Here is a 229,141-nt window from a genome sequence, read left to right as displayed (position 1 = left end):
GCAGAGGCCTGAGCGAGAGGTCGTGGCGGGAGTGGGAGGCCGGGGCCCGGCCCGACCGCGACTACACCGACCTGCTGTGCCGCCTGTTCGAGACGGGCCCGGTGCAGCTCGGGTTCGCCCGGGACTACACGCCCCCGGAGATGCGCCGCCCCGAGGCGTGGCGGCGCCCCTCCACGCCCGACCTGATCAGCACCGCCGCGCAGGAGGCGAGCGAGCACGCCGAGCGGGTCGAGGCGAGCGAGATCGGCGACAGCACGCTGGAGCGGCTGCGCACGCAGGTGATCTGGCTGTCCCGGCGGTACGTCTGGGAGGCGCCGCTGCCGCTGTTCGTCGAGATGCGGGCGCTGCAGGAGCAGACCCGCCGGGCCCTGGAGCGGCGCGTCCACCCGGGCCAGGCCGGTGAGCTGTACTTCCTGGCGGGGACGCTGTGCGGGCTGATGGCCAACGCGAGCATGGACATGGGCCGGCGCGTGCCCGCCGATACCCTCGCCCGCGCGGCGTGGACGTACGGCAGGATCGCCGGCCACCGGTCGCTCATGGGCTGGGCCCGCGGCATGCAGGCGTCGGTCGCGCTGTGGGACCGGCGGTACGAGGACGCGGCGGGCTATGCCGAGGACGGCCTCACCCAGCTGCCACGGGGTCAGGGCGGCGCGCGGCTGCACATGCTGCGCGCGCGGGCGGGGGCGATGCTCGGCTGGACCCGCGAGGCCGAGGACGACCTGCTCAAGGCGGCGGACGCCCGGGAGTCGGGCGCGGGCGACGAACTGCACGACGGCTTCGCCGGGGAGTTCTCCTTCCGGCCCGCCAAGCACGCCTACTACACGGCGGTCACGCACCTGCACCTCGGCCAGCCCGTCCGGGCGATCGAGCAGGCCCGCACCGCGCTCGGCCTGTACGCGCGGGAGGACCGGCAGAACCGGTCGTACGGCTGCGAGGCGATGGCCGGCGCCCACCTCGCGGTCGCGCACCTGATGGAGGACGATCCCGGCGGGGCCGAGCAGGCACTGACCCCACTGCTCGCCCTGCCGCCCGAGCGCAGGATCGACAGCCTCGCCGAGACCCTCCAGTCCACCCGGGCCATGGTGCGGGGGGAGCTCGCCGAGCGGCTCGAGTCGTTCTGCGCGACCGGCCTGCCCCAGTCGGCCGCCCGGGCGCTGCCCGAGACCCTGCCGGGGACACCGTCCGAGGCGCCGCGCAGTGAGGGAGGGACGCGATGAGTGTCTCCACCGTCGCCGGCACCCCGCCCGCGCTCGCCGAGGCGTGCCGCCAGGCGGGGCTCAGCGCCGACGGCGCCCGGCTGCTGCGCAGTTTCGCCAACACGGTGTACCACCTGCCGGGGGAGGGGGTCGTCGTCCGCCTCGCGGAGGCGGGCACTCCCGGCAAGTACGACCGCCTTGTCACCTCGCTCAAGGTCACCCGCTGGCTGCACGAGCAGGGATTTCCCGTGACGCTGCCGCTCGACGTGCGCCAGCCGCTGGCCGTCGAGGGCTGCCTGGCGACCTTCTGGCACTACGAGGACGGCGCGGACGACGGCGATCCGGTCCCGCTCGGCCTGCTGCTGCGGTGGCTGCACTCCCTGCCGCCGGTCCCGTTCGCGCTGCCGACCTACGATCCTTTCGGCCGCGTGCGGCGGGCCGTACGTGCCAGTCTCGTGCTGGACGGCGAGGAGCGGGAGTGGCTGCTGCGCCGGTGCGCGGCGCTGGAGGAGGCGTACTACGAGCGGGTCGAGTTCGCCCTGCCGTACGGGCTGATCCACGGGGACGCGCACCGGGGCAACCTCATCCGCACCGCGGACCGGATCCTGCTGTGCGACTGGGACTCGGCCGGCGCCGGGCCGCGCGAGATCGACCTGGTGCCCACGTTGCAGGGCGCCAGGTTCGGCCTGGCGGACGCGCAGCGCGACGGCTTCGCCCAGGCGTACGGGTGCGACATAAGGGACTGGCCGGGCTACCCGGTGCTGCGCGACATCAGGGAGCTGCAGACGCTGACGGCCGTGCTGCGCATCGGGCACCGGGACGCCGTGGCGCACGCCGAACTGCGCCATCGCCTGGCCTCGCTGCGCGCGGGCGACGACCGGATCTGGCACCCCTTCTGACGGCGGGAGATCCGCAGGGGACACTCGCGGGAGCCGATACCCTGGAAGCATGTCTGTCGAGTCGTTGTTTTCCCGCCTGGAGCCGCTGCTGCCCAAGGTGCAGAAGCCGATCCAGTACGTCGGGGGCGAGCTGAACTCGACGGTCAAGGACTGGGACGAGGCGACCGTCCGGTGGGCCCTGATGTACCCGGACGCCTACGAGGTCGGCCTGCCCAACCAGGGGGTGCAGATCCTCTACGAGATCCTCAACGAGCTGCCCGAGACGCTGGCGGAGCGCACCTACGCGGTGTGGCCCGATCTCGAGGCGCTCATGCGGTCCGAGGGCGTCCCGCAGTTCACCGTGGACGGCCACCGGCCGGTTCGCGCGTTCGACGTCCTCGGGGTGTCGTTCGCCACCGAACTCGGCTACACGAACCTCCTCACCGCGCTCGACCTGGCGGGGATCCCGCTGGAGGCGGCGGACCGCACCGACGAGGACCCGATCGTGCTGGCGGGCGGTCACGCCGCGTTCAACCCGGAGCCGATCGCCGACTTCCTCGACGCCGCGGTGCTCGGTGACGGCGAGCAGATCGCCATCGCGATTTCCGAGGTGCTGCGCGAGTGGAAGGCCGAGGGGTCGCCCGGCGGCCGCGACGAGCTGCTGATGCGTCTCGCCTCCACCGGCGGGGTGTACGTCCCGAAGTTCTATGACGTCGAGTACCACCCGGACGGCCGCATCATGCGCGTCGTCCCCAACCGCGACGGCGTGCCGACGCGCGTGTTCAAGCACACGGTCATGGACCTCGACGAGTGGCCGTATCCGAAGAAACCGCTGGTCCCGCTCGCCGAGACCGTGCACGAGCGGTTCAGCGTCGAGATCTTCCGGGGCTGCACCCGGGGCTGCCGCTTCTGCCAGGCGGGGATGATCACCCGTCCGGTCCGGGAGCGGTCGATCACCACGATCGGCGACATGGTCGAGGCGGGGATCAAGGAGTCCGGCTTCAACGAGGTCGGGCTGCTCTCGCTGTCCAGCGCGGACCACTCCGAGATCGCCGATGTGACCAGGGGTCTCGCCGACCGCTACGAGGGCAGCCAGGTCGGCCTGTCCCTGCCGTCCACCAGGGTCGACGCGTTCAACATCGACCTGGCGAACGAGTTGTCCCGCAACGGCCGTCGTTCCGGGCTCACGTTCGCGCCGGAGGGCGGATCCGAGCGGATGCGCAAGGTGATCAACAAGATGGTCACCGAGGAGGACCTGATCCGCACGGTCACCACCGCCTACTCCAACGGCTGGCGGCAGGTGAAGCTCTACTTTATGTGCGGGCTGCCGACGGAGGAGGACGAGGACGTCCTCGGCATCGCCGACCTGGCCAAGAAGGTCATCAAGGCGGGCCGTGACGCGACGGGTTCGCGTGACATCCGCTGCACGGTCTCCATCGGCGGGTTCGTGCCCAAGCCGCACACCCCGTTCCAGTGGGCCGCCCAGTGCGACCACGAGACGGTGGACCGCCGGCTGCGCGCGCTGCGCGACGCCCTGCGCTCCGACAAGGAGTACGGCAGGGCGATCGGCTACCGCTACCACGACGGCAAGCCGTCGATCGTGGAGGGGCTGCTGTCGCGTGGTGACCGCCGGGTGGGCCGGGTCATCCGCGCCGTCTGGGAGGACGGCGGCCGGTTCGACGGCTGGAGCGAGCACTTCTCGTTCGAGCGGTGGATGGCGGCGGCGGAGCGTGCCCTGGCCGACGAGCCGGTGGACGTGGACTGGTACACGATCCGTGAGCGGGACGAGCACGAGGTGCTCCCCTGGGATCACCTCGACGCCGGTCTCGACCGCGAGTGGCTGTGGCAGGACTGGCAGGACGCGCTGGGCGACGTGGAGGTCGAGGACTGCCGCTGGACGCCCTGCTACGACTGCGGCGTCTGCCCCACGATGGGGACGGAGATCCAGATCGGCCCCACGGGCAGGAAACTTCTGCCACTCACCGTGATCTGACGCTCACGGCCTATCCTGAGACAACGATCGACCGACACCGGAAGGACGACGGAACTCTGAAACCCGTTCCCGACGGGCCCGCGCCCGAACCGACGGTGCAGCGCCTGCGTGTGCGCTACGCCAAGCGGGGCCGCCTGCGTTTCACCAGCCACCGTGACATCTCCCGCGCCGTCGAACGGGCGGTGCGGCGAGCCGGCATCCCGGTGGCCTACAGCGCCGGCTTCAGCCCCCACCCGAAGATCTCCTATGCCGGCGCCGCCCCCACCGGAGTGGCGAGCGAGGCCGAGTACCTCGAGATCGGGGTGAACCGGCCATGTGACCCGCGGCGGGTTCGCGACGACCTCGACGCCTCGTTGCCGCCGGGACTGGACGTGCTCGACGTGGTGGAGGCGCGGGACGGGAACCTGGCCGACCGGCTGGAGGGCTCGTCGTGGGAGCTGCGGCTCCCCGGGGCCGATCCGGGCGAGGCGGAGCGGGCGGTGAAGGAGTTCCTGGCGGCCGACCAGGTGGAGGTCGAACGCCTGACCAAGAAGGGAATGCGGCGGTTCGACGCCCGCCAGGCGGTGCGTTCGCTCGCCGTGCTCGACGGTCCGGGAATTACGGCAGGTCAGGAGACCGTTCAACCGTGTGTCATACTTCGTATGGTTGTTCGGCACGAAACACCTGCCGTCCGGCCCGATGACGTGCTCATGGGTCTGCGTCTCGTGGCAGGCTTCGCGCCGCCGTCACCCGCAGCGGTGACCAGGCTGGCGCAGGGGCCGCTCGACGCGATGACCGGTGAGCCCGCCGACCCGTTCGCTTTCGACCGGGCAGGCGGAGACCGATAAGACTTGCCGCCGAGGCGCCGACAGGAAGCCCGGCGGACCGCGAGAGACGAGAGCCTCCGCGCGGCGCGGAGACGTGCCCGGAGGCTGACGGGAGAGCGCCCGCATGCTCGACAACGAGCCCACTGACGGGGCTGTGAGCCTTGACGGTGACACGACAACGGAAGAACGCGGCCAGGCCGGGGGAGACGCTGTTTCCTCCGGTCCCTCCGGCGTGCGCAAGACGCCGCGCCGCCGGGCGGCGAGCCGCCCGGCCGGGCCTCCGCCCGAGCCGGACGACCTGCCGCCGCCGGTGACCACGGTGGCCGCGGCCAGCATGCCGAAGGCTGCCGAAAGCACTGCGCCGAAGGTTGCCGAAAGCACGGCGCCGCAGGCCGCGGAGACCACCGCGCCGGAGGTGGCCGAGGCCACGGCGTCGGCCGCGCAGGCCGAGCCGGTGACACCGGAGGAGCCGGTCGCGAAGGAACGGCCCAAGCGGGTCACCCGCCGTCGTACCAAGACCGCCGAGCCGGCCGTCCTCGAGACGCCGGCCGTCCTCGAGACGCCGGCCGTTCCCGAGACGCCGGCCGTTCCCGAGACAGCGCCGGCGGAGGCCGCCCTCGTGGAGACGGCGACGACCGGGGACGACGAGCCGGCCGCGCCCACCCGGCGACGCCGCACCCGCAAGAGGACCGACGAGAGTGAGCCGTCGCCCCAGCAGCCTGAGCAGGCAGAGGAGGCGGTGCAGGCCGAGGAGTCCCCGGCCCCCCGGCGCCGTCGCCGGGCCCGCGCGGAAGAGCCGGCGACGGAACGATCCAGGGCGATGAGCGCCGCGGAGGCCGAGGTCGCCGCCGCGCTGCGCCTCAACCTCCCCGATGAGGAGCCGCTCGACGACGAGCCGCTCGACATCGAGGACGTCGACATCGAAGACGACGACGCCGAGGAGGACGGCGGGCGGCCGGACGTGGTGGCCGATCCCTTCGGGCTCTCGGCTCGGCAGGCGTCCGTACCCTCGGTGACCTTCCAGGCGCCGTCGGCGTTGTTCCAGCCGCTCTTCCAGGCCCCCGACCCGTTCGCGGTGCCCGCGCCGCGGCCCGCGTCGCCGGCCGAGCCGGTGTCCGCCGACGAGGAGGAGCCGGAGGAGCCCGGGGAGACGACCGAGTCCGGCGAGGACGAGTCCGAGGCGGATGGCGGCGGCCGCAGGCGGCGGCGCCGCCGCGGCGGGCGCGGACGCGGCGCCCGTGCCAGGGACACCGAGGACGGCGAGGACGGCGAGGAGCCCGAAGGCGAGGGCGAGGAGCCGCAGTCCGCGTCGGCCGAGGAGGAGGACCGCGAGCAGGCGGAGGACGACGCCGAGGGCCAGACCGGCACCCGGCGCCGTCGGCGCCGTCGCCGCCGGGGCACCGAGGAGGCCGAGCTGGCCCCCGACGACCCGCCGAACACCGTCGTCCGCATCCGGGCGCCCCGCGCCACCAGGTCCACCTCGGTGGACGAGGTCCAGGGCGTACGGGGATCGACCCGGCTGGAGGCGAAGAAGCAGCGCCGCCGCGAGGGCCGCGAGCTGGGCCGCCGCCGTCCCCCGATCATCACGGAGTCGGAGTTCCTGGCCCGGCGCGAGTCGGTCGAGCGGATCATGGTGGTGCGCCGCCAGGGCGGCCGCACCCAGATCGCGGTGCTCGAGGACGGCATCCTCGTCGAGCACTACGTCGACAGGGAGTCCAGCCAGTCGTACGTCGGCAACGTCTATCTCGGCAAGGTCCAGAACGTGCTGCCCTCGATGGAGGCGGCGTTCGTGGACATCGGCAAGGGTCGCAACGCCGTGCTGTACGCCGGCGAGGTGAACTTCGACACCGCGGGGCTGGAGGGCCAGCCCAAGCGGATCGAGGCGGCGCTGAAGTCCGGGCAGTCGGTGCTCGTCCAGGTCACCAAGGACCCGATCGGCCACAAGGGCGCCAGGCTGACCTCCCAGATCAGCCTCCCCGGCCGCTACCTGGTCTATGTGCCGGACGGCTCGATGACCGGCATCAGCCGCAAGCTCCCCGACAAGGAGCGGGCGCGGCTGAAGCAGATTCTGCGCAAGGTCATGCCGGAGAACGCGGGCGTCATCGTGCGCACGGCCGCGGAGGGCGCCTCGGAGGAGGAGCTCAGCCGCGACGTCGCCCGGCTGTCGGCGCAGTGGGAGAACATCCAGCGCAAGGCCAAGTCGGCCAGCCCGCCGGAACTGCTGTCCGGCGAGCCCGACCTGACCGTCCGGGTGGTCCGCGACGTCTTCAACGAGGACTTCAGCTCCCTGGTCGTCGAGGGCGACGAGGCGTGGACGACCGTGGACGAGTACGTCCGCTACGTCGCCCCGCACCTCGCCGAGCGGCTGACGAAGTGGGAGGAGGAGACCGACGCCTTCTCCGCCTACCGCATCGACGAGCAGATCGCCAAGGCGATGGAGCGCAAGGTGTGGCTGCCGTCCGGCGGTTCCCTGGTGATCGACCGGACCGAGGCGATGACGGTCGTCGACGTCAACACCGGTAAGTTCACCGGGCAGGGCGGCAACCTCGAGGAGACCGTCACCCGCAACAACCTGGAGGCGGCCGAGGAAATCGTCCGCCAGCTCAGGCTGCGGGACATCGGCGGCATCATCGTGATCGACTTCATCGACATGGTTCTGGAGAGCAACCGCGATTTGGTGCTCCGGCGGCTGCTGGAGTGCCTGGCGCGGGACCGGACCAAGCACCAGGTGGCGGAGGTCACCTCGCTGGGTCTGGTGCAGATGACCCGTAAGCGGGTCGGCCAGGGCCTTCTGGAGGCGTTCTCCACGCCGTGTGACTGCTGTCACGGGCGCGGGATCATCGTCTCGACCGAGCCGGTCGAGGCGAAGCCCGAGCCGCGCGGCACGCAGGGCAAGATGGCCATCGAGAAGTCGGTGGCCGAGAAGCTGGCGGCGAGCGAGAGCTCGGTCGCCGCGGCGTCGGGTTCGGCGCGCGAGAGCGTCACGGACGCCATCGACGCCGATCCCAACGGCTCCGACGAGGGCGAGAGCTCCGCGTCGTCTTCCCGGGGACGGCGACGTTCCCGCAGGAAGACGGCGGAGTAACGACTTCGTCATCCGGCGGTCCGCTCGGTTCGACCTGGGTACCGGATATCCGGTACCCTAGGCAATCGGTGCGCCCGGTGTCGGCGTGCCTGGCTTCGCGCGCCTGCCCGGATCGCCGGTCGTGTTATCGACAGCAGCTGGATGCGGGGCGCGGCATCTCAGCATTTAGCCAGTAGAAGGGTTCCGCGGTGTACGCGATCGTTCGTTGCGGCGGCAGGCAGCAGAAGGTCTCCGTCGGGGACGTCCTCGAGGTGGACAAGGTCGCCGGCGAGGTTGGCTCCTCGGTGTCGCTGCCGGCGGTGCTCGTCGTCAACGACGGCGATGTCACCACCGACGCAGCCACGCTTTCCCGGTTCCAGGTGACCGCCGAGATCCTCGGCGAGACCAAGGGCCCGAAGATCCGGATTCTGAAGTACAAGAACAAGACCGGATACAAGAAGCGCCAGGGTCACCGTCAGCGGTACACCCAGGTCAAGGTCACCGGCATCAACCCCGGACAGTAGTTTCCCGGGGGACGACCCCCGCTTACCCCCGAAAGGGAGTGAACCATGGCACACAAGAAGGGCGCCTCGTCCACCCGGAACGGCCGTGACTCGAACGCTCAGCGCCTCGGTGTGAAGCGTTTCGGCGGTCAGCTGGTGAACGCGGGCGAGATCATCGTCCGTCAGCGCGGCACGCACTTCCACCCCGGCGACAACGTCGGCCGTGGTGGCGACGACACGCTGTTCGCCCTGGCCACCGGCCGGGTGCAGTTCGGCACCAAGCGCGGTCGCCGCGCGGTGAGCATCGTCCCGGCCGCGGAGTAGATCCGCCCCGGACATTCACAAGCAGCGCGATGAGGCGGATCGAGCATTCGGTCCGCCTCATCGCTTTTTCCATAGCAGTAAGGGGGAGCGGCTGATGGCCGACTTCGTGGACCACGTCGTCCTGCACATCAAGGCGGGTGACGGGGGCAACGGCTGCGCCTCCATCCACCGGGAGAAGTTCAAGCCGCTCGGCGGGCCCGACGGCGGCAACGGCGGACGCGGCGGCGACGTCATCCTGGAGGTGGATCCCAACACCGCCACCCTGCTGGAGTACCACCACCGGCCGCACCGCCGGGCGGGCAACGGCAAGCAGGGCATGGGCTCGAACCGGGACGGCGCCAACGGCGAGGACATCGTCCTTCCGGTGCCCAACGGCACGGTCGTGAAGGACGCCAGGACCGGCGAGGTGCTGGTCGACCTGGTCGGCGCCGGCACCCGGTACGTCGCCGCGCAGGGCGGCTTCGGCGGCCTCGGCAACGCCGCGCTCGCCAACGCCAAGCGCAAGGCCCCGGGCTTCGCGCTGCTGGGCGAGCCGGGCGACGAGGCCGAGATCGTGCTCGAACTCAAGACCGTCGCCGACGTGGCGCTGGTCGGGTTCCCCAACGCGGGCAAGTCGTCGCTGATCGCGGCGCTGTCCGCGGCCCGGCCCAAGATCGCCGACTATCCGTTCACGACGCTCATTCCGAACCTCGGTGTGGTCACGGCGGGCGAGACGGTCTTCACGGTCGCCGACGTGCCGGGGCTCATCCCGGGGGCGTCCGAGGGCCGGGGTCTCGGTCACGAGTTCCTGCGGCACGTCGAGCGCTGCTCGACGATCGTGCACGTGCTCGACTGCGCGACGATCGAACCGGGGCGCGACCCGATGACCGACTTCGAGGTGATCGAGGCCGAGCTGGCGGCGTACGGCTCGCTGCAGGACCGGCCGCGGCTGGTCGCGCTGAACAAGGTGGACGTCCCGGACGGCCGGGACCTGGCCGACATCGTCACGCCCATGCTGGAGGAGCGCGGCCTGCGCGTCTTCGAGATCTCCGCCGCCAGCCACGAGGGCCTGCGGCCCCTGGCGTACGCGATGGCGGAGATGGTGGCGGCGGCCCGGGCGCAGGCCCCGGTCGAGGAGCCCACGCGGCTGGTCATCCGGCCCAGGCAGCTCGGCGAGACCGGGTTCGCGGTGCGGCGCCTCGACGAGAACCGCTTCCAGGTGACCGGCGAGAAGCCCGAGCGGTGGATCCGCCAGACCGACTTCTCCAACGACGAGGCCGTCGGCTATCTGGCCGACCGCCTCGAACGGCTCGGCGTCGAGGGAGAACTGATCAAGGCCGGTGCGACGGCCGGCGCCGAGGTGATCATCGGTCCGATGGAGGGCGGCTACGTCTTCGACTGGCAGCCGTCGCAGGCCACGGAGGCGACCATGGGCCCGCGTGGCACCGACGCGAGGCTCGGCTGATCGGAGGGCCGGAGTGGGAGATGGCGTGACGGGCAGGGAACGGATCCGAGAGGCCGCGAAGCTGGTGGTCAAGGTGGGGTCGTCATCGCTGACCACCCCCCAGGGCATGATCGACGTCGACCGGGTGGACGCGCTGGTGGACGTGCTGGCCGCCCGGCGCAGGGCGGGCACGCAGATCGTGCTCGTGTCGTCCGGCGCCATCGCCGCGGGGCTCGGCCCGCTCGGGCTGCGCGCCCGGCCCAAGGACCTGGCCACCCAGCAGGCGGCCGCCTCGGTGGGGCAGGGGGTGCTGATCGCGCGGTACACCTCGTCGTTCGCCAGGTACGGCCTGCGCGTGGGACAGGTGCTGCTGACGGCCGACGACATGATGCGCCGGTCGCACCACCGCAATGCCCGGCGGGCGCTGGCCCGCCTGCTGGAGCTCGGCATCATGCCCGTCGTCAACGAGAACGACACCGTGGCCACCGACGAGATCCGCTTCGGTGACAACGACAGGCTGGCGGCGTTGGTGGCCCACCTGATCCACGCCGACGGGCTGGTGCTCCTGTCGGACGTCGACGCGTTGTACGACGGCGATCCCCGCAAGGACGGCGCCACCCGCATCGCCGAGGTCCGCGGGCCGGAAGACCTGGATGACGTCGAGCTGGGCACCTCGGGACGCGTGGGCACCGGCGGCATGATCACCAAGGTGGAGGCGGCCCGCATCGCGACCGGAGCGGGCGTCCCGGTGGTGCTCACGGCGGCGGCCCACGCGGCCCAGGCGCTCGCCGGGGCCGACATCGGCACCTGCTTCCACCCGGGCGGCCGCCACCCCGGCACCCGTCTGCTGTGGCTCGCCCATGCGACGACCGGCAGGGGCCGCCTGTATCTGGACGCGGGCGCCGTCGAGGCCGTCGTACGGCGGCGCAAGTCGCTGCTTCCCGCGGGCGTGGTGAAGGTCGAGGGCGACTTCGCGGCGGGCGACCCGGTGGACGTGTGCGCGCCGTCCGGCGACAGGATCGCTCGCGGCCTGGTGAACTACGACGCGGGGGAGATTCCCGAGCTGCTCGGCCGCTCCACCCGGGAGCTGGCGAGAACACTCGGCCCGGAGTATCGGCGTGAGCTGATCCACCGGGACGACATGGTCATACTGGAGCCCACCACCACACGTGACGGAGCACGAGGCAATGTCTGAGGCAGAGGAATTCCTGAAGGTCGCCCACGCCGCGAGGGACGCCGCGACGGTGCTCGCGCCGATGCCGCGCGCGCCGAAGGACGCGGCGCTGCGGGCCGTGGCCGGCGCCCTGGAGGAGGCCGCGGACGAGATCGTCGCGGCCAACGCGGTGGACGTGGAGCGCGCCAGGGAGAACGGCACCTCCGAGGCGATGATCGACCGGCTGCGGCTCGACGCCGGCCGGATCGCCGCGATCGCGGAGGCGGTCCGCCAGGTGGCCGACCTGCCCGACCCGGTCGGCGAGGTCGTGCGCGGCAGCACGCTGCCCAACGGCCTGGAGCTGCGTCAGGTGCGGGTGCCTCTCGGCGTCATCGGCATCATCTACGAGGGCAGGCCCAACGTCACCGTGGACGCGGCCGCGCTGTGCCTCAAGAGCGGCAACGGCGTGCTGTTGCGCGGGTCGTCCAGCGCGTACTCCTCCAACACGGCGCTGGTGCGGATCATGCAGCGGGCGCTGGCGGCGACCGAGGTGCCGGCGGACGCCGTGCAGCTCGTGCCCGGCCAGACCCGCGAGTCGGTCAAGCACCTGATGCGCGCCCGGGGCCTGGTCGACGTGCTGATCCCGCGCGGCGGCGCCTCGCTCATCAACAGCGTGGTCGAGGAGTCGACCGTGCCGGTCATCGAGACCGGGGTGGGCAACTGCCACGTGTACGTGGACGCCGACGCCGACATCGACACCGCTCTGAAGATCCTGGTGAACGCCAAGGCGCAGCGGCCCTCGGTGTGCAACGCGGCCGAGACGGTCCTCGTGCACGCCGCCATCGCCGGCGAGTTCGTCCCGAAGGCGCTGACGGCGCTGAAGGACGCGGGCGTGACCGTCCACGGGGACGAGCGGGTGCGGGCCTACGGCGCCGACGTCGTGCCCGCCACCGAGGAGGACTTCACGAGCGAGTACCTCTCGCTCGACATCGCCGCCGCGGTGGTCGACTCTCTGGACGACGCGGTCGCGCACATCCGCAGGTACGGCTCGGCCCACACCGACGCCATCGTGACCCGTTCCCAGCAGGCCGCCCGCAGGTTCGTGGCGACGGTGGACTCGGCGGCGGTCGCGGTGAACGCCTCGACCCGCTTCACCGACGGCGGGGAGTTCGGCTTCGGGGCGGAGATCGGCATTTCCACCCAGAAGCTGCACGCCCGCGGCCCGATGGGGCTGCCGGAGCTGACCTCCACCAAGTGGATCTACACGGGCGAGGGGCACGTACGAGGGTGACCGTCGGACGCGGGTGAGGACGGGACGCGGGCCGAGGCCCGCGTCCACCCGGCTCGTATGCGCTCCGACTTGTACGCGGTCCGAACGGCGCGCCTCCACCGATTCCGGCGGCGGGACCGCTATGGTTGGCGCTCCTATGGCTGGACGTCTCGGGCGGGTCGGCCCCTACGCGCTGATGGAGCGGCTGGGCCGGGGTGGCATGGGTGAGGTGTACCTCGCCGTCGGCCGCCGGGGCGACCGCGTCGCCGTGAAGATGCTGCGCGACCCCATCGAGAACGACGCCGACGCCCGATTACGACTCGAACGCGAGGTCCGGGCGCTGCGCCGGGTCGAGAATCCCTACGTGGCCCAGGTGCTCGACGCCGACCTGTCCGGCGACCGGCCGTACCTCGTGATGGAGTACGTCGAGGGGGAGAACCTCCTCGACGCCGTACGGCGCGGCGGGCCGCTGCCGGAGCATCGGCTCATCGCGCTGGCGCACGGCCTCGCGGCGGCGCTGGCGATCATCCACGCGGGCGGGATCGTGCACCGCGACGTCAAGCCGGCCAACGTCCTGCTGGGCGCGGACGGGCCGGTGCTGATCGACTTCGGTATCGCCCAGGTGCTCGACGCGACGCGGGTCACGATGACCGGCGCGTTCCTCGGCACGCCGGGCTACTGCGCCCCGGAGGTGTTCTCGGACGAGACGGTGGGAGAGCCGGCCGACGTCCACGGCTGGGCCGCCACCGTGGCGTTCGCCGCCACCGGACGGCCGACCTTCGGGCGAGGTACGGCGGAGTCGCAGATGTACGCCGTGCTGAACGGCAAGGCCGATCTCGTGGGGGTCCCCGCGGCCCTGCTGCCGCTGGTGCGGGCGGCGCTGCACCGCGACCCGGCCCGGCGTCCCACCGCCGCCGTGCTGGCCGACCGCCTGTCCCGGCTCGCCCGGGTCAGCGAGACGTCCACGACCGACCGCGGCGCCGATCGGGCCGGGGCGGATCCGGCCGCCCGCGGCCGCGCCGCCGAGGCGGTCGCGCGGGTCCGCGCGCAGGCGCCCGCGCGTACGGCGACGGGGAGGACCGGGGAGCCGGCGATGAAGGAACAGGCCCGGCCCACCGGCGGCCGTGCCAGCCGCCGTACCCGGACGGGCGAGAGCCGTACGGCGCCGGCGGCCCTCGCGGCGGCGGGGGGCGGCACGCACGCGCCCGAGGGGGCGCTCGGCATCCCCACCGGGAACGCCGCCCTGGTCCTGGTCGCGCTGCTGGCCGTCCCGTGCGTGGTGACGTCGGTGGTCTACCCGCTCGCGACCTTCGCGATCACGGCGGCCTTCGCCGTGGTCACCAGGGCCGTGTGGACCAGCCACTGGCTGGTGCGAGGCCGCAAACCCGGCCGTGCCCGCGCCTTCCTGCGCGCGCTGATGTTCCCCCTCACGCTGGCGGGTTCGCTGTTGTCGGCCGTCGCGTGGCCGGGGCTGCCCGCCGCGGCGGCGGCGTTCGCGGCCCTGTGGGTGGGTTCAGGGGCGCGGCTGGAGCCGGAGTGGTGGTCTCAGGCGGTGCCCGTCACCATCGCCGGCGTCGCGTTCGGCGTGGTCAGCGGCGCGATCATCGGCCGGGAGATCGAACGCGCGGGCGCGGCCATTCCCGGCCTGCGTCGGGAGGGACTGCGCGCGCTCGCCGTCCTGGGCGGCTTCGTCGCGCTCTGCGCGGCGGCCGTGCGCGCCGTGGCCTTCTTCTTCTGACGATCGTGGCTGGTCGTGACTTCGTCCGACGGTCGCGGGCAGCCCGCCGCGGCGCACGTGTGCATCGTCCGGACGGGCCTACCCCTGCCTGCTGTGCCCCGATGCCCCGAGGTCAGTTCTCGCGGCGGGCGAAGCGGTTGAAGATGCGCTCGCCGGCGTTGACCGCGCCCTCGGCGACATCGCGCAGCACGCCGATGAACGGATCCTGCGACTGGGCCCACGACTCGCGGTAGGAGTTGGCCGCCGCCTTGATCTCGTCGGTGATCTTCGCGTTGGCGTCGTCCTCCCTCCGCGGGTAGTCGCCGGCGATGATCCGGTCGTACTCTCCGCCGCGGCGCCACCGGTCGAGTTCGGCGACCCGGGTCACCGCGAACGGGTGGGTCGTGCCGAGCAGGTTGAGGACCTTCAGCAGGCCGTCCCGCACGTCGCCCGCCGTGTCGTACTCCCTGGCCTGGTCGAGGAACGCCTCGATGTTCATCTCGTGCAGGCGTGAGCCTCCGGCGAGCTTCATGAGCGCCCGCAGCGCGGCGTCGGGGTCCTGCCCGGCGAGCAGACCGCCGCGGTCGGCGGACATCTCCGCCTTGCGCTGCCATTCCTCCAGCGCGGCGACGATGACCCGCAGGCCGATGTAGCCGAGCGGGATCCAGGCCACCCGGGTGGCCAGGCGGGTCAGGATCTCGAGCATCGTGCCGTAGACCGCGTGGCCCGACAGGATGTGCGAGGTCTCGTGGCCGATGACGAAGCGCAGCTCCTCGTCGTCCATCAGGTCGAGCAGTCCCGTCGAGACGATGATGAACGGCTCGTCGAAACCGATCGCCATCGCGTACGCCTTCGGGTCCTGCTGCACGTAGATCTCCGGGATCCGGTGCAGGTCGAGGATGTAGGCGGTGTCGCGGCCCATGTCGTGCAGGGCGCGGAACTGGGTGTCGGTCGTGCGCACCGCGGAGGCGAGGAACATCAGCCGGAGCCGGCGCTCGCTGAACAGGCCGGACGTGCGCTTGAGCACCGCGTCGAATCCGGAGAGCGAACGCATCGCGACCAGTGCGGAACGGTCGGCGGGGTGTTCGTAGGCTCGCGAGCTGATGCCGGGCAGCTGCACGCGATTGCGATCGGGAGTGGTCATGTTCCGCATGCTATGTCTCACGGGCCGGACGCGCGCGGGACGCGGTGAGGAGCCAGGGCCGTCCGCGGGGGCCGGTTTCCGGTGTGGTCCGATAGGCGCGTTATCGTCCGTCCATGCGAAACGGGACGGCTATCCGGCGTTTGGGAGTGATGGGCGGGACCTTCGACCCGATCCACCACGGCCACCTGGTGGCGGCCAGCGAGGTGGCCCATCACTTCGATCTGGACGAGGTGGTGTTCGTCCCCACCGGCCGGCCCTGGCAGAAGGCGGAGCAGACCGTGTCCTCGACCGAGGACCGGTATTTGATGACGGTGATCGCCACCGCCTCGAATCCCCGCTTCTCGGTCAGCCGGGTGGACATCGACCGGCCCGGCCCGACGTACACCATCGACACGCTGCGGGACATCGCCTCCACGTACGGCCCGGGGGTGGAGCTGTACTTCATCACCGGCGCCGACGCGCTTGCGCAGATCCTGAGCTGGCGTGACGTCGACGAGCTGTTCACCATCGCGCACTTCGTCGGCTGCACCCGGCCCGGCCACACGCTCAAGGACCCCGGCCTGCCCGCGGGCAAGGTCAGCCTGGTCGAGATCCCCGCCCTGGCGATCTCGTCGTCGGAGTGCCGCGACCGGGTGGCCGCAGGCGAGCCGATCTGGTATCTGGTCCCCGACGGCATCGTGCAGTACATCAACAAGCGCCACCTGTACCGCGATCCGGAGTCCTGACGGCCCTTCGCCGGTCCCGCAGGCCGTACGCCGCGGCGAGCGCGCCGGCGAGCGCCGCCGCGTACAGCACCGGACGGTGGGAGGTCAGGGCGAGGAGTCCCGCGCCGAGGGCCATCCCGACGGCCGTCGGCACGAACAGCAAACTGTTGGTGGTCGCGGACACCGTGGCGAGCAGGTCACGGGGTGTGATCCGCTGTACGGCGGTGAATGCGGCGACCAGCACCCAGGGCAGGCCAAGCCCCGACAGCAGGCTCGCCGCCGCCACGACGGGCTCCGAGGGGGTGGCGCGCAGGGCCACTGAGACGGCGAAGAGGAGCCCTCCGGCGGCGGACAGCCGCGACTCCCCGGCCCGGCGCAGCGCCGGCCCCGCGATCAGGCCGCCGAGGACCGTGCCGCCGCCCTGGATCGCGGACAGCACACCGGTGAAGCCCGGCTCCCGGTGCAGACCGTGGTCGACCACGGCGAAGACGGCCGCGCCGTTGACGCCGGAGACCAGCATCAGCACCGCGCCGGACAGCACGAGGCGGCGCAGGAACGGATCGCCGAACAGGAAGCGCGCCCCGTCCGCCGTCCGGGCCGCCCACCCGCGCGCCGCGGAGGCGCGCGACCCGGCCGTGCGCGGCAGGCGCAGTGAAGCGAGCAGCCAGGCGCAGGCCGCGAAGGTGGCCGCGTCGAGCGCGACCACCGCGTCGCCGCCCGCGACGGTGAACAACCCGGCGCCGAGCAGGGGCGCGGCGAGACGCGTGCCCTCCGACGCGCTCATGCGCAGGCCGTTGACCTCGGCCAGCAACGCCTCCGGGACGGCCGCGGGCAGGACGGCCGCCTCGGCCGCGTCGAGCAGGACGAAGCTCACGCCGTAGAGCACCAGCACCGCGAACAGCAGCCAGACTTGCGCGGGGGAGCGGACCAGGAAGAGCAGGCACAGCGCCGCGCCCACCACGACGTTGGTCCAGATGAGCACGGGCCTGGCGCCGAGGACGTCGACCAGCGCGCCGAGCGCGGGCCCGGCCGCCGTCGGCGCCCAGAAGCAGAACGCGGTGAGACCGGCGAGGCTGTCCGACCCGGTCAGCGACTTCACCCAGATGCCCGCGACCAGGGACATGGCCATCGTGCCGAAACCGGAGACGACGACGGCGCTCAGATAACGGCGGGCGTTGCGGTCGGCGAGAGCGGCTTTCACGACGATCGATGATCGCCGCCAGTGACCCCCAAGTCAATGCTTGGGGGTTGTGATGGTGTTTACTTTCCGCCATGGCGGAGTCGGATCCCAGGCTCAGGGCGCTCGCGCATCCGGTGCGGCTGCGCATGCTCTCGCTTATGTGGGGCGAGCCCATGTCGGCAGCCGAGTTGTCCCGCGAGCTGGGCATCTCGCACGCCCTCGCGAGCCACCACCTGCGCTGCCTGGACGACGCCGGGCTGGCCGAACTCGCCGACGTACGGGTCCGGCGCGGCGGCCGGGAGCGCCGCTACCGGGCGGCGGGAGGCACCCCGCTGACCGAGCAGCGGGACGATTTCCCGCTGCTCGCCGAGGCGCTGGCGGGGTCGCTGCGCGAGCGGGCCGGGCGGCGGCGCGCGGGTGAGGAGGGGGTGACGGCCGACGCGGAGCTGTGGGTCGAGCCCGAGCTGTGGCACGACGTCCGCCGCAGGATCCTCGCCGCGGTCGTCGACCTGCACGACGGTGCGGCGGCCCCGCACACGCCGGGCACCATCCGGGTCGGCGCCACCGTCGCGGCCTTTCCTCTGATGGAATCGACGGGCCCCGGAGGACGTTGAATCCCTGATCCCGGGCATAACTCCGGTATCGCCGAGGTGTGCCGGTAGGGTCTCTGCGGGAAAGCCGGTTGTACGGGGGACCCGGACTGTGCACCCTGGAAGAGCCCGTCAACGGAGGACAGAACCGAATCGTGACAGCATCCGAGAGATCGATCCAGCTCGTGCGGGTGGCGGCCGAGGCCGCCGCCGAGAAGCTGGCCGACGACATCATCGCCTACGACGTGAGCGACCAGCTCGTCATCACCGACGCCTTCCTTCTCTGCTCCGCGTCCAACGACCGGCAGGTCCGCGCGGTCGTCGACGAGATCGAGGAGCGCCTGCGCGTCGAAGCCGACGCGAAGCCCGTACGCCGTGAGGGTGAGCGGGAGGGCCGCTGGGTCCTGCTCGACTACCTCGACATCGTCGTGCACGTGCAGCACGAGGAGGACCGCAACTTCTACGCGCTGGAGCGCCTGTGGAAGGACTGCCCGTCCATCGAGCTGCCGGAGAGCGTCAAACAGGCAGCCGAGCAGCGCGGGCACGGAGCGGCCCGGTGACGAACGCCATCATCGGGGCGGCGCGATGAGCCGTCGCGTCGTCTGCCTGCGGCACGGGCAGACACTGTGGAACGTCGAGAAGCGCTTCCAGGGGCACACAGACATCGCATTGGACGAGACCGGCATCGCGCAGGCGGCCCGGGCGGCCTCCCTGCTCGCGGCGCTGCGACCGACCATGCTCGTCTCCTCGGACCTGCGGCGCGCGTACGACACCGCCTCGGCCCTCGGCCGGCTCACCGGGCTCGACGTCGCCGTGGACAAGGACCTGCGCGAGCGCGGCGGCGGCGAGTGGGAAGGCCTGACCCGCGACGAGATCAGGGCGGGCTGGCCGGTCGAGTACGAGGCATGGGAGGCTCCGGGCGGCGAGGACGTGGCGCACGTCGCCGACCGCGTGGCCGACGCGGTCGGGCGCTGGGCATCGCGCCTCGACGAGGGCGGCCTGCTGGTGGTCGCCTCGCACGGCGCGGCGCTGCGGCTCGGTATCTGCAGGCTGCTGGGGCTGCCGCAGGAGCTGTGGTCGGCGCTCGGCAGCCTGGGCAACTGCTCGTGGTCGGTGCTGGAGGAGGGCCGCCGCGGCTGGCGCCTGCTGGAGCACAACGCGGGCACGCTGCCTGAGCCGATCAGCAGCGACGACAGCCCGGCCGCCACCGCCGACGGCTGAGCACCTGCGGCCGGTGACGATTAGGTAAACGGATGGGCATACCTATATGCTCTCCGAGCGCCGCGCCGGGAGCACCCGGAGCGGTGGCAAGGGGCTATAGCGCAGCTGGTAGCGCACCTCCATGGCATGGAGGGGGTCTGGGGTTCGAGTCCCCATAGCTCCACCCATCACAGAGCGCCACGGACGTGGACATCCTCCGTGCTGGGCGGGATGACGTTCTGCCAGGCGGTCAGCGACGGCACGAGTCGAACGCCTGGCAGTCGCCATAGGCCCTGGACACCTCTTCGAGGACGACGGCGTGATCACTCATGGTTCCGTATCTGCCTCGCCCACGGCGGGGTCAGAGGTTCTTGAGGTAGGCGAGCGACGGCATGAAGAAGTATTCGCCGCCCTTCATCGTCACCGTCTGGGGGACCTGGCGCTGCGGCGCGCTGAGTTTCGTGCTGCCCCACGCCTTCGGATAGCGCACCTTGACGTCCCGCTTGCCCTGGCCGATCACCGGGTCGTGGCCGGTGCCGTCGGCGGGGAAGCCGGCGTTGTCGGCCCAGCTCTGCTGGGTGAACTCGAACTGGCTCTGCAGGCTGGAGTTGAACGCCATGAACAGCAGGCCCACCCCGCCGGTCGGCCGGGTGCGCGGGGGAGCGTCGTCCCACGGCCGGTCGGTGCGGGCGCCGTACGTCTGGCCGCGACGGGCCATCATGACGCCGAGCGTGCGCTCCAGCCCGCCGTCACGTGAGTCGCGCGGGTTGGCCTTACGGATGTGCGCGCTCACCGGGCACTTGGACCCGGGGTCGTCGCGATAGCTGAAGTCGTTCTGCACCGGGTGGCCCTCGGAGCTCGGCTTGCCGTGCAGCCGCAGCGGGGTGCCGTTGCGGAACCGGCCCACCAGCATCGCGCCCGCGAGCGGCCGGTCGTCTCCCTCGAGGCCGAGCGCGTCGGCGAGGGCCTCCTCGGCCTCACGGAACGCCTGGACGTTCTGCTCCAGCTTGCGCAGGACGAGGTAGCTGCCGAAGTGCCGGCTCGGGTGCGGGGCGAGCGGGTCGGCGACGAGCACGTGACTGAGCGGAAAGAACGGGTTCCAGTTGGTGCCGGACTCGGCGGCCACCTGGTCGGCGAGGAACAGCGGCTGGCTGCGGCCGTCCACGTAGCCGAAGTGCTCGATGCCCCGCCCCTGGGCGTCGCGCAGGCCCTCGCCCTTCTCCTCACCGACGATCTTCGCGGTCTTCGGCAGCAACGCGAGGACGCGCTTGCGGGTGGCGGCGACCGGCTCGGGTGTGGCGTCCCCGATCAGCACGATCGCGTGGATCTCCTCCTGGTAGTGCTTCTCCCAGGCGTCGACCGCCGGGTCGCTGAGCGTGTCCTTACGCCGCTTCATCCCGGATTTGAACGCGTTGTCGGTGAATTTCGTCGTGGATTCGCCTAATTTGAGATAGCCGAATTTGCTGATGCCGACGCCGACGTACGGCGTCCCCGGCTTCTTCGTGCGGGTGAAGTCGCGGACCTCCTCCAGGTGCTTCCTGGCCGATTTCACGAGCGGCGCGAGGGAGCGCAGGAAGCGCCTGCCGTCCGGGCCGTCGCCGAAGTGCACGAGCAGCAGGGACATGCTTTCCCGCACGTGTGCCTGCAGGATGTTCGGCTGCAGGTTGTCGAGCATGGCCTTGGTGTCGGCGTCGAGTTTCGTCGAATCCCACGCGAGCGGTTTGGCGTTGGACAGGTTGACCGGCATGTCGATTTCCTTCCCCGTAGTGGAAATATCGGGCCCCCACCGATGAGAGTCATCATCCACGGAAAAGGTTCGGATGTACCGGGAACTCGGCGGCGTCTCCTGCCCCGACGCCGCCCTCCGGCACCGATCCATGCGTGATCGGCCAGGTCAGGCCTAATTCTCACTACCGGGGTAGTGATCGGTCATGACGAAGAGACGGCCTGTCGGCGTTGAAGAGGAGTTCCTTGTCGTCGATCTCGAGACCCGGCGGCTGACGCCGCTGGCGGAGTCGATGCTGGAGCGGCTGCCGGACGAGGGGTTCGCGGCCGAGCTGCAGCGGTCGGTGGTGGAGACCAACAGCACCCCGATGGAGGACCTGGGCGACGTGCGGGCCGAGATCGTGCGGCTGCGCCAGGCGCTCGTGTCGGCCGGCGAGCCGCTGGGGGTCGGAGTGATCGCCTCCGGCACGACCCCGATCACCGGCATCGAGGGCTACACGTTCACGCCGGGGGAGCGCTACGAGTACCTGTCGGAGTCCTACCGGTTCCTCGCGCAGGAGCAGCTCATCTGCGGGGCGCAGGTGCACGTGGAGATCGACGACAGGGACGTGGCGGTGCTCGCCGCCCAGCGCGTGGAGGCCTGGCTTCCCCCGCTGCTCGCGCTCAGCGCCAGCTCGCCGTACTGGATGGACGAGGACAGCGGGTACGCCAGCAGCCGGGCGCTGACCTGGCAGCGGTGGCCGACGGCCGGGCCGCTCGGCCCGTTCGCCGACGCGGCCGAGTACGACAGGACGGCCGATGACCTGGTGGCCTCCGGCGTCATCGAGGACCGGGGCATGGTCTATTTCGACCTGCGGCTCAGCGCCCACGTGCCGACGGTGGAGATGCGCATCTGCGACTCCTGCCCGCTCGCGGACGACGTGGTGCTGCTCGCCGGGCTCTTCCGCGCCCTCATGACGAGGGAGATGGAGGCCGTGGAGCGGGGCGAGCCGCCGACCGGCGAGCAGCGCCTGGCGCTGCTGCGGGCGGCCAACTGGCGGGCGGCCCGTGACGGGCTGGAGGGCGACCTGCTGTCACCGGTGACAAGCCGGCCCGAATCGGCTCCGCGGCTCATCACCCGGATGCTGGAGGAGCTGCGGCCGACCCTGGAGGAGCTCGGCGACTGGGAGATCGTCTCGGGGCTCGCCGACGCGGCGCTGCGCCGGGGCAGCTCCGCCTCCCGTCAGCGGGGGGCGCACGCGGTCAACGGGAAGCCGGAGGACGCTGTCGACCTGCTGCTCGCCGAGACCCGGCAGCGCTAGAAGCGGGCTGGAAGTGAGCTGGCAGGGCGTGCGACGGGGCGGGCACGTGGGCCGATAGCCTACTGGCCATGTCTGCGATCCCCGCCCCGAGCGCGGCATGAACGGCGCGTACTCCGGCTGGCTGATCGGCGCCGCCCTGCTGCTGGCACTGGCCGCTGTCGTCACCGCCGTGCGGGACCGGCCGATGGGGCCGGTGCTGCTGGCCGGGCTGGGACTGCTGGAGCTCGCGGTGCTCGCGCAGGCGGGGTTCGCGCTCGCCGGGCTCGGCCACGTGGTGGAGAAGGCGACCTTCATCGGCTATCTGGCGGGCACCGCGGTGATCCCGCCCGCCGCCATGTGGTGGGGCCGCGCGGAGCGTACGCGCTGGGGCCCGGGGGTCATCGCCGTGGCCGCCTTCACCGTGGCCGTCATGACCGGGCGGCTGCTGCAGGTCTGGAACGCGGGCGCATGAGCGCCCCTTCCGCCACCGGCCCGGGACGCGTGCTCGTGGCCGTGTACGGCGTCTTCGCGCTGGCCGCGACCTCCCGCGCCGCCGTGCAGATCGCCACGAAATTCGCCGAGGCGCCGTTGGCGTACGCGCTGTCGGCGTTCGCCGCAGTGGTCTACATCGTGCTCACGGTGGCGCTGGCCCGGGGCGCACGGCGTGTCGCGGTCGCCGCCTGCCTGGTCGAGCTGGCCGGGGTGCTGGTCGTCGGCACGCTGAGCCTGGCCGACCCCGCCGCGTTCCCGCACGCCACCGTGTGGTCGGGGTACGGCAGCGGATACGGCTACGTGCCGCTCGTGCTGCCCGTCGTCGGCCTGCTGTGGCTTCTGCGCGGCGTCCACCGCTCGTAAGGGCTTCTGAGAAGCACGGGAACAAATGAGAGCAGAGAAGGCTTTGGTATGGTGCCAATCGTAGGATGACTGGATGAGAGGAGATGTTGCGGCGATGAGTGCCGTCGTGACGCGGAGGGGCGTGCTGCGAGCGCGGTGGACAGCACAGGGCGGATCGATGGCGTGGTTGATCGCCGGGGGCATCGCCCTCACCGCGTTGAACCTGCGCACCGCGGTGACCAGTGTGGGAACCGTCCTCGACCAGGTGAGCTCGGGCCTCGGCATGTCGGGGGCCATGACGGGGCTCCTCACCACGTTGCCGGTGATGAGCTTCGCCCTGTTCGGCGCGCTGACGCCGGCCATGTCCCGCAGGATGGGGGAGCACAGGCTGCTGCTGGCCGCGATCGTCCTGCTGGCGGCCGGACAGGCCGTGCGCTCCCTCGTCGGCTCGGCCGTGCCGTTCATGGCGGCCAGCACGGTCGCACTGGCGGGCGGCGCGGTCGGCAACGTCGTCATCCCCGCACTGATCAAGAGGCACTTCCCGCGGCGGGCGGGTGCGATGACCACCGTCTACTCGACGGCCCTCGCGGCCGGGACGATGGTCGCCGCCGCCGCGACCGTTCCCGTGCAGCAGGCCGCAGGAGGCAACTGGCACGTGGCACTCGGGGTGTGGGCGGCTCTGGCCGCCGTGGCCGCGATTCCGTGGCTCGCGCTCAGGCGCGGTGAGCCGGAGCGGCGCAGCACTCCCGCGAGGCCCCGTACCGACGGCCTCCTGCGTAGCCGGCTCGCGTGGGCCGTGGCCGGATACTTCGGCTCGCAGTCCCTCATCGCCTACGTGATGTTCGGCTGGCTGCCACTGCTGCTGCGGGACAACGGCTACACCGCCGGCCAGGCCGGCCTCGTCCTCGCCGTGTTCACCGGGCTCGGCATCCCCGTCTCCATGGCGGTGCCCGCGCTCGCCACCCGGCCGTCCGGTCAGCGCCCGCTGGTGGTCGCCTTCGCCGTCCTGTACGCGGCCGGCTTCGCGGGCCTGCTCACCGGGCAGGCGCTGTGGGCGTGGTCGATCCTCGTGGCCGTCGGCGGGGGCACGTTCCCGCTCGCACTGGCGATGCTGGCCATGCGGACCCGCACGGCGGCGGGAACCGCCGCGCTGTCCGCCTTCGGGCAGAGCGCCGGATACCTCATCGCGGGCGCGGGACCGATCACGTTCGGCCTGCTCCACCAGGTGAGCGGCGGATGGGTGCTGCCGTTCGCCCTGTTGTTCGCCGCGCTCGCCGTGCAGGTGGCCACCGGCTGGTACGCCGCGGCCGACCGGACCCTGGAGGACGAGACTCCGGAGGACGCGGACGCCGCGGCGTCCGCGCCCGGCGGGCGGCGCGACGACCACGTCTCGCGGGGTGTGCGCGACCTCGTGGTGGGACGGGTGCGCCGGTCGGCCGAGAAGGCCCGGCGTGCGCGGTCGGGCGACGGGACCACCGCGGCCCGGCCGCGCCTGGCCCGCCCGGCCGGCCGGCGCGGTGCGGCCCGGGGGGACGAGCGCCGCAGGTCGGCCTCCCGCTGACGTCGCGCGCCCGGGTTTACCTCTCCCTCTCAGGGCAGGCGTAGTGCAGGAACCCACGAGAGAAGGAGGAGGCATGAGCTCGATCGAACAGTCCGTCGACGTGAATGTCCCGATCCGCACCGCCTACAACCAGTGGACGCAGTTCGAGAGCTTCCCTGAGTTCATGGAGGGCGTGGAGTCGGTCAAGCAGATCGGCGACACGCGCACCGACTGGGTCGTCGAGATCGCGGGCGTCCGCCGTGAGTTCGAGGCGGAGATCACCGAGCAGCACCCGGACGAGCGGGTGGCCTGGCGCTCGGTGGACACGCCGCGGCAGGCGGGCGTCGTGACCTTCCACCGGATCGACGACAACACGACTCGCGTCACCCTGCAGATGGAGTACGACCCCGAGGGCTTCCTGGAGAAGGCGGCGGACGCCCTGCAGATCGTCCGCATGCGGGTCAAGGGCGACCTGGAGCGTTTCAAAACGTTCATCGAGTCGCGGGGCGGCGAGACCGGCGCCTGGCGCGGCGAGGTTCCCGGTCCGCATCAGCAGGGCGGCACGGGCATCGGCGGGTCCGGCACGGGGTACGACATCGGCGAGCCGATGCCGCCCCAGACCGTGAACCCCGGGTATCCGCGCGAGACGCCTCTGCCTCCGCCCGGCACCGGACCGATCCCGCCCGCTCCCGGCACGGGTCCCGTCCCCGGCACCGGCCCGCTGCCGCCGCGTGACACGCCCGGCCCGGTGATCTGACCCGAAGTAGCGCCCGAGCGAACCCGTCTCCCGATTGTCTGGGAGACGGGTTTGTTATATGTGTGAGATCGGGAAATTATTTTACCCTGATATGATAAGAAAACTGTCTTGTAGCCTCACGGGCGTACCTGGTGAATTACACGAAAGGGATGTCGCCCGTGTGTTACGAGCCCGATTCCGTGCCGCCCGCCCACGGTTCTCCGATCACGACCGTCACATCGGAACGCCTCGTGCTGACCTCGGCGGACGGGGCGAACTTCGCCGCTCACCTGTCCCGCCCCGGCCGGGCGTCCGGTCCTGCGGTGCTCGTCCTGCCGGACAACCGGGGACTGTCGGGTTTCTATGAGCGCCTCACCGAACGGCTCGCCGAGCAGGGGCACACCGCACTCGCCATCGACTATTTCGGGCGTACGGCCGGGACCGATCCACGGCCCGACGACTTCCCCTTCATGGAGCACCTGGGCAGGGCGCACAAGGACGGGCTGTTCGCCGATATCGCCGCCGGCGCCGCACATCTGCGAGGCGAGGGATGCGAGGAGATCGTCTCGCTCGGCTTCTGCTTCGGCGGCAGGCTGGCCTTCATGGCGGCCCGGCCCGGCTTCGGGCTCGTCGGCACCATCGGCCTGTACGGATACCCGGACGTGCTGTTCGGCAACCCCGGCCCCACCCAGATGGCGGGCGAACTGCGCGGGCCGATCCTGGGACTGTTCGGCGGCGCGGACGAGGGCATCTCCCCCGAGGTGGTGAGTGCGTTCGGCGAGGCGCTGGAAGGCGCGGGAGTGGCGCACGAGTTCGTCACCTATCCGGGAGCGCCGCACAGCTTCTTCGAGCTGGGCCGCCCGGAACTGGTCGAGGCCTGCGCCGACGCCTGGGTGCGCATCCTCGCCTTCTTGAGGCGGACAGCCCGAGGCGACCTGACCTCGCCTCGGGCTGTCACGATCCAAGACTAAGCCTTCCGGCTCCGGCGGTGCGCACCGGCACCCCGATAGTGCCGAAACGGTGATGCGGCGAGCCGGGCGGACCCGTTACCGTGCCCGTATGACATTGATCGTCTCTCCGCCGCCCGCCCGCTAGCGGGCGGCGTCCTCCGGTGAGCCGGGCCCGGGCGGCCCGGCCGGTGGCTCCTGCCCGCGTACGGGAATCGGGCCCACCTCACTGGAGAGACGTCGATGAATCACGCTCCAGCCCTGTCCGTACGGCAGGGCCTTGTCTACGTGTCCACCGCCGCGGTCGCCTGGGGAACCGGGGGACCGGCGGGGGCGATGCTGCACGGCGCGGGACAGCTGAGTCCCGTCGCCGTGTCGTTCTGGCGCTTCGCCTGCGGCGCGGTGCTCCTGCTCGCCGTCGCCCGCAGCCGCCCCTCCTGGCGGGCGGTGTTGCTCGTCGGCCCCGCGATGGCGGTCTGCCAGGCGGCCTACTTCGCGGCGATCGCCCAGGCCGGGGTCGCGGTCGCCACGATGATCACAATGGGCGCGACCCCGCTCCTGGTGGCGGCCGGTGGCCGGGTCTTCCTGGGCGAACCGCTGCGCCGCACCGGCCTCGGGTGCGCCGCGCTCGCCGTCTGCGGCCTCGCCATGCTCGTGGGAGGGGCGGACGCGGTCACCCCGGCCGACGCCGGCTACTCGCCGCCGTCATCGGCGTCGTGCTGCTCGGGGAGCGCGTGTCCGCCGTACAGGCTGGTGGCGCGGTCGTGCTCCTGTGCGCCCTCGCCTGGCTCGCCAGGGGGGAACTTCGCGGCGCCCCGCGCCAACGCAAGGGCCGGAGGACCTGTTAGCGATACCATCTTCAGGGCGGTGGGCATACGCGATCACCAGGCGGAACGTTCCCCTCACGGCTCGTGACGCAGGGGTGATCACGTCGGTATTGACAGTGCTCGCTGTTATCGCAATCACTCAGGACACCTGACGAACGAGCGGGGACGCGGCGGATGACTAAGGTCCGGCCTGGAGAGAGCCCGGCCGAACGCCCCAGGGCGGCGGTCATGGAGGACGTCGCGGAGCTGGCAGGAGTGTCGGCGATGACGGTGTCGAGAGTGCTGAACGCCCCGGAGAAGGTGCGCCCGGAGACCCGGGCGCGCGTGCTCGCGGCGGTTCGCGAGCTCGACTACCGGCCCAATTCCGCGGCGCGCGTCCTGGTGACCGGCCGCTCGGGTGTGCTGGGGGTCGTCTGCTTCGACACCACCCTGTACGGCCCGGCCTCCACGTTGTTCGGCATCGAGCAGGCGGCCAGGGACAGCGACTACCTGGTCAGCATCGCCAGTCTGCCCGCGCTCAACCGCAGCTGGATCACCAGGGGAATCGACCGTCTGCGGTCCCAGTCGGTGGACGGCGTCATCGTCGTCGCGCCGCACGAGTCGGCCGCCGAGGGGCTCCGGCACCTTCCCCCAGGCCTCCCGGTGGTCGACGTCGGCGGGGGATCGGACCTGCCGGTGCCGGTGGCGGCGGTGGACCAGTACGCCGGCGCCGCCCGCGCCACCCGTCACCTGCTCAGTCTCGGCCACCGCACCGTCTGGCACCTGTCGGGCCCGCCCAACTGGATCGACTCGAGCGGCCGGGTGGCCGGCTGGCGGTCGGTGCTGGAGGCGGAGGGCAGGGAGGTGCCCGAGCCGCTGGTCGGCGACTGGACCGCCCACTCCGGCTACGAGATCGGCAAGCGGCTCGCCCGCGAGTCCGAGGTGACGGCGGTCTTCGTGGCCAACGACCACATGGCGATGGGTGTGCTGCGGGCCCTGCGGGAGGCGGGGCGGCGGGTTCCCGAGGACGTGAGCGTCGTCGGGTTCGACGACGTCCCCGAGGCGGCCTACTTCTGGCCGCCCCTGACCACCGTGCGGCAGAACTTCGGCGAGGTCGGCCGTCAGGCGTTCCAGCTCCTGCTGGACCGCATCGCCGGAGTGGAAGGCGAGGGCAGGCGCATGGTGGAGCCCGAACTCGTCGTGAGGGAGAGCACCGGCGTCAGCCGCTGAAAGGCTTCCGCCCGGCCCGCGAGCGAGCCGGGCGGGAAACCGCGTCCCGCCGGTCCAGGCCCTCGGTGGGACGCGCGGACACCCGTCGACGGGGCACCCCGGACGGCCGCTTGTTTCGGCCGTGGGCGAGCGCGGCACGGTCATAGTCGTCGCAGCGCGGTCGTAGCCGTCCCGGCGGAGAGCGCGCCGCTCAACAGGGCTGCCTGCAGGCCGGTGACCAGTCCGTTCTGCCCCATAGCGGGCGCTCCTCCGGATTCCGATGAAGCCGACGTCGCCGGGTGATCACAAAGTGAGCGTTAACAAGCTGGATTCGGCCACCAGTTAAAGACTCCATGGCATGTCCGTCAATAGGACGTTACCGCGATGTTTCGGCGTAACCGGACCGTGACCGGTCACCACCTTGACGCGAGGTCGTGTTAACGCTCACAGTCTTTCCCAAGCACTTGAGAGGAGCGCCAGTGGGACCCAACGTCGACCGCCGCCCGCCCGTCATGGCCGACGTGGCCAGGCTGGCCGGGGTGTCGCACCAGACGGTCTCGCGGGTGCTCAACGACCATCCGAACGTCCGCGCCGAGACCCGCACCCGGGTCATGCGGGCCATCGACCAGCTCGGTTACCGCCGCAACCTCGTCGCCCGGGCCCTGGTCACCAAGCACTCGCGCACGCTGGGCGTGGTCAGCTTCGACACGACGCTGTACGGCCCGGCGAGCACGGTATACGGAATCGAGCAGGCCGCGAGGGACGCGGGCTACTTCGTGAGCATCGTGAGCCTGCGAACCATCGACAGAGCCGGCGTGAACGACGCGATCGGCTACCTCGCCGAGCAGGGTGTCGACGGCATCGTCGTCGTCGCCCCGCAGCGCTCGGCGGCCCGGGCGCTCGACGATCTGCCGGCGGGCATGCCCGCGGTGGCCGTCGAGGGCTGGCATCAGGGCGAGGTCTCCGTGGTGAGCGTCGATCAGGTCGAAGGCGCCAGGATGGCGACATCGCACCTGCTCGACCTCGGGCACGAGACCGTCTGGCATGTCAGCGGCCCGGCGGACTGGCTGGAAGCCGAGGGCCGGATCGAGGGCTGGCGTGAGGTGCTGACCGCCGCGGGGCGGCCCGTGCCCGGCGCGCTGACCGGTGATTGGAGCCCGCGATCGGGTTATCAGGCCGGCAAGCAGCTCGCGGCCATGATCGGTGACGTCACCGCGGTGTTCGTCGCCAACGACCAGATGGCGCTCGGCCTCCTGCGCGCGTTCACGGAGGAGGGGGTGAAAGTCCCCGAGCAGATCAGCATCGTGGGCTTCGATGACATCCCTGAGTCGGAGTTCTTCTCCCCGCCGCTCACCACAATCAGACAGGACTTCGGGGCCGTCGGCAGGCGCAGCATCGACGTGCTGCTTCGGCAGATCGAGTCGGGCGAGGCGTTGCCCCATGAGCGTCTCGTCGTGCCTCCCCGGTTCGTACTCCGGGGAAGCACAGCCGCCGCGCGCTAGCCGCACGGAGTTAACAAATAATCAGCGCGGCGCCAGATTGGGTGTTAGCGCTAACAGCGATGAAAGGATCCCCACAGTGTTGAAGAGGATCTCGGCACTGGTCCTGGCCGGCGCCACGGCCCTGACGATGGCCGGTTGCAGCAGCAGCGACGACAGTTCGACGTCGGCCAGCGGCTCGTCCGGTGGCGACGACAAGATCGTAATGGGCTTCGCCCAGGTCGGCGCGGAGAGTGGCTGGCGCACCGCCAACACCAAGGACATCCAGGAGTCGGCCAAGACGGCCGGCATCGAGCTCAAGTTCTCCGACGCCCAGCAGAAGCAGGAGAACCAGATCAAGGCCATCCGGTCCTACATCCAGCAGAAGGTCGACGTGATCGCCTTCTCGCCGGTGGTGGAGTCGGGCTGGGACACCGTCCTCAAGGAGGCCCAGAACGCGAAGATCCCGGTCATTCTCACCGACCGGGCCGTGGACTCCAAGGACACCAGCCTGTACAAGACCTTCCTCGGCTCGGACTTCGTCGAGGAGGGCAAGAAGGCCGGCCAGTGGCTGGTCGACCAGTACAAGGACAGCAAGGACGAGGTGAACATCGTCCAACTGGAGGGCACCACCGGCTCCGCGCCCGCCAACGACCGCAAGTCCGGTTTCCAGGAGGTCATCTCCGCGGATCCGAAGTTCAAGGTCATCGCTTCGCAGAGCGGCGACTTCACCCGCGCCAAGGGCAAGGAGGTCATGGAGGCCTTCCTGAAGTCCAACCCCAAGATCGACGTGCTGTACGCGCACAACGACGACATGGGCCTCGGCGCCATCGAGGCGATCGAGGGCGCGGGCAAGGTGCCCGGCAAGGACATCAAGATCATCACGGTCGACGCGGTGCACGACGGCATGCAGGCCCTCGCGGACGGCAAGATCAACTACATCGTCGAGTGCTCTCCGCTGCTCGGCACCCAGCTGATGGACCTCGCCAAGAAGGTCGTCAAGGGTGAGCAGGTGCCCCAGCGCGTGGTGACCGAGGAGACCACCTTCACCCAGGAGCAGGCCAAGGAGGCCCTGCCCAACCGCAAGTACTGATCGGTTCCGGGCCGCTCCCCGCGCGGGGAGCGGCCCGCCCCGATGGTGAGCGGGAAACACCGAGTGAGCCTGAGGGGCGCGCCGCCGGTCTGGACAGTCTGATCGAGCGGCCCGATGGTGAGCGGGAAACACCGAGTGAGCCTGAGGGGCGCGCCGCCGGTCTGGACAGTCTGATCGAGCGGCCCGATGGTGAGCGGGAAACACCGAGTGAGCCTGAGGGGCGCGCCGCCGGTCTGGACAGTCTGATCGAGCGGCCCGATGGTGAGCGGGAAACACAGAGCGCTCCGATGACGAGCGGGAAACACGGATGGAAGGGGCGCCGCATGGCCGCACCCGCGCCGATCCTGCGGATGAGCGGGATCGGCAAGCAGTTCCCCGGCGTGAAGGCACTGGACGGCGTCGACTTCCGGTTGCTTCCGGGCGAGGTCCACGCGCTGATGGGCGAGAACGGCGCCGGCAAGTCCACCTTGATCAAGGTGCTGACCGGTGTCTACGACATCGACGCCGGCGAGATCGAGCTGGAGGGTCGGCAGGTCGCCTTCTCCAGCCCCCTCGCCGCACAGCAGGCGGGAATCAGCACCGTCTACCAGGAGGTCAACCTCTGCGCGAACCTGTCGATAGCGGAGAACATCTTCATCGGCCGTGAGCCCCGCCGGTTCGGCCGCATCCAGTGGAAGGCGATGCGCCGCCGGGCGGCGGAGATCCTCGCCAGGCTCGACCTCGACCTCGACGTGTCGGCGCCCCTGTCGTCGTACTCGCTGGCCATCCAGCAGATGGTCGCGATCGCGCGGGCCGTCGACATCGACGCGAAGGTGCTCATCCTCGACGAGCCCACCTCCAGCCTCGACGCGGGCGAGGTCGCGCAGCTTTTCCGGGTGATGCGCAGGCTCAAGGAGCAGGGCATCGCGATCCTGTTCGTCTCGCACTTCCTGGACCAGATTTACGAGATCTCCGACCGGATGACGGTCCTGCGCAACGGCACGCTCGTGGGGGAGTACCTCACCAGCGAGCTGAGCCAGGTCGAGCTGATCGGCAAGATGATCGGCCGGGAGCTGGCCGACCTGGAGAAGCTGGAAGAGCGCCCGCCCGCCCGCGAGGGCGCCCCGCTGGTGGAGGCCGAGCAACTGGGCCGCACCGGAGCCATCCAGCCGTTCACGCTCACCATCCACGAGGGCGAGGTCGTCGGCCTGGCCGGGCTGCTCGGCTCGGGCCGCACGGAGATCGCCCGGCTGCTGTTCGGAGCCGACCACGCCGGCACCGGTTCGCTGAAGATCGATGGCGAGCAGGTCAACCTGCGCACGCCCCGCGCCGCGGTCTCCCGGAAGCTGGCCTTCTGCTCGGAGAACCGGCGGGCGGAGGGACTGATCCCCGACCTGACGGTCCGGGAGAACCTCATCCTCGCCCTGCAGGCCACCCGCGGCTGGACCCGGCCGATCCCGCGACGCAAGCAGGACGAGCTGGTCGACAAGTACATCGCCGCGCTGAACATCCGCCCGGCCAACCCCGACCAGCTGATCAGAAACCTCAGCGGCGGCAACCAGCAGAAGGTGCTGCTGGCCCGCTGGCTCATCCTGGAGCCCCGTCTGCTCATCCTCGACGAGCCCACCCGCGGCATCGACGTCGGCGCCAAGGCCGAGATCCAGCGCCTCGTCGCCGAGCTGTCGGACGGCGGGATGGCTGTGCTGTTCATCTCCGCCGAGCTGGAGGAGGTGCTGCGGCTCAGCCACAAGGTCGGCGTGCTGCGCGACCGCCAGCTGGTCGCCGAGCTGGACAACGACGAGGGCCTGACCACCGACGCTTTGACGGAGACGATCGCGAGCGGAGCCCGATCATGAGCAGGATCCTGAAGCACCGCCTGTTCTGGCCCCTGGTCATTCTGGTCGCGCTCCTGGCGCTGAACCTCTTCTTCACGGACAACTTCTTCAGGATCCAGATGAAGGAGGGGCACCTCTACGGCAGCCTCATCGACATCGTCCGGTTCGGCGCGCCGCTGATCCTGGTGTCGCTCGGCATGACGCTGGTCATCGCCACCAGTGGCATCGACCTGTCGGTCGGCTCGGTCGTGGCGATCGCCGGCGCGCTGGCCTGCCTGCGCATCAGCGAGCTCGACCTGGACGACCAGAACTCCGTAAGCGGCGTCCTCGGGGCCGTGGGTCTGGCGCTCGTGCTGTCGGTGATTCTCGGCGCGTGGAACGGCTTCCTGGTCTCCGGCATCGGAATCCAGCCGATCATCGCGACGCTCATCCTGATGGTCGCCGGGCGTGGCCTGGCCCAGCTCATCACCGACGGCCAGATCACCACGGTGAACAGCTCGCCGTACAAGCTGATCGGCGGCGGCTACTGGCTGACGTTGCCGTTCGGGATCATCATCGTGGCGGTCGTGCTCGCGCTCACCGCGTTCCTCACCCGGCGCCTGGCGCTCGGCCTGCTCATCGAGTCGGTCGGCGGCAACGCCGAGGCGAGCCGCCTGGCCGGCATCAGCGCCCGCGGCGTGCTCATCATGGTGTACGCGTTCTGCGGGCTGTGCGCCGGCATCGCCGGGCTGATGATCAGCTCGAACGTCTCCAGCGCCGACGGCAACAACGCCGGTCTGTGGATCGAGTTGGACGCGATCCTCGCCGTCGTCATCGGAGGCACCCCGCTGTCCGGCGGCCGGTTCTCCCTGAGCGGCACCGTGCTCGGCGCCCTGATCATCCAGACGCTGACCACCACGATCTACTCGATCGGCGTCCCGCCGGAGACCACGCTGCTGTTCAAGGCGCTCGTGGTGACCATCGTCTGCCTGATCCAGTCCCCGGCCTTCCGCGCGAAGGTCTTCCACCGCCGCAGGCGCCCGATCGAGGCGCGTCCGGCGACTGAAGAGAAGGTGAGGGTCTCGGCATGACGAGCATCACCGGCCTGCGGGGCCTGAGCCGTCGTACGGTCCCACCGAAGTACATTCCGGTCCTGGTGACCGCGGGCCTGTTCGTGGCGATGTTCGTGGCGGGCGGCATCCGCTACGAGAACTTCGCGACCGGGCAGATCATCCTCAACGTCTTCATCGACAACGCCTTCCTGCTGGTCGTCGCGGTCGGCATGACGTTCGTGATCCTCACCGGCGGCATCGACCTGTCGGTCGGTTCGGTGGTCGCGCTGGCCACGATGCTGAGCGCCAGCCTGCTGAGGGACGGCTGGCCGGCGTACGCCGTCATGGCCCTGGTGCTGGTGATCGGCGCGGTGCTGGGCCTGGCCATGGGCGCCATCATCCACTACTTCGAGATCCAGCCGTTCATCGTCACGCTGGCCGGGATGTTCCTCGCCCGCGGCCTGTGCTACACCATCAGTACCGAGTCGATCCCGATCGACAACCCGACGTTCACCGACATCGCCCAGTCGCGGATCAGCCTCGGCGGAGACCTGTCGGTCTCCCCGAGCGCGGTGATCGCGGTGGTGGTCGTGCTGATCGCGGCGTACGTGCTGCACTACACCCGGCTCGGCCGCAACGTCTACGCGACCGGCGGCAGCGAGCAGTCGGCTCTGCTCATGGGTCTGCCGGTGGCCCGTACGAAGATCGCGGTCTACACCATCAGCGGGTTCTGCTCCGCCCTCGGCGGCCTGCTGTTCGCCTTCTACTCGCTGTCGGGCTATGGGCTGAGCGCCGTGGGCATGGAGCTGGACGCGATTGCCGCGGTCGTCATCGGCGGTACGCTGCTGACCGGCGGGAGCGGCTTCCTGTTCGGCACCGTGCTCGGCGTGCTCGTTCTCGGGCTGATTCAAACGATCATCAGCTTCGAGGGCACGCTCAGCTCCTGGTGGACGAAGATTTTCATCGGTCTGCTGCTCTTCGTCTTCATCCTCCTTCAGCGCGTGTTCTCCAGTGGATCACGCCGCCGAACTTCCTGACCCGAGGAAGATTCCCATCCCTTCTACCGCCGGTAGACGCGTCCAGCTCTGCGGCGACCCCCAACCAGGGAGATGCACATGAGGTTGGTACGAATCGGGGGCGTGGTGTCCGCCATCGCGCTCGCCGCGACCATGACCGCCTGCGGCTCCAGCCAGAAGACGGTGGACACCCAGGCGTCCGCGCCCTCGGGGGCGGCAGGCAACGCCGGAGCCCTGATCGGCGTCACGATGCCCACCAAGTCATCGGAGCGCTGGATCCACGACGGCGACAACGTCAAGCAGCAGCTTGAGCAGCTCGGCTACAAGGTGGACCTCCAGTACGCCGAGAACGACATCCCCACCCAGGTCAACCAGATCGAGAACCAGATCACCAAGGGCGCCAAGCTCCTGATCATCGCCTCGATCGACGGCACCGCGCTCACCTCGCAGCTGCAGGAGGCCGCGGACAACAAGATCCCGGTCATCGCCTACGACCGGCTCATCCGCAACAGCCCGAACGTCGACTACTACGCCACCTTCGACAACTTCAAGGTCGGCGTGCAGCAGGCGACCTCGCTGCTGAAGGGCCTCGGCGTCGACAGCGGCAAGAAGGGCCCGTTCAACGTCGAGCTGTTCGGCGGCTCGCCCGACGACAACAACGCCACCTTCTTCTGGAACGGCGCGATGTCGGTGCTCAAGCCGAAGATCGACGACGGCACGCTGAAGGTCAAGAGCGGCCAGACCGACTTCAAGCAGGCCGCCATCCTGCGGTGGGACCCCGCCACGGCGCAAAAGCGCATGGAGGACATCCTCACCAAGACCTACACCGGTGACGCCAAGGTCGACGGTGTGCTCTCGCCGTACGACGGCCTGTCCATCGGCATCCTGTCGGCGCTCAAGAGCTCCGGCTACGGGACCAGTGGCCAGCCGTACCCGGTCGTGACCGGCCAGGACGCCGAGCTGGCGTCGGTCAAGTCGATCGTCGCGGGCGAGCAGTACTCGACCATCTTCAAGGACACCCGCAAGCTCGCGGAGCAGACCGTGAAGATGGCGGACGCGGTGCTGAAGGGTCAAAAGCCCGAGGTGAACAACGAGAAGGACTACGACAACGGCAACAAGGTCGTCCCGTCGTACCTGCTCGACCCGGTGGTCGTCGACAAGGACAACTACAAGGACGTCATCGTCGGCAGCGGCTACTACACCGAGGACCAGCTCAAGTAGGGATCCGGGCCCGGGGAAGCAGTCCCCGGGCCCTCCCTGAGCGGGGGGCACATGACCGAGCACATCTTGCGGATGAGCGGGATCACCAAGACATTCCCCGGAGTGAAGGCGCTGCAGGACGTCAACCTGGCGGTCCGGCGGGGTGAGATCCACGCGATCTGCGGCGAGAACGGCGCCGGCAAGTCGACGCTGATGAAGGTGCTGTCCGGGGTCTATCCCCATGGCCAGTACGACGGCGAAATCACTTTCGAGGGCAGGCGCTGCGAGTTCGGCGGCATCCGCGACAGCGAGCACGCCGGCATCGTCATCATCCACCAGGAGCTGGCGCTGTGCCCGCAGTTGTCGATCGCGGAGAACATCTACCTCGGCAACGAGCGGGCCACGCGCGGCGTCATCGACTGGAACCGCACCAACTACGAGGCGGGCGAGCTGCTGAAGCGGGTCGGCCTGCGGGAGAACCCGACGACGACGGTCTCCGACATCGGCGTCGGCAAGCAGCAGCTCGTCGAGATCGCCAAGGCGCTGTCGAAGGAGGTCAAGCTCCTCATCCTCGACGAGCCGACCGCGGCGCTCAACGACGAGGACTCGTCCCACCTGCTCGACCTGCTGCGCGGGCTCAGGGACGAGGGCATCACCTGCGTGATCATCTCACACAAGCTCAACGAGGTGACCGCGATCGCCGACTCCGTCACGATCCTGCGTGACGGGCGCACGATCGAGACGCTGGACATGGCCTCCGACAGCGTGACCGAGGACCGCATCATCTCCGGGATGGTCGGCCGCGCCCTCGACAACCGCTTCCCGCCGCGCACGCCGGCGATCGGGGAGGAGGCGTTCCGCATCGAGGACTGGACGGTCTTCAGCCCCAGCCAGCCCGGCAGGAAGGTGGTCGACGGGGCCTCGCTCATGCTGCGCCGCGGCGAGATCGTGGGCCTGGCCGGGCTGATGGGCGCCGGCCGCACCGAGCTGGCGATGAGCGTGTTCGGGCGGACGTACGGTGTGCACATCTCCGGCAGGATCTTCAAGGACGGTGCGCCGATCGAGATCCGCACCGTGCAGGACGCGATCAGGCACGGCGTCGCCTACGCCACCGAGGACCGCAAGAGGTACGGCCTCAACCTCATCGAGGACATCAAGCGCAACATCAGCGCGGCCTGGCTCAAGGGCCTGTCGAAGCGCGGCTGGGTGAACGAGTACGAGGAATACCGCGTCGCCCAGCAGTTCCGCGGGAGCATGAACATCAAGGCGCCCGGCGTGGACAGCGTCGTCGGCAAACTGAGCGGCGGCAACCAGCAGAAGGTCGTGCTCTCCAAGTGGATCCTCACCGAGCCGGACGTGCTGATCCTCGACGAGCCGACCCGGGGCATCGACGTCGGCGCCAAGTACGAGATATACACGATCATCAACCGCCTGGCCGAGCAGGGCAAGGCCGTGCTGGTGATCTCGTCTGAGCTGCCCGAGCTGCTCGGCCTCTGCGACCGCATCTACACGCTTTCGGAGGGGCGCGTCACCGGTGAGGTGCCCCGCGATGAGGCCACGCAGGAACGCCTCATGTATCTCATGACCAAGGGACAGGAGTAGCTCGCATGAGCAGCATCACGCCCGCCGACGTGGAAGTCGGCGCCGAGGGCGGCGGGGGAGCGCCGGGGCGGCCGGGCCGGGTGTCGCTCGGCGGGCTGTCGCTCAACCTGCGCTCCAGCGGCATCTACATCGCCTTCGCTCTGATCATCGTGTTGTTCTCGGTGCTGACCGACGGCGCACTGCTGCAGCCGCAGAACATCTCCAACATCATCGTCCAGAACTCCTACATCCTGATCCTCGCGATCGGGATGATCCTGGTCATCATCGCGGGGCACATCGACCTGTCGGTCGGCTCGGTGGTCGCGGTCACCGGGGCGCTGGCCGCGGTGCTCATGGTGAACATGGGCGTGCCCTGGCCGGCCGCCCTGCTGATCACGATCGTCGCCGGCGCGGTGATCGGGGCCTGGCAGGGGTACTGGATCGCGTACTTCGGCATCCCCGCGTTCATCGTCACGCTGGCCGGCATGCTGCTGTTCCGGGCGCTGACCCTCACCGTCCTGGGAAACCAGGGCATCGGCCCGTTCCCCGACCAGGTCCGCACGCTGGCCAACGGCTTCACCGACGGCTACCTGGGCAACATCGGCCTCGGCCCTCTCGGGGGCGCCGACCTGTTCAGCCTGCTGATCGGCATCGTCGCGATCGCCGGCATGGTCCTCGCGCAGTGGCGCACCCGCAGCGCCCGCAAGGGCTACGGCCAGGCGGTCGACCCGCTGGCGATGTTCGCGCTGAAGATGGCGGCCGGAGCCGCGCTGATCCTCTTCCTCGTCGTGCAGCTCGCCCGCTTCAAGAACCTGCCGTGGGTGCTCGTGCTGCTGGCGGTGCTCGTGCTGGCGTACTCGCTGATGGCCAACCGCACGGTGTTCGGGCGGCAGATCTACGCGATCGGCGGAAACCTGCACGCGGCCGTGATGTCGGGCGTCAAGGTCAAGTCGGTGGTCTTCTGGATCTTCGTCAACATGGGGGTGCTGTCCGCGATCGCCGGCGTCATCTTCGCCGGCCGGCTCAACCAGGCGGGTCCCACCGCGGGCAACAGCTTCGAGCTGGACGCGATCGCCGCGGCCTTCATCGGCGGCGCGGCCGTGCAGGGCGGCGTGGGCAAGGTGGTCGGCGCGATCACTGGTGGCCTGATCATGGCGGTGATCAACAACGGCATGTCGCTGATCGGCTCGCCCAGCGAGCGGGTCATGCTCGTCAAGGGTGCGGTGCTGCTCGCCGCGGTGGCGTTCGACGTGTGGACCAAGCGCAGGGCCGGCACCGCGCGCTGATGGCCGCAGACATCGACAGGAAACCGCTTTCGGGCTGCCGGCCGTGTCGCCGGCCGGCGGCCCCCACCCCGGGCGTGGCCGGCGCCGAAGCCTCAGGAGGTTGAGTGTGAACGTTAACAGTGACCGTTACGTGGTCGGTGTGGATTACGGCACGTTGTCCGGCCGCGCGGTGGTGGTGCGCGTGAGCGACGGCGCGGAGCTGGCCAGCGCCGTGCACGAGTACGCCCACCGGGTCATCGAGGACGCGCTGCCGGGTTCCGGCGTCCGCCTCGGACCGGACTGGGCCCTGCAGTCGCCGGCGGACTGGATCGACGTGCTGCGGCACGCGGTGCCCAAGGCGCTGGCCGCCGCGCAGGTCCCGGCCGAGCAGGTGATCGGCATCGGCACGGACTTCACGGCCTGCACGATCCTGCCCGCCACCGCCGACGGCCACCCGCTGTGCGAAGAGTTCCCCGAGCGGCCGCACGCCTGGCCGAAGCTCTGGAAGCACCACGCGGCCCAGCCGCACGCCGACCGCATCAACGCGCTGGCCGCCGAGCGCGGCGAGGCGTGGCTGCCGCGGTACGGCGGCAAGATCTCCTCCGAGTGGGCCTTCGCCAAGGGCCTGCAGCTGCTGGAGGAGGATCCGGAGATGTACGACCGGGCCGACCGCTGGATCGAGGCCGCCGACTGGATCATCTGGCAGCTCACCGGTGTGGAGACCCGCAACGTCTGCACCGCCGGGTACAAGGCCGTTTACCAGGACGGCGCCTATCCGTCCGAGGACTTCCTGGCGGCGCTCAACCCCGCCTTCTCCGGTTTCACCCGGAAACTCGGCCAGGAGCTCGCTCCGCTCGGCGGCCTCGCCGGCCGGCTGACCGCGCGGGCCGCCGAGTGGACGGGGCTGCCCGAGGGCATCGCGGTCGCGGTCGGCAACGTCGACGCGCACGTCACCGCGGCGGCGGCCGACGCCGTGCGGCCGGGCCAGATGGTCGCCATCATGGGCACCTCGACCTGTCATGTCATGTGCTCCGACCAGCTCGCCGAGGTCCCCGGCATGTGCGGCGTCGTGCGCGACGGCATCGTGCCCGGACTGTGGGGCTACGAGGCGGGCCAGTCCGCCGTCGGCGACATCTTCGGCTGGTTCGTGGACAACGCCGTGCCCGCCTCCTACGCCGAGCGGGCGGCGGAGCAGGGCGTCGGGCTGCACGAGTACCTCACCTCCCTCGCCGCCGGGCAGAAGGTCGGGCAGCACGGGCTGGTCGCCCTCGACTGGCACGGCGGCAACCGCTCGGTCCTGGTCGACCACACCCTGTCCGGCGTGATCGTCGGGCAGACGCTCGCCACCCGGCCCGAGGACGTCTACCGGGCGCTCATCGAGGCCACCGCGTTCGGCGCCAGGACGATCGTGGAGACGTTCGAGGCGGCCGGCGTGCCGGTGGAGGAGTTCGTGGTCGCCGGCGGCCTGCTCAAGAACAACTTCCTCATGCAGATCTACGCCGACGTGCTGCGCCGCCCGCTGTCGGTGATCGGCTCCGACCAGGGGCCGGCCCTCGGCTCGGCGATCCACGCGGCCGTCGCCGCGGGCGCCTACCCCGACATCACCGCCGCCGCGGCGGCCATGGGCAAGCGCGAGGCCGCCGCCTACGTGCCCGACGCCGAGCGGGCCGACGCCTACGACCGGCTGTACGCCGAGTATCGCAAGCTGCACGACCACTTCGCGGACGGCGGGATGCTCCATCGGCTCCGCGCGATCAGGAACGAGGCCAGCGCATGATCGATGAACTCCGCAGGGAAGTCTGCCGGCTCCATGCCGAACTGGTGCGATACAACCTCGTCGCCTGGACGGCCGGCAACGTGTCGGGCCGGGTGCCGGGCGAGGACCTGTTCGTCATCAAGCCCAGCGGGGTGTCGTACGACGACCTGACCCCCGAATCGATCGTGGTCTGCGACCTCGACGGCAACCTGGTCGAGGGCGATCTGTCCCCGTCCAGCGACACGGCCGCGCACGCCTACGTCTACCGCCACATGCCGGAGGTGAACGGGGTCGTGCACACCCATTCCACGTACGCCTCGGCGTGGGCGGCCCGCGGCGAGGCGATCCCGTGCGTGCTCACGGCGATGGCCGACGAGTTCGGCGGTGAGATCCCCCTCGGGCCGTTCGCGCTCATCGGCAACGACGACATCGGCAAGGGGATCGTCGCGACCTTGACGGGACACCGTTCTCGTGCGGTGCTGATGCAGAACCACGGAGTGTTCACGATCGGCGAGTCCCCCAAAGCGGCGGTGAAGGCCGCCGTGATGTGTGAGGACGTCGCCCGCACCGTGCACGTCTCCCGGCAGCTCGGTGAGCCCCTGCCGATCGCGCAGGGCGACATCGACCGCTTGTACGACCGCTACCAGAACGTCTATGGACAGAGGAGTCACCTGTGAAGCTATGGTTCCTGACCGGAAGCCAGGGTCTGTACGGCGAGGACACGCTGAGGCAGGTGGCCGAGCAGTCCCAGCGCATCGCCGAGCAGCTGGGCGAGGCGCTGCCGTTCGAGCTCGAGTGGCGGCCCGTGCTCACCGACGCGGCGGCCATCCGCCGCGTGTGCCTGGAGGCCAACGGTGACGACGAGTGCATCGGCCTGATCGCGTGGATGCACACGTTCTCCCCGGCCAAGATGTGGATCGCCGGGCTGGACGCGCTGCGCAAGCCGTTGCTGCACCTGCACACGCAGGCCAACGTGGAGCTGCCGTGGAGCTCCATCGACATGGACTTCATGAACCTCAACCAGGCCGCCCACGGCGACCGTGAGTTCGGCTACATCCAGACGCGCCTCGGCGTGCCGCGCAAGACCGTCGCCGGGCACGTGAGCGACCCGGCGGTGGCGGGGCGTATCGCCACCTGGGCGCGGGCGGCGGCGGGCCGGGCGGAGGTCGGCTCGCTGCGCCTGGCCCGTTTCGGCGACAACATGCGCGACGTCGCGGTGACCGAGGGCGACAAGGTCGAGGCGCAGCTCCGGTTCGGGGTGTCGGTGAACACCTACGGCGTCAACGAGCTGGCCGAGGCCGTGGACGCCGCCTCCGACGCGGACGTGTCCGCCCTCGTCAAGGAGTACGACGACCTCTACCGGATGGCCCCCGAGCTGCGCGTCGGCGGCGAGCGGCACGAGTCGCTGCGTTACTCGGCCCGCATCGAGCTGGGCCTGCGGCACTTCCTGGAGGGCGGGGGCTTCAAGGCGTTCACCACCAACTTCGAGGACCTGGGCGGGCTGCGCCAGCTTCCCGGCCTGGCCGTGCAGCGGCTGATGGCCGACGGCTACGGCTTCGGCGGCGAGGGCGACTGGAAGACCTCGGTGCTGCTGCGCACGCTCAAGGTCATGGCGTCGGGCCTGCCCGGCGGCACCTCGTTCATGGAGGACTACACCTACCACCTCACCCCGGGGGAGGAGCTCATCCTCGGCGCGCACATGCTGGAGGTCTGCCCGACGATCGCGTCGGACACCCCGTCGTGCGAGATCCACCCGCTGAGCATCGGCGGGCGGGAGGACCCGGTGCGGCTGGTGTTCGACGCCGCCCCCGGCCCCGCCGTGGTGGTCGGCCTGTCGGACATGGGCGAGCGGTTCCGCCTGGTGGCCAACGAGATCGACGTGGTCTCGCCGCCCGAGCCGCTGCCCGCCCTGCCGGTCGCCCGGGCCGTGTGGCGCCCCCGGCCCGACCTGCGTACCTCGGCCGAGTCGTGGATCACGGCGGGCGCCCCGCACCACACCGTGCTCTCCTCGGCCGTCGGGTCCGAGGAACTGGCCGACTTCGCCGACATGCTCGGCGTCGAGCTGGTCGTCATCGACGAGGCCACCACCTCCCGTCAGTTCGCCAAGGAGCTGCGGTGGAACCAGGCCTACTATCGGCTCGCGCAGGGATTTTGACGGTAAGGACGTTCGTGATGGGCGGCCTGGCCGCCCTCACGCCCGGAGCGGAGGCACTCGTCCCGTCCGCCGCCTCGGCGGCCGGCGAGGGCCTCGCGCTCCGGTCCAAGCTCGACGGGACCTCAGGCGGGATCGCCGCCCGGATCCGCGATCACCCCGCCGTTGTGTGACATCGGCTCGTCCGGTTACCGTCCCCGCGCGGACTCCTATACACTGACTGCGTCGCAAGGGGCTATAGCGCAGCTGGTAGCGCACTTCCATGGCATGGAAGGGGTCTGGGGTTCGAGTCCCCATAGCTCCACAACACCCTCAGGGCGGTCGATCGACCGCCCTGCTTCATTTTCAGGGTCGGCATCTCCGCTGGTCAGGGCAGGCCGAGGAGGCGGAGGACCGCCGTGGTAGCGGCGGCCAGGACGACGATCAAGGGGAACGGCACTTTCCGCAGCGTGAGGATCCCGGCGACGAGCACCCCGGCGGGCCTGGCCCATCCGGCGAAGCCGTGCCCCTCGGTGAGGGCCGAGGTGGCCACCAAGGCGACGAGCAGCACGGTCGCCGCGACGGACAGCAGGTGGCGCAGGCGGCCGGGCAGCCTGAGCCGGTGGCGCAGCGCCGGCCCGGCCAGCCTGAAGGCGTAGGTTCCCGCGGCCAGCGCGAGAACGGCGATCAGGGGCATCATGAGACCCCCGGCCCGGCCGCCGCAGGCGTCCGTGCGGCGAGCACGAGACCGGTCAGGGCGAGCAGCACCGGCAGGCCGGCAGGCAGGAACGGCGTGGCCGTCACCGCGACGGCCGCCCCGGCGACGGAAGCCCGGCGCAGGGCGGCGTTCCGGAGGTTCCGTACGGTGAGCGAGGGCAGCACGAGGGCGAGCAGCACCGCGGGGAAGGCCGCGTCCAGCCCGAGGGCGGCGGTGTCTGCGATGCCGCGCCCGGCCAGCGCGCCGAGCACGACGGCGGCGTTCCAGCTGACGAACAGACCGAGCCCGCAGGCCCAGAACGCGGCGTGACGGCGGCGGGGGTCGCCGTCGCGCAGCACGAAGGCCACCGCCTCGTCCGTCATGAGATGCGCGCCGGTAAGGCGGGTCCGCCACCGGTCGCCGAGGACGTCGCCGACCGCGAAGCCGAACGGCAGCAGGCGCGCGTTCAGCACCAGACCGGCCGCGACGGCGGCGACCGGGGCGCCACCGGACAGCACCACGCCGATCGCGGCGAACTGAGCGCCTCCGGCGAACACCAGCAGGGACATGACGACCGGCACCCACGCGGGCAGGCCGCCGGACACGGCGATCGCGCCGAACGCGGCGCCCACCATGGCGTCGGCGAGGCAGACCAGGGCGATGTCGCGAAGCGTGCCGCGATCGAGTGTTCGCCATAACGAATGCATGTCCAGTAGAGTGAACAACGGAATTGGTGTTCGTCAAGTCGAACAATCGGAAGTCTGGAGCGAACCACGTGGCTGAGAGGCCGTCCTTCGACCTGATCGCGCTGATCGCCGCGTCGATCCGCAGGGAGCGCGAGCGCGCCGGCCTGTCGCTGACCGAGCTGGCCAGGCGCGCGGGCATCGCCAAGTCCACGCTCTCCCAGCTGGAGTCGGGCACCGGCAATCCGAGCGTGGAGACCCTGTGGGCGCTCGGGGCGGCGCTCGGCGTGCCGTTCAGTCACCTGGTGGACCCTCCGCGGCCGGCCGTACGGGTGATCAGGGCGGGGGAGGGGCCCGTGACCTACTCCGAGCAGGCCGACTACGGCGTCACGCTGCTCGCCTCCTGCCCGCCGGGCGCCCGGCGGGACGTCTACCGCATTTCGGCCCAGCCGGGCCCGCCACGCAGTTCGGACCCGCACCGGGCCGGGACGACGGAGCACCTCGTGATCGGAACCGGGCGGGCGCTGGCCGGGCCCGCGGAGGGGCCCGTCGAGCTCGGGCCGGGCGACTACATCGCCTATCCCGGCGACGCCCCCCACGTCTTCGAGGCCCTCGAGCCCGACACCACCGCGGTCATCGTCATGGAGCACATCTAGATCTCGGCTTCATCAGGGGCCGGCGCATCTAGTTGACAATGATCTTTGACACTATTTTCGGGCCGAAATCCCAATTGGCGGGGCAATAGCTTGACTTGTTCCGGCGCTGCCCCCTATCTAGAAGGAGGCAAAGACGGCTGATCACCAACGGCGGCAAATCATGACAATCGAATCAGGACCGGACAATCCGCGTCAGGAGTACCGCGCCATCCAGGCTGAGGCGTTCAACCGCATCGGCGGTCGGTACGACGAGGCCTTCCCGCACAAGGAAGGCCAGCTGGCCGCAGGTGAATGGTTGATCAAACAACTCAAGCCGGGCGCGCGTGTGCTCGACGTCGGCTGTGGCACCGGTGCTCCCACGGCCCAGCAGTTCGCCGAGGCGGGCTGCGAGGTGACCGGCATCGACATCTCCCCGGTCATGCTCGACCTGGCGAGGAAGAACGTGCCGACCGGGACGTTCCTCGAACGCGACGTGCTCGACCTCGACGACTCGCTCGGCGTGTTCGACGCCGTGACCGCGTTCTTCAGCCTGCTCATGCTGCCGCGGGCCGAGATCGAGCAGGCGCTCCGCAGGATTCACGCGGTGCTCGCCCCCGGCGGCCTGTTCTCGCTGAGCATGGTGGAAATCGACCTCGACGACGTGCCTTTCCAGTTTCTCGGCGCACCGGTTCGCGTGACCGGATATCTGCGCGACGAGTTGCGGGAGATCATCGAAGCCGCCGGTTTCGGTGTGCTGTCGGAAAATCACCTCTCGTACGCGCCGGCGACCACCCAGGCGCCACCGGAAATCCAGCTCTTCGTCAACTGCCGGCGTGACCAATTCTGAGCGGCCACACCCGTGTCGGGAGACGGGGAACCGTCCTGCGTATTGAGCCACGTCAGTGGAATCGTCCGGGCCATCGGCGAGAGCCGGAGCCCGGAGGAGGCGACGAGGCTCCTCTGCGAGGCGCTGGTGCCGAGGCTGGCCGACGCCGCCGCGGTCTACGTGGACGGCGCCGCCTGGCATCGGGTCGATCCCCAGGGGCGGCTGCCGCCGTGCTGGGCCGGCGACGGGATCCGTGAGGCGGCCCTGCTCGACGGGCGCCTGCTCGCCGTGCCCCTGCGGGCGTACGGCAAGGCCGTCGGCTGCGCGCTGCTGGCGCGCGGCCCCGGGCGGTCGCCCTTCGGCGAGGCCCATGTGCTCGCCGCGGGACAGTTCGCGGTGCCCGCCGCGCTCACGCTCTTCCACGGGCGGCGGGACCGCCGGCAGGACGAGACCCTGGAGACCCTCCAGCGTGGGATGCGGCCGGGAGACCCGCCCGAGCTGCCCGGGCTGGAGATCGCCTACCGCTACGAACCCGCGGCCGAGCGGGTGGGCGGCGACTGGTACGACGTCATCCCGTTGCCGGGCAGCAGGGTGGCTCTGGTCGTCGGCGACGTGATGGGACACGGGCTGGCCGCCGCGGCCGTGATGGGCCAGCTCCGCACGGCCGTGCAGACCCTCGCCTCGCTCGACCTGCCGGCCGAGCAGGTGCTCCACTCGCTCGACGAGATGGCCCAGCGGCTGGCCGCGCAGACGCTCACCACCTGCGTCTACTGCGTGTACGACCCGGTGCTGCGCAGGTGCACGATCGCGAGCGCCGGCCACCTGCCGCCGATCCTGCTGGGAGCGGACGGGAAGGCGGAGCTGCTGTCGCCGCCCCGATGCCCGCCGATCGGGCTGGGCCGCACGCCGTTCGAGACGATGGAGATCGCGGCGGAGGACGGCAGCATGCTCGTCCTCTACACCGACGGGCTCGTGGAGGAGCGCGGGCAGGACATCGGGCAGAGCGTGGAGTCGCTGCGCCTCGGGCTCGCGAACGGAGCCTCGATCGAGGAGCTGAGCGACGACGTGCTGTCCGCCACCCGGGACGACGACGTCACCGTGCTCGCCATCCGGTTCCGCGGCATCCCCAGCGAGCACGTCGCCCAGTGGCTGCTGGAGCCCCAGCCGACGACGCCGGGGCGCGTACGCGGCCTGGTCCGCCGGACGCTCGACTCGTGGGGACTCACGTCGATGATCCCGGTCGCCGAGCTGCTCGCCGGGGAGCTCGTCACCAACGCCGTGCGGCACACCCAGCGGCCCATCACCATCAGGCTGCTGCGCACCGACCACCTGCTCTGCGAGGTCAGCGACGACGACCACCGGCTGCCGGTGGTGCGCGAGCCCGGACCGCTCGACGAGGACGGCAGAGGGCTCTACCTGGTCAGCCAGCTCGCCGAACACTGGGGAACCAGCCGGGTCGCCGGAGGCAAGACCGTCTGGTTCTCGCTGGCGATTCCCTGACGCCCGAACGCCCTGCGGTGTGCCGACGGGGGTTGTGATCTCCTCCGCCCCTGTCGGTTACGCCCACGCCGCCGAAGTCCTATACACTGGCGGAGCATCGCCCAGGCGGTGTGGCAAGGGGCTATAGCGCAGCTGGTAGCGCACTTCCATGGCATGGAAGGGGTCTGGGGTTCGAATCCCCATAGCTCCACCATGGTTGGATCATCCAAAGAGCCGTCCTCCGTCCGGAGGGCGGCTCTCGGCGTTCCGATGGACGCGGCGACGGTCTCCGGCATCTACCGTCATCTCGCCGGCAACGGCGTGAGAATCTGGATCGACGGCGGCTGGTGCGTCGACGCCCTCCTCGGCGAGCAGACGAGAGAGCACCCGGACCTCGACGTGGCGCTCGACCGCAAGGACGAAGAGCGGTTCATCGAACACATGAAGGGCCTCGGATACACGAGGAGACGCGACGACAGCGACAGCGCCTGGAACTACGTCGTGACCGATGACCGGGGCCGCGGTATCGACGTGCACGTCTTCGAATACGACGAGTCGGGCAGGATCGTCTACGGCGTCGCGTATCCCTACGGCTCACTCACCGGCCAGGGCGTGATCAACGGCCATGCCGTGGACTGCGTCGCCCCGGAGTGGATGTTCGCCTTCAAGACGGCGTACCCCCCTGCCGAGAAGGACCTCAAAGACGTCCACGCACTGAGTGAGACCTTCGGTTTCGCGATACCGCCGACCCATCGGCGGTCAGCGGGCCGCGGCGAGTCGCAGGACGAGCCCACGTAGGTCTGCCACAGCCATGGGCGGCTCTTCCTCGTGCGTCCATTCCAGGTGGTCGCGATTGATCCAGACGGTGTCCAATCCGGCCCTGCGAGCGGCGATGACATCCTCGACGGGATCGTCGCCCACGTGCAGGACGTCGCGGGCGTCGAGCCGCATTCAACCGCTCCCACCGGGCGCGCATGTAGACGTCGTACACATCGCGGGCCAGCGCGGGATCGGCGTGTCCGCAGTGCGTCAGGGCCGCCTCGAAGGACGCCAGCCGGATCTTCTCCATGCTCCGGCCGCGATAGGCGTCGAGGCGGGCGATCGAATCACGCACCTCACGCAGCCAGTTCGCGGTTATCGGCCCCTCGGGCCCGCTGACTCCCGACGCGCGGAGAAGCCGAGCCGCATCCTCGAGTGCGCGGCTCATCGCGGCCTCGAAGTTCCACAACGTTCCGTCCCCGTCGAAGGACAGAGCCTGATAGGTCCTGTTCACCGAAGCCTCCGGGACACATGGCCGCACTCGCGCCGGGTAGGAGCGGGTGTCATGAAGAGGATCCTGCAACTCGTCGTCACCCGCTGGCTGGCGCGCACGCCGATCGGGATGGTCCTGCTCGGTATCGGCTGGTTCTTCATGCGCAAGCGGCGGGCCCGCAAACAGCAGCCCGTGAACACACCGGCGCTCCGCGAGCCCGGACGCCGGTCGGGCAACCCGTACGCCTGGCGCGGCCCTTCCGCCGGCAACCGCCGCTGACTCCGGCCAGTGGTCGGCACCGATCAGCCGAGCGCGGCGGGAGTGCGGAACGTCTGCCGGTAGGCCAGGGGAGAGACCCCGACGGCGGCGTGGAGGTGCTGGCGGAGTGAGACCGCGCTGCCGAACCCGGCCTTCCCGGCGATCGCGTCGACCGGCAGGTCGGTGGTCTCCAGCAGGTGCCGGGCGTGCGCGATCCGCTGCGCGGCGAGCCACCGCGCCGGGCTGAGGCCGGTCTCCTCGCGAAACTTGCGGGTGAAGGTCCGCACGCTCATGCGGGCGTGCGCGGCCAGGGCGGCCAGGTTGACCGGCGCCTCCAGGTGTTCGAGCATCCACGCCCGGGTGGGCGCGGTGGTCGTCCCGGCGGGGTCGGGCAGCGGCCGCTCGATGAACTGGGCCTGGCCGCCCTCGCGGAACGGCGGGGTGACACATCGGCGGGCGGTGCGGTTGGCCACCTCGCTGCCGTGGTCGCGCCGGATGACGTGCAGGCACAGGTCGATGCCCGCCGCCACCCCCGCCGAGGTCAGCACGTCGCCGTCGTCGATGAACAGCACGTCGGGATCGAGCCGTACGCGGGGGAACAGCCTGCGGAACTCGGCGGCGTTGCGCCAGTGGGTCGTGGCGGGACGCCCGTCCAGCAGGCCGGCGGCGGCCAGCACGAAGGCTCCGGTGCAGATCGAGATGAGCCGGGCGCGTCCCGCGACGCCCCACAGCGCCGCGCGCAGCTCCTCGCCGAGCGTGCCGTCCTCCAGCGGCGGACCGCTGTGGATGCCCGGCACCACCACCGTGTCCGCCGTCGCGAGCACGCTCAGATCGTGGTCGGGAACCACGCCGTATCCCGCTCGGCTCCGCACCGGGCGGCCTCCCGGGGTGCAGGTGACCACTTCGTACAGCGGGCCCCGGTCGCGGGCGGCCCAGAACACCTGACCCGGGATACCCAGGTCGAGGGTGGCGAAGTCGTCCAGGGCCAGTACGGCGACGCGGTGCACGGCCGGATTCATGGCCCGATTCTTTCACATGTTGACCTCCCGGCCACTGTCTCCGAAGGCGGACCAACGGGAGGATGCTCGCCATGAAGTCGCTGCATCGTGCGTGGATCGTCGCCGCCGTCGCCTTCGTCGCGATCATCGGGGCGGCCGGGTTCCGCGCCACGCCGGGCGTGATGATCACGCCGCTGGAGGACGAGTTCGGCTGGACGAGGGGCACCATCTCGCTCGCGGTCTCGGTGAACCTCATGCTCTACGGGCTGTGCGCGCCGTTCGCGGCGGCGCTCATGGACCGGTTCGGCATGCGCCGCGTCGTCGCCTGCGCCCTGCTGCTGGTGGCGGTGGGCAGCGGCCTCACCGTGTTCATGACCGCGAGCTGGCAGCTCGTCGCGCTCTGGGGCGTCCTGGTCGGGCTCGGCACCGGCTCGATGGCGCTCGTCTTCGCCGCCACGCTGACCGACCGCTGGTTCGTACGGCACCGCGGCCTGGTCACCGGTGTGCTGACGGCGGGCGGCGCGACGGGACAGCTCGTCTTCCTGCCGGTGCTCGCGCACCTGGCCGAGACACAGGGCTGGCGGTGGGCCTCGGTCACGGTGGCGGCGGCCGCGCTCGCCGTCGTCCCGCTCGTGTGGTTCCTGATTCGCGACACCCCCGAGGAGATCGGCCTGACCGCGCTGGGCGCGACCGAGCCGGTCGTGCGCACGCCGGCCAAGGGCGCCGCCGCGCGGGCCGTCCGCGTGCTGCGGGACGCCGCCCGGACCCGGCGCTTCTGGTATCTCGCGGTCGGCTTCGCCATCTGCGGTGCGAGCACGAACGGCCTGGTCGGCACCCACTTCATCCCGGCCGCCCACGACCACGGCATGCCGGAGACCACGGCCGCCTCGCTGCTCGCCGTGATCGGGGTCTTCGACATCGCCGGCACCGTCTTTTCCGGCTGGCTGAGCGACCGGGTGGACTCGCGGATCCTGCTCGTCGTCTACTACGCGCTGCGCGGGCTGTCGCTGCTGATCCTGCCGCGGCTGTTCGCCGCCACGGCCGAGCCGAGCATGCTCGTCTTCATCGTCTTCTACGGCCTCGACTGGGTGGCCACAGTGCCGCCGACCGTCGCGTTGTGCCGCAAGATCTTCGGTGCTGACGGCTCGGTGGTGTTCGGGTGGGTCTTCGCCTCTCACCAGGTCGGCGCGGCAGTCGTCGCCACCGTGGCCGGGGTCACCCGCGACCACCTGGGAAACTACAACTTGGCGTGGTACGGCGCGGGCGCGCTGTGCCTGCTGGCAGCGGTCATGTCGTCCCGTATCGTCACGCGTGTCCGGGACCGCCGGGAAGCTGGGATCCTTGTCGGGTGACCGAACGCGTTCTTCCCCTGGTCGTGCGCATCGAGCGGGCCGCGCCGCCGCGACGCACCGACGCGCTGGAGGCGGCCGCGACGGCCGTGGTGCGCCTGCTCGACAGCGCGGAGAACGGTGAGTGGCCGCAGGAGGTCGCGGAGTGGCAGGACGGCCGGATCAGGAAGGTCGTCAGGCGGGCCCGCGGCGCGGAGTGGCGGCGGGCGCTCGCCCTGCCCGGCATCACCGTCACGGTGGGTACGGCCGAGGTGCGGGTGCATCCTCCCGTGCCGCTCGACGACTGGCCGCGCGACCTCGCCCGGTTGCAGGTGTCGGGCACGGAGCTGTCCGATGACGTGACCCCGCCGGAGGCGGGTCCCGGTGACGTGGCGCTCTGGATCAACCCCCGTCTGGAGATGACGGCGGGTAAGGCGATGGCCCAGGCGGGCCACGGCGCCCAGTTCGCCTGGTGGGGCGCGGGCGAGGCGGACCGGGCGGCCTGGCGCGAGAGCGGCTTCGCCGTACGGGTCAGGACGGCCGGCCCGGATCGATGGGAGGCGCTGGCCGCGAGCGGGCTTCCGGTGGTCAGGGACGCGGGGTTCACCGAGATCGAACCGGGCTCCGCGACGGTCGTGGCCGACGCGCCCTGGCTGCGGGCGGGCGTTCCCGAAGTGTGATGGACAAGGCACCCGAAATACCGGGATTTGCCGTACGCTCCCGATCGTGTCACGTGGGGACTATGGGACGAAGGCCGTCCCCTCTTACATAGCGGCCGAGGCCGAGACCACTCCGCTCCCGAAGATCACGGTCCCTGAGCCGGCGCCGCCGGCGAGCTCTCCCAAGAGGCTCGGGGACCTGCCGATGCGGGTGGTCTACCGGGTGCTCGCGGTCGCGGCGGGGGTAGTCGTCGTGGGGGCGGGCGCGACCGCCGTGCTGGTGAGCCGGGACGGCTCCGCCGGCACGATCACCGCGTCACGTCACACCACCGCGGCCGGCCTGCCCTCGGCCGTGACGGCCTCGTCCGTGCCGAGCGCCGCCGCGCCGGCCGCGGGCGCCGCGGCCACGCCCGGTCTCAGCCCCCTGTCCAGTCCCGCCGCGAGTCCGGCGGCCAGTTCGACGGCCGGTTCGACGGTCGGCCCGGACACCGTGGATCCCGCGCTGGCGGCGGCCCTGAACGATCCCCGCGTGCCCGCCCTGCCCAAGGGAGACCGGCGGCTTCGCCGCCTGCCCGGCCGGGCGGCGAAGCCCCACGGCCTGATCAAGGACCGCCGATCCGGGGTCGCCCTGCCCCGCTTCTTCAAGGCGTGGGCGCTCGCCACGCCCGCGCCGTTCGCCTCCCGCCAGCTGCTGCCCAAGGTGAAGGGCGCGTCGTACCGGGGGATGCTGGTCTCCTGCCCCGTGCCGACTCCGGAGCAGGAGACGCTGCGCGACACCGCGCTGCTGGCCGCCCGGTGGACCCTGAACCACCACCCCTCGGGGGCGACGATCACCTGGACGGCGTCCCAGCCCATCAAGGCGGGCAAGCGGAAGGGCTGGCTGCTGGGCTACACCGTGCACTACACGCTCAAGGGCAGGAAGCGGGTCTCCGCGGCGGCGCTGGCCCTCGTGGACGTGCCGGAGAAGAAGCCCGCCGTCGTGTTCGTCACGATCCCCGACGACCAGAAGAAGCGCTGGCGCGACATCAACACGGTGATGTCGTCCGTCAAGGCGCTCTGACTCAGCGTTCGGCCAGGACGATCACGGAATCACCGGGAGCGAACGTCAGCGGCCGTGACCGGTCCGGGTTGAGCACGACGCCGTAGTGGGGCGGCTCGCCGACCTCGGCCGCCACGCGATATCCGATCGCGGTCTCGCCCCGGCGCAGGGCCGACTCCACGATCGTCTGGAAGGCGACGGGCCCGCCCGTCGTCACGTAGTTCTCCACCGGCCGCGGGTAGGCCTCCGCGCCGGCGGAGTCGAACAGCTGCCCGAATACCTCGGCGAGGTGCGCGTTCTCGGCGAGCTGCGCGAGCAGCAGGCCGATGACGGTGTCGCTGATCACGATGTCGTCGGCCTCGGTGACCTCGGCGAGCGAGCGGTTGTTCTCGTCGTGCATCTCGCTCACGATCGAGTACGTCTCACCGAGGGTCGCCTGTATGTCCCGCAGTTGCAGCAAAGTCATCAGCGTGCGGGTGTCGGCGTGGCGCGGGTCGAACCGGTCGTCGGAGAGCACGATGACGTGCTGGTAGACGCCGACGCCGAGGGACTCCAGGGCGTACCTGTCGGTGCCGTCGCAATCCTTCACGTTCACCGTCAGGTTGCGCAGGTCCGTCAGGCCGCGGCCGGCGCCGGGGTGGTCGCCCGCGACGTCGAGGACCGACCCGGGGGTCACGTATCCGTCCAGGTGACGGATGATCCGCGCGGCCCGGTCGTTCCAGCCGAGCATGAGCGTCCGCTCGGGAGCCGGCTCGCGGACGGGCGTGCTGACGATGTGCCGTTCGTCGGCGGGCGCCGTGCCGCTCGCCGCTCGGATGAGCGAGTCGTCCTGCGCGAGCACGACGAGCTCGTCGGACGCCCCGATCAATGTGTCCGGCGGCGGGTTGAGCGTCACGCCCTTGGGCGTGCGCAGGCCGAGAACGGTCGCGGTCGCGTACGCGCCGAGGGCCTCGGCGTACGACCTGCCGGCGAGGGCGGGGTCGCGGCGCAGGTAGATCTCGTTGCCGTCGAAGTTCAGCAGGTCCATGCAGATGACGGACATGCCGGACTGGCGGGACGACTGCACGATCAGCCGGGCGGCGATGTCGTCGCTGTCGACCAGGTGGACGCCGGGCCCGCCGGCCAGCCGGGCCGCCGGCATGGTGCGCGAGGAGGCGATGGCGGCGACCACGGGAGGATGGCCGCCTGGCCGCTTCGCCAGCGCGAGCAGGGTCTTGATGACCTGCGCGTCCGGGTCGTCCTGCTCGGGGGACAGCACCACCACCGTGCGCGCCGTGTTCAGGCTCATCAGGGCGAGATCAGCCGGCTCGGTGGGGCGGCCGGTGCGGCACACCAGGCGCGTTCCGCCGGTGTCGCCGACCCGGGCCCGGATGGCGTCCTCCATGGCCGGTTTGTCCCTGTCGGCCAGGATGGCGATGACCGGCCCGCGCTGGCTGGCCTGCGCCTTCACCAGTTCGGAGACGATGGTGAAGAGCTGCTCCGACCAGCCGAGTATGACGGTGTGGCCGCTCTCGATGACGCGTGAACGGCCCTTGCGCAGCTCCTCGATCTTGCTGCGCAGGCCGGTGGAGAGCACACCCACGAGGATGCTGACGATGAAGATGCCGCCGAGGGACGCGCCCAGCATGATGGCGAGGAAGGGCGCGGTTCCGGCGTCCCCGGAGATCTTGCCGGGGCTGAGCGCGTGCATGAGCGACAGCCACAGGACCCCCGGCCAGCCGTCGTGCCGGAGCGCCTCGCCGGGGGTGAGCCAGATGGTGAGGACGCTCACCACCACGACCAGGGCCAGGGACACCAGGGCCAGCCAGCCGATCAGGGCGGTCGTGCCCTTGGCCATGGTGTTGTCGAACCAGTAGCTCATCCGCTCCTTGACGCTGTGATTTGACACATATGTCCTCTCGTTGCAAAGTCTTGACGACGAAGAGGCATCGTAGAAGCGACTAGGCTTCGATGTGTGACGGATCTGATACTCGCCTCCGCCTCATCCGCTCGGCTCGGGGTGCTGAGATCGGCCGGGCTCGATCCGAAGGTGATCGTCAGCGGGGTCGACGAGGACGCGATCACGGCCGCGACGCCCGAGGAGCTGTGCCTGAAACTGGCCGTCGCCAAGGCCGTCGCGGTGTCGCGGACCCTCAACGACGGCTACGTGATCGGGTGCGACTCGGTGCTCGAACTCGACGGCGTCGCGTACGGCAAGCCGGGGACGCCAGAGGAGGCGGTGCGCCGCTGGCACATGATGCGGGGCAGGACCGGCCGGCTGCTGACCGGGCACTGCGTCAAGGACGTGGCCGGGAGCGGCATGGAGTCCGACGTCGCCGCCACCATGGTGCGGTTCGGCACGCCGACGGACGAGGAGATCGAGGCGTACGTCGCCAGCGGCGAGCCGCTGCACGTGGCGGGGGCCTTCACGCTCGACGGCCTGGGCGGCTGGTTCGTGGAGGGCATCGAGGGCGACCACGGCAACGTGCTCGGCATCTCGCTGCCCCTGCTTCGCCGCCTTCTCACTCGGCTGGGCATGGTGTCGGTGACGCGGCTTTGGCGCTAGCCTGCCCGCCATGAGTGGCATCGGGCGGCCCGCCGGACGGCGCGGCGTCGGCGGTTTCGCCGAGGGAGTCGGGTTCTGTTTCCGGGGTCTCGGGTGGGTCGCCCGCAATCCCCGCTGGTGGTTGTTCGGGCTGATTCCGGCCCTGATCGCGCTGGTCCTCTACGCCGTGGCGCTGGTCTGGCTGGGCACGCACGCGACCGACGTGGCGGCCTGGGCGACGCCGTTCGCGGACGACTGGGGCTGGCGCGACGCGTTCCGCACGCTGGTCGGCGTGATGATCTTCGTGGTGGGTCTCGCGCTCTCCGTGCTGACGTTCACCGCCGTCACGCTCGTGATCGGCGACCCGTTCTACGAGAAGCTGTCGGAGAAGGTCGAGGAGGACCTCGGCGGGCTTCCCGGCGGCGGCGACCTGCCTTTCTGGGGGTCCTTGTTCCGGTCGATCCGCGACAGCCTCGTCACGCTCTGGTATGTCCTGCTGTTCACGATTCCGCTGTTCGTGCTCGGCTTCGTGCCGGTCGTCGGGCAGACCGTGGTGCCCGTGGTGGGGGCGCTCGTCTCCGGGTTCTTCCTCACGGTCGAACTGACCGCCCTGGCGATGGAACGCCGGGGCCTGCGGCGCAAGGAGCGCTTCGCCCTGCTCCGATCGAACATGTCCGTCTCGCTCGGGTTCGGCGTGCCGCTCTTCCTCGCGTTCGCGGTGCCGCTCGTCAGCGTCGTCGTGATGCCCGGCGCGGTCGCCGGCGCCGCCATGCTCGTCCGCATGCGTCTGGCGCCGGCGACCGTCCCGGGCGATCAGGCACCGGAAGGTCAGGCCAGGGACACGAGACCGGCGTAACCGGGGTTCCACATGTCCTCGACGCCGTCCGGCAGCAGCAGGACGCGGTCGGGACGCAGGGCCTCCACGGCCTTCTCGTCGTGGGTGACCATCACGACGGCGCCCTGGTAGGAGGCGACCGCCGCCAGCACCTCGTCCCGTGACGCCGGGTCGAGGTTGTTGGTGGGCTCGTCCAGCAGCAGCACGTTGGCCTGCGAGCTGACCAGGGTGGCCAGGGCCAGGCGGGTCTTCTCGCCGCCCGACAGCACGCCCGCGGGCTTGCCCGCGTCGTCGCCGCCGAACAGGAACGATCCGAGGATCCGGCGCACCTCGCCGTCGCCCAGCTGCGGCGCGGCGGCGGCGAGGTTCTGGGCGACGGTGCGCGCGGGGTCGAGCGTGTCGTGCTCCTGCGCGAAGTAGCCCAGCCGCAGGCCGGGCCCGTGCACCACGCGGCCCGAGTCGGGGCGTTCCCGCCCGGCCAGGATCCGCAGCAGCGTGGTCTTGCCCGCGCCGTTCAGCCCGAGCACGACGAGCCGGCTGCCCCGGTCCACGGCCAGGTCCACTCCGGTGAGCACACGCAGGTCGCCGTACGCCTTGGTCAGGCTGATCGCGCCGAGCGGGGTGCGCCCGCAGGGGGCGGGCTCGGGCAGCCGGATGCGGGCGACCTTCTCGGCGCGGCGGGCCGGCTCCACCGCGGCCAGCATGCGGTCGGCCCGGCGCGCCATCTCCTTTGCCCGTACGGCGGTCGACTTGCCGGCGCGCATCCTGTCGGCCTGGGCGTGCAGCGCCGCGGCCTTGCGTTCGGCGACCGCCCGCTGCCGTGCGCGCCCTCGCTCGACGGCGTCGCGGTCGGACAGATAGGTGCGCCAGCCGGTGTTGTGCACCTCCAGCGCGGCGCGGTCGGCGTCGAGGTGCCAGATCCGGTTCACGGTGTCGTCGAGCAGCGTGGTGTCGTGGCTGATCAGGACCAGCCCGCCGCCGCGGCTCGCGAGGAACGAGCGGAGCCAGGCGATCGAGTCGGCGTCCAGATGGTTGGTGGGCTCGTCGAGCAGCAGCGTGCCCTGCCCCGCGAACAGGATGCGGGCGAGCTCCACCCGGCGGCGCTGCCCGCCGGACAGCGTGCCGACCGCCTGGGTCATGACCCGGTCGGGCAGGCCGAGCCCGGCGGCGATGCGGGCGGCCTCGGCCTGCGCCGCGTACCCGCCGCGGGCCTCGAAGTCGGCCTCGGCCCGGACGTACCGCCGCATCGCCCGCTCCTGCAGGGCGGGGTCGGCCATGGCCGCCTCGGCGGCGCGCAGCGCGCGCTCGGCCTCGTCCAGGCCCCGGGCCGACAGGATGCGGCCGGCGACGGTGAGGGACGGATCGGCGGCCGCGGGATCCTGCGGGAGATAGCCGACCGGGCCGGTCCGGGTGATGGTGCCCGCGGCCGGTGGCAGTTCGCCGGCCAGGGTCTTCAACAGGGTCGTCTTGCCCGCGCCGTTGCGGCCGACCAGGCCGACTCGGTCGCCGGGGGCGACGTGGGCGGTGACGTCCGACAGCAGGAGACGGGCGCCGACGCGCACGTCGACACCACGAAGGGTGATCATTGGTTTACGCTCCGGAGAAGCTCAAGGACACACGGGTGGCGCGAAGGCGGGTGTCCGAGCTAGGAAATCCGGGGCAGAGACATGGCGCCGAGTGTAGGCCGCGGGCCCTGTCCGGTGCCAGCGGTTTTCCGGCTGCCGGGTTGTCCGGGCGTGCGCGTTGTCCACAGGGGGACGGCTGTCCCCAGAACGGGCTTCGGTCGTCGTGGGGCGCGGCCGTCCGGCGAGGCTTGCGGCCATGACGATCCCGAAGCTCGTGCTCTCCTCGCCGGCGGACATCCTCGCCGCCGTGCCCTACCTCGTCGGGTTCCACCCCTCCGACAGCCTCGTCGTGACCGGCTTCGCCGGCCCGCAGGTGCGCCTGACGACGCGCTGGGACCTGCCGGCCGCCTCCGGGGACCTCGACCGGCTGGTCCCGCTGATGCGCCGCGAGTCGGTGACCGCCGCTTTCGTCGTCGGGTACGGTTCCGGCGCCGTGGTGACCCCCGCCGTGGACACGGTGACCCGGCTGCTGCGTGCCGCGGGCATCAGGGTGACCGAGAGCCTGCGGGCCGAAGGCGGCCGCTACTGGTCCTACTCCTGCGGCAGCGCGACCTGCTGTCCCGCGGAGGGCACGCCGTACGACACCGAGCGCAGCCACGTCTCCGCCGAGGCCGTGATGCACGGGCTGGTCGCCCTGCCCGACCGGGGCAGCCTGCGGCGTTCGGTCCAGCGCTGCGACGGGGCGGCGATGCGGCAGGTCACCCTCCGTGTCATGGCGGGCCTGCGGGCGGTGCACGAGCCCGGGGGACCGGTCACCGATGAACTGGTCACCGATGAATTGGCCGCCGACGAACCGGCCACCGAACCGGCCACCGAACGGGCCGCCGACGAACTGGCCGCGCGGTTCGTGGCCGAGGGGCTGGCGCGGGTGCGCGGAGCCATCGGCCTGTACGACTCGGGAGGCCGGCTGGACGACGACGCGGCGGCCCGGCTCGGGCTCGACCTCGCCGTGGTCAGGGTGCGGGACGAGGCGTGGGCGTTGATCGACGATCGTGACGCGCACGTCGCACTGTGGCGCGACCTCACCCGCCGGCTGGAGCCGGGACACGTCGCGCCCGCGGCCTCGCTGCTCGCGGCCGCGGCATGGCACCGGGGGGAGTGCGCGCTCGCGGGGATGGCGCTGGAGCGGGCGCTCGCCTCCGACCCCGGTTATTCGATGGCGCTGCTTCTCCGGCAGGCCCTGGCGCACATGATGTCCCCCGCCATGCTCCGCGACCGCATGCCGACGCCCGAGGAGCTCGACGAGGAGATGGGTCCTCCCCGTGCGGCATGGCTCGCGCCGCTGCGCGCGCTGCTGGCCCGGGACCTGACCGGCCCGGCATCGGCGCCGACCGGGACCGGGATCGCGCGCGCGGAGCCGGAGGCGGTGCCGCGCGGGCGGGGAGGATCAGGCGTGGGCGGCCGTCAGACCGGGCCGCCGTCCTGAGCCTGACGGCGGCGCTCGTTGTAGGCCCGCATCCGGGCGGGGTACCCGGTGAGCTGCACGTCGTACACGGGAAGGGCGAGATCCCTGGCGACCTTGGCGATCACGGCGGGAGATCCGACGCGGCGGCGGGTCCACTCTCCGTCGTGAGCCACGGCCACCGCGGTGGTGTCGGTCGCGAAGGTCTCGGGCTCGACGTAGAACTCGACTCCACGCCGCGTCTTGGCGAACTCGATGAGGGTCTCGACGTCGGCGTCGGTCGCCTCGCGGTCGAACTTGGCCACGCGGGCACCCCGGCGCCGCCGGAGCCCATAGCGATCTCGCCATCTCATAGTGCCTGTATACATCGCCGTGGATCACGATGGCGTTAAGGGATTGGTCTCGGGGCGATGTCGGGGATGTCCCTGATGCCGTCGGGTGCGTACGCGGCACAAGATGGAGGCAGACTCGAAGAGAGCCGAGCAGTCGATCGACGGAAGGCGATGCTGTGATGCCCGCAGCGGTGACACCACAGTGGCAGGGCCGGGCCCCGATGCCACACCCCAATTTGCGCGTCACCAATCAGGACCGTGAACAGGTGGTCGAGCACGTCAAAGCGGCCTACGCCGAGGGCAGGCTCGACAAGCACGAGATGGACGAGCGGCTGCACCTGGCGATGACCGCGCGCACCCACGCCGATCTCGTGCCCATCATGAACGACCTGTACGGGACCCGCCCGGCGTACGTCCCCCGGCCACCCTCGTCGTACCGCTCCGCGGCCCCGGACGGGGGAGACCGGGTCGGAGGCGCGGCCTCGCACCTGTTCGCACTGCTGGGGTTGTTCATCATCGGCCCGCTGCTGATGATGGTCACCGCGGGACGAACGTCCCCCTACATAAGGAAGCACGCGGTGGAGTCGCTCAACTTCCACCTCACGATGCTGGGGGCGACGGTGCTCCTGCCGTTCACCGTCGTCGGGGTCGTCCTGCTGCCGGTCATCTGGGTCGTCGGACTGGTCCTGTGCGTCGTCGGCGGGGTGTCGGCGCTCGCCGGCACCGAGTTCCGCTACCCGCTGACCATCCGCCTCGTGAAGTGAGGCGTGTGACGTGATTCCGGCGGCCCGGAAAGTGGCCGGATGGCGACCGGAGGCGGCGGGGCGAACGGGGCGCCTGGCGGCATGAGAGCGGGTCAGGGCATGGAGGCGGGTCAGGGCATGGAGGCGGGTCAGGGCATGAGGGCGCGGACCGCGGCCACCGTGTCGGCCTCCTCGGGACGCTTGTCGGGCCGGTAGCGCAGAACCCGGGCGAACCGCAGTGCCATGCCGCCGGGATAACGACTCGACCGCTGCACGCCGTCGAAGGCGATCTCCACGACCAGCGCGGGCTTGAGCGTGACGACGTAGTCGTCCGCCGGCCCCTCCGCGAGCCGCAGGAACTGCTCGGTCTGCCAGGTCAGCAGTTCGTCGGTGAGGCCCTTGAACGTCTTGCCGAGCATCACGAAAGCGCCGGTCTCGGGGTCGTAGGCGCCGAGATGCAGGTTGGACAGCCAGCCCCGGCGCCGTCCGCTGCCCCACTCGGCGGCCAGCACGACCAGGTCGAGCGTGTGCCGCAGCTTCACCTTGATCCAGCCCGCTCCCCGCCGGCCCGCCGCGTACGGCGTGCGCAGCGACTTCACCACGATGCCCTCGTGGCCCCGCCGTACGGCGTCGCCGAAGAAGGCCTCGGCCTGCTCGGCATCCGCCGTGACGAGCCGCGGCGTGATCAGCTCGGCCGGGACGGCGGCCTCCAGCGCGGCATGCCGCTCCTCGTCGGTGAGGTCGAGCAGGTCGGCGCCGCCGACGCGCAGGGCGTCGAAGAAGAAGACGGTCAGCGGCACGGTCGCGCGCAGCGATGCGACGTCGGTCCTGCTGGCCACCCGGCCCGAGGTGACCTGGAACGGCTCGGGGCGGCCGTCCGGACGCAGCGCGATGACCTCGCCGTCGAGCACGAGATCGGTCCCGGGCAGGCCGAGCACGACCTCGACCAGCTCGGGGACCTGCGCGGTGATGTCGTCGAGTGTCCGCGTGAAGACGGCGACCCGGTCGCCCGACCGGTGGGCCTGGACCCGTACGCCGTCGAGTTTCCACTCCACGGCCGCGGGGGCGCCGGCCTTCTCCAGAGCGGCGGTCACGCTGGGCGCGCTCTGCGCGAGCATCGGCGCCACCGCCCGCCCGACCTCCAGATGGAACGCCTTCAGCTCCGCGACGCCGCCGCGCAGCGCGGCCGCGCCGACGGCGGGCAGCGAACCGCGCAGGGTCAGAGCCCGGCGCACCTCGGCCGCGGGCACGTCCGCGGCCATGGCGATCGCCTCGATCATCACGCCGTTGAGCGCCCCCTGACGCAGCTCGCCCGTCAGCAGCCGGTGCAGGAACGACTGCTCCTGCCGGGTGAGGGCGCCGAACAGCTCGCCGAGCAGCTCACGGCGCGCGGCCTGCGATCCGGTGCCGGATCGGGACTTGATGCGTTCGAGCAGCGCGTCGACCTGGGTCAGGGTCGCCGTGGCGACCTGGCGCGGATCGGGGAGGTCGGACAGGCTCCGCCAGCCCACCCCGATCTGGCGCTGCGGCAGCTCACCGGACAGGTACGCGATGGCGATCTCGGCCTCGTCCGGTCCCACCCTGCCGAGCGACTCGGCGAGATGTCTGATCTTGGCGAGCCGCGCCGAGTCCGCGGCGACCGCCGCGGACGTCCTGGCAAGGTCGATCAGCAACACACCGTAATCCTGCCTCACCACAGCGGCAGGTGCCCAGGCCGGGGGTCGGCTAGCTGTAGTGGCGCGCGCTCGGCCACAGCTCGCGCCAGGGCCGGACGGGGTCGCGGCAGACCGTGATCGGCACGCCCTGTTCCTCACCCGGCATCCCGCTCAGCCTGCCCGCCGGGGTGCAGCGGGCGAAGACGGTGCGGAGGCCGGCGGGCGGGTAGCCGACGGCCACGACCACCCGCGTCCCCTCCGGGGGCGGTCCCCACCACCACAGCTCGTTGTGGCCGCTGTAGACCGCGGGCAGCCCGAACTCGCCCGCCCAGCGGCGCAGCGCGCCGGCCTCGCCGTAGTTCCCCGCGAGCAGCACCGCCCCGGCGCGCTCGCCGGCGGGCAGGCCGTTCACCACCCGGGCCGTCTGCGCCGCCACGTCGCGCATGCCCACCGACTCACGGGCCACCTCGTTGACGGCGGCGACGGGCGTACCCGCGAGCGACGTCGCGGGGACGACCGGCAGCGCCATGACCACCGCGACCACGGCGTCGACCGCCAGCGCCGCGACGAGCGTCTTCCGCCAGCGCCATCCGGCCGCCGTGACACAGCCGGCCGCGAACAGGTAGAGCAGGAACGCGCCGGTGTAGTCGGGGCGGCCCCCCGCGTACAGAATCAGGGCGCAGGCGACGGGATAGGCGACGGCAAGGGAGCGGACCCGCCGGTTCCGCCACAGCCGCAGCCAGCCGGCCACGCACAGCACCGCCTGCGCGGGCCCGAGCAGCACGATCTGCAGCGGGACGAAGGCGGCCCGGTTGTCCGCGCCCTCGTCGATCCGCAACGCCTCGGCCATCTGGAACTGCGGCCAGTCGTGCGTGGCCTGATAGATCAGGTTGGGAGAGGCGACGGCCAGGGCCAGGAGGACGCCGGCCCACAGTCGCCCGTCCCGCAGGACCTCGCGCGGACCGGCCACGAGAACGCCCAGGCCGACGCCGCCCAGCAGCACCACGATCAGATCCCGGTTGTACGCCGCGATGCCGCACAGCGCGCCCGCCCAGAGCCAGTAGCGCCCGTCCCCTCGGAGCAGCACCCGGAGCAGGCACAGCGTGACCGCGCTCCACAGCACGAGATCGGGCGTGAGGGTCAGCAGGGTGTGCCCGGCCAGGAGAGGCAGCACGGAGGTCGCGGTCCCGGCCGCGGCGAGGATCTGGGCCGTACGGCCGCCGCCCAGCTCGCGGGCCAGCAGGGCGACGAGCACGACCAGGACCCCGGTGCACAGGGCGGGGACGATCCGCAGGGCGACGACCGTGTCTCCGAAGATCGTCGTGGACAACCGGGCGATCATCGGCGTCAGCGGCGGAGTGTCGAAATATCCGAGCCGCGGTCGTTCGCCCAGCATGCGGAAGTACAGCTCGTCGCGGTGGTACCCGTACCACGGGCTGACCGCGAGCAGCACGGCCACGGTCGCGACCGCGACCGCGAGCACGGCCCGGGGCGGTCCGGTGAGCGGTGTTCCGGCCCGGACCGCCGGACCGCCGGTGGCTGTGACGTCGGCTCCGGTCACGCCGGCCTCCCGGAAGCCGGCGTTCGCAAGGGGCCGTCCTGCGGACGGCCATGCGTGAGGCGGCCGTGCGTGAGGCCGCGGTTCGGGGGGGTATCGTCCACGCGGCCATCATCCTCAACGCGCCCCGGCTCCACTATCCCCTGTCCGGAGCACGGCGGGCCTCACCGGTGCCCGGTCAGCCCACCCCGAGCAGGTCGACGACGAAGATGAGGGTCTCGCCGGGCTTGATGAGGGGGCCCGCGCCGCGGTTGCCGTACCCGAGGTGCGGGGGGATGGTCAGACGGCGCCGTCCGCCGACCTTCATGCCGGCCACGCCGCGGTCCCAGCCGGCGATGACCCGGCCACCGCCGAGCGGGAACTGGAACGGCTGGCCGCGGTTCCAGGAGGCGTCGAACTCCTCACCCGTGGAGAACGTCACCCCCACGTAGTGGACGGTCACGTTCTGCCCGGGCTTGGCCTCCGGCCCGTCCCCCTCGATGAGATCGACGATCTCCAGGTCCGCGGGCGGCGCGCCTTCGGGAAAGTCGATCTCGGGCTTCTCCAGTGCCACGTGGGCCTCCTGCTCGTACGTGCCGATGCTCTGCTCGCCGAAATGCTCTGTGCCGGCTTGGCTCTCCGTGCCGGAGCGGCGTTCGCGTGCTGCGCGTCTCCTGCGTGCGGAGCGTTTCCCGTGCCCAGAGTTTCGGGAGTGCCGGAAGTTCCGGCCGGCTGACGACTCTACCGGTGACGGTCGACACGACGACGCCTTCCCCGCGCGGCGGGGAAGGCGTCGGAACTCCTGTGGCCGACGAGGATTACCCGCGACGGCCCCTCGACAGGCCCGCCCGGTCGTCGTCGCGCGCATCCTCGGCGCGCTCCCGCGCGAGCCGTGCCTCCTCCGCGCGGGTTTCCTCCGCGCGGGTTTCCTCCGCACGGACCTCCTCCGCACGGACCTCCTCCGCGCGGGCTTCCTCCGCGCGGACCTCCTCCGCAAGGGACCCGGTCTCCGGGAAAGCGGAGGCCTGCGGCGCGGTGTCACCCGCAGTGACCGGCGCCGTCGTGACGGGACCGGCCGACGGCGGACGCGTCACGACGACGGTGTCGGCCGGCTGCACGCCGCCCTGCAGCAGCGCCTGGGCCTGGTCGAGCATGGGAGAGGCCACCAGCACGTCGTAGCGTCCGGCGACGATCGAGCTCCTGGACGAGAAGTCTCGCGTCCCGCCGGTGAAGGCGTGGCTGGTGAAGCCGAAGGCGGCGCCGGCGATGGCGCCCCAGAGGATCGACCACAGCACCAGTCCGAAGAACGGGGTCGTGGCCGAGGTGAACAGCCCGAGGAACAGGCCGACGATGAGCCCGAACACCGCGCCGGTGACAAGGCCGGACAGCGCCGCCCTGCCGTTGGTGAGCCGTCCGGTGACGGTCTCCTCGAGACGCAGGTCGCTGCCGACGATCGCGGTGTTCTCCACCGGGAACCCTGCGTCGGACAGGGTGTCGACGGCGCGCTGCGCCGCCGTGTAGTTGTCGTAACTGACCAGCAGCCGTCTGTCGGCCGCCGGACTGACCGGCTCTCCGGCCGGGGAGTACTGCATGATCGCCTCCGCGGGGTAGTGCGGTCGGTACACGAACGCACTACCCCGACGGAGCCCGATATTCCTGCACGGAATAGAAGGAGTCACCAGCTCTGGTGCAGCGGCATGCCCTCGCTGTAGCCGGAGGAGCTCTGCACGCCGATAACGGCCCGCTCGTGGAACTCCTCCAGCGTCGCGGCGCCGGCGTACGTGCAGGAGGAACGGAGACCGGCCACGATGGCGTCGATCTGGTCCTCGACGCTGGGCCGCGCCGGGTCGAGGTACATCCGCGAGGTCGAGATGCCCTCCTCGAACAGCGCCTTACGGGCCCGCTCGAAGGGCGAGTCCTCGGCGGTGCGCAGCCGTACGGCACGGGCCGAGGCCATGCCGAAGTTCTCCTTGTACTTGCGCCCGTCGGCGGCCGTGCGGGTGTCGCCCGGCGACTCGTACGTGCCGGCGAACCACGAGCCGATCATGACGTTCGAGGCGCCCGCGGCGAGTGCCAGCGCGACGTCGCGGGGATGGCGCACGCCGCCGTCGGCCCACACGTGCCGGCCGAGGCGGCGGGCCTCGGCCGCGCACTCCAGCACGGCGGAGAACTGCGGCCGTCCCACGCCGGTCATCATGCGGGTCGTGCACATGGCGCCCGGGCCCACGCCGACCTTCACGATGTCGGCGCCGGCCTCGACGAGGTCGCGTACGCCCTCCGCGGTGACGACGTTGCCCGCCGCGACCGGCACGGAGGGCCCCAGGGCGCGTACGGCACGCAGCGCCGAGATCATCTTCTCCTGGTGGCCGTGGGCCGTGTCGACGACGAGCACGTCGACCCCGGCGTCGAGCAGTTCCTTGGACTTGGCGGCCACGTCGCCGTTCACCCCGACCGCCGCCGCGACGCGCAGCCGGTTCCGGGAGTCGACGGCGGGCTGGTAGAGGGTGGAGCGCAGGGCGCCGGTGCGGGTGAGGATGCCGACCAGACGGCCGTCCCCGTCCACCACGGGGGCCAGCCGGTGGCGGCCCTCGTGCAGCGCCTCGAACGCGGCCTGCGGATCGACGCCCTGCGGCAGCGTCTGCGGCGAGGCGGTCATGACCTGGGAGAGCTGCGTGAACATGTCGACGCCGTGGCAGTCGGCCTCGGTCACCACGCCGACCGGACGGTTCTCCCAGTCCACGACGATGACCGCGCCGTGCGCCCGCTTGGGCAGCAGGGTGAGCGCCTCGCCCACGGTGTCGTGGGGGGTGAGGGTGATGGGCGTGTCGTGGACGAGGTCGCGGCTCTTCACCCACTCGACGACCTCGGTGACCACGTCGATCGGGATGTCCTGGGGAATGACGGCGATGCCGCCGCGCCGGGCGACGGTCTCGGCCATGCGACGGCCCGCGACGGCCGTCATGTTGGCGACGACGACGGGGATCGTGGTGCCGGTGCCGTCCACGGCGGACAGGTCCACGGCGAGGCGCGAACCGACCGAGGAACGAGACGGCACCATGAAGACATCGCTGTACGTGAGATCGTAGGGCGGCAGTACATCATTGAGGAATCGCACGTTTGTCCAGCCTATGTTGTGAGGGGTCGTCTCCGGCATTCCCGGCCGCCGCCGGAGCAGGCCCGCGCACGGGATACATTGACCTCGCCTGGAAGGAGAGCATGTGATCATCGTTGACCGTCCGGAGACGCTCGTCGTCGGCTTCGCCGTGCGGACGACCAACGCGGCGGAGGCGGACCCGGCCCGCGCCCAGTTGCGGGGTCTGTGGGGCCGCGCCGGAGCGCCGGGAGCCTTCGCGCACGTGCCCGGCCGGATCGACGAGAATCTGTACGCCGTGCTGACCGACTACGAGAGCGACCACAACGGCGCCTACACCCAGATCGTCGGCGTGGCCGTGCGCACGGCGGCGCGGCTGCCCGAGGGCATGGTCGCCGTACGGGTGCCGGGCGTGCCCGCGCTGCTGTTCGAGGCGCGGGGACCGATGCCGGGAGCGCTCCTCGACACCTGGCAGCAGGTGTGGAGGCACACCGAGTCGGGCGCCACCCCGGCCCGTGCCTTCACCACCGACCTGGAGATCCACCATCCCGGGGGCGTCGACCTCTTCGTGGCCACGCTGCCGTCGTTCGGCGAGCCCTCCGGGCCGCCGGTGCAGGCTCAGGCGGCGCCGGCCTGACCGTCGCTCTGCTCGCCGTCCTGGTCGTCGTCCCGGTCGTCGTCCTGGTCGTCGTCCGGCGGCGGGTCGGGCAGCCGCCATCCGGCGACCAGCAGCGGCAGCAGGAAGTGCGTCCACAACAGCGCGAAGACGCCGAGGAACACGGCCGCGCCGGGGATCTGGGACTTCTCTCCCTCGTCCCAGGTCGCGACCACGACGAACACCGCCAGGGCGCCCAGGACGAGCCGCATCACCCTGTTCGCGTACGTGTGCGCGCGGAACCTCTCGGCGGCCTGCCGCTCGTCGAGGCGGCTTTCCGGCAGCGAGGCGAGGCCGCGGGTGGCGCTGTTCAGCGCGGTCACGACCGGGATGTAGATCGCCGCCATGACCACCAGCAGCACGAGGTTGACCCGGACGGCGGTGTCGCTCGGGGCGATCGCCCACGAGACCGCGGCGTCCGCCCACAGCAGCAGCACGCTGGCCGCGCCCGCCACCACCAGCAGGCGGCGCCGCCGCCGGGTGCGGTGCAGCGCCACGAGGTGTTCCTCTTCCATCGCCCGGGCGATGTGGCCGTCCAGGCGTTCGCGCAGGCTCATGACGCGCTCCCCAGCTTGGGGAACGGCTTGAGGGAGAAGACGACCTCCACCGGCACCTCGAAGAACTCGGCGATCCGCAGGGCCAGGTGGAGGCTGGGGCTGTACTCGCCGCGCTCCAGGTAGCCCACCGTCTGGTAGTGCACCCCGAGCGCGGCGGCCAGATCCCGGCGCGAGACGCCGCGGTCGGCCCTCAGCACCGCGATGCGGTTGAACACCGGCTCCTCGGCCACGTCTCACCTCCGCCGGCTCTTCGCCGACCGTCACCAGCCCCGCGAGTCCGCTCACCTCCCGCGGACCCGGCGCAGCAACCAGGGGGCTAGAACCATACCGCCGACGGCCCACGCCCCCAGAACGGCCGCGGCCCGGCCGAGCGGCCAGCTGTGCCCGATCTCGGCCGCGAGGACGGAGTCGGGCAGGAACGCCGCGCGCAGTCCGACGCCCTGCCAGTAGAGCGGGAAGACCTGGGCTATGCCGCGCACCAGGCCGGGCATCACCTCCAGCGGGAACATCACCCCGGAGACGAGCATCAGGAGCATCGCCGGCAGGCCGAGCATGGCCGCGGCCGCCTTCGGCCCGGACACCAGGCTGCCGATGACCGCGCCCAGCGGCACGACGGCCAGCGTACCGAGCATCAGGACCCAGGCGAGAGTGAACCACCGCCCGGGCGTCGACGGCACGGAAACCCCGGCGAGCGGCACGGCCACCAGCAGGACGAGCGCGGCGTTGAGCGCGATCGTCAGCAGCGTCGTGACGGCCCGCCCGGTCAGGTAGACCCGGATGCCTCCCGGCAGCGTCCGGGCCCGCATCAGCGTGCCCTCCTCGCGGTCCGCGGCGATCAGCATGGGCAGCCCCATCAGCCCGGTCGAGAACACCGCGAACGCCAGGAACCCCGGCGTCATGAACGCCGCCATGGACACGGGCGTGCCGGGCACGTTGTTGCCGCCGATGAACAGGACCAGCACCACGTAGGTGCCGACGGTCCCGATGAGGGCGTTCAGCAACTCCTTGCGGTCGCTCCAGAGGTTGAGCTGCTCGGTCCAGCCCCGCCGCAGCCCCAGGATCGCCGCGTTCATCGCGTCCCTCCCACCGTCGCCGTCTCGCGTGTCTCCTCGATGAGATCCAGGTAGCTCTCCTCCAGGGTCGGCCGCCTGATCTCCAGCCCGGGGACCGGGCCGCCGTACCGCCGATGCAGGTCCCAGGCCACGCCGGAGGGGTCGGCGGTCTCCAGCTCGCCGTCCGCCCAGCGCACCAGCGACGGCGCCTGCACGGCGCGGGCCAGCTCGGCCGGGCTGCCGCAGGTGACCACCCGCCCGGCCACGAGTACGGCGATGCGCCCGGACAACCGCTCGGCCTCGGGCAGGTCGTGCGTGGTGAGCAGCACGGTCAGCCCCTCCTCGCCGGCCAGCCGCTCGATCAGCAGGTGGAACTCCCGCCGGGCCTCGGGGTCGAACCCGGTCGTGGGCTCGTCGAGGAACAGCACCTCGGGACGGCCGACGATGCCGAGCGCGACGTCCAGCCGGCGGCGCTGGCCCCCGGACAGCACCCCCGCCCGGTTGCGCGCCGCCTCGGTCAGGCCGAGAGCGGCGAGCAGCTCGTCGACGTCGCGCGGCTTCTCGTAGTGCGCCGCGACGTGCGCGAGCAGGTCGCGCACCCGCCAGCGGGGGTGGTCACGCCATGACTGCACCACCACGCCGAGCCGCGCCCGCCAGGCGTCCCCGGCCCGCGCCGGGTTCTCGCCGAGCACCTCGGCCTCGCCCGACCAGCCCGTACGGAACCCTTCCAGGATCTCGACCAGGGTGGTCTTGCCGGCGCCGTTGGGCCCCAGCAGCGTGAACACCTCGCCCCTGCGCAGGTCGAGGTCGACGCCGTTCAGGACCTGAACGGGCCCGTACGCCATGCGGAGTCCGCGTACGCGGATCACGTCATGCATGTGCCCTCCAATGAAGTAGCCGTGCTCTCGAATGTAGTAGGTGTACTACATTCGAGACAAGAGCTGCTTCATCGGAGAGCAGTCACGTGATCGACTCAGGGCGTCCAGAGGGGTTCGTGGATCTCGAAGCCGACCGGCTCACCCCACTGGTTGCGGTAGGCGACCTCGTGGGCGGGCCGGCGCGGGGCCACCCCCCAGCGGCCGGTCGGGTAGCCGAAGGTGACCATGCACGCCACCTGCCAGCCCTTGTCCACGGGCACGCCGAGGATCCGCATCGTCTCGGCGCCGTGGAACAGTCCCAGCACGGACGTCAGCGCGCTGCCCACCCCGAAGGCGCGGGCGGCGAGCTGGGCGCTCCACACCGAGGGGTAGATGGAGCCGCCGCCGGCGTCGTTGCGGGTGAACGCGAACATCAGCAGGGGATAGGCCTCGAAGTTGTCGGCCAGGTGCTGGGCCGACCGCAGCACGTTCAGCGTGCGGGCGTCGCCGGTCGCCTCGGCCCGCTCGCGCATCGGCTTGTAGTGCCCTTCGAACAGCCTGCCGAGCGCGTCCCGGTACAGCGGCCCCAGCTGGGACTTCACCTCGGGGTCGTCCACCAGCAGGAACCGCCAGCCCTGGGTGTTGCCGGCGCTGGGTGCGCGGACCGCGGCGTCCAGGATGCGTTCCTGGACCTCCATCGGGATGGGGTCGGGCTTGACCCGCCGCATGGCGCGGGTCGTGTAGAGGGCCTCGAAAATGTCCATATGGGGGATCTCCTCGGTCGTCTCGGGGGAAGGGGAGCCGGGGGTCGGGGCGCCCGGGCACGGCCAGGCGAGTGCGGTCGGGTTAGTGCGGTCGAGGCAACACGGTCAGGCCGAAACGGTCAGGCCAGCACGCCGGCGGCACGCAGGGCCTTCGCCTCGTCGCCGGGCAGGCCCCACGCGCTCAGGTCGTGCAGCCGTGTCGCAGGGGACAGGGCGGCGCGCGGCGCCCCCACCAGCCGGGGCGCGGGCGCGGCCTGCGGCAGCCCGCCGACCTCCACGAATGTGCCGCGCGCCCGGTTGTGCGGATGCCGGACGGCCTCGCGCGGGTCGAGCACGGGGGACACGCAGGCGTCGGAGCCCTCGAAGACCGCCTCCCATTCGGCCCGGGTGCGCGACAGGAACGCCTCGGTGAGCCGCTCCCTGATGGCCGGCCAGTTCGCGGGGTCGTCGCGGGCGGGCATGTCGCCGAGGCCCATCCGGGTGAGCATCTCCGCCCAGAACTGCGGCTCCAGCGCGCCCACGGCGAGGAAACCGCCGTCGGCCGTCTCGTACGTGTCGTACATGGGGGCGCCGGTGTCGAGGAGGTTGGTGCCGCGTGGGCCCCAGTGGCCGGAGTGCACCCCGCCGTAGAACATCGAGAACAGCAGCGCCGCGCCGTCGACCATCGCGGCGTCCACCACGCGGCCGAGTCCGGTGCGCTCCCGCTCCAGCAGGGCCAGCAGCACGCCGTACGCCAGCATGAGACCGCCGCCGGCGAAGTCACCGAGGATGTTGATCGGCGGGGTGGGCTTGCCGCCCTCGCGGCCCAGCATCGACAGCACCCCGGCGATCGCGATGTAGTCGATGTCGTGCCCGGCGGTGGAGGCGAGCGGGCCGTCCTGGCCCCAGCCGGTCATGCGGCCGTAGACCAGCCGCTCGTTCACCGCGTGCAGGTCGGCGGGGCCGATGCCGAGCCGCTCCGCGACCCCGGGACGGAACACCTCGATCACCACGTCGGCCCGCCCGGCCAGCCGCTTGAAGGCGGCGACGCCCTCGGGCGACTTCAGGTCGAGGCCGATCGTGCGCTTGCCGCGATCCATCACCTCACGGCGCGGGGTGTCGCTCACGGCCTGCACCCGGTCGACCCGCAGCACCTCGGCGCCGTGGTCGGCGAGCATCATCCCGGCGAACGGCCCGGGGGCGAGACCGGCCAGCTCCAGCACCCGGATCCCCGCCAGCGGTCCCCGCGGCTCGTCCATCGCACCCTCCTCACATCGGGCATCACTTCACGCGACAAGTAGAACATGTTTCTGGAGGCGCGCCGGAACGGCTTGTGCCGACGGCGGAGATGAATATTCCTTGACACGAATATTCTTCATGGCGAATACTTTCGCTTCGTGGACGTACTCCTCGCCGCGCTGGCCGACCCGGCCCGATGGCGGCTCGTGACTCTGCTGGCCGAGCGCCCCCGGCCGGTCGGCGTCCTGGCCCGGCTCGCCGAGGCGCGCCAGCCGCAGACGACCAAGCACCTGCAGACCCTCGAACGCGCCGGCATCGTCACCTCCCGCCGCACCGGTCAGCGCCGCATCTACGCGCTCCGGTCCGAGCCCCTTCGGGAGCTCGCGGACGCGCTCGGCCGGCTCGCCGACACCGCTGACGAGGCCGGCGGCCCGCGGGAGACCTACGATCGCTACGGGCTCAGCCTCCACGCGGAGCGGCTCGCCGCGAAGGAGCCGGGATGGGCCGACGGCCGCTCGTTCGGGTTCCACCGGTCGCTGGAGGGGCGGCCCGAGCTGGTCTGGCACCACCTGACCGACGCCTCGCTGCTCGCCCACTGGTGGACGCCCGACGATCTGCGCGTCTCCGAGCTCGTGTTCGAGGCGCGACCGGGCGGGCGGATCGCTCATGAATACCGCGATGTCGAGGACATAGACGGTTCCGGCCACATCGCCGGGCGCGCGGAGGGGGTCGTCGGCGAGGTGCGCCCTTACGAGCACCTCGCCTACCGGCTCTCTCCGCTGCTTCCCGAGGGCGGCCGGGCCTTCACCGCCCACCTCGACCTCGACCTCAGGCCCACCGGCACCGGCACGGACCTCGACGTCCGCTTCCGCATCACCGACAGCACCGTCGACTCCGCGGACTTCATCGCGGGGATCGAGATCGGCTTCGGCCAGAGCCTCGACAAGCTCGCGGCGACCCTTGCCGCGAAGGCACACGACACCGATACAAGGAGCACGACATGACCGACTCGACCGGCCGCAGGGTGACCGCGAACCTGAGTCTCACCCTCGACGGGCGTTACCACGGTCCCGGCGGTCCCGGCGATTTCGCTGCGTTCGCTCCCTACGTGATCACCGAGGTCGCGCGAAACCACATGAACCGCATCTGGGAGGGCGCGACGACGGCGGTGCTCGGCCGGATCAACGCCGAGGGATTCATGGGGTACTGGTCATCGGTCGCCGACGACGAGAACGCCGACCCTCGTGACCGCGGATACGCCAAGTGGCTGGTCGGCACGGAGAAGGTGGTCTTCTCGACCACCTTGACCGAGGCGCCGTGGGAGCGCACCCGTGTGGTGAACGCCCCCGCTGCCGATGTCGTCAAGGACCTCAAGGCCACCGGCGGAGGCGACATCCTCGTCAACAGCAGCGCCGGCGTCATCAAGCCGCTCCTGTCGGCGGACCTGCTCGATCGGCTGTACCTCATGATTCTTCCTGAGATCGCCGGAGGCGGGCGCCGCCTGTTCGACGACGGCCTGCCGGCGACGAAGTGGACGCTCACCCACCAGGAGACCGGCGAGCTGGGCGAGATCGCCCTGGTCTACGACCGAGTCCGCTGAGCGGGCCGCCCGGCGCCCGGCCGGCGCCACCCGAGCCGAGTGGACGTGTCCACGGGATGATCGGCACGCCGCCGTCCGTCCAGGGTCATGACGGTTTCCACAGTTACGGCAGGGGCGGCGGAGGCGATGAAAAGAGGCAGGATACGATCTACGCCGACGCTGCGACACGCGATCACCGGATAGTTTTCGCGGGCGTAACGTGTCTACTCTGGTCTGCGTTCCCCTCTGGGGATAGCGTGCCAAGAAGGCGATCTCTACGATCCATGGGGGTGGTGTCATGCCAGAGCGCACGGCCAGTATGACCGCCCATAAAAAGGCCGTCGAGCAGATCAGGGACTCCTACTCGGCCATTCCGGAGGACGCCGCTCCCCGGCTGGCCAAGCCCACGACGAACCTGTTCCGCTTCCGCGCGCCGGCCAAGACGGCCACGCTGTCCGCCCGCGATCTGGACCAGGTCATCCACGTCGACCCGGTGACCATGACGGCCGAGGTCCAGGGCATGACTACGTACGAGAACCTGGTGGACGCCACGCTTCCGTACGGGCTCATGCCCTACGTCGTGCCGCAGCTCAAGACGATCACGCTGGGCGGTGCGGTCACCGGCCTCGGCATCGAGTCGACGAGCTTCAAGGACGGCCTGCCGCACGAGTCGGTCGAGGAGCTGGAGATCCTCACCGGCGACGGGCGGATCCTGGTGGCCCGGCCGGACAACGAACACGCGGACCTGTTCCAGGCGTTCCCCAACTCCTACGGCACGCTCGGCTACGCCCTGCGGATCCGGATCAAGCTGGCCCGGGTGAAGCCGTACGTCAAGCTGACGCACATCCGCTTCAGCGACGCCGACAAGTGCATGCTCGCCATGCAGGAGATCTGCGAGAGCCGCGAACACGACGGCGAGCAGATCGACTTCGTCGACGGCACGTTCTTCGGCCCGGACGAGCTGTACATCACGGTGGGCTCGTTCTCCGACCGGGCACCCTACACGTCCGACTACACCGGCATGCGGATCTACTATCAGTCGATCCGCAGCCGTGTCCGCGACTGGCTGACGGTGCGCGACTACCTGTGGCGCTGGGACACCGACTGGTTCTGGTGCTCGCGCGCCTTCGGTGTGCAGCAGCCGCTGGTCCGCTCGCTCCTGCCGCGCCGCTACCTGCGGTCGGACGTCTACCGCAAGCTCGTCGGCCTCGACCAGAGGTACGGCGTGACCGCCAGGATCGACCGCTGGCGCAACAACCCGGTGCACGAGTCGGTCATCCAGGACGTCGAGGTGCCCGTCGAGCGCGGCGCCGAGTTCCTGGAGGTCTTCCACGACCAGGTCGGCATGACCCCGGTGTGGATGTGCCCGCTCAAGGCGACCGGCAATTGGTCGCTCTACCCCCTGGAGCCGGGCCGTCTCTACGTGAACTTCGGCTTCTGGGGCATGGTGCCCCTGCCACGCGGTCAGTACGACGGGTACCACAACCGGTTGATCGAGCGAGCCGTTCACTCGCTCGACGGCCACAAGTCGCTGTACTCCACCTCGTTCTACGAGCGTGAGGAGTTCTGGCGGCTCTACAACGGGGACGCCTACTGGCCGGTCAAACGCGCTTACGACCCGGGCGGCCGGCTGCTGGACCTCTATGACAAGTGCGTCAGAGGCCGGTAGGCGTCGAAACGTCGGGAGAGGTGCAATGACTCTTGCGAAGATCTTCGAGAAGATCGTCGGTCCTGACGCGGGCGTCGAGTTCGTCGCCTACGACGGCAGCAAGGCCGGAACGTCGGGGGCGGACGTCCGCATCGAGGTGAAGTCGCCGGTGGCGGTGGCCTACCTCGCGCAGGCGCCGGGAGAGCTCGGCCTCGCCCGCGCGTACATCACCGGGCACATCGATGTGCACGGGGACATGTACACCCTGCTCGACCGGATGTGGTCGCTGACGCTCAACGACCTGCCGCTCAGCGAGAAGGTCGCCGCGGTCCGCTCGCTCGGGATCAAGCCGCTGCTGATGCGTGTGCCGCCGCCGCCGCAGGAGGCGCGGCAGAGCACGCTGGCGAAGCTGGGCAGCCGGCATGCCAAGCAGCGCGACGCCGAGGTGATCCACCACCACTACGACGTCTCCAACCGCTTCTACGAGTGGGTGCTCGGCCCCTCCATGGCCTACACCTGCGCGGTCTTCCCGCGGCCGGACGCGACGCTGGAGGAGGCGCAGTACACGAAGTTCGACCTGGTCGCCAAGAAGCTCGACCTCAAGCCGGGCATGCGGCTGCTCGACGTCGGCTGCGGCTGGGGCGGCATGGTCATGCACGCGGCCAAGGAGTACGGCGTGAAGGGCCTCGGCGTCACGCTGTCGCGCCAGCAGGCCGAGTGGGCGCAGAAGGCCATCGCGGAGGCCGGGCTGTCGGAGCTCGCCGAGGTCCGCTACATGGACTACCGCGACGTCGCGGAGACCGGGTTCGACCGGGTCAGCTCGATCGGCCTCACCGAGCACATCGGCAAGGACAACCTGCCGTCGTACTTCTCCTTCCTGTACGGCAAGCTCAAGCCGGGCGGGCGCCTGCTCAACCACTGCATCACCCGCCCGACCAGCACGGAGAAGACCCTCAACAAGGGCGGCTTCATCAACCGCTACGTCTTCCCCGACGGCGAGCTGGAGTCGGTGGGCTACCTGATCCGCCAGATGGAGGACACCGGTTTCGAGGTCCGCCACGAGGAGAACCTGCGCGAGCACTACGCGCTGACGCTGCGCGAGTGGTGCAAGAACCTCGACGACCACTGGGACGAGGCGGTCGAGGAGGTCGGCCAGGGCACCGCACGGGTCTGGCGGCTCTACATGGCCGGCTGCGTCGTCGGCTTCGAGCGCAACAAGGTGCAGCTCCACCAGGTGCTCGGCGTCCGGCTCGACGAGGGACAGTCGCACGTTCCGCTGCGCCCGTCCCTCGACTGGCCGTGAGCGGCTCTACCGCAACTCGCGCTTGAGGATCTTGCCGGTGGCGGTCATCGGCAGGGACTCGCGGAACTCCACGATCCGCGGGTACTTGTAGGCCGCCATCGTCTCCCGGCACCACGCCACCAGTTCCTCCTCGGTGGTCGTGGCGCCGGGCTTGCGGATGACGTACGCCTTGACCTCCTCGCCGTGGGAGTCGTGGGGCACCCCGACGACCGCGGCGAGCGAGACCGCGGGGTGGGTCATGAGGACCTCCTCGATCTCCCGCGGATACACGTTGAACCCACCCCGGATGATCATGTCCTTGGCCCGGTCGACGATGAAGTAGTAGCCGTCCTCGTCCCGCCTGGCCATGTCACCGGTGCGGAACCAGCCGTCCTTCATCACCTCGGCGGTGGCCTCGGGCCGGTTGTAGTAGCCCTTCATGATGTTGTGGCCACGGACGGCGATCTCGCCGATGTCGTCGGCCGTGTTCCAGAGGGCGTCCACCAGCTTCATCTCGACGCCCCAGATCGGCGTGCCGATCGAGCCGGCCTTCGCGGGCCTGCCCGGCTGGTTGAACGAGGCCACGGGCGCGGTCTCCGACAGGCCGTAGCCCTCCAGGATGTCCACGCCGAACGTCGCGCTGAAGTCCTTGAGCACCTCGACCGGCAGCGCCGAGCCACCGGAGACCGCCGTGACCAGCGAGGACGGCACCTCGGCCGCCCCGGCGTGCACGGCGGTGAGCATGGCCCAATACATCGTCGGCACCCCGGCGAACAACGTGACCTGCTCGCGCTTCATCAGCGCGAGGGCCTCGGCCGGCTCGAAGCGCGGCAGCAGCACGAGCGCGCCGCTGCGCCGGAACCCGGCGTTCATCAGCACCGTCTGGCCGAAGGAGTGGAACAGCGGCAGTGCGACAAGATAGGTGTTGTCCGCCTGCCGGGGGAACATCTCGTCGCTGACGACGGCGTTCATGACCATGTTCTGGTGGGTGAGCTCGGCGCCCTTCGGCTGGCCGGTGGTGCCGCTGGTGTAGAGGATCACCGCCGTGTCGTCGGCGGAGGTCTGCACGGTCTCGAACTCGCCGGACACCCCGTCGAGGGCCGCCCACAGCGTCTCGCCGAGCTCGGACTCGGTGGCGAACGGTGTGGCCGGCAGCACGATGAAGTGCTCCGCGCGCTCGGCCTCGGCGAAGCCGGCCCTGCCCCGCTCGCCGAGCGGCAGCTCGGGCGTGCCCTCGAAGCAGAAGAAGGCCTTGGCGTCGGAGTCGTTCAGGTGGTAGGCGATCTCCCGCGACTGCAGCAGCACGTTCAGCGGGACGACGGTCGCGCCCGCCTTGAGGATTCCGTAGTAGACGAACGGGAAGTACGGCAGGTTGGGACAGGCCAGCGCCACCTTGTCCCCCCTGCCGACGCCGCGCGCGACGAGCAGGTTGGCGATCTGGTTGGCGATGGTGTTCACGAGCGAGTACGGCAGGCGCATGTCGCCGAAGACGACCGCGGTGGCGTCGGGCTTCTCCCGTGCGCTGTCATCCAGCACGACGGCCAGGTTGAGCATCTGCCGCTCCCTCTTCTATCGGACCGATCAGGTCCATACCAACCGGTAGGTACCTCAGCGTAACGGCTGGGGCGGCGGATGTTGAGGGTGCGGTGACAAGGGCGTTCCCGACTCTTGACGATGCGGTGCCCCCGCACGAGAGTGGGCGGCATGGACACGGCTGTCGACCTGTCCCACATCCCGTTCTGGGGGCTGCCCCAGGCCGAGCGGCACGAGGCGTTCCGCCGCCTGCGCGCGCTCGACCGCCCCGTCTTCTTCCGTGAGAACAAGATCCCCTTCATCGGCCACGGCCCGGGCTACTTCGCGCTGGTGCGGCACGCCGACGTGACCGAGGCGAGCCGGAACGCCGCGGTCTTCAGCAGCGAGCCGACGGCCAACAGCATCAACGACATGCCGCGCTGGCTGGCCGTCTACTTCGGCTCGATGATCAACATGGACGATCCCCGGCACGCCCGCCTGCGGCGGATCGTCTCGCGGGCGTTCACCCCGCGGATCCTGGCGAAGATGGAGGAGGACCTGGCCCGGGCCGCCCGGGAGATCGTCGACCGGGCCGTGCGGGAAGGGCCCGGCGACTTCGTCACCCAGATCGCCGCCCGATTACCCGTACGGGTGATCTGCGACATGATGGGCATCCCGGCGGAACATCACGACCGGGTGCTGCGCCGTACGAACACGGTCCTGGCCAACGCCGACTCCGAGTATTCGGGCGTCAGCGTCGACCCGTCCAGTCCGGACGGCTCCTTCGGCCGCTGGAGCACCGCCCGCGGGCTGGCGGCGCTGCTTCGAGCCGGGCACGACCTGAACACGCTGGCCCGCCGCCTGGCCCGGGAGCGCCGCCGGCGGCCCACCGGCGACCTGACCAGCATGCTCGTGCACGGTGAGGAGCGCCTCACCGCCCAGGAGCTCGGCTCGTTCTTCATCCTGCTCGTCGTCGCCGGGAGCGAGACCACGCGCAACGCCGTCGCGCACGGGCTCAAACTGCTCACCGACCACCCCGACCAGCGCGCGCTGCTGCTGGAGGACTTCGACGGACGCGTCGCGGGCGCCGTCGAGGAGATCGTCCGCTACTGCACCCCCGTCATCCAGTTCCGGCGCACCGTGACGCGCGATCACACGATGAACGGCCAGGACTACCGCGCGGGCGACAAGGTTCTGCTGTTCTACAACTCCGCGAACCGGGACGAGGCCGTCTTCTCTGATCCCGACGTCTTCGACATCACCCGGAGTCCCAACCCCCACGTCGGCTTCGGTGGCCCCGGTCCCCACTACTGCCTGGGCGCCCACCTCGCCCGCCGGGAGATCACGGTGATGTTCCGGGAGCTGTTCGACCGCATGCCCGCCATCCGCTCCGTGGGCGAGCCGTCGTACCTGCTGTCCAACTTCATCAACGGCGTCAAGCACATGAGCTACCGGATTCGTCCGCAGTGCTCCGGCCTTCAGGCCGGGGGTGAAGCGGACTGTCCCGCGTAGCGGGGCAGGGAAAGCCGGTTCGCCGTCAGGCGGATCGGCGTCTTGGCAGATCAGACGGGGCGGTTGTGCTGCTCGATGTACTGGTTGAGGGCGCTGATCGGTGCGCCGCCCACGCTCCCGGCGAAGTGGGAGCCCGACCACAGCGTGTTCGCCCGGTAGTAGTGGCGGGCCAGTTCGGGGAACTCGGTCCGCAAACGCCGTCCCTGCGTGCCCTGACTCCCCGTACGCGCCCATCAACGGATGGTAAAACCTTGGTGTGCGGCTTCGGTACAACTTCCGCCTCTCTCCGGCCCCCGCCCAGCAGGTCGCGCTGGCCCGGGCGTTCGGGTGCGCGCGGGTGGTGTTCAACGACGGGCTGCGCCTGCGGCGGGAAGCCCACGCCGCCGGGTTGCCGTACATCTGCGACGGGGAGTTGTCCACGCGGGTCATCACGCAGGCGAAGAAGACCTCGGAACGCTCCTGGCTGGCCGAAGTGTCCGCTGTGGTGTTGCAGCAGGCGCTTGCCGATCTGAACACCGCCTACCGGAACTTCTTCGCCTCCATCACGGGCAAGCGGCAGGGGCCGAAGACGGCCCGCCGCCCGGCGACGGCCTGGTGAGGCGCGTCGTCGACCACATCACCGGCCACCCGGACGTCGACCTGTCCACCGCCGCGCTGGCGGCCGGCGCGGGTGTGAGCGAGCGCCATCTGACCCGGCTGTTCCTCAAGCACACCGGGCAGGCGCCGGGCCGGTTCGTCCGCCGGGCCCGCACCGAGGCCGCCGCCCAGCTCCTCGCCGCCACGTCGCTGCCCATGGCCGCCGTCGCGGCCCGCTGCGGCTTCGGGACGGCGGAGACCCTCCGCCAGGCGTTCGTCGACCTGTACGGCATCCCGCCCTCGCGTTACCGCCTGACCCAGGCCGGCGCGCAGCCCCGGTCCTCCGCGCCGGACACCGGTGAGCCCGGTGCTGAGCCCGGTGCCGGGCCCGCAACTGAGCGCCGTGGCGGGCCCACGGCCGGGCCCACTGCCGATGAGCCCGTCACTGTGGCAGACTGACGGCCGAATGTGGTTCTAGTCACTCGGAAGGGCCGGCCTCTTCATGACGACACCGCCGACGGAGCCCGTGGGGCGTACGCCCATCACCTCGGCCGCGGACATCGACCTCAACGACTGGAACTTCTGGGGCCTCCCGGACGAGGATCGCGAGCACGCGTTCCGGCTGCTGCGCGACCTGGACACGCCCGCCTTCTTCCCCGAGCCGGAGTTCACCTTCGCGGGCACTCCCCAGGGCCCGGGCTACCACGCGCTCGTCCGGCACGCCGACATCCTGGAGGCCAGCCGCAACCCGGAGGTCTTCTGCTCGGGCGACGGCGGGGCCACCAACATCCCGGACCTCCCGGCGGAGTTCGCCGAGTATTTCGGCTCGATGATCAACATGGACGACCCGCGGCACGCGCGCCTGCGGCGGATCGTCTCGCGCGCCTTCACGCCACGGATGATCAAGCAGTTCGAGTCCGACGTGGACGCCGCCGCCTCGCGCATCGTGGACGAGCTGCTGGAGACCGGCCCCGGCTGCGACTTCGTCACCGAGGTGGCCGCGAAGCTGCCCTTGAAGATCATCTGCGACATGATGGGCATCCCGGCGAAGGACTACCAGTTCGTCTTCGACCGCTCGAACATCGTCCTCGGCGCCACCGACCCGGAGTACGTCAGCGACCGTGAGGACATCGCGCACGCGCTTCTCACCGCGGGGATGGAGCTGCAGCAACTCGTGCAGGACCTGGCCGCGCTGCGGATGGACACGCCGACCGACGATCTCACCTCGTCGCTGGTCAACGCCAACATCGACGGGGAGCAACTGACCGCCCAGGAGCTCGGTTCGTTCTTCATCCTGCTCGTCGTGGCCGGCAACGAGACCACCCGCAACGCCATCTCGCACGGCCTGCGCCTCCTCACGCTCAACCCGGATCAGCGACGGCTGTGGCTGGAGGACTTCGAGGGCCGGGCGCCGCGCGCGATCGAAGAGATCGTCCGGCTGGCCGCGCCGGTCAACTACATGCGCCGCAAGGTCACCCGCGACCACGAGATGAACGGCAACCTCTACCGCGAGGGCGAGAAGGTGCTGCTGTACTACTGGGCGGCCAACCGCGACGAGCGGGTCTTCGACGACCCGCTGCGCTTCGACATCCTGCGCGACCCCAATCCGCACGTCGGCTTCGGCGGCCCGGGTCCGCACTTCTGCCTGGGCGCCCATCTGGCCCGCCGGGAGATCACCGCGATGTTCCGCGAGCTGCTGCGGCGGGTCCCGCAGATCGAGGCGGGCGAGCCGGAGCGCCTGCTGTCCAGCTTCATCAACGGCATCAAGCACATGACCTGCGAGTTCTGAACCGGCCGGATCAAGGACAACGAGGCTTGAGGTAGGCGGGGTCGACCCACCCGCTCCTCCCGTCCGTCGTGGACACGTGCCGGTAGCGGCCGGCGTCGTCGCCCCCGCCCGCGTCGGTCAGGGCGAGGCCGTGCGGGAGCTGCACGAGCGGCTCCCCGTAGCGGTCGCGCAGCCACAGGTCCCGCGCGGCCACCTCGTACCGGCCGCAGCCGGCGTCCGCCTGCGAGGCGGAGGGGGAGGCCGCGGCGTCGCCGCTCGTCAGCACGGTGCGGACCTGGAGCACGAGCGCGAGTGCGATCACCGACGCTCCGACGCCGAAGGCGGCGGCCCACGGCACCCGCGGTCCGGTGCGGCGCCGCCGTCCTGTCTCGCCGGCGGCCGTAAGGGCCGCTGCGGTCTCCAGGTCGATGCCTGGTGAGGGATCGTTCGCCGGCTCCATGCCGGAGGCCGGTGCGAGGACCCGGCGGATGACCGCCAATTCCTCCGTTTTGAACGCGCGGCGGCCCATTTCGCACCGTGAGAGCGTCGGTGTCGACATTCGCACTCCTTGTCGGCTGACCTCCTTCGCGAGCTCCCGCTGCGTCATGCCCGCCGCCTCCCGTGCCCGCCGGACCTCGTCGCCCGCCGTCTCCTCCACGTGTTTTCACCCCTGCTGTTTCCGGTTTCACGCGCACGTTTCCGCTGGTGGGCGCGTTTTCTGGATTTCATCGATTTCAGCAGTGAAAATACCTGTCGCAGCTGATCGTGACGTACATAATCGCATCGGTCCGGTTCCTTCCGGGCTAATGACCCGCATTCCGTCACGCCATACGAAAGGCTTCCACGTGAGACCTGCTTTCGCAGTCAAGACTCCGGTGACGCTCGCGCTGGCGGCGGTGATCTGCGTGCCCACCGCGGCGAACGCCGCCACGAGCGCCAGGAGCGATGCGCGGACCGTCGCCCGCACGGCGACGGCGGCGCAGACGAAGCTGTTCGTCCGCTACGCCGCCGCCACCACCTGCACGGTCTATCTCAACTACCCCAAGCCCGGAGTCGTCGCGAACACGACCTTCACCATCCCCGCCGGGCGCCACCTCATCTGGCGGTACAACGTGGACGGCGAATGGGCCCTCGTCTCGGACCCCGGGCGTGCCCACGACGCCTTCCCCTGGTGGGGCTTCACCCGGCGTGACTGCATCGGCCGCTCGGTCCCGCAGCAGGACTATCCGGCGGGCCAGCCGGCGCCGGACAGGGTTCAGGAGGGCCGGAGCAACGTCTCGCCGTCGGGATGGCGCCCCGTCGGCTTCACCCTGCCCCCGGCGCGCATCGTCGAGCAGCGCAGGCTTGTGACTCGCAACGCCACCCTGCGCGACGAGGCCAACTTCGTCATCGGCAACGTCCTGCCGGGCTGGCACGTCCACGTCAGCGACAAGAGCCGGTCGCAGGGCCACTGGGTCTACGTGTTCGTGCCCAACGCCCAGCGGTGGGGATACATGGAAGCAGCGGCCCTGTAAGGGGCTGGGAGCGCATCCGCCGAGCCGGTGCGCGGGGCCGCCCGCGCACCGGCGTCGCGTCGCCGGTTGCCTCTCAGCGGATCGGCTTGATCGACCGGAAGACCGTGTTGATGTCGGCGAGCAGATCGCTCTTCGGCTGAGGCACGGCCATGTAGACGATCGTGGGCAGGTCGGCGCCGGTGTTCACGGCCGCGATCACGACCGTGGTGCTCGCGCCGCCGGCCGTCACCTTGTACGCGGTCAGCAGACCGGTCAGGCCGTTGCGGGCCAGGCGCTGCTGGGCGGTCCTGGTGGCCTTGTTGTCCTTGGGGAACTGGGTCTGCCGCGCCCGGTACATCACCGCGTTGACGACAGGGCCCAGGTTGTCGGGCGTGGTGTACTTCGCGGCCAGCGACGGGGCCAGTGTGCCCGACATCACCAGGGCGAACTCGCTCTTGCCGTCCGCGGTCGTACCGGCCTGCACGTACTGCCTGCTGGTGAAGCCGTACGTCGCCTTGATCTGGGCCGGGTTCGCGTCCGCCTGCCAGGGGCCGCCGAGCTTGGGCAGCGTGATCCGGCCGGCGGTGTCGGTGAGCACGCCGTTCACGGGGGAGGCCGTGCCCTTGTAGACGGGCAGCCGTGTGGCCTGCGCCTGAGGCTTGGTCGTGGCGCCGGACTTGGCGGGGGAGGGCTTCGCGGACGTCGCCGCCTCGGCCGTGTCGCCGGAGCTGAGCGGCCCGGCGGCGAACGCCCACACGAGCACCCCGACGAGCGCGGCGACGGCCGAGGCCACCAGCGCGTACAGCCAGACCGGCCGGCCGGGCTCCTCCTCGTACTCGTCGATGGCCTGATAGTTCTCCCCGAACACCGTGTTCCACAGCTCCTGCTGCCGGTGCGCGGGAGGCGTCTTCGGCCCGCTGATCTGTCCCGCCGTCACGAACGGCCGATACGGATCCTCCGGCTGAGAAGGCGGTGGCGGCGCCATGGAGGCGGGCGGGGCGGACTCCGCGTACGAGCGGACCGAGGGGGTGAACGGAGACGAGGGCTGTGAGCGGTCCTGGCCACCGGGGAACGTGACCCCGTGCGGGCCGGGCTGTCCCTGGTTCGGGCCGTGGCTCTGGCCGTGGTTCTGGCTCTGATCGGGGCCGGCGGGGCCCGGCCTGCCGTACACAGGGGCGGGGCCGCCGAAGGGCGCGGGCCCGCCGCTCTGCGCGGGGCCGCCGAAACTCTCCCTGCCGCCGAAACCCTGCCGGCCGCCGAGACTCCCTGGCTCGCCGAAGCCCCCTGTGCCGCCGAAGCCCTCTGTGCCACCGAACTTCTCAGGACCACCGAGATTCTCTGTGCCACCGAAATTCTCCGGCCCGCCGGAGGAAGGAGCGGAGCCGGGCCGGTCGGGCTCGCCGAAGGCGGGGGCGGGCTGCCGCGCGCCGGGCAGTGGACCCGCCATGGTCGCGGTGGCGTCCGCGGGCTGCTGCGGCGCCCCCTCGACGAAGGAGCGCACGGTGGGGGTGAAGGAGGAGGGCGGAGGCACCTCGGGCCAGGCCGGCGGGATCTCCGGCCACGCCGGTTCCCGCTGGTGTTCGCTGCGGTCCGTGGGCACGGCACCTCCCGAGATCATGCCCGAATTGGGGGTGCCTGGCATGATCTCATGCGAGCCGGGGGCTGCCGCAGCGAAACCACGGAATGCCTCGCGGAACTGCTCGCCCGTGGGGTCGGTGGGCGGGTCCTGCATCGGGAGATCCGCGGGCGGGAATGAGTTGGCCACGGCAGCACAGTAGGGGAATGGACATAAGAGCCCACAACGGATCTATCACCATCGGATATCGCACTCTGACAGGCGAGGTCAGCCTGGCAGGGGCACAAGAGCGAACGGTGACGCACTTGCCGTCTGCGCTACGCTTGACACGCGTGCCGCCACCCTGCTGCGCGGGCAGTCGCGTCACGAACGGGACGCGATAGCGCGGGCTGCCCCTCCCTTCCGGGCCACAGGCGGGCCAGGAGCGGGGTGCGGCGGGGGTGATGCCCCGGGCGGGCGCCTTCATTTGTGTGATTCCAGCCGCCTGGCGAGGAGTGGAAGTGGACGAGCCGGTGTACGACCCGCAGGCGCTGCAGGCCAAGTGGCTGCCGCGGTGGGAGGAGCTGAACCCCTTCGCGGCGGTCGAGGACCTCGCGGACACCAGGCCGCGCAAGTACATGCTCGACATGTTCCCCTACCCCTCGGGCGACCTCCACATGGGGCACGGCGAGGTCTTCGCGATCGGCGACGTCATCGCGCGCTACTGGTTCCAGAAGGGCTACAACGTCCTGCACCCCATCGGGTGGGACTCCTTCGGCCTGCCCGCGGAGAACGCGGCCATCAAGCGCAACGCCCACCCCGCCGAGTGGACGTACAAGAACATCGACACCCAGGCGAACTCGTTCAAGCGGTATGCCATCGCCTTCGACTGGTCGCGGCGCCTGCACACCAGCGACCCGGAGTACTTCCACTGGAACCAGTGGCTGTTCACCCGCTTCTACGAGCGGGGCCTGGCCTACCGCAAGGGCGGCCTGGTCAACTGGTGCCCGCAGGACCAGACCGTGCTCGCCAACGAGCAGGTCGTGGCGGGCAAGTGCGAGCGCTGCGGCGCCGACGTCGTCCGCCGCGAGCTGACGCAGTGGTACTTCAAGATCACTGACTACGCCGACCGGCTGCTCGACGACATGGCGCAGATCGAGGGCGGCTGGCCCGAGCGGATCCTCACCATGCAGCGCAACTGGATCGGCCGCTCCACCGGAGCCGACGTCCGGTTCCGCATCGAAGGCCGCGACGAGCCGGTCACCGTCTACACCACCCGCCCCGACACGCTGTACGGCGCGACGTTCTTCGTCGTGGCGGCCGACGCGCCGCTGGCGGAGGAGATCGTCGCCCCCGGGCAGGCGGAGGCGCTGGCCGCCTACCGCGCCGAGGTCGCCAAGCTCTCCGACATCGAGCGGCTGTCCACCGAGAAGGAGAAGACCGGCGTCTTCCTCGGCACGTACGCGATCAACCCGGTCAACGGGGAGCGCATCCCGGTCTGGGCGGCCGACTACGTGCTGTCCGACTACGGCCATGGCGCGATCATGGCGGTGCCCGCGCACGACCAGCGCGACCTCGACTTCGCGCGGAAGTTCGGCCTGCCGGTGAAGGTCGTCGTCCACACCGGCCTGGCCGACCCGGGCGAGACCGGCGTCGCCACCCCCGGCGAGGGCACGCTGGTCAACTCCGGTCCGCTGGACGGGCTGACCAAGACCGAGGCGATCCAGAAGATCATCGAGGTGCTGGAGGAGCGCGGCACCGGCAAGGCCGCGGTGAACTACCGCCTGCGCGACTGGCTGCTGTCGCGGCAGCGGTTCTGGGGCACCCCGATCCCGATCATCCACTGCATGGACTGCGGCGAGGTCCCGGTGCCGGACGACCAGCTCCCGGTCACGCTGCCCGACCTGCGCGGCGCGGCCCTGCAGCCGAAGGGCGTCTCGCCGCTGGCCGGTGCCACGGACTGGGTCAACGTCTCCTGCCCCAAGTGCGGCGGGCCCGCCCAGCGGGACACCGACACGATGGACACGTTCGTCGACTCGTCGTGGTACTTCCTGCGTTACTGCGACCCGCACTACACCGACGGGCCGTTCGACGTCGAGAAGGTCCGCACGTGGGGCCCGATCGACCAGTACATCGGCGGCCAGGAGCACGCGGTGCTCCACCTGCTGTACACGCGGTTCTTCACCAAGGTCCTGCACGACATGGGCATGCTGGACTTCACCGAGCCGTTCCTGCGCCTGCTCAACCAGGGCCAGGTCATCAACCAGGGCAAGGCGATGTCGAAGTCCCTCGGCAACGGTGTGGACCTCGGCCAGCAGATCGACAACTACGGCGTGGACGCCGTCCGGCTCACGATGATCTTCGCCGGGCCGCCGGAGGACGACATCGACTGGGCCGACGTCTCGCCGGCCGCGTCGCAGAAGTTCCTGGCTCGCGCGTTCCGCGTGATGGCCGAGGCCGGTGCGGCGTCCGCCCCGGGGATCGACTTCTCCGGCGGTGACGTCGAGCTGCGCAAGGTCACCCACCGGACCATCGACGAGGTGACCAAGCTCGTCGAGGGCTACCGGTTCAACGTCGCGGTGGCCCGCATGATGGAGCTGACCTCGGCCGCCCGCCGGGCGATCGACGCCGGTCCCGGTGCGGCCGACCCGGCCGTCCGCGAGGCCGCCGAGACCTTGGCGATCATGCTGTCGCTGGTCGCGCCGTACGCCGCGGAGGAGGGCTGGGAACGGCTCGGGCACGCGCCGTCGGTCGCGAAGGCCGGCTGGCCCGTGGCCGACCCGGCGCTGCTGGTCCAGGAGTCGGTCACGGCCGTGGTCCAGGTGGCGGGAAAGCTCCGCGACCGGCTGGAGGTCTCCCCGGACATCTCCGAGGCCGACCTGCAGGCACTGGCCCTGGCATCGGACAAGGTCCGGCCCTACCTGGACGGCGAGCCGCGCAAGGTGATCGTGCGGGCGCCGAAGCTGGTCAACATCGTCCCGTAACGGGTGACCCCGGCTCCGCCGTACCTGTCCGGTACGGCGGAGCCGCCGCCATTCGGCATAGGGTGCGCATGTGGCGAATGGTGCGTACCTGAGATACCCCCACCTGAACGGTGACCTCCTCGCTTTCGTGGCGGACGACGACGTCTGGCTGGCGCCCACGAGCGGCGGCAGGGCCTGGCGGTTCACTGCCGACCGGGTGCCGGTCTCCCATCCCCGGTTCTCTCCCGACGGCACACGCATCGCGTGGACGAGCACCCGCGAGGGCGATCCCGAGGTGTTCGCCGCCGATCTGGACGGCGGTGAGGGCGAGCGGCTCACCCACTGGGGCAACGGCATGACGGGCGTGCGCGGCTGGACCGAGGACGGGAACGTGCTGGCCGTCACCGCCGCGGGCCACGGCTCGCGCTCCCGGCAGTGGGCGCACGCGGTCCCGCTGGACGGCGGCCCGGCGGCGGCGCTGCCGTACGGCAGGGTCAGCGAGGCCGCGGTCAGCGGACCCAGGGTGGCGACGGTCTCCGCGGTGTGGCGCGAGCCGTCGCAGTGGAAGCGATACCGCGGCGGCACCGCGGCCAAGATCTGGGTGGACGCCACGGGCGACGGCGAGTTCACCCGTCTGTTCGGCGACAACCCCGCGCAGCACTGGTCGGTCATGTGGGTGGGGGAGCGACTGGCCTTCCTCGCGGACACCGACGGCGACGGCAACCTCTACTCCTGCCTGCCCGACGGCTCGGACCTGCGGCAGCACACCGCACACCGCGGCTTCTACGCACGTCATGCCGCGTCCGACGGCTCCCGCGTCGTCTACAGCTTCGGCGGCGACCTGTGGCTGCTGGAGAGCCTGGACGCCGAGCCGTACAAGCTGGACATCACGGTGAGCGGGCCGCGCCCGGCCAGAGCCAGGCGGCCGGCGCCCAACAGGGTCGGCGGCTTCGCGCCCGACCGCACCGGGCGGGCCAGCGTGGTCGAGATCCGCGGCACCGCCCACTGGCTGACCCACCGCGACGGCCCCGCGGGCGTGCTGCGCGCCGAGCCGGGCGTCCGGGTACGGCTGCCGCGGCCCCTCGACAACGTCGGCCGGGCCGTCTGGGTGTCGGACGCCTCGGGCGAGGACGCGCTGGAGATCGGCACGCCCGGAGGTGACATCCGCACGCTCGCCGCGGGTCAACTCGGCAGGGTGCTCGACCTCGCCGCCGCGCCGGACGGCGAGCACGTCGCGGTCGCCACCCACGACGGGCGGTTGCTGGTGGTCGACCTCGAGTCCGGGAACGTCCGCGAGGTGGACCGCACCACCCACGGCGACGTGCAGCACCTGACGTTCTCGCCGGACTCGGCCTGGCTCGCGTGGGCGCATGCCTATCAGCCCTGGCGCTGCCACATCAAGCTGGCCCGCGTGGACGGCAGCACCGTGATCGAGGCGACCCCGCCGCGTTTCAACGACTACAGCCCGACCTTCACCAAGGACGGCAAGCACCTGGCCTTCCTGTCGGACCGCACGTTCGATCCGGTCTACGACAGGCACGTCTTCGACCTGTCCTTCCCCGCCAGTTGCCGGCCGTACCTGGTGCCGCTCAAGGCCACCACGCCCTCGCCGTTCGATCCCTCGCTCGCCGGCCGTGGCTTCAACGGAGAGGACGAGGCCGGTTCCGGAGCCAAGAACGGGAAGAACGACGCCAAGAACGACGGCACGCCCGGCCCGCCGCCGGCGACCGAGGTGGACGCCGACGGGCTGGCGGCGCGGATCGTGCCCGTGCCGGTGCCCGCCGGCACCTACTCCACCCTGCGTGCCGCCAAGGACGGCCTGCTGTGGCTTCGCCACCCGCTCACGGGCGAGCTCGGCGACGGCAGCGAGTCCGGCGAGCCGGTCCTCGAGCGCTACGACCTGGTCAGGCGCAAGGTCGGCGAGCTGGACGGGGAGTTCGGGTTCTTCGAGGTGAGCGGCGACGGCACGCGCCTGGTGGCCGTCGGCGGGAACGGCCTGCAGACGCGCTCCACCGGGGAGGACGACGAGATCGTCACCATCGACCTGGAGCGGGTGTCCGTGACCGTCGACCCGGTCGCCGAGTGGCGGCAGGCCTACAACGAGGCCGGGCGGCTGATGCGCGACCACTTCTGGCGGGCGGACATGAACGGCGTGGACTGGCCGGAGACGCTCGCTCGCTACGCCCCCCTCGTGGAGCGGTTGGGCGCCTACTCCGAGCTGATCGACCTGCTTTGGGAGGTCCAGGGTGAGCTGGCCACCTCCCACGCCTACGCGCGGCCGAACGGCGCCGGCCGGGATCCCAAGCGGCGCCAGGGCCTGCTCGGCGCGGATCTCGCCCGGGACGAGAGCGGGGTGTGGCGCGTCAGCCGCATCCTGTCCGGGGAGTCCTCCGACCACGAGGCCCGCTCGCCGCTGCTCGCCCCCGGCGTCGCCGTCCGGGAGGGCGACGCGATCGTCTCCGTGGGCGGGCGCCCGGTCGACCCGGTCCGCGGGCCGCTGGCGCTGCTGTCCGGTACGGCGGAGCGGCCCGTGGAGCTGACCGTCCAGCCCGGCTCCGGAGGCGAGACCCGCCGGGTCGTCGTCACACCCGTCGCCGACGAGACGCGCCTGCGGTACCACGACTGGGTGACCGGACGCCGGGCGTTCGTGCGTGAGGCGTCGGGCGGGCGGCTCGGCTACCTGCACGTGCCGGACATGATGTCCACCGGATGGGCGCAGTTCCACCGGGATCTGCGCGCCGAGATGGACTTCGACGGGCTCATCGTGGACGTGCGCGACAACGGCGGCGGCCATGTCTCCGAGCTGGTGCTGGAGAAGCTGCAGCGGCGGGTGACCGGGTGGTCGCTGGCCCGTGGGTACGAGCCGCAGCGCTACCCGGAGGACTCGCCCCGCGGGCCCGTCGTGGCGGTTACCGACGAGTTCGCGGGGTCGGACGGGGACATCGTCAGTGCCGGGATCAAGAACCGCGGCATCGGACCGCTCGTGGGCACGCGGACCTGGGGCGGCGTGATCGGCATCGACTCGCGGTACTCCCTGGTGGACGGGACCGTCGTCACGCAGCCGCGGTACTCGTTCTGGCTGGAGGGCGAGGGGTGGGGCGTTGAGAACCACGGCGTCGACCCGGACGTCGAGGTCGTCATGACCCCGCAGGACCTGGTCGCCGGGCGGGATCCGCAGCTGGCGCGGGCGGTGGAGCTGGCCCTGGCGGCGCTGGAGGAGCGGCCTGCGGCGACTCCGCCGGAGGTGCCGCCGCTGCGGTGACCCCGGGAACGTTGACGATCGACCGGCCTACCGGACAAAATTACGCCCGAGCCACAAACAAGTCATAGAGAAGTAGGCGTGCGGTCAGGGCATGCCGCGACCACCACCGCTCCGGCGGTGGTCTGGGGTGCGCGCCTGACCGTATGGCTCACCGTCGGCGTGCGCCCCGCGTGGGAGGCACGTCTTGTACAGACGAATTCTCGGCGGGCTGGCGACCGCCGCCGCGATGGCGGCGACCGTTCTCGTCGTCACCGGTACGCCGGCGAACGCCGCCGGCACGGGCACCGGCTACCTGCACACCAGCGGGAACAAGATCGTCGACAGCACCGGCGCCACGGTCCGGCTGACCGGCATCAACTGGTTCGGCATGGAGACCGACAACAAGACCTTCCACGGGCTGTGGGCGAACAACCCGTGGAAGAGCCAGCTCGACCTCATGGCGAACCTGGGCTACAACACCATCCGGGTGCCGTTCTCCGACGACGCGCTGAAGCCGGGCGCTCAGGCGACCAGCGTCAACACCTACTCCAACCCCGACCTGATCGGCCTGTCGCCGCTGCAGATCCTCGACAAGATCGTGGACTACGCGGGCCAGAAGGGCATGCGCATCATCCTCGACCGGCACCGGCCGACCAGCGCGGGCCAGACGGCGCTCTGGTACACCTCCGGCGTCCCCGAGTCGACCTGGATCAGCAACTGGAAGTCGCTGGCCCAGCACTACGCCGGCAACACCACCGTCATCGGCGCCGACCTGCACAACGAACCGCACGCCGACGGCACCAACCCGAACGCGACCGGCTCCTGCTGGGGCTGCGGCGACCAGTCGCGCGACTGGCGTCTGGCGGCCGAGCGCGCGGGCAACGCGATCCTGTCCGTGCAGCCCAACTGGCTGATCTTCGTGGAGGGCGTGAGCTGCCCGAGCGGTGGCCTGTCCAACACCTGGGACAACGACCCCAGCAACGACGAGGACTGCGGCTGGTGGGGCGGCAACCTCACCAAGGCAGGCCAGTTCCCCGTCCGGCTGAACGTCGCCAACCGGCTCGTCTACTCCCCGCACGAGTACGCCACGTCGGTCTTCCGCCAGACGTGGTTCGACGACCCGAGTTACCCCGCCAACATGCCGGCGATCTGGGACAAGTACTGGGGCTACCTGTACAAGCAGAACATCGCCCCGATCATGGTCGGTGAGTTCGGCACCACGCTGGCCAACAACGTCGACAAGGTCTGGCTCCAGGAGCTCATGAAGTACATGGGCAGCGGAGTGAACGGCATGTCGTTCACCTACTGGTCGTGGAACCCCAACTCGGGTGACACGGGCGGCATCCTGAAGGACGACTGGGCCACGGTCGACCAGGCCAAGCAGAGCATCATCTCGCCGTACCTCATCCCGCCGGTGGGCGGCAACCCGCCGGTGTCGCCCTCGCCGCAGGTCTCGCCGAGCGTGTCGCCGTCGGTGTCCCCGTCCGCGTCTCCCTCCGCGTCCCCCTCGGTGTCGCCTCCGGTGTCTCCGTCGGCGTCGCCGTCGTCTCCGGATGGCAAGACCTGCACCGCCACGTACAAGGTCGCCAACCAGTACCCCGGCGGCTTCCAGGGTGAGGTCACGGTGAAGGCCGGTTCCTCGGCCATCTCGGGCTGGACCGTGAAGTGGGCCTTCCCGAACGGCCAGAGCGTCAGCCAGCTCTGGAACGGCACGCTCAGCGCGAGCGGTTCGAACGTCACCGTGACGAACCTGTCCTACAACGGCGCCCTGGGCGCCGGGGCCTCGACGACGTTCGGATTCAACGGCAGCTGGTCCGGCAACAACGGCGTCCCGTCCTCGGTCAGCTGCACGGCGAGCTGAGCGGGCGCGTCACGCCAGCGCGGCGGCGATCCTGGCCAGGATCTCCTCCAGGATCGCCGCCGACGTCGCGAAGTTGAGGCGGGCGAAGGTGTCGCCGCCTCCGTAGTTGGGGCCCGGGTTGAGCTTGACCTGGGCCTCCCGCTCGAGGAAGTGCGCCGCGCCGGGCACGCCGAAGTCGAGCCACGCGAGATAGGTGGCCTCGGGCATGCGGTACCCGACCGACGGGAGCCGCTCGGCGATGCGCCTGCGGTTGCGGTCCAGGATGGCCAGCACCTCCTCCAGCCACGCGTCGCCGTGCCGCCAGGCGGCCACCGTGGCCTCCACCCCGAGGACGCTGGGCGCCCCGTAGATGTGGGCGGGCTGGCGACCCAGCGCGTCCCTGGCGTCCTTCGCGCCGATGTGGGCCACCGAGCAGCGCAGGCCGCCCATGTTGAAGGCCTTGCTGGCGGAGGTCAGCGTGACCGTGCGCTCGGGAAGGATCGTGGCGAACGGGATGTGCCGGGCCGGAGCGTACGTCAGGTCGGCGTGGATCTCGTCGGAGATCACCAGCGTGCCGTGCCGGTCGGCGTACGCGGCGACGGCGTCGAGCTCCGCACGGGTGAACGAGCGGCCGGAGGGGTTCTGCGGATTCACCAGCAGGAGCACCCGGACGGGCTCGCCGGGGACCTCGAACCTGCCGTCGGCCGTCAGCGGCATCGGCACCAGGCGTCGGCCCATCCCGGTGATCGTGGCGAGGAAGGGATCGTAGGCCGGCACGTGCAGCGCCACCGCGTCACCGGGTTCGGTCATGACGTGCAGCAGCACTTGGAGGGCCTGGTTGAGGTCGGTGTAGGACCGCACGTGGGACGGGTCGGCCCGCCAGTCGTACCGCGCCTCCATGCGCTCGGCGAACGCCTCCGCCAGAGGGCCGGCGGTCGGCTGGTCCAGCCATGCGGGATAGCCGAGATCCGCGGCGGCTCGTCGCGCGATGGCCTCGGTGACCGCGCCGGGCACGGGGAAGTCCATGTCGGCGACCCAGGCGGGAATGACGCCGGCCTCGGCGTGCGTCCATTTGATTCCGTCGCGGGTGCGGGCCGCATCCAGGGACAGCGCATCCAGGGACAGCGAGTCGAATCTCATCCGACTCACCCTAATTGTCGCTTAGTGACCGCCGGAAAGGCGGCGTCGCGCCCCGCGGCGCGTCGCATCGCGGGGCGCCGGTGCTGCTACAGCTTCCGGAGAACGGCCGTGACCTTGCCGAGCACGGTCGCCTCGTCGCCGGGGATCGGCTCGTAGTTGGGGTTGTGCGGCACCAGCCACACGTGCCCGTCCTTGCGCTTGAAGGTCTTCACGGTGGCCTCGCCGTCGATCATCGCGGCCACGATGTCGCCGTTGTCGGCGACCGGCTGCTGCCGCACCACGACCCAGTCGCCGTCGGCGATGGCGGCCTCGATCATGGAGTCGCCGGAGACCTGGAGCAGGAACAGCGTGCCCTCGCCCACCAGCTGCTTGGGCAGCGCGAAAACGTCCTCGATGCTCTGCTCGGCGAGGATGGGGCCACCGGCGGCGATGCGGCCGACCAGCGGCACGTACGCGGCCGTGGGCCGGGTGAACCCGGCCTCCTCCTCGGGGGTGGCGTCCGGATCGACCCACAGCACCGGCTCTCCCGGCAGCCGGACCTCCAGTGCCCTGGGGCGGTGCGGGTCGCGCCGGAGGTAACCCTTACGCTGGAGCGCCGTGAGCTGGTGCGACACGCTGGAGGTGCTCGTCAGCTGGACCGCTTCCCCGATCTCCCGCATGGACGGCGGGTAGCCGCGCTGCTGGACCGAGTCGCGGATCACCTCGAGGATCTTCCGCTGCCTCGGGGTGAGGCCAAGCGAGTCGCGCCTGCGAACCGCGAGGTCGCTGACGCCATCCGCTTGCTCACTTCGGTCACTCACGATGCCACCTCTCAATCCGTGTTCCTCATGTCGCACAGAGCGACCGTACCGCGATTCAAGATCACCGTCAAACAATTGTTCGATATCCAGCGAAATCACCGATCTCGCCGTTCATCTCATCGTACGGGAGTTCGATCGATCCCGTGTTCGATTCAGCCGATCTTCTGTGGCGTCTGTACGCCCAGGTCAGACGCCGTGCATAAAACGGCGGGGAATGGTGCGTAAAGGGCCTATCGCGCGACCCGTGGGGCAGGTGGTGCGGCGGTGACGGGAGCGGCGACACGCGCACCGAGCAGGCACTTCCCGGCCCAGGGCCGGTTCGACTTGCGTTCAAGGTCGGGCACTTCTACGGTTGGACCACAACATCTAGTAGTCACAGCGGTGTAAGTTCACCACACCTTGTGTTCGGGATGTGCGTTCAGGGAGGCGATGAAATGCACTGTCCGTTCTGTCGCCATCCCGACACCCGGGTCGTGGACAGCCGCGCGGCCGAGGACGGGGCGGCGATCCGCCGCAGGCGCACCTGCCCCGAGTGCGGGCGCAGGTTCACCACCCAGGAGACCGTGCTGCTGATGGTGAGCAAGCGGAGCGGGGTCACCGAGCCGTTCTCCCGGGAGAAGGTCATCGCCGGCGTGCGGCGGGCCTGTCAGGGGCGCCCGGTCGGCGAGGACTCCCTCGCCCAGCTCGGGCAGCGGGTCGAGGAGAGCATCCGGGGCACCGGTGCGGCCGAGATCGCCTCCCACGAGGTGGGCCTGGCCATCCTGGGGCCGCTCCGCGACCTCGACGAGGTGGCGTACCTGCGCTTCGCGTCGGTCTACCGGGGCTTCGAGACGCTGGCCGACTTCGAGGCGGAGATCGAGCGGCTCCGCGCGGCTCACGGCCCTGAGGCCGAGGAGTAGGCGCCTTCCGGGGGGCCGGGACGAGGCGGACGGCGGCGCGCGACGGCGCGGCGTGACGATGAGGTTGTAACGAGCGTGGTCCGAAAGAGGGGCTCCACCGGGCCCTGGGAGGGGGAAATCATGACGGAGACCGTGAGCGGCACCGTATCGGGTGCGGGGGGCCGGGCCGGCAAGCGCCCGCGCAAGGGTCTGAAGATGAAGCGCGTCTTCACCACCCCGGGCGTCCACCCGTACGACGAGGTCCGCTGGGAGCGGCGCGACGTCGTGATGACGAACTGGCGGGACGGCTCGGTCAACTTCGAGCAGCACGGCGTGGAGTTCCCGGACTTCTGGTCGGTCAACGCGGCCAACATCGTCACCACCAAGTACTTCCGCGGGGCGGTGGGCACCCCGCAGCGCGAGTCGAGCCTCAAGCAGCTCGTCGACCGGGTCGTGGGCGTCTACACCAGGACCGGCCTCGAGAACGGCTACTTCGCGTCCGAGGAGGACGCGGAGATCTTCGACCACGAGCTCAAGCACGCGCTGATCCACCAGATCTTCAGCTTCAACTCGCCGGTGTGGTTCAACGTCGGCACCCGCTCGCCCCAGCAGGTGAGCGCCTGCTTCATCCTGGCCGTGGACGACACCATGGAGTCGATCCTCGACTGGTACAAGGAAGAGGGCGTCATCTTCAAGGGCGGCTCCGGCTCCGGGGTCAACCTCTCCCGCATCCGCTCGTCCAAGGAGCTGCTGTCCAGCGGCGGCACGGCCAGCGGCCCGGTCTCCTTCATGCGCGGCGCCGACGCCTCCGCCGGCACCATCAAGTCGGGCGGCGCCACCCGCAGGGCGGCCAAGATGGTCGTCCTCGACGTGGACCACCCCGACATCGAGGAGTTCATCGAGACCAAGGCGCGCGAGGAGGACAAGATCCGCGCGCTGCGCGACGCCGGGTTCGACATGGACCTCGGCGGCAAGGACATCGTGTCCGTCCAGTACCAGAACGCCAACAACTCGGTGCGGGTCTCCGACGAGTTCATGCGCTCCGTCGAGGCCGGCGGGCGGTTCGGCCTGCGGGCCCGGCTGACCGGCGAGGTCATCGAGGAGGTCGAGGCCCGCTCGCTGTTCCGCAAGATGGCCCAGGCCGCCTGGGAGTGCGCCGACCCCGGCGTGCAGTACGACGACACGATCAACGACTGGCACACCTGCCCCGAGACCGGGCGCATCACGGCCAGCAACCCCTGCTCCGAGTACGTCCACCTGGACAACTCCTCGTGCAACCTCGCGTCGATCAACCTGCTGAAGTTCCTGCGCGACGACGACAGCTTCGACGTCGCGAACTTCGTCAAGGTCACCGAGCTGATCATCACCGCGATGGACATCTCGATCACCTTCGCCGACTTCCCGACGCAGAAGATCGCCGAGACCACCCGGGCGTACCGCCAGCTCGGCATCGGCTACGCCAACCTCGGGGCGCTGCTGATGGCGACCGGCCACGCGTACGACTCCGACGGCGGCCGGGCCATCGCGGCCGGGATCACCTCGCTGATGACCGCCGTGTCCTACCGCCGCTCGGCCGAGATGGCCGGGATCGTCGGCCCGTACGACGGCTACCAGCGCAACGCCGAGCCGCACAAGCGGGTCATGCGCAAGCACGCCGCGGCCAACGACGACCTGCGCACGCTCGACGACATGGACAAGGCGCTGCACGCCGAGGCCACCCGGCAGTGGCAGGAGTGCCTGCGGCTCGGCGAGAAGAACGGCTACCGCAACGCCCAGGCGTCGCTGCTCGCCCCGACCGGCACCATCGGCCTGATGATGGACTGCGACACCACCGGCATCGAGCCCGACCTCGCGCTGGTGAAGTTCAAGAAGCTCGTCGGCGGCGGCTCGATGCAGATCGTCAACCAGACGATCCCGCGGGCGCTGCGCCGGCTCGGCTACCTCGAGGAGCAGGTCGAGGCCATCGTCGAGTACATCGCCGAGCACGGCCACGTCGTGGACGCCCCCGGCCTGCGGCCGGAGCACTACGAGGTGTTCGACTGCGCGATGGGCGAGCGGGCCATCGCTCCGATGGGCCACGTCCGGATGATGGCGGCCGTCCAGCCGTTCCTGTCCGGCGCGATCTCCAAGACCGTGAACCTGCCGGAGTCGGCCACGGTGGACGACATCGAGCAGGTCTACCTGGAGGGCTGGAAGCTCGGCCTCAAGGCCCTGGCCGTCTACCGCGACAACTGCAAGGTCGGCCAGCCGCTGTCGATCGCCAAGAAGACCTCCGAGGAGGCGCCCGCGCAGGCCGAGGAGAAGGAGCCGGTCGTCCAGGTCGTGGAGGTCGCACGGCCGACCCGGCGGCGGATGCCGAACCAGCGGCCGAGCATCACCACCCGCTTCACGGTGGGCGGCGCCAAGGGCTACATGACCGCCTCGTCCTACCCCGACGACGGCCTGGGCGAGGTCTTCCTCAAGATGTCCAAGCAGGGCAGCACGCTCGCGGGTGTGATGGACGCCTTCTCCGTGGCGATCTCGATCGGTCTCCAGTACGGCGTGCCGCTCGACACCTACGTGCAGAAGTTCGTCAACATGCGGTTCGAGCCGGCGGGCATGACCGACGACCCCGACGTCCGGATGGCGCAGTCCGTGATGGACTACATCTTCCGGCGGCTCGCGCTCGACTACCTGCCGTACGAGGACCGCGCGGCGCTCGGCATCTTCTCCGCCTCCGAACGGGCCGCGCAGCAGCGCGGTGAGGACCCGGCCGCGCTCCAGGACGTCGACACCGCCGCACTGGCGCAGTCCGCGCCGATCGAAAGCGGGCAGGCCGCGCCGATCGAAGGCGGGCAGGCCGCGCCGATCGAAGGCGGGCAGGCCGCGCCCGTCGAGAAGGCGCAGGCCGGGCCCGTCGAGTCCAAGCCCGCCGAGGGGCCGTCCGGCGGTCAGACCGCGCCGGTCGCGGTGCCCGAGCCGCGCCGGGTCGGCGCCTCCCTGGAGAGCCACCAGGGTCGTACGGCCGACGCGCCGCTGTGCATGACCTGCGGCACCAAGATGCGTCCTGCCGGCAGCTGCTACGTCTGCGAGGGCTGCGGCAGCACCAGCGGCTGCAGCTGACCCACGACCCCGTGAGCGCAGGGGGCCGGCGAGTGCGCCGGCCCCCTGCGCCTTTTCTCAGACCGCCGCCGTCACGCGGGCGATCCGCCGACGACGGAATGCCCTCGTTCCGAGCAGATTGAATTCGGCGAAGCGGCTTTAACGGTTGCCCCAAACAAAGGACGAATCTTTCCGGTGAGAAAGGAAACTACTTCCCGGGAGCCGATGAAGAAGACCATCGCATGCATATCGGAGCCTCCCGGATCTGCGCAAACTGTGGGGGATACCTGAGACGGCGTACAGCCGTGAAACGTGCCACCGACCTGCTCCGGAAGGTGAATTATGGACATTCGCGGCAAGACGGTCCTCGTCGCCGGCGCCACCTCCGGGCTCGGTTTGGGAGTCGCGCGACATTTCTCCGCTCGGGGCGCGAACGTCGTCATCGTCGGCCGGCGCGGCGTGCTCGCCGCCCAGATCGCCGACGACCTCGGTAAGAACGCCCTCGGGATCGGCGCCGACGTCGGCGACGCCGAGGCCGTCGCCGCCGTCGTGGCCGCCGCCCTGGACAGGTTCGGAACGATCGACATCAACGTCAACACCGCCGGCATCCTCGTCCCCGTCGTCCTCGTCACCGACACCGGCCGGCCCAGCGATACGACCGTGCTGGCCCGGCTCGTGAGCACCAATCTCATCGGCACCTTCAACGTCATGAGCCACGCGGCGGCCGCGATGCTGCGCAACACCCCCGACGAGGACGGCGAGCGGGGCGTCATCATCAACACCTCCTCCGTCGCCGCCCGCGAGGCAACCACCGGATTGGTCGGATACGCCGCGACGAAGGCCGCCATCGAGGGCATGACCCTGCCGGCCGCCCGCGAGTTCGCCGGGCGGGGAATACGCGTCAACACCATCGTTCCCGGGGGTTTCGACACCCCCATGGTCGACGACTATGCCGACAAGGACACGAAGGCGGAGGGGATCAATCAGTTCCTCAATCCTCGCCGGCTCGGGACCCCGGACGAATTCGCGGCGTTCGCCGCTCACATCGTCGAGAACAGATATTTCAACGCCGCCAATTGCAGGATCGACGCGGGTTATCGCATGCCCCTGTGACAATGGCGTACTCTCCGCCGTCCGCCAACCGGCGCCTCGCGCGCTCACGGATGGGGCGCACTTCCCGATGAGGGGCCGGTGGGCTCCCGGCCACCTGTCCCTCGGCCGGTGGAGACGCGCTTGTCCGGTTGCGTCAGGGCCGTTGGGGCCGGGTGCCCCATCGCGGATCTCAGATCGTCGCGGCCATGCGGTCCAGGTGGCCGGTGATGACCGACGTGAACGCGGCGGGGTCCTCGAACGGCAGGCCGTGCCCGCCCGGGACCGTGACGAGGTCCGCGTGCGGGATCAGCCGGGCGAGCTCACGCTGGTGATGCGGCGGCACGATCCGGTCGTCGGCGCTGGAGACGATCAGCGTCGGCGCGGTCACGCGGGGCAGCAGCCTCGTGATGTCGACGGCGATGTCGGCCAGCGCCTGCCGGACGAATCCCTCCTCGGTTCCGTGGAGCGAGGCGGTGAACGCGGCGGCGGCCTGTTCGAAGTCCTCCGGCGAGCGGGCGCGCAGCGTCGCGTCGCTCATCGCGGTCACCTGGAGCAGCCGGGCCAGCAGTTCCCTGTCGGTGCGCACCAGGCGGATCCACAGGTCCATCTGGAAGGCCATCCACGGGTCGGTCCTGGCCCAGCCGGCGTGTGCGGTCAGCGACAGCACCCGCTCCGGCCGGGTGCCGGCCGCCGCCAGCGCCACGACGGCGCCGAGCGAGTGCCCGGCGAGGTGGAACCGCTCCAAACCGGCGTCCCCGGCCGCGCCGAGCACCTGGGTGACCAGGTCCTCCACGGTGATCGGGCCGCCTCCGTCGACGGTGGCGCCCGAGCCGGACAGGTCGGGGGCGACCACGGTGAAGCGGTCGGCGACGGCCTCGACGAGCGGGGCCCAGTTGGTCTCGCCGGTGGCGCCGGTGCCGTGGACGAGTACGAGGCCGGGCCCGGTGCCGGTGAGGAGATAGTTGACGGTCGCGGAGCCGACGGTGACGACGGGCATGGTCATTACCTTTCAGGTGGTGATCCGCGCGGGTTCGCGGACGGACATCAGGAGACCGACGGCGAGCGCGCCGGCCAGGGACAGGAGGGTCAGCAGCCACAGGGCGGTGTGCAGGGCGTCCGCGTAGCCGGCGCTCGCCAGACGGGTGAACTCCAGCCGCCCCGCTCCCGGCGGAACCGCGCCCGCGATGTCGCCCTGCAGCAGGCGGGAGGTCGCGCGGGCAGCCCGTGCCGCGCCGTACCGGCCGGTCAGGCTCGCGCGGGTCAGCGCGGACAGCACGGCGCCGAGCACGGCGATGGCGACGACCTCGCCGGCGATGCGGGCCGTGTTGAACAGCCCGGCGGCCATGCCGGCCCGCGCGGGCTCGACGGAGGAGACCGCCGCCCCGTCGACCACGGCCAGTGACACGCCGAAACCCGTCCCGATCAGCAGCAGCGGCACGGCGAGCCGCGCCGGGCCCGATCCGGCGGGCACCGCCGCCAGCTGGCCGGTCCCGGCCGCGACCAGCAGCAGCGTGACCACCAGCAGGACGCGCTGCGACAGCCGGCGGGCCAGGAGTCCGGTGACGGGCGGCATGACCAGCGCCGGCCCGGTCAGCAGCATCAGCGTCAGCCCCGCCTGCGGGGCCGAGTAGCCGGAGGTGGCCATGAGGTACGGCGGGAGCACGATCGTCAGTGCGACGAAGCCGAAGGCCAGCAGGAACGGCATGGACGCGATCGCCGCGAACCGGGGGTTGACCAGCAGCGACAGGTCCACCAGCGGCGCGGGGTGCCGCCGTTCGGCCACGGCGAAAGCCCCCGACAGGACGACCCAGGCGGCGAAGGCGGCCCACACCGCGGGGTGCGTCCACTCCAGCACGGGCCCCTCGATCACGCCGAAGGTGAAGGCGGCCAGCGCGAGGGTGAAGGCGGTCGCGCCACCCCAGTCCATGGGGCCCTCCGGGGTGGCGCGTGACTCCTCCAGCAGCGCGCTCAGCGGCAGCACCGGCAGCAGCGCGATCCCTGCGGCCGCGAACAGGCTCCGCCAGCCGACGGCGCCGACCAGCGTTCCGGCGATGACGGGGCCGAAGGCGAGTCCCAGGCCGACCGTGGTGCCGAACCACGCGAACGCCCTGGTCCTGCCGGGGCCCGCGGGATAGGCCTGCGCGAGCAGCGCGGTGCCGCCGGTGGAGACCGCGGCGGCGCCCGCGCCCGCGAGGGCCCGCGCCGTGATCAGCACACCGATGTCCGGGGCGGCGGCGGCCAGGAGCATCGACGCCGTGAACAGTCCGGCGCCGAGGACGAACATCCTGCGCCGGCCGAGCCGGTCGGCCAGCGCCCCGGTGCTCGCCATGAACGCGGCGAAGGTGAGGAAGAAGGCGTTGACCACCCACTGCGTGGCGTCCAGCCCGGCGTGCAGGTCCGCGCCGATGTCGCCGAGCGCCTCGGCGGCGCCCGTGGCGGTGACCGGGACGAGCAGCACCGCGGCGCAGATCACGGCGAGGGACGGCGCCCGCCGGCGCGGACCGGGGGAATCCGCAGACATCACTACCATCCATATTTTGATGAACATAAGAGCCCTGATGGTTGTCAGAGCATGGATGAACCGGGGGCACCTGTCAAACCGGTGGTAGGGTCCGCATGTCAGAGCCCTGATGTCCCGGGAGCGTGCATGGGATCCGAGGAGGCGAGGATCGCCGAGGCGGTGGCGTGGCGGCCCGGCAACGCCATCAAGCGCGCCGAGCAGGCGCTGATCGCGGAGAAAAGCCGTGTGCTGCGGCCGTTCGGGCTGACCGTCCCTCAGTACGCGGCGATGTACGCGCTGTCGCTCGCGCCCGGCGTCTCGGGGGCCAAACTGGCTCGGTTCTGCTCGGTCACCCCGCAGAGCATGACGACCGTGCTCAAGACGCTGGAATCGCGTGGGCTGGTGGAGCGGCGTCCCTCCAGCGATCACGCCCAGGTGCTCGTGACCCGGCTCACGCGGGCGGGGCAGGCGCTGCTGCGCAAGGCCGACGCCGCCGCCGTGGCGGTGGAGCGCAAACTGGTCGAGGCGTTCACGCCCGACGAGGCCGACCGGCTGCGGGACCTCCTCGAACGGGCCGTCGTCGTCCTGGAGACGCCGGCGGGGGAATGACACCGGCGGCGGCCGTGTTGCCGCAGCCATGGTCATCGGATTCATCGGCAGCGGGAAGATCGGCGGCACCCTGGCGAAGCTGGCGGTCGACGCCGGGCACTCGGTGGTGCTGAGCAACTCCCGCGGGCCCCAGACGCTCTCCGAACTCGTGGCCCGGCTGGGCCCGAACGCACGCGCCGCCACCGTCGCCGAGGCCGCGGAGGCGGGCGACATCGTGGTCGTCACGATCCCCTTCGCGCGCTACCGCGACGTGCCGGTCGAGCCGCTGGACGGCAAGATCGTGATCGACACCGACAACTACTACTTCGAGCGAGACGGTCGCTTCCCCGAGATCGACGCGGGCGAGACCACCGACAGCGAAGTCCTCGCCGCGCATCTGCCGGGAGCCCGCGTCGTCAAGGCGTTCAACTCCATCTACTACGTCCACCTCGCCGAGCAGGGCCTGCCCGCCGGTACGGCGGACCGGCGGGCGCTGCCCATCGCGGGCGACGACGCCGAGGCCAAGAAGACGGTCGCCGAGCTGATCGACTCCTTCGGCTTCGACGTGGTCGACGCGGGTCCGCTCGCGGAGGGGCGGCGCTTCCAGCGGGACAAGCCCGCCTACAACGTGCGCCTCACCGCGGCCGAGCTGCGCGACGCCCTCGCGCGGGGCTGACGGCTCAGGCCGGGGCGACCGTCTGGCGGGTGCCGGTCTCGGCTGAACGGCCGATCGCGTCGAGCACGCGTGGCTCGGCCGTCTGTCTCGAACACCCTCATGTGGGCCCGGGACGTGATCGACAGCAAGATCGGGGTAACAAGAGACGCTTGTGGTGGAGCCAGACATTCAGTGGCCGGAGCGCCGGCGTCGCCGGTGGCCGTGGTTCGTGCTGATCGCGGTGGTGGCGTCCTCGGCCGTCGCGGCGGGCGTGTACGCGACCACCCTGCTGAGCGGCGCCGGCACCCAGCCGCAGGATGTGCTTCCCGCCGGGGCGTTGGGTTATGTCCGCGTCGACTTCGACCCGGCGGCGAGCCAGAAGATGGCGTTTCTGCGTGTGGCCGACAAGTTCGCCGCGACGAAGAGACAAGGCGGCGATCCCCGTGTGGCGCTGCTGAAGGCGCTCGGCGCCGACGCCAGGGGTGTCGATGTCGATCGGGACGTGATGCCGTGGCTCGGCGACCGGATGGGCATGGCCTTGCTGCCGTCGAACGGGACAGCGGAACCGAGTCGCGTCCTCGCGATCCAGGTGACCGACGAGGCGGCGGCGCGTACCGGAATCGGCACGGTGGGAAAACCGTGGGCGAAGGGCATCGCCTTTCTTGACGACTACGCGATCGTCGCGGAGACCCAGCCGCGGGCCGAGGCCGCGGTCGCCCAGGCGAGGAAGCGGCCGTTGACCGAGGACGACGCCTTCAAAGCGGACATGGCCGCACTCGGCGAGCCGGGCGTCCTTTCCTTCTGGGGATACGCGGGGAAACTGATGCGGAGCGTGGCCGAGCCGGCCACTTCGGGCGCCGGTGCGGCCTACGCCGTCAAAGCGTTCGACGACAGCCGTGTCGCGGGCGCCCTCCGGTTCACCGGTGACCACGCGGAGATCACCGGGCTCACCCGCGGCATCCCGGGGTCCCCCATGCGACCCGGGCCGGTGCACATCGAGGAACTTCCCGCCTCGACCGCGCTCGCGGTCTCCTTCTCCGGTCTGGACGAGGTCGTGAAGGGAGCCTGGCCCGACGCCCGCGCGGTCCTCGACCGGCAGGACCCGGCCGGCCCCGATCGCAAACTCGTCGCCGAACTGCGGCGGTACGGCGTCGATCTTCCCGACGATCTGGTGGCGCTGGTCGGCGGGAACCTCACGTTCGCCATGGAATACGACCGGCGCGGCGGAGTGCGGGCCGGGATCGTCAAGCGGAGTTACTCGCCCAAGGCGGAGGAGGTGCGGCTGGAGCTTCGGCGTCTGTACGCCGACCGCGGGATACCGTTCGGCAGCGGCCATGTCGAGGACGGCATCGTTCTCGCCAGTTCCCAGGAGTACTCCAACAAGCTCGGACAGCGACGCGGGCTCGCGGAGGACCCCGCCTTCCAGGAAGCGCTGCCCGACCTCGCCACCGCCACCTACGCCTGTTATCTCGATCTGGATCGCCTGGAGAAGCGGTATCTGCCGTACGTCGATCAGAGCATCCGGCGTGACGTGGCCCGGTTCCGTGCGATCGGCCTCAGCGGCAGGACCGGCGAGCAGGGGGGTACCTTCACCGTCCGCCTTCTGCTGAACTGACCCGCCTCGGGGGACGAACGCCGCCGGCCTGATCAGTCGGTCTCGAAGGCGAGCCGGTCGGTGAGCCAGCGGTAGAACTTGATCGAGAACCTGACCCAGTGAGCCACCATCGTGGTCAGGTGCTCCCTGGTCACGCCGGCCCCGATGTAGACCTGGGAGTCGCCGACGAGACGGATGTCGCCGTTGTCCTGGGTGAATGTGTACACCTTCGGCCACATCGTGTCGGCGTTCCACTCGTTGAGCGCCGTGAGCAGCATCGGTTTGTCGTCCACCGAGTGCGGCCTGTCATAGAAGGTGCGTACGGTGAAGAGATCTCCTTCCTTGCCGAAAAGGAAGAAGATCGTGAGGTGGGCGGTGGAGATCGCCAGGTCGCCCTCTGTGTCTATGGTGTGCTCGATGTCCAGCTCGTCCAGGATCTCCTCGAGGAGCTCACGGTCCGGCCGCACGACCGCTGGGGATGGCGTCACGGTCCCATCCTGCCGCATGGGCTCGGTTCTGAAGTGGCGAACGTGACAGGGGAGCTCGCCGAGGAGTGTGTCGAGCACCGAGCCCGCCTGTTCGGACTCGCCTACCGGCCGCTCGGCTCCCCGGCCGAGCAGAGGACGCCGCTGGAGCCGCGTCAACCCGGGAGGTCTCCGTGGGGTCCCGGGCTCGCGGCGATCCCGGCCACGAGCGCCGTGATGTCCCCCGCCAGGGCGGCGTCGAGCGGGGCGTGCCGATTGAGCAGCCGATACCACATGACCCCGAAGATCATGTCGACCAGCAGGTCCAGTTCGATGCCGGGGGGTGGCGGCATCCGCTCCAGCACCCCGCGCAGGGCCGTGCGCCGCGGGCCGATCAGCCGCTCCCGCAGCCGGTCGCCGAGGGCGGGATCGCTCTGGGCCTCCGCCATGAGGCCGGCCACGACCCTGCCGATCACACCGTCCGCCAGCGCGAAGGTGTCGCTCAGGAACGTCCGCAGGTCGGCCTCCGACGGCGCCCTGGCACTCGTGACGAGGTCCGTCATCGCCTCCAGCAACAGGTCGCCCTTGGTGTCCCACCACCGGTAGAGGGTCTGCCTGCCGACCCCCGCCTCCTCGGCGATGCCCTTCAACGTCACGTTGGGATATCCGTCGCGCTCGCACAGCCGTAGCGCGGCTCGGAGTATCGCCCGGCGCGCCTCTTCGCTGCGTGGCCTGCCCACCATGCCGCCAATTTACAGGACACCGTGTCTCGTTTATAGTTACGAGGCAAGGTGTCTCGTATTGGAGAGGGTAGCGATGACCGAACGAGTGGTGATCGTCGGAGGGACGAGCGGCATCGGCCTGGCAGCAGCCGTACGGCTGGCCGCATCGGGCCGCGAGGTCGTCGTCACCGGCCGTACGCCGGAACGGCTGGAGCGGGCGGTGAAGGAGATCGGGGAGCGGGGCTCGGGCGCGGTGGCCGACGCCCGCGATCCGGAGGCGATGTGCGATCTGTTCGCCGGGCTCGGCCGGGTGGACCACGTCGTGATCAACGTGTCCGGCCGGAAGGGGGCCGGGCCGTTCCGTTCGCTCTCGCCGGACGAACTGCGCCGCGCGCTGGACGACAAGCTGGTCGCCCAGGTGGTCGCCGCCCAGGCGGCGCTCCCGGTGCTGCGGCGGGACGGGTCGTTGACGTTCGTCGCGGCGGCCAGCGCGAACAGCGCGATGGCCGAGGTGGCCGGGCTGGCGGCGGTCAACGGCGCCATCCAGTCGATGATCCCCGGCCTGGCGGTGGAGCTCGCCCCGGTCCGGGTCAACGCGGTGTCGCCCGGCGTGATCGACACCGAGTGGTGGGACTGGCTGGGGGACGACCGGCAGGGTGCGCTCGACGCGTTCGCCTCCGCCACCACGGTGGGCCGGGTCGGCACCCCCGCCGACGTGGCGAACGCCATCGCGTACCTGATCGAGACGGGCTACGCGACGGGCACCGTGCTGACCGTCGACGGCGGCGTCCGCCTGAAGCCGCGCCTGGCATGAGAACGGTGCCCATCCGTGTTCGGACGGGCCGACGGGAGAGGCGGGGGCCGGTGCGGCGGGCGTGGCCGGGACAGGTGGGCTGGAGACCTCCGTCGCCGAGGTGGGCCGGTCGGCGGGGCTCTTGGCCGGTGACGACGGGACCGCCTCGGTCAGTGGGACGTGCCGGTGCGGGCGAGGATGTGCGGCGGGACGGGGTGGGCGGCGGCCTGCGGGTCGGTGAGGGGGGCCTGCCACGACGGGGTGAGCGGCAGGACGCCGGCCCACACGTCGTGGGGGTCGCCGGCGTCGTCCGGGTAGCCCTCGCGCACCTTGACCGACGCCTCGTCGAGCGGGACCGCGAGAATCGTCGTCGCGGCGAGTTCCTTGCGGTTCGGCTGCCGGGCGTAGTCCCACTGGCCGGGGGTGACGTGCTCGGTCAGGCACCGCAGGGCGGCGAGCTTCTCGTCTTCCTCCAGCACGCGCGGCACGCCGTAGATCATCGCGCTGCGGTAGTTCACGCCATGTTCGAAGACCGACCGGGCCAGCACGAGGCCGTCGACATGGGTGATCGTCACACAGACCGTCGTGTTCCGGGTGAGGCTGCGGCTCGCCACCGAGCCGTGCACGTACAGGTGGTCGTCGTCGAAGCCGTACACCGTCGGCACCACCATCGGGTCGCCGTCCACGACGACGCCGAGGTGGCAGACGAATCCGGCCCGGAGCACCTCGAACAGCGCCTCCCGGTCGGTGCGGCCCTGCTCTCGCAGCCGGCGGTGCCGGGTCCGCTCGGTTGCGGACAGATCACTCATAAGGCGACATCTAATCAGAAAAGGACCCGCCCGGCGGAATGCCGGGCGGGTCGTTGCGCGGATCGTCGTGGAAGGACCGGCTCAGGCGGCGGACGTGGGCCCGGACGTCCTCGGGAACCGGATGACGTTCCCGCCCGTGTAGGCCCTGAGGTCGACGATCTTCTTGTCCTTCCCGTCCCACCTGGCCCTGCGGCGCAGCGCGGTCCTGATGTCCCGCACCTTGGCGAGCGATGGGACCTTGGCGAGCGACGGCACCACCGTGACCATGTTCGTTACCCCCCGACCGTGATGGTTCCGTGATCTGTTCGGTATAGATATCGAAGACTCGGTAAAACGGGCGTAAAGCCGCCCGTGTCGCGGGAGCCTCTGAGAGCACGGTCAATACGGAAGCGGCCGGCCGGAGGGGGTGCGCAGGTCGAGATCGGCGGGACGGCGGACGCGGCGCGGCTTGCGGATCACGGTGCGTCTCATGGCGCTCCTCCTTCCATGACGTACGCAGACTATTCGCCCCGCGTGCCGCCGTCCTCCCGTTTTCCACTCAGACGGAGCCGGGGGCCTTCCGGCTCACGACGCAGATCCGGTTCCAGGCGTTGATCTGCGCGATGGCGACGACCAGCGCGGCCAGCTGCTCCTGGGAGTAGTGCTTCGCGGCCTCCGCCCAGATCTCGTCGGGCACGGGGTCGGGGCGGTCGGCGAGCCGGGTCGCGGCCTCGGCCAGCGCGAGCGCCGCCCGCTCGGCGTCGCTGTAGAACGGCGCCTCCCGCCAGCCGGCCACCGCCCACAACCGCTCGTCGCTCTCGCCGGCCTTCTTCGCGTCCCGGTGGTGCATGTCCAGGCAGAAGGCGCAGCCGTTGATCTGGCTCGCCCGGATCTTGACCAGCTCCAATGTGGCGTGCGGCACGTCGCAGGCGTGCAGGAAGCGTTCGACCCCCCGCATCGCCGCGTACGCCTCGGGAGCCAGCTCGTGGACATCGATCCTCGCGGTCATCGTCGGTTCCTCGTCTCGTCGGCCCGCGTCACGCGGGCGAGTTTCTCCGGGTTCAGGACCATGTCGATGGCAGTGATCCGGCCGTGCGCGATGGCGAGCCCCATCACGGTCACCAGCCGCCCGTCCCGGTAGCGCAGCAGCCCCGGCCAGCCGTTCACCGCGGCCGGGACCAGTTCGTGCGAGCCGAACCTGCGGATGCCGAGCAGCAGCCTGGCCACCTTGGCCGCGCCGAGGACGGGCCGCCTCGCGGAGCGCACCCGGCCGCCGCCGTCGCTGCGCAGGACGACGTCCGGGTCGAGCAGCGCGAGCAGCGCGTCCAAGTCGTCGCCGAGGCAGGCCCGGGCGAAGGCGCGCACCACCCGCCGGTGCTCGGAGGGGTCCACGTCGAACCGGGGAGCACGGGACGCGATGTGCGCCCGCGCCCGGGCGGCGAGCTGCCGGCAGGCCGCCGGGCTGCGTCCGACCGCCGCGCCCACCTCGGTGAACGTCAGGCCGAACACGTCGTGCAGCACGAACGCGGTCCGCTCGGCCGGGCTGAGGGACTCCAGCACGACGAGCATGGCCATGCTCATCGACTCGTCCAGGGTCACCCGCTCGGCCGGGTCGGGCGCGGCCTGGACGAGCCCGGCCGGAACCGGCCCGTTCGCCAGAGACCCGTTCGACAGAGACCCGTTCACGAGAGGCCCGTTCACGAGAGGCTCGGGCAGCCACGGTCCCACGTACTCCTCCCTGCGGTGCCGCGCCGAGCGCAGCACGTCGAGAGCCAGCCGGGACACCGTGACCACGAGCCAGCCGGTCACGTCCCTGATCTCGTCGCCGTCGCCGGCGTCCTTGACGGATCGCAGCCGCAGCCAGGCGTCCTGCACGACGTCCTCGGCCTCGTCGAGGCTGCCGAGCAGGCCGTACGCGACGCCGAGCAGCCGGGGCCGCATGGCCTGGAACTCGGCGTCCAGCACGGCCGTGCCGTCGTCATGGTCGTTCACATACTGAGGACGAGACACCCCCTCAGTGTGTGACATCGCTCCGCAGCGGCTGCGCCCGCGGGGTGTCCTGAGCCGGTGCCGAGGCCATGCCGGAGGCGCGGAGGCCGAACGCGACGACGACCGCGCCGAGCACCGCCGCCGCCACAGGGACGACCAGCGCGGTCCGCAGCGCGTCCGGCCCCGGCCCGGCCGCGACGCTGACGGCGGTGACGGCCGACAGCCCGAGCGCCGTGCCGAACTGCATCGCCGTGTAGAGCAGGCCGCCCGCCAGGCCGTGCTCGTCCTCGTCGACGCCCTCCGTCGCGGCCATGGTCAGCGGGCCGTACGCCAGCGAGAAGGACAGGCCGAGCAGGAGCAGCGCCGGAAGCATGGCGGCGTAGGTCCAGTCCATCCCCACGGGCAGGAAGAGCGCGTACGCGACCGCCGAGAGGACGATGCCGCAGAACAGCACCCGGGCGTTGCCGAAGCGGCTCACCAGGCGCGGCGTCAGCGTCGGCGCGAGCACCGTGTCGATCCCGATCACCAGCATGGCCAGGCCGGTCTGCATCGTGTTCCAGCCGCGCCACTCCTGGAGATACAGGGTGATCAGGAACTGGAACCCCGCGAACGCGAACAGGAACAGCAGCGCCGCCGCGTTCACCCGCACCAGCGGGGCGTTGCGCAGGATGCCCAGCCGCACCAGGGGCGACGGCGAGCGGCGCTCGATCGCGGCGAACAGCCCCAGCAGCGCCAGCCCCGCGGCGATCGTGCCCGCGGTCAGGCCGGGACCCTCGCCGGGGTGCTCCAGCCGGACCATCCCATACACGAGGAGCAGCATGGCCCCCGTGACGGTGGACGCCCCCGCCAGGTCGAAGCCGCCCGGTGCCGATGAGGGTGACGGACGCTCGCCACCCGTGTCGCGGACGAGGACCAGCGCCGTCGCCAGGATCAGCGCGGAAAGGATGACCGGCGCGAAGAACACCCACCGCCAGCCGAACGCGGCGAGCACGCCGCCGGCGACCAGGCCGAGTGAGAACCCGCCCGCCGCCGTGCCCGCGTACACGCCGAGCGCCTTGGTGCGCATCGGTCCCTCGGGGAAGTTGGACGTGACCAGCGCCAGCCCGGCGGGTGCCAGGAACGCGGACGCGACCCCCGTGACGAACCGCGCGGCCAGCAGCATCCAGCCCTGAGTGGCGAGCCCGCCGAGCCCGGAGAAGACCAGGAAGACGGCCAGCCACAGCAGGAACATCCGCCGGTGGCCCAGCAGGTCGGCGGCTCGCCCGCCGAGCAGCATGAACCCGCCGTAGCCGAGCACGTAGGCGCTGACCACGCCGCTGAGCGTCCCGGTGGACAGGCCCAGGTCGGCCCGGATCGACGGCAGCGCCACGTTCAGCATCGCCACGTCGATCCCCTCCAGGAAGATCGCGCCGCACAACACCAGCAGCACACCCCACGCGCGTCCCGTCATGCGGGCGGGGTGCCGGGCGGTGATTTCGCCCACGGAATTGGACATCGGAGTCCGGCTCCATCTCGTCGGGGAACCGGCCCCGGGGTGGTTCCCCGAGTGCCTGCCGGTTCCCCCTTGTAACCGACTGCATCGTCAGGCACCATCGGTGACCATGGAAGACGGAACTTATGAGTCCCTTGGTTACTGCGCGGATACCGGCGTCGACGACGACGTCCTCCAATGGGACCAGCGCGCGGACTGCGAGGTGCGGCAGATCCTCGACCGCATCGCCGACAAGTGGTCGCTCCTGGTGATCGCGCTGCTCGACAAGCGGAGCCTGCGCTTCACCGAGCTGCGCCGCGCGATCGACGGGGTCAGCCAGCGGATGCTGGCCCGCACGCTGCGGCATCTCGAACGCGACGGGCTGGTGAGCCGGACCGTGCACCCGACCGTCCCGCCGCGCGTGGACTACGCGCTGACGCCGATGGGCGCGACCCTGCACGCCACCATCCGCGCCCTGGTCGTCTGGACCGAGGAGCACCAGAACGCCATCGCCGCGGCCCGCGCCGCGTACGACCGGCGCGTGGCCGCCGAGCAGGAGGCCGCCGAGCGCGAAGAGGCCGAGCGCCTGGCCGTCGCCCGCGCGGTCCTGCCGGCCAGGGGCTGACCGCCGGTACTGGTGCCCGAACGAGCGTGAGCACGCGCGGACCGGGGGACCGGACGTTAGGCCGACTCCCTGACGATGAGGCGGGTGGACAGGATCACCGGGTCCACCGGGCCGCCTCCGTCGACGAGCGCGAGCAGCAGGCGTACGGTCTCCTCCGCGACCTCGGCGAGCGGCTGGCGGATCGTGGTCAACGGGGGATGGGTGGTGGCGGCGACCGACGAGTCGTCGAAGCCGCCCACGGCCACGTCGTCGGGCACGCGGCGGCCGGCCGCGCGCAGCGTGGACAGCGCGCCGGCCGCCATGAGGTCGGAGGCCACGAAGACCGCGTCGAGGTCGGGGGTGCGCTCGAGCAGCCGCGCCATCGCGCTCTCGCCGCTGAGCTGGGTCCAGTCGCCGTGTTCGATGAGCTTTCTCGAGGCCTTCCTGCCGAGCACGTCGGCGAAGCCCTCAAGGCGCTGGATGCCGCCGGGGGTGTCCATAGGGCCGGTGATCGTGGCGATCTTCCTGCGGCCCTGCTCGACGAGGTAGCGGGTCATCTGCCGGGCGCCCTCGCGGTCGTCGGCCGCCGCGTAGGGGATGACATTCTCCTTCCCGATGACGGCGCCGCAGGCGACGGCCGGGATGCGCATCGACTCCAGCTCGTCCACGAGAGGGTCGCCCGCGTGCGTGGACATCAGCAGCACGCCGTCGGCGTGGCCGCCGCGCACGTAGCGCACCACGCGCTCGCGGTCGCCGTCGTCCCCGGCCAGCATGATGACCAGGGAGACGTCCCGCTCGCCGAGCCGCCGGATCGCCGTGCGGATCGTGGTGCTGTAGTTGGGGTCCTCGAAGACCTTCTCGTGCGGCTCCGACAGCACCATCACCACCGACCCGGTCCGCTGGGTGACCAGGCTGCGGGCGTTGCGGTTGACGATGTAGCCGGTCTCGGCGATGGCCCGCCGGACGGCGGCGTGGGCGGCGGGGCTCACGTATCGGTCGTCGTTGAGCACCCGGGAGACCGTGCCCCGGGAGACGCCCGCCGCCGCGGCGACGTCGTGAATGGTCGGACGCTTCGCCATGGTCGTATTGTCCCCCCGCCGAGCTGCGTGTTCCCCCGCGCTCATCAGCTTTTCACGGCCCCGCCGGACAGGTCCGTACGCCAGTGGCGCTGCATCGTGAGGAACAGCGCGATCAGCGGGACGAGCGACAGCATCGTCCCCGTGATGATCAGGTTGTACAGCGACGGCTGGTTGGCACCCGCGGCGAGCAGCGTGTAGAGGCCGACCGTCAGCGGGAACCTGCGGTCGTCGCCCAGCATGATGAACGGCAGCAGGAAGTTGTTCCAGATCGCGACGAACTGGAACAGGAAGATCGTCACCATGCCGGGCGTCATCAGCGGCAGCGCCACCTGGCGGAACAGCCGCCACTCGCCCGCGCCGTCCAGCCGGCCCGCCTCCAGCAGAGACTGCGGGACGGCGGCCTGCGCGTAGATCCTGGCCAGATAGATGCTGTACGGGTGCAGGATCTGGGGCAGCAGCACCGACCAGTACGTGTCGGCCAGGCCGGCCTTGGAAAACAGCAGATACTGCGGGATCGCCAGCACGACCGACGGCACCAGGATGCCGCCGATGAGCAGATTGAAGATCAGGCCGCGGCCGGGGAAGGAGTATTTCGCCAGGGCGTACCCCGAGATCGTGGACACCGCGGTCGACAGCACCGCGCCGCCCCCGGCGTACAGGACGGTGTTGAGCAGCCAGAGCCAGAAGACGCCGTCGCGGTAGGCGAACAGGTCGGCCAGGTTGGACAGCAGGCCGGTGCCGGGCGCGAAGGTCGAGGTGGAGAACAGCTCGGCCTTCGACTTGGTGGCCGCGACCACCACCCAGCTCACCGGGAACAGGGTGTAGATCGCGCCCAGCACGAGCACGCCGGTCGGCACGATCCCCAGCGGGCGGCGCGGCGACGGGCGGGCGTGCCCGCGGGTTCGCGGCAGTGCGGTGGCGGTCATCAGCCCTCCCCGAACGCGTGGTTCTTCACGACCCGCAGGAAGCCGAACGACAGCACGAGGGAGATCCCGGCGATCACCATGGACGTCGCGGCGGCCGAGTAGAGGTCGCCGGTGACGAACGCGTCGCGGTACACCTTCATCAAGGGGCTCCAGGTCGAGCTGATCGTGTTCGTCAGCGGCCGCAGGGTGGTCGGTTCCGTGAACACCTGGACGGTCGCGATGACGGAGAACACAGTGGTCAGGATGATCGACGGCACCAGGATCGGGATCTTGACGCGCAGCGCGATGCCCAGCTCGCTCGCGCCGTCGATCCTGGCCGCCTCGTAGTACTCCCGCGGCACGGCCCGCAGGTTCGTGTAGAGCACCAGCATGTTGAAGCCGGTGCCGCCCCAGACCGCCACGTTCGCCATCGAGAACGTCACCAGGCCGGCGCTCAGGAACGGGTGCTCGCCGAACGGGCTGAGGCTGGGCAGGTAGAGGAAGCCCCACATCAGCGTCGCCGCCACGCCGGGCACGGCGTACGGCAGGAAGATCGAGATCCGGGTGAGGCGGGCGAGCCGCACGTGCGCGGCGTCGAGCATCAGCGCGAACACGAGGGCGAGCCCCAGCATCAGCACGAGCACGAGCGCGCCGTATCCGAGGACGCGCAGCCAGCCGGCCCACAGTTCGCCGTCGCCGACGGCGGCATAGTTGGCGAGCCCGGCGAAGACCTCCGTGCGGGCCCCCTTGCCGAGGCCCAGGCCGGAGACCTTGGTGCGCCGCAGGCTCAGGTAGATCGTGTAGCCGATGGGCAGGGCCATGAAGAGCGCGAACAGCGCCATCGCCGGGGCGAGGAACAGGTAGGGCACGGCGCTCGCGCGGGCGCCCTTCTTCGGGGATCGCATCGTCACTGGTCCCTGCTCACTGGGCCCTGCTCATTGGGCCAGGGTGAAGCCGGACTTCCGCATGTCGGCGACGGTGGCGTCCTGCATGCTCCGGACGGCCGCGGCGAAGTCGGACTTGGCGGCGACGGCCTTGTCGAAGGCGTCCCTGTAGGCGTTGTAGGTCACGTTGACGTCAGGGCCGAAAGTGAAGCCGCGGGCGGTGGCGCCGATGTCGGCCGCCTGCTTCCAGAAGTCGGGCTGGTTGGAGAAGTAGCCGGGAGCGCCGGTCATCAACGCGGCGCCCTTGGCGGAGGCCGGGTAGACCGCGCCCTCTTCGATCAGCAGCCCGAGCGCCTGCGGGTCGGTGTTCAGCCAGGTGGCGAACTGCGCGGCGGCCGCCTTGTTGGGCGACTTGGCCGCGACGGCGGTGGAGGAGCCGCCCCAGAAGCCGCTGTGGTTCTCACCCGCGTTCCACTGCGGCAGCGGGGCGACGGCCCACTTGCCCGCGGCCTTCGGCGCGTTGCTCGACAGCACGCCCGGGCCCCACACGGCAGACGGCCAGGTGAGCAGCTTGCCGTCGTTGAGCGCCTTGTTCCACTCGGGGGTGAAGTAGGGCATGCCGTCGATGACGCCCTCCTCCACCAGGCCGCCCCAGTAGGCGGCGACCTTCACGGTGGCCTGATCGTTCACCGCGACCTTCCACGCGTCGCCGCTGATCGACCACCACTGCGCGCCCGCCTGCTGCGAAAGACCGGCGAACCAGCCCGGGTCCTTGCTGGAGAACGTGCCGAGGAAGACCTTGGGGTCCTTCCTGTGCACCGTGCGGGCGGCCTCGGCGTACTCGTCCCAGGTCTTCGGCACCTCGATGCCGTACTTCTCGAACAGGTCCTTGCGGTAGTAGAGCATCATCGGCCCGCTGTCCTGAGGGACCGCGTAGACGGCGTCGGTGCCGAGGGTCACCAGCCCCCAGACGCCCTCGCCGAACTCGGCCTTGGCCTGCGCGGTCTCCGTCTTGAGGTCGGCCACCGCGTCGGCGGCGACGAAGGACGGCAGCATCTGATACTCGGCCTGAACCAGGTCGGGCGGGTTGCCCGCCTTGGCGGCGGTGAGGAACTTGGCCGCGGCGTCGTCGCCCCCCGCCTGCTTGCTGACCGTGACCTGGATGTCGGGGTGGGCCTGGTTCCACACCGCGACGATCTTGTCCATGTTCGGGACCCAGGTCCAGTAGGTCAGCTTCACCGGGCCGGCCGGCGCCGCGCCCTGGCTCGCGGCCTCGGCGGACGGCTCGTCGGAGCCGCCCGAGCAGGCCGACGAGAGCGCGGCGGTGAGGATCGCGACCGCCGCCACTGCTAACCGGTTCACGCGCATGTGTGCCTCCAGGCGGGGTGGGAGAGGGGAGTGAGAGGCGGAGCATCTGGGAGCGTTCACAGACTGAGATGTCCCTCCGGTGCTGTCAATGGCCGTTATGCGGTTGTTAGGGGGCCTTCCTGATCAGCGTGAATCGGTCTTACCTTCTCGGCGACGCGGTTGTGCGTTACTGTGCACGTTCACAGAAGGAGTATCGAGGGGGAGACGTGCCCGGATATCCCGTCCTGCCCGAGGGCCTCGCGTACGGCGGGGACTACAACCCCGAGCAGTGGCCGGAGGAGGTGTGGCGGGAGGACGTCCGCCTGATGCGCGAGGCCGGGGTGAACCTGGTCACCGTCGGCGTCTTCAACTGGGGACTGATCGAGCCGCGGGAGGGTGAGTACGACTTCTCCCGGCTGGACCGGATCCTCGACCTGCTCCACTCGGCCGGGGTGCACGCCGATCTCGCCACCCCCACCTCCTCGCCGCCCATGTGGTTCCGCCGCGGCTATCCCGGCAGCCGCCTGGTGGACAGGGAGGGCCACGTGCTCGGCGGCGGCTCCCGGCACAGCTTCTGTCCGAGCTCGCCCGACTACGCCGCGGCGTCCGAACGGATCGTCGCCGCCCTGGCCGCGCGATACGCCGGCCATCCCGCCCTGGCCATGTGGCACGTGCACAACGAGTACGGCTGGGCCAACGCCCACTGCTACTGCCCGGCGTCGGCCGAGGCGTTCCGCGCCTGGCTGCGGGACATGTACGGGGACGTGGGCGCGCTCAACGCCGCCTGGGGCACCACCTTCTGGGGGCTGACCTACGGCTCGTTCGAGGAGGTCGAACCGCCCGTCGCCGCGCCCGTGGGTGTGCTCACCGGGCTCCAGCTCGACTTCATGCGGTTCTCGGTCGACGCGCACATCGCCTGCTTCCGCAGGGAGCGCGAGACGATCCGCCGGTTCAGCGACCTGCCGGTCACGACCAACTTCATGATCCCCAACTGCAAACCGATGGACTACTGGCGCTGGGCCGCCGAGGTCGACGTGGTCGCCAACGACCACTACCTCGACTCGGCACGGGCCGAGCCGCACATCGAGCTGGCCATGGCCGCCGACCTGACCCGGTCGGTGGCCGGAGGCCGTCCCTGGATGCTGATGGAACACTCGACGGGCGCGGTCAACTGGCAGCCGCGCAACCTCGCCAAACGGCCGGGGGAGATGCGCCGCAACACCCTCGCCCACGTGGCGCGCGGCTCCGACTCGGCGATGTTCTTCCAGTGGCGCGCCTCCCGCTATGGCGCGGAGAAGTTCCACTCGGCGATGGTGCCGCACGCGGGCACCGACTCCCGGATCTGGCGAGACGTGGTCGCGCTCGGCGCGGACCTGCGCAGGCTCGCCGAGGTCAGGGGCGCGCGGGTGACGGCCGACGTCGCCGTGGTGTGGGACTGGGAGTCCTACTGGGCGCTCGAACTCGAGTGGCGGCCCTCGGCCGACCTGCGCTTCCGGGAACGGATCGAGGCCTACTACGAGGCGCTGTGGCGCGAGCACGTCACCGTCGACTTCGTCCACCCGTCGGCCGACCTGTCGCCGTACCGGCTGGTCGTCGCGCCCAGTTCCTACCTGCTCGGCGAGGCGCCGGCGAAGAACCTGCACCGCTACGTGGAGGCGGGCGGGCATCTGCTCGTGTCGTACTTCTCCGGCATCGTGGACGAGAACGACACCATCCACCCGGGGCCGTACCCCGGGGCGCTGCGCGAGGTGCTCGGCGTGGCCGTCGAGGAGTTCCACCCGCTTCGCGAGCGCGAGACGGTCGTGCTGGGGCCGTCGGAGTCATCCGAGTCACCCGAGGGTGTGACCGGCGTGACCGGCCGGATCTGGTCCGAGCGCGTACGGCTCGCGGGGGCGCGGGCCGTACGCGAGTTCGCCGACGGCCCCGACGCCGGGCATCCCGCCGTCACGCGGCACGACCTGGGCGCGGGCACCGCGTGGTACGTGTCCACGGCCTTGGACGCCGAGCCCGGCCTGCGTACGCTCCTCACGGAGGTCCTCGACCACGCGGGCGTCGACCGGCCGCGCGGCCTCCCCGACACGCTGGAACTCGTACGGCGGGGTGACCACTTGTTCCTCATCAACCACGCGGACGCGCCGGTGACCGTGCCCGGGGTGACCGGCACGGGAGTGCTCGACGGCGCCGCGTACGACGGTCCGGCGACGGTGCCGGCCGGAGGCGTCGTGGTCGTCCGCACATGAGCTCCCCCGGCGCCGCACCTGACCGGTGGCGCCGGGGGTATCGGGGGATCGGGGTTCGGGGGCGTCCATCAGATCCTCTCCTGACCGGAGGAACCATGAGAAAGATCCTGGCGGCGCTGGTCCTGTGCGCCGCCGCGGTGCTCCCCGCCGCGCAACCGGCGCACGCCGCCGGCACACTGACCATGCTCGGAGCCGACGTCTCCTCCGTGCAGCGCTCCCTCGATCTGGGTGCGAGGTACTACGACGCGAGCGGCAACCAGAGGGACCCGCTCGACATCCTCAAGGGCGTCGGCGTCAACTACGTCCGCCTGCGGATCTGGAACAACCCGGCCAGCGGCTACAACAACAAGGCCAAGGTGCTTCAGTACGCCAGGACGGTCAAGGCCAAGGGCCTGAAGCTGCTGGTCGACTTCCACTACTCGGACACCTGGTCGGATCCCGGCAAGCAGTACAAGCCCGCGGCCTGGGCGAGCCATGGCATCGGCCAGTTGCAGACCGACGTCTACAACTACACCTACGACGTGTGCTCCAGCCTCAAGGCACAGGGCACCACCCCCGACAGCGTGCAGATCGGCAACGAGATCAACGTCGGCATGCTGTGGAACGACGGCAAGGTCGTCAACAACGACTTCACGAACCTGAGCCTGCTGCTCAAGGCCGGCTACAACGCGACCAAGGCATGCAACCCCGGCACCCAGGTGATCATCCATACCGCGGACGCCGACAGCGACGCCCACGCCCGCTGGTTCTACGACGGCATCAGGGCCAAGGGCGTGCCCTGGGACATCACCGGCCTGTCGTACTACTGCATGTGGCACGGCACGCTGTCCAACCTGTCCAGCGTGATCTCGGACGTGCGGTCCCGCTACGGCAAGCCGGTTGTCATCGCCGAGACGGCCTACCCCTTCACGCCCGACAACGCCGACTGGGAGGGCAACTCGGTCACGTCGGGCTGCCCGGGGTACGGCCTGACCTGGCAGGGGCAGGGCGCCGAGTTCGCGGCGGTGCAGAGCACGGCCCGCAACGCGGGCGCCGTCGGCGTCTTCTACTGGGAGCCGACCTGGTACGCCGTGCCCGGCAACGGCTGGGACCCGGCGAACATCAACGGCACCGGCGACGGCTGGGACAACATGGCCGTCTTCGACTGGACCGGCCACCTCAACCCGAACATCCGATGGACCCCGTAACCGACTGAAACCGAGCGGGCCGTCCGGGAGTGCGAATACCCCGGGCGGCCCCGCTCTTGTGTGGTGTCTGAAGACCTCGGCGGCCGGACGCTGCGCTGGAAGGAACCTCCGGTCCTCGCGAAGCCCGTCCCGGACGCTGCGCCGGCCGGACGCTGCGCTGGAAGGAACCTCCGGTCCTCGCGAAGCCCGTCCCGGACGCTGCGCCGGCCGGACGCTGCGCTGGAAGGAACCTCCGGTCCTCGCGAAGCCCGCTCCGCTGGGCCTTCGCTCCGGTCCTCGCTCCCTTCCGCTCCGCTCACGCGATTCCGCTGAACGTCGGTGGACAGGGCTTCAGACAAAAAGATCGTCGGCCGATTTGACCTTGGGAGCCTTGCGCAGCCACGCGCCCAGTTGATCGAGGCTCTCACATTGGTCGATCCGTTTCCCCGCGTCGTCGGAGACCTTCACGCCACGCATCTCCAGCACGGTGACAATTCCCGCGACCAACGTTGCCCGCGCTTGTCCAAGGGCGCGGCCCGCTTCGAGCCAGTGAGGGAAATATTTCTCTCCCAGGTAGTCGAAGTCTTGCATCACTCGTTGAACAGGTCGTCGGCCGAGGTGACGACGGCGGCCTTACGGACCCAGTCGATCAACTGGTCCGGGTTCTCGCATCGGCGGATCCGCTCGCGGGCGTCGTCGGAGATCTCCAGGCCGCGCGCATCCAGCACGTTGAAGATCGCCTTGATCTCACCTTCCGCCACCCAGTGGGAGAAGTACTTCTTTCCAAGGTCTTCGAAGTCCCGAATGATGCTCACCATCTCCTTCAGACGCTTGATCGTCACTTCCGGTAGCGAACTGAATACGTAGTTCAAATATAGAGTCCTCTGCTCCTGATCCAGGGTCTTCAACCCTGCCAGCATGGCCTCCAGCGCGGGGCCGTCCTCGGCCTCCTCGGGGTGCGCCACGGCTGAGAGGACGGCGAGTTCCGGGCTGGCGCGGGCCTGGTCGGGGTCGGTGATCAGGGGGATGCAGCCGGGGTCGATCGCCAGCGGTGTGATGGTGCCGCTCGGGCCCAGGTGGATCGTCCTTTCACACCAACGGGCCGTCGCTCGATCCGGGCAGATGACCAGCAGCGCGGTGTCGCACTTGTGCTGGGACCGCAACGTCGTGACGTAGACCGGCCAGCTGAACCGCTTGCCGGCGTCCCGGCCCTGCTGGACCTCCACGATTACGGCCATCAGTGCCGCTCCGGTCTCGTCTCGCAGCACCACGACCGAGTCGGCGCGGAACTCGATCGGCGAGGGCTGGGTGCTGTCGGCCGACTCCACGCGCGCGGCGGCGAAGGGCGGCAGCTCGATCCTCTTCGCGCAGCGCAGCAGCTCGACCGCCGTCTCCGGCCGGTTGCGGATGAGTTCGAGTGGCATCTCGTGATCAATACCGGGCATGACCGAGACGTTACTGAACGTAGTCAGTCAATTACCGATGGTTCACAGAAATGGCGGTGATTGACGGCTATTGAAGCCCTCAGGGTTCGGGGATGGCTTCCCACTCGCGGCAGGGGCTGAGTGCGTGGTGTTGATAGACGACGCCGACGGCGGGGCGGGACCAGCCGAGCGCGACGGTGTCGCCGTCCGTATGGGGAACCGTCTCGCCGAGGTCGGCGGCGGTGACGGGCTGGCTCCCCGGGCCGCACACGCACTCCGGGCTGCCCTCATGGCCGATCACGTCGTCGAGCGGCATCACGTGCACGAACTTGTCCATGTCACCTACCTTGGCGCGAGATTGCGGTCACATTACCCCAACAAGACATAAACCGGAATAACTTGGACAAATCCGGACCAGGTTCAAACCATTGACCTTTGTTGGGATGGACGGCAAACTAACTCCACAATCGCCGGATGAGCCCATGGAGTGCCGCAATGCCGTACCGTCCCCCCTTGATCGCGCGCGAGTTCTTCGTGGCGGATCCTCCCGAGCTTCCGGTGCGCGAGCCGGGCGAGGAGGGCCTGTCCGCGCTGACCAGCGCGGAGGTGGTGGCCTCCGACGGCCGGGGCGTGACGCTCAAGGGCTCCACCTCGGCGGAGGAGACGCTCGTCGTGCAGATCACGGTCGCGGGCGAGGGGGTGATCCGGGTGCGCCTGTCGGAGGACCCCGACGCGCGCACCCGGTCCGCGCGCGCGATCTCGATGGTCACTCCCGGCGAGTACGGCGCCGCCGTCGTGGAGGCGAGCCACAGCCGCGTGGTGGTCGACGCGGGATCGCTGCGGGCCGAGGTGCGGCTGCACCCGTGGAACATGCGCTTCACCGACCGGGCCGGCCGGACGCTGGTGGAGCAGGACCCGGGCCATCCCGACATCAGCGGCCGGCTGCGCACGCTGCCGTTCGGCCGCTCGGCCGCCGACGGCGCCCCCGTCGCCTACCACGACACGTTCGTGGCGCCGGCCGACGAGGCGTTCGGCGGCTTCGGCGAGTCGTTCACGCCCCTCGACAAGCGCGGCCAGCGCCCGCTCATGTGGAACTTCGACGCGTTCGGCGCCGAGTCGCAGCGCGCGTACAAGAACGTGCCCTTCTACCTGTCCAGCCGGGGGTACGGCATCTGCGTCGACAGCGGCACGCCGGTCGAGTTCGACATGTGCCAGTCCACGCACAGCGCCGTGCAGATCATCGTTCCCGACGACCTCATCGACTACTACGTGATCGCGGGACCGACCCCGGCCGAGGTCCTGGACCGGTTCGACGGGCTGACCTGCCGGCCGCAGCTGCCGCCGAAGTGGGCGTTCGGCACCTGGATCTCCTCGGGCTTCTTCCGCGACAGCCAGGAGCGCGTGCTGGAGCGCGCCAGGAAGATCAGGGAGCGGGGTATTCCCTGCGACGTGCTCCACCTCGACTGCTACTGGCAGGCCGACGGGCACTGGTCGGACCTCCAGTGGGACCCGGAGACGTTCCCCGACCCGGTGGGCATGCTCGCCACGCTCAAGGAACAGGGCTTCGAGGTCTGCCTGTGGATGAACTCCTACATCTCGCACCTCAGCCCGGCCTTCGCCGAGGCGTCGGAGAAGGGCTACTTCCTCAAGCGGCCGGACGGTGAGACGTACGTCGCCGACACCTGGCACGGCTCCTACCCGGCCTGCGGCATCGTCGACTTCACCAATCCCGAGGCCGTCGAGTGGTTCAAGGGACTGCTGCGCGACCGCCTGCGCGAGGGTGTGGCGGCGTTCAAGACCGACTTCGCCGAGGGCGTCCCCGCCGACGCCGTGGCCTTCAACGGCATGACCGGCACCGAGCTGCACAACGTCTACACGCTGCTGTTCAACGACATCGTCGCGGACGTGACCCGCGAGGTGAACGGGCACGGCCTGGTCTGGGCCCGCTCGTCCTACCTCGGCGGCCAGCGCCACTCCGCCCAATGGAGCGGCGACGTCGACACCACCTACTCCGCGATGGGCAGCACGATCCGCGGCGGCCTCTCGCACGGCCTGTCCGGCGTCCCCTACTGGAGCCACGACGCGGGCGGATTCACCGGCACGCCCAGCCCGGACCTCTACATCCGCTGGTCGCAGTTCGCCGCGCTGTCCCCGCTCGTACGGTTCCACGGCACGACCACCCGGGAGCCCTGGGAGTTCCCGCCGCACGCCGAGCAGGCCGCCATCGCGGCCCTGCGGCTGCGCTACCGGCTCATGCCGTACATCTATTCGGCGGCCGTCACCGCGGCCGACACGGGCGCGCCGATGCTGCGCGCGTTGTGCGTCGACTATCCGGACGACCCGGTGGCCTGGCAGGCGGACCTGGAGTACCTTCTCGGCACCGATCTGCTCGTCGCCCCGATGACCTCCGCCGACGGCACCCGGAAGGTCTACCTGCCCTCGGGGGTGTGGGTGGACTACTGGACCGGTGAGGCCGTCGACGGCGGGCGTTACGTCACGGTGTCGCCACCGCTCGACCAGATCCCCCTGTTCGCACGGCACGGCTCGCTGATCCCGGTCACCGAGCCGGGCGACACGGTGACCGACGACCCCCGGGTCTCGCTGCTCGCCTTCGGCCTGCCGGAGCGCGAGAGCCGTACGACGATCAGGGACCTGGACGGGGTCACGACGGTCACGGCGGTGCGGGACGGCGACAGCCTGGTCGTCACCGCCGCGGGCCCCAAGCAGATCGACGGCGTCGAGTTCGTCGGCCCCGGCGCCCCGGTCGTCCTCAAATAGACGAAACCCCCTGGAGAAAGACCATGTTCAGATTAGGCAGGAGCGCGGCGGTGGCGGCGCTGGCCGCCGCCGCGCTCGCGCTCGGCGCGTGCGGCGGTTCCTCCGACGAGTCCAAGGGCGGCAGCAGCAGCGGCGGCGGCTCCGCGGAGAGCAAGACGCTCACCCTCTGGCACTACGAGACCGGCAACAGCGCCATGGGCACCGCCTGGGCGCAGGCCATCAAGGATTTCGAGGCCGGCCACCCCGGCGTCAAGGTGAAGTTCGAGGAGAAGGGCTTCGAGCAGATCCAGAAGACGGCGTCCATGGTCCTCAACTCCGACGAGGCGCCCGACATCATGGAGTACAACAAGGGCAACGCGACGGCCGGTCAGCTGTCCAAGCAGGGCCTGCTCACCGACCTGACGGAGGAGGCGACCAAGCGCGGCTGGGACAAGCTGCTCAGCCCATCGCTGCAGACCACCGCGAAGTATGACGAGCGCGGCATCATGGGCTCGGGCAAGTGGTTCGGCGTGCCGAACTACGGCGAATACGTGATGGTCTACTACAACAAGGACATGTTCGAGAAGGCGGGCGTCAAGGTGCCCACCACCTTCGACGAGTTCACCGCAGCGCTCGACGCGTTCGCGAAGAAGGGCACCACGCCGATCGCGATGGCGGGCGCCGAGTATCCCGCCCAGCAGCTCTTCTACCTGCTCGCTCTGAACAAGGCCAACCGGGCCTGGATCGACTCCTTCGAGCTCTACAAGGGCAAGGTCGACTTCCACGGCCCCGAGTTCACCTACGCCGCGCAGACGATCTCCGACTGGGTGAAGAAGGGCTACATCGGCAAGGACTCGGCCGGCATGAAGGCCGAGGACATGGGCGTGGCGTTCATCGGCGGCAAGTACCCGATCATGGTGTCGGGCAGCTGGTGGTTCGGCCGGCTGGCCGAGGAGATCAAGGGCTTCAAGTGGGGCTCGTTCCTGTGGCCCGGCCAGTTCGCCCCGGGTTCCAGCGGCAACATCTGGGTGGTGCCCGAGAAGTCCGAGAACAAGGACCTCGCCTACGACTTCATCGACATCACGATGAAGAAGGAGATCCAGAACCTGCTCGGCAACTCGGGCGGCGTCCCGGTCGCGGCAGACCCCGCGGCGATCACCGACGCGCAGAACAAGGAGCTCATCGAGAACTTCAACAAGCTCTCGACGCAGGACGGCCTGGCCTTCTACCCCGACTGGCCGGCCCCCGGCTACTACGACGTGCTCGTCGCCGGTGTCCAGGAACTGATCAACGGCAGCAAGAAGCCGGAGGAGGTCCTGGACGAGATCGCCCAGCCGTACAACGACAACCTGGCAGACATCGCCGAGTAACCCCCCCGACCCCGGCGGCGGGGCTGCCTGACCGGTCCCCGCCGCCGGACCTTCCCGAAAGGTCTGCACATGGCACCACCCGGCGCGGGCGCGGCCCGCCCGCGCGGAAGGGGCGGCTACTGGCTCTACCTGGTTCCGAGCCTGGTGCTGTTCCTCGCGATCATCGTCGTCCCGTTCCTGATGAACGTCGCGACGAGCTTCACCCGCTGGTCCGGCGTCGGCACCCCCAAGTGGATCGGGCTCGACAACTACACCAAGCTGTTCAAGGACGAGCGTTTCTGGGCGTCCTTCGAGCACAACGTCGCACTGATCGTCGCGATGGCCGTGGTGCCGACGATCATCGGCCTGGTGCTCGCCGCCGCGCTGTTCGACTACATCGCCAAGCGGTTCGGCGGGCGCACGGCCTCGGCCCTGCGCGCGGCGTTCTACCTGCCGCAGGTGCTGCCCGTCGCGGTGGCCGGCGTGGTCTGGGGGTGGATGCTCCACCCGTCGTACGGCGCGGTGAACCAGATCTTCGGACTGAAGGTCAACTGGCTGGGCGACCCCGACATCGCGCTGGCGACGGTCATGGCGATCATGGTGTGGTTCCAGCTCGGCTACCCGGTCGTCATCTTCATGGCCGGGCTCCAGCGGGTCGATCCCTCGCTGTACGAGGCGGCCGAGATCGACGGCGCCTCGTGGTCGCGCAGGTTCTGGCACATCACGGTCCCGCAGATCCGGCCGGAGATCTTCGTGGTGCTGCTGACCTGCACGATCGCGGCGCTCAAGGTGTTCGGTCCGATCTTCGTGCTCACCAGGGGAGGGCCCGGTTCCGCGACCATGGTGCCGTCGTACTTCTCCTATCTGAACTTCTTCCAGAAGGTCAACGTCGGATACGGCTCGGCGATCGCGACCGTGCTCGCCCTGATCATCGTCGTGGTGACCTTCCTCTTCCTGCGCGTGCAGGAGCGTGACCAGGAGGGCGGCTCGTGAACGCCGATCGCACCTTCCGTCAGCCGGGCCGGTGGGCCGTGCTCGCGGCACTGGTCGTGCTCGCGGTCGTGATGCTCTTCCCCTTCGTCATCGTCACGCTCAACGCGTTCAAGTCCCCGGCCGAATACTCCTCCGGCGGCCCGCTGAGCCTGCCCCACGGGCTCTATCTGGACGGGATCGTCGCCTTCTGGGATCGCGTCGACTTCGGCCTCAAGCTCTGGAACAGCCTCCTGATCAGTGGCGTCGTCGCGGTCGCCGCGGTGGTGCTGTCGGTGCTCAACGCGTACGCGCTGGGCATCGGCAAGGTCCGCGGGCGTCTGTGGATCCTGGTGCTGTTCCTGGTCGCCAACACGCTGCCGCAGGAGGCGCTGGTCTACCCGCTCTACTACCTGTCCAAGGAGGCAGGGCTGTACGACTCGAAGCTCGCCGTCATCCTGATCTTCACCGTGATCCAGGCGGCCTTCGGGACCTACCTGCTCTCGTCGGTGCTCGGGCAGTTTCCCCGGGGGATCCTGGAGGCGGCCGAGATCGACGGCGCGAGCAGGTGGCGGATGCTGTGGGGCATCGTCGTGCCGATCAGCCGCCCGACCCTCTCGGTGCTGCTCATCTTCTTCTTCATCTGGACGTGGAACGAGTTCTTCCTGCCGATGGTGTTCCTCATCGCCAACGACAACCAGACCGTGCCGGTCGCCCTGGGCGTCCTGCAGGGCGAGAAGATGATGGACGCCACCATGTCCAGCGCGTCCGCGCTGCTCGGCGTCATCCCCGCCGTGGCCTTCTTCCTGATCTTCCAGCGCACGCTGACCCGTGGCATCACGGTCGGCGCGATCAAGTAACACCCCCCAAGTAACGCGTCACTACCTGACCTGGAGGCGCAATGTCCCATCGCCGTTCGGCGATGCTGTCCGCGTCGGCCGCCCTGGCTCTGGCACTGAGCCTGGGCGCCGGCCCCGCGAGGGCGGCCGACGACTATCCGTTCCGCGATCCCTCGCTGCCGCTCGCCCAGCGCATCGACGACCTGCTCGGCCGGCTCACGCTGGACGAGAAGGTGGCGATGCTGCACCAGTACTCCCCGGCGATCGACCGCCTCGGCATCGGCTTGTTCAAGACGGGCACCGAGGCCCTGCACGGCGTGGCCTGGTCCACCGACCACGACAACGGCGGCGCGGTCGTCACGGCTAAGGGCACCGTCTTCCCGCAGGCCGTCGGCCTGGCCAGCACCTGGGACACCGCCCTGATCAAGCGGGTCGGCTCCGCCGTCGGCGACGAGGCCCGCGGCTTCCACGCCGAGAACCCCAGGGTGTGGGGGCTCAACCTCTGGGCGCCCGTGGTCAACCTGCTGCGCGACCCCCGCTGGGGCCGCAACGAGGAGGGTTACTCGGAGGACCCGCTGCTGACCGGCGCCATCTCCACGGCGTACGGCTCGGGCATGGAGGGCGACGACCCCGACCATCTGAAGACGGCGCCCACGCTGAAGCACTACCTGGCCAACAACAACGAGGCCGGCCGCGACACCACCTCCTCGGAACTGCCGCCGCGGGTCAAGCACGAGTACGACGAGGCGGCCTTCAAACCGGCGATCGAGGCCGACGCGGCGACCGGCGTGATGGCGTCGTACAACCTCGTCAACGGCCGGCCCAACACGGTCAGCCCGGACCTGAACGACGTGGTGCGCTCCTGGACGAAGCGGACGCTGTTCAACGTCTCCGACGCCTGGGCGCCGAACAACCTCGTGCAGACCGAGAAGTATCACGCCACCCAGGCCGAGGCCGACGCCGCGCTCATCAAGGCGGGCCTCGACAGCATGACCGTGGACGACACCAACGGGGCCCCGACGGTCGCGGCCGTCAAGGAGGCGCTGTCGAAGGGGCTGCTCAGCGAATCGGACGTCGACAAGGCGGTCGGGCACCAGCTCGCGATCCGCTTCCGGCTCGGCGAGTTCGACCCCGACGGCGGGCCGTACGCGAAGATCACCAAGGACGTGGTCAACAGCCCGGCGAACCAGAAGCTGGCCCGCGAGACCGCGGCCGAGGCGATGGTGCTGCTGAAGAACTCCGGCGGGGCGCTGCCGCTGAAGCCCGGCAAGAAGGTCGCCGTGGTCGGCCCGCTGGCCAACGTGCTCTACACCGACTGGTATTCGGGCAGTCTGCCGTACAAGGTGACCCCGCTCGACGGGATCAAGGAGCGGGCGGCGTCGGTGACCTCCTCGGAGGGCGTCGACCGCATCGCGCTGAAGGACGTCGCCACCGGCAGGTACATCAGCGCCCCCGCGGCCGGCGGCGACCTGAAGGAGAGCGCGACATCGGCCGGGGCCACCGAGCAGTTCGACGCGTTCGACTGGGGCCAGGGCGTGCTGACGCTGCGCAGCGTCGCCAACGGCAAGTACGTCAGCCGGGCCAACTGGTCCACGCTGGCCAACACCGCCGACCAGCCGTCCGGCTGGTTCGTGCAGGAGCAGTTCAAACTGGAGCAGCAGTCCGACGGGTCGTACCTGCTGCGGTACGCCGGCTACGAGACGACCGAGAGCTGGTTCGGGTCGGACCCGTACGTCAAGGCGGCGGCCGACGGCACGCTGAGCCTGACCTCCGCCGACCAGGCGACCCACTACGCCAAGGAGGTCGTCTCCAGCGGCGTCGACGACGCGGCGGCCAAGGCCAAGGCCGCCGACGTGGCGGTCGTCGTGGTCGGCAGCATGCCGTTCATCAACGGACGGGAGGCCCACGACCGCACCGACATGAACCTCGCCGAGAGGCAGGAGGCGCTGGTCAAGGCCGTGAAGGCGGCCAACCCGAACACGGTGGTCGTGCTGGAGAACAGCTACCCGACCACGATCACCTGGGAGCAGGACAACGTCCCGGCGATCCTGTGGACCACCCACGCGGGCGCCGAGACCGGGCACGCCCTCGCCGACGTGCTGTACGGCGACGTCAACCCCGCGGGCCGGCTCACCCAGACGTGGTACCGGTCGGCGGACGAGCTGCCGGGCATCCTCGACTACGACATCGTCAAGAAGGACCGGACGTACCTGTACTACAAGGGCAAGCCGCTCTACCCGTTCGGATACGGCCTGTCGTACACGTCGTTCTCCTACCAGGGCCTCAAGGCGGTGCCGAAGGGTGACGGCTACGAGGTGTCGGTCAAGGTGACCAACACCGGCTCCCGGGCCGGTGACGAGGTGGTCCAGCTGTACACCCACCAGCACGAGTCGCGGGTGAAGCAGCCGGTCAAGCAGCTCCGCGCGTTCCAGCGGGTGTCGCTGGCACCGGGCCGGACGGCGACGGTCGCCTTCACCGTCAAGAAGAGCGACCTCGCGCTGTGGGACGTCACGCGGAGCAGGTGGACCGTCGAGAACGCGACCCACGACGTGCTCGTGGGATCGTCCTCGGCGACCATCCGCCAGCGAGCGACGATCAACGTGAAGGGTGAGCACATCCCGCACCGCGACCTGTCGAAGACCACCCGGGCGGCCGACTTCGACGACTACTCCGGCATCCACCTGGTCGACGAGACCAAGGTGCGCGGCGACGCGGTGGCGGGCGCGACCGGCGGCTGGATAGCCTTCAAGGACGTCCGGCTCCGCAAGCCCGCCAAGGTGACGGCCGGGGTGGCCTCCACGGGCGGCGGGACCATCGAGGTGCGTCTCGGCTCGCCGACCGGCGCCAAGGTGGCCGCGATCCCGGTCGCCGCGACCGGCGGGGTCTACTCCTGGGCCACCGCGACCGCCCCGCTCTCCGGCGCGAACGGCGTGAAGGACGTCTATCTGGTCTTCACCGGTGACGTCCGGATCAAGGATCTCGCCCTGAGCTGAGGCTCCGCCGCGAACAACGGACGCCCCGTGGCGCGAGCACCCTCGCGCCACGGGGCGTACCCATGAGCGGCCGGTGTGTCCCGTTACAGGGGCAGCCGGAGCTGGAACTTGTTGGACATGGACGTCTCGTTCTGCTGCCAGATGTTCACGGGCACCAAGTACCACTCGTAGACGTCTCCCCTGTCACCGGGATAGGCGTCGAGCGGGCCGATGGTCCTGGGCGGCCCGAAGCTCCAGTCCCAGGGCCACTTGCGCTTCGCCTTCTCGGTGACGTTGTACTCGTAGATCTTGTAGCCCACGTCGGGGCCGACGGCGTTCCAGTTCAGCTCCACCCAGCCCCACGCGGTGTTCACGATCTTGCCGGTGAGTCCGGTGGGCGCCGGGATGTAGGGGCATCCCGCGTGGTCCTTCTGCCTGTCGGCGTCGCTCTGGTAGTCCCAAGAGTTGTAGTAGCCGTTGTCCGCCGCCACGGTGGCGGCCTTGGTGACGATCTTCGGGCCGGAGTCCGCGGCCGCGGCCGGCGCGGCCGGTTGCCCCGTGGGCGGCGGCGGGATCCTGACGCCCCGGCCCGCGCGTACGTCGTCCGCCGGACCGTTGGACAGCGCCTCGGCCCCGGACGTGCCCGCCTGCGTCCGAGGTGCGACGGGCGCCCGGGCTGCGGTGGGGTCGAACGAGGCCGTGGGCACGTCGACGAACCTGGCGCGGTAGATCTTGGGCACGTAGTCGATCTCGGGGCGGCAGCCGATGTTGACGCCCGTCGAGTTGACGTTGTACGAGATCACCACGCTGTCGCCGCTCGTCGACAGGCCCTTGTGGACGTGCAGGTCGTAGATCAGCTTGAACTCCGGTGCCTGGCCCACGTTCTCCGGCGGGGTGTAGAGGGTGACCCTGGAGGTGGAGAAGCCCCACCGGGTGGTGGAGGGATAGGCCACCATGGCGTGGGTGGTCGGATCGAGGGTCACGAGCCAGTACCGGCCGTTCAGGGTGATCACGCTGTACATCGGGTCGGTGTAGGCGGAGTTGAGCGGCACGGCCTGGGCCTGGCCCGTGGCGCCGCCGTCGCTGGTCCACTGCCCGCTTCCCTTGTAGAAGCGCCACGCGTTGAAGTCCGTGAGCTGGGCCTTCGGTACGCGGGCGAGGAAGGGCTTCTTGCGATTGCTGGAGTCGACCACCGCCCAGCCGTAGATGTAGGTCTTCCCGTCGGGGTCGTCGACCACGGAACTGCCCCAGATGATCGGGTTGTTGGACCCGTAGTAGCTGTGTTTGGGCAGGTCGACCGGTACGACGTTCACGACGCTTGAGCTGTCCAGCCTGCTGACGGGGATGATCGCCATGCTGGAGTTGAGGAACTCCAGGTTGCGGCCCTTCAGGTAGAACCAGACGACGTTGTCGCCGAGGACCTTGCCGGTGGCGCTCCAGTAGTACTCGCCCGCGGGGTCGTTGCCGGTCGTTGTCGACCGCACCGGGCTGTAGGCGTAGCGATCGGCGGCGTTGGGGATCGACGTGTCCCGCTCGCGGCAGGTGTTGCCGCCCGTGACGGTCCGCAGGCTCGCCGTCGCGGGATTCGCGCCGTCCTGCACCACGATGGAGTTGCGCAGGATGCTCTTGTCGAAGGTCGGGCGCAGCGCCCCGTCCCCGAGGTAGGTGTCGGAGAAGAACCACGCGCGCCGCCCGCTGGGCAGCAGCACCGACTGGGTGCCGTCGGCCCCGCTCCAGTTCGCGCACATGGTGTCGTAGCCGGTGCGGTCGGCGTGACGGGCCCACATGGCGTTCAGGGCGGTGTCGGGACCGGCAGGGGTGGTGACGATGCCGGACGTCAGCGAGGCCGTCCACATGACGGGTTGCAGCTGGGCGATCGTCACCGCCGCGCTCTCGGACAGGTCCGTGCGGGTCACGATGAGGGTGGCCACCTCACCGCCCTTGATCGGTACGGACAGGTCGTGTTCCGCGGGATCGTCGTTGCCCTTCGCGTCGGCGCGGTCCCAGCGCAGCGGATTCCTGCTCGTCAGGTTGTCCCACACCACGAGCAGGTAGTGGAACTCGGCGGCGGAGTCGGTTCCGTGCTGGTCCGGGGCGTTCACGTGGACCTTGAGCTGGCCCTGCCCGCTGCCGCCCGGAGTGAAGTCGTAGTACTGGGTGCCGCCGGGCCGCAGCCACAGGTCGGTGTTGAGCGGGCTGAAGCTGGCCGACGACCCCCAGACCATGGACTTCTCGGAGGCCCGTGCCGGACGGGAGCCATAGCCCGCCCTGCCCAGAATGCCCTGCCAGGCCAAGTACGCGTCGTCGTCCTGGTACCCGTCGTCGGCGCCCACGAATTCCGAGAGAGCCGAGGACGGCGACGTCAGCCGGTAGTTCGCCACGGCGAAGCCGAGGAGCTCGGTCGAGGGATCCCGGCCGTAACCCCGCAGGACGTTCGAGATCGCGGTGATCGGATACCGGTCGGCCATCTCCTGCCAGGTGCGCAGCACGAAATTGAAGTCGGTGCGTTCGATCAGGTATTGGGCGAGGACGAAGGCGCCGTACTGCCTGCTTCCCCCGAGGCCGTCATTCGCGTTCACCGCGTCCTGGGGTTTGCCGAGGAAAGCGGTGACGTTTCGCGCATACTGTCTCGACCCGGCGTCCGTCGGGCCCGTCTGCTCGTACACCTGGTGCGTGGCCCACTCCGCGGTGGCCTCCATCCACCAGTTGATCTCGTGTACCGCGGCGACGAAGTGCCAGTTCGACATGTAGTGGTACTGGAACGCGTGGAAGAGCTCGTGGCGCGGCAGGTACGTGTACCAATCGGAGGTGCCGGCGCTGGCCCCGGGATCGTGGGACATCAAGATGATCGGGTGGTCGTTGAACATGTCACCGGTCTGGAAGGTGACCCCGGGATTGTCGAAGGTGTCCACCCCGACGTACACGTCGATCACCGAGCCGGTCACCTGGTAACCCCAGTTCCGGTATTTCTGGGACGCGGTGATCAAGGAGGCACTCATCGTGTTCGCGGCATCGGGGATCTTGTCGCCGTCCTGGTCGACGGCGGGCAGGCCGGGCAGCGCGACCCATATGCTCTCGCCCTTCACCTGCTGCCAGTATCCGCTGACTCCCTGGATGTTGTAGTGCACCTGAATCGGCGGGGTCGTGGAAATGGTATGACGGCAGTCGAATCTGTAATCCAGCCATGAATAGTCGGCGTCGCATTCGCCCCACGCGAGGGCCGCCTGGGAGGCGCCGGCGGTCGCCGTCGGCGGCGTGACGGTCCCCTCCAGACGCTCTTTCACCCACGTGCGTGTCTCGGGCGAGGCTTTGTCGGCGAGGGAGAGCGCGTATCCCAGGGCGAGGCCGGCTGCTTCCGGGAGCTTCTTGTCCGGCTTCAGCTCTTGGGGGAGTTCGTCGGGCCGGGAGAGTCGTTGCAGCGAGTAACGGAGGTAGTCGTCCACCGAGAGCTTGCCCTTGGCCCAGGCCGCCGAAATCTTGTCATCGGGTCCGAAATCTGGTCGCTTGTTCTTTCCGGATGGCTCGCGTTTCGGCGGCGTACTGTCCACCCGATGGTACGGCAGTTCGCCGGTGGGCGGAGTTTCGGTCGCCGCCGGTGCGGCGGGCTCCGGAGAGGGAGTGGTCGCGTTCGCCGCGGGGACGAAACACCCCGTGAGCGCGACACTGATTGCGAGCGCGATGGCCGCGATGCGCCCGACGAGGTGTTTGTGGGGAGGTAGTGACACAACCCATCCTTCGTACGAGCCGACAAAACGGACTGATGCTAACAATCAGAATGATCGTAATGAAAGATCTTGTCGGTGTTCGAACAAGGTGCTACGCGATGGTAATTACCGTCGGCCGGATATCGGCTGGTGTCTGACTGGATGCGTTCGAGCGGCCGCTTTCGGATGCGGGCCGTCGTGCCCTGTGGCGAAGCCTTTTCATGTCCTAAACTGGCTTCCGGGAATTCTCGCGACGCGGTGGAGCGGTGCTCGTCCGGAGTCGCTGCCTCGCCGGCAGGGGCCCGGCGGGGATGGGAGAGTGAGCGGCGATGGGCGCGCGGAGAACGGCGGTCGCTCTGTCGCTGGCGAGCGTCGTGCTGGCTGCCGCGACTGCCTGCCAGCCCCGGGAGAGTCGTTATCTGCACATCGAGAACCGGCTGCCGGAGCCGGTGTCCGTGCGGTGGATACATGAGAAGGACCGCAGCATCGATGTCGGTCCGGGTGAGGAGTTCGACCTCCGGGTGGGCGATCCTGGCTGCTTCATGATGCCGGACGAGGACGTGCTCATCGCGACCACGCGGAGCGGCAGGACGGTCACCTTCGGCCCTTCCGCCTGCATGGGCAAGACGTGGACCATCGCCGGATAGGCCGGCCCGGCACGATCACGCGGCTGAGGGGTTCGCCGATCGCGGGGACCGTGCGGAAACGGTCGGGCGAAGGGTCACGCTTTCGCTATTCTCCCCGATATGGCCGAATCGCTGGGGGGGACGCTGGCCTCGCGATACCACCTGCTGCGCCCGCTGGGCTCGGGTGGCATGGGCACGGTGTGGCTCGCCAGGGACTCCGTGCTCGATCGCGAGGTGGCGATCAAGGAACTACGCCTTCCGGAGGGGCTCGGCGAGCGCGAGCGGGCCGAGACCGGCGCCAAGGTGGCCGCGATCCCGGTCGCCGCGACCGGCGGGGTCTACTCCTGGGCCACCGCGACCGCCCCAGTCTGTGGCGCGAACGGCGTGAAGGACGTCTATCTGGTCTTCACCGGTGACGTCCGGATCAAGGGTCTCGCCCTGAGCTGAGGCTCCGCCGCGAACAACGGACGCCCCGCGCGGGGCGTTCCCCGTCGCTAGGTCAGCCCGCCAGCACGTCCGTCGCCCTGTGGTCCTCGTCAACGCCCTCGACGATCACGGCGTCGCAGGAGGGGTTCCGGGTGCGCAGCGGGAGGATCTCCTGGTAGGCGGGCGACCGGTACCACGCCCAAAGACTGTCGCGGTCGGGGAACTCGATGACGATGAGCGTCTGCGGCCGCCAGCTGCCCTCCAGCGGCTCCGTCTCGCCGCCGTGGATGATGAAGCGGCCGCCGAACGGCTCCATCGTGGCATCGATGCGCTCCAGGTATTCCACGATGTCCGCGTTCATGTCGACATCGTGGAGCTGGGCGACGGCGTAGGCGGTCATGGTCCCTCCAGTGCTCGGGTGCGGGGCGCCGGTGTGGTGCGTCCTCGCGTCTTGAGCATCCCCCGGACGCGTCGCGAAGACGATGACGCGTGAGGTAATCGGTCTGCCGTGCAGCCAGGCGTACAGGCGTCCGGTGGCCGGGTGCGCCCGCGGGGGCACGGTGATCCGTCCTGGACGGCATCACGGTGACGGTGCGGAAACGGTCGGGCGTAGGATCACGCTTTCGCTATTCTCCCCGATATGGCCGAATCGCTGGGGGGGACGCTGGCCTCGCGATACCACCTGCTGCGCCCGCTGGGCTCGGGTGGCATGGGCACGGTGTGGCTCGCCAGGGACTCCGTGCTCGATCGCGAGGTGGCGATCAAGGAACTACGCCTTCCGGAGGGGCTCGGCGAGCGCGAGCGGGCCGAACTGATCGCCAGGGTCATGCGCGAGGCCGAGGTCACGGCCCGTGTCCGGCATCCCGGGATCGTCGCCCTCCATGACGTGCTCCTGCAGGACGGCAGGCCCTGGATCGTCATGGAACTGCTCCACGGGCACGACCTCTCCCGGCAGATCGCGGCGTACGGGCCGATGCCATACCGGCAGGTGGCCGATCTCGGCGCCCGCGTGCTCGACGCGCTGTCGGCCACACACGCGCAGGGTGTGCAGCACCGGGACGTCAAACCGGGCAACGTCTTCCTGTCCGCCGACGGCCGGGTGCTCCTCACGGACTTCGGCATCGCCCGCCCGTCCGGCCAGGCGTCGATCACCGAGGCCGGGCTGCTGGTCGGCTCACCGGGGTTCATCGCGCCGGAACGGCTCGCGGGGGAGTCCGGTGGTCCGGCTGCCGACCTGTGGTCGCTCGCCGCCACCCTCTACACGGCCGCCGAGGGCGTCGCCCCCTATCAGGGCTCGCACTCCGAAGTGATCCGGGCGACCCTCACCCAGGCTCCCCGCCCGCCGGTGCTCGCGGGGCCGCTCGGCCCGGTGCTGACGTGGATGATGGCGCGCGATCCGGCCGGCCGCCCGGACGCGGCGACCGCGGTCGGGCTGCTGCGGCAGATCGCCGACGGCGCCGTCCCGCATGTCGGCCCTCGCCCCGGCATCACCGTCGAGCCGCCGCGACGGCGCACCGTCTGGTGGTGGGTCGCCGCGGGGGCGGCCGTCGTGGCGGCCGCCGTCGCCCTGGTCATCGTCCTGCGGCCCGGCTCCGACGGCCCGGCCGTCGCCCGGCCTGCGGGCGTCTCGCCGACCTTCACCCGCGCCGTGGACCTGTGCCGGTCGCTGTCCGCCGCCCAGGTGCGGGGGCTCCTGGGCGCCCCGGCGCAGGCCCGGCCGGGGAAGACGAGCTGCCAGTGGACCGTCACGGGCTCCGGCGTCGAGCTGAGCGCCGAGACCGACTCCGACACCCCCGAGCCGTGGGAGCTCGACACCGCCGCGGCGCGCACGCTCATGGAAGGGCTGCACAGGCAGTACGCCTCGGGACCGCGCGACGTGAGCTGGCTCTGGTACGAGATCGGCCTCGACCAGAGGACCCAGGCCATCGAGACGGCCGGACGGGAGACGCCGGGCGTGGCCGATGAGGCGTTCGCCGTCGACCTCACCACGCCGGAGGGCAGGGCACAGGCCGCCTACGTGTACTTCAGGCTCGGCGACCTCGTCGTCCGGCTGCGGTACGCCGACCTGGACACGACGTCCCCTGCCGCCCTGCGCGAGCGGGCGGTCGCGGCGGCGGCGTCGGCGGCCGAGGGCCTGAGGGGGCTGGTCTAGCCGTGGACCTGCTCGCCGGACGGTACCGGCTCGCCGAACCGCTCGGTGAGGGCGGCGGCGGCACGGTCTGGCGCGCCCACGACGAGCTGCTGCGCCGTGAGGTGGCGATCAAGCAGCTCCGCGTCCCACCCGGCCTGGACGACCGCCGGCGCGCCGACTTCCTCGGCAGAGCCGTAGAGGAGGCCCGGGCGGCCGGGCGGCTCACCCATCCGTCCATCGTGACCGTCCACGACGTGGTCGGGCACGCCGGGCAGCCGTGGATCGTCATGGACCTGGTGCCGGGCCGCTCCCTCGACAAGATCATTCGAGAGGACGGGCCGCTTCCCTCCGAGCGCGTGGCCGAGATCGGGCTGGCCGTGCTCGACGCGCTGGAGGCGGCCCACTCGCGGGGCATCCTGCACCGCGACGTGAAACCGGCCAACGTCCTCATCGGGCCGGACGGCCGAGCCCTGCTCACCGACTTCGGGATCGCCGCGCCGGTCGGCGGCGCCGGGAACTCCTGGCAGAGTTCGGCGGGATCGCCCACCTACATGGCCCCGGAACGGTTCCGCGACGAGCCGGACGGCCCGCCCTCCGACCTGTGGTCGCTCGGGGCCACGCTCTACACCGCCGTCGAGGGGGAGCCGCCCTTCCAGCGGAGCATGGCCGCCGCGCTCGTCGCCGCCGTACTGCTCCACGACCCCCGGCCGATGACGCGGGCCTCGCGGGTGCTCGCGTGGATCGTGCTCGCGCTGCTCGGCAAGGACCCGGCACGGCGTCCGCCGCCCGAGGCCGTACGGCAGGCTCTGCGGGCCGCAGCCGTGCCGCCCGCGCCCGCTTCCGCCGCGCGCCCCGCCGGCAGGTGGAGGTTGGCCGCCGTGGCCGGTCTGGTGACCGTCGTCGGCCTGGCGGCGGGCCTGGGCGCCTGGTTCCTCGTGTCCGGGCGGCAGGACGGTTCCGCGCGGTTCGTCGCGGTCCCGGACGCCTGCCGCAGTCTGACCACAGCGCAGATCCGCGACCTCCTCGGCGCCGCGCCCCGCGCGGAACCCGCCACCGAGGGGCGATGCGCGTGGAACGAGCACACCACCGGTCGTGAGGGGGCGATCACGGTCGCCTACCGGCTGCCGGCCGGCGGGGACGGCGAGGCGGCGGCCTCCCGCGACCTCGCGGCGGAGCGGGCCGCCCGGGCCGCCGCGTCGCGCGACCGGCCCGGCATCGCCGACGAAGCCTTCACCTGCGACTCCTCCGACCCCGCCACCGGGACCACCGGGGCCACGGTCTGGTTCCGCCTCAGCAATCTCATCGTCGAGGTCGCCTATCGGCGTGCCGGTGACCCCTCGGTCACCCCGGCCGACCGGCGCACCGCCGAGCGCGCCGCCGAACTCGTCGGCATCGGGCTCGGGTGACCTCCCGACCGTAGGAGACGATATGACCAGCGGTGACGACGCCTCCATCGAGCCCGGCGGGTCCCCTCCCCAGGACCCCCGGCAGCAGGGCACACCGCCGTACCCGCCGCAGGGCCCACCGCAGGATCAGGATCGTCCGGGCGTTCCGCCCTACCCGGCGCCGTACGGCCCGCCGCCCGGTCCCCAGGCGGGTCAGCCACCTCAGTCCGGCGCGTATCCCGGCCCTCAGCCGGGTCAGTCGCTCCAGCCGGGCGCGTATCCCGGTCCTCAGCCGGGTCAGCCACCTCAGCCGGGCGCGTATCCCGGTCCCCAGGCGGGTCAGCCACCTCAGTCCGGCGCGTATCCCGGCCCTCAGCCGGGTCAGTCGCTCCAGCCGGGCGCGTATCCCGGTCCCCAGGCGGGTCAGCCACCTCAGCCGGGTGCGTATCCGGGCGCCGCACCCGGTGGTCAGCCCGCCCCGCAGGCTCATTCCGGTCAGAATCCCGGCGGCCAGCCTCAGCCGGGCCAGTCCCAGCCGGGCCGGTCTCAGCCCGGTGAGCAGCCTGGTGCGTATCCGGGGGTGCCCGCCGGCCAGGGGTGGCCGCAGGCGACGCCTCCGGCCGGGCCGCCGCCTCATTCGAATCCCTATCCTTATCCGATGCCCGGCGGGCAGGCCGCCCCGCCGCCCGGCCCGCAGGCGCAGCAGGGCCCCTACCCCGGCCCCCACCCCGGCCCCTACTCCGGGCCGTACTCCAGCCCTTATCCCGGCCCGAACCCCGGGCCGGGCGGACAGATCGGGCAGCAGGGGCAGGGCTGGCAGGCGCCGACGCCGCCCCCGCCCGAACTGTGGCAGATGCCGACCCAGCCCTCCGCGCCGCCGCGGCGCGGGTGGGTGCTGCCGGTGGCGGCGGTCGTGGCCGTGCTGGTGATAGCCGGCGGCACGTTCGCGTTCATGTCGGTGCGCCAGACAGGGTCGACGCCCCGTGCGGCGGGTTCGACGGCGGCGGTGCCGGCCACGAAGTCGGCGTCGGCCGCGCCCGAGACGGCGAACGCCGACGTGTGCGCCATGCTCGACCCCGACGAGGCCGAGCGCCTCGTGCCGCAGGCGACGATCAATTCCTCGACGAACGACAACCGCGGTGACAGCCTCGTCAGCTACGTCCGCTACACGTGCTCCTGGTCCAACCGGAACATCTCCTACAAGGACGTGATCCGCAGCCGTGAGATCACCTTGAACGTCTCGAAGTACGAGGCGCTCGGGACGACCACGGCCCAGGAGGCGGCGAAGATCCAGTACAAGGGTGAGCTCAGCCAGTACAAGTACGGCGCGACCCACTCGGACAAGGAGCACTACTACTCGGTGCCCAAGGAGTTCCCGGGCATCGGGGAGGAGTCGGTCGCGCGCTACCAGTGGACCCGGGAGGGGAAGCAGTACTGGTACTCCTTCGGGGAGGGAGCCGGCCGCGTCGGCGACGTCGTCTTCCAGGTCAAGTTCGAGGCGAGCCAGAAGAAGAAGGAAGCGGACCTCCTCTCGACCGAGACCACCCAGTCGATCACCGAGGAGAACGCCCTTCGCGAGATGAAGGGCCTGCTCACACAGGTCGCGAAGTCGGTGACCGCATGGCGGGCCGGGCAGCCGCTGCCTTACCACGCGCGTCCCAAGCCGAGCCCCACGCCGTCGCCCTCGCCCACCCGGATCCCGCTGCCGCAGTCGTGCCTGAGTCTCAAGGCGCTGGCGGCCACCCTGGTGCCGCAGACCGAGGGCGTGGCCGTGCGGAACAGGGAAGGCAACTCGACCGTCACCCAGTGCCAGTGGTGGAACGACAAGCTTCCGCTCGAAGGGGGCAAGGTCCGGTGGCGCAACCTGCGCGTCGCCGTCCACTCCTTCTGGGACGCCCAATCCGCCCGCTACTACCTCATCGACCAGCGCTCGAAGTCCAAGTTCACGGCGAGCAGCCGGATCGGCGGCATCAGGTGGGGCAAGCTCGAGAAGCTCACCGGCATCGGGCAGGACGCGTTCGGCCAGGCGATCAGCCAGCGCACCGACACGGCCCAGTCCAACCGGTACGAGATCTACGCGCTCGACGGCAAGAACGTCGTGTGGGTGCTGATGGGGGGAAGCGACCGTCCGGAGAACACGCCGATCAACGCGTCCGATTCGGTGCTCATGAACGCAAAGGAGGCCGAAGCCGGGGCGAAGTCCGTGGCTGAAGCGCTGCTTGACGCCCTGTGAGCCGGTGTTCGCACAGGTTTGCGCGGGTATTTCCCCCTGGACCGCGAGTCGACGGGGGGAAACCATGGCTACCTGTGAAGTCTGCGGCAACGATTACGACATGGCCTTCGAGGTGCACACTCAGGGGGTGGTGCACGTCTTCGACAGCTTCGAGTGCGCGATCAGCAGGATGGCGCCGGTGTGCGAGCACTGTGGGTGCCGCATCGTGGGCCACGGCTCCGAATACGACGGCCGCTGGTTCTGCTGCGCGCACTGCGCCCGGGAGTCGGGTGCGACCAGAATTGTCGACAGAGAGGTCACGGGTGCCGTGGCCCGTTAGAGGTACGGATCACCTTGACGATCGTGAGGGCCTTCGAGCGGGACGCACACCCGCGGGAGGGCCCTCATGTCGTATGGCCACGCGTCCGCCGTACCGGCGTGCGGCCGGGACTGAAAGGATCGGCGCTCTGCGTACCTTCGCCGTCGCTCGTGCGGCATCCACCGTCCGGGACCGCCGCCGGTGACCGGGCGTTACCCCACCGCCCGCCCCCCCCGCCCCGCGCCGCAACCGGCCTCGCCCGGGCGCCCGCCCCTGGATTCGCATGACGCTCCACGGTAGGCTTTAGTTAGTTCCATAGCCAAACAAACGTCGGAGGGGCGAGTGCCACCAGGTTACCCGGGAGGCGCTGGGGCCGGTGGCCGGTGCCGAGCCGGGCGCGGAGCGGCCCGCGCGTCCGTGCGTGCCGCCATCCCGGACGCCGTTGCCGTGTCAAATTGCTCGCAATTGCGGCATGATGAGCCCAAGCGGGAACGGGGCGAACAGTGATCACATCGCACAACGGTCCACAGCCGGCCGATTTCACCGACGTGCGCGCGACCAACCTCGCCGTCGTGCTGCGGTTCGTGCGGGAGAACGCGCCCTGCTCACGCGCCGACATCGCCGCCACCACGGGCCTCAACAAGGCCACCGTGTCCAGTCTGGTCGCCGACCTCATCGACCGCCGCCTGCTGCGCGAGACCGGGCTGACCGAGCATCGCGTCGGCCGGCCCGCCACCATGCTCGTCCTGGACGGCTCGCCGTACGCCGCGATCGGCATCGAGGTCAACGTCGACTACATCACGGCGGTCGCCGTGGACCTCAAGGGCGAGGAACTGCTGAACTGGCGGCGCTCCTTCCCCGGCGGGACCTCGGGCGCGGGCCAGGCGGTCGCCGCCATGGCGGCGCTCGCCCGGCGGGTCGTCAGCCGGATGACCAAGGAGGCCCGCCAGGTGCTGGGCCTGACCGTGGCCGTGCCGGGACTGGTGGACGTCAACGGCATCGTCCGGGTCGCGCCCAACCTGGGCTGGCGCGACGCCGACCTGGCCGGCGACCTCACCAAGGCACTGCGGGACCCCGGCTTTCCCGTGCTCGTGGACAACGACGCCAACCTCGCCGCACTGGCCGAGCACCGGTTCGGGCCGCACCGCAACGCCGCCAACCTCGTCTACGTGACCGGTGAGGTCGGCGTGGGCGCGGGCATCGTCATGGACGGCAGGCTCAGGCGGGGCGGGCAGGGCTACAGCGGGGAGATCGGCCACATCGAGGTCGACCCCGCCGGTCCCACCTGCAGGTGCGGCCGGCGCGGCTGCCTCGAGTCCGTCGCCGGGATCGGCGCGATCCTCGCCCGCACGGCGCCCGACGCCTCGCCGTCCGAGCTCGAACTCGAGATCGACGATGTCGTACGGCGCGCCCGCAACGGCGAGCGGGACATCCTCGAACTGCTGGAGAACGTGGGACGCCATCTCGGCAGGGGAATGGCCGCGGTGGCCAACATGCTCAACCCCGAGGTCGTGATCCTCGGCGGCTACTACGTGCCCCTGGCGCCCTGGCTCGTGGCGTGCGCGGAGGAGGAGCTGTACGGCAGGGTGCTCGCCCCCGGTGGGGGAGGCTGCCGGCTGGAGGTGTCCACGCTCGGGTACGGCGCCGCCGCGCTCGGGGCCGCCGCGCGGGTGCTCGACTCGGTCGACTCCGGCCGCCTGCCGGCGCAGCGCTGACCGTCCCCTTCCGCCGCCTCCTCGGGCCCTGCCCGTCCCCTGCCCGCCGCCCACCGTCGCAGGGCGACCCATGCGCCCGGTGCACCGTTTCCCGCGGCAGGCGTACCGATGTCGCGCGGCGGCGAACCAGGCCGGGGTTCGAGGCGTCGAACAATGGCATCCTCAACGAATTGGGACATCATGAAGACACGCCTGTTCTCCGCCGCCGCGCTCTCCGCCGTGCTCACCGCCGCACTGGCCCCCGCACTGGCCGCCCCCGCGGCCAACGCCGCTCCGGCCGGCGTCTCCGCCGGGCCCAAGCCCCTCACCGGGGTCGCGGTCTACCTGTCGTACGGCAAGGGTTTTCCGATCAGCCGGTACGAGCCCGGAAAGGGCTTCACGAAGCTGGGCGCCATGCCGATGACGGGCCAGTTCTCCGCGTCCCCCGACGGCAGGAAGATCGCCTGGATCGCCGGCAACGGGTACGTGCGGGTCGGTGACGGCCGCACGGTCACGACCGCGGCCAAGGGCGCCGCGGCCGGAGGCCCGTGCAGCACCCCGGTCTGGTCGCCCGACTCCAAGCAGGTCGCGTACGTCGGGAAGGGCGGCTCCGACGCCGGGACCGTCTCGGTCGTCGGCGCGGACGGCAGAGGCCGCAGGAAGGCGGGCACGACCCTCGGGGTCTGCCACCTGGCGTGGTCGGCGGACGGCCGCTACCTCGCGGGCTACGCCGGGACGACCGAGGGCGTCTACCGTCTCGACGTGAGGACCGGCAAGGCGGTCAAGGCCAAGGGCGTCGACCTCGCCAACCACGTGCAGAGCCTCTCGCCCGACGGCACGAAGGTCGTCGTGGCGCCGCTGTCCAGGAACGCGGACGCGGGCGACGGCTCCTGGCCGAGCGGCTTCCGCCCGGCCGTGGTCGACGTCACCACCGGCAGGAAGGTCGCCATCCCGGTGAAGGGCTCGCTCATCGGCGCCTTCTACCTGCGGGACGGCCGCCTGGTCGTCCGGGTCGCCGGACGCGGCGCCAACACCCTGGTCGTGCTGGACCGGAACGGCCGGCAGGTGCAGCGCCTGACCGAGCCCGCCGCGGCCAGGCAGCAGGCGCTGCTGCAGATCGTCGGCTGACCCGAGCCTCAACGGAAAGGGCGGGCGCGGACCGGCCGGGACTCCCGGCCCCGCGCCCGCTTTCGCGTATGACGGGAGCGGACGCCGGTGTGAGCCGAGGGGGGAAACCGGTACGGCGGGGGTCTTGACCTCAGCCGAGGATGAGGGCAATCTTCCGGATAAGCCCGGATTTACACGCCGGAAACGTGCGGTAACCCCTTCGAAGCGCTTCGACAGCGGCGCTTCCCCGACGGAACATGCGGATCCTCGCGACGCCCTGTGGGCGCGTTTTTCGGCAGGTCATCGAAGCGCTTCGACGCGAAGGGTAAGTCTCCAGATGAACGAACCGGCCCAAGACCCGGCATTCCGGAATCCCACGCTGTCTCCCGCCGAACGGGTGGACGACCTGCTCGGCAGGCTCACACTCGACGAGAAGATCGGCCTGCTGCACCAGTACCAGGCGCCCGTGGAACGACTCGGCCTGCGGCCCTTCCGCACCGGCACCGAGGCCCTGCACGGCCTGGCCTGGCACGGCCCGGCCACCGTGTTCCCCCAGGCCATCGGGCTGGCCAGCACCTGGAACCCCGACCTGGTCCGCCGGGTGGGGGAGGCGACCGGCGACGAGGTCGTGGCCTTCCACCACAAGGATCCACAGAGCGTGGGCCGCAACGTCTGGGCGCCGGTGGTCAATCCGCTGCGCGACCCGCGCTGGGGCCGCAACGAGGAGGGCTACTCGGAGGACCCCTGGCTGACCGGGGTGATGGGCACGGCCTACGCCGGCGGCCTGCGCGGCGGCCACGCCGTGCTGAAGACGGCGCCCACGCTGAAGCACTTCCTCGGCTACAACAACGAGACCGACCGGTGTGTGACCTCCAGCGGCCTGCCGCCGCGGGTGCTGCACGAATACGAGCTCAAGGCGTTCCGCCCGGCCGTCGAGTCGGGGGCCGCGGTGGCCGTGATGCCGTCGTACAACCTCGTCAACGGGCGGCCGGCCCACCTGTCGCCGCTGATCGCCAGTCACCTGCGCGCGTGGGCGCCCGACGACATCCTCGTGGTGAGCGACGCGTACGCACCGGGGAACCTCGCCGGGATGCAGGGCTACCACAAGGACCTGCCCGAGGCGTACGCGCACGCGATCAAGGCCGGGCTGGACAGCTTCACCCAGGACGACGCCGACACCGCCACCACCCTGGGCCACATCAGGACGGCGCTCGGCCGGGGCCTGCTGACCGAGGCCGACATCGACGCCGCCGCCCGGCACGCGCTGTCGATCCGGGTGCGGCTCGGCGAGTTCGACCCCGCCACGCCGTACGACGACATCACCCAGGACGTCGTCAACAGGCCCGAGCACCAGCGGGTCGCGCGGGAGGCGGCCCGCCAGTCGATCACCCTGCTGAAGAACGACGGCCTGCTCCCGCTGACCGCCCCGCGGACGGTCGCGGTGATCGGCCCGCTCGCCGACGCGTTGTTCGAGGACTGGTACAGCGGCACGCTGCCCTACCAGGTGACGGCCCTGGCGGGGCTCGCCGAGCGGTGCGAGACCGTCTACCACGAGGGCGTCGACCGGGTGGCGCTGCGCACCGAGGGCGGCTATGTCGGCGCGTCCGCCGACCCCGCGGGCGGGCCGCTCCACGTGGGCGGCGAGCGGTCCTGCTTCGACGTGTTCGACTGGGGCGGTGGGGCGTTCGCGTTCCGGTCCTGCGCCAACGGGCGGCACGTGGCGGCGGGCGAGGACGGCGTACTGGTCAACGACCAGCCCGGCCCGAGCGGCTGGGAGGTGCGCCAGACCTTCCGGATCGAGGAGCGGCCCCGGGGCGTCGTGCTGCGCAACATCTCCTCCGGCAGGTACGTCACCGTGGCCGACGGCGTCGTACGCACGACCGACGACCCCGACGCCGCGTCCGTGCTGTCCGTCGAACTGGTCGAGAGCGGCGCGGCCCGCGCGGCGGAGGCGGCGGCCGGCGCCGACGTGGCGATCGTCGTGCTCGGCGACCACCCGCTGGTGAACGGCCGCGAGACCGAGGACCGGGCGACGCTGGCGCTGCCCGAACGGCAGGAGGCCCTGCTCAAGGCGGTCCACGCGGCCAACCCCGCCACGGTGCTGGTGGTCTCCAGCGGCTACCCGTTCGCGGTGACCTGGGCGCAGGAGCACCTGCCCGCGATCGTCTGGTCGGCCCACGGCGGGCAGGAGTACGGCCACGCGCTCGCCGCCGTGCTGCTGGGCGACGACGACCCGGGCGGCCGCCTCACCCAGACGTGGTACCGCTCGGCCGCCGAGCTGCCCGACCTGCTCGACTACGACATCGTCGCCTCCGACGCCACCTATCTCTACTACCGCGGCCGTCCGCTCTACCCGTTCGGGCACGGCCTGAGCTACACCCGCTTCGCGTACTCCGATCTCGAGCTGTCGTCGGCCGACCTCGCCGAGGGCGACACGCTGACCGTCCGGGTGACCGTGACGAACGCGGGCGAGCACGTGGGGGAGGAGGTCGTGCAGGTCTACACCCACCAGCGGCGCTCCCGGGTCAAGCAACCGCTGCGGCAGCTGCGCGGCTTCGTCAAGGTGCGGCTCGCGCCGGGCGAGAGCCGCACGGTGTCGGTGGACGTGCCGGTCGCCGACCTGGCCTTCTGGGACGTGACGCGCGGCCGGTTCGTGGTCGAGGACGCCGCGCACAAGGTGCAGGTGGGCGCCTCGTCGGGCGACATCCGGCTGTGCGCGCCGTTCCGGGTGCGGGGCGAGCGCATCCCGCCGCGTGATCTGACCTCGGGGCCACTGGACGCGGCCGACCACGACGAGTACGACGGTGTGGTGCTGTGCGACGCCGCGCTGGACTCCGGTGACGCGGTCCGCTCCACGTCGCCCGGATCGTGGATCGCCTTCCGCGACTGTGACTTCGGGGGAGAGGACTTCGGCGGAGGGGACTTCGATGGGGACTCCGCCGACGGGGGCCCCTCGGCGTGCGTGCTCGCGGTGTCGAGCGACGAGGGCGGGGTGGTCACGTTACGGCTCGACGACCCCCTGAACGGCGAGGTCGCCGGCGCGGTCAGCGTCCCGCCCACCGTGAGCAGGCACGATTTCGTCGAGGTGAGCACCCCTCTGGCGGGAGCCGCCGGAGTGCGCGATCTTTATGTGGTGTACGAGAGCGAGGGGGTCACGGTGAGCGGGCTGGGTTTCCTTATGGGGCTGCGCCCGTGAGGACCGTGACGATCGCCGATGTCGCCAAGCACGCGGGGGTCGCCGTCTCCACGGTGTCCTACGTGCTGAGCGGCAAGCGGGCGATCTCGGCGACCACCCGGCAGCGGGTCCTGGACAGCGTGCGGGTCCTCGGTTACCACCCCAACGCGGGCGCCCGGGCCCTGGCGAGCAAGCGCGCGAAGGTCATCGCACTGGTGCTGCCGCTGCGGGCCGGCATGAACCTGCCGGTCCTCATGCAGTTCGCGACCTCGGTCGTCACAACGGCCCGCCAGTACGACCACGACGTGCTGCTCATGACGGCCGACGAAGGGGCGGACGGGCTGCACCGGGTGGCGGCCAGCGCGCTGGTCGACGGGCTGTTGCTGATGGACGTGGAGATCCACGACCCCCGGGTGCCGCTGCTGCGCAAGCTCGCCGAGCCGAGCGTGCTGATCGGTTTCCCGGCCGACCCCGAAGGGCTGACCTGCGTCGACCTCGACTTCGCCCGGGCCGGGGCGCTGTGCGCCGATCACCTGGCCGATCTCGGGCATCGCGAGATCGCGCTGCTCGGCGCGCCGCGCGTGGTCTACGAGCGCGGCACGGGCTTCGCCGAGCGGACGATGGCGGGCTTCGTCGAGGCGGCCGGGCGGCACGGCCTGGAGGCCGACGCGCGGCCCTGCGAGGAGTCGTTCGACGAGGTGCACGCCGCCGTGAAGCTGCTGCTCGACGAGCGGCCGCGGCTGTCCGGGCTCGTCGTGCACAACGAGGCGGCCGCCGGCCATGTGCTGGGGGCGTTGCGGATCCTCGGCAGGCGGGTGCCCGAGGACGTCTCGGTGGTGGCGATCTGCCCGGACGACATCGCCGAACGGGCCAGCCCCGCGCTGACCTCCGTGCTGATTCCCGCCGAGGACGTCGGCAGGCAGGCGGTCCGGCTGCTCATGGCGAAGCTGGAGGGCCAGGCCGTCCCCGAGTCGACGCTCCTCGAACCCCGGCTGACGATTCGCGAAAGTTCACGATGATCTCATTTCCCGACGGCTTCCTGTGGGGCGCCGCGACCGCGTCGTACCAGATCGAGGGAGCGGTCCACGCCGACGGCCGTGTCCCGTCGATCTGGGACACCTTCTCCCATACTCCCGGCATGGTCGCCGACGGCCACACCGGTGACGTCGCCTGCGACCACTACAACCGCTATCTCGAGGACGTCGAGATCATGGCGTGGCTGGGGCTGAAGGCGTACCGGTTCTCGGTGGCCTGGCCGCGCCTGGCCGATCTGGGCTTCTACGACCGGCTCGTCGACGCCCTGCTCGACAGGGGGATCACGCCCGTCGCGACGCTCTACCACTGGGACCTGCCGCAGACGCTGCAGGACGAGGGCGGCTGGGCCAACCGCGACACCGCCTACCGGTTCGCCGACTACGCCGCCGCCGTGCACAAGCGCCTCGGCGACCGCGTCGCGACCTGGACCACGCTCAACGAGCCCTGGGTGTCGGCGTTCGTGGGGTACGCCTCGGGCCGGCACGCGCCCGGCGTGACCGACCCGGCCGCCGCGTTCGCCGCCACCCACCACCTGATGCTCGCGCACGGCCTCGGCGTGCAGGCGCTGCGGGCGGGAGGCGCGGAGTCGGTCTCGCTGACGCTGAACCTGACGCCGATCCTCGGCGACGCCGAGCCGGCCCGACTGATCGACGGGCTGGCGAACCGGCTCTTCCTCGACCCCGTGCTGCGCGGGAAGTACCCCGCCGACGTCCTCGCCCACATGGAACGTTTCACCGAGGTCGACCTGGACGACCTGCCCACCATCGCGCAGCCGATCGACGTGCTCGGCGTCAACTACTACACGGTCAACCGGGTCGTCGCCGACCCCTCGTCGGAGGGGCATGCGGAGTATCCCGGCAGCGAGGGCATCGCCTGGGAGGACCCGCACGGCGAGGTCACCGAGATGGACTGGGAGGTCAACCCGGCCGGTCTCGAGGACCTGCTCGTACGGCTGTCGCGCGACTATCCCGGCACGCCTTTGATGATCACGGAGAACGGCGCCGCCGTCCCCGACGGGGTGTCCGACCCCGGCCGGATCGCCTACCTCGACGCCCACTTCCGGGCCGCCCGGTCGGCCATGGACCGCGGCGCCGACCTGCGCGGCTACTTCGTGTGGTCGCTGATGGACAACTTCGAGTGGGCCCGGGGCTACCACAAGCGGTTCGGGCTCGTCCGCGTCGACTACGACACGCTGGAGCGCACACCGCGCGACAGCGCCCGGTGGTATCGCGAGGTGATCGCCCGGGGCGGCCTGGCGGACTGAGTGGACTGAGCGGACTGAGGGGCCACGCCCCTACAGGACGTTCTCCAGGCAGATCAACGCGACCAGCGGGACGACCGGCGCGCAGAGGTGGGCGGCCGACGACCACAGGCCGATCGGAACGGTCGCCGCGGCCGGCAGCGCCGCGGCGACCCGTACGACGGGCCGTCCCATCCCGAGCACCCGGCGGAACCACAGGTCGCCGAGCAGGGCCGCGACGATCGGCGCCCCCCGGGTGGCCGTCGGCCGCCCAGGTCAGCTCTCGCCCGGTGTGGGCGGCAGGACCCGCTCGCCGAGCCGTGGGAAGACCTTGGCGACCTTCGCGAGCAGGTAGTCGCCGTACGTCCCGGTGAAGGCCCGCAGGTCCAGACCGTCCCAGCGGGCGCGGCCCTCGTCGCGGGCGGGCAGCGAGGGCAGCGGCGGCACCTCGCAGTCCCAGCCGGGGTCGAAGAAGAAGGGGAACGACAGCCTGCTCCGGCCCGTGTCGTTGCGCACGCGATGCGGGGTCGACCGGTAGAGGCCGCCGGTCAGCTTGTCGAGCATGTCGCCGATGTTGCAGACCAGCGTGCCCGGGATGGGCGGCGCCTCGATCCAGCCGCGTGCGGTGTGCACCTGGAGGCCCGGATGGTCGTCCTGGAGCAGCAGCGTCAGCAGGCCGTAGTCGGTGTGCTCGCCGGCCCCCCACTCGTCCGGCCCGGCGTACGCCGGGGGCGGATAGTGGAAGATGCGGAACAGGGTCGTGGGTGTGGCCGTGTAGCCGGCGGCGAAGTAGTCCTCGTCGAGACCCAGGCTCAGCGCCACGCCCCGCATGACCGCCTGTCCCACCCGCGTGAGGGCGTCCATATAGGCCAGCACGGCGGGGCGCAGTTCGGGCACCTCCTCGGGAAAGAGGTTGCGCCCGTGCAGCGGCCGGGGGTCGTGGTCGAGTTCGGCGCCGAAGTAGACGCCCTCCTTCAGGTCGGGCCGGCCGGAGGTGAGCTCGCCGCCGACCGGGAAGTATCCGCGCCAGGCCCGTCCGCCCCGGTCCATGGAGATGCGCGCCTTGTGTTCCTGCGGCAATCGGAAGAAGCGGGCGGCGGCCTGCCGGAGCCGGACGATCAGATCCCCGGGAACTCCGTGACCGCTGAGGTAGAAGAAGCCGCTGTCCAGGCAGGCGGCCTCGATCCGGCGCGCGACCTCGGCGCGTTCCCGGTCCGTCCCGGGGCCGGTGAGGGCGGCCACGTCGATTACCGGCAGTGCTCCGGTGGCGTTCATACCCCCCTATCCCACCACCCGGGAGGGTCGTCCGGAAGGCTTCTTTACCCGCTTGCCGATGGTGTTGCGTGCGCGAGTATTTTGGCCCAACATGCCCAGCACGTCCATTTTGTTCCGTTACCGACCAATAACGACATTAAGGGTAAATTTCTTAGGCGTGGTCAGTAGGGCCGCGTTCGTAAGTGGGCGATCACGTGGGTTTCGGAGATCGATGGTCGGTCAGGAGTCGCATCGCGCTGTTCACCGGCACGGTGGTCGCCCTGCTGTGCGTGGGGTTCTCGATCGTCCTGGTGTGGGCGCTGCACGTGACGGCCGGCGACAGCCTCATGCGCGAGGTTACGGCGGCGAACGGGCGGGTCGCCTACCTCGTGGACCACGGAGAGGCGGGGAGCGTGCTGCCCGCCGACCCCTTCGGGCGGGACAGACCGATCCAGGTGGTGGATCCACAGGGCCGGGTGCGTGCGGCGACGCCGGACATGGCAGGAAAGCCGGTCATGGCATCCTTCCTGCCCCGGCCGCCGCAGCGCAGGGCCTCGCAGGAGGTCTGCGGCGGCGTCTTCGCCGCGCACGGGTGTCACATCGTGGTCGCGCAGCAGGTCTACCGTGACGGCGGGGACTGGACCATCTACAGCGCCGCTCCGGTCCAGGCGATCCGCGTGCCGGCGGCCCTGTTGGCGGGGCTGGCCGCGGGATCGGCGCTCGTCACGGCCGCCGTCGCCTACGGCACCCGGCGCAGCGTCAAGCGGGCGCTCATACCGGTGCGGGCCATCCGGGCCGAACTCGACGAGATCAACGCCTCGGACCTCGGGCGGCGGGTGCCGGTCCCGGAGGCCAAGGGGGAGATCCACGACCTCGCGCAGAGCGTCAACTACACGCTGGACCGGCTGGAGGAGACGCTCGAACAGCAACGGCGCTTCACCTCGGACGCGTCCCACGAGCTGCGCAGCCCGATCACCGCGATCCGCGCCCAGGTGGAGGGCGCGCTGCTCGCCCCGCAGGAGTCCGACCTGCGGGAGGTGGGGCAGGCCGTGCTGAAGAGCCTCGAACGGCTCCAGGCGATCGCCGCCGACCTGCTGACGCTGGCCCGCCTCGACGTGGGCGCGCCCTGCGAGCGCGAGCCGCTGGACCTCGGCCGGCTCGTGGCCACGCAACTCGACACCCGCCGCGCGGTCAGGAAGGTCGTGCCTCGCCTGGCTCCCGGCGTGGTCGTCCGGGGAGACAGAATCCGGCTGGGCCGCCTGGTCACCAACCTGCTCGACAACGCCGAGAGGCACGCCGCCAGCACCGTACGGCTGGAGGTGCGGCGCGAGGTCCCGCCCGACGGCGACCCCCGTTTCCGTTCCGGCGTGGCCGTGCTGGAGGTGCTCGACGACGGTGCGGGCATCGCGCGGAACCAGCGTGAGCTCGTCTTCCAGCGGTTCACCCGGCTCGACACCGCCCGCAGCAGGAACGCCGGGGGCGCGGGCCTGGGCCTGCCCATCGCTAGGCAGATCGCCGAGAGCCACGGCGGCAGCCTGACGATCATCGACAGCCCGCGCGGCGCCTGTTTCCTTCTGCGCCTGCCGCTGTCCGGAAGCCCTGACCTCGCTGACCCGCCCGGCACGTGACCGCCCGGGGTCACCCCGGCGCGGCGCGGCGCGGTTCCGGTTCAACGGGCCGGGGGCGCCTCCGTCCGGCTCTCCGCGGTCGTGTCGTCCTCCCGTCTCGTACGCCGCTGGCGGGGCGCGGCCTTGCGTACCGTCGTGGTCTCGGCATCCCCGCCGGGCCGGTCCACCGCCGTCGCGGCGGAGCCCGTACCCGCATCGGATCCGGCCGCCGCGGGCGGCCCCGCGGACCCGGGCGAATCGCCGGAAGGGGCGGTCGCGGGCCGCTCCCCGGAGGAGGGCGTGGAGCCGGAGGGAGCGGCGGGCCGGGCCGGTGACCCGCCCGCGCCCGGCTCGCCGGGCCGCGGCGGGCGTAGCGCCGCGATGACCGCGTCGGCCTCGGCGTCGGCCCGGGCGTCGGCCCGGGCGTCGGGGTCGGCGAAGGCGGCGGCGAACTCCCCGGCCGCCTCGGCGTCGCGCCGTTTGATGACCACCATGTGGTCGGCCGAGATCCGGCCGGCGCCGGTCACGGCCAGCAGCACGGAGGCGGCCCCGAGGGCCACGATCAGTTCGATGTCGCCGCCGGTGAGCGGCAGGCCGGTGTCGCCGGCCGTGAGCACGAACACCGCGAGGGCCTCGGCGAACAGCAGCAGCCCGACGACCGGTACGGCGAGTCCCGCGATCAGCAGCGTGCCGCCCACGAGTTCGGTCAGCATGGTCACCGGCGCCCACACGTGGGGCAGCGGGGCCTGCAGCGCGGTGAACTGGTCCGCGGTGGCGTTGAGACCGGCTTCGAGCTTCTGCCAGCCGTTGGCGAAGAAGATGCCGCCGACGCCCATGCGGGCGGCCAGCGTGGCCAAGTCGTGCAGGGTTCTCTTCACGGCGTTCTCATCCTGGGGTGGGGGGTGACTTGCCCGGAGACTTTCCCGCCTGCGCCGCCCTCATGCGCCCGGCCGGCTCAGGTCCGTACGCCGCCGGGCCCCTCGGCGTCGTCGCAGGGCGTGGGGGGAAGGTGGCGGGGGAGCAGCAGGGCCACGGCCAGCGCGGTGAGCGCGAGCAGCGCCACGCTGACGACGATGGTGGAGTGCAGCGCGGTGACGAAGGCCGCGCGGGCGGCGCCCAGCAGCGCGGCCCCGGTCGCGCCGGTCTCGTCGGCCACGTGCGCGGCCGCGGCCAGGGACTCCCGCGCCTGTGCCATGAGCCCGGCCGGGATTCCGGGAACCGTCCCGAGAGACGGGGCGTACACGATCGTGGTGATCGTGCCGAGGACGGCGATGCCGAGGCCTGCTCCGAGCTCGTAGGCCGTCTCCTCGATCGCGGCCGCGCCGCCGGCCCGCGACTCGGGCACCGAGGCCATGATCGTGTCCGACGCCGCGAGCAGGGCGACCTCGACGCCGAAGCCGATGCCCACGAAACAGACGGACAGCATCACCGGGTGCTGCTCGGTGCCCCACGTCAGCACCGGAGTGAGGGACAGCGCGGTGAGGGCGAGCCCGCCGCCGACCGTCGCGCGCAGCCCGACGCGCCCCAGCACGTACGCGGCGGTCAGGCCGCCCGCGATGGCCGAGACCATGAGCGGCAGCATCCGCACGGCGGCCTCCAGCGGCGACAGCCCCAGCACGAGCTGGAGATACTGCGCCAGCATCAGCTCCAGTCCGACCAGCGCGAAGATGGCCAGCAGCACGCAGCCGACGCCGGTCGCGAAGCCGCGCTGGGCGAACAGCCCGATGTCGAGCAGGGGGAAGGCCAGCCGCCGCTGCCGCCGGACGAACCAGACGAGCAGCGCGACGCCGGCCAGGAGGACGGCGAGCGAGGGCCCGCGGCCCAGGACGTGCCCCGACCCCGCCTCCTTCAGCCCGCACGCGACGGCCAGGATGCCGAGGGTGGACAGCACCGCGCTCAGCGCGTCCCACGGATGGTCCGCACGCCGCGGCGAGGCCGGCAGAATCCGTACGGCGAGCGGCAACGCGACCAGCAGCAGCGGCACGTTGATGAGGAAGACCGCGCCCCACCACAGGTGCTCGACGATGACCCCGCCGATCAGCGGCCCGACGGCCGCGCCCGCGGCGGCGACGGCGCTCCACACGCCGAGCGCGATCGCCCGCTCGCGCCGGTCGGTGAAGACCTGCCGGATGATCGAGAGCGTCGCCGGCATGATCATGGCACCGCCGACGCCGAGGAAGGCCCGCGAGACGATGAGCGCGAGCGGGGTCCCGGCGAACGCGGCCGACAGCGAGGCGAGGCCGAACACCACGTAGCCGCCCAGCACGAAGGGCCGCCTGCCGTACCGGTCGCCCAGCGTGCCGAACGTGATCAGCAGCGGAGCGACGACCAGCGAGTAGACGTCGATGATCCACAGGAGCTGCACGGACGACGGCTCCAGGGCCGCGGTGAGCGCCGGGACGGCGATGTGCAGCACGGTGGCGTCGACCGCGATCAGGAGCAGGCTGAAACACAGGAGCACGAGCACCGACCATCGGCTCGCACGATGCTCGCGCAGGGCGCCCGCGCCCCGGACGGTGGCGGACTCGACGGAAACCATGATCATAAAACCGCTCAGTGCTCCCGTCCGAAAACTCCGGCCCGCTGGAACATGCGTGGCAGCTTAGGCCATGAGAAGCGGATCTCTCAGCCCTTCCGGTGATGTCGGGAACATATCGCCGGATTCGTATCTCCCCAGGTGATCAACCGGAGAACGGCGGCGTGTGTCGTACACCGCGCCGCACGGGTCCACCCATTCCGCGCGCGCGTGCGGTATAACCGGGGTCGAAGCGGGGAGGCGTCGATGCGGGACTCCGACAGGGCACGGGCGGCGAGCCTCTTAAGCCGGACTGCGGCACGTGATCTGTTCGAACAGGTGCGTTTCCGCTATTTCCAACTTCCGCCATTCGCGCGGCGCGCGCTGTTCGTGGTGCTGCTGGTCGCCACCATGGGAGCGGCCGCGGCGCTCAACTGGTCGCTGGCGCCCACGTTCATCTACACGTTCCTGGCGCTGTCCTTCCTCGCGCTGGCGCTCAGCTATCCGCGCGCCGCCGCGACCGTGCTCGTGCTCGCCGGATGGGGTCTGCTGCTGCCGCTGTTCATGGGCGTGTTCGGCGCGCAGTCGATCGCGCCCGGCCTGCTGATGCTGCTGGGCGCGCTCACCGGTGGCGCGGCCCACCTGATCCGGTGGGTTCCGCCGTGGCTGACGACGCTCATGTCCCTCGCGCCCGCCGGGGTCGTCGCGCTGTCCCTGTCGCCGCTGTCGCCGTCCGCGGCCCTCTGGGGCGCGTACGGCGTGGCCGCCGCGATGCTCCTCTACCGCCTTGTGCTGGCCCGCAGGGTGCGCGCCGAGGCGGAGCGGTCGGCGGCGGGCGCCGAGGCCCAGGTGCAGGAGCGTGGGCGGGCCGGCGGCCACCAGCCCGCCGCGGCCGGGGCGGGCGCTCCGCCGCCCATCACGGTCGAGCAGGCGCTCGCGGAGCTCGAGTCCATGATCGGTCTCGAGCCGGTCAAGGAGCAGGTGCGCGCCATCGCCGCGTCGATCGAGGCCGCCCGGCTGCGCAAAGAGGCGGGCTACGCCAACGAGCGGCCGATGCGCCATTTCGTGTTCGTCGGGCCTCCCGGCACCGGCAAGACCAGTGTCGCCCGGTCGCTCGCCAAGATCTTCTACGCGTTCGGGCTGCTGGAGACGCCGTTCGTGGTCGAGGCGCAGCGGGCCGACCTCGTGGGGGAGTACCTGGGGGCGACGGCGATCAAGACCAACGAGCTGATCGACCGCGCGCTCGGCGGCGTCCTGTTCGTCGACGAGGCATACAGCCTCATCAACTCGGGCGACGGCCAGCCCGACCGGTTCGGCGCGGAGGCCGTGCAGACGCTGCTCAAGCGGGCCGAGGACGACCGCGACCGGCTCATCGTCATCCTTGCGGGCTACGAGCGGGAGATGAACGACTTCCTCGCGTCCAATCCGGGGCTGTCGAGCCGCTTCGTGACCCGCGTGCGCTTCCCCAGCTACAGCCCGGCCGAACTGCTGGAGATCACCGAGGCGCTGCAGCAGCGCCGGGGAGACCGGCTCGCGCCCGAGGCCCGTCCCGTGCTGCGGCGGCTGTTCGAGGACGTGGACCGCCGCGGGCTCGTCGACGACCTCGGCAACGCCCGCTTCGCCCGCAGCCTCGCCGAGGCCGCCGCGCAGGCCCGCGACGTGCGCGTGGTGAGCGCGGGAGGGGCGCCGCGCGGCGAGGACCTGGTCACCACGAACGCCGACGACGTGACCAAGGCGTTCAACGAGATCACCGCCAGATACCGCGGCTACCAGGTCACGCCGACCCTGGACGACGCGCTCGCGGACCTCGACAGGATGGCCGGCCTCGAACCGGTCAAGCGGCAGGTCCACGCGATCACCGCTCAGCTCAAGGTGGCCAGGATGCGCCAGGAGCAGGGCCTGCCGGTCCCGTCGCAGATGCGGCATTTCGTGTTCGTCGGTCCTCCCGGCACCGGCAAGACGACCGTCGCGCGTATTCTCGGCCGGATCTTCTCCGCGCTGGGCCTGCTGGCGCGGCCCGACGTGGTCGAGGCGTCGCGGGCCGACCTCGTCGGCCAGCACCTCGGCGCGACCGCGATCAAGACCAACGAGCTGGTCGACCGGGCGCTCGGCGGCGTGCTGTTCATCGACGAGGCCTACGGCCTGGTCAACACCGGCTACTCAGGGGGCGACGCCTTCGGGGCCGAGGCGGTGCAGACGTTGCTGAAGCGCGCCGAGGACGACCGCGATCGCGTCGTCATCATCCTGGCCGGCTACGAGCGCGAGATGGACGCGTTCCTGGCGACCAACCCCGGCCTGGCCTCCCGGTTCAACCAGCGCGTGTCGTTCCCCTCCTACTCGCCGGTGGAGCTGACCGAGATCGCGGAGCTGCTGGCCGCCGGGAGCGGCGACAGGTTCGACGCCTCCGCCGCGCGCGACCTCGCCGACGTCTTCGAATGGGTGTGCCGGGAGAGGCTCATCGACGGCCTGGGCAACGGCCGCTTCGCGCGCTCACTCTACGAGCGGGCCGCGCTGCGGCGCGACGTCCGCCTCGCCGAGCAGGGGTCGGCGAACGCCGCCGAGCTGACGACGATCACCAGCGAGGACGTCCGCAGCGCGGTAGACGAGTTGTCCTGATCTCGTAGGGAGACTCCGGACGCGTGTCCCGATGGCCGCCGGCCGTCACTTCCTGCTACTAATCGACTGCGGATGGTAGCCGGAGGGATCGGAGAAGCACGTGAGAGCACGATGGCCGGTTGCCCTGGCCGCACTGGCCGCTCTGTGGGCCGCCGGCGCCTGCGGCGTGCAGCGGGGGCCGGGCGAACCGGACAGCGGGCTCGCCCCCTCCCCGGTCAAGGCGTACGACATCAACCCGCTGCCGCGGGACAAGGTCAAGGACGGCGGCACGCTCCGGTGGGGGCTCACCGACTTCCCCGCGCAGTGGAACCGCAACCACGTCAACGGCGACACCACCGCCGTCAAGGCGGTGACGGACGCGCTGATGCCGCGCACGTTCCGGTCGGACGAGCGGGGGCGGCTGACCATCGACACCGACTACGTGACCAACGCGAGGATCACCGCGACCTCTCCCCGGCAGGTCATCACCTACTCCATCAACCCCAAGGCGAAGTGGTCGGACGGCAGGCCGATCACCTGGACGGACTTCGCCGCCCAATGGAAGGCCATGAGCGGCCGCGACCGGGACTACCGGGTCGACTCGACCATCGCGTACGAGAACATCCAGAGCGTGGCCCGGGGAGCGAGCGACCGCGAGGTGGTGGTCACCCTCGCCCAGCCGTTCAACGAATGGCAGTCCCTGTTCACGCCGCTGTATCCGAGCACCACCAACGCGACCGCGGCGGCGTTCAACGCCGACTGGATCAACCGCATCCCGGTGACCGCGGGGCCGTTCCGGGTGGAGCGTCTCGACGCCAAGGGCAGGACGGTCACGCTCACGCGCGACCCCGCCTGGTGGGGCAGCCGGGCCAAGCTGGACGGCATCGTGTTCCGGACCGTGCGTCCCGACCAGATGGTCCACGCCTTCACCAAGGGGGACGTGGACGTCTTCGAGGTGGGCCCGTCCCCCGACGACTACGCGCGGGTCAGGGAGGCGTGGGACGCCGTGATCCGGCAGGCCGCGGGCACCCAGTACCGGCAGTTCACCTTCAACGGGGAGAGCCCGGTCCTGGCCGACGTGCGCGTGCGCGAGGCCGTCGCGGCGGCGCTCGACCGCCGCGGTCTCATGCAGGTGGACCTGAAGGGCCTCGGCTGGCCGGCCGTCACGCTGGACAACCACTTCCTCATGAACAGTCAGTACGGCTACCACGCCAACGCCGGGGAGATCGGCGCGTACGACCCGGGGCGGGCCGGGCGGCTGCTCGACCAGGCGGGCTGGAAGCTGTCGGGCAAGACCCGCGTGAAGAACGGCAAACCGCTCACGCTGCGCTTCGTCGTTCCCGACGGGATCGTCATGAGCGGGGTCGAGGCCGACGTGGCCCGGCAGATGCTCCAGCGGGTCGGCATCCGGGTCGAGGTGCGCAAGGTGTCCTTCGACGACTTCTTCGGCAAGCACCTCATCCCCGGCGACTTCGACATCACCGCCTTCGCCTACCCGAGCACGCCCTACCCGGTGTCGAGCGTCTTCGACGTCTACGCGAACGGCGAGAGCGGCGGCCGGGGCGACGACGTCGAGTGGTACTCCAACCTCGGGCGCAGCGGGAGCAAGCAGATCGACGACGCCATGTACCGCGCCGGCAGCACGCTCGACGCGGCCAAGGTGCCCGGCCTGCTGAACGAGGCCGACCGGCTCGTCTGGGACAAGGTCAACGTGCTGCCGCTCTACCAGTGCCCGCAGGGCGTGGCCGTGCGGTCCGCGCTGGCCAACATCGGGGCCGGCGGGTTCTTCGACCTCAGGTACGAGGACATCGGCTTCGCCTCGTGAACGGCGGTCGTGGTGTCAGGCGGGAGGCTCGTCGGGGATGTCGGCGATGTCATCCAGGGCGGCGGCCAGCTCGTCCGGATGGTCGCCGATCCGCTCGGCGATCTCGATGAGGACGTGCAGCACGTCGTGCCGGTCGTGCCCGAGGTCGAGGAGGCGCTGGGCGGCCTCCCACAGCTGCGGCGGGTCGCCGACCCACAGCCGCCCCGCGATCTCCTCGTGCCAGGCGAGGTGCTCCTCCAGGTCCGTACGGCCCAGCTCGCCGGCGTGGTCGATCTCCAGCAGGATGCGCCGGTCGGCCTCGTCCGCCGGGTTCAGCAGGTCGAGGTCGGTCGACCCGCGCATGCCCTGCAGCAGGGGAAACGCGAACGCGCGCCGGGCCAGCGCGGACAGGTCGCCGTCGGGCAGCAGCCGTTCCACGAGAGAGCGGTCCAGCCCGAAGGCGGCGGGGTCCCGGTAGGCCTCGGTGAACCGGGCCGTCGCCTCCCAGACCGCGTCGAGCGTGGCCCGCACGCCCTCTTCCGGCAGCCCGATCCTGGGGCCGGCGAACCGCACCCACGCCGACAGCACGTGCGGCATCGCGTCCTGCTCCGCCGGTGTGAGCAGGACCTTACGCGGCAGCCAGTCGAGCAGGAACGTCTCACACTTGGTCGGGCTCACCCGCATCGGCCGGCCGAAGTCCCGGTCGCAGCCGTAGTCGATGATGTGGTCGGCGCAGCGGGAGGCGGCCGAGGGGTCAGACAGGTTCTCCGCCGCGTCCGAGGCGAGGAACTCGGCCGCGAGCATCGCCCGGCGGTCGCGGCTGTAGGGGGCCTCGGTGTGCGCGGGGGCGGGCCTCATCCGCCCGGGCGGCAGCGCCTTGACGCGGGCCCGCGCGAACGCGTGATAGGCGCTGTAGCTGTCGCTCACGAGCTTCGGGCCCGTGCGGCCGTGCGCGGCGGCCCGGGTGGCCTTCATCGCGAACTCCAGCAGCGCGCGCGCCTGCTGCGGCTCCAGCTCCTCGAACCGCAGCAGCGCGTTGCCGTCCGCCTCCAGCCTGGCCTGCTCAAGCAGCTTGTCGACCTGTGACGACACCCAGGCGTCGCGGGCCATGCCGCCCATGTTGTAGTCGACGACCACGACCAGCGCGTGGCTGTCCTCGCCGTTGTAGGCGAACGTGCACACAACGGTGTCCTGGTCGCCGTACACGTCCCTGGAGACGTAGCAGCCGGTCGGTTTGACGGCGCCGACGCGGTCCGCCCAGCGGGGCCGGGCGACGTCGGACTCCATCAGCGCGAGCGCCGCTCCCTCGGCCTTGGCCGCCTGCCGGGCGGTGCCGAGGTAGGCGACGGATATGAGCAGGGTGAGCGCGGCCGGCGTGCCGGCCTTGGCCGCGTAGTCCACCAGGCCCTCGCCGAGGATCTGCTCGACGTCACCGCCGCGCAGCCGTCTGCCCCACCAGGCGCCGAGCATGTCGGAGACCATGAGCTCCGCGTCCAGCGGGCTGCGCACGGCGAGCAGTTCCCTGGCCGCCAGCAGCATCTCCGCGAACACGTCGTCCGGCGGCCGGGTCTCCCGGGGGTCACGTCGGCGCCGGCGACTCACGAGATCTCGCTCCGCTCGCTCACGGTCACCACCTTCTCGCATTCCCGCCGTGAAGGGCATCAGGAACACGGGCCGGTGACTTCCCCGTTATCTGCCGCTCCAGCCTACGGCGACGGAGGCGGAGGCGTCGTACGCCGCCTCACCTCCGGGAAGGCGGCGCCGAGTTGACCATACCCAGGAGGTGCTCCCTGGCGACCCGTTCGACGATCTCCGGGGTGACGTCGAGCCCCAGATGCTCGCCGCAGGCCCAGGTGTCGGCGACGCAGCGGGCGACTGCGGACAGGGGGACGGTCAGGAATTCCGCGGCCAGCCGGTCGGTCACGAGTTCCACCGGTTCACGGAGGCTCTGCTCCGGTGTCGGGCCGCCACTGATTCGTGCTGCGAGTATGGGCATGGACTGCATTCCTCGCTGAATGGGGACCTGCCGCCCCTTATTCCACCTCTTTCCCCGGCGGTGTCAACCCTTGGACGGTCACCTCCTTCGGCAGGTCACCTCCTCACCGGCCGCCGCGTGGGAAGCTTGGCCCATGCGTATCCGGCTCGCCCAGGATCCCGAGGCCGACGAGCTGCTCGGCCGCAGCCCCCTCGCACTGCTCGTCGGCATGCTGCTCGACCAGCAGGTGCCACTGGAGCGGGCCTTCGCGGGGCCCCGCGCGATCGTGAACCGGCTCGGCCGCGACCTGGACGCGCGTGAGATCGCCTCCTATGATCCTGACCAGTTCGCGGCCCTGCTCGCGGCGACGCCCGCCGTTCACCGCTATCCCAAGGCGATGGCGGCCCGCGTCCAGGCGCTCGCGACCTATCTCGTCGAGCACTACGATGGCTCGGCCGAGAAGGTATGGGAGGATGTCCGCGACGGTGCCGAACTGCTGCGCCGGCTGCTGGCCCTCCCCGGGTTCGGCCGGCAGAAGGCCCAGATCTTCCTGGCCCTGCTGGGTAAGCAGTGCGGTGTGCGCCCGGACGGCTGGCGTGAGGCGGCCGGGCCGTACGGCGAGGAGGGGGTGCACCGGTCGGTGGCCGACGTCGTGGACGCCGAGAGCCTGCAACTGGTCCGCGCGACCAAGCAGGAAGCGAAGCGGGCGGCCAAAAAGTAGGCCGGATCTTCCTGCGCGAGGCGCCGGTCTTTTGACAGGATGCGTTGACCGCATGGTGGGCGGGGCTTCCGTCCGCGTATGCCGATCGCCCATGATGTAGGGCAGATCTGCGCTACCAATCACAGTTATGGAGATGTGCCTCGTGGGAGACGCTGGCACGCGACGGAGGTGCCGACCATGAGCGCCGAAACCTCCGTGCCCCGGCCCCGGGAGCCCGGTTTGGACATATCAGACTCCGACCTCTTCAGAGGCCTGATGTCGGAGGCGCCGTTTGCCTTCGCGTTTTTTGGCCCGAATGGGTGTTTTGTCCGGGTCAACTCCACCTTTACCGAGCTGACCGGCCATCCTGTCGAGTTGCATCTTGACCGCCAGCCTGCCGAGCTGTTGCCGGCCGACCTGACCACCCTGATCGAGGCGGCGCTGCGCCGGGTCGCCGACGAGGCGCTGCCGGTCACCGACCAGCGCATCAGGACCCGCGCCGAGAACGGCGACACCCGCCACTGGACGATGTCGTTCTTCCCGCTCCACGGCGACGACGGCGTCATCGGGACCGCGCTCTTCGGGGTGGACGTGACCCAGCGGCAGTCGAACGAGGAACTGCTGGAGCGCAGCGAGGAACGCTACCGCTCGCTGGTGGAGTCGCAGCAGCAGCTCGTCTGGATCAGCTCGCCCAGCGGCACGGTGGTCGAGGACGCGCCCCAGTGGCGGGCCATCACCGGCCAGGGCCTGGAGGAGTACCTCGCGCACGGCTGGCTGGACGCGGTGCACCCCGACGACCGTCCGGGCACCGAGGAGGCGTGGCGCGAGGCGCTGCGCGGCCGGACGATGTTCGAGTGGAGCTACCGGGTGCGCACCCGGGCCAGCGGCTACCGGCACTTCGAGGTCCGGGCCGTGCCGATCATCAGGCACGGCCGCGTCGTGGAGTGGGTCGGAGCGAACACCGACGTCACGCCGCAGCGCGAGGCGGAGGAGATGCGCGGCCGCCTCACCGACCAGCTCGGCGCCGCCGCGCTGCGCACCGCCCGCCTGCAGGGCGCGACCGCCCAGCTCGCCGAGGCGCTCACCGTCGAGCAGGTGGTGCAGGTCATCATCGACGTCGGCCGCACGGCCCTCGCCGCCGACCACTCCTCCGTCGCCCTGCTCGACCAGGACCGGGGCACGCTGGATCTGATCAGCAGTGGCGGCATCCCGGACGCCCCGGGCGGGGAGATCGACCTCGCGCAGCCCAACGTGATGACGATGGCGGTCAACAGCCGGCGCCCGCTCTTCGCCGAGTCGCCCGACAGCCTGCGCGCCCAGCTCGTGGACGCCGGCGCCGACGAGGCGCGGATCTCCGAGTTCCTCGCGCAGACGGACGAGCGGGCCTGGGTGGGCCTGCCGCTGCTCGCGGCCGGGCGGGCGCTCGGCGCGTTGCGGTTCTCGTTCACGCGCACACAGAAGATCTCGCAGGAGGACGGCGTCTTCCTGGAGGCGCTGGCCGGGCAGTGCGCCCTCGCGGTCGAGCGGGCCACGCTGTTCGAACGCGAGCACAAGACGGCCGAGACGTTGCAGCGCAGCCTGCTGCCGGACCGCCTGCCGGTGGTTCGAGGGCTGATGCTGGCCCACCGCTTCCGCTCCGGCTCGCGCCACGTGCAGGTGGGCGGCGACTGGTACGACGCGTTCGTCCTGCAGGACGGCCGGGTGGCGGCCGTGGTGGGCGACGTCATGGGCAAGGGCGTCAAGGCCGCCGCCGGCATGGGCCGGATCCGCAACGCCATGCGGGCGCTCGCGCTGAACAACCCGCCCCCGGCGGCGGTGCTGACCGGGCTGGACCGCGTCTTCGAGGCGACCGAGGAGGAGGAGCAGGTCACCACCCTGGCGTACATGGTCGTCGAGCCCGGGACCGGGGAGGGCACGCTGGCCCTGGCCGGTCATCCGCCACCGCTGCTGGTCTCGCCGCAGGGTGTCGGGCTGCTGCACGAGACCGAGCCGGGCACTCCGCTCGGCTGGGCCACGAGCCGCAAGCAGTTCAGGTTCTGCGTGCCGCCGGGTCACACCGCCGTCCTGTACTCGGATGGTCTGGTGGAGAACCGCAAGCGTGGGCTGGACGCCGGGCTCAGGGAGCTTTCGTCCGTCGTGGCCGAAGCGCCCCCGGAGGTCCTGAACAGTCCGAATATGCTGCTCGATTTCCTGGTGGACCACATGCTGTCCGGGTATGAACAGGACGATGACGTAACGGTACTCGCGGTCCACGTTCCACCGGCCACGAAGAGTGACTGAATGAAACAGTCATAACGGTTGCAACCGGGTATCAGTGACCTCCTTCCGTACGCACTAGTGTCTCGGTCGGCCTAGGGTGGAGGAGCAACCGGCGGGACGCGGCCGTATCACGTGCCGTGGCGTGCCACAATGGCATGTCGCGGTCCGCGCGACCTCACCACCGGAAAAGAAGAAGCACCTGGGTCCATTCTCGCCATGCGTTCGTTCGAGAGGTGTTCGTGTCGCCTGCAAGTTCGACTCGCTCGAAGCCGTCGGAGCTGAACGAGCCAGTGATTCAGCAGCTCCTCGAGCGTGGGCGCTCGCAGGGTTTCCTCGAGTCCGAGGATGTCCGCAAGGCCTTCGAGGAAGCGGACATCCCGATGTCGCAAGCCGCTGGATTCCTGCGCAGCCTCAGCAAGGAGGGTGTGACCGTCGTGGTGACGGCCGCCGACTCCGCGGCTCCCAAGCGTTCTCGAGGTCAAGCCAAGCGCCGCACCACCGCGCCCGTCAAGAAGACCACCACCAAATCCGCAGCGGCCAAGGAGTCGCAGCCGGAGACCGTGACCGCCGTGGTGACCGACTCCGCGCCGGCCGCCAAGCCGGCGGCGAAGAAGCCCGCTCCGGCCAAGCCCGCTGCCGCCAAGGCTCCGGCCAAGCCCGCTCCGCCCAAGAAGGCCGCGCCTGCCAAGCCGGAGGCTCCCACCACGGGGCCCGAGGCCAAGGCGCCCAAGGCCGACTCGAAGCCGAAGTCCGCCGAACTCGCCGAGGACGACGAGGACATCGACCTCGAGGGTGACGTCGAGATCGAGGACTTCGACATCGAGGTCGAGGACGTCGAGATCGACGCCGAGGCGGAGACCGAAGAATCCGACGGCGACGCCGAGGCGGAGACCGAGGGCGACGAGCCCAAGGCCGAGGCGCTCGCCCAGTCCGAGGACGAGGTGCTGATCCTCACCGACGACGACGATGACGCGCCCGTCGCCCAGGTGGCGGCGGCCGGCGCCACCGCCGACCCGGTGAAGGACTACCTCAAGCAGATCGGCAAGGTGCCGCTCCTCAACGCCGAGCAGGAGGTCGAGCTCGCCAAGCGGATCGAGGCCGGCCTGTTCGCCGAGGAGCAGCTCGCCCAGGAGACCGACGGCCTGCCCGTCGACGTCCGCGCCGAACTGGAGTGGATCGCCGAGGACGGCCACCGTGCCAAGAACCACCTGCTGGAGGCCAACCTCCGTCTGGTGGTCTCGCTGGCCAAGCGGTACACCGGCCGCGGCATGCTGTTCCTGGACCTGATCCAGGAGGGCAACCTGGGCCTGATCCGTGCGGTCGAGAAGTTCGACTACACCAAGGGCTACAAGTTCTCCACGTACGCCACGTGGTGGATCCGGCAGGCGATCACCCGGGCCATGGCCGACCAGGCGCGGACCATCCGCATCCCGGTCCACATGGTCGAGGTGATCAACAAGCTGGCCCGCGTCCAGCGGCAGATGCTGCAGGACCTCGGCCGCGAGCCCACGCCGGAGGAGTTGGCGCGCGAGCTGGACATGACGCCCGAGAAGGTCATCGAGGTGCAGAAGTACGGCCGTGAGCCGATCTCCCTGCACACTCCGCTCGGTGAGGAGGGCGACAGCGAGTTCGGCGACCTCATCGAGGACTCCGAGGCGATCGTCCCGGCCGACGCCGTCAGCTTCACGCTGCTGCAGGAGCAGCTGCACTCCGTTCTCGACACGTTGTCGGAGCGGGAGGCGGGCGTGGTGTCGATGCGGTTCGGCCTCACCGACGGGCAGCCGAAGACCCTCGACGAGATCGGGAAGGTCTACGGCGTGACCCGCGAGCGGATCCGCCAGATCGAGTCCAAGACCATGTCGAAGCTGCGCCACCCCTCCCGTTCCCAGGTGCTGCGCGACTACCTGGACTGACGCACGGGGTCCATCGTCCCCCGGCCACGCACCACGGCCGCGGGGACGATGACGACTTTAACGCCCCCGTAACCTCGTGGTAGCGCCACGGGCACGTTGACGCTCCTAGGCTCGCGCCTCATGGGAGTGATCGAAGTGGATCGGGCGCGTGCTCGGGGGCCACGAGTGATCCCGGACCGCCCCTGGGCGGACACCATGCTCGACGAGGCGGTCGAGGCCGCCCGCGGAGGCGACCTCAGACCGGGGGCGGCCGTCCTCGCGGACAGCAGGGGCGACCCGGAGATCCGATCGCTGCGGACGGAGGCGCTGTCACGCGCCGTCGTGGGGGCGAGCCGGGCGATCGAATCGCTGCTCGCCCGCGACCAGGGCAATCCCGACCTGTGGCTGTGGTTCGGCCGGGCGCGGCTGGAGGAGGCATGGGAGCTGCGGCCCGACGTACGGGCCAGAGCGGTGCAGGCGGACCGGCTGCGGGTCTACCAGAGGGCGATGGAACAGGCCAGGCAGCCGCTGCTGACGGCGGCGACGCTCGCGCCGGGCGACCCGGTGCCCTGGGAGTGCCTGATGTGGCTGGCCATCGGGCTTGACCGGCCACGGACCGACAAGGACGCGGTCTGGTACGAGTGCTCGCGCCGATGGCCGACGCTGTATTCGGGGGCGCTGGCCCGCCTGATCACGCTGTCTCCCGGCTGGGGCGGCACCGCGCAGGAGATGCTCGGCTTCGCCCGCTCGGCCGCCGCGCACGCCCCGGAGGGCAGCCCGCTCCCGGCGCTCGTGCCGCTGGCCCACTTCGAGATCGTCGCCGCCGACCGCATGCCGATGTCCCGGGGCGGCTGGTTCTCCTTCGAGGCCCAACGCGAGATCGTCTCGGCCGCCGGCCACTGGGCCGAGCGGCGCCTCGGCGGGGCGCACCCGCGCGCGATCGAGGCGCACAACGTCTTCGGCGCCGCCTTCTACCTGTCGGATCTGCGGCGTCCGGCGCGCGGGCACCTCGCCAGGACGGGCGGCCGCTTCAGCCGGTTGCCCTGGTCGCACCTCGGCGATCCGGGGCAGCAGTACCGCCGGGCCTGCGCCCGGCTCAATGTCTGAAACCGGTGGCCGTCGGAGCCGGGACGGTCCGGAGCGCGAGGTGCTCGCGGGTTTCGGCCGCGGGATTCAGTCGTTCACGATCACGTCGAGGGTCCACGGCCGTCCCCGCCCGGCGGGCGCCGTCAGTTCCACCCGATGCCCGAGGCCGGTCAGCAGGCCGGCGAGGTCCGCGGCCGTGCGGGGCCGGCCGGGGGTCTCGACGAGCGAGCGGGCCACCATGCCCCGGGTGGCCTTCGCCATGTGGCTGACGACGGTCCGCTTCCCGGCCGCCTCCCTCAGCACCCGTACGGCCACGCCGCGCTCGCCGGGCTGCCAGGCGGCGGCGTACGTCGCGGACCGCATGTCCACCACGAGACCCTTCGTCGTGTCGAGCACCGCGGTGACGGACGGCCGCCAGAACGCGGCGAGGCCGCCCATCGGCGGCAGCCGTACGCCCATGGACAGCCGGTAGGGCGGCACGCGGTCGGACGGGCGCAGCAGGCCCCACAGCGCCGAGAACACGACGATCCTCCGGTCGGCCCGCCTCCGGGCCTCGGGGGAGAGGGTGGCCAGGCCCAGGTTGTCGTACAGCACGCCGGTGTAGAGGGCGGCGACGGGCAGCGTGCGCGCCGTGGGCAGCGCCAGGTTGCGCTCGATCTCGCCGGCCTGCCCGTCCGACAGGCCGAGCACGTCGCGCGCCTCGGGAGTGTGGCAGAGCGACACGAGGGCGTCGAGGACCTTCTCGCGCGGGGAGGCGAGTTCGGGGAAGCTGAGCCGGCGCACGGCGGAGGTGCCCCGGTCGGCCTTCCCTTCCGACGGCGGAAGCAGGATGAGCACGGTTCCGCAGCCTACTGTGCCCCTACCGGAGAGGCCCCTACCGGAGAGGCCCCTACCGGAGAGGCCCCGACCGGAGAGGCCCCGACCGGGGAGTTCTCCCCGATCGGGGCGCCGCGTCCCGGCGCTCACTCCCGGCCGGTCTCCACCGCCTTGAGCACGGCCTCCGCGATCGAGCGCGGATCCACGCCGAAATGCCTGCGGACCGCCTCTCGGGTGCCCGACAGCCCGAACCCGTCGGTGCCGAGCGAGGTCCACGGCCGGTCGATCCACGGGCTGATCTGGTCCGGCACCGCGCGCATCCAGTCGCTGACCGCGACCACCGGACCCGTCGTCCCGGCCAGGGCCTGCCGGATGTACGGCACGCCCGTCGCGGTCATGGCGTCGCGGCGCAGCTCGCTCCAGGAGGTGACCGACCACACGTCGACGCCCAGGCCGTACTCCTCCCGGAGCAGCCGCTGCGCCTCCAGCGCCCAGTGGATCGCGGTGCCGCTGGCCAGCAGGTGGGCCTGACCGCCACCGGCGGCGTAGCGATAGATCCCCCGCAGGATGCCCTCCTCGACGCCCTCCGGCATCGGCGGCTGGGGCATCGGCTCGTTGTAGACGGTCAGGTAGTAGAACACGTCCTCGCCGCCGGGGCCGTACATGCGCCGCAGGCCCTCACGCACGATCGTCCCCACCTCGTAGGCGAAGGCGGGATCGTAGGCCAGGCACGCCGGGTTGGCGGAGGCGAGGAGCTGCGAGTGACCGTCCGCGTGCTGCAGGCCCTCCCCGGTCATCGTGGTCCGGCCCGCGGTGGCGCCGACGAGGAACCCCCGGCCGAGCTGGTCGGCCAGTGCCCACATCTGGTCGCCGGTGCGCTGCCAGCCGAACATCGAGTAGAAGATGTAGAAGGGGATCATGACTTCGCCGTGGGTGGCGTAGCTGGAGGCCGCGGCCGTGAACGACGCCATCGACCCGGCCTCGGTGATGCCCTCCAGCAGGATCTGCCCGTCGGACGCCTCCTTGTACGCCAGCAGCAGGTCCCGGTCGACGGACTCGTAGCGCTGGCCCAGGGGCGAGTAGATCTTGGCGGTGGGGAACAGCGACTCCATGCCGAACGTCCGGGCCTCGTCGGGCACGATCGGCACCCAGCGGCGTCCGGTCTCCGGCTCCTTCATCAGGTCCTTGACCAGGCGGACGAAGGCCATCGTCGTCGCCACCGGCTGCTTCGAGCCCTTCTCCAGGGCCCGGAACGGCGCCTCACCCGGGGCCGGCAGCGGGCGGTAGGAGACCGTGCGGCGGGGGACGGGCCCGCCCAGCTCGCGGCGCCGCTCGGCGGCGTACCGCGCCTCCGGCGAGTCCGGCCCGGGATGCAGGTACGGCGGCAGGTCGCCGTCGAGAGCCTCGTCCGGCACCGGCAGGCCGAGCCGGTCGCGCAGCGCGCGGAACTCGTCCTGGGTGAGCTTCTTCATCTGGTGGTTGGCGTTGCGGGCCTCGATCCCCGCACCGAGGGTCCAGCCCTTCACGGTCTGCACGAGGATCACCGTGGGCGCGCCGCGGTTGTCCAGGGCCCGGCGGTAGGCGGCGTAGACCTTCCGCGGCTCGTGGCCCGCTCGGGAATGGCCCACGATCCGCCGCAGGTCGTCGTCCGAGCAGGGCACGTCCAGCCCCTGGAACAGCCGCTCCCTGATGTAGGCGCCCGTCGAGGCGGCGAACGTCTGGAACTGCCCGTCCGGCACCTCGCCCAGCCGGGCCACCAGCTCGTCCGAGCCGAGCAGGCCGTCCCACTCCCGGCCCCACAGCGCCTTGACGACGTGCCAGCCCGCGCCCCTGAAGACGCTCTCGAGCTCCTGCACGATGCGGGTGTTGCCCCGCACCGGCCCGTCGAGCCGCTGCAGGTTGCAGTTGATCACGAACGTGAGGTTGTCGAGCCCCTCGCGGGCGGCCAGGGTGAGGGCGGCCGTGGACTCGGGCTCGTCCATCTCTCCGTCGCCGAGGAAGGCCCATACGTGGCTGTGCGAGGTGTCCTTGATGCCGCGGTTGTGCAGGTAGCGGTTGAACCTGGCCTGGTAGACCGCGTTGAGCGGGCCGAGGCCCATGGAGACGGTGGGAAACTGCCAGAAGTCCGGCATGGACCGCGGATGGGGGTACGACGGCAGCCCGCCCTCGGGCTCGCGCCTGAACAGGTCGAGCTGGGCTTCGCTCAGCCTGCCCTCGAGGAAGGCCCGGGCGTAGACGCCCGGGGAGGCGTGGCCCTGGAAGTAGACCTGGTCGCGGCCGCCGTTGAAGAAGTGGTTGAAGCCCACCTCGTACAGCCAGGCGGCCGAGGCGTAGGTCGCCAGGTGACCGCCGAGCCCCAGCCGGCTCCCTCTGGTGATCATCGCCGCGGCGTTCCACCGGTCGTACGCGGCGATGCGTGCCTCCAGCTCCAGGTCACCCGGGTAGACGGGCTCCTCCGAGGTCGGCACGGTGTTGATGTAGCGGGTGGTCGTGGCCAGCCGCTTCAGCAGGTAGTCGACCCGTTCGGGGCCGGCTGCACGGCGGACCGCCTCGAGGGATTCAAGCCATTCGGCGGTCTCCTGCGGATCCAGGTCTTCGTCCATGGATTCATTAAACACCCTATGATCGATCATCGGATGTATGCCCGTGCGGCCCTATCATCGGGTCGTGGAACACGTCGTGCGGTCGCCGCTTCGCGACCAGATCCGGCAGACCGTGCTCGACGGCCTGGCCGACGGCCGGTGGAAGCCCGGCGACCGCCTCGTCGAACGGCGGATGGCGGCCGAGCTCGGGGTCAGCCAGGCCCCGGTGCGTGAGGCGCTGCGCGAACTGGAGGCGCTCAGGCTCATCGAGTCCGCGCCCAACAGAGGCGCGCGGGTCCGCAGGCTCACCAGGGGCGACCTCCGCGAGGTGTACCAGGTGCGGGCGGGCCTGGAGGAGACGGCCGTCCGGCTGGGCAGGCCGCGCGTGGAGGCGTTGCGTGCGCACGTCAGTCGCCTGCACGAGGCGGCGGCCGCCGGTTCCCCGCGCGATCAGGTGCGGCACGGCGTCGCCTTCCACCGGGAGATCGTGAAAGCCTCGGGCAACGAGGTGCTGCTTGCGGTGTGGGAGTCGCTCGGCATCGAGGTGTGGACCCACCTGTCGATCCGCCTGTTCCGGATGTGCCCGCACGAGAACGCCGCCGACCACGAACCCCTCGTGGAGGCGTTCGAGCGAAACGACCCCGAGGTGGGCGTCCTGCTGCGGGAGCACGTGCTCGGCTACGCCCCGACAGAGCCGGACACGGCCGAGCCCGGGGGAGCGGGCTAGCCCTTCTGACCGGTCGTGGCGATGCCCTGGACGAAGTAGCGCTGGCCGGCGAAGAAGACGACGACGAGCGGCAGCGTGGTGATCACGCTCGCGGCCAGGACGATCTCCCACTTGGGGTCGCCGCCCTGGTAGAACTGGTCCACCACGGCCTTGAGCCCGCGTGGCAGCGTGAACAGCGCGGGATCCTGCAGGTAGATCAGCGGCTTCAACAGGTCGAACCAGCTCGCCTTGAGCTCGAAGATGAACGCGATGATCAGGGCCGGGCGGCCGAGGGGCAGCGCGATCCGCCAGAACAGGTCGAGGTAGGACGCGCCGTCCACCCTGGCCGCCTCGAACACGTAGCGCGGGATGCCGAGGAAGAACTGGCGCAGCAGGAAGATGTAGAACGCCGACCCGAACAGGTTGCCCGCCCACAGCGGCACCTGCGTGCCGGTCAGGCCGACGGAGTTCCAGATCAGGTACGTCGGCACGAGCGTGACGGCCGCGGGGAGCATCATCGTGGCGAGCACGCTGCCGAACAGCACGCCGCGCCCGGGGAAGCGGAAGTAGGCGAACCCGAAGGCGACGAACGCGCTCGACACGGTCACGGTGAGGGCCGCCGTGACCCCCACGACGACCGTGTTGAACAGCCAGGCCGGCATCGGCGCGGCGTCCCACACGTTCGCGTAGTTCTCCGGGGCGAACGGGTGTGGCCAGGGCAGGAACGGGTCGGCGAACGTCCGGTCGCGCGGCTTGAGCGAGGCCACGACCAGCCACACGAACGGGTAGAGGAACACCGCCGCGGCGGCCGAGAGCATGATGAGGAAGAACGCCCTGCGGGTGCCCGCCGTGCCCGGGCGGTCGTCGCGCGCGGCCTCCCGCGCCCGCTCCGCCACGCCGGCGCCCCCCGGCGGCGTACGGCCCGCCGCCGCGGTCATCGCGTCCCTCCCGGAGGCTCGGCCTCGTAGTAGACGAACCGCTTGCCGACCTTGACCTGCACGATCGTGATGATCCCGATGATCGCGAACAGCAGCCAGGCGAGCGCCGACGCGTAGCCCATGTGCAGGAACTGGAAGCCCTGCTGGAAGAGATAGACGACGTAGAACAGGGCCGAGTCCCCGTAGGAGTGCTGCGCGGTCTGGTTGCCGAAGAACATCGTGTATACCTGGTCGAACATCTGCAGCGCCGCGATCGTGTTGACGATCAGCACGAAGAACAGCGCTGAGCTGATCATCGGCAGCGTGACCGAGCGGAACCGCTGCCAGGGGCCGGCGCCGTCGATCATCGCGGCCTCGTACAGGTCGCGCGGCACGTTGCGCAGCGCCGCGAACAAGATGATCGTGGTCGAGCCGAGGTTCCACAGCGACATGAGCACGATGCCGGGCTTGACCCACGCGGGGTCGGTCGTCCACTGCGGCCCGTCCACGCCGAAGAGCCCGAGGAACTGGTTGACCAGCCCCGCCTGGCCGTTCAGCAGGAACAGGAACAGCACGCCCACCGCGACGTACGGCGTCATGGACGGCAGGTAGAACGCCGTGCGGAAGAATCCGGCGGCCCGGCCGGTGACGCGGTTGAGCATGAGCGCCAGCACCAGTGAGATCACCAGCGCCAGCGGCACGTGCAGGACCGTGTAGAAGGCCGTGTTGCCGATCGCCCTGGCGACCTTCGGGTCCTCCAGCATCGCGGCGTAGTTGCCGAGGCCGGCGAACTTCGGCGTGGAGATCAGGTCGTAGTCGGTCAGCGAGAGCACGAGGCTCGCGACCATGGGCCCGGCCTGGAACACCACCAGGCCGATCAGCCACGGCAGCAGGAACACGTAGGCCCAGCGGGCCTCGTGGCGGGCCAGTCCGGAAAGCGGGCGGGCCACGTCAGCCCGCCGCGGCCCGGAGGGCCTTGGCGGCCTCCTGATGCGCCTGGGAGAGGGCGGCCTTCGCATCCTGGCGTCCCTGCATCACCCGGGTCGCCGCATCGATCCACGCGGTGCGGAACTCCGCCGCGGCGGCCGACTGCGGGACGACGAAGCCCTTGTCCTGCACGCCCGTGATCGTCGTGGTCGCGTCGTCGTACGGCGTGTGCCCGCTCGGCTTGACGATCTGGGAAAAGATCTCCCGGTCGGCCTTGGCGTTGGCCGTGAACGTGCCCGGGTAGGGCTTGCCCTCCTGAGCCCGCTTGGCCGCCCGTGCCTTCGCCGCCGCGATCCAGGTGTCGGCCGAGGTCATCGTCTTGATCCACTGGCAGGCGACGTCCGGGTGCCTGGCCCCCTTGGGGATGACCCAGCCGTTGCCGCCGACCATGGTGATCGGATTGCCCTGTCTGTCCTTGAACGGCAGCACGGTGATCTTCGCGTCGGGGGAGGTGCTCGCCAGGGAGGTGACCAGGAAATGCTCGGTGAGCATCATCCCGATCTGGTCCTCGGTGATCGGGTTCTTCTCGCCGAAGTAGTCGAAGGTGTCGGTGAACGCCTTGAGCTTGGTCCAGCCGCCCTGGTCGTCGAGCAGCCCGTTGGCGTAGTCGAGCGCCTCCGCGACCTTCGGATCGTCCAGACGGGAGGTCTTCCCGTCCGCGGACAGCAGGTCGGCGCCGTTCGCCTTGGCCCACAGGGGGAGGAACTCCGGCAGCTTGGGATAGAAGCCGAAACGCTCGATCCTGCCGCCGGAGACCTTGTTCATCTTTCCGGCCAGGGCGGCCAGGGCGTCCCAGTCGGAGGTGTCGATGCTCGCCGGGTCCACCCCGGCGTCCTTGGCGGCCTTGTCGTTCACCAGCAGGATGATCGAGGTGTAGAACTCCGGCACGCCGTACCACCTGCCGTTCAGCTTCACCTGCTGCTGTGCGGCGGGATAGAAGTCGGACATCGGAATGCCCTCCTCGGCCACGCAGTCGTCCAACGGCTGGATCGCGCCTCTGGCGGCGTACGTGCCGATCAGCTGGCGGTCCAGGTAGACGACGTCCGGCGGGTTGCCGCTCGCCACCGCCGACAGGAACGCCTGCTCGTCGAACTGGCCCTGGTTGACGGTGAGCCTCACCTCGGGATGGGCCTTCCTGAAGGCGTCCGCCCGGGTGGTGGCGATCTCGTCGGGGAAGCCGAAGCCCATGATGGTCAAGGCGGCACCGCCGCCCGCGGCTCCCACGCCGCCGCACGCGAACAGGGGCAACACCGCTGCCAGGGCTCCTGCGAGCACGACCATGCCGGTACGGTTCCTGCGCGAGGGGGACACCGCCGCTCCCTTGAGGGGGTCCGAGGAATCGAAGGCACCCCCACTGCCCCAGGCGCAAGATCTGAACCCGAGCAGTGCAGGTCAACTAGGCTGCGGCGGGTGAGTGAGGAAATCGCACAGTTCGACCTGCTGGTGGATGAGGCATGGCCGGCGCCGGGGCGGGCCGAGGACGGCGGCTGGGTCTACCGGCACGCGGGCGGCGTGACGAAACGGGCCAACTCGGTGCTGCCGCTGGGAGAGTGCGCGGACCTGCCGGAGGCGGTCGACCGGGCCGAGCGCTTCTACGCGGGCATCGGGCAGCCCTGCGTGTTCTCGGTCGGCATGGGCGCGACGCCCGGGCTCGACGACGAACTCGGCCGCCGGGGCTACCGGCTCGTGGATCCCACTTTGGTGATGACCAGGCCGCTCACCGGCGATGAGCCTGCCGCCGATGCGGCGGTGGAGGACAGGCCGTCGCAACGGTGGCTGCGCACCTGGTGGAGCGTGGACGGCGGGCGTCACGCGGACACCGGAGAGGTTCCGGCGCGGGTGTGGGGCGAGCGGATCCTCGCCGGGGTGCCCGCGGGGTACGTCCTCCGTGAGGAGGGCGCCGTGGGAAGAGGCGTGCCGCAGGGACGGTGGCTGGGGATCTACTGCATGGCGGTCGAGCCGCACGCCAGGCGGCGCGGCCTTGGTGCGGCCGTCCTGCGCGCCCTGCTCGCCTGGGGACGGCGGGGCGGTGCCGACAGCGCGTACCTGGTGGTGACAGAGGCCAACGCCGGCGCCCGCGCGCTCTACGAGCGGGAGGGCTTCACCGTCGCCGGCCGCTATCACTACCGTGTGCGGCCCTGACGGCGCCACCGCCGGGGAGGCGGCGCGCCGGCTCGGGCCGGTTCTCTATGGCGGCGGCGTGCTGAGCGGACATCGTCGTCCGGCTCCGGCACGCCGCCGAAGGGTCAGCGATCGCTGTCAGGGGCGGTCGCGGGGGATTCACTGAGTCGGGCCGACTCGTCCTGGATCTCAGCACCTTTGTCGCGCAGCACAGTCACGTGCTGACGCCCGTGGTGGGCGCAGAACAGCAACTCCCCACCCACGGGCAGGGTCGCGCGGATGTAGGCCTGAGCACCGCACCGGTCACACCGGTCCAGGGCCGTCAGCGGCTTGATGGGGGCGAGAGCTCCAGTCACGTATCGCCTTTCGGGTCGCCCCACGATCGTGGGGACGTTGGCGTCAGTCACTTGGGACAACATCTAACCGGATGAGGGCCTTCCCAATCATGCTGCGACTACGCCCAGAGCAGAATGATCCGGAAAGTGACCGGGATCACATCGAAAGTGCCGGTCATCATGCTGCGCCTGGCAAGCTTGTACGCGTAGAAACATGAGTGACGTTAAGCTGCGTACGCGTGTTCGATTGATAAGTAGGAGCTGGGTGTGACTGCGGTTCGCGCGGAGACGGGATACACCGCCCGTCACCTCTCTGTGCTCGAAGGCCTGGAGGCCGTCCGCAAGCGCCCGGGCATGTACATCGGCTCCACGGATACGCGTGGCCTCATGCACTGCCTGTGGGAGATCGTGGACAACGCGGTCGACGAGGCGCTCGCGGGCTACTGCACGCGGATCGAGGTCGAGCTGCACGCGGACGGCTCGATCGAGGTGCGCGACAACGGGCGCGGCATCCCCGTCGACATCGAGCCCAAGAGCGGCCTGGCCGGAGTCGAGCTCGTCTACACGAAGCTCCACGCGGGCGGCAAGTTCGGCGGCGGCTCCTACGGCGCGTCGGGCGGCCTGCACGGCGTCGGCGCCTCGGTGGTCAACGCGCTGTCCTCCCGGGTCGACGTGGAGGTCGACCGCGACGGCAAGGTCCACCAGATCAGCTTCCGCCGGGGCGTGCCCGGCGTGTTCGACGGCGAAGGACCGGGCGCCAAGTTCCGCAAGAAGTCGGGCCTGCGCGACGGCGGCCCGGCCCCGCGCGACCTCACCGGCACCCGCGTGCGTTTCTGGGCCGACCGGCAGATCTTCCTGCCCGAGGCGGAGGTCTCGCTCGACGAGATCCACGTGCGGCTGCGCCAGACGGCCTTCCTGGTGCCGGGACTCACGCTCGTGGTGCGCGACGTCCGCGGCGAGGAGCCGGTCGAGGAGACGTTCCGCTTCGACGGCGGCATCGGCGAGTTCACCGAGTTCCTGTCCCGTGACGAGGCCGTGTGCGAGGTGCTGCGGCTGCAGGGCGAGGGCCACTTCCACGAGACGGTCCCCGTGCTCGACGAGCAGGGCCACATGACGCCGACGGAGATCGAGCGTGAGCTCACCGTCGACGTTGCGGTCCGCTGGGGGAAGGGCTACGAGACGACCGTACGCTCCTTCGTGAACGTGATCGCCACGCCGAAGGGCGGCACCCACGTCGCCGGCTTCGAGCGGGCGCTGGTCCGCACGGTCAACGAGCAGCTGCGGGAGACCCGGCTGCTCAAGAACGGCGACGAGCCGGTGACCAAGGAGGACATCCTCGAAGGGCTCACCGCGGTGGTCACCGTGCGGGTTCCCGAGCCGCAGTTCGAGGGGCAGACCAAGGAGGTGCTCGGCACCTCGGCGGCCAGCCGCATCGTCGCTCACGTGGTCAGCCGGGAGCTCAAGGCGCTGTTCGCCAATCCCAAGCGGGCGCAGAAGCAGCAGCTGCGCGCGGTGCTCGAGAAGATCGTCGCCGCCGCCAAGGCCCGCATCGCCGCCCGCGAGCACCGCGACAACCAGCGGCGCAAGTCCGCCCTGGAGAACTCGGCGCTGCCCGCCAAACTGGTCGACTGCCGCAGCGACGACGTCGACCGCAGCGAGCTGTTCATCGTCGAGGGCGACTCCGCCCTGGGCACGGCCAAGCTCGCCCGCGACTCGGAGTTCCAGGCGCTGCTGCCGATCCGCGGCAAGATCCTGAACGTGCAGAAGGCGTCGGTCGCCGACATGCTCAAGAACGCCGAATGCGCCGCGATCATCCAGGTGGTGGGCGCAGGGTCCGGCCGCTCCTTCGACATCGAGGCGGCCCGCTACGGCAAGATCATCTTAATGGCCGACGCGGACGTGGACGGCGCGCACATCCGCTGCCTGCTGCTCACGCTCCTCCATCGCTACATGAAGCCGATGGTCGAGGCCGGGCGGGTGTTCGCCGCCGTGCCGCCGCTGCACCGCATCGAGGTCACCAACCCCGGGCGTGGCAAGGACAAGTACATCTACACCTACAGCGACGCCGAGCTGCACAAGGTCCTGCGCGACCTGGAGCGGCGCGGCAAGCGCTGGAAGGACCCCGTGCAGCGTTACAAGGGCCTCGGTGAGATGGACGCCGACCAGCTCGCCGAGACGACGATGGACCCCCGTCACCGTGTCCTGCGCCGCGTCAAGATCGAGGACGTGGAGGAGGCCGAGCACATCTTCAGCCTCCTCATGGGCAGCGACGTCGGCCCGCGCCGCGAGTTCATCATCGGCAGCGCCGCCGAGGTGGACCGCGACCACATCGACGCCTGACCGGTGCCGGCGGGGCTCACTGTCGTGAGCTCAGCATCCCTGGGCGGAGAGGAAGTCGAAGAGCTCCGGATGGAAGTTCACCGTCCGGCAGGCGTAGGTCCCGAACGGGATGGCGACCGTCCCGCCGCCGACGGTGCCGGTGGTGCTCGGCCCCGTGCAGCCGCTTGCGAGGATGACGTAGCCGACTATGTCGGATAAGAAGTTCCGGCTGCCGCTCGTGCAGGTGTAGGTGGCGGCACCCTGCGCCGCGGCGGGAGCGGCGGTGACGGCGCTCGCCAGGACGACTGCGGCGCAGATCGTGGACACGCGCGTGACCAGAGCCTTCATGGGGGGGCGTCCTTCCGGGGGAGGAGATGCGCGGACGCGTGCCTTCCTACCCGGACAACCCTGGCCCGATCTGGCAGGCGGCGTCCGGAAGCGGCCAGTTTCCGAACGCGGCCAGCCGAATGTGATCAGTCGAATGCGGCCGGTATCCGAACGCCGCCGGGGGTGGCCCGGGCTGCGCGAGGTAGGACGGCCGGGGGCCCGGTCAGGGCTTGACCTCGCGCAGGCGTCCGGTCTCGACCTCGTAGACGAAGCCCCGCACCGAGTCCTTGTGCGGGATGAACGGGTCGGCCTTGATGCGGTTGAGCGACTGGACGACGTCGGCGTCGAGATCGGAGAACGCCTCGGCGGCCCAGTCGGGCTTGATCCCGACCTCCGCCTCGATGTCCCGGCGGAAGCCGTCGTCGGTGAAGGTCAGCATCCCGCAGTCGGTGTGGTGGATGAGGATGATCTCGCGCGTGCCGAGCAGGCGCTGGCTGATCGCCAGGCTGCGCCGCTCGTCGGCGGTCACCACGCCGCCGGCGTTGCGGATCACGTGAGCGTCGCCCTCGTTCAGCCCGAGCAGGCCGTACACGTTCAGCCGGGCGTCCATGCAGGCGAGGACGGCCACACCGCGCGCCGGAGGCAGCGGCAGGCGCCCCTTGTCGAAGACCGCGGCGTATCGCTCGGCGTTCGCGAGGAGATCGTCGGTGACGCTCATGTGGTGCCCTTTCGGATCGCGGGAATCGCTGGCCCCACTGTTGCCGGTTATTCCTACCAAGTCAATAGGTAAGTGACCGTCCGTGAAAGAGGGATTCCCGATGGTCACCGGGCTCAGCCGGACTCGATCTCCAGTGTGCTGACCCGGTTGCGGGCCTCCAGCATGCCCTCACGGTAGAGATCGTCCCAGTTGGGGTCGTCGTCCCGGATGGCCCTGACCGTCTGCCGGGTCACCTCCACCGGCCCGTTGCGGCCGGGGGTGACCTTCCGTACGACGATCAGGGTCCAGCCGTTCTCCATTACCGTGTCGGCCTCCCAGCGGGCCCCGCCCGTGGTTCGCCCGGACGCCGGCTTCGCGCCGCGTGCGAGTGTCACGAGCAGATACACGAGCACGGCGATGACGATGAGCGTCATCGGAAGGGCGAGCAGGCGCATCGGGGTTCCCGGCTCCCTACTTGGTGGGCAGAGCGACGCCTCCAGTATTGCCCGGCGCGTAGACCGTGATGCCCTGGGGCAGAGCCTTGAGCTTCTCGATCTCCGCACAGGTGGGGCACCTGTTGTAGCCGTCCTGCCGGGCCTTGTTGGCATCCGCCTCGGCGCGCGCCTGGGCGACCTTCGCCTGCGCCTCGGTGACCTTCGCGAACGCGGCCTGCGCCTGGTTGACCGCCTCCTGCACCTCGGTGGGCAGGGTCACCCGGGAGAGGTTGAAGTGGATGCCGGTGAGGTAGTCGGCGCCGAGGGTCGACTTGAGGTCCTCGGCCAGGCTCGTGTTCACCGCCTCCTGGATTTTGGCGATGTTGCCGTTGTTGCCCTGCTGCGGCGCGCCCGCGTTCTGCTGGCCGCCGCTGTTGTTCTGCACGAGGGCGCAGGAGGAGACCAGCTCCGCGCAGCGGAAGTTGTTGATCTGGGCGCGCAGGTCGTTGTCGATCACCGGCCGGATGATCTGGTCGAGGAAGGCGGACCAGCCGTCGTCGCCATCGTAGGGGTAGTAGGTCTTGCCGCTGGTGTCGCGGAACTTGCGCGTGCCGAACTTGTCGTCGAACGACTTCAGCGTCGCGTGGTCGAGGTTGAGGCCGAAGTACAGCGTGCCTTCGATGCCCATGTTGACGCCGTCGCTGCTCGGCACGTTCACCACGTCGACGCCGGACCTCTCGCCGTGGCCGGCGTTCGAGGTGATCGTGTAATACCGCTGCTGGGCGGGGTAACGGTGGATCTGCGACCACCAGCCGATCCAGGTGACTCCCGAACCGGGGTCGATGACCTGGCGGACCTTGTTGTCGTCGAGCGGGCCGCCGTCGCGGACGACCGCCACCTCGCCGCCGCTGGTGCGCTCGAACCCGCTGAACGCGCCGATGAGGGCCGGCGCCCCGGCGACGATGAGCACGAGGATCGCCACGATGGCGATGCCCCGGTAGGACCGGCGCGACGTGCCGCCGGAGGCAGCGGGGGAAGAGCGGGGCATACGGGCTCCTTGTGGGGGCGCGGAACCGGTGGCGGTACCGGGGAAAAAATCACATGTCGTCGGCAGGACAACGTAGCAGCCCGGCGCCCCGGTTCCTGGCCGGCGGCCGCGACGACGTCAGCGCGCGAGGCCGGGCGTGAGCTCGTCGGCCACCGGCCGCGTGACCCCCCGGCCGATCAGCGCCATGAGCTTGCGCGGCCGGCGTGGCATGAGGTGCGCCATCGTCAGGGTGCCCCGGCCCGGTGCCACGTAGCCGCAGTCACGGTCGAAGGCGCGCAGGGCCGAGGTGACGACCTCATCAGGCGTGGTCATCTTGGCCCCGATGGCGGCCTTCCTGGTGCCGATCCGGTCGAAGAACGCCGTCTCCACCGGTCCGGGCGTCACGGCGAGCACCTTCACGCCGCTGCCGCGCAGTTCGCTCCACAGCGCGAGGCTGAAGTTGAGCACGAAGGTCTTCGACGAGCCGTAGGTGGCGAAATACGGGGTGATGCTGAAGCCTGCCGTGGATCCTACGTTGATCATCCCGCCGGCGCCCCGCGCGAGCATCCCGGGCACGAACGCGTGGGTCAGTCCCACCAGCGCGACGACGTTGACCATGAGCTCCTGGTGCTCGCGTTCAGGGGCGATCCGGGCGAAGTGGCCGGCCGTGCCGAAGCCCGCGTTGTTCACGAGCAGGTCCACGGTGAGTTCGCGGGCGGCGACCTCCTCGGCGACCCGGGTGGCCGCGTCGGGGGCGGACAGGTCCTGGACGAGCACCTCGGCCCGCACGCCATGGTCGCGGCGTATCTCGGCCGCGAGCGCCTCAATCGCCGGTGCGGACCTGGCGACCAGGACGACGTCGTGGCCGCGGGCGGACGCCGAACGCGGCATGCGAGCGATCATGACGGCGGCGGAAGAGGTGTTGAGCGGTAACCCGCTGGCCACGATGGAGCAGGTCGCCGAGGCGGCGGGCGTGGCCAGGGCGACCGTGCACCGCAGGTTCGCCAGCCGTGAGGCGCTGATCGAGGCCATGGAGGTGGCCGCGTGGCGGGAGATCCAGGAGGCGGTGCTCGCCGCGCGTCCGCACACCGCTCCTGCACTGGTGGCGCTGCGCCAGGCCACCGCCACCATCGTGCAGATCAAGCTCGGCTGGCGATTCACACTCGCCCGCGAGTTGCCGCTCAGCGAGGAGGCCCAGGCCGTGCAGGCCGAGGTGATGGAGGTGTGCGAGGCGGTCTTCGCCAAGCTGCTGGGCCCCGACGCCGACATCGTGTGGGCCAGATCCGCTGCCGCGAGCGCCCCGCACGGCGGGGCCGCGACCGCCGGCCGGGGGACGCAGACCCCGGAGAAGGCGCCCCGCCCGTCCCGTACGGCAGGCCCGGAGCCCGCCGTACGGGACGGAAGGGGGTCAGAGTTCGACGGCCTGGAGCCGTCCCGTGTGCACGTCGTACAGCGCGCCGCCCACGACGAGGTCGCCGGGGAGATAAGGGCTGGACTTGATGCGGGTGATGTCGTGCAGCAGTGCGGCCCGCTGGTCGGGGACCGTCTGGAACTCCAGGCTGCGGGTGTCGACGCCGTACTCCGCGGCGATGAGGTTGTGGACGTCCTCGTCGGTGGACTTGGACATCCGGCAGTCGGTGTGCGGCATCACCAGCACGCGGTCGACGCCGAGCAGGTAGACGGCGAGGACGAGCGTGCGCAGGACGTCGTCGGTCACCCGGGCGCCGGCGTTGCGCAGAATCTTCGCGTCGCCGGCGGTCAGACCGAGCAGGCCGAGGGGGTCGATGCGGGAGTCCATGCACGTCACCACGGCGAGCCCACGTGCGGCCCGGCCGCTCAGGCCGGAGTGAGTGAACGAGGTCGCGTACTTCTCGTTGGCGGCAAGCAGATCGTCGAAGGCACCGGTCATGTCAGAGATGTTGCCCGATGCGCTTTCGCCTGCCACCGCGGGGGGTGGTTTTCCTTCTATCCCGGGGGAGTGGCTTCCGGTAAGACACCGGTATAAGGTTTTTGCTGGTGTTGTATTCGACGAGAGAGAGGTCACCTGTGAGCGGTGTCGCGCGCATGCACTCGGTCGTGCTCGACTGCCCGGAGCCGAAGGTCCTCGCGGACTTCTACGCCGGGCTGCTCGGCTGGAAGGTCGCCCACGAGGAGGAGGACTGGATCACCCTCGCCGGGGACGACCAGACCCGCCTCGCCTTCCAGCGGGTCGCCGAGTTCGTGCCCCCGGTCTGGCCGTCCGCCGAGCATCCGCAGCAGTTTCACCTCGACCTGGTCGTGGACGACATGGCCGAGGCGGAGAAACAGGCGCTCGCCCTGGGCGCCGTCAAGCACGAGCACCAGCCCGGCGAGGGAATCGGCTGGGCGGTCTTCCTCGACCCCGTGGGCCACCCGTTCTGCCTGTGCGTCTCGTCGGGCTGACCCCTCAGCCGGGCATGTCGGAGGCGGCCTTCTCTCGCGGCGTACGCGCCAGGCGCCGCAGGACGAGAAGGCCGCCGATCCCCGGCAGCCAGGCCAGGACCTTGCCGGTGAGGTCGCCGTCGCGGGCGGCGGCCACGACGACCACCAGGTACGCGCAGCCGTGCAGGGGGCCGGCGAGCGAGGAGACGGGCGCCAGGTGCACGGTGGCCAGATTGGCCAGGAGGACGGCCAGGGATCCCAGCTCGACGGCGGAGGCGACGCGCAGCGCGGAATGAGGGCGCGACATGGTCAGACTCCCGTGGTCGAGCCGGGGCGGACGATCATCAGGACCGTGACGGCGGCCCACAGCACGTTGAAGACGCCGGTCAGCATGGCCAGCCGCGCCACCCCGCGATCGCCGGCCGGCGCCGGGTCCCCGGCGGTGAGCCGGGCGAGGACGGCGTCCTGACGCGGCAGGACCGCCAGGGCCAGGATCGCGGCCGCCGCGGCGGTGAGCAGGATGGACGCGATCACCCACGCGTCGCGCAGCACGCCGAGGCCGCTCGCCGTGGCGAACCCGAACACCGGTACGGCCAGGCCCGCGACGGCGTAGACACGGCAGACGCGGTGCAGGACGCGGAGCGCGGGCAGACCGCCGATCCGCGTGTCCACGTCCGTCGAGCCCCGGTCCGTCGAGCGACGCGCGGCGGCGGGGAACATGCTCGCGGCCACGGCGACCGGGCCGATCGCGAGGATCGCGGCGAGGACGTGCACGGCCAGGAAGAGCTTGGTCATCGTGCGCGGTCTCCGATCGGCGGGCGGCCGGCGCGGACGGGAACCGGGACCGCGTACGGCGCGAGGACGTCCGGCGGATCGAACCCGTCGAACAGCACGAACTGGGCCGGCATCGGCATGTCTCCTTGTCGTCGGCGATGCGATCACCAACCGTAGGAGCACCTCTCGGCCTGATCCCAGCGGCGAGAACGACAAAGACCAACGGATTCTCGCCAACGGCCGTCGCCTGGGCGTTCACGGGTACGCCCTGGCACCACCACTGGCGGGATTCCGTCTATGGTGGCGATCGTGCACATCGTGGCGATCCTCGCACTGGACCATGTCGTGCCGTTCGACCTGGCGACCCCCATCGAGGTGTTCGGGCGTGCCCGCCTGCCGGACGGCCGCGGGCCGTATCGGGTGCGGGTGTGCGGACCCGGCCCCGAAGTGGAGACCGAGGCGTTCGCGCTGCGCGTGCCGTACGGCGTGGACGCGCTGGCGGAGGCCGACACGGTCATCGTCCCCGGCTGCTCGGAGCGCGCCGGGCCGCCCCGGCCCGAGGTGCTGGAGGCGCTGCGCGACGCGGCCGCGCGGGGCACCCGCGTCGCCTCGATCTGCGCGGGCGCGTTCACGCTCGCGGCGGCCGGGCTGCTCGACGGCCTGCGGGCGACGACGCACTGGGCGGCGGCGCCCGCGCTGGCCCGGCGGTTCCCGCTGGTGGACGTGCGGCCGGACGTGCTGTACGTCGACAACGGGCAGGTGCTCACCTCGGCGGGCGCCGCGGCCGGGCTCGACCTGTGCCTGCACATGATCCGGCGCGACCACGGCTCGGCCGTCGCGGCCGACGCCGCCCGCCTGTCGGTGATGCCGCTGGAGCGGGAGGGCGGGCAGGCCCAGTTCATCGTGCACGAGCACCCGCCGGTGCCGGCCGGTTCACTGCTGGAGCCGGTGCTCGCGTGGATCGAGGACAACCTCGGTCGCGACCTCACCCTGCGGGAGATGGCGGCCCGCTGCGGGATGAGCGAGCGGACGTTCGGCAGGCGCTTCAGGCAGCAGACCGGCACCACCCCGCTGCAGTGGCTGCTGCGCGCCCGGGTCAGGCGGGCGCAGTACCTGCTGGAGAACACCGACCACGGCGTCGAGCGCATCGCCGCTCAGGCAGGCTTCGGCTCGCCCACCGCGTTCAGGGAGCGGTTCAAGCGCGTCGTGGGGACGACGCCGCAGGCGTACCGCTCCTCGTTCTCCACCGCGTTCCACGGCGGCTCCGCCGCCACCTGAACAGCGCCTTCACGCCCCGGCGGGGCACGCCTGCCGGGGCGTGAAGGCGCGGGGCTATGAAACCGGCTCTTCGCCGCCGGTGTCACCCGTGGTGGCCATGCCGCCCTCCGTCACGGCGGACTCCTCGCCGCCGTCCGCTCCCAGCGCGCCGCCGATCGCGGCGATGGCGTGCACGAGGCGCACGCCCGAGCCGTCGCGGCGGCCCAGTTCCTCCGGCAGCGGCACCGGCTTGCCGGTCGAGGAGACGGCCTTGACCGGCGCCGGGCCGGCGTAGGCGAGCAGCAGGACGTCCTCGCCCTTCAGGAAACGCTGGGCGCGCACGCCGCCGGTCGCCCGTCCCTTCGGCGGGAAGTCGGCGTAGTCGGATACCTTGCCCGCGCCCATCTGGGTGCCGGGCAGGGCGGTGGAGGAGCCGGCGACGGTCACCACGCGCGCCTCCCGCACGGGATCGACCACGCCGAAGAAGACGACCTTGGCGTCGCCGTCGAGGCGCACCCCGGCCATGCCTCCCGCCGGGCGTCCCTGCGGCCGTACGACGGAGGCGGGGAAGCGCAGGAGCTGCGCGTCGCTGGTGATGAAGACAAGGTCGTGGTCGGCGGAGGTCAGCTCGACGGCGCCGACCACCACATCGCCGTCCCGCAGCCCGATCACCTCGAACTCGTCGCGGTTGATCGGATATTCGGGCACGACCCGCTTGACCACGCCCTGGGCGGTGCCGAGGGCGAGTCCCGGCCCGTCGGGGTCGAGCGAGCCCAGGCCGACGACCTTCTCGCCGGGTTCGAGCGAGACGTACTCCGACACCGGATGTCCGCCGGCCAGCGTGGGCGGGTTGGCCGAGGGCGGCAGTGCGGGCAGGTCGATCACCGAGACCCGGATCATGCGGCCCTGGGACGTCACCACGCCCACCTCGCCGCGTACGGTCGAGCGGACCACCGACACGAGCACGTCGTGCGCCGCGCGCTCGCCCTCGCCGGAGATCGGCGTGGCGTCGGTCGTACGGGCGAGCAGGCCGGTGGACGACATCAGCACCAGGCAGGGGTCGTCGGGCACCTCCAGCGGCACGACGGCGGCCCGGGCGGCATCCGACGACTCCAGCAGGACCGTGCGGCGCGGCGTGCCGTAGGTCTTGGACACCTCGGCCAGCTCGGACGACACGACCTTGCGCAGCCGGTCCTGCGAGCCGAGGATCTCGTTCAGCTCGGCGATGTCGGCCTGGAGCTGCTCCTTCTCCCGGTCGAGCTCCAGCTTGTCGTAGCGGGTGAGGCGGCGCAGCGGGGTGTCGAGGATGTAGTTCGCCTGGATCTCGCTCAGCCCGAAGGTCTCCATGAGCCGCGCGCGGGCCTGAGCGGAGTCGTCGGACCCGCGGATCACCTGGATGACCTGGTCGATGTTGAGCAGCGCGATGATGAGGCCGTCGACGAGGTGCAGCCGTTCCTCGCGCTTGCGCAGCCGGAACGCCGAGCGCCTGCGCACCACGTCGAGCCGGTGGTTCACGTAGACCGACAGCAGCTCACGCAGGCCGAGCGTGCGCGGCTGACCGTCGACGAGGGCGACGTTGTTGATGCCGAAGCTCTCCTCCATCGGCGTCAGCCGGTAGAGCTCCTCCAGGACGGCCTCCGGGTTGAAGCCGTTCTTGACCTCGATGACCAGGCGCAGGCCCTTGTGCCGGTCGGTCAGGTCCTTGAGGTCGGAGATGCCGTTGAGCTTCTTCGCGTTCACCAGCTCTTTGATCTTGGCGATGACCCGCTCGGGGCCGACGTTGAACGGCAGCTCGGTCACGACGATGCCCTTGCGGCGCGGGGTGACCTGCTCGATCGTCGCCTTGGCCCGCATCTTGAAGGTGCCGCGGCCGGTCTCGTACGCGTCCCTGATGCCGTTCAGGCCGATGATCGTGCCGCCGGTCGGCAGGTCGGGGCCGGGGACGAAGCGCATGAGCTCGTCGAGCGTCGCGTCCGGCTTCCTGATCAGGTAGCGGGCCGCCGCGACGACCTCGCCGAGGTTGTGCGGGGCCATGTTGGTGGCCATGCCGACCGCGATGCCCGAGGCGCCGTTGACCAGCAGGTTGGGGAACGCCGACGGCAGGACCGACGGCTCGGTCTCCTGGCCGTCGTAGTTGGGCTTGAAGTCGACGGTGTCCTCGTCGATCGACTGCACCATGAGCATGGCGGCCGGGGCGAGGCGGGCCTCGGTGTACCGCATCGCCGCGGGGGCGTCGTCGGGAGAGCCGAAGTTCCCGTGCCCGTCCACCAGCGGCAGGCGCATCGAGAACGGCTGCGCGAGCCGCACGAGCGCGTCGTAGATCGCCGAGTCGCCGTGCGGGTGGAGCTTGCCCATCACGTCGCCGACCACACGGGAGGACTTGACGTGCCCGCGGTCCGGGCGCAGGCCCATCTCGCTCATCGCGTAGAGGATGCGCCGCTGGACGGGCTTGAGCCCGTCGCGCGCGTCGGGCAGCGCGCGCTGGTAGATCACCGAGTAGGCGTACTCAAGGTAACTCGCCCGCATCTCGGCGGACACGTCGATGTCGACGATCCGCTCCTCGAAGTCCTCGTCCGGCGGGGGTGTCGTCGTGCGTCGGGCCATGTCGTGGTTTCCTGCGTGTCGAGGAGCCGGGCCCCGGCCCATCGGGACCGGGGAAGGTCAACGTCGGTGGTGCGTCTCGAACATTCTGCCGAGAGTTCACCCTGTTCGCGACTCACCACCATACTGCCGGGCCCGCGCCGGCCGTTCCGGCTTCCCCTATGGGACCGCCGCCGCGGGCCCGGGAACGGCTTCGCCCCCCGCCCCGGTCGTACGGGCCGGGGGTGGTCAGTCGCGGGGGCCGGCGCCGGGCCACGGGCCGGGCGTCTCGCCCTCGTCCTCGTCACCCGGCACGTTGAGCTTCTCGTCGTAGACACGGAAGCCCCTGGCCTTGTAGTTCGCCAGCGCGGCCGGTCCGTCGAGCGAGCAGGTGTGCACCCAGACCCGTCGCGTGGGCCGCAGGCCGGGCCGTCGCTCGGCCATGTCCCAGGCGCGGGCCGTGCCCTCGCCGAGCAGCCAGCCGCCGAGGCCCTGGCCGATCGCGTACGGCAGCAGCCCGAAATAGGCGATCTCGACCTCGCCCTCGCGGGCGTCCAGTTCCACGTACCCGGCGGGTGTGCCGCGCACCCAGGCCACCCACGTCTCGACGCCCGGCCGGTCGAGACATTCCTTCCACTGCTTCCAGGTCCACCCCAGACGCTCCGTCCACTGCCAGTCGCCGCCCACGGCGGTGTAGAGGAAGCGGCTGAACTCGGGGCTGGAGACCTCGGCGCGGACGATCTGCACGGACATCGCAGGGGGCCGTCCCGGCCGCAGATCGGCGGGGCTGGTCTGTTCGAGATACCAGGTGGTCACGTCCATAACGGCATTCATCCAACCATCCCCGGCAGTCCGCTCGCCTGCAACAGTCCGTTCCGGGGTCCCGAGGAATTCCGTCATGTCGCTTTCCCTCCTTTCCGGTCCGGCTTCACTTCGGCAACGTCTGTTGTCCGGCAGACCGATTTCCGCCACTATCGCAGCGGAAAGGAGCTGGTCGATGGCGCGCTGGTCCCTGGGTGTGGATCTGGGTACGAGTTTCTCCGCGGGGGCCACGGCGGCCGACGGCAGGGTGGACGTGCTCGAAGTCGGCGGCGAGCGGCGCCTCCCCTCGACCGTGCTGCTGAACGAGCAGGGAGTGCTGGTCGCGGGCCGCGTGGCCCACCGGGCGCTGATGCGGTATCCGGAGCGCGCGGAGCGCAACCCGAAGCGGTACGTCGGCCGGTCCACGATGCTGCTGGGCGCGGTCCCCGTCGATGTCAAGGACGCGCTGGCGGCCCTGCTGGAGCTGTTCGTCGCGGAGGGACGGACCCGCTTCGACGGCGCCGCACCCTCGGTGGTCGTCCTCACCTGCCCGGTGGCGTGGCGGGAGGACCGCCGTGCCGTGCTGAGCGCCGTCGGGCATGCCGTGGTGCCCCGGGCCCGGGTCGTCATCGTGGAGGAGCCCGTCGCCTCCGCCCTGCACTACGCCTCGATGCACGGGGTGAGCGGGGGCGGCAACGTCGCCGTCTACGACCTCGGCGGCGGCACGTTCGACACGGCGGTGCTGGCGGCCAAGGGCGGCGACTTCGACGTGATCGGCGAGCCCGGCGGCGACGACATGATCGGCGGCGAGGTGTTCGACGAGCGCGTCTACGCGTTCCTCGGCGGTCAGCTGGAACGGTCCGCCGCCGAGTGGTGGACAGAGATCAGCACAAACCCGGACCGGAAGTACCGCGCCGCCGCCGCCGACCTGCTCGACGAGGCGCGGCTGGCGAAGGAGACGCTGTCGGCGTACGAGACCGCGAGCCAGTACGTGGGCGGCGCCGACGTGGACGTCGAGATCTCCCGGGCCGACCTCCACGCGCTGGTGGGGCCGGACATCGTGCGCACGGCCGACATCCTCGACGAGACCATCGTGCGGGCGAAGATCGACAAGCGGCGGCTCTCGGGCATCTTCCTGACGGGCGGCGCGAGCCGGATGCCTCTCGTGCACGAGACCCTGCGCGCCAGGCACGGAGGCCTGGTGCGCACCTACGACGACCCCAAGATCGTGGTGGCGCTCGGGGCGGCGCGGCTGGCCTGGAGCGTGCAGGAACGGGAGCACGGGGGCCGAACCCGGCCCGGTCCCATGACAGGTCCGCATCCGTCTCCGCATCCCGGCCCCGCTCCCGTGACGGGTCCGCATCCGTCTCCGCATCCCGGCCCCGCTCCCGTGACGGGTCCGCATCCGCTTTCGCATCCCGGCCCCGCTCCCGTGACGGGTCCGCATCCGTCGCCGGCGGTGGGGCCCGTGACAGGCCCGGCGCCCGCGTTCGTGCCCCGCCCCGCTCCCGCTCCCGAGCGGGCCGCCGGACCGCTCAGGCCGCTGCTGGACGACGTGTTGTCCGTCCAGGTGACCCCCAACGGCGTGTACGCCCTCTGCGCGGGCAACGTCCTTCGGCGGCTGGACCTGTCGACCTGGCGCGTGGACCGTGAGCTGGCCTTCGGCATGGTCGCCGACTGGTCGGCCACGGAGGAGGGGCTGCTGCTGGCGGAGCTCGGTCCCGCCGGCCGCCCCGGTCCCGCCGCCCCCCTGCTCCGTACGCTCACCCCCGAGCTGACCGTCCGGTCCACCACTCCGCTGCCCGGGGCGGCCGCCGTGCGCACCCTCGCCAGGGGCGCGGTCGGCTGGGCCTTCCACCGTACGGCGGCTCCCGTCGGCAACTCGCACGGGCTGCCGTGGGGGGAGACGGGCAGCCTCGGCGTGGTGGAGGTCGGGCTGAGCGGTTCACTCGCGGGAGAAACGGCCAAGGCGCCCCTCGGCCCGTCCGCGCAGTGGTTCGTCAACGAGAACAACGGCCTCCGCCGCCTGCACGATCAGGACACCCCGACGGGAGGAGAGCCGGCGCTCGCGGTGGGATCGCCCGGCTGCGTGGTGGTGCTGGGCCAGTACCGCGGCACGACCGGGCTCCACCAGAACGCACAGCAGGCGTTCGACCCCTGGCAGGTGCTGTGCCTGATCGATCCGGGAGGCGGGATACGGCGCGTCGACCGGCGCCCGCCGAACTGGCTGTACCAGGCGGTCCTGCACCAGTCGATGTGGTTCGTCTCGACGACGGCGGGACTGGAGATCGACGTGGCGCCCGGCCCGCCGCGCGTGGTGATGCGCCGCTCGCGCAGCGGCGCCCTGCGCTGGTTCCCGGCCGGGCAGGAGATCTACGCGGTGGGCATGGACGGCGTCCTGCCGTCCCGGGGGTGGTCGGTGTCGCACTGTGACCGCGACACCGGGGAACTGCGCGTGCTGCGCCACGAGCCGTCGGCGGCCCTGCTCGGCCACCTCACCTCACGTGAGCGCTCCGAGCGGCCCCGGGTGGTCGCGGACGGCGACGGGCTCTGGATAGGGGTGACCGGCGACCAGGCGTACTCCCGGATCCTGCGGGTCACCCCGGGCGGGGTGACCGAGGCGCTCTGCGAGCGCGGCTGGGTCGAGCCGGTCGGGGCGGTGCCGTCCGGGCTGCTGGTGTTGCATCACCCCGAGACCGTCCCGGTGCCCGGCACCGGCGCGTATGGGCCGGGCACACTCTGCCTGCTCACACACTGCCTGCTCACGCCAGGGCGTTGACCGCCGGCCCGATCTCCCCCCGCAGCGCGAGCGCCCGCTCGGTCAGCTCCCCGGCCCGGGCCAGCCGGTCGGCGGCCCGCCGCCGGGCCTGGCCGCGATCGGCCGCCGACCGCCCGGCCGGGGCCCGCAGCTCGGCCCTGCGCGCCTCCAGTTCCTTGCGCTGCCCGGCGAGCGCGATGTCCGCGGTCTCCTCGACGGCCACCCGCCAGCTCGCCACCTCCCGTTCGAGGGCGAGGGTGATCTCGCCGGCCGCCTGGGTGAACTGCTCGCTCACCAGCCTGCGCAGCGCCGCCTGGTTACGGTGCACCTGCTCCCACTCGCGCCGGCGGCTCATCACGGCCGCCGCGATCGCCGGGCCGATGAGGAACCCGATGGGGTTGAGGTGGGCGAGCGCCATCCCGATGGTGACCGCCATCGTGGCGGCGGGCACACCCTCGCGCAGCAGGTCGAGCTTCGCCGACTCGCCCGGCTCGCTCTGCAGCTCGTGCGACCACACCGTGGGCATCGACAGCTTCGCGAGGTCCATCTCCATCGGCTCAAGGCCGAGAGCGGCGAGGAACTCGTTGAGCGCCCGGCCGACGAGGCGGGACACCTCGGCGACGATGTCGTCCCAGGCCGCCCGGATCGACTGCTCGACGCTCTCGGGCAACTGCGCGAGATACCGCTCGAGCGCCGCCCGCGTGCCGAGCTCCGAGATCGCCTGCTCGTACGGCTGCCGCACCCGCGCCAGCCGGGCGCGCACGATCGCGCTCACCTCACGCCCCAGGAACTGGTTGCCCACTGCGTGGCGGCGCCGGTCGCGCATCGTCCGGGTGAGCTCCTCCAGGGCCTTGTCCACCTCGGCCAGCCGCCGTGCCGCCTCGGCGCCGTCCTCCGACGCGCTCGCCACGTCGTCCTCGGCCACCGCCGTCAGGGACGACAGGACCGATACGCAGGCCGACACCACGGTGGCGCTGCGGGTCAGCTCCCGCCCGCCCGCGCACGCCCGGATGTAGTCCTCCAGCGGGCCCATGCCGCTGCGCTCCTGGAGCTTCGCGGCCCGGTCCTCCCGGCCCAGTGAGCGCTGCGCGGCCGCCGCCTCGGCCAGCTTCGCGCTGACCGGCAGCCACGGCGCCTCCAGCAGCGGGGCGAGCGCCGCCGCGGTGCCCGGCGAGGACCGCCCCGCGTCGGCGACGAAGGTCGCCAGCCTGCGCCGGTTCTCCTCCAGCAGCGCCTGTGCGTTCGCCGAGTCCTCCACCTTCGTCAGCACGAAGGCGACCGCCTGCACCCGCTCCATCGCCTCGGCGAGAAACTCCAGCTCGTGCCGGAGCACGGGCTGATCTTGGGCGCTCAGCGCGAACAGCAGCGCGTCGGCCCGCTGGAGGATCGCGACCGTCGCCTGACGGTGGCCGAGGGTGAGACTGTCGACGCCGGGGGTGTCGAGCAGGCGCACGCCGTCGAGCAGCGGATGGTCCATCGTCACGTCCACGCCGAGGACGTCCCTGCGCTTGGCCGGGTCGCCCGTCGTGGACGCGTAGTCGGCGATCTGCTCGGGGTCGATTTCGACGTCCCCGTCGTTCCTGTGCACGGTGGCCGACAGGACCGGCCCCCGCCGCAGGGTGAGGTGGCAGTTGGTGGCGACGTCGGCGTCCACCGGGAGCAGGCCGGGCCGGCCCACCAGCGCGTTGATCAGCCGGCTCTTGCCGCGCTTTTGCGCCCCGGCCACCACGATCGTGGTCTCGGTCTCCTTCCACCTCGCCGCGACCTCCACGAGGGTCTGCGACAGGTCCGCGCGGCCGCACTGCTTGGCGAACGCGTTCACCTCGTTGGCCAGGCGAAGCACCTGCTGGACGAGGTCAGTGGTGACCGGCATGCGGGGAGTCTCCTTGCGCGATGTGGCGTGCGTGCACGGCGATGAGGGCGAAGGCGTCGCACACGCTCTGCGCCGCCCGCCGATCCAGTACGGAGGTCAGGAGCTGGCCGAGCGAGCGGAACCGGCCGCTGAGCGCCGCGGCGAGCGCCGCGACGTCCGCCGGCGCGGCCGCCGGGCCCGCCCCCACCAGGGCCGTGGGGCCGCCGCCGGACAGCAGCCGCCGCAGTGCCTCCTTGTCGGCGGCGGGGACCAGCGGGGACGCCAGGAGCCTGCCGACGGCGTCCCCCGGAACGTCCACTGGAACGTCCACCGGGGAGATGCCGTGAACGTCCGCCCCCGGCCCTGCGGTGGCCGGGGGAGCCGGCACCGCGAGGTCCTCGAGCACCCGCAGCACGTCACGAGCCCGCTGACCGCCCACCCGGCCCCGGTCGATCATCGCCTGCGCGCGCCAGCGCTCCGTGGCCGCCCGGGCCGCCTCGGCCACGTCGCGGGCGGGCGTCCCCGGCGGCAGGCCGAGTTGCCCGGCGGGGTCGTCCGTACGGGCCATGCGGAACAGCTCGGCCTGCATGTCGCCGGGCAGCACCAGCTGTCCCCGGCCCACGGCCTCAACCGCGGCGAAGATCCGCAGACCGCTCAGCCCGGCGGCGATGGGCCGGGTCTCGTCGAGTTCGGCGGCGAGCACGTCGAGCGCGGCCCGGTCGGCCCCGGTGGCGTCCTCGAGCGCCAGCCGTCGCAGCTGGGTGATGGCCGTCAGGGCCTTGAGCTGCTCGGCACGCCGCGCGAAGTGGGCCAGACCGGCCGCGACCGTGCCCGCGCTCGCCGCGGACCCGAAGCCCGACTTCTCCAGCAAGGTGCGCCGCAGCGCCTCCTCGCCCTCCCTGACCGCGGCGACCGCCACGCGCAGGCCGTACCTGTGCAGCCGCGCGACGAGCCTCCGCGTCAGCTCCGCCGGGATCGGCGACTCGGGCGGCCCGGGGATGTCGTCGAGGTCGAGCAGCAGGAAGTCGAGGTCGTCGTCGTCCAGACCGGCGAGCGCGGTGAGGGCCTCCAGCTCCTCGGGCCCGAGGGCGGGAGTGCGGGCCGTCTCGGCCAGCAGCCCGATCACCGGGACCACGTCGAACACCGACGTGCGCAGGTCCTCGTACGCGCGCGCGGCGAGCCTCCGCGCGGTGGGCCAGGGGTCCTCCTCGTCGCCCCGCCGGTCGATCTGGGTCAGTACGGCGAGCGTGTTCACGCAGGACATGCCACACGCGTCGGTGAGCGAGCGGAACTCGGCGAGAGTGGCGTCGTCGAACCTCTGGACGTAGCGGAGCACGTAGATCAGTGCCTGCGCGCGGTCGTCGTCCCCGTCGGTGCCGAACAGCATGCGCCGGGCCGCCTGCTCGTTCTCGGCGGTGACCGTGTTCATGCCGGGCGTGTCGATCACCGTGATGGCGCGCAGGGTGTCGAGGGCGAGCCGTACGCGCAGTCGCCGCACCCGCTCGGGAGGCACTCCGAGATCGGGCGGCATCCGATGGCCGGGCAGCAGCCGGGTGACCACCACCCGGCCGTCCTCGCACTCGGCCTCCACACGGCCGTCGTCGTCGCCGTACTCGTACTGCGTGACCAGTCGCGTGCACTCACCCGCGTCGACGGGGGCGACGGGCAGCCCGAGCAGGGCGTTCACCAGGGTGGACTTGCCGCTGCTCACCGCCCCGGCGACCGCGATCTTCAGCGGCGCGCCGAGCCGGTCGCGGATCTGCCCGACGCGGCGTCGCAGCGCGGGATCGGTCAGCCTGGCGGCGGCGGCGTCGCACAGCGCGGTGAGCCGCTCGGCGGGGCCGGGGCGGGGGAGCGGCGACGGCTCCGAACCGTCGGCGCTCATCGTCACGTCGAGCATGTCCCGGCTCTCCTGGGGGGTGGGTGACGGCAGCGAGCCGTACAGGAGGTCATGGAAGCAGACGACGTCGTCGTTATCGGCGGCGTCGAAATGTCCATTGTTACGTTCCAATATCATGCCGCCTCAGCCCATATCGGTGAAAGCCCCGGCATGGTGTCATCGTCGCAGATCGTAATCAGCACGGAGGGTGCGCGGCGCATGCCTTCTCCTCTTGTCAGCGACGACGAGGGCACACTCCTCGCGGCGGCACGGGCCGGGGACGTCCAGGCGTTCGGTGTTCTCTGGACGACCGTCGAACGGCGGGCCTTCGGCTTGTGTTTCCACCTCACCGGCAACCGGGCGGACGCGCTGGACGCGTTACAGGAAACGCAGATAGCGGTATGGAGGGGGCTGGCCGGGTTCCAGGGCAGAGCACCGTTCGCCGCCTGGGTGCTGGCCATCGCGCGCAACGCCTCTTTGGCCCTGGTGCGCGGCAGGTCCTCCCAGGAGGATCCGCTGGTCCCCCACACGGACCAGCGTACGGCGCGAGAGGCGGCCTTCGACGAGACGGTGGCCGGCCTCGTGGACCTGCGCAGGGCCCTGGGCGCCTTGCCTCCGTCGCACAGGGAGGCCCTGCTGCTGTGGGCGGGCGGGCTGACGTACGGGCAGACCGCCGCGGTGCTGGAGGTTCCGGTGAACACGGTCAAGGTCTGGATCTTCCGGGCCCGCGCGAGCCTGCGGGACCTGGTGGGAACGCCGGAACCGGCGGGGTGAGCCGGTCTCATCGGGGCGGGTCCCCGGCCAGCCGATAGACCACGACGCGGGGCACCCGGAGGACCCGGTCGCCGTCCACGTAGCCGCAGCGGGTGGTCTCCGCGACGAGATCGTGCATGGCGGGATCCGTGGTGGGTGTCACCCTGACGGACTCGTGGACGCGTCCGTCGAAGCGCCGGCCGACGGCGCGCACCTCCCGCACGCCCACCGTGTGGAGCGCGTCGTGCAACCGTTCGCCCAGGCCGGGGAACCGCGCCGACAGCTGGTCCCGGTGCCGGATGCAGGCCTGGACGAGCGCGTCGCGATCAGGCGGGCCGTCCGCGAGCAGCCGCTCGATCTGCTCGCTGACGGCCCGGCTCGCGCCGCTGCCCGCGACGTACTCGAGTGCCCGGATCAGGGCTTGCTGTGCGCCGGCCTGAGAACTCGCCGCTCGTGACGATCCGGTCGGCGCCGGTGCGAACTCCTGCTCTGGGTCCGGGTGGGCGCCGGCGGATTCCGGCTGCGGAGTGAAGGCCGGCGGCGCCGCGGTGGCGGCGTCGTACGGCCGGGGGCTTCCCGCGCCGGGCGGGGACGTGCCGGGCTGAAGTGTGCCGGATTGCGATGGGCCGGATTGCGATGGGCCGGGCTGGGACGTGGCGGGCTGGGACGTGGCGGGCTGGAGCGGGCCGGCAGGTGATGGGCCGGGATGCGAGTGGCCGGGGTGGGGCCGGGCGTGCTTGGCGGACCACAGCACCACCAGCGCGGCCACCGCGATCACGGCGAGCAGGAGGAGGACCGCTCCGCCCCACCAGAGCACCTGTTCCCCGCCGATGTGGTGCAGCCACCCGGTCAGCCCGCCGCCGGTCGCGCCGGTGTCCGGCGGGGCGGCTTCGCCCGCGTCCCGCGCCGGACGGGTGAGTGGCGCGGGCCGCTCCGGCCCGGGGGCGGCGCAGGCCGTGACCCCCGTAAGGCAGGCGAGGACCGGTGCCGCGGACAGCGCGGCGGCGACGCGCCGGCGCAGGGGCGCGGATCTTGGCGGCTGCATGGACGTTCCTTCCGGCCTGGTGCAGTCGTGTTCGCTGAGGCCGAGGCGTGCGCTCAGACCGAGGCGTGCATCGTCACGCCGGGCGGGGAGGCCCGCACACGCGGTGCGCCGTGCCGGGCCTCCGCATCCCGGGACGGGGCGGTTTCCGCCCCGTCCCCTTTCCGCAGGTGTCTCTGCTACGCCGTGGCGTTGGGGAACAGGTCGCCGTCGCTGCCCACCGTGTAGCTGGTCACCGTGACGTCGTTGACGCCGTCGTTGTCGGTGTCGAAAAGCTCCTGGTCGGCCACGCCGTCGCCGTCGACGTCGACGTACTCGGTGTTGGCGATCCCGTCACCGTCGGTGTCGTAGCGCTCCACGTCCGCGACTCCGTCGAGGTCGGTGTCGGTGAACTGCGCGTCGGTCACGCCGTCACCGTCGATGTCGACGAGTTCCGTCTCGTAGACGCCGTCGCCGTCGGTGTCGATCCAGTCGCTTCCGGCGTCGCCGAAGGTCTCCATTGCCGTCTCCATGTGGTGCGTCGGAAGGTGTCTCGCCCCGCGAGGACGAGGGGACGGCCGCTCGCCCGTCGTCCGCGCCTTCGCGGGGCCGCAGTGGTAGATGCGGACGCCCGGCGGATTGTTACAGCGGGAACGGAGAATTCCGGGCAGCCGTATGGCCGAGGGGATGGGCGCCGCCGCGTGCGCGCGGGATCCCTCGCGTGCCGATGCCTTCACGGTGGGCCCGTCCCCGGTCCACGGGCCGACCGGCCGAGGCCGCGAACGTCGGCGTGACCTGATACGAATGACGGGATGAGTGAAGAAGAGGAGACGTTGCGGGATGAGGCCGAGGCCCGGCTGCGGGCGCTCGCCGGCGATCACGCGCGGCTGCGCGACGACCAGTGGGCCGCCATCAAGGCCCTGGTGATGGACCGCAGGCGGGCCCTCGTGGTGCAGCGCACCGGCTGGGGAAAGTCGGCGGTCTACTTCATCGCGACCGCGCTGCTGCGCGAGCTGGGCGAGGGGCCCACGGTCATCGTCTCCCCGCTCCTGGCGCTGATGCGCAACCAGATCGCCGCGGCCGAGCGGGCCGGCATCCACGCCGAGACGATCAACTCGGCCAACCCCGAAGAGTGGGAGAAGGTCTACGGCCAGGTCGCCGAGGGTGCCGTCGACGTGCTGCTGGTCAGTCCCGAGCGGCTGAACAACCCCGACTTCCGCGACAACGTGCTGCCCGAGCTGGCCGGCAGCGCGGGGCTCCTGGTGATCGACGAGGCCCACTGCATCTCCGACTGGGGCCACGATTTCCGGCCCGACTACCGCAGGCTCCGCACCTTGCTGGCCGAGCTGCCGCCGGGCATCCCCGTGCTGGCGACGACGGCCACGGCGAACGCCCGGGTCACCCGCGACGTCGCCGAGCAGCTCGCCGTCACCCAGGAATGGGACGAACTGCCCGGCGGCGAGGTGTTCGTCCTGCGCGGCCCGCTTGAGCGCGAGAGCCTCCACCTGAGCGTCGTACGGCTGGGCGGAGCGGACCAGCGGCTCGCATGGCTGGCCAGGACCCTGCACGAGCTGCCGGGCTCCGGCATCGTCTACACGCTGACCGTCGCCGCGGCCCAGGAGATCGCCGCGTACCTGCGCGAGCAGGGCCACACGGTCGCGGCGTACACCGGGCAGACGGAGCCGGCCGACCGGCTGGCGGCCGAGGAGGACCTGCTCGGCAACCGGGTCAAGGCGCTGGTGGCGACCTCGGCGCTGGGCATGGGCTTCGACAAGCCCGACCTGGGTTTCGTGATCCATGTGGGCGCGCCCGCCTCGCCCGTGGCGTACTACCAGCAGGTGGGCCGGGCCGGACGCGGTGTGGAGCGGGCCGAGGTCGTCCTGCTGCCCGGCCCCGAGGACCGGGAGATCTGGGCCTACTTCGCCTCGCTCGCCTTCCCGCCGGAGGGCGTGGTCAGGGCGACGCTGGAGGCGCTGTCGGAGGGGGGCGTGCTGTCCACCGCCGCACTCGAGACCAGGGTCGACCTCAGCCGGAGCCGGCTGGAGATGATGCTCAAGGTGCTCGACGTGGACGGCGCCGTACGCCGGGTCAAGGGCGGCTGGGAGGCCACCGGCGAGCCGTGGAGCTACGACGCCGAGCGCTACGCCCGGGTCGCCGCCGAGCGCCGGGCGGAGCAGGAGGCGATGCTCGGATACATCGCGACGACCGAGTGCCGGGAGCAGTACCTGCGCCGCCATCTCGACGACGAGTCGGCGACGCCGTGCGGCCGGTGTGACAACTGCACCGGTGCCCACCGTGCCGCCGAGGTGCCGGAGGAGGCCGTCCGGGCCGCCCGGCAGCGGCTGGCACGCCCGGGTGTCGAGATCGATCCACGTCGCCAGTGGCCCACCGGCCTGCCGGATCTGAAGGGGCGGATCAAGCCGGAGCTGTGCGCCGAGCCGGGCCGCGCGCTCGGCCGCCTGACCGACATCGGCTGGGGCACCCGGCTGCGCGAGCTGTTCGCGGCCGGCGACGGGCCGGTCCCCGACGACGTGTTCGCGGCCGTGGTCGAGGTGCTGAAGTCGTGGGGGTGGGAGCGGCGCCCGGTCGCGGTCGTCGCGGTGCCGTCGGCCACGCACCCGGTGCTGGTGGGCACGCTCACCGAGCGGCTCGCCCGGGTGGGCCGCCTGGAACACCTGGGGGCGCTCGGCTATCGGGCCGGAGCCCCGGCGGCCAGGCACAACAGCGCGCAGCGGGTGACGGCCATCCGGGCGACGCTGGCGACGCCGCGCGACGTCGCGGCGCGGATCGCCGCCGTGGACGGGCCGGTGCTCCTCGTGGACGACCGCGTGGACACGGGCTGGACGATGGCCCTGGCCGCCGCCCAGGTCCGTCACGCCGGGGCCCCCGCCGTGCTGCCCCTGGTCCTGGCCGTCACGAACTGACCGCATCTCACCCGGCCCCGGCCGTCACCGGCTGACCGCCTCCGGCCTCCCGCCTGCGCCCCAGCCCCGCCCCTGAGAGGTGGGGTGGTGAGAGCCGAGGCCGGGCTCGGGGACGGGCCGGGGTGAGGTCAGGGTGATCACCCCATCCCCGGGAACCGGGCTGATCGCCAAACTTGTCGCCATGAGATCACTTGTTGCGGCTCCGGTCCTGTTCGGCGCGTACGGCGTCGCACGCGTTCTCGACGGACTCGACGGCAGCCGGGGGCCCGGCCTGGCCTGGACTGTCGGGCATCTGTGCTTCCTGGCCGGTCTGGCCCTTTTTGTGCCGATCTTTGGGCGGCTCCGTAGCCTGGCCGGCGGTGGTGCGACGGCCACCGTGGGCTATGTGATCGGCCTCGTCGGCGCGCTCGCGCTGACCGCGCAGTTCACGATCGACGTCGTGGTCGGCTTCCTGTCCGCCGACCACGACGCGATGAGCCCGCGCTTCGACGCCGTCAAGGCGATCCCGGGCGTCGAGCCCGTCGTGTACGGCGTGGTGCCGCTGCTGTTCTACGTCGGCCTGCTGATGCTGGTGGCCCAGCTCGCGCTGCAGCGGCGGGTGCCGTGGTGGAGCCCGGTGCTGGTGCTGGTGCAGGCGGTGGTCCCGCTGGCCACCAAGGATCTGATTCCGGTGGGTGCGGTGCTGCTCCTGGTGGCCTTCGCGCCGCTGATGCGCACACGTCCCGTGCGGCCGGGCGCACTCGCCCAAGGAGCGCTCTGACTCACGACGCCCCGCCGGTCACGCCCGTGATCCCCGGGGGAACGCGGGCGTCCGGCGTTCCAGGCGTACGCGATCAGAGGCGGGGACGGGCGCCGAGGTTGGAGATGCACTTGGCGGCGAGGGCGTTGCCCGCCGCCAGCGCCTCGGCGGACGGCTTGCCGTCCAGCCAGACGGGCAGGAACCCGGCGGTGAAGGCGTCACCGGCGCCGGTGCCGTCCACCACGCGGTCGACGACCTCGGCGGGAGACCGGACAGGCTCCGGACGATTGTTGGAGAACCAGAGCGAGCCCTCGGCGTTCAGCTTGATCACGACCTGCGGGAACCAGGCGGTCAGCACTTTGGCCGCCGAGGCGGGATCGTCCCTGCCGGTGAGCACCTTGGCCTGGTCGCCGTTGGCGAACAGCAGCTTGGCTCCGTCGGTCCACTCCAGGAACGGCTCGGCGCCGGTCCGCTCCAGCGGGGCGGCGGAGGCGCAGTCCACGGAGATCGACATGCCGGCCCGGCGGGCCATGTCGAGCGCGGCGAGGCCGGCGTCGCGCGACCCCTCGTTGATCAGCGTGTAGCCCGACACGTGCAGGTGACCGCCGGCGGTGAACAGGTCGCGCGGCAGGTCCTCGGGGGACAGCGCGGCGTTGGCGCCGGGGTCGGACAGCATGGTCCGCTCGCCCTTGTGGGTGACGAGCACGACACAGGTTCCGGTCGGCCGCTCGGGATCCATGACGAGCCGGGCGTCCACGCCGTACCCCATGAGCTCCATGTCGCGGTTGCGGCCGGTGATGTCGGCGCCGCGGCGTCCGATGAAGGCGACCTCGGAGCCCTCCACGGCGAGCCAGGAGGCGACGTTGGCGCCGGAGCCGCCACCGTGCATGGTCACGACGGCCGGGGTGTCGCTCGCCCTGGCAAGAGGGAACTTCGCGCGGGCGACCGCGTCCGTCATGAGATCGCCCACCACGACGACCCGCGTCATGATGTCACCACCTTGCCAACTGCTTGTGGAGGTGAGCCATGCCCTAGGAGGGGCGGCGTCCTCTCCGTGCTGTGAGGCTGACGTCCAGAAACCTAACAGCTTCCAGGGGCGTCGTGGGGTGGAGAGCGGTCAGACGGGCGCAGTCGATGCACAAGCGTTGCCCAACTTGCCGCGTCTGGGCTGGTAGATCCTCTATAAGCGCGTCCAAAAAGAGGGTCAGGTCAGTCGTAAGGAATCTCTCAATACAGGCCAAGCCGGACACCGCTAGCCTCGATTGCGTGCACCCTCAGTACCCCGCCCACTGGGAGGCGGACGTCGTGCTGTCCGACGGCGGCACCGCGCACGTCCGCCCGATCAGGCCGGACGACGCCGACATGCTGCGTTCGTTCTACTCGCGCCTGTCCGCGGAGTCCATCTACTTCCGGTACTTCGGGCCGCGGCCGCGGCTGACCGATAAGGACGTGGTCTGGTTCACGAACGTCGACTACGACAACCGGGTCGCCCTCATCGCCACGATCGGCACGGAGATGGTCGCGGTCGTACGGTACGACCGGGTGCGGCCGCGCGACCACGCCGAGGTGGCCTTCCTGGTGGAGGACGCCCACCAGGGCAGGGGCGTGGCCTCGGTGCTGATGGAGCACCTGCGGGCCGCCGCGCGCGAGCGCGGGATCAAGACGTTCATCGCGGACGTGCTGCCGGGCAACCACCGGATGATGGGCCTGTTCCGCCAGGCCGGCTACACGGCGCAGAGCCAGTTCGAGGACGGTGTCGTGCGCATGACGCTCGACCTGTCCAGCACCGAGACCGCGCTGGAGGTCAGGCTCGCCCGCGAACACCGCGCCGAGGCGCGCTCGATCGCCCGCCTGCTGACGCCGGAGTCGGTCGCGGTCATCGGCGCGAGCCGCGAACCAGGCGGAATCGGTCAGACTGTCCTGCGCAACCTGCTCGCCGCCGACTTCACCGGCCCCGTCTACCCCGTCCACCGGCACGTACGGGCCGTGGCCGGCGTGCGGGCCTACCGCAACGTGTCGGCGATCGACGGCGAGGTGGACCTGGCCGTGCTGGCGGTCCCCGCGGAGGGCGTGCTCGAACTGGTCGAGGAGTGCGCGGAGAAGGGCGTGAAGGGCCTGGTCGTGGTCTCCTCCGGGTTCGGGGAGACCGGGCCCGAGGGCCTCGCCCGCCAGGAGGAGCTGGTCCGCATCGCCCGGGCGTACGGCATGCGGGTGGTGGGCCCCAACTGCCTGGGCATCGCCAACACCGACCCCGCCGTACGGCTCAACGCGACGCTCGCGGCGACCCTGCCGGGGCGGGGGAGGGTCGGGTTCTTCAGCCAGTCGGGCGCGCTCGGCACCGCCCTGCTGCAGCGGGTGGCGCAGCGCGGCATGGGCATCTCGACGTTCGTCTCGGCCGGGAACCGCGCCGACGTGTCCGGCAACGACCTCCTCCAATACTGGGAGGAGGACCCGGCGACCGACGTGATCCTGCTCTACCTGGAGTCCATCGGGAACCCGCGCAAGTTCACCCGGCTGGCCCGGCGGATCTCCCGGTCCAAGCCGATCGTCGTGGTCAAGTCGCGTGGCGTCCCCGGCGGGCACCGCGCGCCCGTGCTCGCGCTGCCCGACACCGCGCTGAGTTCGCTGTTCGCCCAGGCGGGGGTCATCCGCGTGGACGACCTGGTCCAGCTCTTCGACGTCGCCCAGCTCCTGGCGCACCAGCCGCTGCCGGCCGGGCCGCGGGTGGGCGTGGTCGGCAACTCCGACGCGCTCACGCTGCTGGCGGAGGAGGCGTGCGCCGGCGCCGGCCTGGAGCCGAGCCCGCCGGTGAACCTCGGCGCCCGTGCCGGCGCCGCCGAGTTCGCCGACGCGCTGCGGAGCGTCCTGCCCGAGGTGGACGCCGCCGTCGCCATCTACATGCCGCCGGTTCCCGGCGACTGCCGCGAGGTGGCCGAGGCGCTGCTGGAGGCCGCGCGGGAGTCGGGCAAGCCGGTGCTCGCCACTTTCGAGGGGCAGCTCGGCATGCCGTCCGAGCTCCGCGTGCCGGGCGGGCCTGGCGACGAGTCCCCCGGCCCGGGGTCGATCCCGTCGTACCCCGCCCCGGAGGAGGCGGTCCGCGCGCTGGCCCACGTGGTGCGGTACGCCCGCTGGCGCCAGCAGCCGCCGGGCACGATCCCGTCCGTGGAGGGGATCGACACGGCGGCGGCGCGGGAGATCATCGCCGCCGCGCTGCTCGACGGCGAGGAGCGGGAGATCGACGCGACCGCGCTGCTGGCCTGCTACGGCATCGAGGTGTGGCCGTCGCACGTGGCCGCGGACGCCGACGAGGCCGTCGCCGTCGCCGAGCGGATCGGCTGGCCCGTGGTGGTCAAGTCGGCCGATCCGGAGGACGCCCGCCGCGCCGGCACCGTGCGCATCGGTCTCACCGAGCCGGCCGGGGTCCGGCAGGCGTACGCGGACCTCGCCGCCCTGCTCGGACCGAAGACGCCGCTCGCGGTGCAGCGCATGGCGCCGCAGCCCTCGGTGCCGACCGTCGTCGGCGTGATCCAGGACCGCTCCTTCGGCGGGGTCGTCACGTTCGGACTCGGCGAGGTCACCGCCCGGCTGCTCGGCGACCAGGCCCACCGCCTCGCGCCGCTCACCGCCGAGGACGCGGCGGGGCTGGTGCGGTCGGTGCGCGCCGCGCCGCTGCTGTTCGGCGAGTACGGCTACCAGGCGGTGGCCGTCGAGGCGCTGGAGGAACTGCTGGTGCGGGCGGGACTGCTGGCCGACGCCCTGCCCGAGGTCGCCAGGATGGACCTCGACCAGGTCTTGGTGGGCGCGGCGGGAGTGGCCGTGCTGGGCGCGCGGGCCGTGCTGCGGCCGGTCACCGCGCTGCGTCCCGACGTCGGGCCCCGCCGTCTGAGCTGATCGGCGCCGTCCGAGCTGATCGGTGCCGCCTGAAGTGATCGGTGCCGTCTGAAGTGATCGGGCCGCCGCCGCGATGCGGGCGGAAAACCGGGCCGACCGGGGTGTGAAAGAGGTGTCCCTTACAGGGCAGGATGGACCCATGAGGGAAACCCGAGTCTCCGCCGCGGGCTTGCGCGAGGCCATAGATCGCAGCGGCTACTACCCGGATCTGGTGGCCGACGCCGTCGACTCCGCGCTCGGCAACGAGGCGGTCACGGCGTACGTCGTGCATCACGAGGCCACGTTCGATCCGGCGATGGAGGTGCGCAGGCACGTCACGGTCCTGGTCCTTTCGCCCACCCGGCTGCTGGTCTGCCACACCGACGAGCACCCGCCCGCCGAGGGCATGCCCGCGTCGCACGCCTCCACCACCACCGAGGCGGTACGGCTCAGTCGTATCCAGTCGGTCGCCGTGACCAGGGTCGTGCCCGACCCCGCGGCGTACGTGCCCGGCGTCCCCCCGACGGAGGTCACCCTGACGATCGGATGGGGCGCGATCTCCCACGTCGATCTCGAACCGGCGACCTGCGGCGACGAGAACTGCGAGGCCGATCACGGCTACACCGGCGCGATCACGGCCGACGACCTGTCCCTGCGGGTCAGCGAGGCGGCCGACGGCCCCGAGGCCGTCACGCACGTGCTGGCGTTCGCCAAGGCGCTGTCGGAGGCCACCGCCAAGACGGCGAGCTGAGCCTTGTCCCGTGTTCCCGTGGATCTCGTGAGATCCGCGGGAAACGCCCCGACCGTCCCCCTCGACCCGCCGGGAGGTGACGTGATCGACCCCCGGCCCCCTGCGACGTCCGCCGTGACGCCCCCGGGGACGCCCTCCGGGGCGCTCTCGGGGGAGTCGGTGCCGTACGTGCCCGCGTACGGCACCGCCTCGCTGGCCGATCTGCCGGGCTCCCTGCTCGCCTCCCTCGGGCTTCCGACCGGCAACACGCTGGCGCTGGAGCCGGCCCCGCGGGTGTGCCTGTTCCTCGTGGACGGACTCGGGGCCGAGCTCCTGGCCGCCCATCCGGGCGCCGCGCCGTTCCTGTCGGCCCACCTGCGGGGGACGCTCACAGCGGGCTTCCCCTCCTCGACCCCGATCAGCCTGGCCACCCTGGGCACCGGCGCCCCTCCCGGGGAGCACGGCATGGTCGGCATCCAGATGGCCGTCCCTGGGGAGGGGCGGCTGTTCAACTGCCTGCGCTGGACGGCCCCCGGCCTGTCGATCGACCCGGACGTGTGGCAGCCCGCGCCGACCGTCTACGAGCGCATGGCGGCGGCGGGGATCGAGCCCGTCTACGTGGCGCCCGCCGCGTTCGACGGCACAGGACTGACCCGCGCCGTCTACCGGGGCATGCGCCACCGGGCGGCCGAGAGCCCCGGCGAGCGCGTTGAGGCCGTACGGCAGGCGCTGCGCGAGACCACGTTCGTGACCGTCTACTACGGCGGGGTCGACAGCGTGGGGCACTTCAGCGGGTGGGGCGGCGGCGAATGGCTCGAGGAGGTCGCCGTCGTGGACCGCATGGCCGAGCGCATCGCGGCAACGCTGCCGCCGGGTGCGGTCCTGTACGTCACGGCCGACCACGGCATGGTCAACGCCTTCGACAAGGTCGACGTGGACCGCGACCCCGGCCTGCGGGAGGGTGTGCTCATGCTGGGCGGCGACGCCCGCGCCCGCCACGTCTACACCCCTCAGGGAGCCGCCGCGGACGTGCTGGACACCTGGCGGGAGGTCCTGCGCGGGCGCGCCTGGGTGGTCACCCGGGAGGAGGCCGTCTCCGCGGGCTGGTTCGGCCGGCGGGTCCGCCGCGAGTGGCTCGGCCGCATCGGCGACGTGGTGGCCGTGCCGTACGGCGAATGCGTGATCGTGGCCTCGGCCGAGGATCCGGTGGAGTCGTCCATGATCGGCTACCACGGCTCGCTGACCCCCGCCGAGCAGAACGTCCCGCTTGTGGAGATCCGTCGCTGACGCTCGCGCGGATCCAGGTGATGCCCGCCGCTGATCTCCATGTCCTCTGATCGGCAGTTTGGACTGCTCAGTTTGAGGTGTACAGTCCGAACTGCCCTTTTTGCCGCGATCGGTCGGGCAGCCGGTCATCGGACGGCTGGTGGACACCTTCCGCCCGCGGCCGCTGTACCTGGCCGGCGCGGCGCTCGTCGGCGTCGCCGGGCTGCTGGGCGTGCTTGCCCCCAGCCTGGGCGTCCTGATCGTGTCCCGGGTCCTGCTCGGGATCGGCACCTCCGCCGCCTACCCCGCCTCGATGTTCCTGCTGCGGGCCGAGGCCGACCGCACCGGCATGCGAAGTCCCAGCGGGATCCTGGCGGCGCTGTCGATCTCCAACCAGGTCATCGCGGTCATCGGGCCGACCCTGGGCGGTCTGCTCATCGGCGCGGGCGGCTGGCATCTCATCTTCGCCGTCAACGTGCCGCTCTCGGCCGCCTGCCTCGTCCTCGGCGCGCGGCGGCTGCCCCGACGCGTCACGACCTCCTCCGGGGCCGCCGGCGGGGGACTGGACGTGATCGGCATGGCGCTGTTCGCCTGCACGCTCACGGCGTTCATGACGTTCCTGATGAACCCGTCGTGGGGGCTCTGGTGGCTGCCGGTGGTCGTCGCGATCGCCGGGACCTGCTTCGCCGTACGGGAACTGCGGGCGGCGCATCCGTTCCTCGACCTGCGGGTGCTGGGCGGCAACCTGCCGTTGCTGGCCACGTACGGCAGGCAGTGGCTGGCCTACACGACCTCCTACGCATTCATGTACGGGTTCCCCCAGTGGCTGCAGGACGGCCGGTCGCTCACCCCCTCGGCCGCCGGGCTGCTGCTCCTGCCCATGTCGGCGATGGGCGTCGCCGTGACCGCCCTCACCGGCCGCCGCGCCGAGGTGCGCGGCAAGCTCGCCGGGGGCGCCGCGGCGCAGATCGGCGCGTGCGCCGCGCTGCTGACGGCCGGCTCCGGCAGCCCGATGTGGATGCTGGCGCTGATCGGCGCGTTCGTCGGCATCGCGCAGGGCCTCACCGGGCTGGCCAACCAGAACGCGTTGTACGCGCAGGCCGACCCGGCCCGCACGGGCTCCTCCGCCGGGCTGCTGCGCACATTCGGATATCTCGGCGCGCTGAGCGCCTCGGCCGCCGACGCGGCGTTCTACCGGCACGGCGCCACCATGCCCGGGCTGCACGGCCTGAGCCTGCTCCTGCTGGGCGTCTCGGTCCTGTTGCTGCTCGGCACTCTCGTCGACCGGTCGCTCCGCCGCGTCGGCCGCACCTGACCACTCCTGCCCGCACATCCCGACAGACAAAGGGAGATCCCCATGCCCGTCACCACGCTCGACCCCAGGACCGCGCTCGTCGTCATCGATCTGCAGAAGGGCGTGCTGGCCGCCCCCGGCAGGCCGTACTCGGCGGCGGACGTGCTCGCCCGGACGGTCCGGCTCGCCGAGGCCTTCCGCGCGCGCGACCTGCCGGTCGTCCTCGTCCGCGTCACCGCCGCGGCCGAGGGCTCGGACGCCGTCCCGGGACGCACCGACCTGTCGCGCCCCGGGCGCGCCTGGCCCGACGGCTGGGACGAGATCGCCGACGACCTGGCCGGACATCCGCGCGACATCGTCGTCACCAAGCGCAACTGGTCGGCCTTCTACGGCACCGACCTGGACCTGCACCTGCGCCGGCGGGGCGTCACCCAGATCGTGCTGACCGGAGTGGCCACGAGCATCGGCGTCGAGTCCACCGCCCGCGCCGCCCACGAGCACGGTTATCACGTCACGCTGGCGACGGACGCCATGACCGACCTCGACCCCGAGGCGCACCGCCACAGCGTCGAGAAGATCTTCCCGCGCCTCGGCGAGACCGGCACCACCGCCGACATCCTCGACCTGCTCGCCGCGTTCGCGGCGTCCTGAGGCGCGTGAAGCCCGGCGGCTTGGCACAATGGCTGCGGCACCGTCCGACAGGGATTCGAAGGCGAGGGGATGGCATGAGCCCGCTGATCACTCCCGAGGAGCTCGCCGCGATCGGCGACGCCGCGATCCTGGACGTCCGCTGGCGGCTGGGCGGACCGCCCGGTGCCGAGGCGTACCGCGAGGGCCACATCCCCGGCGCGGTCTTCTGCGACCTCAACGCCGATCTCGCGGCCCCGGCCGGGACCGCGGGACGGCATCCGCTGCCCGCGCCGGAGGCGTTCCAGGAGGCGATGCGCCGCCTGGGCGTGTCCGAGGGCCGGCCGGTGGTCGTCTACGACGAGGCCGACTCGACGGCGGCGGCGAGGGCGTGGTGGACGCTGCGCTACTTCGGCCACGGCGACGTGCGCGTGCTCGACGGCGGGCTGCGGGCCTGGACCCGGGCCGGGCTCCCGGTGACCAAGGAGGAGGGGCACGTCCCGCCGGGCGACTTCACCGCGCGGCCGGGCGGGATGCCCGTGCTCGACGCCGATGAGGCCGCCGCGCTGGCGGCCGACGGCGTGCTGCTCGACGCCAGGGCGGCCGAGCGCTACCGGGGTGAGGTGGAGCCGATCGACCCGGTCGCCGGCCACATCCCGAGCGCGGTCAGCGCCCCGACCACTGAGAACGTCGAGCCCGGCGGGCGGTTCCACGCCAGGGACTTCCTCCGCGAGCGCTTCAACAGCCTCGGGGCGGTCGAGGGCGTGCCCGTCGGCGCATACTGCGGGTCGGGGGTCACGGCCGCTCACGAGGTGCTCGCGCTGGAGATCGCCGGGCTGCCGGCCGCCCTGTACGTCGGGTCATGGTCCAACTGGGTCGCCGACCCCGCCAGGCCCGTCGCGACCGGCTGACCCCGCCGCTTCGCCCGGGGAGTAAATCGTCAGCCCGCGACAAAGGGCGTGTCGCCGGCGCCGAAGCAGACGAAGCCCGGCACGGCCGTCTTCGCGGACGCCCGGGCCAGCGCGTCGGCGGGGGAGCGGCCCTCGGCCAGCAGCGTGTGGAAGAGCGTCATGAGCGCCAGTGCCTCCTCGTCGCGCACCGGCAGCACACCGGCCACCACGCACGCGGTGTCCCCGTTGCGGGCGGCGCTGTCGAGGAAGGCCCCGGCGAGGCCCAGTGCCGCGCCGTCCACCGGGGCGTGGGCCATGCCGGCGTCACAGGCCGACAGCACGACGAGGCGGGGAATCCGCCGCGCGGTCAGCAGGTCGTAAGCCATGAGCGGCGCGTCGTCGAGCGTGATCCGCGACAGCATGGGCCCGCGCGGGCTGAACATCCCGTGGGCGGCGACGTGGAGCACGTCGGCCCGCTCCAGCGCGCGGAGCACCTCCGCCCTGGTGGCGCGAACGCGCCGCGCCCGCCCGTACGCGGCGGCGACCATGTCGGCCTCGGCCGCGGCGTGATCGAGCCCCGGTCCGGCGAGCGACAGCACCAGAGGTGCGCCGGCCGGGCCCGGGCGCGGGGCGAGCCACGCGGCGGCGTCGGCCGCCACCGACACCGGCCTGCCGTGCAGCGACGGAAGCAGCGGCCAAGGCAGCGTGCACAGCGCCCCGGTGGGCACGATCGTCACCGGCCCGCCGGCCGGGCATCCCGCTGATTCGAGGGTTCCGGGGCCGGACAGGAGAACGCGGTCGAGCGCGGACAGCTCGCGGGCGACCCCCTCGTCCGCCGGGCAGGAAAGGCCGTCCGTGTCGCGCGGGGTGTCGTCGCGAGGGGTGTCTCGCAGCGCCCGGCGGCGCAGGCCGTACCTGATCCGCACGGTCGCCTCCACCGCCGCCTGGTAGGAGCCGAGCCTCCGCAGCGCGCAGCCCCCCGGGCCGGCCGTGACGGCGAACAGGTCGTCGCCGCGCCGCACCAGCTCCACCAGGAGCCCGGACCCGGCGGGCAGGGCGCCGGGCAGAGTTCCGGGCAGAGTTCCGGGCGGGCGACAGGGCGCGGGATCGGGGAGGCGGAACGAGGCGGCCGCGGCGCCGCGCACGACCGCCCGCCATCGCTCGGCCCATTCGAGCACCGTCCGCGCGTCGCCCGTCCGCCGGGCCCGGTCGACGGCGACCTCCAGGCCGAACACGGCGAGATCCTCGGCCGGCCGCGCCGCGTGCACCCGCAGCTCCGCGTCCCGCGCCACGTCGCGGTCGCGGGAACCGGCCGAGTCGCGGGAACCGGCCGAGTCGCGGGAACCGGTTGAGTCGCGGGGCCCGGCGTCGCCGCCCGGAATGTGCACGGTCTCGATGCCCCGTGCCGCGGCCGCCAGGGCCCGGTCGAGGTCCCCGTCCAGGCGGTGCCGCATCGCCGTCGCGTGCCAGCGTACAAGTGGGCGGGTGGCGGTCGCGGCGACGCGGTCGAGCTGCGGGCGGGCGTGCGTGATCGCGCCCAGGCGTACGGCCGCCGCCGCGGCGGTGAGCCGCAGCGCCGCCGACGCGCCGGGCCAGCCGCACGCCGCCAGGTCGTCGGCGCACGTGATCAAGCCGGTGACGAGGTCGTCGGCCGCCGTCGGGTCCTGTGTGCCGGTGGGCGGGCCCTCGGCCTCCGCCGTCTCCTGCCCGAGAATGACCGGAGCCTCGGCCGCCGGGTCGAATGCGTGCACGGGCGGGGCTGCGGCGCGTGCGGCCGCCGGGTCGCATGCGTGCGGGGGCAGGGGTGCGGGGGCCTCCGCGAGGCGGGCTCGCAGGACGACCTCCCTGGCCAGGGGCAGCCAGGCCGTCCTGCCCTGCGCGTCCAGCTCCGCGAGCGCCGTGCGCGCCGTCGTCTCGGCAAGCGGGGCGTCCCCGGCGAGGAGCGCGGCCTGGGCGAGCAGCAGCCGCGCGCCGGGGACCGCCGCCTGCGCCCCGGACGCCACCAGCTCGGGAACGGCCTGTTCGAGCAGCGTGCGCGCCTCTCCGGGGAGCCGTGCGGCCACCAGCGCCTCGGCGAAGTCCGTGCGCATCGCGGCGAGCCGTTCCGGGAAGCCGAACAACGTGGTCTCGGCCGCGCGGTAGCGCGCGAAGGCGGCGGCGATGTCACCGCGCCGGGCCGCCACGAACGGCAGGTTGCCCTCCGCCAGCATCGCGACGTGGTCCAGGCCCGCCGATCTCGCGACCCGGGCGCACTCCGCCAGGTCGGCCTCGGCCTCCTCGTACCGCTCAAGGTAGGTGTGGGCGAGGCCGCGGTTCAGCAGCCCGCCCGCCCGGAAGCGGGGATCGTCGTCCAGCAGGCCGACCGCCCGGTCGCAGTGCCGTACGGCCTCCTCGTGCCGTCCCAGCAGGATCAGGGCGACCGACCGCTGCACACCGAGCCTGGCCAGGTCGGTTCCCGCGAGATCCCGTTCGGCGAGATCGGCGAGGCGCAGCCCGCCCTCCGGGTCGCCGAGCTGGGCCCGGACCGTGACGAGCGACATCCGGGCCTGCGCCACCCGGAGCGGAAAGCTCCGCCCCGCCGCGATCGCCTCCTCCAGCCGTTCCCGGGCGAGCTCCAGGTCGCCCAGCTCGCGGGCCGCCAGCGCCGCCGCGCGCAGCGCCACCGACGCCGCCTCGCCGTACGCGCCCGCGGGCTCCGGCCGCCCGGCCGGGTCCAGTACGGCTCTCGCCTCCACGAGGGCCAGCCGGGGGTCGGTCGCGGAGAGCCGCACGGCGGCCTCGGCCCGGTCCAGCAGGCACACGCCCAGCGGAGTTTCCGGAGCAGTCCGCACCACATCGGCGGCCGGGTCCGGCGAGGGGCCGGGCTCCGATCCCGGGCGAGCCGTATCGGGCGGGCCGGGGCGCTCGCCGGGGGCCGGATGAGGTGTGTCCTGCCCCGTCATGGGCGTACGTGGACCCAGCGGGTGAAGACGGGCGGGTGACCGGGCCGGTGGCAGACCACGCTGACCCACCCGGGCGGCAGGCCGGCCACCGCGAAGTGACCGCTGGCCGAGGGGGCCCGGACCTTGCCGATGTGGGGGGTGCGCACCTCGATCCGGGCGTCCGGCCCGGGGGCGGGGGACACCTGTCCGGCCACCTCCATGCGTTCGCCGACGACGGCCGTCTCGATGTCGATGACCAGGCCGCCCGCGCTGAAGCGGCGGACGCCGGTCTGCGCCGTCCCGGTGTCGGGGCGGGAACGGGCCCCAGGCGGCACGGTGACGTCGACCGGCCCGGCCGGCACGCCTCCCGGCACGCGCAGGCCGAAGACCGCCCGGGCGGCGGCCGACACGCCCTCCGGCACCGGATCGGCGCCCGCCCCCATGCGCAGGGCCGCCAGCAGGTATTCCTCCCTCATCGGACCTCCTCCTCCACGAGAGCGCGCAGGCGGGCCATGCAGCGGGCCCTGGTGGGGCCGATGCTGCCGACCGGCAGGTCGAGCCGGACCGCTATCTGGGCGTACCGCGCCTCGGGGTGGAGCACGTAGAGGCGGATGAGCGACCGGCACGGCTCGCCGAGCAGGTCGAGCCTGCGCCACACCCGCCTGCCGAAGTCGGCGTCCACGACCGCGGCCGTCGGATCGGGCAGCGCGGTGTCCGGCAGGTCGAGGTCCGCGACGATCTCCCCGCGCGCCCTGCGGCCGACCCGCGCGGCCTCGTGCCGCGTCGTGGTGACGAGCCACGCGCCGATCCGTTCGGGGTCGCGGATGGCGTCCGCGTTCTCCACGAGCCGCAGCCAGGCGCCCTGCACGGCGTCGGCCGCGTCGGCGGTGCTCAGCCCGAACGCCCGGGCGACCGCCCACATCCTGCCGTCGAACCGGGCGACCAGGTCCTCCCAGGTGGCCTGGTCGATGATGGTGAAGGAGTCGTCTGCCGACATATGTCACTCTGTGTGCTCGAGGAGAAGCTCATTGTGACAGAAACCTTACCGATCTCCACTGTTCACGACCACCCCGAGATCCGCCACCCGCCGGCCGCCGCCGAGCAGGCGTCGTACGGCCCGGTCGGGCGGGACGTCCCGGCACAGGCGGGCGAGAGCGCCGGTGACGACGGCGGCGGCGAACGACGTGCCGCTCCACGTCGCGTAGCCGCGGAAGTCTCCGTGGTCCAGAAAGCTGCTGGTCAGGCCGACGCCCGGAGCCCAGACGTCCACCCACGGGCCGTACGCGGAGAAACCGGCCCTGGCGTCTCCGTCGAGTGCGCCGACCGCGACGACTCCGGACATCGCCGCGGGCCAGAAGGGACGCGGCGACGCGGTGTTGCCCGCGCACGCGACGACGGCGGGAAAACCGGTCAGCGCCTCGGCCAGCCCGAGGGGCGGCGCGTCGTCGAAGGTGTGGCCGCCGAAGGAGAGGTTGACCACGTCGGCGCGCTCACCGCGCAGCACGGCGAGCGCGCGCAGCAGCGCCGCCTCGTCGCACACGCCCTCGCTGTCGAGGAGGCGCAGGGCGCGCAGCCGGACCCCGGGCGCGTGCCGCAGGATCAGTCCGGCGACGAAGGTCCCGTGCCCGGCCTGCCGGTCGCGCACACCGTCGCCGTCCGCGTCGGGTGTCTCGGCGATGTCATCGCTGTACCACCGCGTCAGCCACGGATGCGGCGCCAGTCCGGTGTCGACGACCGCCACGGTGACGTCGCACGGCTCACCCGGCTCGTACGGCGGCGCCGCCGCGGGCGCGGGCGGCCCGCCGGGCCCGCCGAAGAACAGCGGCTGGCCCGTCAGCACGTGGTTGGGGGAGGCCGGATGCCCGCGGTCGCGGAGGGTGGCCGTCAGATCGATCACGTCGGTGCCCGGCGGCAGCCGTACGCGGTGGACGTGACCGGCCCCGGGAAGCGGTTCGGCGGCCAGGGCCCAGCGGGCGACGGCGGCGGGGGAGGAGGTCAGGAGTTCGTCCGGCCGGATGAGAACGGGCCGTCCTGGGAGGGGTTCGACGAGCCGGCTGCGCATGGGGAGGCCTTTCCGCGATGGTTACGGAACGCGTCCTTCCCGATTCGGTTGGTCGCCAAGCACCAATCGGTATGACCCCCCTCTGGTGCCGGGCTGCGACGGACGGTAGTCTCTCCTACAGTCATCTAACCGTGATCATCCCAAGTATGAGGCCGTTGGGGAAGGCGCACCTCATGCGAATTGGGAGGTCCGGTGGCTGCTGCTCGTGGCGTCCTGTACGTCCACTCGGCTCAGCCTGCGCTGTGCCCGCACATCGAGTGGGCCGTCGCAGGCGTTCTTGGCGTGCCCGTCGACCTGACGTGGACCGCCCAGCCCGCCGCGCCCGGGACCCTGCGGGCCCAGGCCGAGTGGGAGGGGCGTCCCGGCACGGCGGCGGCGATCACGTCATCGCTCATGGGCTGGCAGCGCATCCGCTTCGAGATAACCGAGGACGCCTCGCCGGGCGTCGACGGCTCCCGGCACGCCTACACGCCGACGCTGGGCGCCTTCACTGCGGTCGTCGGCGCGAACGGCGACATCCTGATCCCCGAGGACCGGCTACGCAACGTCATGCTCATGGCGGCGCAGGGCCGGGTGGTCCTGGAGGAGGAACTCGACCGCCTGCTCGGCAAGCAGTGGGACGAGGAGCTGGAGTCGTTCCGGTACGCGGGTGAGGGAGCGCCAGTCCGCTGGCTGCACGCGGCCGTCTGATGCACCGGGGCCGCCTGGCGCTCCCGGGCCGGTGACGCCTCAGGCGAGCGTGTCCAGCAGTGCGATGTCCTCGGGGGACAGGCGCAGCCGGGCCGCGGCCATGTTCTCCTCCAGGTGCGCGAGCGAGGAGGTGCCGGGAATGGCCAGGGTGACCGGAGAGCGGCCGAGCAGCCAGGCGAGCGCCACCTGGGCGCGGGTCGCGCCGTACCGGCCGGCGACCTCGTCGAGCACGGCCAGCCGCTCGGCCGAGGGGGCCATACCGGGCGGGGCCTGCGACAGATCCAGGTCGGGGCGGAGCATGCCGGCGGCGAGCGGGAAATAGGCGGTGAACGCGATGCCGTCCGCTTCGCACGCGGCCAGGACGTCCGCGCCCGACCGGTCGAACAGGTGGAACCGGTTCTGCACCGCCGCCACGGGCGCGATTCAAGTACTTGTCGTCCAGCGTCAAGTATTTGGATGTCCGCTTTGGGGGAACGCGAAAGCGCCGGCCCCCGGGTGCGGGGACCGGCGCTTCCTGAGCGTCGTCAGAGCGGGATGTTGCCGTGAGCGCCGCGGGCCGGGGTGGCCTGGGCGAGCACCCGGGCGATCGCGCCGCGCGTCTTGGCCGGCTCGATCACCTCGTCGATCACGCCGAGGTCGAGGGCGCGCTGGAGGCCGCCCGCCGTCTTCTCGTGCTCCTCGGCCAGCCGGGCCTCGAGCGCGGAGCGCTCCTCCTCGGGGGCGGCGGCGAGCTCGCGCCGCTTGAGGATGCGCACCGCCGCGACCGCGCCCATGACCGCCACCTCGATGTTCGGCCAGGCGAACACGCGGGTCGCGCCGAGCGAGCGGGAGTTCATCGCGATGTACGCCCCGCCGTACGCCTTGCGGGTGATCAGTGTGACGCGGGGCACGGACGCCTCGGCGAACGCGTGCAGCAGCTTCGCGCCGCGCCGTACGATTCCGTCGTGCTCCTGGCCGACTCCGGGGAGGTAGCCGGGCACGTCCACGAGCACCACCAGCGGCACTCCGAAGGCATCGCACATCCGGACGAACCGGGCGGCCTTCTCCGCCGAGGTGGAGTCGAGGCAGCCGCCGAGCCGCATGGGGTTGTTGGCGATGACGCCGACCGTGCGGCCGCCGAGTCGGCCCAGGGTGGTGACGATGTTCGGCGCCCACTTGGGGTGCAGCTCCACACCGGGCTCGTCGAGCAGCCCGTTGACGAGCGGGCGCACGTCGTAGGCGCGGCGGGGGTTGTCGGGGAGCAGGCTGCCGAAGTCGACCTCGTCCACCTCGCCGCGCACCCGGCCCTGGTGGCCGAGCAGGCACGCGAGCTGACGGGCCCGCAGCATCGCCTCGGGCTCGTCCTTGGTGACGACGTGGACGACGCCGCTGCGCTTGCTGTGCGGCTCCGGCCCGCCGAGCGAGGCCATGTCGGTCTCCTCGCCGGTCACGCTGCGCACGACGTCCGGCCCGGTGACGAAGATGCGGCCGTTGTCGGCGAGGATCACGATGTCGGTCAGGGCGGGGCCGTACGCACCGCCGCCGGCCACCGGGCCGACCACGACGGAGATCTGGGGGACCAGGCCCGACGCCTTGGTCATGGCGGTGAACACCCGGCCCACGGCGTGCAGCGACTCCACACCCTCGGCCAGGCGGGCGCCGCCGGAGTGCCAGAGGCCGATGATCGGCACCCGTTCGCGCACGGCCACGTCATAGGCGTGGACGATGTGCTCGCAGCCCTCCGCGCCCATCGCGCCGCCCTGGAGGCGGGCGTCGCTGCAGAACGCCACGACGGGCACACCCTCGACGCGCCCGGCCACCGCACGCACGCCGCTCTTGTCCTCGGGGGTGATCGGCCGGATCGAGCCCTCGTCCAGCAGGTGGCCGAGGCGCACCAAGGGGTCACGATTGTCGACGGCGGCCGCTTCGGCGGCGTCGGCCACCGTCCTGCTGTCCAGCACTGTCATTCGAGACTCCCTTGTCAAAACGTCGTGAAGGCCACGGCGACGTTGTGTCCGCCGAACCCGAAGGAGTTGTTGATCGCGGCGAGCTGGTCGCCCTCGAGCTTGCGGGGTTCGCCGCGCACGAGGTCGACCTCGATGCCGTCGGCCGGGTCGTCCAGGTTCGCGATGGCCGGCACGATCCGCTCGTGCAGGGCGAGAATGGTGAAGATCGACTCGATGCCGCCGGCGCCGCCGAGAAGGTGACCGGTCATCGACTTGGTGGCGGTGACGATCGCGTGGCCGCCGATGGCCTCCTTGATCGCACGGGCCTCGATCTCGTCGCCGAGCGGGGTCGATGTGGCGTGGGCGTTGACGTGGACGACGTCCGACGGGTCGAGGTCCGCGTTCCTGAGGGCCCGGAGCATGGCCTCCCTGCCGCCCTTGCCGTCCGGGTCGATCCCGGTGATGTGGAAGGCGTCGCTGGTGTAACCGGCTCCGGCGGCCACGGCGTAGATGCGGGCGCCGCGAGCCAGGGCGTGCTCCTCCGACTCCAGCACCACGATGCCCGAGCCCTCGCCTAGCACGAAGCCGTCGCGGCCCTTGTCGAACGGGCGGGAGGCGCGCTCGGGCTCGTCGTTGCGGGTCGACATGGCGCGCGCCGCGGCGAACGACGCCACGTTCAGACCGTGGATCGCCGCCTCGGTGCCGCCGGCGACCACGATGTCGGCCCGGCCGGAGCGGATCATGTCGATGCCGTAGCCGATGGACTCGGCGCCGGTGGCGCAGGCGCTGACCGTGGCGTGCGCACCGGCCTTGGCGCCCAGTTCGATGCTGATCCAACCGGCCGAGCCGTTGGGCATGAGCATGGGCACGGTGAACGGCGACAGCCGGTTCCAGCCCTTCTCCCGGTAGAGGTCGTAGGCGGACAGGATCGTTCCGATGCCGCCGATGCCGCTGCCGACCACCACGCCCAGCCGCTCCCCGTCCACCTCGGGGGCGCCCGCGTCCTGCCAGGCCTGCCTGGCGGCGATCAGGGCGAACTGCTCGGCCCGGTCGAGCCTCCTGGCCTCGGGCCGGGGAAGCACCTCGCCGGGATCGACGGCCGCCACGCCGGCGAACTTCACCGGCACGGTGTCGACCCAGTCCTCGGTGAGCGTGCGGATGCCCGACCGCCCCTCGAGGAGCGCCGACCAGGTCGATGCGACGTCTCCACCGAGGGGCGTCGTCGCGCCGAGCCCGGTGACTACGACACGTACCCGGTCCTTACTCACTTGTCTGCACTCCTCTTGCTAGCGGGGCGTGAAAGGGGGCCGGACGCGCCCTGTCGCCTCGCCGGAGACGGGGCGGGCACGTCCGTGCGCCGTCGTACGGCGAAGGTCAGGCCTGGATGAAGCTGATGACGTCCTTGACGGTCTTCAGGTTCTTGAGCTGGTCGTCGGGGATCTCGACGCCGAACTCGTCCTGGGCCGCGACGGCGATCTCGACCATGGAGAGCGAGTCGATGTCCAGGTCGTCCACGAAGCTCTTCTCCGGGGTGACCTCGTCGGCCGGGATCCCGGTGATCTCGTTGATGATCTTGCCGAGGCCCGCGAGGATCTCCTGCTCGGTCAGTGCCATGTCGCGACTACTCCTTGGGTTTACTGTCTTCAGGGTTTTCTGGGTTGCCCCAGTTCTGTACGGCAGGCCGTACAAGTCCTCAGGGGATCTCGATCACCTGGGAGGCGTAGGTGAGGCCGGCGCCGAAGCCCAGCAGCAGGGCCAGGTCGCCCGACCGGACCTCGCCGCGCTCGATCATGCGGGACAGTGCGAGCGGGATCGACGCGGCGGAGGTGTTGCCGGCGAGCACGATGTCCCTGGCGACGACGGCCTTGTCGGCGCCCAGCTTGCGCGCGATCGCCTCGACGATGCGCAGGTTCGCCTGGTGGGGGACGAACGCGTCCAGGTCGGCGGGGTCCACGCCCGCACGCTCGCAGGCGAGCTTGGCCACCGGGTGAAGCGCGGTGGTGGCCCAGCGGAACACCGTCTGGCCCTCCTGGTAGAGGAAGGACCGGCGGTCCTTGACCATGATCGCCTCGGCCTTGTCGCCGGCGCTGCCCCAGGCCACCGGGCCGATGCCCGGCCGGTCGGAGGGGCCCACGACCGCCGCGCCCGCGCCGTCGGCGAAGATGACGGCGGTCGACCGGTCGTCGCGGTCCACCCACTGGGTGAGCTTCTCGCTGCCGACGACCAGCACGTTGGTCGCCGATCCCGACCGTACCGCGTCGGACGCGGCGGCCAGCGCGTAGCAGAACCCGGCGCAGGCGGCGTTGAGGTCGTAGGCGCCGGGTGCCGTGATGCCGAGCCGGTGCGCGACGCGGCCGGCCGCGTTGGGGATGGGAGCCTCGATCGTGCAGGTCGCCACGATCACGAGGTCGATGTCGTCGCTCGACAGGCCGCTTGCCGCGAGGGCCTTGCCGCCCGCCTGCACCGCGAGGTCGATCTCCGACTCCTCCGGGCCCGCCACACGCCGTTCCTTGATGCCGACGCGGCTCTGGATCCACTCGTCGCTGGTGTCGAGCCGGGCGGCCAAATCGTCGTTGGTCACGACCTGGGCGGGCTGGTAGCCGCCGAAGGCGAGCACCCTCGCCGCGGGGGCGCCTTGACCGAGCCTCACTTCAGTACCTCCCGGGCGGTGTCCAGGTCAGCAGGGGTCTTGAGCGCCACGGTCTTCACCCCGGGCAGGGCCCGCCGGGCCAGGCCCGTCAGCGTGCCGCCGGGCAGCAGCTCGATCATGGTGGTGACGCCGCGCTCGGCCATCGTCGCCATGCAGGCGTCCCACCGGACCGGGTTGGCCACCTGATTCACCAGCCGGTTCAGGAACTCGCCTCCTCCGGCGACGGCCGCGCCGTCGGAGTTCGACACCAGCGTGACCGACGGCTCCGCGGGGGTGAGGGCCGCGGCCTCGGCACGCAGGTGATCCACGGCGGGGGCCATGTGGACGGTGTGGAAGGCTCCGGCGACCGCCAGGGGGCGCACCCGCGCCTTCTCCGGCGGCTCGGCCGCGAAGGCCTCCAGCTGCTCCCGTGTGCCGCCCGCGACGATCTGGCCGGCGCCGTTGATGTTGGCGGGGGTCAGGCCGTGCTTGGCGATCGCGGCCAGGACGTCCTCCTCCGCGCCGCCGAGCACCGCGCTCATGCCGGTCTCGGTGACGGCGGCGGCCTTGGCCATGGCCCGGCCGCGCTCGCGCACCAGCGCGAGGGCCTGCTCGGAGGTCAGCACCCCGGCGACAGCGGCGGCGGCGAACTCGCCCACGCTGTGCCCGGCGACCAGGTCCGGCCGGATCCCGAGTGTCTCGAACGACGCCAGGGCGGCCGCCACCAGGAGGGGCTGGGCCACGGCCGTGTCGCGGATCTCGTCGCCGCCGGCGGTCGTCCCGTACGCCACGAGGTCGAGCTCCACGATCTCGGACCATGCGGAGATCCGCTCGCGGAACTCGGGGATCTCGAGCCACGGACTGAGGAATCCTGGGGTCTGGGCGCCTTGGCCCGGAGCGACGATGACGAGCACGTACTCAACCCTGCCCTGTAGAGGTTCACCACACCGATGGAGATCCGAACGAACTTTGTGGCCGCCGCGTTGTGGGGTACCTACAGTTTCGGTGTCGAGGGGATTAAGGCACCCGGCTCAGGTTACGGACAGGCGCCCGAGTATGAGGCCCACCTGGAGGGTGAATGCGGACCGTCCCTCCGTGGGCTGGTACCCGGTCAGTTCCGTGATCTTACGAAGACGGTACCGCACGGTGTTGGGGTGGACGAACAGCAGCCGGGCGGTCGCCTCCAGGGAGGTCCCCTGCTCCAGGTACGTCGCGAGCGTGTCGAGCAGCGGGGTTCCGGCGAGCGGCTTGTAGACGTTCTCCACCAGCTGGGCCCGGGCGTCCTCGTCGCCGTCCAGCGCGCGTTCGGCCAGCAGGTCCTCGGCGAGCACCGGGCGCGGGGCGTCGGGCCATCCGGCGGCCGCGCGCAGGCCCGCGATGGCCGCGCGGGCCGACCTGGCCGCCGCGTGCAGGTCGGGCACCTCCGGCCCGATCACGACGGGCCCGGGGCCGAAGCGCGCCACCACGCCGCGCGCGGCGTCCTTGACGCCGTCCGCGCCGCCCACGATCACGATGAGCCGGTCGCCCTGCACCCCGGCGAGCAGCTCGTGACCGAGGCGCCGTCCCTTGTCGCGCAGCCCGTCGATGACGCTCTGCGGGTCCTCGTCGGGGGCGTACCCGGCGAAGACCACGACCGGCGCGGAGGTCCAGCCGAGCGCCGCGGCCCACGAGTGCAGCCCGTCGTCGACCTGGCCGCGCACCAGCGCGTCCACGATCAGCGCCTCCAGCCTCGCGTCCCACGAGCCGCGCGCCTCGGCCTCCCTGGCGTACACCTGCGCGGCGGCGAAGGCGACGTCGCGCGTGTAGCGCAGCATCGCGTGCCGCAGCAGCTCCGCGCCGCCGGGCGCGGCCAGCTCCTCGACCTGGGCCTCGACGACCTCGACGACGATGCGGACGAGATCGACCGTCTGCTGGAGCGACACGCTGCGCTTGAGCTCGCGCGGCGCCGTGCCGAAGAACTCGATGCTCGGCGTCGGCCGTCCCTCGCCCGCGTGGCCGAACCACTCCACGAACGCCGCGATGCCGGCCTGGGCCACGAGGCCCACCCACGACCTGTCCTCCGCAGACAGCGCGCGGTACCAGGCCAGCCGCTCCTCCATCCGGGCCATGGCGGCCGTCCCCAGGCTGCCCATGGCCCGGTCGAGCCGCCGTGCCGTGTCCTCCCGGATCCTGTCGTCCTCATGGGCCCTGTCCGTTTCCCGGGCCCTGTCGTTTTCCCGGGCACCGCCGTCCTCATGGGCCCTGTCGCTCATCGGCACTCCGTCTCCGGCCACCCGGACGACATCGTCGCCTCGCCCGTTCGCACGCATCTGCCCGCCGTTCCACGCGCCCCGCTCGCTCACGCCTACTAGCGTGCCAGGTCATCCCTGTGCACGCGCCGTACGGGGGCACGAGCGGTGTCGCCGCAGGTCGCGGCGGCGGTCCGCGGTGTCAGGCGCCGATGCGGTGCAGGACGACGATGTCGTCCCGGTCGAGGCGCAGCTCGTAGCCCTCGGTCAGGTAGCTGTCGATCAGGCCGCGCAGGTCGTTGTTGATCGAGGCCACGATCCAGGGCGTGCCCCGCTTCTGGTAGTCCCACCACAGCACCGTCGTCCGGCCGGACAGCCGCGCGCCGAAGTCGTCGCTCGCCTCCACCACCACGCCATCGGGGACCATGCTCATGGCCTGCTCCCGGGCCGCCGTACGCGGATCCGGGTGGTAGAAGTCCGGATTCATCAGGTTGTCGAACGGCCGGTAGGGGACCGTGGTGACCGCGACCGCGAAGACCGCGGCGGCGTAGGCCAGCCGCAGGCCGTGTCCCGGGCGCGGCACCCCGCGCCGCTCCAGCCACCGGATGAGCCGCGCCGCGCCGTCCACCCCGGCCATCAGCACGATCACGATCACGAACGCGTCGTAGTGCCAGCCGGTCGACCACCAGTTGTCCGAGTCGGCCAGCAGCCGCTCCAGAATCAGCGGCAACGCCGCCAGAACGAGGGGGGACAGCAGGCACAGGAACAGCGACGGCCACAGCAGCAGGCCCCAGGTGTCCCACTTCGGGTGGGCGTCGAAGAGCATGGCCACGAATTCGTGCGGCCGCGTGACGGCGCTCCACAGCATCTGCGGCAGGTCCTCGCCGAGCTTGGAGTAGCGCGTGTAGTAGGCCGGGTTCCCGCCCGCGAGGGGGATCAGGAACTTGCGCACCACCTCGAACACCGTCACCCCGGCGAAGGCCAGCCCGGCGCCGAGCCGGCGCTGCCCGGTGAAGAACAGCCAGGCGCCGAGGCCCACCACCATGAGGCCCAGGTCCTCCTTGGTGAGCAGCAGGCCGAGCACCGCGAGCAACCCGGGCAGGCGCCGCCCGGCGTGCAGCCGCTCGACGGCGATCGCGGTCAGCAGCGGCACGAAGGCCACCTCGTGGAACTCCACGGCCGTCGCCTGCGCGATCGGCCAGGAGATCGCGTACGCGACGGAGACGAGGTAGGCGTGCGGGGTGCCGAGCACGCGCCGGGTGAACATCCACACGAACGGAATGGCCAGGGCGAACAGCACCGCCTGTGCCACGAGCAGCGTCTCGGGCCCGTCATGGAGCCAGTAGAAGGGCGCCAGCACGGCCAGGATCGGCGAGAAGTGATCGGCCAGCTGGATGTAGTCCATGCCGAGGTTGCCGGTTACTCCGCGCAGCGGCACCGTGGGTGCGGAGAAGCGCGAGTAGCCGCGCACCGCCTGGTCGAAGATGACCAGGTCGTAGGTGCTCAGCTGGAAGTGGGCGAACCTGAGCAGGGAAAGGGTCCAGTTGAGGGCCGCCGACAACGCGCACAGCACGGACAGCGCGATCAGGTGGCGGCGGGACCTCAAGAACCGCACGGCGGGGCGCCGCGGCTCCGCCTCCCGTTCCTGGTCGTCCGCGCCGTCCGGCCGTTCCTCCGGTTCGACGGCGGTCGTGGCGCGTGACTCTTCCGACGGTTGCCCTGACGTCGCGGTCCCCGTGATCACGAGGAGGAGAGTAGGCCCTCAGGACAGGAACGGTCTATACGGGCGTCTCCCCTGAAACCGCTCCACGGGTGCCCCGCCGCTCCCACCTGGGGCTTCCGCCGCGTGCCGATGAATGTTTCACCGGCACGGGCGGGGTCCGTACGGGTTATACGGGTCAGATGACGGCGACGGCCGTGATGAGCCCGATGAAGAAGTGCGTCACGCCGAGGAGGACGGCGGCGGGCTGCAGTGTGGCCTCCCGGACGAGCTCACGCACCGAGATGCCGGCGACCTTGTCGAAGGCGACCATGCCGAGCGTCTGCACGGCGATGCCCACCAGGCCGAACGCGAGCGTCGCGAGCAGCCCTTCGCGCAGCGCGCCGCCGGACGACCAGATGGAGGCCGCGACGACGAGTCCGACGCCGGCGACGCTGGAGGCGGCCAGCACCGTGGCGTTGGGATTGCGGTCCGTACGGATGATCTTGCTGAGCCGGCCGGGGATGGCCAGATCCACGACGTAGAACCCGGCGACGAGCAGCAGCACGCCGAGGATGGCGTACGCGAGGATCGCCAGGGCGCCGTGCCCGAGCACGTCGGCGAGCGAGGTGCTCCCCGCGTCGGTCGGCAGGAGGGGCGCTGGAGTGGGCATGAGGTTCGCTTTCAGCCGTGGATGCGGTGGGGGACGAAAGAGGACGTGTCGTCGGTGACGAGGCCGGAGGTCTCCCGGATGCCGAGCCCGGCCGACTCGTCGTCGACCACCCACGCCCCGAGAACCGGACGCCAGCCGCCGAATTCCGGCAGCGGCGCGAACTCCTGGTAGACGAAGCCCTCCGTGCCGTACCCGCCCTCGGTCTCCACCTCGACGCCCGGTGCGGCGATCCGCATCGAGGCGCCCTCGCGGCCGAGCAGCGGCTTGCGCACGTAGCCGGGACCGCCGTCCAGCTCGCGGGGACCGTCGAGGTAGGCGGGCAGCAGGTTCGGGTGGCCGGGATACAGCTCCCACAGGATCGCCAGCAGGGCCTTGTTGGACAGCAGCATCTTCCACAGTGGCTCGATCCACGTCATCGAGATCTGCTGCGCGAGCGCGTGCGGCCCGAACGGCTCGGCGACGATCCATTCCCAGGGGTACAGCTTGCACAGCGTGCGGACGACCCGGTGCTCCATGTCGACGAACCGGCGGTTGAGCGCGTCCCAGCCGACGTCCTCCATCGCGATCGCCGCCGTGACCAGCCCCGCCTGCCGCGCGGTCTCCTGGAGATAGCCGATGGTCATCGCCTCCTCGCCCGTCTCGTCGGCGCTGGTCCACGCGAAGTGGGCCGGGCCCGTCTGCAGGGTGAGGGACTTCCAGCGGTCGATCAGGCGCTCGTGGATCGAGTTCCACTGGTCGTCGTCGGGATACACGTCCTTCAGCCAGAACCACTGCACGACCGAGCTCTCGACCAGGCTGGTCGGGGTGTCGGCGTTGTACTCCAGCAGCTTGGCCGGTCCCGTGCCGTCGTAGCGCAGGTCGAACCGGCCGAAGACGTGCGGGTCGCGCCGCCGCCACGACTCCGCGACGGCCGCGCGGCAGTGCGGGGGGATGCCGAGGTCGGCGAACCGGTCGAAGGCCACGATGTGGTCGGCCGCGGCCAGGCACATCCGGTGCAGCTCCTCGACCTGCTCCTCCAGTGCGAGGACCTCGTCCATGGTGAACACGTAGTGGACGCTCTCGTCCCAGTAGGGCCGGGTGAGGCCCTCGGGGTGGGCGGAGCGGTGGAACGCGAGTCCCTGCGACTCGATGAGGCCGGCCCAGTTCTCCCTGGGCGCCGAGGTCAGCCTGCGCACGTGCCGGCCCCGCTCAGCTTCCGCCGCCGAAGTGGAAGCCGAAGCCGCCCCGCTGCACGACCCGCCCCGTCCGGGTCGTGATGTGCGCGTCGGCCGGTCGTACGGTCGTGCCGTTGTAGACCCGGCCGCCGTTGCGGGCGCCGCCGTAGTACCAGCGGTAGGCGCCGTGCGAGCCGGAGTAGTGGCTGTGGCCGTCGTCGTCGCAGTAGGAGTCGTCCACGACCAGGTAGGACCCGTCCAGGTTCTGCGTCGAGGTGTCCACGCAGTCCGCGCCGACCTCCTCGTAGTCGTCCTGGGCCGCGCAGAAACCGACGAGCAGGACCGACAGGACGCCCAGGGTGCCGAGCTTGATCGCGGTGGAGGACATGGAACCGCCGGAGGGCGGTGAAGGTGAACCGGACGCACCGACGTCCCTCGCCATCGGATGAGGAGGCAGAGGGGAGGCGCCGGGTACGTGCGGTGGGACGGTCATCGCGCTCCTGCTGTCGAGATCGGCACACATTATCGTCTCGTTGGACGAACGGGACACAGCGGTGCGCGGTTCCTGATAAGCCCGTTATCTCCGGTCCGTCCAGGGCTCCGTACGGTGGGTAACGTGCCGGATGTGGACCCCGTCGAGGCACTCAAGCGCATCGCCTTCCTGCTGGAACGGGCCGGCGAGCCGACCTACCGCGTGCGCGCCTTCCGCGGCGCCGCCGCCGCGATCCAGGACCTGCCCCGGGAGGAGCTGGTACGGCTCGCGCGCACCGGCGGCCTGACGGACATAAGGGGCATCGGCAAGGTCACGGCCCTGGTCGTCACCGAGGCGCTGGACGGCGCCGTGCCGACCTACCTGCGGCGGCTCGAGGACACCGAGGACGTCGACCTGGACGAGGCGGCGCAGGCGCTGCGGTCGGCGCTGCGCGGCGACCTCCACAGCCACTCCGACTGGTCGGACGGCGGGTCGCCCATCGAGGAGATGGCGGGCGCCGCCCGCTCGCTCGGGCACGAGTACCTGGCGCTGACCGACCACTCGCCCCGGCTGACCGTCGCGCACGGCCTGTCCGCCGACCGGTTGCGGCGGCAGCTCGACGTGGTCGCCGAGCTCAACGAGCGGTACGCGGCGGACGGCGGGCCGCCGTTCCGCGTCCTGACCGGCATCGAGGTGGACATCACCACCGACGGCTCACTCGACCAGGAGCCGGAGCTGCTCGAACGGCTCGATGTCGTGGTGGCGAGCGTCCACTCGCTGCTGCGCATGGACGCGGCGGACATGACGCGCCGGATGGTCGCGGCCGTGGCCGATCCTCACGTGGACGTCCTCGGGCACTGCACCGGCCGGGTCGTACGCGGACGGGGGCGGCCGGAGTCGCGCTTCGACGCCGAGATCGTCTTCGAGGCGTGCCGGAGGTTCGGGGTCGCGGTGGAGATCAATTCGAGGCCCGACCGGCTCGACCCGCCCAAGCGCCTGATGCGGCTGGCGTACGAGATGGGGTGCGAGTTCGCGATCGACTCCGATGCTCACGCGCCCGGTCAGCTCGACTGGCAGCGGTTCGGGTGCGAGCGGGCGGCCCTGTGCGGGATACCGCCGGAGCGCATCCGCAACGCCCGCCCCTGGGGGACTGCTCCGGACTTGGGGTGATAGTCCTGTGGCGTCCGGGTGAGGAGTGTCGGACGGGTTTCGCCGCACTGATCGACGTAGCGTCGAATCATGAAACGCCGCGACGCGCTGCTGAAGGAGCTGAAAACCGCCGGGTGCCTGTCGGCCCGCGAGCTCGCCTCGCGTCTCGGGGTCAGCAGGAGCACGGTCGTGCGCGACGTGGCGAAGCTCCGGGAGGCCGGCGTCCCGATCCGGCTCGACCAGGGCGGCTACGCGCTCGCGGGCCCCGAGACGGTGAAGCGCGCCATCGACGAGGCGCTGCGCGGGCGGCACGTGCTGCGCCTGGAATACGCCGGCAGCAAGGGCGTGCCCACCGTCAGGGACGTCGAGCCGAGCATCTGCCTCGGCGGGCGGGGCGGGCACTGGTATCTGGTGGCCTGGTGCCGGCTGCGGAACGACGTGCGCGTCTTCCGGCTCGACCGGATCTCCCGGGCCGAGGTCACCGGCGAGCGCTTCCCCGAGCCGGGCCGCGACCGCCTGGCCGAGCTCGCCGAGGCCGTCGGCGGCTGATCCGGCCGTCCGTTCGCGCGCCGGGAGCCGGGGAGGCGTGTGCGGAAACCCCGGGAGGCGAGTGCGGGAGCCGCGGGAGGCCCACGCGGGGCGCCTGCGTGCGGCGATGACCGCCTTCACCTGCGACAGCGCGAGGAAGTCGAACGTGTCAGCGAGAAATGTCGGTGGGGTGGCCTACTCTCTGCGGCGTGAACCGTACCGACCGGCTCTACGCGATCGTCGAGGACCTGCGGGCGATCTCCCCGCGCTGCCGGTCCGCGCGTGAACTCGCCCTGCGCTTCGAGGTGAGCTCGCGGACCATCGAGCGGGACATCTCCGCGCTGCAGCAGGCCGGCGTGCCCATCTACGCGGAGGTCGGGCGCAGGGGAGGCTACGCCCTCGACAAGAGCATGTCGCTGCCCCCGCTCAACTTCACCCCCGCCGAGGCCGTGGCCGTGGCGATCGCCCTCAGCCGCACAGAGCAGCAGCCCTTCGCCGACGAGGCGCGCAGCGCACTGCGCAAGCTCGTCGCCGCGATGCCCAGCCCCGAGGGCGAGCGGGCCCGGCAACTGGCCGCCCGCGTGCAGATCCTCATCGAGGACGAGCCGGAGCTCCGATACATCGGATCGATCGGCCGGGTGATCGAGGAGGCCCTTCTCAAGGGCGTCGTTCTGCGCATCCGGTATGGCGACGCACAGGGTGTGCCGACGACCAGGGAGGTGGAGCCCGGCGCGTTCGTCGGCGGGCGGAGCGGATGGTGGTATCTGGTGGCCTGGTGCCGGCTCCGAGACGCCGTCCGCGTCTTCCGGCTCGACCGGATCACCGAGGCCGCCCTCACCGAGGAGCCCGTGCCAGGCCGGCCCCTGGAGGCGTTCGACGCCGAGGTTCCCGACATGATCGCCCGGACTCCCGCACTGGACTGATCGCGGATCCGAAAATATGTTCGTGAAAATCTGAAACACCGACAGGAGGGTGTCGCCGAAGGGCGGGAGGCTCTACTCGCGTGACAACGGGCCGGCCACGGCCCCGCTCAGCGCCTTCCCCCGCTCGTCACGCCGCCCGCAGCACCCGCGCGAGGTGGCAGCGCCCGTGCGAAAAGGCGACGCCCGCGCACGAAGAGGCGAGCGGCCAGAGAGAACTAGACAGAAAGAGACCGACGATGACCACTCCCGCCGCCCCCGCCGTCAACACGGTCGCCTGGTTCGAGATCGCCGGCGACGACCCCGAGGGCGTCCAGCGGTTCTACGGCGACCTGTTCGGCTGGCGGTTCCGGACCGACGAGGACTCGGCCGCCGTGGGCATGGACTACCGGGTCATCAGCTACGACGGTGACGACGAGATGCGTGGCGGGGTGCTGGGCACCGGTGGCGGCATGCCCGGCCACGCCATCTTCACCGTCATGGTCCGGAACGTGACCGAGACCTGCCGGAAGGTGGAGGCCCTGGGCGGGAAGGTGCTCAGCGAGGTGGTGGGCCACGAGGGCGGCCCCGACTTCGCCTACCTGCACGACACCTCCGGCAACCTCTTCGGCGTCTTCGCTCCGGCCGGTTCCTGACCGGCCGGAGCGTACCCAGGCCGTCCGGACGCCCGCCGGGATCCTCCCGTGCTTCCCCTGCGGCGCCTTTCCCCCCGGGTCCTTCCCCTCCGGGCCGTCAGGGCGTCCGGGCGGCCCTTCCCCATCGCCGCGAACGCGAAGGAGGGCCGGTCGGTGTGACCGGCCCTCCTGTGGCGTCCGTCGTGCCCCGGCGGGATCGGCGTTCCCACTGCGCGCACGACGCCCGGCTCGCGCTCCGACCGGCGGTCGTGGCCGGCCGGAGCGCACCGCTTTCAGTGCCGGGCGTACAGGTTCCTGCGGCGGGCGAGGACGATCAGGACCGCGGCGGCGGCCGCCACCGCGAGCACGATGATGCCGATCTTGAGCGCCATCCCCGCCGAGTCGTCGGCGTCCTGCTCGGCCCCGGCCGCCCTGGTGTTCAGCGCGGGCGCGGCGGCCGCCTGGGGGACGGCGACCGCTCCCGATTTCACCTGCACCGTCTTGGTCGCCTTGGCGGGCTCGGTCGCGGTCACGGTGACCTTCCACTCACCGGCCGGCAGCGGCTCGGCGGCGCGGTAGACGTTCAGGCCCTCGGACGCCGACCTGAGCGGCACCGGCCCGAAGGAGCGGCCGTCGGCGGAGGTCGCGACCAGCGTCGCCGCGACGATCTCCATGACGGGGTCGTTGCCGTCCTTGTAGGAGACCAGGACGTTGACGTTGTCGGCGCCGTCCCCGGTCACCTCCAGCTTGATCGGTTTGCCCTGGGCGGAGGCCGCGGACGCGCCGAGCGTCAGCACGAGCCCGGCCAGCAGGACGGTGAGGACGTAGGTCAGTGCCTTTTTCACGATTCGTGGGTCCCCTCGGGTTCGGTGTCGGGGGTGAGAGCCCCGTCGCCCGGTGATGTCGGCAGGTAGACGTGCTGGTGCCCGTAGCCCGCGTCGACACTCAGGGCGTCGAGGGCGGTGGCTCCGACCGACCAGGTGAAGATCGCGTCGGCGCGTTGCCGTACGACCAGGTCCATCGCGGTGGTGCGCGCCGATCCGGTGAGGTCCCGCGCGGCCGCGTAGGTGTCGACGGTCGTGGCGATCTGCCGGACTGCGGAGGCGAGGCTCGACCTCGCCACGTTGGTGGCCGTCTCGCCGGACGGCGGGTCGGCGAAGTCGCCGACGGCCGCGGTGGACGCCTTGCGCCAGTTCTCGACGTCGGCGTCGGTCACCACGGTGGGCCCCGCGGTGCCGTCGGCGGGCAGGGCCCGGTTCAGTCCGTCGAGCACGGGGACGAGCCGGTCGCGCGAGGTGCGCGCCAGCTCGGTCAGGGTCTTGATCTGTGTCTTGTCGCGGAGGGCGGATTCGGCGCGGATCTGGTTGGCGATCTGTTCGACGGACGACGGCCGGGTCACCGCGAAGACCAGGCCGCCGGCGACGAGCGCGCCGATCACGAACGCGGCCACGAGGCCGAGCGCCCGGCTCCGGGCCGGACGCCGGACCGGCGTCGGTTGCCTGGGTGGTCGGTTGATGGTCGCCACCTCCTGAGGGGCGGATGGTGCTGATCGGATGGAAGGGGGTCCCCCTGACGCGTGTCGCGGGGGCCTCGATCCGCCCGCGCGCTCAGGTGCTCAGGCCCCGAGGGGTGTGCCCCGGCTGTTGAGGATGAGTTTCTCGATGCGCTTGCGGCGGCGGGAAGCGGTCAGCCGGAAGGCGAGGAAG

General features: G+C 71.3%; 200 protein-coding genes, 3 tRNA genes and 3 pseudogenes (1 of these 206 cut by a window edge). 117 read left to right on the top strand and 89 right to left on the bottom strand.

Translation table 11 applies throughout. The annotated features are described in order from the left end of the window. From AB0O28_RS23215 to AB0O28_RS23165, 11 genes are all read left to right on the top strand, one after another. Nucleotides 1-1,217 carry the 3' portion of a hypothetical protein gene (locus AB0O28_RS23215; protein ID WP_363643369.1) on the top strand. The gene continues 244 nt to the left of window position 1, outside the view, so 1,217 of the gene's 1,461 nt are visible here — the last part of the coding sequence; its start codon lies off the left edge, out of view; the stop codon is at nt 1,215-1,217. Then, complete coding sequence (locus tag AB0O28_RS23210) at nt 1,214-2,095, top strand: aminoglycoside phosphotransferase family protein (RefSeq protein WP_363643367.1); 882 nt, start codon at nt 1,214-1,216, stop codon at nt 2,093-2,095. The genes AB0O28_RS23215 and AB0O28_RS23210 overlap by 4 nt, the downstream gene beginning before the upstream one ends. 49 nt (nt 2,096-2,144) lie before the next feature. Then, entirely contained in the window at nt 2,145-4,067 is a 1,923-nt protein-coding gene (locus AB0O28_RS23205; protein WP_363643365.1) for a TIGR03960 family B12-binding radical SAM protein, read from the top strand. Between the two features lie 95 nt (nt 4,068-4,162). Further along, nucleotides 4,163-4,894 (top strand): TIGR03936 family radical SAM-associated protein, encoded by a 732-nt coding sequence (locus tag AB0O28_RS23200; RefSeq protein WP_363643363.1) that lies wholly within the window; start codon nt 4,163-4,165, stop codon nt 4,892-4,894. A 103-nt stretch (nt 4,895-4,997) separates the two neighbouring features. After that, on the top strand, nt 4,998-7,958 hold the full coding sequence (locus tag AB0O28_RS23195; protein WP_363643361.1) for an Rne/Rng family ribonuclease: 2,961 nt from the start codon (nt 4,998-5,000) through the stop codon (nt 7,956-7,958). 188 nt (nt 7,959-8,146) lie between these two features. Further along, the gene (rplU, locus tag AB0O28_RS23190; protein ID WP_030505848.1) at nt 8,147-8,461 is read left to right on the top strand and encodes a 50S ribosomal protein L21; all 315 of its coding nucleotides are present in this window, start codon (nt 8,147-8,149) and stop codon (nt 8,459-8,461) included. Between the two features lie 45 nt (nt 8,462-8,506). Further along, nucleotides 8,507-8,764 (top strand): 50S ribosomal protein L27, encoded by a 258-nt coding sequence (gene rpmA / locus AB0O28_RS23185; protein ID WP_030505847.1) that lies wholly within the window; start codon nt 8,507-8,509, stop codon nt 8,762-8,764. A gap of 94 nt (nt 8,765-8,858) precedes the next feature. Then, nucleotides 8,859-10,208, top strand: a complete 1,350-nt coding sequence (gene obgE, locus AB0O28_RS23180; protein ID WP_363643359.1) for a GTPase ObgE — start codon at nt 8,859-8,861, stop codon at nt 10,206-10,208. Nucleotides 10,209-10,233: 25 nt separating this feature from the next. Beyond that, a complete protein-coding gene (proB, locus tag AB0O28_RS23175) occupies nt 10,234-11,382 on the top strand; it encodes a glutamate 5-kinase (RefSeq protein ID WP_363643357.1) in 1,149 nt (382 codons plus the stop codon). Continuing rightward, entirely contained in the window at nt 11,375-12,631 is a 1,257-nt protein-coding gene (locus tag AB0O28_RS23170) for a glutamate-5-semialdehyde dehydrogenase (RefSeq protein ID WP_363643355.1), read from the top strand. The genes proB and AB0O28_RS23170 overlap by 8 nt, the downstream gene beginning before the upstream one ends. A 136-nt stretch (nt 12,632-12,767) precedes the next feature. Continuing rightward, the gene (locus AB0O28_RS23165; RefSeq protein WP_363643353.1) at nt 12,768-14,348 is read left to right on the top strand and encodes a serine/threonine-protein kinase; all 1,581 of its coding nucleotides are present in this window, start codon (nt 12,768-12,770) and stop codon (nt 14,346-14,348) included. Between the two features lie 112 nt (nt 14,349-14,460). Here AB0O28_RS23165 and AB0O28_RS23160 read toward each other — a convergent pair whose 3' ends face one another. Next, a complete protein-coding gene (locus AB0O28_RS23160; RefSeq protein WP_363643351.1) occupies nt 14,461-15,480 on the bottom strand; it encodes a M48 family metallopeptidase in 1,020 nt (339 codons plus the stop codon). Between the two features lie 104 nt (nt 15,481-15,584). On the opposite strand from AB0O28_RS23160, the gene nadD reads away from it, so the two are divergent. Then, nucleotides 15,585-16,196, top strand: coding sequence for a nicotinate-nucleotide adenylyltransferase (gene nadD, locus AB0O28_RS23155; RefSeq protein ID WP_363643350.1), 612 nt, complete (start codon nt 15,585-15,587; stop codon nt 16,194-16,196). Here nadD and AB0O28_RS23150 read toward each other — a convergent pair. Further along, a complete protein-coding gene (locus AB0O28_RS23150) occupies nt 16,159-17,376 on the bottom strand; it encodes an MFS transporter (RefSeq protein ID WP_363643348.1) in 1,218 nt (405 codons plus the stop codon). The genes nadD and AB0O28_RS23150 overlap by 38 nt on opposite strands. Nucleotides 17,377-17,447: 71 nt before the next feature. On the opposite strand from AB0O28_RS23150, the gene AB0O28_RS23145 reads away from it, so the two are divergent. The 4 genes from AB0O28_RS23145 (at nt 17,448) to AB0O28_RS23130 (ending at nt 19,329) form a co-directional block, all read left to right on the top strand. Further along, entirely contained in the window at nt 17,448-17,969 is a 522-nt protein-coding gene (locus AB0O28_RS23145) for a winged helix-turn-helix domain-containing protein (RefSeq protein ID WP_363643346.1), read from the top strand. 131 nt (nt 17,970-18,100) lie between these two features. Further along, nucleotides 18,101-18,505, top strand: a complete 405-nt coding sequence (gene rsfS / locus AB0O28_RS23140) for a ribosome silencing factor (RefSeq protein ID WP_363643344.1) — start codon at nt 18,101-18,103, stop codon at nt 18,503-18,505. Nucleotides 18,506-18,530: 25 nt separating this feature from the next. After that, a complete protein-coding gene (locus tag AB0O28_RS23135) occupies nt 18,531-19,166 on the top strand; it encodes a histidine phosphatase family protein (protein WP_357221380.1) in 636 nt (211 codons plus the stop codon). Between the two features lie 90 nt (nt 19,167-19,256). Continuing rightward, nucleotides 19,257-19,329 (top strand) — tRNA-Ala (locus AB0O28_RS23130). A gap of 177 nt (nt 19,330-19,506) precedes the next feature. On the opposite strand, the gene AB0O28_RS23125 is transcribed toward AB0O28_RS23130, so the two are convergent. After that, the gene (locus AB0O28_RS23125) at nt 19,507-20,892 is read right to left on the bottom strand and encodes a hypothetical protein (protein WP_363643342.1); all 1,386 of its coding nucleotides are present in this window, start codon (nt 20,890-20,892) and stop codon (nt 19,507-19,509) included. Nucleotides 20,893-21,076: 184 nt separating this feature from the next. Between AB0O28_RS23125 and AB0O28_RS23120 the strand changes: the two genes are divergently transcribed. From AB0O28_RS23120 to AB0O28_RS23020, 21 genes are all read left to right on the top strand, one after another. After that, a complete protein-coding gene (locus AB0O28_RS23120; RefSeq protein ID WP_363643340.1) occupies nt 21,077-22,171 on the top strand; it encodes a glutamate--cysteine ligase in 1,095 nt (364 codons plus the stop codon). A gap of 97 nt (nt 22,172-22,268) precedes the next feature. Next, nucleotides 22,269-22,622, top strand: a complete 354-nt coding sequence (locus tag AB0O28_RS23115) for a hypothetical protein (protein WP_363643338.1) — start codon at nt 22,269-22,271, stop codon at nt 22,620-22,622. After that, nucleotides 22,619-23,005, top strand: coding sequence for a hypothetical protein (locus tag AB0O28_RS23110; protein WP_363643336.1), 387 nt, complete (start codon nt 22,619-22,621; stop codon nt 23,003-23,005). Before AB0O28_RS23115 ends, AB0O28_RS23110 begins: the two co-directional genes overlap by 4 nt. 94 nt (nt 23,006-23,099) lie before the next feature. Beyond that, entirely contained in the window at nt 23,100-24,545 is a 1,446-nt protein-coding gene (locus AB0O28_RS23105) for an MFS transporter (RefSeq protein ID WP_363643334.1), read from the top strand. Nucleotides 24,546-24,618: 73 nt separating this feature from the next. Next, nucleotides 24,619-25,281 carry an SRPBCC family protein gene (locus AB0O28_RS23100; RefSeq protein WP_363643332.1) on the top strand — a complete coding sequence of 221 codons (663 nt, stop codon included), beginning with the start codon at nt 24,619-24,621 and terminating at the stop codon, nt 25,279-25,281. Nucleotides 25,282-25,430: 149 nt separating this feature from the next. Then, nucleotides 25,431-26,231, top strand: a complete 801-nt coding sequence (locus AB0O28_RS23095) for a dienelactone hydrolase family protein (protein WP_363643330.1) — start codon at nt 25,431-25,433, stop codon at nt 26,229-26,231. A 219-nt stretch (nt 26,232-26,450) separates the two neighbouring features. Next, nucleotides 26,451-27,122 carry a DMT family transporter gene (locus AB0O28_RS23090; RefSeq protein ID WP_363643328.1) on the top strand — a complete coding sequence of 224 codons (672 nt, stop codon included), beginning with the start codon at nt 26,451-26,453 and terminating at the stop codon, nt 27,120-27,122. 86 nt (nt 27,123-27,208) lie between these two features. After that, nucleotides 27,209-28,243: a LacI family DNA-binding transcriptional regulator gene (locus AB0O28_RS23085; RefSeq protein ID WP_363643326.1), complete on the top strand. Its 1,035-nt coding sequence runs from the start codon at nt 27,209-27,211 to the stop codon at nt 28,241-28,243. 491 nt (nt 28,244-28,734) lie between these two features. Beyond that, nucleotides 28,735-29,724, top strand: a complete 990-nt coding sequence (locus tag AB0O28_RS23080; protein ID WP_363643398.1) for a LacI family DNA-binding transcriptional regulator — start codon at nt 28,735-28,737, stop codon at nt 29,722-29,724. A gap of 76 nt (nt 29,725-29,800) precedes the next feature. Beyond that, on the top strand, nt 29,801-30,793 hold the full coding sequence (locus AB0O28_RS23075) for an ABC transporter substrate-binding protein (protein ID WP_363643324.1): 993 nt from the start codon (nt 29,801-29,803) through the stop codon (nt 30,791-30,793). A 323-nt stretch (nt 30,794-31,116) separates the two neighbouring features. After that, entirely contained in the window at nt 31,117-32,628 is a 1,512-nt protein-coding gene (locus AB0O28_RS23070) for a sugar ABC transporter ATP-binding protein (protein ID WP_363643322.1), read from the top strand. Beyond that, nucleotides 32,625-33,677, top strand: a complete 1,053-nt coding sequence (locus AB0O28_RS23065; protein ID WP_363643320.1) for an ABC transporter permease — start codon at nt 32,625-32,627, stop codon at nt 33,675-33,677. Before AB0O28_RS23070 ends, AB0O28_RS23065 begins: the two co-directional genes overlap by 4 nt. Then, entirely contained in the window at nt 33,674-34,675 is a 1,002-nt protein-coding gene (yjfF, locus tag AB0O28_RS23060; protein ID WP_363643318.1) for a galactofuranose ABC transporter, permease protein YjfF, read from the top strand. The genes AB0O28_RS23065 and yjfF overlap by 4 nt, the downstream gene beginning before the upstream one ends. Before the next feature lie 78 nt (nt 34,676-34,753). After that, on the top strand, nt 34,754-35,875 hold the full coding sequence (chvE, locus tag AB0O28_RS23055; protein WP_363643316.1) for a multiple monosaccharide ABC transporter substrate-binding protein: 1,122 nt from the start codon (nt 34,754-34,756) through the stop codon (nt 35,873-35,875). Nucleotides 35,876-35,926: 51 nt separating this feature from the next. Next, complete coding sequence (gene mmsA, locus AB0O28_RS23050) at nt 35,927-37,456, top strand: multiple monosaccharide ABC transporter ATP-binding protein (protein WP_363643314.1); 1,530 nt, start codon at nt 35,927-35,929, stop codon at nt 37,454-37,456. Nucleotides 37,457-37,461: 5 nt separating this feature from the next. Continuing rightward, nucleotides 37,462-38,721: a multiple monosaccharide ABC transporter permease gene (mmsB, locus tag AB0O28_RS23045; protein WP_363643312.1), complete on the top strand. Its 1,260-nt coding sequence runs from the start codon at nt 37,462-37,464 to the stop codon at nt 38,719-38,721. A 106-nt stretch (nt 38,722-38,827) separates the two neighbouring features. Then, nucleotides 38,828-40,477, top strand: coding sequence for a ribulokinase (gene araB / locus AB0O28_RS23040; RefSeq protein WP_363643310.1), 1,650 nt, complete (start codon nt 38,828-38,830; stop codon nt 40,475-40,477). Beyond that, the gene (locus AB0O28_RS23035; protein ID WP_079316089.1) at nt 40,474-41,133 is read left to right on the top strand and encodes an L-ribulose-5-phosphate 4-epimerase; all 660 of its coding nucleotides are present in this window, start codon (nt 40,474-40,476) and stop codon (nt 41,131-41,133) included. The genes araB and AB0O28_RS23035 overlap by 4 nt, the downstream gene beginning before the upstream one ends. Beyond that, nucleotides 41,130-42,611: an L-arabinose isomerase gene (gene araA / locus AB0O28_RS23030; RefSeq protein WP_363643308.1), complete on the top strand. Its 1,482-nt coding sequence runs from the start codon at nt 41,130-41,132 to the stop codon at nt 42,609-42,611. Before AB0O28_RS23035 ends, araA begins: the two co-directional genes overlap by 4 nt. Before the next feature lie 17 nt (nt 42,612-42,628). Continuing rightward, nucleotides 42,629-42,781, top strand: coding sequence for a hypothetical protein (locus AB0O28_RS23025; RefSeq protein ID WP_363643306.1), 153 nt, complete (start codon nt 42,629-42,631; stop codon nt 42,779-42,781). A 58-nt stretch (nt 42,782-42,839) separates the two neighbouring features. Beyond that, a tRNA-Ala gene (locus AB0O28_RS23020) sits at nt 42,840-42,912 on the top strand. A 63-nt stretch (nt 42,913-42,975) separates the two neighbouring features. On the opposite strand, the gene AB0O28_RS23015 is transcribed toward AB0O28_RS23020, so the two are convergent. Then, complete coding sequence (locus AB0O28_RS23015; RefSeq protein ID WP_363643304.1) at nt 42,976-43,287, bottom strand: AzlD domain-containing protein; 312 nt, start codon at nt 43,285-43,287, stop codon at nt 42,976-42,978. Then, nucleotides 43,284-43,991 (bottom strand): AzlC family ABC transporter permease, encoded by a 708-nt coding sequence (locus AB0O28_RS23010; protein WP_363643302.1) that lies wholly within the window; start codon nt 43,989-43,991, stop codon nt 43,284-43,286. The genes AB0O28_RS23015 and AB0O28_RS23010 overlap by 4 nt, the downstream gene beginning before the upstream one ends. A gap of 68 nt (nt 43,992-44,059) precedes the next feature. On the opposite strand from AB0O28_RS23010, the gene AB0O28_RS23005 reads away from it, so the two are divergent. The 5 genes from AB0O28_RS23005 to AB0O28_RS22985 all read left to right on the top strand — a co-directional run bounded on the left by AB0O28_RS23005 (nt 44,060) and on the right by AB0O28_RS22985 (nt 47,705). Then, nucleotides 44,060-44,623 (top strand): helix-turn-helix domain-containing protein, encoded by a 564-nt coding sequence (locus AB0O28_RS23005; RefSeq protein WP_363643300.1) that lies wholly within the window; start codon nt 44,060-44,062, stop codon nt 44,621-44,623. 160 nt (nt 44,624-44,783) lie between these two features. After that, nucleotides 44,784-45,449 carry a class I SAM-dependent methyltransferase gene (locus AB0O28_RS23000; RefSeq protein WP_363643298.1) on the top strand — a complete coding sequence of 222 codons (666 nt, stop codon included), beginning with the start codon at nt 44,784-44,786 and terminating at the stop codon, nt 45,447-45,449. Between the two features lie 42 nt (nt 45,450-45,491). Further along, entirely contained in the window at nt 45,492-46,928 is a 1,437-nt protein-coding gene (locus AB0O28_RS22995; protein WP_363643296.1) for an ATP-binding SpoIIE family protein phosphatase, read from the top strand. A gap of 117 nt (nt 46,929-47,045) precedes the next feature. After that, nucleotides 47,046-47,121 (top strand) — tRNA-Ala (locus tag AB0O28_RS22990). A 56-nt stretch (nt 47,122-47,177) separates the two neighbouring features. Next, a complete protein-coding gene (locus AB0O28_RS22985) occupies nt 47,178-47,705 on the top strand; it encodes a hypothetical protein (protein WP_363643294.1) in 528 nt (175 codons plus the stop codon). Here the strand turns inward: AB0O28_RS22985 and AB0O28_RS22980 are convergent. Further along, nucleotides 47,667-47,858 carry an HAD hydrolase-like protein gene (locus AB0O28_RS22980; protein ID WP_363643292.1) on the bottom strand — a complete coding sequence of 64 codons (192 nt, stop codon included), beginning with the start codon at nt 47,856-47,858 and terminating at the stop codon, nt 47,667-47,669. The two genes, AB0O28_RS22985 and AB0O28_RS22980, sit on opposite strands and share 39 nt — an antisense overlap. 373 nt (nt 47,859-48,231) lie before the next feature. On the opposite strand from AB0O28_RS22980, the gene AB0O28_RS22975 reads away from it, so the two are divergent. Then, nucleotides 48,232-48,438, top strand: coding sequence for a DUF6203 family protein (locus AB0O28_RS22975; RefSeq protein WP_363643290.1), 207 nt, complete (start codon nt 48,232-48,234; stop codon nt 48,436-48,438). A 23-nt stretch (nt 48,439-48,461) separates the two neighbouring features. On the opposite strand, the gene AB0O28_RS22970 is transcribed toward AB0O28_RS22975, so the two are convergent. Then, entirely contained in the window at nt 48,462-49,436 is a 975-nt protein-coding gene (locus AB0O28_RS22970) for a helix-turn-helix domain-containing protein (RefSeq protein WP_363643288.1), read from the bottom strand. 71 nt (nt 49,437-49,507) lie between these two features. On the opposite strand from AB0O28_RS22970, the gene AB0O28_RS22965 reads away from it, so the two are divergent. From AB0O28_RS22965 to AB0O28_RS22955, 3 genes are read left to right on the top strand one after another with little or no spacing between them, the layout of a single operon-like run. After that, nucleotides 49,508-50,767: an MFS transporter gene (locus tag AB0O28_RS22965; protein WP_363643286.1), complete on the top strand. Its 1,260-nt coding sequence runs from the start codon at nt 49,508-49,510 to the stop codon at nt 50,765-50,767. Then, a complete protein-coding gene (locus AB0O28_RS22960; protein WP_363643284.1) occupies nt 50,764-51,423 on the top strand; it encodes a peptidyl-tRNA hydrolase in 660 nt (219 codons plus the stop codon). The genes AB0O28_RS22965 and AB0O28_RS22960 overlap by 4 nt, the downstream gene beginning before the upstream one ends. A gap of 46 nt (nt 51,424-51,469) precedes the next feature. Beyond that, entirely contained in the window at nt 51,470-52,462 is a 993-nt protein-coding gene (locus tag AB0O28_RS22955) for a hypothetical protein (RefSeq protein WP_363643282.1), read from the top strand. 1 nt (nt 52,463) lies between these two features. Here the strand turns inward: AB0O28_RS22955 and AB0O28_RS22950 are convergent, their stop codons facing one another. Further along, a complete protein-coding gene (locus tag AB0O28_RS22950; RefSeq protein WP_363643281.1) occupies nt 52,464-54,329 on the bottom strand; it encodes a potassium transporter TrkA in 1,866 nt (621 codons plus the stop codon). A gap of 66 nt (nt 54,330-54,395) precedes the next feature. Between AB0O28_RS22950 and AB0O28_RS22945 the strand changes: the two genes are divergently transcribed. Continuing rightward, nucleotides 54,396-54,986, top strand: coding sequence for a nucleoside triphosphate pyrophosphatase (locus AB0O28_RS22945; protein WP_363643279.1), 591 nt, complete (start codon nt 54,396-54,398; stop codon nt 54,984-54,986). Between the two features lie 10 nt (nt 54,987-54,996). Further along, nucleotides 54,997-55,821, top strand: a complete 825-nt coding sequence (locus AB0O28_RS22940) for an EI24 domain-containing protein (protein WP_363643277.1) — start codon at nt 54,997-54,999, stop codon at nt 55,819-55,821. On the opposite strand, the gene AB0O28_RS22935 is transcribed toward AB0O28_RS22940, so the two are convergent. Beyond that, nucleotides 55,794-57,386: an ABC-F family ATP-binding cassette domain-containing protein gene (locus AB0O28_RS22935; RefSeq protein WP_363643275.1), complete on the bottom strand. Its 1,593-nt coding sequence runs from the start codon at nt 57,384-57,386 to the stop codon at nt 55,794-55,796. The genes AB0O28_RS22940 and AB0O28_RS22935 overlap by 28 nt on opposite strands. A gap of 235 nt (nt 57,387-57,621) precedes the next feature. Here AB0O28_RS22935 and AB0O28_RS22930 point away from each other — a divergent pair, with 235 nt between their 5' ends. Continuing rightward, nucleotides 57,622-58,851 (top strand): DUF4192 domain-containing protein, encoded by a 1,230-nt coding sequence (locus AB0O28_RS22930; RefSeq protein ID WP_363643273.1) that lies wholly within the window; start codon nt 57,622-57,624, stop codon nt 58,849-58,851. Here the strand turns inward: AB0O28_RS22930 and AB0O28_RS22925 are convergent. Next, nucleotides 58,830-59,180: a hypothetical protein gene (locus tag AB0O28_RS22925; protein ID WP_363643271.1), complete on the bottom strand. Its 351-nt coding sequence runs from the start codon at nt 59,178-59,180 to the stop codon at nt 58,830-58,832. The two genes, AB0O28_RS22930 and AB0O28_RS22925, sit on opposite strands and share 22 nt — an antisense overlap. A 158-nt stretch (nt 59,181-59,338) precedes the next feature. Between AB0O28_RS22925 and AB0O28_RS22920 the strand changes: the two genes are divergently transcribed. Beyond that, nucleotides 59,339-59,923, top strand: a complete 585-nt coding sequence (locus tag AB0O28_RS22920; RefSeq protein WP_363643269.1) for a DUF1707 and DUF4870 domain-containing protein — start codon at nt 59,339-59,341, stop codon at nt 59,921-59,923. 128 nt (nt 59,924-60,051) lie between these two features. Here AB0O28_RS22920 and AB0O28_RS22915 read toward each other — a convergent pair whose 3' ends face one another. The 5 genes from AB0O28_RS22915 to AB0O28_RS22895 all read right to left on the bottom strand — a co-directional run bounded on the left by AB0O28_RS22915 (nt 60,052) and on the right by AB0O28_RS22895 (nt 66,209). Next, nucleotides 60,052-61,578 carry an ATP-dependent DNA ligase gene (locus AB0O28_RS22915; RefSeq protein ID WP_363643267.1) on the bottom strand — a complete coding sequence of 509 codons (1,527 nt, stop codon included), beginning with the start codon at nt 61,576-61,578 and terminating at the stop codon, nt 60,052-60,054. A gap of 49 nt (nt 61,579-61,627) precedes the next feature. Continuing rightward, a complete protein-coding gene (locus AB0O28_RS22910) occupies nt 61,628-63,118 on the bottom strand; it encodes a glycosyltransferase family 39 protein (protein WP_363643265.1) in 1,491 nt (496 codons plus the stop codon). A gap of 175 nt (nt 63,119-63,293) precedes the next feature. After that, nucleotides 63,294-63,668: an FKBP-type peptidyl-prolyl cis-trans isomerase gene (locus AB0O28_RS22905; RefSeq protein ID WP_363643263.1), complete on the bottom strand. Its 375-nt coding sequence runs from the start codon at nt 63,666-63,668 to the stop codon at nt 63,294-63,296. A 244-nt stretch (nt 63,669-63,912) separates the two neighbouring features. Then, complete coding sequence (locus AB0O28_RS22900; protein WP_363643261.1) at nt 63,913-64,686, bottom strand: general stress protein; 774 nt, start codon at nt 64,684-64,686, stop codon at nt 63,913-63,915. Nucleotides 64,687-64,769: 83 nt separating this feature from the next. Then, entirely contained in the window at nt 64,770-66,209 is a 1,440-nt protein-coding gene (locus tag AB0O28_RS22895; protein ID WP_363643259.1) for a GuaB1 family IMP dehydrogenase-related protein, read from the bottom strand. Nucleotides 66,210-66,312: 103 nt separating this feature from the next. On the opposite strand from AB0O28_RS22895, the gene AB0O28_RS22890 reads away from it, so the two are divergent. Continuing rightward, on the top strand, nt 66,313-66,822 hold the full coding sequence (locus AB0O28_RS22890) for an effector binding domain-containing protein (protein WP_363643257.1): 510 nt from the start codon (nt 66,313-66,315) through the stop codon (nt 66,820-66,822). Here AB0O28_RS22890 and AB0O28_RS22885 read toward each other — a convergent pair. From AB0O28_RS22885 to AB0O28_RS22860, 6 genes are all read right to left on the bottom strand, one after another. Further along, a complete protein-coding gene (locus AB0O28_RS22885; RefSeq protein ID WP_363643255.1) occupies nt 66,804-67,397 on the bottom strand; it encodes a hypothetical protein in 594 nt (197 codons plus the stop codon). The genes AB0O28_RS22890 and AB0O28_RS22885 overlap by 19 nt on opposite strands. After that, nucleotides 67,394-67,627 (bottom strand): helix-turn-helix transcriptional regulator, encoded by a 234-nt coding sequence (locus tag AB0O28_RS22880; RefSeq protein ID WP_079316115.1) that lies wholly within the window; start codon nt 67,625-67,627, stop codon nt 67,394-67,396. Before AB0O28_RS22880 ends, AB0O28_RS22885 begins: the two co-directional genes overlap by 4 nt. A 51-nt stretch (nt 67,628-67,678) precedes the next feature. Then, the gene (locus AB0O28_RS22875; RefSeq protein WP_363643253.1) at nt 67,679-68,470 is read right to left on the bottom strand and encodes an ABC transporter permease; all 792 of its coding nucleotides are present in this window, start codon (nt 68,468-68,470) and stop codon (nt 67,679-67,681) included. Further along, nucleotides 68,467-69,327 (bottom strand): ABC transporter ATP-binding protein, encoded by an 861-nt coding sequence (locus AB0O28_RS22870; RefSeq protein ID WP_363643251.1) that lies wholly within the window; start codon nt 69,325-69,327, stop codon nt 68,467-68,469. The genes AB0O28_RS22875 and AB0O28_RS22870 overlap by 4 nt, the downstream gene beginning before the upstream one ends. A 95-nt stretch (nt 69,328-69,422) precedes the next feature. Further along, nucleotides 69,423-70,070, bottom strand: a complete 648-nt coding sequence (locus AB0O28_RS22865) for a nitroreductase family protein (RefSeq protein WP_363643249.1) — start codon at nt 70,068-70,070, stop codon at nt 69,423-69,425. A 119-nt stretch (nt 70,071-70,189) separates the two neighbouring features. Further along, nucleotides 70,190-71,308, bottom strand: coding sequence for a CaiB/BaiF CoA-transferase family protein (locus tag AB0O28_RS22860; RefSeq protein WP_363643247.1), 1,119 nt, complete (start codon nt 71,306-71,308; stop codon nt 70,190-70,192). A 138-nt stretch (nt 71,309-71,446) separates the two neighbouring features. On the opposite strand from AB0O28_RS22860, the gene AB0O28_RS22855 reads away from it, so the two are divergent. The 4 genes from AB0O28_RS22855 to AB0O28_RS22840 all read left to right on the top strand — a co-directional run bounded on the left by AB0O28_RS22855 (nt 71,447) and on the right by AB0O28_RS22840 (nt 75,818). Continuing rightward, nucleotides 71,447-72,292, top strand: coding sequence for a metalloregulator ArsR/SmtB family transcription factor (locus AB0O28_RS22855; RefSeq protein WP_363643245.1), 846 nt, complete (start codon nt 71,447-71,449; stop codon nt 72,290-72,292). After that, entirely contained in the window at nt 72,289-72,888 is a 600-nt protein-coding gene (locus AB0O28_RS22850) for a dihydrofolate reductase family protein (protein WP_363643243.1), read from the top strand. The genes AB0O28_RS22855 and AB0O28_RS22850 overlap by 4 nt, the downstream gene beginning before the upstream one ends. A 277-nt stretch (nt 72,889-73,165) precedes the next feature. Further along, the gene (locus tag AB0O28_RS22845) at nt 73,166-74,536 is read left to right on the top strand and encodes an FAD-binding oxidoreductase (RefSeq protein WP_363643241.1); all 1,371 of its coding nucleotides are present in this window, start codon (nt 73,166-73,168) and stop codon (nt 74,534-74,536) included. 25 nt (nt 74,537-74,561) lie between these two features. Next, nucleotides 74,562-75,818 carry a class I SAM-dependent methyltransferase gene (locus tag AB0O28_RS22840; RefSeq protein ID WP_363643239.1) on the top strand — a complete coding sequence of 419 codons (1,257 nt, stop codon included), beginning with the start codon at nt 74,562-74,564 and terminating at the stop codon, nt 75,816-75,818. A gap of 6 nt (nt 75,819-75,824) precedes the next feature. Here AB0O28_RS22840 and AB0O28_RS22835 read toward each other — a convergent pair whose 3' ends face one another. Further along, a complete protein-coding gene (locus AB0O28_RS22835) occupies nt 75,825-77,351 on the bottom strand; it encodes a long-chain fatty acid--CoA ligase (RefSeq protein ID WP_363643237.1) in 1,527 nt (508 codons plus the stop codon). Between the two features lie 150 nt (nt 77,352-77,501). On the opposite strand from AB0O28_RS22835, the gene AB0O28_RS22830 reads away from it, so the two are divergent. After that, nucleotides 77,502-78,821, top strand: coding sequence for a cytochrome P450 (locus AB0O28_RS22830; RefSeq protein ID WP_363643235.1), 1,320 nt, complete (start codon nt 77,502-77,504; stop codon nt 78,819-78,821). 50 nt (nt 78,822-78,871) lie between these two features. On the opposite strand, the pseudogene AB0O28_RS22825 reads toward AB0O28_RS22830, so the two are convergent. Beyond that, a pseudogene (locus AB0O28_RS22825) lies at nt 78,872-79,021 on the bottom strand (transposase); the annotation flags it as partial. 56 nt (nt 79,022-79,077) lie between these two features. Between AB0O28_RS22825 and AB0O28_RS22820 the strand changes: the two are divergent. The 3 genes and pseudogenes from AB0O28_RS22820 to AB0O28_RS22810 all read left to right on the top strand — a co-directional run. Continuing rightward, nucleotides 79,078-79,389: pseudogene (locus AB0O28_RS22820) on the top strand (transposase); the annotation flags it as partial. Between the two features lie 26 nt (nt 79,390-79,415). Then, nucleotides 79,416-79,856: an AraC family transcriptional regulator gene (locus AB0O28_RS22815; RefSeq protein ID WP_363643233.1), complete on the top strand. Its 441-nt coding sequence runs from the start codon at nt 79,416-79,418 to the stop codon at nt 79,854-79,856. Nucleotides 79,857-79,899: 43 nt separating this feature from the next. After that, nucleotides 79,900-81,186 (top strand): cytochrome P450, encoded by a 1,287-nt coding sequence (locus tag AB0O28_RS22810; protein ID WP_363643231.1) that lies wholly within the window; start codon nt 79,900-79,902, stop codon nt 81,184-81,186. Nucleotides 81,187-81,196: 10 nt separating this feature from the next. Here AB0O28_RS22810 and AB0O28_RS22805 read toward each other — a convergent pair whose 3' ends face one another. Then, nucleotides 81,197-81,823, bottom strand: coding sequence for a helix-turn-helix transcriptional regulator (locus AB0O28_RS22805; RefSeq protein ID WP_363643229.1), 627 nt, complete (start codon nt 81,821-81,823; stop codon nt 81,197-81,199). A gap of 187 nt (nt 81,824-82,010) precedes the next feature. Between AB0O28_RS22805 and AB0O28_RS22800 the strand changes: the two genes are divergently transcribed. Continuing rightward, complete coding sequence (locus AB0O28_RS22800) at nt 82,011-82,679, top strand: hypothetical protein (RefSeq protein ID WP_363643227.1); 669 nt, start codon at nt 82,011-82,013, stop codon at nt 82,677-82,679. Nucleotides 82,680-82,752: 73 nt separating this feature from the next. On the opposite strand, the gene AB0O28_RS22795 is transcribed toward AB0O28_RS22800, so the two are convergent. Then, nucleotides 82,753-84,423, bottom strand: coding sequence for a hypothetical protein (locus tag AB0O28_RS22795; protein ID WP_363643225.1), 1,671 nt, complete (start codon nt 84,421-84,423; stop codon nt 82,753-82,755). Nucleotides 84,424-84,734: 311 nt separating this feature from the next. On the opposite strand from AB0O28_RS22795, the gene leuS reads away from it, so the two are divergent. The 3 genes from leuS (at nt 84,735) to AB0O28_RS22780 (ending at nt 92,278) form a co-directional block, all read left to right on the top strand. Further along, on the top strand, nt 84,735-87,197 hold the full coding sequence (gene leuS / locus AB0O28_RS22790) for a leucine--tRNA ligase (protein WP_363643223.1): 2,463 nt from the start codon (nt 84,735-84,737) through the stop codon (nt 87,195-87,197). A 70-nt stretch (nt 87,198-87,267) separates the two neighbouring features. Beyond that, nucleotides 87,268-90,438, top strand: coding sequence for a PDZ domain-containing protein (locus tag AB0O28_RS22785; RefSeq protein ID WP_363643221.1), 3,171 nt, complete (start codon nt 87,268-87,270; stop codon nt 90,436-90,438). Between the two features lie 184 nt (nt 90,439-90,622). Further along, on the top strand, nt 90,623-92,278 hold the full coding sequence (locus AB0O28_RS22780; protein ID WP_363643219.1) for a cellulase family glycosylhydrolase: 1,656 nt from the start codon (nt 90,623-90,625) through the stop codon (nt 92,276-92,278). A 9-nt stretch (nt 92,279-92,287) separates the two neighbouring features. Here AB0O28_RS22780 and AB0O28_RS22775 read toward each other — a convergent pair whose 3' ends face one another. Both AB0O28_RS22775 and lexA read right to left on the bottom strand, forming a co-directional pair. Further along, nucleotides 92,288-93,397: an aminotransferase class I/II-fold pyridoxal phosphate-dependent enzyme gene (locus AB0O28_RS22775; protein ID WP_363643217.1), complete on the bottom strand. Its 1,110-nt coding sequence runs from the start codon at nt 93,395-93,397 to the stop codon at nt 92,288-92,290. 86 nt (nt 93,398-93,483) lie between these two features. Then, nucleotides 93,484-94,200 (bottom strand): transcriptional repressor LexA, encoded by a 717-nt coding sequence (gene lexA, locus AB0O28_RS22770; RefSeq protein WP_363643396.1) that lies wholly within the window; start codon nt 94,198-94,200, stop codon nt 93,484-93,486. Nucleotides 94,201-94,631: 431 nt separating this feature from the next. Here lexA and nrdR point away from each other — a divergent pair, with 431 nt between their 5' ends. The 3 genes from nrdR to AB0O28_RS22755 all read left to right on the top strand — a co-directional run bounded on the left by nrdR (nt 94,632) and on the right by AB0O28_RS22755 (nt 99,269). Next, entirely contained in the window at nt 94,632-95,096 is a 465-nt protein-coding gene (nrdR, locus tag AB0O28_RS22765; RefSeq protein WP_363643215.1) for a transcriptional regulator NrdR, read from the top strand. A gap of 120 nt (nt 95,097-95,216) precedes the next feature. Then, nucleotides 95,217-98,177, top strand: a complete 2,961-nt coding sequence (locus AB0O28_RS22760; protein ID WP_363643213.1) for a vitamin B12-dependent ribonucleotide reductase — start codon at nt 95,217-95,219, stop codon at nt 98,175-98,177. Between the two features lie 321 nt (nt 98,178-98,498). Continuing rightward, nucleotides 98,499-99,269 (top strand): SDR family NAD(P)-dependent oxidoreductase, encoded by a 771-nt coding sequence (locus tag AB0O28_RS22755; RefSeq protein ID WP_363643211.1) that lies wholly within the window; start codon nt 98,499-98,501, stop codon nt 99,267-99,269. Between the two features lie 169 nt (nt 99,270-99,438). Here the strand turns inward: AB0O28_RS22755 and AB0O28_RS22750 are convergent, their stop codons facing one another. Next, the gene (locus AB0O28_RS22750) at nt 99,439-100,245 is read right to left on the bottom strand and encodes an alpha/beta hydrolase (protein WP_363643209.1); all 807 of its coding nucleotides are present in this window, start codon (nt 100,243-100,245) and stop codon (nt 99,439-99,441) included. A gap of 12 nt (nt 100,246-100,257) precedes the next feature. Next, nucleotides 100,258-101,769: an MFS transporter gene (locus AB0O28_RS22745; RefSeq protein ID WP_363643207.1), complete on the bottom strand. Its 1,512-nt coding sequence runs from the start codon at nt 101,767-101,769 to the stop codon at nt 100,258-100,260. A 126-nt stretch (nt 101,770-101,895) separates the two neighbouring features. Here AB0O28_RS22745 and AB0O28_RS22740 point away from each other — a divergent pair, with 126 nt between their 5' ends. The 3 genes from AB0O28_RS22740 (at nt 101,896) to AB0O28_RS22730 (ending at nt 104,606) form a co-directional block, all read left to right on the top strand. After that, nucleotides 101,896-102,357, top strand: coding sequence for a MarR family transcriptional regulator (locus tag AB0O28_RS22740; protein ID WP_363643205.1), 462 nt, complete (start codon nt 101,896-101,898; stop codon nt 102,355-102,357). A gap of 28 nt (nt 102,358-102,385) precedes the next feature. Next, nucleotides 102,386-103,012, top strand: a complete 627-nt coding sequence (locus AB0O28_RS22735) for an NADPH-dependent F420 reductase (protein WP_363643203.1) — start codon at nt 102,386-102,388, stop codon at nt 103,010-103,012. Between the two features lie 154 nt (nt 103,013-103,166). Continuing rightward, entirely contained in the window at nt 103,167-104,606 is a 1,440-nt protein-coding gene (locus AB0O28_RS22730) for a hypothetical protein (protein ID WP_363643201.1), read from the top strand. A 32-nt stretch (nt 104,607-104,638) separates the two neighbouring features. Here the strand turns inward: AB0O28_RS22730 and AB0O28_RS22725 are convergent, their stop codons facing one another. Together AB0O28_RS22725 and AB0O28_RS22720 are read right to left on the bottom strand one after the other, a co-directional pair. Further along, nucleotides 104,639-105,073, bottom strand: coding sequence for a YbjN domain-containing protein (locus tag AB0O28_RS22725; protein WP_363643199.1), 435 nt, complete (start codon nt 105,071-105,073; stop codon nt 104,639-104,641). Nucleotides 105,074-105,225: 152 nt separating this feature from the next. Beyond that, nucleotides 105,226-105,792 (bottom strand): TetR/AcrR family transcriptional regulator, encoded by a 567-nt coding sequence (locus AB0O28_RS22720; protein ID WP_363643197.1) that lies wholly within the window; start codon nt 105,790-105,792, stop codon nt 105,226-105,228. 73 nt (nt 105,793-105,865) lie between these two features. On the opposite strand from AB0O28_RS22720, the gene AB0O28_RS22715 reads away from it, so the two are divergent. Beyond that, the gene (locus tag AB0O28_RS22715; protein WP_363643195.1) at nt 105,866-106,585 is read left to right on the top strand and encodes an SDR family oxidoreductase; all 720 of its coding nucleotides are present in this window, start codon (nt 105,866-105,868) and stop codon (nt 106,583-106,585) included. Nucleotides 106,586-106,734: 149 nt separating this feature from the next. Here AB0O28_RS22715 and AB0O28_RS22710 read toward each other — a convergent pair whose 3' ends face one another. The 5 genes from AB0O28_RS22710 to AB0O28_RS22690 form a co-directional block, all read right to left on the bottom strand. After that, nucleotides 106,735-107,373 carry a pyridoxamine 5'-phosphate oxidase family protein gene (locus tag AB0O28_RS22710; protein WP_363643193.1) on the bottom strand — a complete coding sequence of 213 codons (639 nt, stop codon included), beginning with the start codon at nt 107,371-107,373 and terminating at the stop codon, nt 106,735-106,737. Between the two features lie 81 nt (nt 107,374-107,454). Then, nucleotides 107,455-107,640, bottom strand: a complete 186-nt coding sequence (locus AB0O28_RS22705; protein ID WP_363643191.1) for a hypothetical protein — start codon at nt 107,638-107,640, stop codon at nt 107,455-107,457. Between the two features lie 271 nt (nt 107,641-107,911). Beyond that, nucleotides 107,912-108,361 (bottom strand): carboxymuconolactone decarboxylase family protein, encoded by a 450-nt coding sequence (locus AB0O28_RS22700; protein ID WP_363643189.1) that lies wholly within the window; start codon nt 108,359-108,361, stop codon nt 107,912-107,914. Next, on the bottom strand, nt 108,358-109,362 hold the full coding sequence (sigJ, locus tag AB0O28_RS22695) for an RNA polymerase sigma factor SigJ (protein ID WP_363643187.1): 1,005 nt from the start codon (nt 109,360-109,362) through the stop codon (nt 108,358-108,360). Before sigJ ends, AB0O28_RS22700 begins: the two co-directional genes overlap by 4 nt. A 4-nt stretch (nt 109,363-109,366) precedes the next feature. Then, complete coding sequence (locus AB0O28_RS22690) at nt 109,367-110,836, bottom strand: MFS transporter (RefSeq protein ID WP_363643185.1); 1,470 nt, start codon at nt 110,834-110,836, stop codon at nt 109,367-109,369. Between the two features lie 106 nt (nt 110,837-110,942). Here AB0O28_RS22690 and AB0O28_RS22685 point away from each other — a divergent pair, with 106 nt between their 5' ends. Next, nucleotides 110,943-111,437: a helix-turn-helix domain-containing protein gene (locus AB0O28_RS22685; RefSeq protein WP_363643183.1), complete on the top strand. Its 495-nt coding sequence runs from the start codon at nt 110,943-110,945 to the stop codon at nt 111,435-111,437. A 56-nt stretch (nt 111,438-111,493) separates the two neighbouring features. Here the strand turns inward: AB0O28_RS22685 and AB0O28_RS22680 are convergent, their stop codons facing one another. From AB0O28_RS22680 to AB0O28_RS22665, 4 genes are read right to left on the bottom strand one after another with little or no spacing between them, the layout of a single operon-like run. Then, on the bottom strand, nt 111,494-112,495 hold the full coding sequence (locus AB0O28_RS22680) for a LacI family DNA-binding transcriptional regulator (protein ID WP_363643181.1): 1,002 nt from the start codon (nt 112,493-112,495) through the stop codon (nt 111,494-111,496). A gap of 44 nt (nt 112,496-112,539) precedes the next feature. Further along, nucleotides 112,540-113,421 carry a carbohydrate ABC transporter permease gene (locus AB0O28_RS22675; protein ID WP_363643179.1) on the bottom strand — a complete coding sequence of 294 codons (882 nt, stop codon included), beginning with the start codon at nt 113,419-113,421 and terminating at the stop codon, nt 112,540-112,542. Beyond that, complete coding sequence (locus AB0O28_RS22670; protein WP_363643394.1) at nt 113,421-114,305, bottom strand: sugar ABC transporter permease; 885 nt, start codon at nt 114,303-114,305, stop codon at nt 113,421-113,423. Before AB0O28_RS22670 ends, AB0O28_RS22675 begins: the two co-directional genes overlap by 1 nt. A gap of 30 nt (nt 114,306-114,335) precedes the next feature. Continuing rightward, nucleotides 114,336-115,652: an extracellular solute-binding protein gene (locus AB0O28_RS22665; RefSeq protein WP_363643177.1), complete on the bottom strand. Its 1,317-nt coding sequence runs from the start codon at nt 115,650-115,652 to the stop codon at nt 114,336-114,338. Nucleotides 115,653-115,858: 206 nt separating this feature from the next. On the opposite strand from AB0O28_RS22665, the gene AB0O28_RS22660 reads away from it, so the two are divergent. Together AB0O28_RS22660 and AB0O28_RS22655 are read left to right on the top strand one after the other, a co-directional pair. Continuing rightward, a complete protein-coding gene (locus AB0O28_RS22660) occupies nt 115,859-117,871 on the top strand; it encodes a beta-galactosidase (RefSeq protein WP_363643175.1) in 2,013 nt (670 codons plus the stop codon). A 95-nt stretch (nt 117,872-117,966) separates the two neighbouring features. Next, nucleotides 117,967-119,058, top strand: coding sequence for a glycosyl hydrolase 53 family protein (locus tag AB0O28_RS22655; RefSeq protein ID WP_363643173.1), 1,092 nt, complete (start codon nt 117,967-117,969; stop codon nt 119,056-119,058). A 330-nt stretch (nt 119,059-119,388) separates the two neighbouring features. Here AB0O28_RS22655 and AB0O28_RS22650 read toward each other — a convergent pair whose 3' ends face one another. From AB0O28_RS22650 to AB0O28_RS22640, 3 genes are all read right to left on the bottom strand, one after another. Next, on the bottom strand, nt 119,389-119,628 hold the full coding sequence (locus AB0O28_RS22650; protein WP_363643171.1) for a hypothetical protein: 240 nt from the start codon (nt 119,626-119,628) through the stop codon (nt 119,389-119,391). Then, complete coding sequence (locus AB0O28_RS22645) at nt 119,628-120,482, bottom strand: hypothetical protein (protein WP_363643169.1); 855 nt, start codon at nt 120,480-120,482, stop codon at nt 119,628-119,630. Before AB0O28_RS22645 ends, AB0O28_RS22650 begins: the two co-directional genes overlap by 1 nt. 79 nt (nt 120,483-120,561) lie before the next feature. Beyond that, nucleotides 120,562-120,798: a hypothetical protein gene (locus AB0O28_RS22640; RefSeq protein WP_363643167.1), complete on the bottom strand. Its 237-nt coding sequence runs from the start codon at nt 120,796-120,798 to the stop codon at nt 120,562-120,564. 176 nt (nt 120,799-120,974) lie between these two features. On the opposite strand from AB0O28_RS22640, the gene AB0O28_RS22635 reads away from it, so the two are divergent. The 5 genes from AB0O28_RS22635 (at nt 120,975) to AB0O28_RS22615 (ending at nt 129,368) form a co-directional block, all read left to right on the top strand. Continuing rightward, the gene (locus AB0O28_RS22635; RefSeq protein WP_363643165.1) at nt 120,975-123,239 is read left to right on the top strand and encodes a TIM-barrel domain-containing protein; all 2,265 of its coding nucleotides are present in this window, start codon (nt 120,975-120,977) and stop codon (nt 123,237-123,239) included. A 23-nt stretch (nt 123,240-123,262) separates the two neighbouring features. Continuing rightward, nucleotides 123,263-124,588 carry an extracellular solute-binding protein gene (locus AB0O28_RS22630; RefSeq protein WP_363643163.1) on the top strand — a complete coding sequence of 442 codons (1,326 nt, stop codon included), beginning with the start codon at nt 123,263-123,265 and terminating at the stop codon, nt 124,586-124,588. 69 nt (nt 124,589-124,657) lie between these two features. Then, nucleotides 124,658-125,560: a sugar ABC transporter permease gene (locus tag AB0O28_RS22625; protein WP_363643161.1), complete on the top strand. Its 903-nt coding sequence runs from the start codon at nt 124,658-124,660 to the stop codon at nt 125,558-125,560. Further along, nucleotides 125,557-126,396 carry a carbohydrate ABC transporter permease gene (locus tag AB0O28_RS22620; RefSeq protein WP_363643159.1) on the top strand — a complete coding sequence of 280 codons (840 nt, stop codon included), beginning with the start codon at nt 125,557-125,559 and terminating at the stop codon, nt 126,394-126,396. Before AB0O28_RS22625 ends, AB0O28_RS22620 begins: the two co-directional genes overlap by 4 nt. A gap of 41 nt (nt 126,397-126,437) precedes the next feature. Further along, nucleotides 126,438-129,368: a glycoside hydrolase family 3 C-terminal domain-containing protein gene (locus AB0O28_RS22615; RefSeq protein ID WP_363643157.1), complete on the top strand. Its 2,931-nt coding sequence runs from the start codon at nt 126,438-126,440 to the stop codon at nt 129,366-129,368. Nucleotides 129,369-129,451: 83 nt separating this feature from the next. Here the strand turns inward: AB0O28_RS22615 and AB0O28_RS22610 are convergent, their stop codons facing one another. After that, a complete protein-coding gene (locus AB0O28_RS22610; RefSeq protein ID WP_363643155.1) occupies nt 129,452-132,790 on the bottom strand; it encodes a hypothetical protein in 3,339 nt (1,112 codons plus the stop codon). A 590-nt stretch (nt 132,791-133,380) separates the two neighbouring features. Here AB0O28_RS22610 and AB0O28_RS22605 point away from each other — a divergent pair. Continuing rightward, nucleotides 133,381-133,698 carry a hypothetical protein gene (locus tag AB0O28_RS22605; RefSeq protein ID WP_363643153.1) on the top strand — a complete coding sequence of 106 codons (318 nt, stop codon included), beginning with the start codon at nt 133,381-133,383 and terminating at the stop codon, nt 133,696-133,698. Nucleotides 133,699-133,797: 99 nt separating this feature from the next. Further along, on the top strand, nt 133,798-134,124 hold the full coding sequence (locus tag AB0O28_RS22600; RefSeq protein ID WP_363643151.1) for a carbohydrate-binding protein: 327 nt from the start codon (nt 133,798-133,800) through the stop codon (nt 134,122-134,124). 52 nt (nt 134,125-134,176) lie between these two features. Here AB0O28_RS22600 and AB0O28_RS22595 read toward each other — a convergent pair whose 3' ends face one another. Next, nucleotides 134,177-134,503 (bottom strand): DUF1330 domain-containing protein, encoded by a 327-nt coding sequence (locus tag AB0O28_RS22595; RefSeq protein ID WP_363643149.1) that lies wholly within the window; start codon nt 134,501-134,503, stop codon nt 134,177-134,179. A gap of 240 nt (nt 134,504-134,743) precedes the next feature. Here AB0O28_RS22595 and AB0O28_RS22590 point away from each other — a divergent pair, with 240 nt between their 5' ends. The 9 genes from AB0O28_RS22590 to AB0O28_RS22550 all read left to right on the top strand — a co-directional run bounded on the left by AB0O28_RS22590 (nt 134,744) and on the right by AB0O28_RS22550 (nt 148,425). Then, the gene (locus AB0O28_RS22590) at nt 134,744-136,255 is read left to right on the top strand and encodes a serine/threonine-protein kinase (RefSeq protein WP_363643147.1); all 1,512 of its coding nucleotides are present in this window, start codon (nt 134,744-134,746) and stop codon (nt 136,253-136,255) included. 2 nt (nt 136,256-136,257) lie between these two features. After that, entirely contained in the window at nt 136,258-137,640 is a 1,383-nt protein-coding gene (locus tag AB0O28_RS22585; protein WP_363643145.1) for a serine/threonine-protein kinase, read from the top strand. A gap of 637 nt (nt 137,641-138,277) precedes the next feature. Next, nucleotides 138,278-139,852: a hypothetical protein gene (locus AB0O28_RS22580; protein WP_363643143.1), complete on the top strand. Its 1,575-nt coding sequence runs from the start codon at nt 138,278-138,280 to the stop codon at nt 139,850-139,852. 64 nt (nt 139,853-139,916) lie between these two features. Then, the gene (locus tag AB0O28_RS22575) at nt 139,917-140,171 is read left to right on the top strand and encodes a hypothetical protein (RefSeq protein ID WP_363643141.1); all 255 of its coding nucleotides are present in this window, start codon (nt 139,917-139,919) and stop codon (nt 140,169-140,171) included. 482 nt (nt 140,172-140,653) lie between these two features. After that, nucleotides 140,654-141,865 (top strand): ROK family transcriptional regulator, encoded by a 1,212-nt coding sequence (locus tag AB0O28_RS22570; protein WP_363643139.1) that lies wholly within the window; start codon nt 140,654-140,656, stop codon nt 141,863-141,865. Between the two features lie 180 nt (nt 141,866-142,045). Beyond that, the gene (locus AB0O28_RS22565; RefSeq protein ID WP_363643138.1) at nt 142,046-142,972 is read left to right on the top strand and encodes a hypothetical protein; all 927 of its coding nucleotides are present in this window, start codon (nt 142,046-142,048) and stop codon (nt 142,970-142,972) included. Nucleotides 142,973-143,288: 316 nt separating this feature from the next. Next, complete coding sequence (locus AB0O28_RS22560) at nt 143,289-146,147, top strand: glycoside hydrolase family 3 C-terminal domain-containing protein (RefSeq protein WP_363643136.1); 2,859 nt, start codon at nt 143,289-143,291, stop codon at nt 146,145-146,147. Between the two features lie 5 nt (nt 146,148-146,152). Beyond that, a complete protein-coding gene (locus tag AB0O28_RS22555; protein ID WP_363643392.1) occupies nt 146,153-147,145 on the top strand; it encodes a LacI family DNA-binding transcriptional regulator in 993 nt (330 codons plus the stop codon). Continuing rightward, nucleotides 147,142-148,425 (top strand): GH1 family beta-glucosidase, encoded by a 1,284-nt coding sequence (locus tag AB0O28_RS22550; protein WP_363643134.1) that lies wholly within the window; start codon nt 147,142-147,144, stop codon nt 148,423-148,425. The genes AB0O28_RS22555 and AB0O28_RS22550 overlap by 4 nt, the downstream gene beginning before the upstream one ends. A gap of 30 nt (nt 148,426-148,455) precedes the next feature. On the opposite strand, the gene AB0O28_RS22545 is transcribed toward AB0O28_RS22550, so the two are convergent. Both AB0O28_RS22545 and AB0O28_RS22540 read right to left on the bottom strand, forming a co-directional pair. After that, nucleotides 148,456-148,596, bottom strand: a complete 141-nt coding sequence (locus AB0O28_RS22545; protein ID WP_363643132.1) for a hypothetical protein — start codon at nt 148,594-148,596, stop codon at nt 148,456-148,458. 81 nt (nt 148,597-148,677) lie between these two features. Next, nucleotides 148,678-149,676 (bottom strand): 2-oxoglutarate and iron-dependent oxygenase domain-containing protein, encoded by a 999-nt coding sequence (locus tag AB0O28_RS22540; RefSeq protein WP_363643130.1) that lies wholly within the window; start codon nt 149,674-149,676, stop codon nt 148,678-148,680. A 182-nt stretch (nt 149,677-149,858) separates the two neighbouring features. Here AB0O28_RS22540 and AB0O28_RS22535 point away from each other — a divergent pair, with 182 nt between their 5' ends. After that, entirely contained in the window at nt 149,859-151,283 is a 1,425-nt protein-coding gene (locus tag AB0O28_RS22535; RefSeq protein WP_363643128.1) for an ATP-binding protein, read from the top strand. Between the two features lie 41 nt (nt 151,284-151,324). On the opposite strand, the gene AB0O28_RS22530 is transcribed toward AB0O28_RS22535, so the two are convergent. Next, a complete protein-coding gene (locus tag AB0O28_RS22530; RefSeq protein WP_363643126.1) occupies nt 151,325-152,140 on the bottom strand; it encodes a DoxX family membrane protein in 816 nt (271 codons plus the stop codon). A gap of 77 nt (nt 152,141-152,217) precedes the next feature. Next, the gene (locus AB0O28_RS22525; RefSeq protein WP_363643124.1) at nt 152,218-153,807 is read right to left on the bottom strand and encodes an MFS transporter; all 1,590 of its coding nucleotides are present in this window, start codon (nt 153,805-153,807) and stop codon (nt 152,218-152,220) included. A 237-nt stretch (nt 153,808-154,044) separates the two neighbouring features. On the opposite strand from AB0O28_RS22525, the gene AB0O28_RS22520 reads away from it, so the two are divergent. Continuing rightward, entirely contained in the window at nt 154,045-156,393 is a 2,349-nt protein-coding gene (locus AB0O28_RS22520; RefSeq protein ID WP_363643122.1) for an AAA family ATPase, read from the top strand. A gap of 100 nt (nt 156,394-156,493) precedes the next feature. Then, on the top strand, nt 156,494-158,197 hold the full coding sequence (locus AB0O28_RS22515; RefSeq protein ID WP_363643120.1) for an ABC transporter family substrate-binding protein: 1,704 nt from the start codon (nt 156,494-156,496) through the stop codon (nt 158,195-158,197). A gap of 15 nt (nt 158,198-158,212) precedes the next feature. Here AB0O28_RS22515 and AB0O28_RS22510 read toward each other — a convergent pair whose 3' ends face one another. After that, a complete protein-coding gene (locus AB0O28_RS22510) occupies nt 158,213-159,715 on the bottom strand; it encodes a hypothetical protein (protein WP_363643391.1) in 1,503 nt (500 codons plus the stop codon). A gap of 202 nt (nt 159,716-159,917) precedes the next feature. Beyond that, nucleotides 159,918-160,172 (bottom strand): hypothetical protein, encoded by a 255-nt coding sequence (locus tag AB0O28_RS22505; protein WP_363643118.1) that lies wholly within the window; start codon nt 160,170-160,172, stop codon nt 159,918-159,920. 133 nt (nt 160,173-160,305) lie between these two features. Between AB0O28_RS22505 and AB0O28_RS22500 the strand changes: the two genes are divergently transcribed. The 4 genes from AB0O28_RS22500 (at nt 160,306) to AB0O28_RS22485 (ending at nt 166,109) form a co-directional block, all read left to right on the top strand. Then, nucleotides 160,306-160,872 (top strand): HhH-GPD-type base excision DNA repair protein, encoded by a 567-nt coding sequence (locus AB0O28_RS22500; RefSeq protein ID WP_363643117.1) that lies wholly within the window; start codon nt 160,306-160,308, stop codon nt 160,870-160,872. Nucleotides 160,873-161,049: 177 nt separating this feature from the next. Next, the gene (locus AB0O28_RS22495) at nt 161,050-163,131 is read left to right on the top strand and encodes a SpoIIE family protein phosphatase (protein ID WP_363643115.1); all 2,082 of its coding nucleotides are present in this window, start codon (nt 161,050-161,052) and stop codon (nt 163,129-163,131) included. Nucleotides 163,132-163,349: 218 nt separating this feature from the next. Next, nucleotides 163,350-165,023, top strand: coding sequence for an RNA polymerase sigma factor (locus AB0O28_RS22490; protein ID WP_363643113.1), 1,674 nt, complete (start codon nt 163,350-163,352; stop codon nt 165,021-165,023). Nucleotides 165,024-165,143: 120 nt separating this feature from the next. Beyond that, nucleotides 165,144-166,109: a hypothetical protein gene (locus AB0O28_RS22485; RefSeq protein WP_363643111.1), complete on the top strand. Its 966-nt coding sequence runs from the start codon at nt 165,144-165,146 to the stop codon at nt 166,107-166,109. Nucleotides 166,110-166,175: 66 nt separating this feature from the next. On the opposite strand, the gene AB0O28_RS22480 is transcribed toward AB0O28_RS22485, so the two are convergent. After that, nucleotides 166,176-166,925 carry a peroxide stress protein YaaA gene (locus AB0O28_RS22480; RefSeq protein WP_363643110.1) on the bottom strand — a complete coding sequence of 250 codons (750 nt, stop codon included), beginning with the start codon at nt 166,923-166,925 and terminating at the stop codon, nt 166,176-166,178. A gap of 125 nt (nt 166,926-167,050) precedes the next feature. Next, a complete protein-coding gene (gene aceE / locus AB0O28_RS22475) occupies nt 167,051-169,507 on the bottom strand; it encodes a pyruvate dehydrogenase (acetyl-transferring), homodimeric type (RefSeq protein ID WP_363643108.1) in 2,457 nt (818 codons plus the stop codon). 64 nt (nt 169,508-169,571) lie between these two features. On the opposite strand from aceE, the gene AB0O28_RS22470 reads away from it, so the two are divergent. Continuing rightward, on the top strand, nt 169,572-170,213 hold the full coding sequence (locus AB0O28_RS22470) for a GntR family transcriptional regulator (protein ID WP_363643107.1): 642 nt from the start codon (nt 169,572-169,574) through the stop codon (nt 170,211-170,213). Here the strand turns inward: AB0O28_RS22470 and AB0O28_RS22465 are convergent. From AB0O28_RS22465 to AB0O28_RS22455, 3 genes are read right to left on the bottom strand one after another with little or no spacing between them, the layout of a single operon-like run. After that, nucleotides 170,210-171,130 carry a carbohydrate ABC transporter permease gene (locus AB0O28_RS22465; protein WP_363643105.1) on the bottom strand — a complete coding sequence of 307 codons (921 nt, stop codon included), beginning with the start codon at nt 171,128-171,130 and terminating at the stop codon, nt 170,210-170,212. The two genes, AB0O28_RS22470 and AB0O28_RS22465, sit on opposite strands and share 4 nt — an antisense overlap. Continuing rightward, a complete protein-coding gene (locus AB0O28_RS22460) occupies nt 171,127-172,059 on the bottom strand; it encodes a sugar ABC transporter permease (RefSeq protein WP_363643103.1) in 933 nt (310 codons plus the stop codon). Before AB0O28_RS22460 ends, AB0O28_RS22465 begins: the two co-directional genes overlap by 4 nt. Nucleotide 172,060: 1 nt before the next feature. Further along, complete coding sequence (locus AB0O28_RS22455; RefSeq protein WP_363643101.1) at nt 172,061-173,407, bottom strand: extracellular solute-binding protein; 1,347 nt, start codon at nt 173,405-173,407, stop codon at nt 172,061-172,063. Between the two features lie 99 nt (nt 173,408-173,506). On the opposite strand from AB0O28_RS22455, the gene AB0O28_RS22450 reads away from it, so the two are divergent. Then, complete coding sequence (locus tag AB0O28_RS22450; RefSeq protein WP_363643099.1) at nt 173,507-174,238, top strand: GNAT family N-acetyltransferase; 732 nt, start codon at nt 173,507-173,509, stop codon at nt 174,236-174,238. A gap of 104 nt (nt 174,239-174,342) precedes the next feature. Here AB0O28_RS22450 and AB0O28_RS22445 read toward each other — a convergent pair whose 3' ends face one another. Next, complete coding sequence (locus AB0O28_RS22445) at nt 174,343-174,573, bottom strand: hypothetical protein (RefSeq protein WP_363643097.1); 231 nt, start codon at nt 174,571-174,573, stop codon at nt 174,343-174,345. Nucleotides 174,574-174,819: 246 nt separating this feature from the next. Here AB0O28_RS22445 and AB0O28_RS22440 point away from each other — a divergent pair, with 246 nt between their 5' ends. Beyond that, nucleotides 174,820-176,892 carry a DNA topoisomerase IV subunit B gene (locus AB0O28_RS22440; protein WP_363643095.1) on the top strand — a complete coding sequence of 691 codons (2,073 nt, stop codon included), beginning with the start codon at nt 174,820-174,822 and terminating at the stop codon, nt 176,890-176,892. Between the two features lie 30 nt (nt 176,893-176,922). Here the strand turns inward: AB0O28_RS22440 and AB0O28_RS22435 are convergent, their stop codons facing one another. The 5 genes from AB0O28_RS22435 to AB0O28_RS22415 all read right to left on the bottom strand — a co-directional run bounded on the left by AB0O28_RS22435 (nt 176,923) and on the right by AB0O28_RS22415 (nt 180,247). Further along, nucleotides 176,923-177,219: a hypothetical protein gene (locus AB0O28_RS22435; RefSeq protein WP_363643093.1), complete on the bottom strand. Its 297-nt coding sequence runs from the start codon at nt 177,217-177,219 to the stop codon at nt 176,923-176,925. 202 nt (nt 177,220-177,421) lie between these two features. After that, entirely contained in the window at nt 177,422-177,916 is a 495-nt protein-coding gene (locus AB0O28_RS22430) for a carbonic anhydrase (protein WP_363643091.1), read from the bottom strand. Between the two features lie 113 nt (nt 177,917-178,029). After that, the gene (locus AB0O28_RS22425) at nt 178,030-178,350 is read right to left on the bottom strand and encodes a hypothetical protein (protein ID WP_363643089.1); all 321 of its coding nucleotides are present in this window, start codon (nt 178,348-178,350) and stop codon (nt 178,030-178,032) included. A gap of 16 nt (nt 178,351-178,366) precedes the next feature. Beyond that, entirely contained in the window at nt 178,367-179,377 is a 1,011-nt protein-coding gene (locus AB0O28_RS22420; protein ID WP_363643088.1) for an SPFH domain-containing protein, read from the bottom strand. A 117-nt stretch (nt 179,378-179,494) separates the two neighbouring features. After that, entirely contained in the window at nt 179,495-180,247 is a 753-nt protein-coding gene (locus AB0O28_RS22415; protein ID WP_363643389.1) for an SDR family NAD(P)-dependent oxidoreductase, read from the bottom strand. On the opposite strand from AB0O28_RS22415, the pseudogene AB0O28_RS22410 reads away from it, so the two are divergent. Then, a pseudogene (locus AB0O28_RS22410) lies at nt 180,246-180,329 on the top strand (TetR/AcrR family transcriptional regulator); the annotation flags it as partial. The gene AB0O28_RS22415 and the pseudogene AB0O28_RS22410 sit on opposite strands and share 2 nt — an antisense overlap. A gap of 435 nt (nt 180,330-180,764) precedes the next feature. Here the strand turns inward: AB0O28_RS22410 and AB0O28_RS22405 are convergent. Beyond that, nucleotides 180,765-181,265 (bottom strand): carbonic anhydrase, encoded by a 501-nt coding sequence (locus tag AB0O28_RS22405; RefSeq protein ID WP_363643086.1) that lies wholly within the window; start codon nt 181,263-181,265, stop codon nt 180,765-180,767. Between the two features lie 137 nt (nt 181,266-181,402). Between AB0O28_RS22405 and AB0O28_RS22400 the strand changes: the two genes are divergently transcribed. Then, complete coding sequence (locus tag AB0O28_RS22400) at nt 181,403-181,777, top strand: VOC family protein (protein WP_363643084.1); 375 nt, start codon at nt 181,403-181,405, stop codon at nt 181,775-181,777. 4 nt (nt 181,778-181,781) lie between these two features. Here the strand turns inward: AB0O28_RS22400 and AB0O28_RS22395 are convergent, their stop codons facing one another. Both AB0O28_RS22395 and AB0O28_RS22390 read right to left on the bottom strand, forming a co-directional pair. Next, nucleotides 181,782-182,063 (bottom strand): hypothetical protein, encoded by a 282-nt coding sequence (locus AB0O28_RS22395; RefSeq protein ID WP_363643082.1) that lies wholly within the window; start codon nt 182,061-182,063, stop codon nt 181,782-181,784. Nucleotides 182,064-182,065: 2 nt separating this feature from the next. Continuing rightward, nucleotides 182,066-182,551: a hypothetical protein gene (locus AB0O28_RS22390; protein WP_363643080.1), complete on the bottom strand. Its 486-nt coding sequence runs from the start codon at nt 182,549-182,551 to the stop codon at nt 182,066-182,068. Nucleotides 182,552-182,839: 288 nt separating this feature from the next. On the opposite strand from AB0O28_RS22390, the gene AB0O28_RS22385 reads away from it, so the two are divergent. Next, the gene (locus tag AB0O28_RS22385) at nt 182,840-183,808 is read left to right on the top strand and encodes a helix-turn-helix domain-containing protein (protein WP_363643078.1); all 969 of its coding nucleotides are present in this window, start codon (nt 182,840-182,842) and stop codon (nt 183,806-183,808) included. Nucleotides 183,809-183,862: 54 nt separating this feature from the next. Here AB0O28_RS22385 and AB0O28_RS22380 read toward each other — a convergent pair whose 3' ends face one another. Both AB0O28_RS22380 and AB0O28_RS22375 read right to left on the bottom strand, forming a co-directional pair. Next, entirely contained in the window at nt 183,863-186,391 is a 2,529-nt protein-coding gene (locus AB0O28_RS22380; protein WP_363643076.1) for a DNA topoisomerase IV subunit A, read from the bottom strand. Nucleotides 186,392-186,616: 225 nt separating this feature from the next. Beyond that, a complete protein-coding gene (locus tag AB0O28_RS22375) occupies nt 186,617-187,201 on the bottom strand; it encodes a GNAT family N-acetyltransferase (RefSeq protein WP_363643074.1) in 585 nt (194 codons plus the stop codon). 163 nt (nt 187,202-187,364) lie between these two features. Here AB0O28_RS22375 and AB0O28_RS22370 point away from each other — a divergent pair, with 163 nt between their 5' ends. Continuing rightward, nucleotides 187,365-189,947: an Hsp70 family protein gene (locus AB0O28_RS22370; protein ID WP_363643072.1), complete on the top strand. Its 2,583-nt coding sequence runs from the start codon at nt 187,365-187,367 to the stop codon at nt 189,945-189,947. Here the strand turns inward: AB0O28_RS22370 and AB0O28_RS22365 are convergent. Beyond that, nucleotides 189,931-191,799 carry a dynamin family protein gene (locus AB0O28_RS22365; RefSeq protein WP_363643070.1) on the bottom strand — a complete coding sequence of 623 codons (1,869 nt, stop codon included), beginning with the start codon at nt 191,797-191,799 and terminating at the stop codon, nt 189,931-189,933. The two genes, AB0O28_RS22370 and AB0O28_RS22365, sit on opposite strands and share 17 nt — an antisense overlap. After that, nucleotides 191,783-193,795: a dynamin family protein gene (locus tag AB0O28_RS22360; RefSeq protein WP_363643068.1), complete on the bottom strand. Its 2,013-nt coding sequence runs from the start codon at nt 193,793-193,795 to the stop codon at nt 191,783-191,785. Before AB0O28_RS22360 ends, AB0O28_RS22365 begins: the two co-directional genes overlap by 17 nt. Nucleotides 193,796-193,876: 81 nt before the next feature. Between AB0O28_RS22360 and AB0O28_RS22355 the strand changes: the two genes are divergently transcribed. After that, on the top strand, nt 193,877-194,431 hold the full coding sequence (locus AB0O28_RS22355; RefSeq protein WP_363643066.1) for an RNA polymerase sigma factor: 555 nt from the start codon (nt 193,877-193,879) through the stop codon (nt 194,429-194,431). 7 nt (nt 194,432-194,438) lie between these two features. Here the strand turns inward: AB0O28_RS22355 and grpE are convergent, their stop codons facing one another. Together grpE and AB0O28_RS22345 are read right to left on the bottom strand one after the other, a co-directional pair. Beyond that, complete coding sequence (grpE, locus tag AB0O28_RS22350) at nt 194,439-195,455, bottom strand: nucleotide exchange factor GrpE (protein ID WP_363643064.1); 1,017 nt, start codon at nt 195,453-195,455, stop codon at nt 194,439-194,441. Between the two features lie 176 nt (nt 195,456-195,631). Then, complete coding sequence (locus AB0O28_RS22345; protein WP_363643062.1) at nt 195,632-195,952, bottom strand: hypothetical protein; 321 nt, start codon at nt 195,950-195,952, stop codon at nt 195,632-195,634. Between the two features lie 291 nt (nt 195,953-196,243). Between AB0O28_RS22345 and AB0O28_RS22340 the strand changes: the two genes are divergently transcribed. Beyond that, nucleotides 196,244-198,355: a RecQ family ATP-dependent DNA helicase gene (locus tag AB0O28_RS22340; RefSeq protein WP_363643060.1), complete on the top strand. Its 2,112-nt coding sequence runs from the start codon at nt 196,244-196,246 to the stop codon at nt 198,353-198,355. 181 nt (nt 198,356-198,536) lie between these two features. Continuing rightward, complete coding sequence (locus tag AB0O28_RS22335; RefSeq protein WP_363643058.1) at nt 198,537-199,115, top strand: hypothetical protein; 579 nt, start codon at nt 198,537-198,539, stop codon at nt 199,113-199,115. A gap of 73 nt (nt 199,116-199,188) precedes the next feature. Here the strand turns inward: AB0O28_RS22335 and AB0O28_RS22330 are convergent, their stop codons facing one another. Then, nucleotides 199,189-200,082: a sugar kinase gene (locus tag AB0O28_RS22330; protein WP_363643056.1), complete on the bottom strand. Its 894-nt coding sequence runs from the start codon at nt 200,080-200,082 to the stop codon at nt 199,189-199,191. A gap of 278 nt (nt 200,083-200,360) precedes the next feature. On the opposite strand from AB0O28_RS22330, the gene AB0O28_RS22325 reads away from it, so the two are divergent. From AB0O28_RS22325 to AB0O28_RS22300, 6 genes are all read left to right on the top strand, one after another. Then, complete coding sequence (locus AB0O28_RS22325; RefSeq protein ID WP_363643054.1) at nt 200,361-202,985, top strand: GNAT family N-acetyltransferase; 2,625 nt, start codon at nt 200,361-200,363, stop codon at nt 202,983-202,985. Nucleotides 202,986-203,124: 139 nt separating this feature from the next. Next, nucleotides 203,125-203,715: a DUF5998 family protein gene (locus AB0O28_RS22320; RefSeq protein ID WP_363643052.1), complete on the top strand. Its 591-nt coding sequence runs from the start codon at nt 203,125-203,127 to the stop codon at nt 203,713-203,715. Between the two features lie 27 nt (nt 203,716-203,742). Continuing rightward, nucleotides 203,743-204,981 (top strand): nucleotide pyrophosphatase/phosphodiesterase family protein, encoded by a 1,239-nt coding sequence (locus AB0O28_RS22315; protein WP_363643050.1) that lies wholly within the window; start codon nt 203,743-203,745, stop codon nt 204,979-204,981. Between the two features lie 100 nt (nt 204,982-205,081). Then, nucleotides 205,082-206,275: an MFS transporter gene (locus AB0O28_RS22310; RefSeq protein WP_363643048.1), complete on the top strand. Its 1,194-nt coding sequence runs from the start codon at nt 205,082-205,084 to the stop codon at nt 206,273-206,275. 42 nt (nt 206,276-206,317) lie between these two features. After that, nucleotides 206,318-206,905, top strand: coding sequence for a hydrolase (locus tag AB0O28_RS22305; protein ID WP_363643046.1), 588 nt, complete (start codon nt 206,318-206,320; stop codon nt 206,903-206,905). Nucleotides 206,906-206,979: 74 nt separating this feature from the next. After that, nucleotides 206,980-207,792, top strand: coding sequence for a sulfurtransferase (locus tag AB0O28_RS22300; protein WP_363643044.1), 813 nt, complete (start codon nt 206,980-206,982; stop codon nt 207,790-207,792). Between the two features lie 29 nt (nt 207,793-207,821). Here AB0O28_RS22300 and AB0O28_RS22295 read toward each other — a convergent pair whose 3' ends face one another. From AB0O28_RS22295 to AB0O28_RS22280, 4 genes are read right to left on the bottom strand one after another with little or no spacing between them, the layout of a single operon-like run. Next, nucleotides 207,822-210,713, bottom strand: coding sequence for a CHAT domain-containing tetratricopeptide repeat protein (locus AB0O28_RS22295; protein ID WP_363643042.1), 2,892 nt, complete (start codon nt 210,711-210,713; stop codon nt 207,822-207,824). After that, nucleotides 210,710-211,168 carry a hypothetical protein gene (locus tag AB0O28_RS22290; protein WP_363643040.1) on the bottom strand — a complete coding sequence of 153 codons (459 nt, stop codon included), beginning with the start codon at nt 211,166-211,168 and terminating at the stop codon, nt 210,710-210,712. The genes AB0O28_RS22295 and AB0O28_RS22290 overlap by 4 nt, the downstream gene beginning before the upstream one ends. Beyond that, complete coding sequence (locus tag AB0O28_RS22285) at nt 211,165-211,689, bottom strand: sigma-70 family RNA polymerase sigma factor (protein WP_363643038.1); 525 nt, start codon at nt 211,687-211,689, stop codon at nt 211,165-211,167. The genes AB0O28_RS22290 and AB0O28_RS22285 overlap by 4 nt, the downstream gene beginning before the upstream one ends. Before the next feature lie 45 nt (nt 211,690-211,734). Further along, nucleotides 211,735-212,754: a S8/S53 family peptidase gene (locus AB0O28_RS22280; protein ID WP_363643036.1), complete on the bottom strand. Its 1,020-nt coding sequence runs from the start codon at nt 212,752-212,754 to the stop codon at nt 211,735-211,737. Between the two features lie 192 nt (nt 212,755-212,946). On the opposite strand from AB0O28_RS22280, the gene AB0O28_RS22275 reads away from it, so the two are divergent. Beyond that, nucleotides 212,947-213,444 (top strand): DUF3145 domain-containing protein, encoded by a 498-nt coding sequence (locus tag AB0O28_RS22275; protein WP_179155579.1) that lies wholly within the window; start codon nt 212,947-212,949, stop codon nt 213,442-213,444. A 39-nt stretch (nt 213,445-213,483) separates the two neighbouring features. On the opposite strand, the gene AB0O28_RS22270 is transcribed toward AB0O28_RS22275, so the two are convergent. The 11 genes from AB0O28_RS22270 to AB0O28_RS22220 all read right to left on the bottom strand — a co-directional run bounded on the left by AB0O28_RS22270 (nt 213,484) and on the right by AB0O28_RS22220 (nt 224,140). Beyond that, nucleotides 213,484-213,858 (bottom strand): aldo/keto reductase, encoded by a 375-nt coding sequence (locus tag AB0O28_RS22270; RefSeq protein WP_363643034.1) that lies wholly within the window; start codon nt 213,856-213,858, stop codon nt 213,484-213,486. Nucleotides 213,859-213,968: 110 nt separating this feature from the next. Next, complete coding sequence (locus AB0O28_RS22265; protein ID WP_363643032.1) at nt 213,969-215,390, bottom strand: carboxyl transferase domain-containing protein; 1,422 nt, start codon at nt 215,388-215,390, stop codon at nt 213,969-213,971. Between the two features lie 14 nt (nt 215,391-215,404). Further along, nucleotides 215,405-216,637: a beta-ketoacyl-ACP synthase II gene (gene fabF / locus AB0O28_RS22260; RefSeq protein ID WP_363643030.1), complete on the bottom strand. Its 1,233-nt coding sequence runs from the start codon at nt 216,635-216,637 to the stop codon at nt 215,405-215,407. Between the two features lie 106 nt (nt 216,638-216,743). After that, complete coding sequence (locus AB0O28_RS22255) at nt 216,744-216,983, bottom strand: acyl carrier protein (RefSeq protein ID WP_363643028.1); 240 nt, start codon at nt 216,981-216,983, stop codon at nt 216,744-216,746. Between the two features lie 79 nt (nt 216,984-217,062). Further along, nucleotides 217,063-218,019, bottom strand: a complete 957-nt coding sequence (locus AB0O28_RS22250) for a beta-ketoacyl-ACP synthase III (protein ID WP_363643026.1) — start codon at nt 218,017-218,019, stop codon at nt 217,063-217,065. Further along, complete coding sequence (locus tag AB0O28_RS22245; RefSeq protein WP_363643025.1) at nt 218,016-218,912, bottom strand: ACP S-malonyltransferase; 897 nt, start codon at nt 218,910-218,912, stop codon at nt 218,016-218,018. The genes AB0O28_RS22250 and AB0O28_RS22245 overlap by 4 nt, the downstream gene beginning before the upstream one ends. A 117-nt stretch (nt 218,913-219,029) precedes the next feature. Beyond that, a complete protein-coding gene (locus AB0O28_RS22240) occupies nt 219,030-220,130 on the bottom strand; it encodes a helix-turn-helix domain-containing protein (protein WP_185948927.1) in 1,101 nt (366 codons plus the stop codon). Between the two features lie 298 nt (nt 220,131-220,428). Continuing rightward, nucleotides 220,429-221,970, bottom strand: coding sequence for a DUF2079 domain-containing protein (locus AB0O28_RS22235; protein WP_363643023.1), 1,542 nt, complete (start codon nt 221,968-221,970; stop codon nt 220,429-220,431). Between the two features lie 154 nt (nt 221,971-222,124). Continuing rightward, entirely contained in the window at nt 222,125-222,598 is a 474-nt protein-coding gene (locus AB0O28_RS22230) for a DUF350 domain-containing protein (protein ID WP_363643021.1), read from the bottom strand. Nucleotides 222,599-222,609: 11 nt separating this feature from the next. Continuing rightward, nucleotides 222,610-223,773 (bottom strand): glutathionylspermidine synthase family protein, encoded by a 1,164-nt coding sequence (locus AB0O28_RS22225; RefSeq protein WP_363643019.1) that lies wholly within the window; start codon nt 223,771-223,773, stop codon nt 222,610-222,612. Nucleotides 223,774-223,786: 13 nt separating this feature from the next. Then, nucleotides 223,787-224,140 carry a hypothetical protein gene (locus AB0O28_RS22220; RefSeq protein WP_363643017.1) on the bottom strand — a complete coding sequence of 118 codons (354 nt, stop codon included), beginning with the start codon at nt 224,138-224,140 and terminating at the stop codon, nt 223,787-223,789. Between the two features lie 228 nt (nt 224,141-224,368). Between AB0O28_RS22220 and AB0O28_RS22215 the strand changes: the two genes are divergently transcribed. From AB0O28_RS22215 to AB0O28_RS22200, 4 genes are all read left to right on the top strand, one after another. Continuing rightward, a complete protein-coding gene (locus AB0O28_RS22215; RefSeq protein ID WP_363643015.1) occupies nt 224,369-225,394 on the top strand; it encodes a PHP domain-containing protein in 1,026 nt (341 codons plus the stop codon). A gap of 69 nt (nt 225,395-225,463) precedes the next feature. Next, complete coding sequence (locus AB0O28_RS22210) at nt 225,464-225,922, top strand: WYL domain-containing protein (RefSeq protein WP_363643013.1); 459 nt, start codon at nt 225,464-225,466, stop codon at nt 225,920-225,922. A gap of 188 nt (nt 225,923-226,110) precedes the next feature. Next, a complete protein-coding gene (locus tag AB0O28_RS22205) occupies nt 226,111-226,824 on the top strand; it encodes a YafY family protein (protein WP_363643011.1) in 714 nt (237 codons plus the stop codon). Between the two features lie 236 nt (nt 226,825-227,060). Further along, on the top strand, nt 227,061-227,456 hold the full coding sequence (locus AB0O28_RS22200) for a VOC family protein (RefSeq protein ID WP_363643009.1): 396 nt from the start codon (nt 227,061-227,063) through the stop codon (nt 227,454-227,456). 272 nt (nt 227,457-227,728) lie between these two features. Here the strand turns inward: AB0O28_RS22200 and AB0O28_RS22195 are convergent, their stop codons facing one another. Then, the gene (locus AB0O28_RS22195) at nt 227,729-228,280 is read right to left on the bottom strand and encodes a hypothetical protein (RefSeq protein ID WP_363643007.1); all 552 of its coding nucleotides are present in this window, start codon (nt 228,278-228,280) and stop codon (nt 227,729-227,731) included. Continuing rightward, nucleotides 228,277-228,960, bottom strand: a complete 684-nt coding sequence (locus AB0O28_RS22190) for a hypothetical protein (protein ID WP_363643005.1) — start codon at nt 228,958-228,960, stop codon at nt 228,277-228,279. The genes AB0O28_RS22195 and AB0O28_RS22190 overlap by 4 nt, the downstream gene beginning before the upstream one ends. Nucleotides 228,961-229,141 lie beyond the last annotated feature (181 nt).

The sequence above is a fragment of the Microbispora sp. NPDC088329 genome (genome assembly GCF_040685655.1).
Classification (GTDB): Bacteria; Actinomycetota; Actinomycetes; order Streptosporangiales; family Streptosporangiaceae; genus Microbispora.
This window is presented reverse-complemented; position numbering and strand designations above follow the sequence as displayed.

Excerpts from the sequence above, each read along its gene's own strand:
- AB0O28_RS23210 (WP_363643367.1), top strand. The coding sequence starts at position 1,214 with ATGAGTGTCTCCACCGTCGCCGGCACCCCGCCCGCGCTCGCCGAGGCG.
- AB0O28_RS23205 (WP_363643365.1), top strand. The coding sequence starts at position 2,145 with ATGTCTGTCGAGTCGTTGTTTTCCCGCCTGGAGCCGCTGCTGCCCAAG.
- AB0O28_RS23195 (WP_363643361.1), top strand. The coding sequence starts at position 4,998 with ATGCTCGACAACGAGCCCACTGACGGGGCTGTGAGCCTTGACGGTGAC.
- rpmA (WP_030505847.1), top strand. The coding sequence starts at position 8,507 with ATGGCACACAAGAAGGGCGCCTCGTCCACCCGGAACGGCCGTGACTCG.
- obgE (WP_363643359.1), top strand. The coding sequence starts at position 8,859 with ATGGCCGACTTCGTGGACCACGTCGTCCTGCACATCAAGGCGGGTGAC.
- AB0O28_RS23170 (WP_363643355.1), top strand. The coding sequence starts at position 11,375 with ATGTCTGAGGCAGAGGAATTCCTGAAGGTCGCCCACGCCGCGAGGGAC.
- AB0O28_RS23165 (WP_363643353.1), top strand. The coding sequence starts at position 12,768 with ATGGCTGGACGTCTCGGGCGGGTCGGCCCCTACGCGCTGATGGAGCGG.
- AB0O28_RS23160 (WP_363643351.1), bottom strand. The coding sequence starts at position 15,480 with ATGCGGAACATGACCACTCCCGATCGCAATCGCGTGCAGCTGCCCGGC.
- nadD (WP_363643350.1), top strand. The coding sequence starts at position 15,585 with ATGCGAAACGGGACGGCTATCCGGCGTTTGGGAGTGATGGGCGGGACC.
- AB0O28_RS23145 (WP_363643346.1), top strand. The coding sequence starts at position 17,448 with ATGGCGGAGTCGGATCCCAGGCTCAGGGCGCTCGCGCATCCGGTGCGG.
- AB0O28_RS23135 (WP_357221380.1), top strand. The coding sequence starts at position 18,531 with ATGAGCCGTCGCGTCGTCTGCCTGCGGCACGGGCAGACACTGTGGAAC.
- AB0O28_RS23125 (WP_363643342.1), bottom strand. The coding sequence starts at position 20,892 with ATGCCGGTCAACCTGTCCAACGCCAAACCGCTCGCGTGGGATTCGACG.
- AB0O28_RS23120 (WP_363643340.1), top strand. The coding sequence starts at position 21,077 with ATGACGAAGAGACGGCCTGTCGGCGTTGAAGAGGAGTTCCTTGTCGTC.
- AB0O28_RS23115 (WP_363643338.1), top strand. The coding sequence starts at position 22,269 with ATGAACGGCGCGTACTCCGGCTGGCTGATCGGCGCCGCCCTGCTGCTG.
- AB0O28_RS23110 (WP_363643336.1), top strand. The coding sequence starts at position 22,619 with ATGAGCGCCCCTTCCGCCACCGGCCCGGGACGCGTGCTCGTGGCCGTG.
- AB0O28_RS23105 (WP_363643334.1), top strand. The coding sequence starts at position 23,100 with ATGAGTGCCGTCGTGACGCGGAGGGGCGTGCTGCGAGCGCGGTGGACA.
- AB0O28_RS23100 (WP_363643332.1), top strand. The coding sequence starts at position 24,619 with ATGAGCTCGATCGAACAGTCCGTCGACGTGAATGTCCCGATCCGCACC.
- AB0O28_RS23095 (WP_363643330.1), top strand. The coding sequence starts at position 25,431 with ATGTCGCCCGTGTGTTACGAGCCCGATTCCGTGCCGCCCGCCCACGGT.
- AB0O28_RS23090 (WP_363643328.1), top strand. The coding sequence starts at position 26,451 with ATGAATCACGCTCCAGCCCTGTCCGTACGGCAGGGCCTTGTCTACGTG.
- AB0O28_RS23085 (WP_363643326.1), top strand. The coding sequence starts at position 27,209 with ATGACTAAGGTCCGGCCTGGAGAGAGCCCGGCCGAACGCCCCAGGGCG.
- AB0O28_RS23080 (WP_363643398.1), top strand. The coding sequence starts at position 28,735 with ATGGCCGACGTGGCCAGGCTGGCCGGGGTGTCGCACCAGACGGTCTCG.
- AB0O28_RS23070 (WP_363643322.1), top strand. The coding sequence starts at position 31,117 with ATGGCCGCACCCGCGCCGATCCTGCGGATGAGCGGGATCGGCAAGCAG.
- AB0O28_RS23065 (WP_363643320.1), top strand. The coding sequence starts at position 32,625 with ATGAGCAGGATCCTGAAGCACCGCCTGTTCTGGCCCCTGGTCATTCTG.
- yjfF (WP_363643318.1), top strand. The coding sequence starts at position 33,674 with ATGACGAGCATCACCGGCCTGCGGGGCCTGAGCCGTCGTACGGTCCCA.
- chvE (WP_363643316.1), top strand. The coding sequence starts at position 34,754 with ATGAGGTTGGTACGAATCGGGGGCGTGGTGTCCGCCATCGCGCTCGCC.
- mmsA (WP_363643314.1), top strand. The coding sequence starts at position 35,927 with ATGACCGAGCACATCTTGCGGATGAGCGGGATCACCAAGACATTCCCC.
- mmsB (WP_363643312.1), top strand. The coding sequence starts at position 37,462 with ATGAGCAGCATCACGCCCGCCGACGTGGAAGTCGGCGCCGAGGGCGGC.
- AB0O28_RS23035 (WP_079316089.1), top strand. The coding sequence starts at position 40,474 with ATGATCGATGAACTCCGCAGGGAAGTCTGCCGGCTCCATGCCGAACTG.
- AB0O28_RS23025 (WP_363643306.1), top strand. The coding sequence starts at position 42,629 with ATGGGCGGCCTGGCCGCCCTCACGCCCGGAGCGGAGGCACTCGTCCCG.
- AB0O28_RS23015 (WP_363643304.1), bottom strand. The coding sequence starts at position 43,287 with ATGATGCCCCTGATCGCCGTTCTCGCGCTGGCCGCGGGAACCTACGCC.
- AB0O28_RS23010 (WP_363643302.1), bottom strand. The coding sequence starts at position 43,991 with ATGCATTCGTTATGGCGAACACTCGATCGCGGCACGCTTCGCGACATC.
- AB0O28_RS23000 (WP_363643298.1), top strand. The coding sequence starts at position 44,784 with ATGACAATCGAATCAGGACCGGACAATCCGCGTCAGGAGTACCGCGCC.
- AB0O28_RS22985 (WP_363643294.1), top strand. The coding sequence starts at position 47,178 with ATGGACGCGGCGACGGTCTCCGGCATCTACCGTCATCTCGCCGGCAAC.
- AB0O28_RS22980 (WP_363643292.1), bottom strand. The coding sequence starts at position 47,858 with ATGCGGCTCGACGCCCGCGACGTCCTGCACGTGGGCGACGATCCCGTC.
- AB0O28_RS22975 (WP_363643290.1), top strand. The coding sequence starts at position 48,232 with ATGAAGAGGATCCTGCAACTCGTCGTCACCCGCTGGCTGGCGCGCACG.
- AB0O28_RS22970 (WP_363643288.1), bottom strand. The coding sequence starts at position 49,436 with ATGAATCCGGCCGTGCACCGCGTCGCCGTACTGGCCCTGGACGACTTC.
- AB0O28_RS22965 (WP_363643286.1), top strand. The coding sequence starts at position 49,508 with ATGAAGTCGCTGCATCGTGCGTGGATCGTCGCCGCCGTCGCCTTCGTC.
- AB0O28_RS22940 (WP_363643277.1), top strand. The coding sequence starts at position 54,997 with ATGAGTGGCATCGGGCGGCCCGCCGGACGGCGCGGCGTCGGCGGTTTC.
- AB0O28_RS22935 (WP_363643275.1), bottom strand. The coding sequence starts at position 57,386 with ATGATCACCCTTCGTGGTGTCGACGTGCGCGTCGGCGCCCGTCTCCTG.
- AB0O28_RS22930 (WP_363643273.1), top strand. The coding sequence starts at position 57,622 with ATGACGATCCCGAAGCTCGTGCTCTCCTCGCCGGCGGACATCCTCGCC.
- AB0O28_RS22925 (WP_363643271.1), bottom strand. The coding sequence starts at position 59,180 with ATGAGATGGCGAGATCGCTATGGGCTCCGGCGGCGCCGGGGTGCCCGC.
- AB0O28_RS22920 (WP_363643269.1), top strand. The coding sequence starts at position 59,339 with ATGCCCGCAGCGGTGACACCACAGTGGCAGGGCCGGGCCCCGATGCCA.
- AB0O28_RS22900 (WP_363643261.1), bottom strand. The coding sequence starts at position 64,686 with ATGCAGTACTCCCCGGCCGGAGAGCCGGTCAGTCCGGCGGCCGACAGA.
- AB0O28_RS22885 (WP_363643255.1), bottom strand. The coding sequence starts at position 67,397 with ATGAGCCTGCGCGAACGCCTGGACGGCCACATCGCCCGGGCGATGGAA.
- AB0O28_RS22875 (WP_363643253.1), bottom strand. The coding sequence starts at position 68,470 with ATGAACGCGGCGATCCTGGGGCTGCGGCGGGGCTGGACCGAGCAGCTC.
- AB0O28_RS22870 (WP_363643251.1), bottom strand. The coding sequence starts at position 69,327 with ATGCATGACGTGATCCGCGTACGCGGACTCCGCATGGCGTACGGGCCC.
- AB0O28_RS22865 (WP_363643249.1), bottom strand. The coding sequence starts at position 70,070 with ATGGACATTTTCGAGGCCCTCTACACGACCCGCGCCATGCGGCGGGTC.
- AB0O28_RS22860 (WP_363643247.1), bottom strand. The coding sequence starts at position 71,308 with ATGGACGAGCCGCGGGGACCGCTGGCGGGGATCCGGGTGCTGGAGCTG.
- AB0O28_RS22850 (WP_363643243.1), top strand. The coding sequence starts at position 72,289 with ATGACCGACTCGACCGGCCGCAGGGTGACCGCGAACCTGAGTCTCACC.
- AB0O28_RS22845 (WP_363643241.1), top strand. The coding sequence starts at position 73,166 with ATGCCAGAGCGCACGGCCAGTATGACCGCCCATAAAAAGGCCGTCGAG.
- AB0O28_RS22840 (WP_363643239.1), top strand. The coding sequence starts at position 74,562 with ATGACTCTTGCGAAGATCTTCGAGAAGATCGTCGGTCCTGACGCGGGC.
- AB0O28_RS22835 (WP_363643237.1), bottom strand. The coding sequence starts at position 77,351 with ATGCTCAACCTGGCCGTCGTGCTGGATGACAGCGCACGGGAGAAGCCC.
- AB0O28_RS22830 (WP_363643235.1), top strand. The coding sequence starts at position 77,502 with ATGGACACGGCTGTCGACCTGTCCCACATCCCGTTCTGGGGGCTGCCC.
- AB0O28_RS22810 (WP_363643231.1), top strand. The coding sequence starts at position 79,900 with ATGACGACACCGCCGACGGAGCCCGTGGGGCGTACGCCCATCACCTCG.
- AB0O28_RS22775 (WP_363643217.1), bottom strand. The coding sequence starts at position 93,397 with ATGAGATTCGACTCGCTGTCCCTGGATGCGCTGTCCCTGGATGCGGCC.
- nrdR (WP_363643215.1), top strand. The coding sequence starts at position 94,632 with ATGCACTGTCCGTTCTGTCGCCATCCCGACACCCGGGTCGTGGACAGC.
- AB0O28_RS22760 (WP_363643213.1), top strand. The coding sequence starts at position 95,217 with ATGACGGAGACCGTGAGCGGCACCGTATCGGGTGCGGGGGGCCGGGCC.
- AB0O28_RS22755 (WP_363643211.1), top strand. The coding sequence starts at position 98,499 with ATGGACATTCGCGGCAAGACGGTCCTCGTCGCCGGCGCCACCTCCGGG.
- AB0O28_RS22750 (WP_363643209.1), bottom strand. The coding sequence starts at position 100,245 with ATGCCCGTCGTCACCGTCGGCTCCGCGACCGTCAACTATCTCCTCACC.
- AB0O28_RS22745 (WP_363643207.1), bottom strand. The coding sequence starts at position 101,769 with ATGTCTGCGGATTCCCCCGGTCCGCGCCGGCGGGCGCCGTCCCTCGCC.
- AB0O28_RS22740 (WP_363643205.1), top strand. The coding sequence starts at position 101,896 with ATGGGATCCGAGGAGGCGAGGATCGCCGAGGCGGTGGCGTGGCGGCCC.
- AB0O28_RS22735 (WP_363643203.1), top strand. The coding sequence starts at position 102,386 with ATGGTCATCGGATTCATCGGCAGCGGGAAGATCGGCGGCACCCTGGCG.
- AB0O28_RS22720 (WP_363643197.1), bottom strand. The coding sequence starts at position 105,792 with ATGGTGGGCAGGCCACGCAGCGAAGAGGCGCGCCGGGCGATACTCCGA.
- AB0O28_RS22715 (WP_363643195.1), top strand. The coding sequence starts at position 105,866 with ATGACCGAACGAGTGGTGATCGTCGGAGGGACGAGCGGCATCGGCCTG.
- AB0O28_RS22710 (WP_363643193.1), bottom strand. The coding sequence starts at position 107,373 with ATGAGTGATCTGTCCGCAACCGAGCGGACCCGGCACCGCCGGCTGCGA.
- AB0O28_RS22705 (WP_363643191.1), bottom strand. The coding sequence starts at position 107,640 with ATGGTCACGGTGGTGCCGTCGCTCGCCAAGGTCCCATCGCTCGCCAAG.
- AB0O28_RS22700 (WP_363643189.1), bottom strand. The coding sequence starts at position 108,361 with ATGACCGCGAGGATCGATGTCCACGAGCTGGCTCCCGAGGCGTACGCG.
- AB0O28_RS22690 (WP_363643185.1), bottom strand. The coding sequence starts at position 110,836 with ATGTCCAATTCCGTGGGCGAAATCACCGCCCGGCACCCCGCCCGCATG.
- AB0O28_RS22685 (WP_363643183.1), top strand. The coding sequence starts at position 110,943 with ATGGAAGACGGAACTTATGAGTCCCTTGGTTACTGCGCGGATACCGGC.
- AB0O28_RS22680 (WP_363643181.1), bottom strand. The coding sequence starts at position 112,495 with ATGGCGAAGCGTCCGACCATTCACGACGTCGCCGCGGCGGCGGGCGTC.
- AB0O28_RS22675 (WP_363643179.1), bottom strand. The coding sequence starts at position 113,421 with ATGACCGCCACCGCACTGCCGCGAACCCGCGGGCACGCCCGCCCGTCG.
- AB0O28_RS22670 (WP_363643394.1), bottom strand. The coding sequence starts at position 114,305 with ATGCGATCCCCGAAGAAGGGCGCCCGCGCGAGCGCCGTGCCCTACCTG.
- AB0O28_RS22665 (WP_363643177.1), bottom strand. The coding sequence starts at position 115,652 with ATGCGCGTGAACCGGTTAGCAGTGGCGGCGGTCGCGATCCTCACCGCC.
- AB0O28_RS22655 (WP_363643173.1), top strand. The coding sequence starts at position 117,967 with ATGAGAAAGATCCTGGCGGCGCTGGTCCTGTGCGCCGCCGCGGTGCTC.
- AB0O28_RS22650 (WP_363643171.1), bottom strand. The coding sequence starts at position 119,628 with ATGCAAGACTTCGACTACCTGGGAGAGAAATATTTCCCTCACTGGCTC.
- AB0O28_RS22645 (WP_363643169.1), bottom strand. The coding sequence starts at position 120,482 with ATGCCCGGTATTGATCACGAGATGCCACTCGAACTCATCCGCAACCGG.
- AB0O28_RS22640 (WP_363643167.1), bottom strand. The coding sequence starts at position 120,798 with ATGGACAAGTTCGTGCACGTGATGCCGCTCGACGACGTGATCGGCCAT.
- AB0O28_RS22630 (WP_363643163.1), top strand. The coding sequence starts at position 123,263 with ATGTTCAGATTAGGCAGGAGCGCGGCGGTGGCGGCGCTGGCCGCCGCC.
- AB0O28_RS22625 (WP_363643161.1), top strand. The coding sequence starts at position 124,658 with ATGGCACCACCCGGCGCGGGCGCGGCCCGCCCGCGCGGAAGGGGCGGC.
- AB0O28_RS22615 (WP_363643157.1), top strand. The coding sequence starts at position 126,438 with ATGTCCCATCGCCGTTCGGCGATGCTGTCCGCGTCGGCCGCCCTGGCT.
- AB0O28_RS22605 (WP_363643153.1), top strand. The coding sequence starts at position 133,381 with ATGGGCGCGCGGAGAACGGCGGTCGCTCTGTCGCTGGCGAGCGTCGTG.
- AB0O28_RS22600 (WP_363643151.1), top strand. The coding sequence starts at position 133,798 with ATGGCCGAATCGCTGGGGGGGACGCTGGCCTCGCGATACCACCTGCTG.
- AB0O28_RS22595 (WP_363643149.1), bottom strand. The coding sequence starts at position 134,503 with ATGACCGCCTACGCCGTCGCCCAGCTCCACGATGTCGACATGAACGCG.
- AB0O28_RS22590 (WP_363643147.1), top strand. The coding sequence starts at position 134,744 with ATGGCCGAATCGCTGGGGGGGACGCTGGCCTCGCGATACCACCTGCTG.
- AB0O28_RS22580 (WP_363643143.1), top strand. The coding sequence starts at position 138,278 with ATGCCCGGCGGGCAGGCCGCCCCGCCGCCCGGCCCGCAGGCGCAGCAG.
- AB0O28_RS22575 (WP_363643141.1), top strand. The coding sequence starts at position 139,917 with ATGGCTACCTGTGAAGTCTGCGGCAACGATTACGACATGGCCTTCGAG.
- AB0O28_RS22565 (WP_363643138.1), top strand. The coding sequence starts at position 142,046 with ATGAAGACACGCCTGTTCTCCGCCGCCGCGCTCTCCGCCGTGCTCACC.
- AB0O28_RS22560 (WP_363643136.1), top strand. The coding sequence starts at position 143,289 with ATGAACGAACCGGCCCAAGACCCGGCATTCCGGAATCCCACGCTGTCT.
- AB0O28_RS22550 (WP_363643134.1), top strand. The coding sequence starts at position 147,142 with ATGATCTCATTTCCCGACGGCTTCCTGTGGGGCGCCGCGACCGCGTCG.
- AB0O28_RS22545 (WP_363643132.1), bottom strand. The coding sequence starts at position 148,596 with ATGGGACGGCCCGTCGTACGGGTCGCCGCGGCGCTGCCGGCCGCGGCG.
- AB0O28_RS22540 (WP_363643130.1), bottom strand. The coding sequence starts at position 149,676 with ATGAACGCCACCGGAGCACTGCCGGTAATCGACGTGGCCGCCCTCACC.
- AB0O28_RS22525 (WP_363643124.1), bottom strand. The coding sequence starts at position 153,807 with ATGATCATGGTTTCCGTCGAGTCCGCCACCGTCCGGGGCGCGGGCGCC.
- AB0O28_RS22520 (WP_363643122.1), top strand. The coding sequence starts at position 154,045 with ATGCGGGACTCCGACAGGGCACGGGCGGCGAGCCTCTTAAGCCGGACT.
- AB0O28_RS22510 (WP_363643391.1), bottom strand. The coding sequence starts at position 159,715 with ATGCTGCTGGCGGCCAGGGAACTGCTCGCCGTGCGCAGCCCGCTGGAC.
- AB0O28_RS22505 (WP_363643118.1), bottom strand. The coding sequence starts at position 160,172 with ATGCCCATACTCGCAGCACGAATCAGTGGCGGCCCGACACCGGAGCAG.
- AB0O28_RS22500 (WP_363643117.1), top strand. The coding sequence starts at position 160,306 with ATGCGTATCCGGCTCGCCCAGGATCCCGAGGCCGACGAGCTGCTCGGC.
- AB0O28_RS22495 (WP_363643115.1), top strand. The coding sequence starts at position 161,050 with ATGAGCGCCGAAACCTCCGTGCCCCGGCCCCGGGAGCCCGGTTTGGAC.
- AB0O28_RS22485 (WP_363643111.1), top strand. The coding sequence starts at position 165,144 with ATGGGAGTGATCGAAGTGGATCGGGCGCGTGCTCGGGGGCCACGAGTG.
- aceE (WP_363643108.1), bottom strand. The coding sequence starts at position 169,507 with ATGGACGAAGACCTGGATCCGCAGGAGACCGCCGAATGGCTTGAATCC.
- AB0O28_RS22465 (WP_363643105.1), bottom strand. The coding sequence starts at position 171,130 with ATGACCGCGGCGGCGGGCCGTACGCCGCCGGGGGGCGCCGGCGTGGCG.
- AB0O28_RS22435 (WP_363643093.1), bottom strand. The coding sequence starts at position 177,219 with ATGAAGGCTCTGGTCACGCGCGTGTCCACGATCTGCGCCGCAGTCGTC.
- AB0O28_RS22430 (WP_363643091.1), bottom strand. The coding sequence starts at position 177,916 with ATGAGCGTCACCGACGATCTCCTCGCGAACGCCGAGCGATACGCCGCG.
- AB0O28_RS22425 (WP_363643089.1), bottom strand. The coding sequence starts at position 178,350 with ATGCGCCTGCTCGCCCTTCCGATGACGCTCATCGTCATCGCCGTGCTC.
- AB0O28_RS22420 (WP_363643088.1), bottom strand. The coding sequence starts at position 179,377 with ATGCCCCGCTCTTCCCCCGCTGCCTCCGGCGGCACGTCGCGCCGGTCC.
- AB0O28_RS22415 (WP_363643389.1), bottom strand. The coding sequence starts at position 180,247 with ATGCCGCGTTCGGCGTCCGCCCGCGGCCACGACGTCGTCCTGGTCGCC.
- AB0O28_RS22405 (WP_363643086.1), bottom strand. The coding sequence starts at position 181,265 with ATGACCGGTGCCTTCGACGATCTGCTTGCCGCCAACGAGAAGTACGCG.
- AB0O28_RS22395 (WP_363643082.1), bottom strand. The coding sequence starts at position 182,063 with ATGTCGCGCCCTCATTCCGCGCTGCGCGTCGCCTCCGCCGTCGAGCTG.
- AB0O28_RS22390 (WP_363643080.1), bottom strand. The coding sequence starts at position 182,551 with ATGACCAAGCTCTTCCTGGCCGTGCACGTCCTCGCCGCGATCCTCGCG.
- AB0O28_RS22380 (WP_363643076.1), bottom strand. The coding sequence starts at position 186,391 with ATGGCCCGACGCACGACGACACCCCCGCCGGACGAGGACTTCGAGGAG.
- AB0O28_RS22375 (WP_363643074.1), bottom strand. The coding sequence starts at position 187,201 with ATGAATGCCGTTATGGACGTGACCACCTGGTATCTCGAACAGACCAGC.
- AB0O28_RS22370 (WP_363643072.1), top strand. The coding sequence starts at position 187,365 with ATGGCGCGCTGGTCCCTGGGTGTGGATCTGGGTACGAGTTTCTCCGCG.
- AB0O28_RS22365 (WP_363643070.1), bottom strand. The coding sequence starts at position 191,799 with ATGCCGGTCACCACTGACCTCGTCCAGCAGGTGCTTCGCCTGGCCAAC.
- AB0O28_RS22360 (WP_363643068.1), bottom strand. The coding sequence starts at position 193,795 with ATGATATTGGAACGTAACAATGGACATTTCGACGCCGCCGATAACGAC.
- AB0O28_RS22355 (WP_363643066.1), top strand. The coding sequence starts at position 193,877 with ATGCCTTCTCCTCTTGTCAGCGACGACGAGGGCACACTCCTCGCGGCG.
- grpE (WP_363643064.1), bottom strand. The coding sequence starts at position 195,455 with ATGCAGCCGCCAAGATCCGCGCCCCTGCGCCGGCGCGTCGCCGCCGCG.
- AB0O28_RS22345 (WP_363643062.1), bottom strand. The coding sequence starts at position 195,952 with ATGGAGACCTTCGGCGACGCCGGAAGCGACTGGATCGACACCGACGGC.
- AB0O28_RS22340 (WP_363643060.1), top strand. The coding sequence starts at position 196,244 with ATGAGTGAAGAAGAGGAGACGTTGCGGGATGAGGCCGAGGCCCGGCTG.
- AB0O28_RS22335 (WP_363643058.1), top strand. The coding sequence starts at position 198,537 with ATGAGATCACTTGTTGCGGCTCCGGTCCTGTTCGGCGCGTACGGCGTC.
- AB0O28_RS22330 (WP_363643056.1), bottom strand. The coding sequence starts at position 200,082 with ATGACGCGGGTCGTCGTGGTGGGCGATCTCATGACGGACGCGGTCGCC.
- AB0O28_RS22320 (WP_363643052.1), top strand. The coding sequence starts at position 203,125 with ATGAGGGAAACCCGAGTCTCCGCCGCGGGCTTGCGCGAGGCCATAGAT.
- AB0O28_RS22305 (WP_363643046.1), top strand. The coding sequence starts at position 206,318 with ATGCCCGTCACCACGCTCGACCCCAGGACCGCGCTCGTCGTCATCGAT.
- AB0O28_RS22300 (WP_363643044.1), top strand. The coding sequence starts at position 206,980 with ATGAGCCCGCTGATCACTCCCGAGGAGCTCGCCGCGATCGGCGACGCC.
- AB0O28_RS22295 (WP_363643042.1), bottom strand. The coding sequence starts at position 210,713 with ATGACGGGGCAGGACACACCTCATCCGGCCCCCGGCGAGCGCCCCGGC.
- AB0O28_RS22290 (WP_363643040.1), bottom strand. The coding sequence starts at position 211,168 with ATGAGGGAGGAATACCTGCTGGCGGCCCTGCGCATGGGGGCGGGCGCC.
- AB0O28_RS22285 (WP_363643038.1), bottom strand. The coding sequence starts at position 211,689 with ATGTCGGCAGACGACTCCTTCACCATCATCGACCAGGCCACCTGGGAG.
- AB0O28_RS22280 (WP_363643036.1), bottom strand. The coding sequence starts at position 212,754 with ATGCGCAGCCGGCTCGTCGAACCCCTCCCAGGACGGCCCGTTCTCATC.
- AB0O28_RS22265 (WP_363643032.1), bottom strand. The coding sequence starts at position 215,390 with ATGACAGTGCTGGACAGCAGGACGGTGGCCGACGCCGCCGAAGCGGCC.
- AB0O28_RS22255 (WP_363643028.1), bottom strand. The coding sequence starts at position 216,983 with ATGGCACTGACCGAGCAGGAGATCCTCGCGGGCCTCGGCAAGATCATC.
- AB0O28_RS22240 (WP_185948927.1), bottom strand. The coding sequence starts at position 220,130 with ATGGGCAGCCTGGGGACGGCCGCCATGGCCCGGATGGAGGAGCGGCTG.
- AB0O28_RS22230 (WP_363643021.1), bottom strand. The coding sequence starts at position 222,598 with ATGCCCACTCCAGCGCCCCTCCTGCCGACCGACGCGGGGAGCACCTCG.
- AB0O28_RS22220 (WP_363643017.1), bottom strand. The coding sequence starts at position 224,140 with ATGTCCTCCACCGCGATCAAGCTCGGCACCCTGGGCGTCCTGTCGGTC.
- AB0O28_RS22210 (WP_363643013.1), top strand. The coding sequence starts at position 225,464 with ATGAAACGCCGCGACGCGCTGCTGAAGGAGCTGAAAACCGCCGGGTGC.
- AB0O28_RS22200 (WP_363643009.1), top strand. The coding sequence starts at position 227,061 with ATGACCACTCCCGCCGCCCCCGCCGTCAACACGGTCGCCTGGTTCGAG.